Below are 227,080 nucleotides of genomic sequence, written 5' to 3'. Positions count from 1 at the left end.
ATTGTTTATGCCTATCTAAAGGCTCTTCTGCGCTACTGAATGTCTTTCGTTTTTCAGTGGGGCAAAGATAGAAACTTCATATACTCTACGCAAGTTTATTTAACATAAATTTCATATTCGGAGCGGATTTTACCCTAATCAACTGGAAGGCAGGGTGAAAAATTTTAAACATTTGTTTGGAGGATGGGGTGAGAGCGTGGGAGGGTTGGAGAGTTTGAGCGTTGGAGAGGGTGAAAAGGGATGATTCGGGGTGCGGGATGCGGGGTTTGGGGTGATGATTGCCCACAGATCTCGCAGATTGACACAGAGAAGATGTTTGCTTTTATATTATATATAGAATGGGAAGAATGGGAAATGCTAAAGAATATATTTATATATAATATAGAGTGATAAGATTTAACTCGTATACGATAATTAATTACAATGCTTCGACTCAGCTCAGCATGACACGGCTAATACTAACTGCTAAAAGGCCTTAGACATTATACTGTTATTTTAATTCCTTTAAGACTCTTGTAAAGAAGTTGGGATTCCTGCGGAATGACACAATAGGAATAGAGATTTGTACTCAATACCCTGTTTCCATAGAACTCCAATGTTCCTTTTATACCTCGAAACCCGAAACTCAATAACCCGAACCTCATCATTCATCATTCATCATTCATCATTCATAATTTATAATTTATAATTTATAACTCCTCCTCCCCTAGCCCTGATAGTAATGGTTACCCCGCAGCTTGGGTGGGAGGGTGGGTGGGCGCGAGGAGTATGAATGGATAGCAGGATAAAGCTCCTGATTATTGGGTTGGAGAGTTTGAGAATTGGAGGGTTGGAGAGTAATAAAGTTTGGGGGTGGGTGGATAAAAGGGTTTGAGAGTGCGGGAAGAAGAATAAAGAGGTAAACTCTATTTTATGCTGTATATATTATACTATATATAAGGTAAGCTTAATCAAATAACCGTAGCTGCTGATCGCGAGTTCCTGTAAAATTTGCTGCTGAAAGCTTTGGAAACTCTTTGCCTTCAAAAAACTTCTTTTTGCCGATCTTAAAGGTGGTGTGAATCATTTCTGCAATATTCCCCTCTCCCTGTTGTCTTTCAAAATATCTTTTATCACCCAGTTTTCCACCCCGCATGGAGCGGATAAGGTTTAAAACTTTTTGTGCCCTATCCGGAAAATGGGTTTCAATCCAGTTCACAAAAACAGGTTCAACGGTATCATTTAACCGCACCAAGGTATATCCGAATCCTAAGGCTCCTGCATTGGAAATGGCTTTTAATATATTCAATGGTTCATCACTGTTGAGCCCGGGAATAATGGGAGCTACCATTACATGCACAGGAATATTATTTTCTGAAAGAATTTCCACAGCTTTTAATTTATTTTTTGCGGAACTTGTTCTCGGCTCCATCCTGCGCCTCAATTCTTCATTGATTGTCGGAATACTTAGAGAGACTGACACCAGATTTTGTTCTGCCATGGGTTTTAAAATATCGAGATCTCTCAGCACCAATGCATTTTTTGTCAGAATATTGACAGGATGCCTGTAATCCAGACAGAGCTGCAGTAATTTTCTGGTAATTTCAAATTGTCTTTCGGCCGGCTGATAGCAGTCGGTATTTCCGGACAATAGAATCGGGGCAGCTTTATAGCCTCTTTTTTGAAAAAATTTCTCCAGTAATTCGGGAGCATTTTTCTTTACCATGATTTTTCTTTCAAAGTCAATCCCGGCGCTATAACCCCAGTACTCGTGGGTAGGTCTTGCAAAGCAGTAAGAGCAGCCATGTTCGCATCCCTGGTAGGGATTCATGGAATATTCCATTGGAAGATCTTCGCTTTTAACCTGATTGACAATGGTTTTGGGAAACACTTCTGTAAAAGAAGTCTTTACCGTTTCGAAATCTTCATCTTCAGGTTCATAGGTATACCTGTCGAAACGATTGACAACGTTCCGCTGAGCTCCCTGACCTTTTATGAAATTTTCGTTTTGCATTCCGGTGTAAAATTAGAATGGAATTTTTATAAAATAATGAGTTTTAACATTAAAGTTTTCCACAAAAAAATCCAACACTTTCAAAAGCGTTGGATTTAAACATAATTAAATATATTTTTTTACTACTTCAGCGCGAATAATTCTACTCCATGAGTTTCATCATCATTATTTTTTTCATCAAAGTGTCTGTGATAGTCCGAATAGGAATCACTATATTTTTTATCTTTTTTAGTCAAAATTTTTTTAATGCTTATTAAACTTAATACTGCCAAAAGACCAACTCCCCCTGCCAGTAAAACTCCAACTTCTTTTTTCATATTTCTCTGATTTATTATTGATACCATTGCAAAAAGCATACCTATTTTATTTTTTTTAATTATAAATTTTGTTAACATTAAACTTTATTTTTAGGAAAATTGCAATCCGCTATTTTTCTTATATTTAAAGTCTGCAATGGTTTAATTATTGTACTTAAAAATAAAAATATTATTATGGAAAATCCAGAAAACATAGACAGAATGACGACCTTGAGCCAAGTAATGAAAACTCTCTCTGAAAGAGGAATACACAGGGAGTTCAGAATGAATGAAAAATGTGAAATGAAGTTTGAAAATTCTGACAAGGTGTATCAACCCTCTGAACTGGTGATTTTAAAAACCTATCGTTTCGAAGGAGACAGCAATCCTGATGATAATGCAGTGCTTTACGTAATCAAGGATAATGCAGGAAATCGTGGAATGATTATAGATTCTTACGGAGCGGACAGCAATTATCCTGGAGAAGAGTTCGATAAATTTTTAAGGGATATTCCTATTTTGGAAAGTGATGAATTCAATTTCTAGAAAATTCATCTTTTGTATATTGATTTTTTAAACCATTAAGTTCGTTTTATTACAATATTGCTTCTTCTTTTAATGGGCAATGGATAAGCAGACGTAATGGTTTAAAGAATTATTCTTCAGCCTTTTCCTTTTTCTTGAAAATATTATTCAGGAAGCCTTTCTTTTCTTTTTTCTCTACTTCCGGTTGGGGAGTTTCTTTTTTATTTTTTATTTCCTGTTTTATTTCTTTTACCGACTGCTTCATATCTTTCACGGAAGAAACCGCCTCTTTCACCTTTTTCTCTGTCTTTTCTACATTTTTACCAATCAGGGTTTTCTTTAATCCCTGTTCTATTCCTCTCCAGAAGAGATTAAAGAAAGACTTTGTAGGATCACGTTCCACATTTTCCACCGTAACAGCTTCCGGAAAGCTTCCTGAGTCTGATTTCAGAAAAATATTGGCAACTGCAGTCAGAAACCCTTTTTTCTCATGGTTATTCTTATTTAATACGGCAATTTTTAAGTCTTTATGTTTAAGATTAAAGGTGCCGTGTAATCCGGCAGGGTTTCCTTTAAAGCTAAAAAGCATTTCCTGAATAGTTCCTGCAGTAGCTGTCACATGAAGATAAGGCCTGATAAAGGGATTAATTCCGCTTGCAGGAAGATTGGACGTTTTTCCGGAGATCGCAAATCTATCATTCTGATCGGCTACATCAAAGTTCCAGTTGACAGAAAGTGGTGAGAGGTTCATGAAAGAACAATTGATTTTAATGTCCACTTTTGTGGGTTTTCCTTTTATTTTGGCAGAGTTCAGATTTTTAACATTCATATTAAAATTACTGAAGGTCAGTTTTCCGGGGCCCATACTTTCCGGAGTATCTTCTTCGTATACCAGGACAGAATTTTTGAGATCAAGGTTATGAACTGTCATTGGAATTTTAATAGAACGCAGCATTTTAGAATATAATGCTTTTATTTTTGGGTCGTCTTTAGGAATTTTACTTCTGAAAATATTGGCATTTGCAGACTCAATGTCTACCTGCGAAGCGTTTACCATTTTGTTGTGAGAAAACAGATCCCACTCTCCTTCTGCGCTAATTTGTCCGGCTTTTAAATCGTAGAGATCTCTCTCAACAGGTATCATTTTGATAAATTGGGCTCTTGAAACGAGAGGTTTCATGGCGAAATTATTAATCTGCACTTTATTTTTATTCAGCTTCAGAAGTCCCAGACTCATGTTGTAAAATTCTGTTTTATACGCAAAGTTTCTGGTGGTAATATAATAATCTTTCACTTTGAAGGACAGGCCCGGCTGATTAGGCTTAGGTGATAATTCAATATTATTTACAGTGGCATTAAGATCATGGAATGTTAAAGGCTGCTTTCCTTTGTCATAAGTAATATTTGAATTTTTTAAGGATGTTTTTCTTATGATAACCGAATTAATAATATTCGGCTTTGCAGATTTATCGGTGCTTTTTTCACCCGCTTTAAAAGTTCCGTTTACATTTTCTACAAGAAGATCTTTAAGATCAAGATTTATTTTTTTATCAACGAATTCCAGTTTATTGATATTAAAAGCAATATGGTTTGTTTTTAGCACCGCTGCAGCTTTTCCAGTTGCAGGATGCCCCGGCGTCAATACAACGTCCCATATTTCACCATTTGCAGGTTTCAATGCCAAGCTTCTTATTGTAATATTCTGGCTGTTGGAGTATTCAATATTCCTTCCTGCAATAGTAAAGTCTTTATATCCTATTGGAATAACCTGTTCAGATGTTTCTTTATTAAACATCAGCTGATTGATATTTACCGTAAGGCCCGCTACAGACAGAAGATTATTTCCATCCTGTTTTGTAACGTTTACTATGGCATTATTCAGCTTTATATTTTTTAAATCTACCTCAAAATTTGATTTTTTTTCAGCCTTTTTAGCTTTTACACCCGTGTTATAAATTTTCAGAACAGGGTTTTGGAAGCCTGCATTGTTGAGTGAAACTTTATTTTGGTTTAAAATAACATCCGTAAAATCCATTTTGGGCACTGCAAATTCAAATAACTGAGTTTTTTCAGGATAAAACTTTTTAAACTGAGCAAAAGAGAGCAGCGGAGTCAGTCTGAAATTCTCAACAGCCATCTGTCCATTACTTGTATTGATACTACTAATGGTAATGGCATATATTTTATCCGGACGGAAAAAGAACTTTTCTCCTTTGATGCTGTATTTGTCAAAAACAACGGGCAGTTTATTTTCTACAGACTCTTCTGTCATCTGCAAATTTTCTACAAACAGATCCAATTGCTGCACAGATAGAAATTTCTGTTTGGTATGTCTGAAAACAGAAATTTTACCTTCGTTGATCCTGATATTTTCAAATAAAACCGGATTTCTTTTCTTTCCGGTTTTTCGATCAATAGGCTTTGCCAGAATGACATTTAAAACAGGTTTTGCCAGCAGCAGATCTGACGAGCTGATTCTTTTATTAAAAACAGCATCATAAATTCCGAAACGGCTTATTTTCAAGGTATCAATAGTTCCCTGCAGCCCAATAACATCTGTATTTTGCGGATCTTTACTGTTAACTGAGATTCCTGTTGCAAAGATATTTCCGGTTCCCAGATCTACATCAAGGGTTTTATAGGAAACTTTATAAGCAGTATTCTTTTTTATATAGTCCGGAAGCTGGGTCTTAAGCCAGATATTTAGCCCGAAATTCGCAGCAAGAAGAATTACTGCCAGAATTCCGCAAACCATAAGTAACTTTTTAATCCATCTTTTCATATCGTGATTTTGCTAAATATAAGTTTAAATATAAGATTAATAAGTGTAAATTTTACTCTACTATATGTAGTAATATTAAAATCAATATAATCCATTACTTTTTTAAGATGAGCAGAATACTCCTGAATCTCAAAATAGCAAAAGACCGCCCCGTTGGAGACAGTCTTTTCCTTATGAAAAAAAATTTTTATTTCAGATTATGATATCATTCTTTGATTATTTTTTTCGAAAAGAGTTCTCCCTTATTATTTTTCAGGAAAACAACATAATTTCCAGACGCAAGTGAGGACACCTCTATTGCACCTTTTCCCTTTGTGATGTATCCTTCAGAAGCAATCCTTCCCTCCATGGTGTACACAATATAAGATATATTCTCGCTGGAAATGATATGGATTACAGATCTGACACGAGTGACAGGGATTTCAGCAAAAGATGCTGTATTTTTTTTCACATCCATTGCTGCCAATGTGGCATTTGGATTATACCTGTAAGTTAGTGTTACCGGCGTCCCGTATTCATTATTAAAGCCATCCACCATATAATATTTTATCATATAGTCAATTGGGAATGTTCCGGAGCCGGTATCAGAATTCCACATCGTATACCCACTTGAAACTTCAGAATTTGCGGGAATACTGATTGCAGGTTTGGAATTTCCTGGATAAACTGCTCCTAAAATTATAAATGGCAGGCATGTATTCTGGTAACAGAATTGAAAACTACTTCCGTCGGCATTAATAATATTCATAACCTTTGCACGAACATTAATAGGAACAGCAGAGTTGTTTTTAATTTTATAGTGTAAGGTTGCCAGATTTTCATCCACGCTGTTATAAGTAATAACGCTTCCGTCATTTATTGGTGTCCCGTCTTCTTTTGCCAAAGCAAGCTGCGCTTTCCCATAAAAAGAGATAAAAACAGACAGAAATATAATGTAATTAATATTTTTCATAATTTTTAATTTATAAAACCGGGAAGCTATATCGCAAGCTTCCCGGATTGTGAGAAATTACTTAATAATTAACTTTTTAGTAACTGGTTCCGTATCTTTTTCTTTAATGGAAACCAGATAAGTTCCTTTTACTAAATCGTGTACAGAAATTGGAGTATTAGGCTCTACATCTTCTTTTTCAAGAATTATTCTTCCCGTAACATCAAGAATTTTAATGTTTACTTTTCCTTTTCCGTTAATTTTAAAATAGTCTTTTGCAGGATTAGGGTATAATGTATGTTCGTTATCTGTCTTTTCAGCAGCATGAACGCCTAATGTCCCGTTTATGGCAAATGGTCCTGCCGCATTCACTATTTCGCCGGTTATACCATCCAATAAAAGCAAAACAACTTTTATTTTATCCAGATTATAAGCGGTTGGAATATTTGCTGTAAATGTGTAGTTTACAACCTGTCCGTCAGTTATTGAAGCAGGTATAGATCCAGCTTGCCCGGCATATCCTCCCAACAGCATTCTGCCTACATGATCATACACCATATCGGCAGCTGGTATAGGATTAGGCTTACTTTCATATCCGTCCATAGGTCCGGCTCCTCCTCCGGCATAATAGTTTTTCTGATTGTATCCCGAAGTTGTTCCTTTTACTTCATTTTCTACAACTACTGCCGCTAATCTGAAGTTAGCATTTGTAAAATTGGTTCTGAAAACAGCAGATGCATTGAATGTTAAAGTTCTTCCTGCTAAAGAAGCTGTTGCATTTAATGCAGCCGGAACAATCATTGGTTTTCTGTCATTAATAAACTCAGAAAAATCAGGACCAACACTTTGTCTGAGAAGACTTCTGTCCACATTCATGCCAGGAAAGCTATTAAAGTTTGCTCCCGTATTATATTCAGCCAACATCATGGGATCGCTGTTGTGTACAGCAATTCCTATGAAATCATTAGGAAAACTGGTTTCTGCATTATGCATTCCTACTGCTCCTCGCGGACACCAGCCACACCATGTTCCCGTACCTTCTTCAATTACTACTTTTTTAGGCGAATTCTGGCTGACACTATTAAATGGGACTGAAAGTGTATTGTCTGCAGGAGTAGCATCCGCTGCTCCGTTGACTCCGGTGATAGATACTGCTATATTTTTATTGACGACTGTAGGATAATTTACAGCAACCGAATGCGTAATTACTTTTTCCTGCCCTGCATCTAAAGGTGTTGCTAATGCTATTACTGCGGAATGATCTGTCCCATCATTCCAGTTAAGGGTGACGTTATTAATACTTTGTAGTCCATTATTTTTTACAGTTGTTTTGATAAAATAATCCGTATTGATTACTCCATATCGATTTAAAGATAAATTTGTAAGGGCTACATCATAATCTGCAAGACTTTTGACTTTTATATTATCCAAAATGAGATAATATTGATCTGTACAGTCATAATGTCTGAAAGAAATATAAACTTGCTGCCCAATAAAGGGACTTACATTGATCACTCTGCTTTGAAAGCCACCTGCTGCCACAGTTTCTGTATACACAGGGGTGGAAGCAGTAATAGCTCCTGAAACGTTGGTTGTCGTAACATATACAGAATATTTTTCGTTTGGATAATTAGAATGAGTTGCCAAATTATAAACCAGATAAGCATTAGAAGCAGTAACAGAACTTAAGTCAATAATTGGTGAGGTAATCAAATTATTTGGAGTAAGAGCTATATTATTACTATCATCATAAGAATAAGAAACAAGAGATCCGTTTCCAAACCCTGCATTTATACTGGAAGCATTTGCATTAATCCATTGTTTCCCATCACCGTCAATATCAGTACTCACCCATCCGTTGAGCCCTGTAGTATTAAAATCCTGACTGTAATAAGTCTGTGAGTAGTGTATCCCGAATATCAGGATACACATCGTAAATAAAATCTTTTTCATTTGTTTTAAAATTTAAGTTTAGTATATAATAAGTTTTATAAAAATTCATAGGTGTTGGTTATCCCTATCTTTTCTTCTCTCACATTCAATACGGTTCCATTACCATCCATTACCATCACAATAATTTTAAGATGATCACGGTTGTAATCTGAAGGAATAGAGTATTGAAATGTTCTTGAGTATTCGTTGGAAATTTCTGTCTGGGAGCCTGGAATATTTTCCCCTGCCACTGATGAGGTCAATTTATTCCGTAAAACATTGTGGTGTACATAATCATAAATGATAGGAGCTCCTAAAGCAGGAACATAGTTTTTCTGTTTACCTACCAGTTCATCCTCTACAATAAATGCGGCCATTTTAAGTCCTGAAAAACTTTGGGCAAACGAAATCCGGGCATCGATATTCAACGTATTGCCCGAAACAGCAGAGCCTATTTTTATTCCTATTTTACTGAATGCTTTTAACTGAGACAATGGCAATGACATATCTGTATAATTCTCAGTATCATCCCACATCGTATTTCTGTTAATGAACATTGTGGGCCAGCCCAGATCTACCCCGGTTACATTTTTAAACTGCTCTACTTCAGTACTTACGGTATTCGACCACGGATCCTGACCGCTCGGGCCATGAATCCCGATAAAGACGAAACCATCATCAGTCTGTAATTTCAGATTTTTTGCTCTGGCCCCTGCACGGGTACAGTTTCCACACCAGGTACCGGTAAAGTCTTCGTATAGAATTCTGTGCTTAAAATTAACCCCGTCATTGATAACAGCATTTACTGAAATAGGGTTTACCGGAAGGTTTTTATAGGCAGCCCGAACGGTATAAACACCTTTCTCTGCAGGAGTATAGACATTTCCATTGATTGGGTGGTCATTAACAAAAATCTCACTTTCTGCAGTAATGTCATTATTGAGATTATCTTTTACTTTGAAAGTAAAGGTTTTGCCCAACAATTTCTCGTTACCTCCTTCTGAAGAAACCGTAAGATAGGTAACTACATTATCTCCTTCGTCACTCATAGATCCCTTACAGGAAGCCAGTAACAAAAAAAATAAAATCACACAATTTTGAAATAATAACTTTTTTTTCATTTTAATTTGAATTTTTTAATGTGTTTTTTAAAAAAATGAGGCTTTACATATGTGATGTTAATAAATCAATTTAAAATTTCAACTTTCATATTTTGATAAAATCAATATATTAGATAAAACAATAAATAATTCGCATTGAAATTACACAATTTATTATATATTAGCAAATAAAATAGATGTTTAATTATTAAAAATAATATCATGTTGAAAGTAATCTTATCTGGCTTTTTATTTCTTTATGTAAGTTTTTGTTACGCTCAGGATCTCCCCAATGTTTCAGTAAACACATTGTCCGGTGACAGAATTAATTTTTCCAAAATAGATTCTTCCCATCCTGTTGTTGTTAGTTTTTGGGCTACCTGGTGCCTTCCGTGTATGGAGGAGCTTACTGCCATTAATGACAAATACGAGGATTGGCACAAGGAAAGCCAATTTACCTTATTGGCAGCTGCTACAGATGATGCCCGCACAGTTTCAAAAGTAAAAACACTTGTTAAAAGCAAAGGATGGCCATACACCGTATTGTTGGACTCTAATCAAACCCTTAAGAGAGCTTTAAATATCAATAGTATCCCCCACGTCATCATTATTCATAAGGGCAAGGTGGTATATTCACACATAGGTTATTCTCCCGGGGATGAGGATGAACTGATAAAGAAGATTAAAGAATACAATACCGGCAATTAATTATGCAAAAGAAATTATTTTATGGTGCTGCTTTACTGGCAAGTGTTAATCTTTTCAGTCAACTCTCTGTAAATCTGGAATCCAATTCGCAATACTATGTAGATGACAGTAAGGTAAAACTCTCTGAAACTGAAAAAGATCAAAGATTCAGATCAAACAATTATCTGAATGTCAGCTACAAACTGAACAAATTCACAGTTGGAGCGCAGCTTGAATCTTATGAACCTAAGGCTTTGCTTAATTACTCTCCTGTGCTGAATAAAACCAATCTTGGAACTTACTTTATCAGCTACAATAATGAAAAAGCAGGAATTGATGCTTCGTTGGGGCATTTTTATGAGCAATTCGGAAGTGGTTTAGCTTTGCGGGTATGGGAAGATAAACAGCTAGGGATTGCTAATTCTTTGTTGGGAGGTAAAATAAAATATACGGACCCCAGCCAAACCATCACTTTAAAAGCCCTATTAGGAAAGCAGAGATTAGGGTTTGATCTATCTAAAGGATTGATTATGGGACTGGATGCAGAACTGAAACTGGATAATATGATAAAGGTAAAGGATCTTTCCACAAGTATAGGATTCAGCTATGTCAATAAATATGAAGACAATAAGGACAATACCATATTCCCTAAAGATGTCAGTATTTATTCATCCAGAATTAAAATGGAATATTCGAAACTAGCAATGGAACTCGAATATCTTTATAAAACCAAAGACAACATTAAGCAAATCAATGTACTGGATCCGAATAATATATTTTCCGGCAATGCTTTCCTGCTAAATCTTTCTTATGCCACAGACCGTTTTGGGATTATTGCGGGGCTAAGAAGGCTGGAAAATTTTAATTTTTATTCGCAACGGGATCAAATCGGAAATATTTACCATAATTCCGTCCTGAATTACATTCCTTCGCTCACCAAACAATATGATTATAGCCTGGCCAATATTTATGTATATCAGGCACAGCCAAGGCTATCATTCCTTCCTCAAAAGAAGTCCGGAGAAATAGGTTCTCAATTTGATATTTTCTATAAAATCAAAAAAGGAACATTACTGGGTGGAAAATACGGTACAGATCTCTCTCTGAATATTTCAAACTGGTATGGATTAAAAGGAACATACAGATCGTACATCAATGATATTCGGGACTATAAAACTGATTTTCTTGCATTAGGAGAAAAGTATTATGCAGATCAAAGCCTTGATATCAGAACCAGACTGAAAGACAAATGGAAAATAGGATTGGTACTTATCAATCAGTACTACAACACCCAAAGAGTTGAAGAAACAAGCGGCGAGGTAAAAGCACAAACCATCGTTCTGGATAATATTTACAGGTTTTCCAAAAGCTCCATGAAACTAGAACTGCAGCACCAGTGGGCAAACGGCTACCATGGAAATTGGGCAGCTGGTCTTTTTGAATATAATTTCAACAAAAACTGGTCGGTTTTTGCAAACGATCTTTATAATTACGGAAATTCCGACAAGGAAAAACAAATGCATTATTATACCGGTGGGCTGGTATTTCGAAAAAATGCTACAAGAATTCAGGCTTCTTATGGCAGACAGAGAGGCGGGCTGCTTTGTGTTGGTGGCGTTTGCAGATTTGTTCCGGAAAGTGCCGGTTTTTCATTAGGAGTAAGCACCAGTTATTAAAGTACAATGATGATATCCATTTAGTAATACAGGCCATGAAATTCAGAAATTGAGTTTTATTAATTCTGCTATTGAGGAGAGTAATCAACATGTCTGTTTCAGGATAAATATCTAAAGTGAACTACAAAAAATTCCGGGAAAAATACAGGGTTAATCATTATATCCGATAAAATCTTAGCTTAGAATATCAGATATTCTAAGCTAAGATTTATGTTTAACTTTTTATTCCCAGTTCTATTACGTACCCTTCATGCCCTCTCACATTGATGAAATTCCCCCCATCGAACCCGAGATACTGACCTTTAATACCTGTAAGCCTTCCGGTAAATTCCGGTTTTTTATCTAATGTAAATGACGAAACTTTTTCCGGTTTTTCAAAAGGATAATCAAACATCCACAGTTCTTCACCTTCACTATAAAATTTCTGGAAGTCGTTTGGAAAATATTCTTTTATCTTTTGTCGGAAATCAGCGAGATCTACTTCTCCTTCAAAATCATCCTGCAGCATCTTTCTCCAGTTGGTTTTATCCGCCAGATGTTCTTTCAATGCGACCTCTATCATTCCTGCTTCATAGCGGTTCTCTGTTCTTGCGATGGGCAATGCAAAAGTTGCCCCCTGATCAATCCATCGTGTAGGAATCTGTGTATTTCTGGTTACTCCAACTTTTACATCTCCGGTGTAAGCCAGATAAACAGTGTGTGGCTGTAGCTGAATTTGTTTTTCAACTTCAAGATCTCGCTCTGCAACTCCTAAATGTGCTGTAGAAAGTTCCGGGCGGATAATGGTATCGCTTGCATAAGGGCTTTCAAAAAAACAGTTTTTGCAGAATCCCATTCTATAAATCGGTTTATTTTCACCACAATTTACACACTGAAAGCCTGTATGTTTTATACTTAACTCCTTTCCAAACAGCTCATTCATGTGGATCAGATCTCCGGAAAGATTGAGATAGTATTGGATTGGCTTAGCATCATAGCTTGTCATCTTTAAAATTTGCCCTTGAAACTGCATATTATATTTATATTACTTTTTTAAGTAAATTTAATGATTATATTTTTCAAAAGTAAAATTTATATTTTTGTGCTAATAAAAAATACAAATGGTTTATCTTGTAACAGGCGGTAGTGGGTTCATCGGTTCCCATTTAGTTGAACGATTATTAAGAAATGGACATTCTGTCATAAACATTGACAATTTTGATGATTTCTATGACTATAAGGTAAAAATTAAAAATACTTTAGAGTCAATCGGTAAAAATTCGGATTTTGAATTCTCAGATAAAGAGACAGATATTCCGCGTTTGGTTTCCCTCACTCATTCTGACCAATATTCCCTCTATTGGCAGGATATCCGTGATAAAAAAGGTCTTGAAAACATCTTTAAGAATCATCATATTGATATGGTGATTCATCTGGCAGCACTTGCTGGTGTACGGCCCTCTATTGAACGTCCTCTGGAGTACGAAGAAGTAAATGTACGCGGTACTATGAATCTTTGGGAACTGTGTAAGGATTTTACTATTAAAAAATTCATTTGTGCATCCTCTTCAAGTGTTTATGGAAATAATGAAAAAATTCCTTTTGCTGAAACGGACAATGTAGACAATCCTATCTCACCTTATGCGGCAACCAAGAAAAGTGGAGAGGTTATAGGACACGTTTACCATAATCTCTATCATATAGATATGATCCAGCTCAGGTTCTTTACAGTATATGGACCGAGACAGAGACCTGACCTTGCTATACACAAGTTTACGAAGCTTATTTCGGAGAATCAGGAAATTCCTTTCTATGGCGATGGGAACACAGCCAGAGACTATACTTATATAGATGATATTATAGATGGAATTACCAAGTCTATCCTGTATCTGGAGCACCATTCCGGAGTTTATGAAATCGTGAATCTCGGTGAAAACCAGGTAATCACTTTATCTGAGATGGTGAAAACTATAGAAACAGCACTTGGACAAACTGCCATCAAAAAAATTCTGCCAATGCAGCCGGGAGATGTCACAAAAACAAATGCCGATATTACCAAAGCACAGGATTTAATAGGGTATAAACCGGCCACAAACTTCCAAAATGGCATAAAAAAATTTGTGGAATGGTTTTTGAGAAAACGACAATAAGTAAATTGCTGACACAGCTGCCAGTCGGTTTGTGACAGTCATTTATTAGAAAAAATTATAAAAAGAATTGAAAATCAAGTATAAAAAAGTTTATTATACAACCTATTTTTATACTTTTGCAAAAAATTAGAAAATTATGTACTGGACATTAGAATTAGCTTCATATTTAAGTGACGCACCTTGGCCAATGACAAAAGCAGAGCTTATCGACTACGCAATCAGAACTGGTGCACCTATGGAAGTAGTAGAAAACCTTCAGGCTATTGAAGATGAAGGAGAAATTTATGAATCTATCGAAGAGGTATGGAGTGACTATCCTACTGACGAGGATTTCCTTTGGAACGAGGACGAATATTAATAAAGCGATAAGCTTTAGGCTGCGTGCTTAGAGCTTTTTTGCCCTTTTTATATATTAATTTACACGATAAGTGTTATTTAAAACGCTTAAAGCATTTTGCATTAAGCATAAAGCAAAAAATTTATGAGTTTTTTAAACAAAGTTCTTAAAGGGTTTTTGGGAGACAAGAAAGCGCAGGACCTAAAAGAAGTAAAAAAAGTTGTAACAAAAATCAGAGCTGTAGAACCTAACATTCAACAATTGTCGGATGATGGGTTGAGACAAAAAACTGCTGAGTTTAAAGAGAATATAAAATCTGCAACCAGCAAGATCACAGCTCAAATAGAACAGATAAAAGAGCAGATAAAAAATTCAACCAATGTTGATGAAAAAGAAGCTCTTTTCTCAAAAATTGAGTCTTTAAAGAAAGAATCATACGAAATTGAAGAAAAAGTTCTGGTTCAGGTTCTTCCCGAAGCTTTTGCATTGATCAAAGAAACGGCAAGAAGATGGGCTCAGAATGGAGAAATCCGAGTAACGGCAAGTGACTGGGACAGAGAGCTGGCTGCTGCAGGAAAAGATTTTGTTAGTATTCAGGGAGACACAGCTGTTTGGAAAAACTCATGGGACGCTGCCGGAACTCCTGTAGTTTGGGATATGGTCCACTATGATGTTCAGTTTATCGGAGGGGTTATTCTTCACAGTGGTAAAATTGCCGAGATGGCAACCGGTGAAGGTAAAACTTTGGTAGGAACATTACCTATTTATTTAAATTCACTTCCGGAAAGAGGAGTACACGTTGTAACCGTGAACGACTATCTTGCCAAAAGAGACTCCGCCTGGATGGGGCCTCTTTATCAGTTCCACGGAATGTCTATCGATTGTATCGATAACCACCAGCCGAACTCAGACGGAAGAAGAAAAGCATACAACTCAGATATTACTTACGGAACGAATAACGAATTCGGTTTCGATTATTTGAGAGACAACATGGTGACATCACCTTCAGAACTGGTACAAAGAGAACTGAACTTTGCTATCGTGGATGAGGTGGACTCGGTATTGGTAGATGACGCAAGAACACCATTGATCATTTCCGGGCCGGTTCCTCAGGGAGACAGACAGGAGTTTGATGTTCTTAAGCCTTCTATCGACAGAATTGTTGAAGTACAAAAGAAAACCGTTTCTACCATTTTCAACGAAGCGAAAAAATTAATCGCTGCAGGAAATACAAAAGAAGGAGGTTTCAAATTACTTCAGGCCTACAGAGGTCTTCCCAAAAACAGACAATTAATCAAATTCTTATCGGAAAGCGGAAACAGAGCATTGCTTCAGAAAGTTGAAGCGCAATACATGCAGGACAACAACCGTGATATGCCGATTGTAGATAAAGATCTTTACTTCGTTATCGAAGAGAAAAACAATCAGGTAGACCTTACAGACAAAGGTGTTGAATACATGTCTCAGGGTAACTCTGATCCTAATTTCTTCGTACTTCCGGATATCGGAACTGAGATTGCTGAAGTAGAAGCTAAAAACCTTTCTAAAGAAGAAGAGTTTGAAGCAAAAGAAAGACTTTTCTCTGATTTTGCTGAAAAATCTGAGCGTGTTCACACGATGAGCCAGCTATTGAAAGCATACACATTATTTGAAAAAGATGATGAGTATGTGGTGATTGACGGTGAAGTAAAAATCGTTGATGAGCAGACAGGTCGTATCATGGAGGGACGTCGTTATTCTGATGGTCTTCACCAGGCGATCGAAGCGAAAGAGAATGTAAAAATTGAGGCAGCTACTCAAACTTTTGCAACCATCACGCTTCAGAACTATTTCCGTATGTACAACAAGCTTGCGGGGATGACGGGTACTGCTGAAACCGAAGCTGGAGAGCTTTGGGAAATCTACAAATTAGACGTTGTGGTAATTCCAACCAACCGTCCTATTTTAAGACATGACAAGCAGGACTTGGTTTTCAAAACCAACAGAGAAAAATATAATGCTGTAATTGAAGAAATTGAAAAATTAACAGCACAGAAAAGACCAGTATTGGTAGGTACTACTTCTGTTGAAATTTCTCAGTTGCTTTCTAAAGCACTTCAATTAAGAAAAATTCCACACCAGGTATTGAATGCAAAGCTTCACAAGAAGGAAGCAGAAATTGTAGCTGGCGCAGGACAGCCGGGAGTTGTAACGATTGCAACCAACATGGCAGGTCGTGGTACCGATATTAAGCTTTCTAAAGAAGTAAAAGATGCAGGAGGTTTAGCGATCATCGGTACAGAAAGACACGACTCCAGACGTGTTGACAGACAGTTAAGAGGTAGAGCGGGACGTCAGGGAGATCCGGGAAGTTCTCAGTTCTATGTATCTCTTGAAGATAACTTAATGCGTTTGTTCGGTTCTGAGAGAATTGCTAAAATGATGGACAGAATGGGTCATAAAGAAGGAGAAGTAATTCAGCACTCTATGATCAGTAAGTCTATTGAAAGAGCTCAGAAAAAAGTGGAAGAAAATAACTTCGGAACAAGAAAGAGACTTCTTGAGTATGATGACGTAATGAACAAACAACGTGACGTAATCTATAAGAGAAGAAAGAATGCTCTATTCGGAGACCACTTGAAATATGATATCACGAATATGATTTTCGATGTTGCCAATTCTATCGTTGCGAAAGGAAAAGCTTCAGGAAATTATAAAGATTTTGAATACGAAATCATTAAAACATTCACCATGGAATCTCCGGTTTCTCAAAGTGATTTTAATAATAAAAATGTTCAGGATCTGACGAATATCTTATTCAAAGCAGCTCAGGAAGACTACAAAATGAAGCTGAACCTATTGAAAGAAAAATCATTCCCAATCATTGAGAATGTATACCAAAATCAGGGTTCAATGTTCAAAATGATCCAGGTTCCTTTCACAGACGGACACAAAACAATGACTATTGTAGCTGATCTTAAAGAAGCTTACGATACTCAGTGTGAAAGTTTAGTGAACGATTTTGAAAAGAACATCACTTTATCAATTATCGATGAAAACTGGAAGCTTCACCTTCGTGAGATGGACGACCTAAGAAGATCTTCACAAGGAGCTGTTTACGAGCAGAAAGATCCATTGGTAATTTACAAGCAGGAATCTTTCCACTTATTCAGTGAAATGATCGATAAATTAAACAAAGAAATTATTTCTTTCTTATATAAAGGAGAAATTCCGGCTTAAGAAAAATTTAATAAAATCATACAAAAACCGCTCTGGCATTGGCCATAGCGGTTTTTTGTTATTCAGTATATAATAATTTTATGATAAATATCAATCTCATTATTTATTTAGAACAGTTAAAAATAATATATTTGCAGAAAATTTGACTTTCATGAAAAATGTACTGATCTGTGCTTCCGCACTGGCAACAATGTTGGTTTCTGCGCAAAAAAAAGACACCATCAAATCCAATGATATTGAAGAAGTAATTGTTAACGGAAGATATTATCAGAAGTACAAACTGAATGAGGTTTCAGGTTCATTGAGAATCCAGACTCCGATTCTTGAGCTTCCTCAGAATGTACAGTCTGTCAGTTCGCAGGTTCTTGCTGATCAGATAACCCTGAATATGTCCGAAGGAATTGTCCGCAACGTAAGCGGAGCAAGAAAAGTAGAACACTGGGATAATGTATATTCCAATGTATTCATGAGAGGTGCCAGTATTGCTACTTTTATGAACGGAATGAATGTTTCTTCTACCTGGGGACCCATCAATCCTGATGCGTCTATCATAGACAGAATAGAGTTCGTAAAAGGTCCTGCCGGATTTATGGGTTCTATGGGAGATCCTGCCGGGTTTTATAATGTAGTAACTAAAAAGCCTACAGGAAAGTTTGCCAACAGTGTGCGCTTCACAACGGGAAGCTATAATCTTTTCAGAGGTGAAGCTGATCTTGACGGAGTTCTTGTAAAAGACGGGGTTTTAGACTACCGTATCAATTTGATGGGAAGCTCCAACAATTCATGGGTGGAAAATGATAAGACAAGCAAAATCATTGTTGCTCCTTCCATTACTTTCAGACCTACAAAGACGACTACATTTACGGCTCAGTATAACTATCAATACTTAAAATTCAATCAGCCTGGAGCTTATCTGATGTCTAACGACGGATACGCTTCACTGAATGTACATACCAATTTTAATGACCCGAACTTCAAGAAAACTGAAGTAAAGGATCAGAGTTTATTCTTAAGTTTAGACCAGAAGCTTTTCAAAGACTGGGTTTGGAGTACTCAATATGCTTATATGGACCTGAATTATGACGGAGGTTCATGGTGGGGAACTTTTGATTCAGCCAATAAAAATGTTTTAAACAGAACATTAAGCAACTGGCAGGCAAAAGGAAAAAATCATATTTTCCAGACCTATGTGAGAGGAACACTTAATACAGGGAATATTGTTCATAAAATAATCGCGGGATTTGATTACGGAGACAGAAAATACACTGCTGACTTTTCTTCTTATTCAAAAATTGTAGATGGCAAAGAAACCTTACTATTCCCAATTGACATTTATAATGTAAATTATGGGGTAGATCCTTCAAAACTTCCATCTTCTGATTTTTATACATTAAACACTTCTGCTCCGTTTTATAACGATCAGGGCGTAAAATATACTTCTTATTACGCTCAGGATCAGATTGAAATGTTCAATAATAAATTGAGATTAACATTAGCAGGAAGATATACAAGCGGTAAAACTTATTCCGCATATCCTAATCTAAGTCCAGGGACTCCTATTGTACCTGATACAGCTGGTGAGTTTACACCAAGAGTTGGAGTGAGTTATTCTATTAATGAAAATTTCTCTGCTTACGGTATCTATGATAAAACCTTCGTACCACAATCCGGAATAGGAATTAACAAAACCAAAATTACAGATCCTTTCAGAGGACAGAATATTGAATTCGGATTGAAAAAAGACTGGTTCGGAGGAAAATGGAACTCTACTTTTGCAGTATACGAAATCCGAAGACAAAATATTCTTGTTGCGGGACCTAAAGAACAAAATGAAGGACAGCCTTTCCAGGTTGCTACAGGTGAGCAGAGAGCAAGAGGTTTTGAAACCGATATCAAAGGAGAAATCATCAAAGGGTTGAATATTATCATCAACTATGCTTATACAGATGCAAAAACCGTTAAAGACACAGATCCTACAAGAATTGGAATTCAGTCTCCGGGGAATGCAAAAAATGTTCAGAATACCTGGATCAACTATAGATTTGAAAATGGTCTTATGAAAGGGTTCGGTATTTCAGCCGGTTATCAGTATCAGGGAGGAAGACAATCCTGGTATGGAGTAAGTGCTACAAAAGATCAGAGCCTTCCGGACTATTTTGATACCAACTTCGGGGTTTCCTATGTTGCTAAGAAATTTGATGTCAATCTAATGCTGAATAATGTCCTTAACAGAAAATTGTACAGTGGTTACAGAGGAGATGCCGGCGAATATGCATGGATCTACAATGCTCCACGTAACTGGAGATTATCAATAGGATATAAATTTTAAAAAATCAAAGGTTAGCCCCTCACGGGGTTAACTTTTTGCTATGAGAAAAAAGCATCACCATAAAAAGAAAGCTCCTTCAAAAAAATGGTCTGCCAAGCTGCATTTGTGGTTTGGTTTGTCTGTTGGTTTCATTGTATTTATAGTCTCTCTTTCAGGGACTTTATATGTTTTTAAGGATGAAATACATAACAGTTTACGCAAAGAAGCCATTTATCTGAAAAAAGAGGATATCGGGACAAAGCCTTTACCTATTCATCTGCTTCGTGAAAAAGTATCACTGGTACTTAATGAAAAGTATCCTGTAAGTGCCGTAGAAATCCCTTTGGATAAAACCAAGTCTTATCAGTTTCAATATTATGAAAAAAGCAAAAAGGGATGGAACTATTTCCAGCAGGTACTCATCAATAAGCAGGTCTATATCAATCAATACAACGGGCAAATCCTTGCTGTTTATGATGAAAAATATGATGTATTCAATATTTTGAAATACACCCACTGGGGACTTTTGCTTAATTCAGAATGGGGACCGTATACTGTAGGAATTCCAACCGTTCTTTTTATCGTTATGCTGATCACAGGAATTATTTTATGGTGGCCTAAAAATAAAAATGCCAGAAAAGGACGTTTTTGGTTCAACTGGGAAAATGTAAAAAACTGGAAGCGTAAAAACTACGATCTTCATAATATCTTAGGATTCTACGCCTCATTTATTGCATTGCTGTTAAGTATTACAGGACTTTATTTTGCTTATCCCTATGTAAAAAACACCTTTACTTTTGCTTTATCCGGTTCATGGGAACTTCCCAAAGAAAAAGAAAGAAAATCTCCGGACTCTCTCATGGCAAAGAATGAAGCAATTTTTGATCTTGCCGCAGCCCAGACTGAAAAACTGTACGCAAAATCATCCAGCTTCAGAATTACCCTAAACGGAAAGAATAAAAAAGGAAAAGAGCTTAAAAATCTTCCCGTAACAGTTTACGGAATGGACGGAAGATACAGTGAAAGAAACATCCTTACCTTCGATAAATACTCTGGAAAACTACTGGCCAACAAACCTCATCACAAACTTACTACTGCCGAGAAATACTCCAACGCCAACTATGATATCCATACCGGATCCTACTTCGGAATCATTGGAAAGGTCATCTGGTTTATGGCCGGCCTTACGTGTACATCACTCCCTGTAACCGGATTCCTGGTTTGGTGGGGAAAAAGAAAGAAAAAAGGAAAGAAAATATAATGAAAAAAGTGCTTTTATCAGCTGCCTGCTTAGGAACTACTACCGTTTTTGCTCAGGTAAAAGATAGTTTACAAACTAAAAATGTAGACGAGGTTGTCATGACGGCCTCCAGAAAAAAGGAAAATATCAAAGAAGTTCCAAGCTCCATCACAATAGTAGGAGAAAAACAGATTCAGTCTCAGCTTACTGTGAACTCAGATATTACAAGCATTCTGCAATACACTGTTCCCAGTTTAGGAACCAATTCAGGGCAGACTTCCAATTCGGGACAAACGTTAAGAGGCCGTCAGGTTTTGGTCTTAATTGATGGAATTCCACAGTCTACTCCACTTCGTAACGGAGCAAGAGATTTAAGGACTATTGACCCTTCAGCCATCGAAAGAATTGAGGTAATCAAAGGAGCTTCTTCCATCTATGGTAACGGAGCAGACGGAGGGATCATCAATTACATTACAAAAAGAAATAAAACAGATAAAAAGATCTCCGGAATTTCACAGGTCGGTCTTACAGGACAGCCTTACGGTGGTACTTTAGGAGTAAGGGCCAGCCAGCTTTTAACCGGAAAGATCAAGAAGTTTGACTATACCCTTTCATTAGCTTACGAAAGAACAGGATATACAAAAGACGGAGACGGTGTTTTAATAAGCCCTACCTACAGCATTGCCAAGATGGACAACTACAACGGATTGCTGAAAGTAGGATATGACATCAACGAAAATCAAAGAATTGAAGCCTCTTATATTGGTTATTCTTCAAGATCAGACCTGAATGTAGGATTAAAAACCGGAAAATACGGCATCACGCCAACCATTGGTGAAGGAATTGGAAAAGGGTTGGAAACCACTCCTCAGGGAACTCCAAAAAACCACAATATCCGGGTGAGCTATGACAATAAGAACCTGTTTGCAGGAACTTCTTTGAATATCAACCTTTACTATCAGGATTTTAAAACCGTTTACGGATACAGCGATACTTTTTTCAATGGCGGACAGTCTAATGTAATTTCAAAAAAAGCAGGAGCAAGATTTAATTTTGATACTCAACTTTGGAATTCAGCTAACTCTCAGGGAGAAATCATCTACGGAGCTGATATTCTGAATGATGAAACGGTACAAAAGCTTGAAGACGGACGTTTCTGGACTCCGAATATGAACATGACCAATATTGCGCCTTTCGTACTGGCCAAAATTGATCTGCTTAAAAAATTAACCATCAAAGGAGGACTTCGTTACGAAAACATCAAAGTAAATGTAGACGATTTCAATACACTTTCTACCCTTAAAAGTGACGGAACTTTCACGAAAAGCATTCCAGTAGCGGGTGGAAAACTTAATTATAATGCACTGGTAGGAAATATTGGTATCCGTTATAATATTGAACCTTATATCAATCTATTCGGAAGCTTCTCTCAGGCCTACTCTATAAATGAATTAGGAAGAATTTTAAGAACCTCAACTTCTGAAACCATCAAAAGTCTGGAAACAAAACCAATCATCGTCAATAACTACGAATTGGGAGCAACAGGACAACTTTCCAGCTGGTTGAACTATGAATTAACTTCTTATGTGAGTACCTCTAAACTGGGAGCATCATTCGTACAAAGCCCGGACAGAGCATTAATGATTCAGAGATCTCCCGAAATTGTATACGGAGTAGAAGGATTCTTACACTTTAGCCCTGCAAAATGGATTCAGTTTGGTGGAAGCTACAGTTGGATGGAAGGAATTACTTCCGTAAAAGACGATGGTGATTATTCTACCAAGATTAACAACAGCAGAATTTCTGCACCTAAAGTATTGGCATATGTTCAGGCAAGACCTGTTCCAGCTCTATCCGTTGGTCTTGATATGCTTCACTCTTTCCAGCAAAACAGATTCGAGCCTAACGCTAAAACAGGATTGTATGCTTATGGTGAGGGATATGTACCGGAATATACTGTCTTTAACTTTAAATCAAGTTATGAAGTTAACAACAACTGGAGATTGTCATTAGGTGTTGAAAACATTTTTAACAAAGTATATCAACCCGCTATTTCATGGTGGACTGCAAGAGACAGTGACTTTACGAATGCTCTTGGATTAAGAGGGACATTCATGATCGAATACAAATTTTAATTAATCTAAATAAAAAGTAAAGCATATCTTTGCTTTACTTTTTACTGTTATATGAAGAAAAAGCATCATCATAAAAAGAAACCGGGCTTCATCAAAAAATGGTCGGCTAAGCTTCACCTTTGGTTTGGTTTGGGAATAGGTTTTCTGATCTTTATTATCTCCATTACCGGAGCATTGTACGTATTTAAGGATGAGGTGGAAAACATCACCCGAAAAGATGTCATCTACCACCATGAGCAAAATATTGAGCAGAAACAGGTTCTTCCTATCAGAGTGATGGAAAAGGCTGTTGCGCAACAGGTCAAAGAGAAATATCCTATCCACTGGGTAAATGTTCCTATTGACAAAAAAATGTCCTATATGTTCTTCTGGTATGAACATAATACGGATGCCTGGAATTATTTTGATGAATTTCCTATCTATAAACAGGCCTATGTAAATCCATACACAGGGAAAGTACTGAGAGTCTATGATGAAAAAAACGGATTCTTCAATATTGTAAAAATGATCCACTGGAGCTACCTTCTGAAACAGGACTGGGGAACGTATGTCGTGGGAATTCCTGTTATCATTTTTATTATTATGCTGATCTCCGGAATTATTCTCTGGTGGCCAAAAAACAAAGCAGCAAGAAAACAACGTTTTGCCTTCAAATGGAAAAACATCAAAAGCTGGAAGCGAAAGAACTACGACCTTCATAATGTCTTAGGATTTTATGCATCAATATTTGCTTTAATCTTCTCAGTTACAGGCCTTTTCTATGCGTTTTTTGTAGTGCAGGCAATGATCTATGTGATATTTTCCGGTGGAGAAACCAAGTATCCCGACTTCTCACACATTAAAACAAAAGCTCCTATTGAGCTGAGAACGGAAGGGACACTGGATAAAATCATCAATACTGTACAGGCAAAATATCCGGATTCCTATGGTTTCGCCATAGATTTAGGGCACCCACACATGGATGACCACGAACACCCCAACTTTGAAGTGTACGTGAAACATCTTTCTTATTCATACCATAAAAGCAGCAGCTTAATCTTTGATGAAAACTCCGGGGAATTGCTGCACACTCATGATCCTAAGGATAAAAACTTTGGAGAAAAGGTTGTGAACGCCAATTATGATATTCATGTAGGAGCTATTTTAGGACTTCCTACCAAGATTATTGCTTTTATTGTAAGTATTATCTGCGCTTCTCTTCCGGTTACCGGATTTATGATCTGGTGGGGAAGAAAAAAGAAAAAACCAATAAAAACTGCTTAAAGTATTAAATAAAACCTACTTAATAATCCATTAATACAATCTTTTTTATAATTTTAGCCTTTAGAATTTAATAATAGAAATGTCATTAATAGATTTATCAAAACAAGTTGCCCTTGGAGTTGACATCGGCGGAACCAATACTAAATTCGGAATCGTAAATCACCGTGGTGAAGTTCTGGATAAAGGAAATCTGAGAACTGATGCCTATGACAAAGTGGAAGATTTCATCGATGCTTTATATGAACATGTTCGTCCCATGATGGAAAAGTATGGTACTGAAGCACATTTTGACGGAATCGGAGTAGGCGCACCAAACGCCAACTATTACAAAGGAACCATAGAACTTGCCCCTAATCTTCCATGGAAAGGCGTTATTCCTTTCGCTGAGCTGATGACGGCAAAATTCAATCTCCCTTGTACCGTAACCAATGATGCCAATGCTGCAGCACTGGGAGAAATGCTTTTCGGAGCTGCAAGAGGAATGAAAGATTTCATCATGATTACCCTGGGAACAGGTGTAGGAAGCGGAATCATTGCTAACGGAGGCTTAATCTATGGACATGACAGGTTTGCCGGAGAATTGGGACATACGATTGTAAAACCAGGCGGTAGAAAACACTGGAGCACAGGATCTGAAGGAAGTCTGGAAGCGTATGCTTCTGCTACAGGAATTACCATCACAGCAAAGAAAATGAGAGCAGAGTTCCCGGAATCTATGCTGAACCAATATCCTGAAGACGAAATCAATTCTAAAACAGTATACGAATGTGCTATCAAGGAAGATCCTATCGCGATTGAGGTTTTCAGATATACAGGCCAGAAACTGGGGGAAGCATTAGCTAATTTTGTAATGTTCTCTTCCCCTCAAGCTATTCTTCTTTTCGGAGGAGTAATTAAAGCTGGAGATTTTATCTTAAAGCCTGCTAAACTGCATATGGAAAGAAACCTTCTTCCAATTTTCAGAAATAAAGTGAAACTGGTATTCAGTGAGCTTGACGAAGCTGATGCTGCCATTCTTGGAGCAAGTGCTTTGGTTTGGGAAAAATAACTGAAAGACTTTTACATAATATAGAGCATCCTTTTTAGGGTGCTTTCTTTTTTTCCACAGACTGCATAGATCTTCGCAGATGATTATGTCGTATTTTCTTTGTGTTATTTGTGAAAGCATTGGTGCTATTTGTGTTTAAAATAATTTGTCATATCTATCTATTATAAGATGATTTATTTTCCCGCAGATTTCACAGATCTTCGCAGATGATTATGTTGTATTTTCTTGTGTTATTTGTGAAAGCATTGGTGTTATTTGTGTTTAAAATTAAAATTAGCATAATTAAGATGCTTCGACAAGCTCAGCATGACATCGCTAATACCAGCTGCTTTAAAATGTTCCGGATATCTGCCATTCACATCTTGTAGTGAAAGTATTTCCCACAGATCGCACAGATTTTCACAGATGATTATCCTATATTTTCTTGTGTTATTTGTGAAAACATTGGTGTTATTCGTGTTTAAAATAATTTGTCACATCTATCATTGTAATTTAAGTTTACTACGTAAAAGCCTGTTCAAATGAAAAAGTTTTTCATATTTTTGATTGGTCTTTTCCGGATCGGGAAAGGATTATAAAACAATATAATTACCAATAATGGACAACAATAATTTAGAACAGATTACTTTCGGTGGCGGATGTTTCTGGTGTGTGGAAAGCTGTTTCAATATGCTTAAAGGAGTACAATCTGCTATTTCAGGATATTCAGGCGGACATAAAGATAACCCTACTTATCAGGAAGTTTGCACTGGAGAGACAGGACATGCAGAAGTAGTTCAAATCACTTATGATCCTGCTGTCATTTCGTATGAACAACTGATGGATGTATTTTTCTTTTTACATGATCCTACACAATTAAACAGACAGGGAAATGATATAGGGACTCAGTACCGTTCTGTTATCTATTTTAAAGATGATGCTGAGAAAGTAAAGGCTGAAGAAGCGATCAAAGTATCTCAGGAATCGGGAAGATGGGCTGGTACTTATGTAACGGAATTAACGAAATTCGACAAATTCTGGCCGGCAGAACAATATCATCAGGGATATTATAATGAAAATCCTACACAGCCTTATTGCAGTGCTGTAGTGGGGCCAAAAATCCAAAAGTTTAAAAAGCATTACGCAGAACTGGGAATGCTGAACGCGGAATAAAACCTTATATTCTAAGTTTTGGCTAAAGCCGGATTGATAATGTATTTGGGGTTAAACGGACTAAAGTCCGTTCCTATTGATATCAACTGAATAGCTACAAACCGATACAAAATAACGGAAGCGAAGGGAAAATCTCTTCGCTTCTTATTTGATGCAAAGTGAATATGTCTGGAAATATTCCAATTGAATTTTCACTCTTGTAAAGGAAGTCTATTCTGCCTGTATCATTTCACTTGTTCCTGAGTATTTTCTAATGATATATGCAGTGGCCGGCTTTAATTCTTTTTTATTTTCCGGATCAACCCCATCCATGGTAAAAAACTCAACTTCCCCATTGACTTTTGAATACCATATTTTCCCCAGGGCATTCTCTACGGTAAGAGTATCCTTCCTTGTGATACGTTTAAAATATTTAATCCGGATTATATCTTTAGGAATAACATTTAGTATGGGATTCTCTTCCTTACAGTCCGCCAACTTATATTCATTTTGATCCCAATACATACAATTCTTTTCAAGGGAAGGCAGGTTCAAAAAATGGAGAGATTCGTATGCATTTCTATTTCCAGATGAACAATAATAATTTCCAATCAAAAACCCGCCAAGCATTAATATTCCTACAAGGCCAAAACTATTGTGTCTGACAAACTCCGGCATTTTGAAGTGTTGCTCATTAATGATATTAATATTGATCTTCGACAGCCTTTCTGATATAATTTCTTCATCCTGATCTACACTTATCTTAACTGTAGTTAGATTTTTTTTTTCATCATTTCTGATAAAAGTCCTTGAAAACTCAGTGAAATCTTTATAGCCAATATACTGGCTCATTTTATTCAGTCTCTCAGTTTCAATATTCCTGCTGCTATTGCCTTCTACAAAGTCTTCATAATATCGTATGAATGTTTTCTCTGAAATTTCATAAAATTTCAGATTATCAATAAAACAAAGATGCAGATAGGAAGCTAATCCACTTTTTGTGGTTTTCTCTGACTCTCTTCTTGCCTGCTCAAATACCTCATTAATCAGTAGTTTTTTCTTGGACATAAACAGTGTTTTCGGGCATTACAAAGTAGATGATTTTCAATCATACGGCATTACGGATTTCCGTAATAACTCACACTTAACAAATGTCTGTTGATGTCTATATTTTGTCTAACATCCCTTTTATTTTTTACTGCAAATTTGCCTTAGAAATCAACAAAACATTACTAAAAACTGATTTCAAAAAAAACCAGAGAAAACAGAGATTAAACTCCGGATTGGGAAGCAGATGTTTCGCCTCCGTTTTTAAAGGTTCACTTCCCTGAAAAATTAAGAAGCGCTTCGAAATTTTAATAGTGTACAGCTTGCGAAAAATACTTCGTGAGAGGAAGAAATACAATTTCAACTTCGAAAATTTTAAAGGAAATGATCCAAATTATATTGATGCTATTAGGACTAGCATTTTCAGACAATAATGGTAATACCTCAACCAATGATGGTAATAATTATGAATCCGCAACAATGCATCTTTCGGCCGGAACAATGGGGATGGTACCAGAAGATACAAGCGGCGAAACAGGGCAGATTTTACCACCAAAAAAATAATTAAACAAAAGGGCAATGAAAATTGTCCTTTTTTTAATACCTTTAGTTGTTATCAATTGTTATCATGTATTCGGGCTTAAAATTTGTAGGAATTTTTCTTTTATTCATTAGCTGTAATTTTTCCGAAAACAGGAATTCTCCGGTAAAAGTCCCTCCAACTGAAGCGGACGAAATGTATAATGAAGCAACATCTCTGTATAATAACGATAATGTAAAGGCATTCACTTTCCTTTCAAAAGCTGAAAGTATCTATAAGCTAAAGAATGATTCCGCAAATATAGCATCCTGTTTAATCATGAAGGCTATTATACTGAATGATATCGGAGACTATCTGAGCAGTAATGAAAGAGCCATCGATGCATTGTCTTTTCTGAAACTTCCCAGAGATTCCGCTTATCTTACTTCCATTTATAATAATCTTGCGATATCTGAAAAAAATCTCAAACATTATTCTGAAGCGCTCAGCTGGTATCATAAAGCTTTACAGGTAAGTTCGGATAATTCACAGAAAATTACGATTAAAAATAATATCGCAGATACCTATGGAAAACTGAAAAGCTATTCACAGGCTATCCGGATCTACCAATCTCTTCTTAAAGATAAAAATCTGCCGCAAAGCGAGATTGATTATGCCAGAATTTTAGATAACTATAACTATACCAACTGGCTTGAAAACAACAGCTATAAGGCGGAACAGGGTTTATTAGCAGCTTTTGCTTTAAGACAAAAAATCAATGACAAATCTGGTCTTATATCCAGCCACTCCCATCTTGCGGAGTACTATTTACAGTCGGATAAGGGAAAAGCATTGTATCATAATGAGGAGAAATACCGTCTGGCAAAAACGATCAAAAACCCTAATGACAGATTGGAAGCCATAGAATTTCTGGTACAAAATGATACGAAAAATCATTTGCAGAATTATTTTGCAGAATATCAGCATCTCAATGACAGCATCCTATTATCCAGGGATAAAGCAAAAAACCGATTTGCCCTGATAGAATTTGATGTAGAAAAAAAGAATGCTGAAAACCAGAAGCTAAAGATTATTACCGTCCAAAAACAAAACAGAATCCTGAAGCAGAATGTTGTCTTAGGAATTCTGTCTTTAAGCCTGGTTGGCGGCTGGATTGTGTACAAAAGAAGAAAAAAACGGCTGCAGCAGGAAAACGAATTTAGAATAAAAGAGAATCAACTTCATCTTTCCAAAAAAGTACATGATGTGGTAGCCAATGGTATTTATCAGGTCATGACTAAAATTGAAAATCAGGAAGATTTCGATAAAGAAAGAGTACTTGACGAACTTGAATTTGTCTATGAAAAGTCCAGAGACATTTCTTATGAAAAAACAACTCCAGAAAACAGGCCGGAATTCAGTAAGAGGATTTCTACCCTTATTGCTTCCTTTAATAATGAAAATGTAAAAACTTATCTTGCCGGAAATGACGAAAATATATGGAAAACCTTGAAAGAATTTACCCGTGAAGAAATCTACCAGATTATGCGGGAACTTCTGATCAATATGAAAAAGCACAGCCAGGCCACTCTTGTTGCTTTTAAATTTGAAAGAAAAAATAACAGGATACAAATTCAGTATACAGACAACGGCATCGGCATTTCAGAAGGAATTAAGTACAAAAATGGTTTAACAAATACGGATTCCCGTATTGAAGCTATCCATGGAGAAATTATTTTTGACACTGAAACCGAAAAAGGGTTGAAAATTTATATTTCACTTCCTGCTTCTTAAAAAAGAAAAAGAATGTTCAAAAAAATATTAATTGCTGAAGATCACGAAAGCAGCAGCATCTCTGTACAGAAAACCTTAGAAGATCTTAGTATTTCCAATACAGATTATGTCTATTATTGTGATGACGCATTAGCTAAAATTCAAAAATCCATTCGTGAAGATGATCTTTATGATTTGTTAATTACAGATCTTTCTTTTGAAGAAGACCATAATATACAAAATATTAAAGATGGAAAAGAGCTGATAAAAACCATCAGAGAACTTCATCCTTCACTGAAAATTATTGTTTTTTCCGCTGAGCACAAATCTGGGATTATAGACAGCCTTTTTAACGAATATGGAATTAATGGTTTTGTTCGTAAGGCAAGAAATGATTCAAAAGAGTTGAAAAAAGCAATTGCTTCCACGTATGTGAATGAAAATTATCTTTCTCTTGATCTTAAACAGGAAGTAAAGAAACTCAACAATTATGAATTCTCTACGTATGATATTACTTTAGTCTCTCTTTTGTCTCAGGGCGTTTTACAGAAAAACATCCCTGTTTATCTCCAAAATAACGATATTAAACCCAATAGTTTAAGCAGTGTAGAGAAAAAGCTGAACAGTATGAAAGAAGATCTTCAGATAACAAGTAATGAACAGCTTGTTGCTTTTTGTAAAGATTTGGGAATTATTTAACCCATTACGGTTTTCCGTAAGGTTAGTTTTCATAATTGCCTTACTTTTGAAGTAAGAAATGATGAAAAAAACTAATAACACCCAATATAATTTTATACAGTTCGAAAAAAGGTATCTCGTTTGGGATACCTTTTTACTTTCTGATCATTTCCGTGTGCGGAATATCATCTTCCAGATATTTTTTCCCCGTATCTGCAAATCCGAATCCGTCGTAAAATCTTAAAAGATAATCCTGAGCCGATATTTTGATTTCAGAAGTATGAAAACGGTTTTCTATAGTTTCCACAGCATATTGTATCAGCTGTTTTCCCAGGCTTTTTCCTCTCGCCTGCTCTGTTGTCAGAACTCTCCCAAATGAAGTTTCATCATACTTGATGCCCTTGTCAAATACACGGCAATAAGCCAGCACCTGCCCATCTTCTTCCGCCCAGATATGAATTCCTTTCTGATCATAATTATCCAGATCAGGATAAGGACAGTCCTGTTCAATTACGAAAACATCAATACGGGCTTTCAGTACGGCGTATAACTCCGGAACAGTAAACTCATCAAATGTTTTGATTTTCCAGACAATATTACTCATCGAAACTTATATTATTATGGGTTAAAAAATCATTGGTCTTCTGTATAAAATTAAGAATATTATCTCCTCCTTCCTTCTTTTCCGCTGAGGTAATATATAATTCAGGAAGATCTTCCCATGTTTTATGAAGTTCCGCCTTATAGTCTTCAACGTTTTTGACTACTGCGTTTGGCTTTAATTTGTCTGCCTTGGTAAAGACAATGGAAAACGGAATTCCACTTTCCCCACACCATTGGATGAATTCCAGATCAATCTTTTGCGGAGTATGCCTTACATCTACCAATACAAAAAGGTTAACCAGATTCCTTCTGTTCAGAATATAATTGGTGATCAGCTTTTCAAAATCCTTTCGCTGAACTTTGGAAACTTTTGCATAACCATATCCGGGTAAATCGGTAAGATACCAGTTTTCATTCACCAAAAAATGATTGATCAGCTGGGTTTTTCCCGGGGTTTGTGATGTCTTGGCAAGATCTTTATGATTCATCATGGCATTGATCAGTGATGATTTACCTACGTTCGATCTTCCGATAAAAGCATATTCCGGAATATTGGGTTCAGGACATTCCTGCCATTTTCCGCTACTCTTTACAAACTCTGCTGTCTTGATAATCATTTTTGAATGTATTTTAGAAAAATAAACCATTAAGAAAAGCTCTTAATGGTCATTTATATGTTTTAAACTTTATCTTTTATCCAGTTATACAGGATTTCATTGAATTCATCTGGTTTTTCCATCATGGCTGCATGGCCGCATTTATCAATCCAGAATAAGTCCGAATTAGGAATAAACTTGTGCATATCTTCTGCCACTTCAGGAGGAGTAACATTATCCTGTTTACCCCAGATCAGGCAGGTAGGTGTCACAATCTTAGGAAGATCATTCAACATATTGTGTTTGATGGCACTTCTTGCCAGCATCACTGTTTTTATTCCTTTCATTCTGTCATTAACAACTGCAAAAACTTCATCTACAAGATCTTCTGTTGCCACCTTTGGATCATAGAAAACCTCTTCCGTTTTCTTTCTGATATAAGAACGGTCATTTTTTCTTGGGAAGCTGTCTCCGAAAGTTCTTTCATAAAGACCGGAACTTCCTGTAAGAACAAGATTCTTTACCAGATCAGGTCTTGCTAAGGTCAATATAAGTCCTACATGGCCTCCCATTGAGTTTCCTACAATGGTTACCGGACCGGAAATATGACTTTCTATAAACTTGATAATATATTTTGCAATCGTGGTAAGATTCGTATTGAGTACCGGCAGATCATAGATCGGCAACTGAGGAACATATACTTTGAAGCCTCTATCCGAAAAAAAATCTACCATTTTATCGAAATTACTCAAACCACCCATTAACCCGTGCAACAGCACTAATGGATGTCCTTCTCCCGCTTCTACATAGGAATATTTCTTTTCTTTTTTTGTACTAAATATCATAAAACGCCTTAATAAAGCCCTGCAAAAATACAAATTAAACCTCAAAAAAATTTTGATTATCCTAATTTAAGATAAAAATAATATAATATTCTGCTTTTTAACTTTTTTTTTCAAAACGGCTTTACTATGGCCTAAATAGCACTTTCAACAAGTCTCTTCATATCAGCATTTTACATTATTGAAATTCAATCTTTAATAAAACTTATTAACATTGAGTCAAAAAGTGGGAAAAAGTGGGAAATTTTGGAAATTATTATATAAATTTGTCCCAAATGAAAAATTTCATTGGGACATATGAGTGTAAAATTGACGACAAAGGCCGCTTAAAAGTTCCTTCATCTTTAATCAAACAGATGGAAAACTTCGACGATAAGGCGTTTGTAGTCAAAAGATCTGTGTTCCAACCTTGTCTGGAAGTTTATCCTATGAATGCATGGGACAAACTTATGGGTAAAATTAATAAACTGAACAGGTTCATAAAAAAGAATGCTGATTTCATACGAATGTTTACGGCAGGAGTAAAAACAGTAGAGCTGGATAATGCAGGAAGACTGCAGATCTCTAAAGACCTTACGGTTTTCGCAAATCTTCAGAAAGATATTGTGATCACCAGTGCAGGAGAACTCTTTGAGATTTGGGATAAAGATGCCTATGAAAAGGTAATTGCTACCAATGAAGCTGATTTTGCAAGCCTGGCCGAAGATGTGATGGGCTCTTTCGATGAAGAATAACTGTAGGTTATTAATTGATTATAGTATTAAATAAAAAACACAATTAAGCATGTATCATAACCCCGTTTTGTTGAAGCAGAGTGTTGATGATTTGGTGACGAATCCTGACGGAATATATGTGGACTGCACCTTTGGAGGCGGAGGCCATTCAAGAGAAATCTTGAGCAGACTTTCCGACAAAGGGAGATTGTTCAGTTTTGATCAGGACCTGGATGCACTTAAAAATACAATTGATGATCCCAGGTTTACATTAGTTAATCAGAATTTCAGATTCCTGGAAAACTCATTGCTGATGTATGGCATTTCACAGGTAGATGGTGTTTTGGCAGACTTAGGCGTGTCTTCTCACCAGTTTGATGAAGCAGACAGAGGTTTCTCCACAAGAAGCAATGCTCCTTTGGATATGAGAATGAATGTAATGCAGAATCTGGATGCCAAAAGAGTGATTAATGAATATGAAGAAAGTGAGCTTGCAGACCTTTTCTATCACTATGGAGAATTAAGAGAAGCAAGAAAACTGGCGAGAGAAATTGTGCACCACAGAAAAACTAAAAGTATAGATACTACGGAAGATCTGAAAAAATTGTTCAGCTATATTCCACCTCACAAAGTGAATAAATTCTATGCTCAGCTTTTTCAGGCGATAAGAATTGAAGTAAACCAGGAACTTGAAGTATTGAAAGAAATGCTGGTTCAGGCTTATAATGTTTTAAAACCGGAAGGAAGATTAGTCGTTATTTCTTACCACTCTCTGGAAGACCGTTTGGTAAAAAGATTCCTGAAAAACGGAATGTTCGAAGGAGAACCGGAAAGAGATATCTACGGAAATTATAAAAAGGCATTCGAATTGATCAAGAGTAAAGCCATCATTCCTGATGATCAGGAAATCGAAGAAAACTCAAGAGCAAGAAGTGCCAAGATGAGAACAGGAATAAAGGTATAAATGATAAATCATAATTGATAAACGATATCAATTATCTTTTATCATTAATCAATTATAAAAAAAGCTTTGGCTAAAAGAACAACAAATCGCCCCCAGAAAAGACTCACTTTTATAGACATTATAAAAGGAAACTTTCTGAATCGTGATGAGATCAAAATACATTACAAGTACTTTCTCCTCTTATTTGTTCTGATGATGGCCATGATTTATACCAACCATCTCGTCAATAAAAAAATAAAAATTGTAAACGCCTTAAAGGAAGAAACAGAAGAATATAAATCACGAAACGCTTACGCCCAGAGTAAGCTGATCAAAGTAAAAATGGAATCAGAGCTGGGGAAAGAGGTTGCCCGGGATTCATTGATGACCCTGGAAAACCACCCTCACAAATTGCTAATAAAACTGGACAGTACAGATGCAAAAGCAAAATGAATACGACAATAAACGTAAGAAAACGTTACGATGGGGCTACCTCTTTGCAGTGGTAGCTTTGTGCGTGTTTGTCATGTTCCTGGCAAGAATTGTCATCCTGCAGAATACCAATGTCCAGGAGATAAAAGACGATTACATTAATAAAAATTATCGTGAAGCCACTTTAAAAGCTGCACGAGGAAATCTTTTTGCTTCCGACGGATCTATCCTTGCCACAACGGTGATGCGATATGACATCTATCTTGATTTCAAAACAATGAAAGATACGGTGTACTCCAACAACATCGGAGCACTCACTGATTCTCTGAGCAAAATGTTTGGAAAATCCAGAGGAGAATTCAGACAGAAGTTTGATGAACAAAAGAAAAAGAAAAACCAGTACTATACTTTGGTAAAAGGACTGGATTTCGATCAATACGACAGAATCCGAAAATTCCCGATCTTCAAGAAAGGTAAAAATAAAGGAGGTTTTATCGTTGACCGAAACTATAAAAGAGAATTGGCCACTTCAGAAATCGGAGCCGGAACCATCGGAATGGATAACGGCGAGCTTAAATCCGGACTGGAAGGAGCTTTCTCAAAATATTTAACCGGAACAGACGGTAAAAGGCTGGAACAGAGAATCAACTCTTCCCAATGGAAACCGATCGACTTCTGGAAAGTTCAGGAACCGGTAGACGGAGAAGATGTTTATACGACTTTAGATCTTAGAATTCAGGACATTGCGCACTCCGCACTTGAGAAGCAACTGGTTAATTTCGAAGCTAAACACGGAACCGTAATTGTTATGGAAGTGGAAACCGGAAAAGTACGTGCTCTTGTTAATTTAAGAAGAACAGAAGAAGGAGAATACGAAGACTCTTACAACTACGCGCTGAAAGATAATATCGAGCCCGGATCTACTTTTAAAACCATTTCGCTTCTGGCAGCAATGGACGATGGATTTATCGATGAAAACACAACGGTAAACGTAGGAAACGGAGTCTGGGTCTATGCAAAACAGAGAATCTCTGACGGCCACGGAGGAGGAACATACGATATCAGTGATGTATTGGCAAAATCCAGTAACGTAGGAACTTCAAAGCTCATCACAAAGTATTATGCAGAAAAGCCTCAGATCTTCCTTGACCACCTGAAACGTTGGAAATTATTCGACAAAATGGATATCGAACTTCCGGGAATCACAAAACCGAAGATCGTAACCCCACAAAATAAAAGATGGAATGCCGCAACACTGGCTTCTATCTCTTACGGATACTCTTCCAACATCAACCTGTTGCAGCTGACAACCTTCTACAACGGAGTTGCCAATGGAGGAAAAATGCTTAAGCCTTTATTCATTGATAAAATCATGAAAGACGGGAAAGTGATGTACAACGCAAAACCTGAAGTAATGGTGAATAAAATGGCATCTGAAAAAGCCATTAAAATGATGACCAGCGCTTTAACCAAAGCGGTAGAAAAAGGAACAGGACGAAGCATCTTTACTCCCAACCTGAAAATGGCAGGAAAAACAGGTACCGCAAGATTTGAATACTGGCTGCCTGGCCCAATGAAATATCGTGCATCGTTTGCAGGATTCTATCCGGCTGATGCTCCAAAATATACATGCTATGTGATGATTAGTGAACCCAATACCGCAAAAGGATTTTATGGAGGTTCCGTTTCAGCACCGGTGTTTAAAGAAATTGCAGGAAAAACATTCCTGAAAACACCGCAGAATATTGAAAAAGAAATGCTTGTAGACAAAAAGGTAAACCTGAGCAAAATGGTTGAACCTAATGTTAAAGTAGCAGTCAATGATAAACAAATGCCTAATGTAGTAGGGCTAATCGGGAAAAATGTAATCCCGCAGCTGGAAAACTTAGGCTACCGTGTCGATTATAAAGGAGTAGGAAGAATTAAAGAACAATTCCCTCTGGAAGGCACAACGATTAGTAAAAACCAGAGAATTTATTTGTCTCTGCAAAATTAAAACAAGGTTTCGGAAGGAACATTTAAACCAAAATAAGGCAAAGCTTTATTGATAAAGATGATAATAACAGAATTAGTAAACAGAATCCCAGTATTGGAAATCCACGGTGATAATAACCGTGAGGTTACCGAATTGGTGATCGACAGCAGAAAAGTTACAGAAAACTCTCTTTACATTGCCATGAGAGGAACCGTGGTGGATGGTCATTCATTCATTGCATCTGCTATTGAAAAAGGAGCTGCCGCAATTGTTTGCGAAGAATTCCCTGAAACATTGGTGGAAAATGTAACCTATGTTCAGGTAAAAGATTCATCTAAAGCCTTAGGTCATCTTGCCTCTAACTTCTACGGAAATCCTTCTCAGAAATTAAAACTGATTGGAGTTACAGGAACTAACGGAAAAACATCTGTTTCTACCCTTCTTTTTGATGTATTCAAAAATCTTGGGTACTCTGCGGCTTTACTTTCTACTGTAGAAATCAGAATTGGTGAAGAAATTATTCCGGCTACCCACACCACTCCTGATGTGATTACCATCAACAGGATTTTAGCGGAAGCTGTAGAAAAAGGATGTGAATTTGCTTTCATGGAAGTAAGCTCACACGGAATTGCCCAAAACAGAATTGAAGGACTACACTTCAAGATAGCAGGCTTCACCAACCTTACTCATGATCATTTAGATTATCATAAAACCTTCGAAGAATATTTAAAAACAAAGAAAAGATTCTTCGACCAGTTAGAAGATACAGCCATTGCCATCACCAATGTAGATGACAAAAATGGAAACGTCATGCTTCAGAACACGAAGGCTAAAAAGAAGTCTTATGCTTTGAAATCCATGGCAGACTATCACGGGAAATTATTGGAAGTAGATTTCAACGGAATGCTGTTGAATTTCAATGGAAAAGAATTCTGGACGACATTAACCGGAAAATTCAATGTATACAACTTGCTGCTTGTATTCGGAATTGCTAAAGAGCTTGGCTTTGAGCAGGATGAAATTCTTCAGGCTATCAGCAAATTAAAAAGAGTTTCCGGAAGATTTGAAACCTTCAAATCCGATGGTGGAATTTTCTTTATCGTAGACTATGCACACACTCCGGATGCTTTGGAAAATATCCTGGACAGCATCAACGATATCAGAACCAAAAACGAAAGATTAATCACCGTATTCGGTTGTGGAGGAGACAGAGATCACTCCAAAAGACCTGAAATGGGAAATATTGCCACCAAAAAATCGACCTTGGCAATCATCACTTCAGATAATCCGAGAACAGAAGATCCTGCACAGATCATCAAAGAAATTGAAGCGGGCGTTGAACCTCAGAACTTCAGCAAATACACTTCAATTCCGGACAGAAAAGAAGCCATAAAAATGGCGATAAAGTTTTCAGAACCCAAAGATATCGTTTTAGTTGCCGGAAAAGGGCACGAAACCTATCAGGAGATCAATGGTGTGAAACATCATTTTGACGACAAAGAAGTAATTAATGAGCTCTGGAAATTAATGAGCAAATAAATTACAAGTGATAATTGAAAGAATAATTGTTCAATCATTCATCAATTATCAATGATCATTTATTAACAATTGAAACTATGCTATACTATCTATACGAATATCTAACCAACCATGGAATTCACGTTCCGGGATTAGGAATGTTGAAATACATTTCCTTCCGTGCCGGAATGGCTGTATTATTCTCGCTTATCATTGCTCTTGTCTACGGAAAAAGAGTAATCAATTACCTGAGAACAAAACAGATGGGCGAATTGGTACGTGATCTGGGATTGGATGGCCAAAAACAAAAAGAAGGAACTCCTACCATGGGAGGGCTTATCATTATTCTGGCAACCATTATTCCGGTATTGCTGTTTACAAGAATCACCAATGTGTACATTGTGTTGCTGCTGGTTTCTATGTTTTGGATGGGTGCTATTGGTTTCCTTGATGATTATTTAAAGAAAATCAAAAAAAATAAAGACGGTTTAAGTGGTAAATTTAAAATTGTAGGACAGGTTGGTTTAGGGCTAATTGTCGGAATTACAATGTATTTCCACCCGGATATTACCGTTAAAAGAAAATATGCGGATGCTAAAGTGGTAAACAGAAACAATGTAGAGCAAAACTTTATGCCTACAGAAAAAATTACCGTTTCCACTGTTCCTTTTGCCAAAAATAATGAATTCGATTACAGTGGAATTTTATTCTGGATGAATGATAAAGATGCCCATGAGTGGGCATGGATTGTCTTTATTCCGATCGTGATCTTCATTGTAACAGCCGTTTCAAACGGAGCCAATATCACAGATGGAATTGATGGTCTGGCAGCAGGAACAAGTGCCATTATACTGCTCACGCTGGCTCTTTTCGCCTATCTTTCAGGGAACATCATCTTTGCAGATTATCTGAATATCATGTTCCTTCCGAATATGGGAGAAACCACCATTTTTGCCGTGGCAATGGTAGGTGCCGTGATTGGATTCTTCTGGTACAATACCTATCCTGCACAGGTTTTCATGGGAGATACCGGAAGTTTGATGCTAGGAGGAGTCATTGCCGTTTTGGCCATCATTTTAAGAAAAGAATTGCTGATTCCTGTATTATGCGGAATCTTCTTAATTGAAAACCTGTCTGTAATGCTTCAGGTAGTTGTTTTCAAATACAGAAAAAGAAAATACGGGTTGGAATATGCCCAAAACAACAGACTATTCAAAATGTCACCATTACACCATCATTATCAGAAAGAAGGATTCCACGAAAGTAAAATCGTGAACAGAATGATCATCATCGGGGTAATATTGGCTATTGTATGTCTGATCACACTAAAAATGAGATAAAAATTAAAAGCTGTAAGCAATAAGCATAAAGCTTAAAGCCTATAGCATAAAGCTTTTATAATATGAAAATAGTTGTTTTAGGAGGTGGAGAAAGCGGATGCGGAGCTGCTTATTTGGCCAAAAAGAAAGGTCTGGAAGTATTTCTTTCAGATAAAGGAGCCATTAAGGATAACTATAAGCAGTTTCTTACCGATAATGAAATTGAATTTGAAGAAGGAAACCACGATGAAGAAAGGATTTTAAATGCTGACTGGATCGTAAAAAGCCCGGGAATTCCGAAAAAGGCTGATATCATCAGTAAAATTCATGAAAAAGGAATCAGACTTTCCTCTGAAATTGAATTTGCTTCTGAATTTACAGACGCAAAGATCATCGCCATTACCGGAAGCAACGGAAAAACAACCACAACTTCCCTGATCTATTATATCCTGAAAAATGACGGATTGAATGTAGGTTTAGGAGGAAATATCGGATACAGCTTTGCCAAGCAGGTTGCAGATGAAAACCATGAATATTATGTACTGGAAGTAAGCTCTTTCCAGCTGGATGATATTCAGAATTTCAGACCTTATATCTCTTTATTGTTGAATCTGTCTCAGGATCACCTGGATCAGTACAACTACAATTATGAAGAATATGCATTGGCCAAATTCCGAATCACAGAAAATCAGGAGAATGATAACTTCTTCATCTACAACAAGGATGATGAAATGAGTAAAAACCTTCTTGAAAAGCTTGAAATAAAGGCGAAAATGATTCCTTTCTCAACCAAAGAGAAATTAACGGAAGGAGGTTTTGTGAATGATGATGAAATTGTGGTAAAAATGAAAGACGAATTCGCAATGAAAGTTGAAGAATTGTCTCTATTGGGAAATCACAATGTGGCCAACAGCTTAGCAGCTTCTATTGCCGGTAAGATCTTAAAAATCAACAATGAAAGCATCAGACATTCATTGATGACATTCCAGGCCGTAGAACACAGATTGGAATTTGTAACTGAAATTGACAGTGTAAAATATATCAACGACAGTAAGGCAACCAATGTAAATGCTACGTACTACGCCTTAGAAAGCATGAAAACACCAACCGTATGGATTGTTGGTGGATTAGATAAAGGAAATGACTATACCGAAATTGAAGATTTAGTCAAAAGAAAAGTAAAGGCAATCGTTTGCCTTGGAATAGATAACAAGAAGATCATCGATTTCTTTAAAGACAAAAAAGAAATTATTTATGATACTTCAAGCATGGAAGAAGCAGTGAGAATTTCAAAATCACTGGCTAAAAAAGGCGATACCGTCTTATTATCTCCATGCTGCGCAAGCTTTGACTTGTTCAAAAGCTATGAAGACAGAGGACGCCAGTTTAAAGAACAGGTATTAAATGCCAATGGCCACTAGCCATTAGCCAATAGCATTGAATATGGACGAACAGAACACAGAAAGCAGATTTGAATTTCTAAAGGGCGATAAAGTACTTTGGATGGTCATCCTTGTGATCTCCATTTTCTCTATTTTCCCGGTATACTCTGCAAGTTCAAATCTCGAATACATTGTTAATAACGGGACCACAACAGGTCACGTTATCAAACATATGTTCTTTGTAGTTCTGGGATTAGCCATTATGAGACTGGTAGGAACCATAAAATATGAATACATCGGAAAGCTCAGCAGTATCCTGCTCGGCCTTATGATTGTTCTGTTGATTGTTACCATGTTTACCGGACAAACCATTGATGGAGCCAGTGCTTCCAGATGGCTGAAAATTCCGGGAACACCGATCTCGTTCCAGCCTTCATCATTTGCCTTTTTAATGCTCATCATTTATCTGTGCAGATATCTGACCAAGAAGATCACCAGAGAAAGGCTTCCGATAGAGAATATCATGTATATTTTCGGACCTATCCTGCTTGTTTTTGTACTGGTAGCGAAAGATAACGGTTCAACGGCATTGATGATTTTAATGGTTTCCGTGGTGGTTCTTATCATAGGACAGCTTCACTGGAAATACATTGCAGGATTTATCTCCGCATCATTTGTAGCCATTGTATTCTTTTTATTGATTGCTTTAAATACCAATATGATAGGTGGAAACCGTGTTCATACATGGATGAGCCGTATCGAAACCTTTACATCAAGCAAAGCCAAAACAGCCGACGTAGATGATGAAAGCGTAAAAGCAAAAAATTATCAGGTAATGCAGGCCAAAGCTGCTATTGTACACGGCGGAATTACCGGAATGGGACCAGGAAAAAGTGCCTTGAAACAAATGCTTCCACAATCCGCCTCCGACTTTATTTTTGCGGTTATCGTAGAAGAATACGGGGTGATAGGAGCCGCTTTTCTGATCAGTTTATATCTGATCATGATGATAAGGATTGTAATGATCGCCAGTAAAATGCCAGCCTTTTTCGGATCGTTGCTCGTGCTCAGTCTCGGGGTAATGATTTTTATTCAGCTTTCGGTAAACATAGCCGTTGCTGTGAATCTGATCCCGGTGACAGGACAGCCGCTGCCTTTGATCAGTTACGGAGGAACTTCAATGCTGGTCACGTATTTACAGTTAGGTATAATTTTAAATATAAGCTCGAGGATTCAGATTTATGATGAAGAAGGAATGGGCAAAAAACAAAGTATAGCAGAAATAAACGATATCGCTTAAAATGGACAAAAAATTAAAAATATTATTATCAGGCGGAGGAACCGGAGGACATATCTTCCCGGCCATTGCCATTGCTGATGAGATCAGAAAAAGGTTTCCTGATGCAGAATTTTTGTTCATTGGTGCCAACGGGAAAATGGAAATGGAAAAAGTTCCTCAGGCAGGCTATAAAATTGAAGGAATTGATATCGCAGGAATCGACAGAGGAAACTTGTTATCCAACCTGGGACTTCCTTTCAAGATTCTGAAAAGTTTATCAAAATCTAAAAGTCTTATCAAAAACTTCGCTCCTGATTTTGCAGTAGGAACCGGAGGATTTGCCAGCGGGCCCGCTCTTTATGAAGCAAGCAAAATGGGAATTCCGATTTTCATCCAGGAACAGAATGCTCATGCGGGAGTCACCAATAAGATTTTAAGCAAGAAAGCTAAAGCCGTTTTCACAGCGTACCCAAAAGTAGAAGGCTTCCCGGCAGAGAAAATAAAATTCCTCGGAAATCCGATCCGTGAAAACATTGTTTCAGGAATGCAGGATACCGAGCAAGCAAAAGAAAAAATGGGATTGAATAAAGACAAACTTACAATCCTTTCTGTAGGAGGTTCATTAGGTTCCAGAACATTGAATAATGCCTGGAAATCTCATTTGAAACAAATTGTAGATAAAGATTATCAGCTGATCTGGCAGACAGGAAAGCTTGATTATAAAGATATTTTAGAAGAGACAAAAGATACAGACACCCGAAATATTCAGATCCTTGAATTTATCAAAGACATGGAACTGGCGTATTCTGCAGCTAATATCATTGTTTCCAGAGCCGGAGCTATTGCCATTTCAGAGTTGGCTGTAGCACAGAAACCGGTGCTTTTGGTGCCTTTCCCTTTTGCAGCGGAAGACCATCAAACCAAAAATGCCATGAACCTGGTTGAAAAAAATGCAGCCAGAATGGTGAAAGACTCAGAAATGCAGGAAAAATTCTGGAATACATTCTCAGAAATCTGCGAGAATGAAAGCGTAAGAAAAGAAATGTCCGACAATCTGAAATATTTTGCCAAACCTAATGCCGCAAAAGAGATTGTAGACGAGATTTTCAAAGTAATAAAATAATTATGTAAGGCTTCGACACGCTCAGCCTGACATAAATAAATCAGTTAGTATTAGAGCTGTCACCCTGAGCTTGTCGAAGGGGCACCGCTAAAATATAATTTATGAAAGGGGCTTGAATGTTAGTTGATTAAAGCCTTATAGTACAAAATATAGTAATACAACTCTGAGCTTATTCAAGAGTGGTTAAAGATTAAAATATAAATGAACATTTTACAAACATATCAGACTTTTTACTTCGTCGGAATCGGAGGTATCGGAATGAGCGCATTGGCACGCTATTTCAATGCGTCCGGAAAAAAAGTATTGGGTTACGACAAAACCAATACAAAACTTACTCAGAATCTGATGAATGAAGGCATTGATATTGTTTTTGAAGACCTTATTGATGAAAGGATTACTTCCCTTCAGAAAGAAGATACATTGGTAATCTATACTCCAGCCATCAAAACACTTGGAATATTGGATTATTTCAATGAAAATCAGTTTGAAGTATTGAAACGAGCTAAGGTTTTAGGGCTAATTACTGAAAATACAGACTGTATCGCTATTGCAGGAACCCATGGAAAGACCACCACGTCTACCCTTGTGGCTCATTTGTGTAAAGAGGCGGATCTTCCTTTCTCATGCTTTCTGGGAGGAATTTCTGAAAACTTTAAATCCAACTTCCTGTATAACGGTTCTACCTATTCTGTTGTAGAAGCAGATGAATATGACAGAAGCTTCCTGAACCTGTCTCCGGACTGGGCAGTAGTAACTTCTACCGATGCAGATCACCTGGACATTTATGGAGACGTCAACCATATTGAAGAAGGATTCAGACAGTTTGCAGCTTTGGTTCCTCAAGACAAACAACTTTTTGTAAGAAAAGGACTGGAAATTGGCAGAGGACATCAAACCTATGCAGTGAATGAGCCGGCAGATTATTATTCAGACAACCTGCGTATGGAGCATGATAAAATTTATTTTGACTTTCATACTCCATCTGAATCAATAAAAGACTTTGTCTGGGAAATTCCAGGAATTCATAATGTGGAAAATGCCACTGCAGCACTGGCTATTCTGCATAATTTAGGCGCAGATTTTGATACGCTGAAAAAGGCAATTGCTAATTTTAAGGGAATTAAAAGAAGATATACGAAACATATTTATCAAAATGGTAAAATTTACATTGATGATTATGCTCACCACCCTACAGAAATCAATGCTGTAATGAGCTCAATCAGAACATTTTACCCTGATAAAAAGCTATTGGTAGCTTTCCAGCCTCACCTTTTCAGCAGAACAAGAGATTTCGCAGATGGGTTTGCTGAAAGTTTGAGCAAAGCGGATGAGCTTATTCTTCTCGATATTTACCCTGCGAGAGAGCTTCAGGAAAACTTTGAAGGAATTACTTCAAGCTGGCTGTTGGACAAAGTAACATTAGATAAAAAAGAAGTATCGGCTTTATCCGATGCTTTTGAAAAAATAAAAGAGAAAGATTTTGATATCCTTCTTACCGTAGGGGCAGGAAATATAGATACCCTGTATGACCCTATCTGTGAGTGGATTGAGAAAATTTGAGTATAAACGCAATGCTCGCGAAGAAAATATAAAATAGTTCGCAAAGGCGTTTCACTCAGCAAATGAGAAAAATAACTGATTTATGTTAAAAAAATAATTTACTTATTAAAAATAAATTATTCAAATGATAGCCGTAGCTGAGTGAAACGCCCTCGCGAACGGAAAGAAATAAAAAGGTTGCTTTGCGATCATAGCGTTAAAACAAAAAACACAAAATGTATGATAGAAAATGAAATTTCAGAGATTGTTTTCGATGCTGGAATGAAAATACATCGTACCCTTGGAATTGGACTTTATGAGAATGTATATGAAGAATGCTTAGTTTATGAACTGAAAAATAGAGGATTGAATGTAGAATGTCAAAAAAACATTGACATAAACTATGAGGAATTAAAAATTTTTAAGGCGTTCAGAGTAGATTTATTAATTGAAAACAAAGTAATAATTGAAATAAAAGCGGTTCAGGAAATTAATGATTATCATTTTTTTCAGCTTTTAAATTATTTAAGAATAACAAATATAAAACTAGGAATGATTTTGAACTTTCATTCAGTGTTATTCAAAAATGGAGTAAAACGAGTTGTAAATAAATTATAAGATTTAAACACTTGCTAAGTAAAACGCCCTTGCGAACTAAATAATAAAAAAGTAAACTCTTTGCGAGCGTTGCGTTAAAATAAAAATATGAAAAATAAATACAGAATATTAAAAATTGTTGTCACTGTAATTATCCTGGGATTGTTACTGAGCTTCTCATTGAGGAGATTCAGCCGTGAGCAGATTACAGACAATAAGATTTCTGTAAAAATGAGCGAGAAAACTCCGGTATACTTTGTTGATGAAAAAGACATCAGGGAAATTGTAAAAAAAGAAAATCCTTCAGGAAAAGTGGGAGATCTCAATATTCCTTCTTTGGAAAAAAAGATCAATTCACTACCGGCCGTAGACAGCGCCAATGTTTATCTGAACCTGAACGGAAAACTCAACCTGGATATCAAACAGAGAGTTCCTGTGTTCAGATTAAATAAAGACGGAAAAGACTTTTATGTGGATGAAAAAGGAGTTGAATTTCCGATTTCAAGAACCTATTCACACCCATGTATGCTGGTAACCGGAAACGTGCATCCGGAAGAATATGAAAAGCTGGCAGAACTGGTAGAAAAGATAGATAAAGATGATTTCAGTAAAAAATACTTTATCGGAATCTCAAAAAGTAAAGACAGCTATAATCTTCTGACAAGCGAAGGAAATTATAAAGTGGAAATTGGGGACCTCGATAATATTGATTTTAAAGTAAAAGGATTTAAAACGTTTGTGGAAAAATATCTGGTGTATCAGGATCCTCAGAAATACAGCATGGTTTCTGTGAAATATCAGAATCAGATTGTCACTACTTTAAACCCGTATTTTAAAGAGAATGACAGTATTTTAAAGGCAGGAAAGATGGAATTGGCAAAAGTTCCTTCCCCAACAGCCGCTAAAAAGACGGAAGCTAAACCCAACATAGCAGAGGTAAAAAAAAGCAGCTCTACTTCGCTAAAACCGAAAGAGAGTACCAAACCGAAAGGAGCAACAAAAGAAGCCAAAAAAGCGGAGAAAAAGCCACCCGTCAAGGCGCAGTCCAAGCCTAAGGCAAAAGTAAAAATAGAATAAGTCCCTCAGGGCATGTAATACACAAATAGGAGCCTATCCATATAGATAAAAAAGTAGAAAAAAATCAAATCGATATAAAATGGAAAATCAAGAGTATTCAGTAGGTCTGGACATCGGGACAACGAAGATAGTCGCGATTGTCGGAAGAAGGAATGCACACGGGAAAATAGAAGTTCTCGGTGTAGGAAAAGCTAAAAGTCTTGGTGTTCATAAAGGTATTGTGAATAATATTTCACAAACTATTAATTCAATCAAGGCTGCAGTATCCGAAGCACAATCCAGTGCCGGTGTTCCTATCCGCAAAGTTACGGTAGGTATTGCAGGAAAACACATCCGTTCTCTGCAGCACTCCGATTATATTATGCGTGAACATCCTGATAAATTTATTACAGACGATGACATCGAAGCATTAAAAGATCAGGTAAAAAAGCTGGTTATGCTTCCTGGAGAAGAAATTATCCACGTACTTCCTCAAGAATATAAAGTGGATTCCGAGGGGGAAATTCAGGAACCTGTCGGAATGCACGGAAAACGTTTAGAAGCCAACTTCCACGTTGTAGTAGGGCAAATGGGCAGCATCAGAAATATTGCAAGATGTGTTCGTGAAGCCGGATTAGAAATGGAAGCCCTTACTTTAGAACCATTGGCATCTTCAGAAGCTGTCCTTACAAAAGAAGAAAAAGAAGCCGGTGTAGCCATTGTTGACATTGGTGGTGGTACAACAGATATTGCGATCTTTAAAGACAATATCATCCGTCATACCTGTGTGATTCCATACGGAGGCGGAATTATTACCGAAGATATCAAAGAAGGTTGTTCCATCATAGAGAAACATGCAGAACAACTGAAAGTAAAGTTTGGTTCGGCTGTTCCCGAATTAGAAAAAGACAGTACTTTTGTAACCATTCCCGGGCTTCACGGAAGACCGGACAAAGAGATTTCTTTAAAAACTTTAGCGCAGATCATCAATGCAAGAGTAGAAGAAGTTTTGGAAATGGTGAATACAGAACTGAAGGCTTATGGTGCTTTTGAACAAAAGAAAAAACTGATTGCAGGAATCGTTCTTACGGGTGGTGGTTCAAACCTGAAACACCTTCGTCAGCTGGCGAATTATACGACAGGTTTTGACAGCAGAATCGGTTTTGCGAATGAATATATCGCCAACGATAAAAATCAATATCTGAAAGGCCCTGAATTTGCTACTTCTATCGGGTTACTGATGGAAAGTTTGAAAATCAGGGATAAAAAGCAGACTATTGACGAAGTTGGAGAAGTTGTTGCAGAGCAGCCAAAACCGGAAGTCACTGCAGCACAGACAGAAACTGTTCAACCCGTTCAGCAGGCAGCACCTGTTCAGGAACAGCAGTCTTTTGAGAATGAAAGACAGGAGAACAGAAAGGCGAAGTTGACCTTCGGGCAGTCGCTTATGGAAAAAGTAAAAAAATTCTTTGAAGAAGTAGAGTAAATAAATATAAATGATAAAAGATTAATGATCAATGATACCTGAAATAGATTAATATTTATTAAATTAAAGACGAATATCATTCATCAATTATCATCTATCACTTATCAATTATTAAAAGTATAGTTATGGAAAATATAGGTACACAAGGATTTTCATTTGATTTGCCAAAAGGAAATTCATCCATCATAAAAGTAATCGGTGTAGGGGGCGGTGGAAACAACGCTCTGAAGCACATGTACGAGAAAGGAATCCACGGAGTTGATTTCGTGATTTGTAATACAGATGCTCAGACTTTAGATAATAACCCGGTAGCCAATAAAGTTCAGTTGGGAACTTCTATCACAGAAGGTCTTGGAGCTGGTGCCGACCCTGAAGTTGGTGAGAAATCAGCCATCGAAAGTATTGAAGATATCAAGGCTGCCATGGGCCAAAATACCAAGATGGTATTCATCACTGCCGGAATGGGCGGTGGTACAGGTACCGGAGCCGCTCCTGTCATTGCTAAAGTAGCAAAAGACATGGGAATTCTTACTGTAGGTATTGTTACCGTTCCTTTCAGCTTTGAAGGGAAAAGAAGGTTGGAACAGGCAGAAAACGGTCTGGATAAATTAAGAAATAATGTTGACTCGCTTATTGTGATCAACAATGATAAACTAAGACAGCAATTCGGAAACCTTGGATTCAAGCAGGGATTCTCAAAAGCCGATGAAGTGTTAACCAATGCTGCAAAAGGGATGGCAGAAGTTATTACAGGTTACTTTGATGTAAACATTGACTTTAGAGATGCTAAATCTGTACTTCAGAATTCCGGTACAGCATTGATGTCTACAGGAACGGCTTCAGGTGAAAATAAAGCTGAAGAAGCCGTAAGAAAAGCCCTTGATTCCCCGTTATTGAATGATAACAAGATTACTGGTGCTAAAAACGTATTATTATTGATCAGAAGTGGTGCTGAAGAAGTTACCATGGATGAGATTGGTATCATCATGGACCACATCCAGAAAGAAGCAGGAAATACTGCGGATATCATTTTCGGGGTGGGTGCAGATGAAGAATTGGGAGATGCAGTAAGCGTTCTTGTGATTGCAACAGGATTCTCTAATGATAATAAGAAGTTTGCAGGGCCTACTGAGAAAATCAGAATCAGTCTTAACGACAGTTTTGAAGCTCCTAAAAACTCTCCTTTCAAAACAAGAGAAGAAAGAGAATCGGCGCCGGAAGTAACCCATGATTTTGGAGGAAAAAACCTTTTCAGACTAGATGACGAAGACCACGAAACTTCGTTCAATGTGACGTCTGTTGAAAAAAAAATGATTATTGAAGAAGAACAGCCAAGAACTGAAATAAAATTCTTTGATAAAGAGGAAGATACGGTAAATACTCCGGAACAAAGCTGGAGAAATGAAGAAGAAGGAGAAGAAGAATATAGCTTATTAGCTATTGATGAAGAACATGATGATCCTAACGATCTTGAAATCCAGTCTTTCTCATTTGATTTTGAAAATAAAAAAGAGGAGCCGCAATCCGGAACTCCATTCAACAATTCGTTTTCTAATGAAAAACCTGTTGAATTCAGTTTCTTTGTAAACGAGCCGATCAGAAACGAGCCTAATACGGATTTCGGACAGCCAAAAGCAGAATTTAACACGCCTACCAATGCTGCGGTAGCCGAACCTGCTCAAAAGATTGAAACGTTCTACCAGAAGCAGGAAGAGCCAAAGGCTGAAACAAGATCAACTTTTGAAAACAGAACAGAAATTGAAACTCCGAAAACCGAAGAATCAGAATTCACTTTCGTGAATAAAACGATTGATCAGGACAGAGTAATTGAAAGAAGAAATAAATTAAAAGAATTCAACTCCCGCTACCAGAATTTTGACAGCACAAGTGAATTCGAGTCTATTCCTGCTTTTAAAAGAAAAAATATTTCGATCGACGGAAACAATGCATCAGACCAGAATATCAACACTTACCTGTCTGATAACAATGGATCCATGCAGATCAGAGAAAACAGATTTTTAAATAAAGACGTAGATTAAATGCTATTGGCAATTGGCTATTAGCAAATGGCTCTCGGGCCCTATTAAAGCTATTAGCCAACTGCCAGAAGCCAAAAGCATATAAACATGAGTTTAGAAAATACCATAAACGAAGCTATAAAAACAGCAATGAGAGCCAAAGACAAAGTGGCTTTGGATTCTCTGCGTGCTGTAAAATCTCAGATATTACTGCTTAAAACGGAAGCCATCGGAGCTGAAGTAACGGCAGAACAGGAAATTGCTATTCTGCAGAGAATGGTAAAACAACGTAAGGATTCTTACGACCAGTTTACTGCACAGGGAAGAAATGATCTTGCAGAAGTAGAAGACGCTCAAATGAAAGTTATTGAGCAGTTTTTACCTAAACAGCTTTCTGCTGAAGAATTAGAAACAGAAATTAAAAATATTATTTCTGAAACCGGAGCTGAATCTGTTAAAGATTTAGGGAAGGTAATGGGAGTGGCATCAAAAGCATTAGCCGGAAAATCAGACGGAAAAAGTATTTCCGAGATGGCTAAAAAGCTCCTTTCTTAACGGTGATATGCGTTTAAACTTATATTTATTTCAAAGTTTAAAAACGCTTCTCACTCCATAACTATAGGATATACAACCTTTGCATATCGATTTGATTAGAAGCCCGGAACTGTTCAGTTCCGGGCTTCACTTTCTTTGGATATTAAAGTTTGTTAATCAGTTTGATTCTAAACTGAAAAAGAATTAAGCTACTACCATATTTCAGAGAGTATTTAAGTGATTGATTGCTTGAGGGAAAGCTTCAAATGTTTTTTTCACGGTCGTTTGTTTTTCAGAATCATTTCAAATTTAATAATAATATTTCATTATTCCTAGTGTTAATTCACTTTTTTTAGAATATTATTACAATATTAATACTTGGTTAATTTTATATGACTAATCAATTGATAGTTTTTATATATTGAACAAACGCAAAGAATTGCTTAACTTTGTAGGGATAAAAAACAAAATATATGTATCCAACAGATTTAGTAATGCCAATGAAGGCAGAGCTTACAGATAAAGGTTTCCAGGATTTAACAACTCCTACTCAGGTAGAAGATGCTTTGAAGCAGTCCGGAACTACATTATTGGTCATCAACTCTGTATGTGGTTGTGCTGCAGGTGCTGCAAGACCAGGAGTAGTATACTCTTTGACAGGAGATAAAAAACCAGATCATTTAACAACTGTATTTGCAGGATTTGATACTGAGGCAGTGGTAGAAGCAAGAAAACACCTTGCTCCATTCCCTCCAAGTTCTCCATGTGTAGCACTTTTCAAAGATGGTGAATTGGTTCACATGCTGGAAAGACACCACATCGAAGGAAACCCTGCAGGAGCTATCGCAGCCAACCTTCAGGCCGCATACGACGAATATTGCTAAGAAGCAATCAGATAAATATAAAACCGTTACAAATTTTGTAACGGTTTTTTTATTTATTCACGTAAAAAATTTTCTGAAAATTCAAATATCATTATATTTGTTGAAATGGCAACCAAAGCACTTTTCAATACCGTAGTCAACTGGTTTATCCGTCAAAGGATTGACCAGATACAGAATTTTATGGACCATCCTATTGAAACCCAGAAAGGTATACTCTTTTCTCAGCTGTTTCATGCGGAGGACACAGAATATGGCAAACTATACGGATTCAATTCTATTTCGAGTTATCAGGATTTTAAAAACAAAGTTCCTATTGTTACCTATGAAGAAATGGAACCTTTTATTGAAAAAGCAAGACAGGGATACAAAGATGTAAGCTGGCCGGGCCTTATTAAACATTTTGCCAAATCATCGGGTACCACGAATGCTAAAAGCAAATTCATTCCGATCTCTGCCGAAAGCCTTGAATACTGCCATATGAAAGCCGGAAAAGATATGGTTTCCATTTATGCCAACAACCATCCCGAAAACCAGCTTTTTAATTATAAAAATCTACGCCTAGGCGGCAGTTCTGAGCTTTATGCTGATTTTAATACAAAATTTGGCGATTTATCTGCTATTTTAATAGATAACCTTCCTTTTTGGGTAGAAATTACCACCACTCCGAGTAAGAAAGTTTCTTTGATGGGAGAATGGGAAAGTAAGCTGAAAGCAATCACCTCCGAAGTAAAAAACGAAGATGTAGGAAGTATCCTTGGAGTACCAAGCTGGATGATGGTTCTTCTTCAAAGGGTGTTAAAGGAAACTCATGTAGAAAGTATTTCTGAGCTGTGGCCTAATTTAGAGGTGTTTTTTCATGGTGGAATCAGCTTTAAGCCCTACAGGGAGCAATTCAGACAGATCATCGGAAAAAACATCAATTACTACGAAATTTACAATGCTTCTGAAGGCTTCTTCGGTATTCAGGACAGATCAGACAGTGATGAGATGCTGCTGATGCTGGATTATGGAATATTTTATGAGTTTATCCCTATGGATCAGTTCCATTTTTCAAATCCTAAAGTCGTCAGTCTGGAAGATGTGGAAGTAGGGAAAAACTACGCAATGGTGATCACCACCAATGGAGGCCTTTGGAGATACCTGATTGGCGATACCGTTGTCTTTACTTCGATCAATCCTTTCAGAATAAAAATAACCGGAAGAACAAAGCATTATATCAATGCTTTTGGGGAAGAACTCATGATCACCAATGTTGAATCTGCGCTCTCAAAAGCTTGTGAAGCCACTGGTGCACACATCACGGATTTTACAGGAGCTCCTGTATTTATGAAGGGAAATGAAGGCGGCGCCCACGAATGGATCTTTGAATTCAGTCAGTATCCCGATAATCTTGATCACTTTATTGATGCTTTTGATACCCATTTAAAGACCATCAATTCGGACTATGAGGCGAAAAGATACAATAATATGACTCTTAAAAGACCAATTGTACATATTGCCAAAGAAAATCTGTTCTATCACTGGCTGGAAGCTAAAGGAAAGCTAGGCGGACAAAATAAAGTACCAAGGTTAAGCAATGACAGAGAATATATTGATCCATTGCTGGAAATGAATAAATAAAGCTTTTTTAAACGCAAAGAATTAGTAATTCGAAGTTTTATTTAAGGAGGCTAAGAATATGGCAGCTTCGCCGCTTATGAAGCGTAATGGCTATGCGTACGCTTCCTTAGAACCAATCTATTGATTCAAGCTTTGCTCCCTCGAATGATTACGGTATCAAAATAGAAACTTTGCGTTAAAAAATCTATTCACAGATAATAAATAAAAAAGCCGCAATTCTATAGAACTACGGCTTTTCTTATTTATTTGCTTAAATCTTCTTTTACTTTTTTCGCAGCTTCTTCTACTTTAGAAGCTCCTTTTTTCGCGGCTTCTTTTGCATCCTGCCCTACTTTGTTGGCTTCAGTTTTAATATCCTGTCCTGCTTTGTTAAGATCTTGTTTTGTCTTATCTGCAGTGGCATCAATTTTATCTTTTGCCTTCTGAGCAGCGGCATCAATCTTATTGCCGGCTTCATCTACTTTAGCCTTAACGTCTTCTTTTGCATTGTTGATTTTTGCAGTATCCACAACGTTCGGTGTTTCGGTAGTGGTAGTTGTGGTAGTGGTAGTAGACCCGTCAGGATTTTCTACCTGTTCTGTTTTGGTGGTTGATTTTGTACATGCTACAGTGAATACTGAGATCACCAGTGCAGCTAAAATTTGTTTTTTCATATTGTTTATTTTTTAATGGAATTTGGATTTATTCTGTTTTGGTTTCCGGTGTTGCCGGCTTTTCTGTTGCCTTCAGTTTCTTTTCAGCTTCTGCTTTTCTCTTTTCCTCTTCCTGTTTTGCTTTACTTTCCTTTTCAAGCTCTGCTTTAATCTTGCTTTCTTCCTCCTGCAGCTTTTTAGCCTGTTTTACAGAATCAAGATACTGAGGAGAAGACATTCTAATTTTACGAGCGATATCCACTGAAACAGCACCTGTAGAAAAGGAGTCGACAGCCGTTGTATCATAACGTACTCTCACTTCCTGTTCAGCCCCAAAACCAGGAGATTCTTTCTTGGAACAAGCCATAAAAAGAATGGTAAAAATAAAAGTTGCAGCCAGTAAATTTTTCATGGAACTAATTTAGCAGAAATTCTGCAATTACAGGATAATGATCCGATAATTTCACAGACTGGTCTACTTTATAGCTTAAAGGGATGATTGATTTTGAAGTGAAGATATAATCAATCCTTAAAGGCACTTTATAATCATGAAAACTGCTTGCACTGCCCTTTCCTGCTACCAGAAAGGCATCCTGAAGATCTTTTCCAAGATTATAATACTCATATGAATTGGGAACAGAATTAAAATCTCCTGCCAGAATTACAGGGTAAGGAGATAAATCGATCATTTTTCTGATTCTTTTTACCTGATCTTCATGAGCCTGAAAGGTCGGTGTCATATGAGAAAGCAATGTCGAAACATTTCCCAAACCTAATTTATCAAGTTTCGTAAACATCGATTTATGAAGCCTGAAGGGTTCCAGATACACATTAATAATTCTGATTACTTTTCCATTAATGTCTATATCTGCGTAGAATGAATTCCCACGGGCTTTCTCATCAATAAGTTCCGCTTGTCTTACAATTTTATGCTTCGTTTTAAGAATAACTGACGGATATTTTATAAGATCACGTTGTATAACGCGGTTCGTATCTTTTTCCTGTACCAGAATAATATCAGCATCTTGTGCTTTAATGTAGTCCTTTACTTTATCCCAGCCATATTCTCCGTATTTTACATTAAAAGTCAATACTTTAATATCCCGTATTGTTTTTAAGTTTTCTGTTTTGGGAGAAAAGTTGATCCATCGTCTGATTGGATTATAGAAAATAAATGTACCTAAGACAAAAGCAATTGCAATTTTTTCTTTTTTGAAAATCCAGATCAGCGTTAAAATTACGTGTGACAGGATCAGATAAGGAAAACCAAGAGACAGAAGATTCAGGTTGCCTAAAATGTTCGGTGGAATCCATGCATTCCCCAATGTGCATAACAGCAATACAGCAACAACGATATGTATAAATAGTAATATCTGGTTCGACTTCATGAAAAAACGGTCTTGGTACGGTTTTCTTTCAACAAAAATCCTACCAAGCAGATAATTTTAACTATTTTTATGATTATTTGCCTTCCGTAGAAAACTTAACTGTGACAGGATAATGATCTGAAATACTTACAGAACGGTCAACTTTATAAGATATTGCCTTTAAAGCTTTAGAAGAGAAAATATAATCTATTCTAATGGGAAATTTATAATCGTGAAAACTGGTTGCACTCCCTCTTCCTGCCTCCACAAATGCATCTTCAAGACCATCTGATAAATGATAATATTCGTAAGAATTGGGTACAGAATTAAAATCTCCAGCCAGAATTACAGGATAAGGAGAATTGTCAATGGCTTCACGAATAAGCGCTACCTGGTCCTGGTGTTTTTTAAAGGTAGGAATCAGTCTTTTAACAACATCTTTTATTTTTTGCTCATCGTTATCTGTATTTCCATTAAGTCTCACCATATCTTTTTGAAAGCGAAAAGGATTGAGATAGACATCAATGAACCTGTAGGTTTTTCCTTTAATTTCTATATCAGCCAGCAAACCAGGAATTCTTAATTCTCCATCTTGGGGCTCTATAATCTGCTGTTTCAGGATTTTGTGCCTGGTCAGAATTGTTAAGCCTCCTCCGGGATTTGCTATTTGATAGCCTTCCAATTGATATTTAATACCCGCATCCTCCTGTAAAAGAAGAACATCTGCATTCTGAGACTTCAGGTAGGGTTCGAGCTCTTCGTTTCCTACTCTTCCAGCTCTTGTATTGAAAGAAACCACTTTTATTTCGGAACCTCCTTTCTTATCAGAATAGTTAACCCAACGTTTTACAGGATTTATAAATGCTAACCCTGCAAACATAAACACAAATGCCCTTTTTTTCCAGCTGAATACCCAGAAAATTGTTAGAATCACATAGACTATAATAAGCACAGGAAAGCCTAAGGAAAGCAGATTAAACCAAGGAAAAATCTTTGGCGGAACATAAGCATTCAATAAAGTACCCAACAGCAGAAATAAAATTCCCAGGTGGACAATCAATACTATAAGTCGGAAAATCTTCACAAAATTATTTTAGTTGAATCTGTACAAATGTTTCTTCCAAATTCTTGCCAAAAGCCATCCAACCAAAGCTCCGCCAACGTGGGCAAGGTGAGCAATGCCTCCTCCGTTTCCTGAAACACCAAGATATACAGAAACCACCACAATGATGGGTAAAAGATATTTTACTTTAATCGGAACAGGAATAAACATAATTCCGATTTTAGCATCGGGATATAATGTGGCAAAAGCGGCTACTACACCGAAAATAGCTCCGGAAGCTCCCACCATTGGAGTAGCAACAATCGCTTTTAAACTTTCCAGTAATTCTTTCTGTTTAAGAACAGCACCCGTATTTCCTGCAAATTCAACACTTGCCCCTGACAAATAAGCATTTACATTAAATCCAAGCTGTTCTAATTCACGTGAAAGTTGTTGAACTTCCACAAAATTCCAGGCATTAAAAAGGAAAAATGCTCCCAAACCACTTGCAAAATATAAAATCAAATACTTTTTGTCTCCTAATGTCTGCTCCAGAATAGGACCAAAACTAAAGAGCGTCATCATATTAAATAAAATATGCATAATACTTCCATGCATAAACATATGGGTAATAACCTGCCATGAATGGAAAAAGGGAGAAAACGGATAAAAGCCCGCAAGATAACCTATCATCTGGTTTCCCATGAAGTAAGTAACAATAAATACTATAACATTGATGATAATGATATTCCTTGTAATGGGCGGTATATTGTTAAACATAATTTTTTAAAATTTGTTTTTAAAGTCGTTAAACGGAACTTCATAAAAACATCGTTTGCCGTCCGGTAAAAATTCCGGGAAGCCTAATGCTGTAAAGTCTTTAATCAGTTGTTCCGCATCTTTTTTATAAATAAAGTCAAATCTTGACTTCGACTGCATTTTATTCCATTGGTTATGGTAATACTGCAAAAACTCTTCTTCCGTCTTGTAGTCCAGGATCTCAAAAAGGTTTTCCAGGAACTTCATGGCCTGGGTTTCTTTCAGCCCTTCCGGAAGAGAATCTATTCGAAGTACACTTTCATGAGCAATTTTCATGTCAAACCCTAATTCCGGCAGATATTTTTTGATCGAATTGTATTTTGCCTTTTCGATTTCATTCATATGATACTCCAGAGAGAAAAGAAGAGCATGACTATTTGTATTTGATTTTCTGGTGGATTTATTCCCTTCAGAAACCAACAGTCTGTGCATTCTTCCCAAATCCAGCATCAAAGTGACATCTCCTTTGTTGAAAAGCCAGTATCCATTGGGAAGTCTCATCAGATCTTCATCAAAATCTTCATCTTCAAATAAATTGATTTTTGAAGGTTCTGCTGTAATATTCTGATGATACATTTCCGTTAGGTTCTGAATTTCCTCCGGATGTACTACATTTTTTTCTTCCAGAAACGGATTATAATCTTTGTCTACAATAATTTCCGGCATTTTGAAAACACCTCCGCCGGATCCTCCTCCATTTCCTTTGCTCGGAATCGGTTTATTCATCATTTCATCCAGTTCCGGATCTCTGTCGAAATCAAGACTTGGAGAAACATTATAAATTCCTAAAGATCTTTTAATCGTTGAACGAAGCAGAGCAAAAATAAGATGCTCGTCTTCAAATTTCACTTCTGTTTTCTGTGGATGGATGTTGACATCTATTTTCTCCGGATCAAGCTCCAGGAACAGGAAAAACGAAGGAACATATCCAGGTTGAAGAAGTCCTTCAAAGGCTTCCTGTACTGCTTTATTGAAGTATGGACTTCTGAAATACCTTCCGTTAACAAAAAGGAACTGCTCCCCTCTTGCTTTCTTAGCGCCTTCAGGCTTGGCAACAAAACCATGAAGTTTACACCAGATAATATCTTCTTTAATGGGAATTAAAAGCGGCTGTAATTTTCTTCCGAAAACATCCACAATACGCTGCATCTGACTTCCTTTTCTCAGTCTGAAAACAGCTTCATCATCATGGAACAGTGAAAACTCAAGGTTCTCATGAGCGAGTGCAACGCGCTGAAATTCATCAATTACGTGTCTGAATTCAATATTATTATTTTTCAAAAACTTCCTTCTTGCAGGAACGTTATAGAAAAGGTTTTTTACCAAAAAGTTTGATCCGTCTGCTGTCTGAACCGGGTCCTGAAACTGGAAAACACCTCCTTCAATATAGATATTAGTCCCGATGGAAGTATCTTTCTGTTTCGTTCTCAGTTCAACCTGGGAAACCGCTGCGATAGAAGCCAGTGCTTCACCGCGGAAGCCTTTTGTGGCAATCTTAAAGATATCTTCTGTTCCTTTGATTTTGGAGGTAGCATGTCTTTCAAAAGCCATGCGGGCATCTGTTTCAGACATTCCTTTTCCGTCGTCCACCACCTGAATAAGGTTTTTTCCGGCATCTCTGATGATCAATTCAATTTTCGTTGCATCGGCATCAATAGCATTTTCCAAAAGTTCTTTCACGATGGATGCAGGCCGCTGCACCACCTCTCCTGCTGCAATTTGGTTGGCTACATGATCCGGTAAAAGCTGAATAATATCTGACATAAAAACGTAAATCAACTTACAAAAATAGTTAATGGAAACGGGAATTAAAATACTAAAATCGTGATTTAATATTTAATTATCAACATTTTTACCTATTTATCCCCAACCGATTTTTTTAATGTTTGTAATGAAGGACGTTAGCAAGTTGATCCGTCTCATCCTGAAACTTTCATTTTAACAGTCATCAAAATATGATTAAAAATAACAGAAATACTGGCCCAGAAGTTGATTTTTCAGAAAAACACCCTTATTTCATAATAAAATAAGGGCATTTACAGCTAGTTTATACAAAAAATTAATAGTGTGTTTTCTATTTTAATCCTCAAAGACAAGCTTTCTTTTCTTCTCTCTTTTTGGAATACCATGGATTTTCTCATACAGGTAAGCAAAAATATTAGGCTTTCTGTAAATCCTGTTGTATCTGTACTTCGTGTTGAAGTGACGGATATGAATTTTATAAGCATCGTAACCGATAACAATCAGAAGACATATACTGATGACATAGAAGACTCTGAATTCCAGATAATAGTAAGTCAACCCTGAGAATACAGCTCCCATCACATAGGCAAGCATGATACTCATCAATAGTTTTGCTCTGCCAATCAACTCTCCGTTTCTCCTGTATTTTTTCTGGGTAAACATCGATACCAGAATTCCCAGGTCGGTCGTTGTTCCCGTAAGGTGGGTCGTTTTTACAGAGAAATTGGAGATACTTGCCGTTAACCCGTTTTGAAGTCCGGTCGCGAAAAGCATTAATGCTACTAAGTATTCTGTTTCTTCTAACGTTTTCTGATAATAAAACTGCCCGTATACTCCTACAAAAAGCAAACATATAATTTCCAGCACAATGGGCATAGAATGGGCAAAATATTTACTTTTCTTATTAAAATTGATGACAATAAAGTTGGACAAAAAGCTTCCGAAGAAGAACAAAAAGATCCATCCTCCCACAACTCCTACCTGCGTCCAGTTTCCTTTACTGATCTCTGCAGCCAAAATAGCGTAGTGTCCCGTTACATTCGATGTAAAAGAGAGGAATATCAATAGGGATGCGATATTTATAGTACCTGCCGTAAAGGCAGTCAGCGTCCCCAACCTGATATTGTCTCCCAGTGTCCTGCTGTTACTATAATTTCTTAACATTTTTAATCGTTTTTTAAATTGTGTTTAATTGTTAGACCTCTACAAAGATCTCTGCCAATCTTCCTCTTTCCGGAAGTTTTTCTCTTACTTCAACAGTAATCTCATAAGACTTCAGCTCTTTGCATTTTTTGATATAAGGAATCAGATCGAATTTGCCTTTTCCTTTGCTTTTGATAGATGGAGAATAGTAAGCTTCCTCAATATTTTCCGCCTTTACATATTGATTGAATGTTCTTTGGAAGCTTCCTGTAAAGACATCACAGATGATTTTATTAACCAGATGAGGATATTTATTACTGATAATTCCAAAGGCATCGCAGAATTCTGTAGGTCTGATTTTATTGAAAACAGATGTTTTGGTGCTGAACAAAAGGTCTCTGATAGAATCTCCGGAATCATACCCGGAAGTCAGGAGGATATTATATTGGTTCTGATCTTCAGCGGCATCTTTCTCTTTAAGTACTTTTTTCAATATATTCAATGACTCAAGAGAGTAATCTGTTGCAATTAAAATTGTTTTAGTCATGTTCTTATTATTTTGTATTGTGTTTATCTTTTTTGATGATACAAAACTAGAACGACCAAATTAGAAGATCTTTGGAACGGAATTAAAATGTGATTAAAGAGATTAAAATGAGATTAGAAAATTGTTAAGGGGATTTAATATTGGAAAAAATAAAAATCAAAAAACGGAAATAACAGCCTGTTTTTCAGAACCAAACAGACTAAAACAGGTAGAAAAAATGCTGAAATAGCAGTTCTTACTTATCTGTCACTTCGCCTTTCTGCATCATGCTATAGAAGTTCGGGAACTTCATCTGTACCGTTGTTCCCTGGTTTTCGTGCGAACTTACGATCAGTTCACCGTGGTGCATTCTTACGATGTTTCTCGCCAATGGAAGCCCGATTCCGTAGCCTTCGTAATTATTGGTATTAGAAGCTCTGAAGAAAGGATCATAGATTTTGTTCATTTCCACTTCCGGAATTCCGATACCATTATCTTTTACAATGATGTACACATCCGAATTGGTAGCTCCCAGAGAGACTTTAACCTGCTGGAAATTAGAATATTTACAGCCATTACTGATGATATTGGCCACCGCAAGATGCAATAGCTGCTCATTCCCCTGTACCTTTAATTTCTTCGGATTATCGGGAAGCATACTGATATCCAGATAGATATTATTTCGGGAATCAATTCTTCTGAGGGTTTCAATAACGTCCCAAAGCAGCTGATCAATTCTTACTTTATCCATTTTCTGGATTTTCCCATCAAATCCGGTTTGGGCAATCATTAATAAAGCTTTGATCTTTTTATCCAGTTTTTCGGCTTCATCCAGAATGATTCCGAGGGTTTCTTTGTATTCATCTGCCGTTCTGCTGATAGAAAGGGCAACATCAGCTTCGCCCATAATAGAGGTAAGCGGAGTTCTTAACTCGTGAGAAACATTTCCGATCAGGTGATTCTGGGTTTCGAAAGAAGTTTCAATGCGGTTGAGCATATCGTTGAAAGTATCCACAAGTTCGTTAAGTTCCTTATTATCAGGCTGAGACTCCAGTCTTAAGTGAAGGTTTTCAGAACTGATCTCTTTTACCTTTCCAGTGATTTTTAAGATCGGCCTGAATAAAGTTTTAGACAGATAAAAAGAGAAAATCATACTAAAGAACAGAGACAGCACAATACAGGTAAGCAGCGTTCGTTTTAAAAAGCCCAGATAATAAACGACATAGTGATTTTTTGCGGAAGCAATGGCGATATAATCTTTATCGTCATATTTAAAACTTTGTCCAATATAATAGAATTCTTCATCATTATAATTGGACTCTCCTTCTCTGATGATATTTTTAAAGAAATAGTCCGGTATATGAACTTCCTGAGATATCTTTTTGAAATTGGAATCTGTAGGAACGGCAAAAACATAGTCTTTTTCCATGGGAAGTTCCTCGTCATTCAGGCTGTTGAGAATATAGTTTTCCGGAAGGTCAAGATGATCTTTGCTTTTTTCGATCTGAACAATCGTTGCTGTTCTGATCTTCAGCAGTTCATAAAATCTCTGGTGTGAAAAATTAACGATTGAAAAGTACACCAAACCACTGAACAGCAAAATGATGGCGGTAAAAACCAACATCAAAAGTACCATCGTTTTGGTTTGATTTGTAATGACTCTATTAAACATTCATTATGTCTTTTTCAACACATACCCCATTCCTATAACGGTATGAATCAATTTATTATCATCCTGGCTATCCAGTTTCTTTCTTAAATAATTGACATAAACATCTACCACATTGGTTCCCAGCTCGTAATTTACGCCCCAGACGGCATCAAGAATTTCCGCTCTTGAAATTACTTTTTCCGGGTTATTCAGGAAATACAGCAGCAATTTATATTCTGTGGAAGTAAGGGAAATATCTTCTCCTGCTCGCGTTACTTTCTTGGTATAGTCGTTCACCATCAGATCCGAAAACTGAAAGACATGTTCATTATCCGGCTCCGGTTCAGCAATTTCCAGTGGACCGTTGTTGTTGCTTCTCCTTAGTAAAGACTTCACACGGGCTACCAGTTCAATAAATTTAAAAGGCTTCACCAGATAATCATCTCCGCCACTTTCCAATCCGAGAACAATGTTTTCAGAAGTTCCCAAAGCCGTCAGAAATAAAATCGGAACGCTCTGATTGGTTTTTCTTATTTCTTTACACGCGTCCAGACCATTCATTTCCGGAAGCATAATGTCTAAAATTACCAGATCGAACTCATTAGCCTGCACCAGCTGCACTCCTGTACGACCGTCAAAGGCAACAGAAATTTCATATCCATTTTCCTGAAGTCCCTTTTTAATAAAGGACACCACACTGGTTTCGTCTTCGATAAGAATAATTTTTTTCATAGATGAAATAAGGAGTTTTACAAAAATAGGGAAATTTTCCGGGGATGGGCAAACCTGGAACAGAGAAAGAAAAGGGACGCTAGAAGATGGGAACCTATTACAAACGTTTTATGATTCAGTTCAGATGGATTAGATTTAACGCAAAATCCACAAGGAATTTTTCAATATAAAATTATAAAATGATCGCAAGGAGGTTTCACTATGCAATGATTGTATTCTTAGCTGAACGAAGTGCCCTCGCGATCGAAAATAAAACAGCATTATTAATAGACTTGCCAACTTTGCGTTTTTTATTTTTCCACTTTTGTATCACTTTACCTTTTTGTGAATTCCTTTTTTTACCATACAACCTATATAGAATAATATTACCTTTGTTTTTAATATAACGGTGAAAAAATAATCAGGTTAAATTGCACACAGTATGAATGACTTTTTAATAGGTATCGGTAAGAGATTAAAGGATATTAGAAAAAAGAATAATTTAACCATTAATGAACTGGCTTTCAAAGCCAATGTGAGCAACGGTCTTGTTTCCAGGATTGAAAACGGAAGAACCATTCCTTCCCTTCCTGTTCTCTTAGATCTGATCCAGTCGCTTGAGATTGATGCCAGTTATTTTTTTGAAGGGGTTGAGAAAAAATCAAACGCCAAATTCATCTATGTTCCCAAGGAAAGCCAGCAAGTCATTGAAAAAGAAGTAGAAGCTGAAGGATTTAAGTATATGCATATCTTCAGCAAGAGTCTTCATTCTTTAGGTTTTGAAGCCGTGCTGCTAACTCTCGAACCGAATTCTAAAAGAGAAAAGGTCATTACGGATGCCTGGGAATTCAAATATATTCTGAAAGGAGAAGTGAAATACGTAATTGATAATGAAGAAATTATCCTTAAAGAAGGGGACTCGCTTTATTTCAACGGTAAGTTTCCTCATGTTCCGGTAAGCATCAGTGATGAAAGCTGTGTGATGCTTGTTCTTTATTTTTATACTGCTTAGCTGCATTCTTTTTTAACGCAAAGCTTTTTATTATTTTGCTTTTGTCCTTCTGACGAAGGAAGAATCTCTTATTTGCATTCAATAACGCAAGATTCTTCATTACATTTCATTTCATTCAGAATGACAATTGTAGTGTAGATTCCTTACAAATACACCTATAATAATAAAACTTCATCAACGACAACGTCGTAACCTTTGCACACTTATGATGTGGTATTATAATTATTAAACTTTGCGTTTAAATCATATTCCAATTTTTTACATCATCGTTCAATTTTGGATTTCCGAAACATACAAAAGTTTACAAATATGCAACTTTTGATTTTCTACTTTCTCTCAAAATGAACGAAATATTAACTAAAAAAAGCCTGTTTTCAGCAGATTTCTATTCCTGATATTTTTGAGAAATATCTACTAAAAACGTTGTTACAGCTATTTCAAATCGTATTTTATCGAATTTCCAAAGATAAACTACAATTGGTTTTAAAGTAAAAATCACGTAACAAACATGGTTTATTTGTTAAACAATACTTAATACAAAATATTTATATATATTAAAATTATTAGCGTGATTTGCATAAAAAATTTAATATATGTAAAAATGAAAACAAAATTAGAGAAATTACTTACCCTTGTTTTTGTCTGTTTCATAGTCTTTGTTTCAGCGCAAAAACAGTTAATTATAGGAACTGTTCTTGACGACAGCCAGCCTCTCCCCGGGGCCATAGTCAAAATAAAAGGCTTATCTAAAAATATAACGACTGATATTGAAGGAAAATTTACCATCAACGATATTAAAGAAGGTCAATACACATTGCAAATCAGCTATATAGGATATGAATCTTCAGATATTACTATTGATCTGAAACCAGAAGAAACGATTGACTTAGGAATTATCAAACTATCCCAACCCAGAAAAAATATTGATGAAATTGTCGTTACCGGAACGTTAAAAAATACGGAAGCGAGAGCTTTAAACCTTCAGAAAAATGCCATTAATATTACCAATGTGATCGCTTCAGACGGAATTGGAAAGCTCCCGGACAGAAATGCAGCAGAAACCGTGCAGCGTGTGCAGGGAGTTTCTATTGAAAGGGATCAGGGAGAAGGAAGATTTGTTTCCCTGAGAGGACTTCCCCCATTCTGGGCATCCACAACCATCAATGGAAACAGACTTCCCACTGCAGAGGAAGAAACGACTTCCAGAGCAACGGCATTCGACTTCTTTCCTACGGAACTGATCTCCTATGTACATGTAAACAAGTCTTTTACCCCAGATATGGAAGCTGACGGAATAGGCGGTGGTGTCAATTTTATCACGAAAACTCCACCCATGAAAACAGAGTTCAAAGCAACGGTGGGAAGCGGTTATAACGCAAAGTCTGACAAAGGAGTTTACAACCTTGGATTTTTATACGGAGGAAGAACGAAGGATAAAAAATTCGGGTATTTATTCAACTTTGCGCATTTTATCAGAAACTGGTCTACGGATAATTTTGAGGCGAGAAGAAGTGGTGATGAAGGGGTTTTCAGGCTGGAACTCCGTGATTATAACGGCGTTAGAAAAACAACGGGAATCAATACCGCTTTTGAATATGTATTGTCTCCAAAAACAACCTTCTATTTAAAAGGAATGTATGGTACTTTATCGGATGATGAAACCCACTATAAACACAGAATCCGTTTTGATAAATTCAGCAGTGCTAATAATACAGCAAGAGTGGAGCTTCAGAATATCCACAATTTACTGATAACGGAACTTACTTCTGTTTCTTTGGGTGCCGTTCATAATTTAAATAAAGGAAAAATCGACTGGGATTTATCTTACTACGACAACCAATTCAAGTACGGAAATATTCCTGATAAACAGAACAATTCTTATTATGTGATCAAGTACACTCAATCTGGTGTAGGTATCAATCCTGATTATATTTCCAATCATGGAAATGGCCCCAGAGCCTATTGGAAAGCTGACGGTGGGAAATTAGATTATAAAAATCCTGATGCGTTATTTGGTTTCTACAGTGATCCGAACTTTAAAATGGATGCTTCACAGATGAGATTTACAGATCTTGAATTTTATAAAGTCTTTGTAGAGGAAAAGGATAAAATCGTAGCGGCATTCAACCATGAAATCAATGCTTCTGATAAACTGACTTTAAAATATGGTTTTAAATACAGAGATAAAGAGCGTAATGCAAAATTCTCAGATATTTTCTATAACTGGAGCAGCGGAACAGCCCCTCTTTTGTCTGATTATTCTCAATATATCACAACACAGCCCAACGGACCGAAATATTTAAGTGAAATGAATGCCCACATCGGCAATACTTTTGGGGCGGTACTTTCTACCACAGGAATGAACCAATTCTGGTATGATCAGCAGGGTAATCTGAAGATCAATACTGCTGATTCTGAAGCATTGGAATACAATAAAGCATTGGGAAGAAACTTTGATGTGTTTGAAAAACATGCAGATGCTTACGGAATGGCAACCTATAAACTGAATGATAAAATCATCATTTTAGGAGGAATCAGATTATCCAATACCAATACCAAAGTAAGAGGATACAGCGTGAATGATAACGTCCTGACACCGGTAGAAAATACCAAAAACTACCTGGCTGTTCTTCCGATGATTCATTTAAAATATACGTTGAACGATAAAACCAATCTTCGTTTTGCCGCGACAAGAACTTTTTCAAGACCTAATTTTGGTGACCTGACTCCGGGTGGAACATATATTGAAGCAGACAACGAGTTCAAAGGGGGAAACCCGAATCTTAATCCGACCTATTCTTTAAATTTTGATCTGATGGGAGAATATTACTTTTCCAATGTCGGAATTCTGAGTGGCGGAGTCTTCTATAAATCGATTACTGATCCTATTTTTCAGGACTCTTTTATCGGAAATTATAACGGAATCAACGGCGTACAATTTACAGCTCCAAATAACGGGAAAGCAGCGTGGCTTGGAGGAGTTGAGTTGGGAATTAATAAAAGATTTGACTTCCTTCAAGGGTTTTTACAATACTTTGGAGTACAATTGAATGCCACCTTCATGACTTCCGAAATGGAAAAGCCAAGCGGAAGAACGGTAGCACTTCCCTACCAGGCCAAAGAGTTGTACAATGCGCAACTTTTCTTTGAGAAAAAAGGATTCAATGCAAGGCTGGCTTACAACTACAAAGGAAAGTATGCTGTAGAATATGCAGAAGAGGATATCAATGATTCTTATTACGGTAAATACAGCAATCTGGACTTCGGAGGTTCTTATCAATTTACCAAATACCTGACTTTGTATGCTGATGTGAATAATATTCTGAACAAACCTCTGATTTATCACTTCGGTAAAAGCGAAGACCGTCCGGAGCAGGTGGAATATTATGGAGTACGTTTCAATCTTGGAATAAAACTGAATTTCTAAACCATTATCATGGCCAGAACCATCAATAAAAAAACATTAGTAACACTGAAGGCCGCATTTGCTGCTTTCGGTGTTTACTTCTGCATGTACGGTTTCAGGAAACCTTTTACCGTAGCTTCTTTCGAAGGACTTTCTTATTTCGGGGTAGATTATAAGATTTTGATTATCATTGCACAGGCAGTAGGGTATTTTATCTCAAAATTCATCGGGATCAAATTTATTTCGGAACTGAAACCTCAGAGAAGAATTATGTATCTCTTTACTTTCATTGCTGTTGCTGAGCTCGCACTATTAGGATTTGCAGCCGTTCCTGCTCCTTACAATATTCTGTTTATGTTGATCAACGGTATTCCACTGGGAATGATCTGGGGAATTGTTTTCTCTTATATTGAAGGACGAAAAACTACGGAAATCATCGGGCTTTTTTTATGCTCAAGCTTTGTAGTTTCTTCTGGGTTTACAAAATCTGTAGGGAAATTTCTGATGGATAATTTTTACGTTTCAGAATTCTGGATGCCTTTTTCAGCCGGACTTATTTTCATAATTCCACTGATTCTTTTCGGGTTGCTTCTTGAGAGAATTCCCAAACCTTCGGAAGAAGATATTTTACTTAAAAACAAGAGACAACCATTGAATGGTAAGGAAAGAAAAGCTTTGATCCAACAGTTTTTTGTTCCCATCGTATGTATCATCTTTTTATATATAAGTTTAACGGTTTTAAGGGATTTCAGAGACAATTTCAACCGTGAGATCTGGGACGGACTAAATTTTACTTTCGACAGTTCTATTTTCACTTTAACGGAAATTCCTATCGCTGTAATGGTTCTGGTGATTTTAAGTTTTATGGTAAAAGTAAAGAACAATAAAAAGGCATTTGCCTATTATCATTACATTCTTTTTGCAGGAATTCTTACGGTAGGACTTTCTACGTATCTGTTTCAGCAAGGTTCACTGTCGCCTTTTTTATGGATGACGGTTTCAGGTTTTGGGATGTACATCTGCTATATTCCTTTCAACGGAATTTATTTTGACCGGATGATTGCTGCTTTTGAAATTAAGGGAAATGTAGGCTTTCTGATCTATATTGTGGATTCCTTCGGTTATCTGGGAAGTGTTTTGATTCTGCTGTACAAAAATTTCGGATCGGCCCAGACTTCCTGGTTACATTTTTATATCAACTTAAATTATATCATCACCATAGCGGTTTTCGTTCTTTCCGTGATTGCTTTTCTGGCTTTCAGAAAAAAGTCAAAACCCAACTCTAAATCTAATCAATTCATCAATTTCGATACGTCGAAAATTTTATAAACTATACGACAATGACAACAAAATTTGATTTACTCGTTGTAGGAGGTGGAATTTTAGGAACATTCCACGCTTATCATGCGCTGAAGAAAAATCTTAAGGTAGCTTTACTGGAAAGAAATTCTGTTCCTCAGGGTGCCACTGTAAGAAATTTCGGTCAGGTCGTGCCTTCCGGAATGGATCTTAAATGGCAGAACTTCGGGAGAGAAAGCCTTGCCATCTACAATGAACTTCATAATCAGGCAGACCTTACCATCAGGCAAAATGGCTCCATCTATATTGCTTCCAATGACGAAGAACTTCAGCTGATTGAAGAACTTTATGAAATCAACAGAAATAATGATTATGAATCTGTTTTATTATCAAAAAATGACTGCATCAAGAAATTTGACGGTCTTCGTTCCGACTATTGCAAAGGAGGTTTGTTTTTCCCACAGGAACTTTCTGTAGATTCTGCAGATATGATTGTAAAGCTTCACAAGCTGCTTCAGGAAAAAATGGGATTACAGATTTTCTACAACACAACTGTACTGGAAACCCATGAAGATGATCAGAAATGTACAGCTATAGCTGCAGACGGAACAGAGTTTAACGCTTCCAAAATCATCATTTGCGGGGGACATGAGTTCAAAACTTTATATCCTAAAGTATTCAATGACAGCGATCTGGAAGTGAGTAAACTGCAGATGCTTCAAACAAAGCCGCAGGGAATTTATTCGCTTCAGGGAAATATCCTTACAGGTCTTTCTGTGAGAAGGTATGAATCTTTTAGTGAATGTCCTTCTTTCCAGAAAATCAAAGCTTTAGAAGATCCTAATTCGTTTGAGAAGAAATATGGAGTTCATATTTTATTCAAACAGGCTCTTGACGGTTCTGTAATCATAGGAGATTCTCACGAATATGCAGACGCGAAAAATGCCGATGATTTGGGGTATGATCTTAATATGGAGATTGATGAATTCATGATTCATGAGGCCAAAAAAATTATTGATCTTCCTACGTATGAAATTCAGAGAAGATGGTTCGGAATCTATTCTCAGTGCAAAACAAAAGATATTTTTGAACACAGCCCATCTGCCAATATTCATATTGTAACAGGGATCGGAGGAAAAGGAATGACGGGAAGCGGTGGCTTTTCCAAATTTAATATTGAAAAAATTTACGCATAACATTTACATGAAAAATATAGAATTATTAGTTCTGGATATGGCCGGAACAACAATTGATGAGGATAATGTAGTTTACAAAACGCTTACTAATGCTGTGAATGATTACGGCTATGTGGTAAGCCTGGAAAAAGTATTATCCAGCTGTGCCGGAATGGAAAAACTGGAAGCCATCACAAGCCTTTTAAAAGAAATTAATGGGAACGAAGAAGATGCTCCTGCTATTTTTGAGAATTTTTCTGACCAGCTGAAAGAATCTTATCAAAACCTGGATGTAAAACCCATCAACGGAACGGAAGATTTCTTATTGAATATGAAAGCTCGAAACAAGAAAATCGTTCTAAATACAGGCTATACATCGGAAATCGCCCATCAGCTTTTGGATAAACTCAACTGGAAAGAAAGTATTCATTTTGATGCTTTGATTACTGCGGATGATGTTTCAGAAAGCCGCCCAAGCCCTGAAATGATTCATCTTGCCATGAAGAAATTCAATATCACTGAAGCTCATAAAGTATTAAAAGCAGGCGATTCTGTGATCGATATTGAAGAGGGCAAAAATGCAGGCTGTGGATTAACAGTAGCCGTACTTTCCGGAGCTCAAAGTAAATCAGAGCTTGAAAAGGCAGCTCCCGATTATATACTGAATACGATTTCTGAAGCTGAGGGGATTCTTTAAACACTTTTCAGATTATTTTTAAATACTTCTTGACACAAATGTTTTCATGGTTTTTCTATTGGAAATGTTTGTGTTTTTACCACCCCGTCAAATTTCCAATTTGACAAAAGTTGCCGTAAAAGTCAAATGATTTGGCTTTTGTCATTCTGAGCGAAATGAAATGTAGTGAAGAATCTAGTGTTTTGAAAATCAATAAGATTCTTCCTTCGTCAGAATGACACTTTTGAAACAGCCTCGATATAGTACATCCAATTGAAGATTTTTAAAAAGCTTTTTTCGGGAACTTTTTAATTATCAATTAATTAACTTTCAGTTCATAAATATTTACAAATAGTAAACTAATTTTACAATAATTAAACATAAATTACTATTTGTAAACTTTCTATATTCAAAAAACTCTTTTCCTTATGAAAACAAAACTATTATCAATGGCTGTTGTCATGAGCTGTTTCCTTGGAGCTCAGACTAAAAAAGTTCTTTTTATTGGTATTGACGGATGCCGTGCAGATGTCATGATGTCTACGCCTACACCAAACATTCAAAACCTCATCAGTCAGTCTATTTATTCTATCGACGGACTTTGTGCCGCCACTACCTGGAGCGGAAACGGATGGAGCACCATGCTGACGGGTGTATGGCACACCAAACACAATGTTCAGGACAATAATTTTACCAGCCCGAACTATGTTAATTATCCGGATTTTTTAACAAGAGCAGAGACTTATAATCCCGCTCTAAGAACTATTTCTCTGGCTCATTGGTCACCGATCAACGATAAAATCATTCAAACCGCTGATGTAAAAACCAATCTGGCAACGGACCTTGCCGTGAAAAATGCAGCTGTTACAGCTTTACAGAATGATAATCCGGATATTCTCTTTGTAGATTTTGATGATGTAGACCATGCCGGGCATTCTTATGGATTCTCATCTACTGTTTCTCAATATGTCAATTCTATTAAGACTACGGACTCTTATATTGGAGAAATTGTTACTGCAATGAAAAACAGGCCTTCTTATAATAATGAAGACTGGCTGGTTGTATTGACTACAGATCATGGAGCAATCGAAAGTTCTCATGGAGGTGGAAATCTTACCGAAAGAAATATTTTCACGGTATATTCCAATCCTGGATTTACACCGCAACAGATCAGCAAGACTGTTCTGGAATCCAATAAAACATTTAATCAGTTGAATTTCCCGGCGGGAACTTATGCAAAACCAGCAAGCCAAACTCCTTTTAATTTTGGAGCTAATCAGGATTTTACAATTGAATTTTGGGTGAAACCCAATGCAGCTTACTCCAGTGACCCGGTGATGATCAGTAATAAAAACTGGGCAAACGGAAAAAATAAAGGATTTGTTTTCTCAGGTTATTCAGGGCAGACTTTCAAAATGAATATTGGAGATGGAACCAACAGGATTGATCTTGTTGGCGGAAAAGTAGAAACCAATAAATGGAAACATATTGCGGCAAGCTTTGACAGAGATGGTCTTGTAACATTATATGAAGATGGTGTTCCGGTAACTTTTGCAAAAATGAACACCATCGGCAATATTGATTCCGGACTTCCTCTAACATTAAATCAGGATGGAACGAATGCTTACGGAATCAATCTGGCGGCTTCTTATAAAGATGTAAGAATCTGGAAATCGGCTCTTCCCAATGATGTTATCGTGAATTGGGCGAACCAGGATATTACAACTTCGCATCCTTATTATTCTCAATTATTAGCTAACTGGAAGTGTAATGGAACTTCAGGAAATACATTGACAGATTCCAGCCCGAATGCCAATAACATGACTGTGACAGGTTCTCCTACTTATAATGCGGGTACAGTGAATAATTTTAAGGTGTATGATTATACCTCAACAACGAGAGAAACAGATCACTTCCCTACGGTATTGAACTGGCTTTGTATTCCGGTGCAGTCTTCATGGGGAATAGATGGAGTAAATAGAATCCCGGCATGTTCCAAAGAAATATTGGCAGCAAAAGAAACAAAAGCAATCGCTGATGATTTTAAAATTTATCCGAATCCTGTTTCTACCTTCATTGGAGTCCAGTATCAATCTCAGGATAAGGAAATTAAAGCAGAAATCATCGACAGTAAAGGATCAAATGTTTTAACAACACATTTAAAGTCTTCAAGAGGTTTTTACGATGAAAAAATCAATATCGGAAATCTTCCGGCTGGTGTATATTTCATTAAAATCAACGGAAGCAAAAAAGCACTGACCAAGACATTCATCAAGAAATAAAACAGTAAAGCAATTAGATTTAAATTTGATATTAGAACAAGGATATTCCTATCCGAGTTCTAATATTTTTTTTGTTTTATGTATTGAAAATCAATTCCATTCTGACATCTGCACGGTCGTACTCAGCATGACCGATAGGGGTATGGATAAAGCCAAGCTTTTCATACAATTTAATAGCCGGAACCAAAATAGAATTGGTTACTAGAAAAACTTTTTCTGCCTTCAATTCTTTTGCTTTTTCCACTAAAGCATTTCCCAGCAGATAGCCTAATTTTTTTCCTTGTGCTTTAGGGCTTACTGCCATCTTTGACAGCTCAAACGTAAGAGGATGATCCTCCGTTTTTACCAATGCGCAGGTTCCCACAACTTCTCCATCCAATAAAGCAAAGGCAATATGTCCTCCTTTATTTAAAATCTCTTCTTCCGGATGATCCAGCAGTTTATAATCTCCTGCTTCCATCACAAAAAATTTTTTAATCCATTCCTCATTCAAAGCTTTGAAGGCTTCTTTATACTGAGGTTCATAGGCTATAATTTTTACTTCATTCTTGATATCATTCATCACTATAAGGTTTATTAAATTCTGTTTTTTATCATTTTTCCCAGCTTTTCCAGGTCACTTTCCACTCTGTCTGTCCATTCTAATGCATAGTTTAAACGCATACAGTTCTGATACTGATTATATTGTGAAAAGATTCTTCCCGGGGCAAAGTTTACTTTCTGACTGACCGCCAAATCATACAGATCTTCCGTACAGATTCTCTTATCCAGTTCCAGCCAGAGCATAAAACCGCCTTTGGGTTCTGAGATTTTTGTATTATCCGGAAAATATTCAATCACCGATTTCTGGATCTGAAGGTAGTTGGCGTACAATTTCTTTCTGAACATTCTCAGGTGATGATCATACCTTCCATGAGCAAGGAAATCAGCAATCACATCCGAGAATAAAGAAGGTCCGCTCACCGTCTGAACCAATTTTTGGCGGATAATTTTCTCTTTAAATTTTCCAGGCGCTACCCATCCTACTCTAAATCCTGGAGCCAATGTCTTGGACACCGAGCCTACCCACATCACAATGCCTGCTTCATCATAAAATTTACAAGGTTTCGGTCTTCCTGCTCCGAAATAGATGTTTCCGTAGACATCATCTTCTACTAAAGGAACATTGTGCTCGGTAAGCATTTTAACCAGTTCTTTTTTGTTCTCATCCGGCATCTGAAATCCTAGTGGATTATTATAATTTACCACAAAACAACATGCAGACAGCTTGGGAAGCACTTTCTTTAGAGCATCCAGATCTACTCCTGTGATGGGATGTGTAGGAATTTCTACGGCTTTCAATCCCAATAATTGAATGGCCTGAAGAATTCCAAAATACACAGGACTTTCCACTGCCACTGAATCTCCCGGCTGTGTAACGGCCATTAAGCAATTATAAACGGCATTCATTGCTCCGGAAGTGATCACCAGATCATCTTCTGTGATTTTCCCCTCCATAACCATTGACCATTTGGCGATTTCACGGCGCAGCACTTCGCTTCCCTGCACGGGTTCGTAATTGGTCCCGCTGTCACTTTTCCTTTTCATTACATCAATCATGCACTTTTTCATCTTGGCTACCGGAAGAAGACTTTTCCCGGGAATTCCAAGTGCGAATTGTGTGACATCTGTCCCTCCGATACTCCCGAACACCTTGTCAATCAAATCCTGAGGAGTATTTTTACCTTCTGAAACCTTCATCTGTGTCACAGAAGGCAGCGCCAGTTTTCGCTGGGAAGTCTGGCTTACATAATATCCATATTTTGGACGTGATTCTACCAGAGAGCGGCTCTCCAGTTCCATATAGGCTTGTTTTATGGTATTCAGACTTACATTGTATAATTTCTGGGCACTTCTCAATGAAGGCAGCCGGTCTCCAAACTGCAGGGTTTCACTTTTAATCTGCTCTGTGACAGAATTGGCTATTTTAAGGTACAGAACATCTTTAGACATAGGATCGGGGTTTTACGTAAATGTACAATTTTCTCCCGTTTTTATTCAGGATTCAACCAACTGATCATACTGTTGATACTGCTTTTTAATTGTTCAGTATCCTTGAAATTGGGTGTATTATTATTTTTGCAATATCTTTCAGCACGGGAATAAAAATTCCTTTTTTCGGCATCCGTCATTCTGTTTTTATCATAGATTTTAAAAGATATTTCATCTTTTTTATTGATGATAAGACTGGCAAAAGCAATGACATCTCTGCCATTTTTAGCCAAAAGAAAAGGAAGTCCGAAATTCTGATCTGCTTTCTTCAAATTCTGTGTTTCCAGAAAAATGTTTTTCAGCACCAACATGTCTGATACATAAGCCTCAGCATATTGAAACTGTTTCTGATGTTGAGTGATTGTTTCCATATTTTCTTCTTTAGCTAAACAAAATTATGGAGTATTTAATTTTGGATACAGATACAGAACTATAGAATATTATGGGTACAGATTTTTTTATTTGATCTTCTTACGCTCGCAGATAAGCAGATTTCGCAGATTTTATCCTGAATAACACCTAATTCACACGATGAATAATAACATGGGAATAAAAAAAACAGACTGCTTCTTCCGAGACAGCCTGTTTGCAACTATTTAAAGTTTCATGGTTATTGTTCTGTTTTTTTAAGGGCTTCTTTGATTCCTTCCAGTCCGTCTCCAAATTGGGCAAGCAGTGCTACAATCTGTGACATTCTATCATTCTCACCCAATCCTTTTAAGGTTTTATTTTTAATAAAGGTTTTCTTTATTTCATTCCAGCGTTCGGTTTCTTCTTCTGAAAGAATTCCTATCAGTTCTTTCATTTTCAACATATTGGCTTCTGCTCCGGTGGTCAGCGTCTGAGATTCATTCTGATAGTGATTCAGCACAATCTGAATGACTTCATTATCTTTCAGGATTGGTTGTATCTGTGCAATCAGCTTATTCATATTACGGTAAGATCCCTGCAATTTGAATGGCGGTTCATTTCGGTAATCGTCTGACATGGCTGCGGATGCGATATATTCTCTGTTCACCTTCAGCACCATATTTCTTACTCTGATGGTATTTTTCAGGACTGCTCTGAAATCTGATATTTCATTAGAACTGAAATTTCCTTTCAGGTTATCGGCGGGATTATCTGTAAGTACACAATCATAGAGTTCATACAGGTTTTCCATTCCCGGATGGGTCAGCCTGGTCAGATATTCATTAGACATTAAAGCATTTTCAATAAGGCTCAGGTCAAAAAGATCTGTTTTCGATCCGGATATTTCTCCCAGATTGTAGGTATCTGAACGGTTGGCCAGCATATCCGGAATTTTAAACTTTTCTCCACTCTCCGTGTATGGATTTCCGGCCATGACAAGGCAGAATCTTTTGGATCGAAGGTCATAAGTTTTACTTTCTCCATTGTAGATTCCTTCAATCTTTCTTTGTCCGTCTGCAAGAGAGATGAATTTCTGTAAAAACTCAGGATTACAATGCTGAATATCATCAAGATAAAGCATTACATTATCTCCCATTTCCAACGCGAGATTCAGTTTTTCAAGTTCCTGTCTGGCACCTGCATTTCTGGCTTCGGAAGGGTCCGTTGATACAATATCATACCCTAAAGACGGTCCGTTGATCTTCATAAATACCAGTCCCATACGCTCTGCCATATATTCCATCAGGGTTGTCTTTCCGTATCCTGGTGGAGATACCAGAAGAAGCATTCCCATTCTGTCTGTTCTTTTGTCTGATCCTGCAGTTCCCAATTGCTTGGCAAGATTGGCTCCGATGAGAGGGAAATAGATATCATTAATCAGTTTATTTCTCACAAATGAACTCAATACCTGTGGCTTGAAAGTATCTAATTTGAGTGCTTTTTTCTTCTTATCTACCCAGCTGTACTTCAACTCCTGAAGGCGTTTGTATTTCGGAACGGTAACCGTATTAAAGTGATTCAGTCGGGATACAAATTCAAAGTAGTTAAGATGATATTCCGTGTCTTTTTCAAGAGACCTCAGCTCTTTTATGGCGACTTCATAAGCAATGTGTTTGATATTTTTCGGATCAAACTTTTGAGTAATGATAAATGCTGCGGCTTCCTGGATAATATTGTGGTCAGCTTCCGGATCAAAGGCCTGTAATGCACTCTCAGCTATGTAATAACACGCTGCAGGATACTGATACATAGCCTGTATCTGGGCAATAAACTCCAGATCTTTGCCTTTTTCTTTGAGTTCTTTGAGGAACAATTCATACAAAGTAGCAGCCTTTTCTGAGATCAGGAATCTTTCTTTATCTTCTTTTTTCAGGTATATGGCAGCATTGATACAATCTGTTTCTTTAAAGATCCCATGCATTGATGCAAAAGATTTCATTTCTTCCGAAATTTCTCTGCTTAAGTACTCAAATCCCTGTTTTACAGTAAATGATTGAGCAATAATAGCTGCTGCCTCAAACTGTTTGGTATAGTATTCTTTTCTTTCACTTTCAAGGAAAAACCAGAAAATCTGGGCCAAGGCTCTCTCCTGTGCTGTAAACCTCATCAGTCCAAGTTCATTATGGATCTGCTGAAGTTTCAACACAATAGTTTCAGCATCTTTATCATGAATTCCTTTTACCAGTCCTTCTCCGAAATGCTCTGCTGTAAACTGCTGTACTGCCTTTCCGTTTTCAATCTCTGAGGCTATTTCCTTGTGAGCTGAAAATACATTCCAGGCAAGGTATTCAAATCTTTTTACCTTGTTGTTTTCTGAAACAAATTCCTGATTCCAGACTTCTTTGAATTCATCTGCCGTGAAGTTCAATGGTTCATATAAACTTGTTCCCGTAAGATGATAGTAATATTGAGCATTTCTCAGTACCAGCGTAAGATCCAGTTTCTGCTGATTGACTGCAAATTTATAGTCTCCCAATGCAATGACGCTTTCTCCGTCTGCATAGATCTCTTTTTTATCTTTTAGTTTTCTTACGGCTTCCTGCTGCTGAGATTTTAACAAGGTCTGAATCTCTTCCGATTTTGCTGAATCTTCCCATTCTGCAAGCTGTCTGGAGAGATCTCTCACTTTCTCTACCATCAGATCGGCAGCAAAATAACCATTGATCTCATTTTCTGAGTCAAAAGATTCTGCTTTGGTCTGTACCGATTTCAGGATTCTATGCGCAGCATCAAAAAGATTCTGAGTCCTTTTATTTCTTGCTTCGGTAAGCTGTACCCTTTTATTCTGGAAATGTCCGTAAACTTCTTCTCTTTTGGTTCCTATCTGTTGAATGAATTCTTCGAAATCAATAAATTTCGTTTCCATTTCTTCCAACTGGATAGAAAGTTTGGTCAGATATTCATCACATTTCTCAGGAGTTTGCGAAAGCTCCAGAAAATTGATCACAGACTGGTCAAATAAGGTAATCTGAGCATGGAAATCTGAAGCCAGTTCTTTCCCTGAAATTTCTCTTTTTCTTTTGCTGAGTTCAAGCCTTTCCTGATTCAGTCTTGCAAAGATTAAAGAGATGTTTTCAATAATCTGGGTAGACTGGGAGGTGTCTTCAATTTTAAGGTTATTAACGATATCTACCAATAATTCCAGCTGCCCGGAAAGGGTATTGATATTTTCTTCAATTGTTCTGGCATCAATGGCTTTCTGTAATCCAATGATATCTTCAGAAATCTGCTGTGCTCTTTCTTCGTATGGCAATAATGCACCTTCCTGAAGCAGAAATTCCACACAGGCATTTGACAGTTCTGTATAACGGTCTGCAAGGGATTTTTCCAATCTATCCAGCAACGCTGTGTCTGCATATTTAAGTTCTTTTGCTCCTGTCACTTCTCCTCTTAATGCTCTGATCTGAGAAAGGGCATCAATATATTCTGTAAGCTGGGAATAGTGAAGCCTTTTGGTATCATCAAGAATTTTCTCACAGGCCTGTTTTATCTTTTCTAAAGTTTCCTCTGTATTCTTCCTTTGCTCTACTACTTTTTCGTATTCATTGATGGCAGAATGCGCAATCGCTCTGATCTCTTTCAATGGTACATCAAGCTTCTGAACCTCATCTTCACCAAGAAAATAGTAAGTATCCAGAATAAAAGTAGAGAGCTTTACGATATCATCATACAAGCCACTGTAAGAATCTTTTTTGTTCAGAAGGGTGATCAGCTCCTGACTCTCCGCCATTACTCTTACAATATCTTTATTTCCTATTTTGTAAAGTAAACTGTCTGCCTTTTCTATATTGGGCAACAGTTCTTTTGAAAAAGGAGTCTGCCAGATCTGAGACAGATGATGTTTGGTTGTTTCGATGCTTTCTCTGAGGTAGATCAGTTTCCCATCCTGTAAAAACGTAAACCCACTACAACGGATCGGGGTTTCTATGGTCTGGGTGATGATATTGTAAGAAATAAGCTGATAGTTATTCGTTTTATCATCATAAAAAACATACAGAAAGTTCTCTCCATTCGGTTCTGTAATGGTTTTCAGATAATAAAGTCTGTTCTGATCCTGAGAAATCACTTTTAATCCTCCGGTCTGAAGGGCATATCCGTTGGAAAATAATACCCCTTGATTTTCCGGAAGCAAAAGCCCTGAATATTTAAGAGCATCTGCTCTGGAAACGGTTTTTTCTTTATGGTTATAAATGAAATAGCGTTCTGTTTCCTGATAAGGCTTTATTTTAAACAAAACAAGATTATCCAGATCACAGAAATGAATCTCTGCATCATCCAGATTCTGATCTTTGTGAATTACATCTTCGGAATAAATTCCTTTTCCGGTATCCGTATTGTCTTCTACTTTGATGGTAATATCTCCACCGATGCTTTCTACAAAAACTTTATCTGCTAAAGAAATATGAGGATGTTTTCCGGATCTCTGCATATCTCTGGTTGCCTTTGTCCATACAAAGCCATGCTGCTGAGGATATGAGGTTTCGGAGGCACTTCTCGAATCTACATAGATCAGTTGATTCTCTTTGATCAGCCATTTAAAGGCTTTGATATCTGTGGTACTTTCCGACAGCTGAAAAACCATATAAAGATAGTTTTCCGTGAAGGTAAATCTGGCAAAGAAAGTATTTCTGTAATATTTGTAAAGGTTTTTAAACTCGTCAATGAAAACCTCATCATTGATCAGGGTGTGATCCTGAGGTTCAAACCGGTCATTATTGATGGTATATATTGAAAAAACGTCCGAAATATTGATTTCCGTCTGAAGTCCAAGGTGCGCATTAGACCCGAAAATCAGGTGGTCACCCAGTGAATAGATATCTTTGGCAATACAGCTGTGATCCGTAGAAATTCTTTCATTGGCTACAAGCGAAAAATCTACTCCGCCAAATATATTTTTACGGTTTTCATTAAGCTGCTGAAGTCTCTGAATCAGGTCATTCTTCTGCTCATTTAAACGGTTCTGAATAATTTCGTAAGTTCCGGAATTAAGTTGTTCTGACATCGTTTTTATTTAGGTTGTCATGGCTGCTGCACGACAGCAGGTCTTTGTATAACTTTTGGTACTTTGAAAATTTTTTTTTGATATAAACCTAATAGGTTTGAGGCTTTAGAGCATCATTAATTATCTAAAGCATTACTTAATAAACATGGTTGTTGTTCACCGGTTTGTGCTCCACTCCCAGGTGTTTAGCCATGTCCATCGCTCTTTCCAGAATTCCCTTTTCCTGTTGATTGGCTACGCCGTTCAGTTTAAAAATCAGGGAAGCAATGCTCATATTTTTGATGTCATCGGAGGAGATTTTATATTTATCCACCATTCCCATCACTTTTCCGATGATGTTTTCTCCGTCACCCAGAAGGTTTTCTTTTACAATCTGTGCATTTTCGCTGTGGCTGATGAATTTATCCAATCCTTTTCCTGCAGAAACTTGTCTGATAACGTTGTCGAAGAAAGTATTATCACCTCCTACGATATCAATTTTTGCAGATTTGAAAGCTTCCGCCAGTACCATAGACTGTGCTTCTGCAATATCTTTCTGAATAGCGATCTGAGCCAGTTCCACATCTTTTTCTTTTGCCAATTGAAGACGGAATTCTTCGTGGTCTTTTCCGGCATCGTTCAGTTTCTTCATGGCTTCTGCTTTCTCTGTGATTCCTGCTGCTTCTGCCAATGCTTTTTCTTTGATGACTTCTGCCTGGGCAATTCCTTCTTTTTTATTGGCATCAGCTTTTTTCTCAATAACAGTAGCTTCTGCCACACCTTGTCTTTCTGCAGCATCTGCTTTCGCATGCATTACCTGAGCTTCTGATAGTCCTACGGTTGCTTCTTCTTTTGCTTTCGCATCTGCAATAATCTTGCGTGCTTCAGCTTCTTTTTCTGCAGCATCTCTTTTCGCCTGTGCTTCAATTACATATTTCTGCGCATCTTTTTCTGCTGCCAATCTGCGGGATTCTGCAGCTCTTGTTTCCTCAATCAGCTTTTTCTCTGCTTCCTGAGTGGCAACGGTAATTTCTACCTGCTTGTTTCTTTCTGCTGTTTTGAAGGCTTCCAGATCTTTGATTCCCTGCTGTTCTTCCACTACAGTTTTCTCCATGGTTAAACGCTCGCGGATGGCATCCTGAATACTTTTCTTCTCCAGTTCTATTGCTTTTTCCTTTTCAATCTGAGCCAGAGAGACAATTCTTTCTCTTTCTGTTGCTTCAAGGGCTTTATCTTTTAATACTCTTTCTGTTTCTACCAGATCTGCACGTTCTTTATTTTTGGCAGCAATAACCACCTGACGAAGTTTATTTTCTTCTGCAATCTGTAGTTTTTCTTCTGTAGCAATACGAACAGTTTCGTATCTCAAGCGTTCTTCTTCTTCTACTTTCAGAATTTCTGCATTTTCGCGGGCTTTGATATTGGCAACCTCTCTTTTTTGAGATTCTTCTTTTTCTGCCAGCTGTTTTTCAAGTTCCAGAATGGCTTCTCTGGCCTCTACATTTTGTTTTGTAATGGTTTTTTCTTCATCACGACGAACCTGGTTGGCTTTAATATTTTGAGTAGCTGTCAGTTCGGTAATTTTCTTAATCCCTTCAGAATCAAGGATATTATCTTTATCTAATTTATCAATTGAGGTCTGCTCAAGGTAGTCTATCGCACAGTCATCCAGCACATATCCGTTAAGATCTGTTCCAATGATATCAAGGATTTCCTGACGGAATTCACTTCTTGCTTCGTATAATTCTGTAAAATCGAATTTCTTTCCTACCGTTTTAAGAGCTTCTGAAAATTTAGCTTCAAACAATTCTCTTAATGTCTGGGCATCCGAAGCACGCTGACAACCAATCGTCTGACCTACATTTACAATATCATCTACTGATTTGTTGACGCGGATAAAAAATGCCACCTGAATATCTGCTCTCATATTGTCTTTACAGATCAAGCCTGCTCTTCCCTCTCTTGAAATCTCCAGTTTTTTTACGGAGATATCCATAGATTCCATACGATGGATAATGGGAATGACAATACCGGCATTAAAGAAGACTTTTGTACCTCCATAACCAGTTCTTAAAATAACGATTCCCTGAACGGTTTTTTTATACATCGATAAAATCCAGAAAATCAATCCGATTGTTGCTACGACGGCAACAATAATTCCAGCAATTAAAGGTAAGTTCATAGTTTTATAAGTTTATAGTTTATATAGATGTGTTTTTTTGTTTTATAAGAATTGGAAGATGATTCCGAGGATACAATTCAGCAAGATCAAAAAAATAGTCAGCATGGTTATTAGTTTTTTATTTTAATATCTTATTGATTTCTGTACGTAGTAAATCCTTTTTTCAGGTTCTTCATCTACAATCATAACCCGGGTTCCGTGCTCCAGCCTGCTACCGTCCTGGCTTCTCACCATCAGCGTCATAGGATCGCTTCCGATGAAGACTTCCATCATTCCTATTTTATCATCCTGAATGCTGGATTTTAGACGTCCTTCTCTTCCTAAAAAGGCATAGGACAATTCCCCTTTATGATTGATCTCTTTAAAAAAGGGATTCAGGGGCTTTAGGATTATTTTGGTTAATAGCATTCCCCCAATCATCATTGGAAAAAGAATCAGTATTCCTGCCCATGTGGGAAGTGGAATAAAATAATTCAGATAAAATGAGCCCAGCCAGGTAATCAGCAATGAAAGTGTTAGAAAATATGTTACCGGAACAATATCCAGATTCAAAAATTTCAGGAAATGCATCCAGGCTGAAGGATCATGATCAGGAGCGTGGAGATGACCATCCGGAACTTCTATATCTGCATCAGCATCCAGATCGGAATGAATGCCTACATCGATATCCAATCCTGTAAGAATGGTAAAGATCCAGTAGACCACTGATAATCCAAGAAGGACGGTCAGCACCGTATTCACCGGAGAAAATGCTATAGTTAAAAATTCCTGAAAGGTCATATATTAGCCTTTTTTAAGGGTTTCTTTTAATCTGTTTAAAGCTTCTTCAGCTTTTGTATCATTACTGTTTACCATGGCATCGATCTCTTCATCAATGCTTTTTCCTGATTTTGAAAAATCAGAATAGGCTTCTGCAAGGACTTCCTGCTGTACGACACGATCCTTCAGTTTTTCCAGCATACTCACTGTACTTCCGGTGTCCATCTGGGTCATCTTCTGGTTGATATCTTTCGTGGCTTCACTTACCTGAACTCTTGCTTTCAGGGTTTTCAATTCGTTTTCCCATTTGGCAATGCTTGATTTCAGATGGTTGATACTGCCCTGTAACTTTTCGCAGTCATCAAACAGTTTTTCATGTTCTTTATGAAGAGCTGTTGCATTTTCCAAAGAAGAGGTCTGTTTTTTCAATGCTTCTTTAGCAAGGCGGTCTGCCTCAGCAGTTTCCACTTCTCCTTTTTCTGCTTTCTGAACAATGACTATGGCTTTATTATAATAGTCTTTTGCGGTTTCCTCTGCTGTCTCTGCTTCATTCTTTTTGCGTATGGCAAGAGCTTTCAACTGGGCAAGAGCTTCTATACTTTTTCCCAGCTGTTCTTTCATTTCACGGATACCCTGTTCCGTTAAATTGATCGAGTCTTCAAAGCTGTCGATCACAGAATGGATTTCTGCTTTTCCTATCGTTAACAATCTTTTAAAAATGTTCATTTTAAATATCTTTTGTGAATTACTTACTCATTTCAAGCATTTCTGTTGTAAATTCCCCCACAAGGATCCCTAAAGAGTTGATGGAAGCCATCACTTCGTTTTGTGCCATATTATCGGTTGGTAGTGTATCTCTGAAAATCACTCTTCTTCCGGTTGCGTCCAGTACAAATGCTCCGTGAACGATGTCTCTGTTTTTCTGAAGGAGTCTCAGAAATATTTTTTCGGATGGATTTTTGATTTCAAAAAGGAACTGTTCCATGATCAGAATAGAGTCTGATATTATAAGGATCATGTTTTTTATCCCGTTGGATTCTTTTTCGATGATTAAGATTCTCTGAGCCTCATCTTCCAACGTGATGTTAAACTCATAATCTAACAACCACTCTTTGACCGTTCTGAATATTTGATTTCTCATGATGGCTGGTTTAGTGTTTTATTTTTCGTCTACACAAATATAAAATAAAATTTTCAAATTGCAAATATTATTAGCAAATAATTGTTTCAGATTCTCTATCTTTGCAAAAAAGATTAGACAAAATGAGCTTCTTTGGAACTAATATTAAAAAAATAAGACAGGTAAAAGGACTAAGCCAAAAGGCTTTTGCTGATTTATTTGATTTAAACAGAGGAGTGATAAGCTCTTATGAGGAAGGACGTGCCGAACCCAAGATAGAAACTATACTAAAGGTAGCGAATCATTTTAATCTTAATCTTGATAAATTACTGACAGAAACCCTTCAGGTAAACCAGTTAGTAAGCGTTTCTGATATAGACCAACTGATGCTTTTCCCGGAACTGGCTATTCAAAACAGCAAAGAAGCAAAGACAAATACAGAAGAAAATAATCCAAGCACGGCAGTATTGCAAAAAATATTAGCATTCGTTGATATGGTCTATGAATTTACTTCTGAAAAAACTTTGCTGCCACAATATGAATACGGCGATATTCTATTTCTGAACAAAGCAGATCCGAAAACAGAACCTATCAGCAACCTTCTTATTTATCAGAACGAAAACCTCATGTATCATCCTGATAATCAGAAAACAAATAATAAAGAACAGGAATATTATAAGATTGCAGGATATGTTTCTTTAGGGGAGAAAAATATCTTCACCAGTATTTTTGAGAGGCTGGAAAGACTGGAACGTAAAAACAGAATCTAGCAAACTCTTATTAAAATAATAAAAACAAAAAAAGCCCTCCGTAATCTCTTACAGAGGGCTTTGTACCCCAGACGGGACTTGAACCCGTACGTCCTTGCGGACACAGGATTTTAAGTCCTGCGTGTCTACCAGTTCCACCACCAGGGCATGGTGTGGGCAAAAAAAAAAGATTCGAACCAAGGGTTCCAACCTTCTTAAAAACTCCAGAGAGTTTTTCGAATAGTGCGGATGAAGGGACTCGAACCCCCACGCCTCACGGCACCAGATCCTAAGTCTGGCGTGGCTACCAATTACACCACATCCGCTGGTTTTGCTGATCTGAATACTCAGATTCAACCTGATTTCTTACAAATATAAGATTTTTATTTAAAGAACTCTCTCTATTAAAACAAAAAACCCTCCGTAAGATATTACAGAGGGTCTTGTACCCCAGACGGGACTTGAACCCGTACGTCCTTGCGGACACAGGATTTTAAGTCCTGCGTGTCTACCAGTTCCACCACCAGGGCATGGTGTGGAGCGAAAAACGGGATTCGAACCCGCGACCCCAACCTTGGCAAGGTTGTGCTCTACCAGCTGAGCTATTTTCGCATAGTGCGGATGAAGGGACTCGAACCCCCACGCCTCACGGCACCAGATCCTAAGTCTGGCGTGGCTACCAATTACACCACATCCGCTGGTTTTTTATATTGTAAGTTTTAAAGAGCTTGCTTCGTTTTTGTGAGTGCAAATATAGGACAATTTCCTTTACTACCAAACTTTTCAGGAAAAAAAAATAAAATTTCCATATTTTTTTTTCATGCCTTCTTTTATTACATTTCATTTTCATACTTTTACATCGTTAATATTTACGATATGGAATTACAAGGAACGGTAAAGAAACTTTTTGATGCTCAAACATTTGCGAGCGGGTTTCAAAAAAGAGAAATGGTTATTTTGACCCAGGAACAGTATCCACAGCCGATAAACATAGAATTTTTATCTGATAAAATCAGTTTATTAGATAACCTTAAGGAAGGAGAAAACGTAAAGGTAGGAATCAACATCAGAGGTAGAGAATGGGTTTCTCCGCAGGGTGAAACTAAATACTTCAACTCTATTACAGGGTGGAGAGTAGAGAAAGTTTTTGACAATGGTTCTGAACCTACTCAGGCAACGCCTCAGCAATCTGCTTCTCCTGTTTCTAACGAGAATCCGTTTGCCGGAGATGACGATGATGATTTACCTTTCTAATTAAAGAATAAAAGATCAAATATAAATCCTGCTTTTTGAAGTGGGATTTTTTTTCTAAAAATGGTCCGATTAGACGAAAACGAGATTTCATTTCCCGACCCTGAGCTGTATGATGGCCATGAGGGAGTGGTTGCTTTTGGCGGCGACCTGTCCGTGGAACGTATATGGTTTGCCTACCAGCTGGGTATTTTTCCCTGGTACAATCCCGGAGAAGAAATTCTTTGGTGGTGTCCGGATCCAAGGTTTGTTCTTGTTCCTGAAGAATTAAAGGTTTCGAAATCCATGAGAAAGATACTCAACAGGGATGTTTTTACTTTCTCTGAGAATAAGAACTTCAGAGAAGTGATCAAAAACTGTCAGCAGGCTATCCGAAAGGGACAGTCAGGAACGTGGCTTTCTGATGAACTGATGGAGTCTTTTATCCAGCTGCATCAATACGGTTTGGCCAAAAGCATTGAGGTGTGGCAGAATGAAGAACTTGTAGGAGGTTTTTATGGGCTGCAGATTGGAAACGTTTTCTGTGGGGAAAGCATGTTTGCAAAAGTAAGCAATGCTTCTAAAGCTGGGTTTATCCACTTTGTAGAAAGCCATAAAGATAATCTTGAATTAATTGATTGTCAATCTCATACCGAACATCTGGAGAGTCTGGGAGCAAAAATGATTCCCAAAAAAGAATTTCTAAAAATCTTACACGAAAATAATGAACGCAGATAAAGAAAAATGGGTTCTTCTGGTTATCCTGAGTATTATCTGGGGATCATCCTTTATTTTGATCAAAAAATCGCTGGAGCACTTCAATCCGTTTCAGGTTGGGTCTTTAAGAGTTCTTATTGCCGGCATTATTCTGCTTCCGGTGGCTATCTCCAATTACAAACTTTTCCCTAAAAAGCATTTAAAATGGTTAATTCTGGCTGCTTTTACCGGGAATTTCATTCCGATGTTTCTGTTTCCGATCGCTGAAACGGAAATAAGCAGTAGTATTGCAGGGATTATCAACTCCATGATGCCCATTTTCGTGATTATTGTTGGAGCTTTGGTCTGGAAGTTTGAAACAACAAAAAAACAGATTGTGGGCACGTTAATAAGCTTCACTGGAGTCTGTATTCTGGCGTTTGGTGGTGGAGACAGCGGAGATTTGAAAATGATTCCGATTCTGTTGCTTTTATTGGCTACTCTGTGCTATGCATTGAGTACAACGACTGTAAAATCAAAGCTGATGGAGGTATCTTCCACCGTTTTATCTGCTTTTGTATTCTCTTTTGTTTTGTTGCTGCCTTCCATTATTGCTCTTACAGGTACAGGATTCTTTTCGGAATTCAGTTTTTCGAAGGATAATCTGATGGGGCTCATGTTTGTCAGTCTGTTATCTGTTTTCGGAACCGGGCTGGCCATGATGATGAATTATCGTTTGCTGAAAGTTTCATCTCCCCTTTTTGCTTCCACGGTGACTTTAGTGATGCCTATTGTGGCTATTATCTGGGGCATAATAGATGGTGAGCAACTCACTTATTTACAATTTATTGGAGCTGGAATTATAATTGCCGGGCTCATCTTTTTAAGAACCAATCCAAAAAAGTAAAATCATATTATAAATTAAATTATATTTGGATGATTTAACTTATAACTATGAAAAAACTTCTACTTTTTGGTTCTTTGGCCTTATCTGCAATTTCATGCTATAGCTCTGATGATACCCCTTTTGATAACAGTGATCCGTCTAATCAAAACGTAATTCTTCCCACGAAGATGACTATGGATGGTATTGTAATGAAAATCAATTACAACGGCACTAAAATCATCAGTATGATTAACAACATTAATTACGGACAAAGAGTGGAGTTCTCTTATACCGATGATTATGTTTCCGGGATTAAACATTACGAAAATAATGTCCTTGAAAGTACTGTAGAATATGGATATTCTAATGGACGCATGGCTTCAGCTGTCATAAAGGAATACTCCACTACCGGAACTGTACAGAATACGGTTACATTTACTTATAATTATACCAGTAATACCGAAATCAATGTAAAAAGACAGACCAATTCAGGCGTTGGAGGATCCTCTACCATTAACAGTGTTTTTACTTACAGCAATGGAAATATGGTAAGCAGCGTAGGCTCAGGAACCGGAACCGTCAATGGAAATACAGTTAATTATACGGAAAAAGAGACGTATACCTATACTGATAAAAATTATCCTTTCAAAAATGTAAAAGGTTTTGACAAAATCATATTCAACGGAAATGAGAGCAGTGATGGGATAAGTATGCTATTTTCGAATATTAAGAACAGCTTAAGCACTTACAAAGGAGAGTTTTCCAATACTACAGCTGGAGGAGGAATAGCAACCGGAACGACGTCTCACAAGTATACAACTACTTTTAATACTGCCGGTTATCCATCAGAAGAGAGCAGACAATCTCTTGATATGAACGGAAATGCAAACACCAGTGCTCCGGACAAATTTTTCTACGAATACAATTATCAATAAAAAAAACCTGCATTTCTGCAGGTTTTTCTCTTATTTTAGATTACTCTAGTTCTTTTTCTTCACTTTACTGGCTTTTACCTTCTTCACTTCGTCTTTAATGAAAGGATATTTTTTCTGCATATCCTTAGCTAAAGAAGGATCAAGTTCCAATGCTTTTTGAAGAGATTCCATTCCTTTATCCTGGTCTTTCAGATTGTAAAAACAATTGCTCAGCTGATAAAACAACTCTGCTCTGTAATGCTTTTTAATCGCTCTGTTCAGCACAGTTACCGCGTCTTCATACTCTCCTACCAACATCAAAACTTCCGAATAGGCATACCAGTTGTAGAACCTTGAAGGCTCTGCATCCACCAGTTTTTTAAGACAGGAAAGACTTTCTTCAAACTTCCCTGAATCGATGAATAAAAACGCCAGTCTTTTCTGGTAATCCAGATTGTTTTCATTCAACTGGGTCGCTTCTTTGGCAAAATGCAATGCTTCAGACATTCCGCCCATTTCTTCGTAAAGATAAGACTGTTCCATCATCGCAAGATAAAACTGAGGGTCTTCTCTTAAAGATTTCTGGAATGCATTTAAAGCTAAAATAGGCTGTTTCAAGGCCTTATTGCATAATCCGATCTTATAAAAAGTAAATGCCTTTGTGTATTCCAGCTCCAGCATCTCTTCATACGTTTCGATGGCTTTCTGGTATTGTCCCAAAGCTTCATAACAGGCTGCTTTATTGGCATATACTCCTACAGAGTTTGAGTTGATTGCCAGTAAATAGTCGTAGCCTCTTATCGCTTCATCATAATTTTTTCTGTTGAAATAGAATTGTCCGTATTCAAACCAGGCGGTTTCAGAATAAGAAAATTCGTCTAAATATTCATTAAGAAAGGCAATAGCCTCCTCACTCTTATTCAGGTCACTGAAGCACACCATACAGTTTTCCAGTGAATATTCATCCATAGGATCCTCCTTCAGTGCTTTTCTGTAATGTTTAAGAGCGTTAAAAGGATCTCCGAGATTCACATATTCATCCGCAATAAAGTTGTGGAGAAAGTTTTCTTCTTCCTCTAATGTTAAAGCTTTTTTGCAGATTTCAATGGATTTTCTGGGATTTCCTAAGTTCGAATAATACTTGGCATAACAAACCAAAAAGTCTGTATTCTCCATAGAAGCGCCTTTCAGTTCGTCAATAAGTTCTTTCGCCGTATTATACTCTTCCCACTCCAGAAGGATCTCAAGTTTTTTGATCTTGATATCCAACGAATTAGGGTGAAGCTTTAGTCCATAATTAACAGCCATGTCAGCGTAATTAAAATCACCAAGCTCCAAATAATAAACAATAATGTCTTCTAACTCTTCTGTATCAAAGTAGAATTCTTCATTGTTTTCCATCATTTCTTCGAACTTTTTTACAAGTTCATTTCCAAAATACTCTTCCAATAGTGTCCTCTTTGTCGGCCCAACGCTTGAATTTGCTTACAAACCTCGGCAAACGTTTAGTTAATAATACATCTGAAACTGATATTCAAATATTTATGCAAAGTTGCAACTTTTTTTTGAATTTTCCATTTCATTAATTTCTATTATAAAAATAGTAAAAAAAGAAAACCGATAAAAGGATTGTGGATAAAAAAACGGAGATTGTGGTTAAATTCTTACAACAAGGCGTTTTCCGCTTTGTAACTCAGCATTCCATACAGCTTCGATATTTTTTATATCAACGTCCTGAGTTTCCATTTTAATTTTTCCTTCTACGGCTGCCTGAAACATTTCCGGGATAATTTCTGAAAAAAGAAGGGCCGATTCTTCTTTTGTCCAGCTTCCCAATCCTGATCCTGAAATCTGAATATCTGTACCTCTGAGGATCTGGGAAGACAGCTGAATGGTATCTCCGCTCATTCCTCCTATCGTTACAAGCTTTGTCTTATGGGAAAAGGTTCCGTCTCCTTTAAAAGCAGACAAGATCATTTCTACAGAGTGTCCCCAGATATAATCTATGATAATATCCACCGGAGTTTCCTTATGAATGTCTTTTATTTTTTGTTTAAAAGCATTGTCCTCCAGTTTTAGAGAAACGACCTCATCAGCCCCCAGCTCAAGTAAAGACTGCAGAGACTCTTCATTTCTTCCGGTAACAATAATCTTCTGTGCTCCATATAATCTGGCGATCTGAACAGCAATTCTGCCTGTAATTCCTGTTGCCCCGTTGATCAGAACGGTGTTGCCCTGCTGTATTCCTGCCTTGAATTTTAGTGCCATTGCTGATCCCATCACTGCATTTGGTAATGCAGCAGCCAGAGAAAAATCCAGTTCATCAGGAATTGGAATGATCATCTTTTTATCGGCTGCAGCTTTTTCAGCGACTGTTCCTTTTTTGCTGAAAAAATAAACCTTACTTCCGTTTTCAAGGTATCCTGCTCCATCTGTCCCGATAACCGTCGGCTGGTGTTCCTGATTTTCAGTTGAGTAATGATTTCCTCCTGCCCTCGCTCTGTCGAGATTTTTAATCGATGCGGCTTTTACTGAAATCAAAATTTCATTTTCCTGTACTTCAGGTTCCGGGAAATCTGCATATTGAGGAGTGCTTCCTTTTTCAAATACTACGGCTGCTTTCATTCTTTTAATTTTTATACAAAATTAGGAGGGGAGAAGGCTGTAAAGCGATAACATTTGTTATGAGTTTTTGGAAAGGAAGCAGGAAGTGGGAGGCTGGGAGTTTATAAATCCAGTAATAGAGTTGAAACGCTGCGGTCGCTAGGAAACATAATATTGTTATTATTATTTGTTCGCAAGGGCACTTCGTTCAGCAAAGAATAGCGACCATTGCTTAGTGGAACGCCTTTGCCAGCATTTTCAATAATAAAGATTATTCTTTGCGGACGTTGCGTTAAAAAATTAAGTGAATTTTGCGGAGGACGCTAGGGAACAGGATATTGTATATTATTTTTGTTCGCAAGGGCACTTCGTTCAGCAAAGAATAGCGATCCTTGCTTAGTGGAACGCCTTTGCGAGCATTTTCAATAATAAAGATTATTCTTTGCGGACGTTGCGTTAAAAAATTAAGTGAATTTTGCGGAGGACGCTAGGGAACAGGATATTGTATATTATTTTTGTTCGCAAGGGCACTTCGTTCAGCAAAGAATAGCGACCCTTGCTTAGTGGAACGCCTTTGCGAGCATTTTCAACAATGCATATTATTCTTTGCGAGTTTAGCGTTTAAGATGAGTCTGAATTTATGCAGTTCTTTTTAAGCTTCTGATTTCCATTTTCCAACCTCTTAAAGTCCATCTTTCAATATTTTGCTTTTGATCCTGCTGAGATGTACGGTAGTAATTCCGAGATAGGATGCAATATAATGTTGTGGAACTCTTTTGATAATCTCGGGTTTTTGTTTAACCAGGTTCAAATATCGTTGTTGCGGAGTATCTTTAATAAATGAAAAGAAGTGTTTCATATAATCGAATACCCTTTCAAAAAGAGCATCCATAAAAAGATTTCTGAGTTCAGGGTTTTCGTAGACTTCTTCCAGAAAAGCGTCCACATCAGGTTTATTAATTTTGTATAAAATACAGGGTTCTATGGTCTCAAATGAAACCATACTTGGCAAACCTTTTTTAAAGCTTTCAAGAGAGGAAAACATTGTGTTCTCAGGGAAAAACTGAAAGGTAACATCTTTTCCGTCATTATTATACCAGGCTCTTACCATGCCTTTTTCAAGATAATAGGCATTGCAGGAAACTTCACCTTCTTTTAAAAGCAAAGTCTTGGCAGGAACATCCATACGCTGGAAGCTGCCCAGAAATTTTCTCCACTTTTCTTTAGGGAAAGGAAATCTGTTTTTAATATGTTCAAACATTTCTGGTATAAAAAAAGAACGGACTGTTTGTCCGCTCTTCCTGTATTTATTAGACTAAACTCTTGATTTTAGCAATAATATCATCTCCTAACTGATCTGCTTCTTCCTGAGATTTAGCTTCAGTATAAATTCTGATGATAGGCTCTGTATTGGATTTTCTAAGGTGAACCCAGTTGTTTTCAAAGTCTATTTTTACACCATCTACTGTGGAAACTTCTTCATTCTTGTATTCCTGCTCCATTTTGCTTAAGATCGCATCTACGTCAATCTCCGGCGTAAGCTCTATTTTCTTTTTACCCATAAAATAGGCTGGATATCCAGCTCTTAATTCAGAAACGGTCTTGTTTTCTTTGGCTAAATGCGTTAAGAATAATGCTACACCTACTAAAGAATCTCTTCCGTAATGCAATTCCGGGTAGATAATTCCTCCGTTTCCTTCTCCTCCGATGACAGCATTTTTCTCTTTCATCAAAGTAACAACATTTACTTCTCCTACAGCACTAGCAAAGTATTCTGAATTGTGGGTTTGTGCTACATCTCTCAATGCACGGCTTGAAGAAAGGTTGGAGATTGCTACTCCATTTTCATTTTTCAACAGGTAATCTGCAACGGCTACCAGGGTGTATTCTTCCCCGAACATTTCTCCTTTTTCATCAATAAGAGCTAATCTGTCTACATCAGGATCTACAACGATTCCTAAATCTGCATTTTCTTTTTTCACAAGATTACAGATATCTCCCAAATGTTCTTTCAAGGGTTCAGGATTGTGTGGGAAATGTCCTGTAGGTTCACAATATAATTTGATGGTTTCACAACCTAATTTATCTAAAAGCATTGGAATAGCAATCCCTCCTGTAGAGTTTACGGCATCAAGAACTACTTTAAAATTCTTTGCTTTGATTGCTTCCACGTCTACCATCGGTAAATCCAGAATCTGCTGAATATGGATATCAAAAGCATCGTCTCTTGTTTCATATTTTCCAAGATCGTCCACTTCTGCATAATTGAAATCTTCACTTTCCGCCAAAGCCAGTACTTCAGCTCCGTTTTCACCACTGATGAATTCTCCTTTTTCGTTTAAGAGTTTAAGAGCGTTCCATTGTTTAGGGTTATGAGAAGCTGTAAGAATGATTCCTCCGTCTGCATTCAGTTCAGGAACCATTACTTCTACTGTGGGTGTTGTAGAAAGACCCAGGTCTACCACATTAATCCCTAATCCCTGCAATGTAGCTGTAACTAAAGAAGAAACCATCTGGCCGGAAATTCTGGCATCTCTTCCGATGATAAGGGTAAGATCTTTTTTGTTTTTATTATTCTGAAGCCAGGTTCCGAATGCGGATGCGAATTTTACCACATCCAGTGGTGTTAAGTTATCATTTACTTTACCACCAATGGTTCCGCGAATTCCGGAAATAGATTTTATTAATGACATGATGTTTTTTTAATTTATTTTGTTCTTACTGAATTTTCCAACGCAAAGATACTTAAAAGACCCTTCAACTTATAGAACCGGAATCTTTTTTTGGACTTTATTATAGGTATTTTTCACAACTTTCGGTGGTGCAAAACGATACCCTATGTATAACAGCCCATAAAGGTTATTATTCTCTACGGTTTGATTATTTTTCTGATCGTAGGCATAATTTTTAAAATTCATTTTCCCCCCGAACAGAAACCGGTCGGTATTATAACCTATATGAAGACCTCCCTGCATTCTTATAGTGGCATATTGGGCATCTTGTTTTATTGATCCGTTATCAAGCTCTCTGTAACTGGAAAATTTTCCTCCGACCCCGACAGCCAGATAAGGAGAGATATTGACATTTTTTCCAATGACCCAATTGTAGAAATATCCTATATTCCCGCCAATATTATATTGTGTTTCTTTGCTTTTTACCTCGTTAATTGTGTTTCTGAAAACGGTAAGATCATAATCCAGAAAGGGTATCCAGCTTCCACTGCTTTTCCTTTGCCATTCTCCTTGTGTATAGATACTTCTTGCTGAAAAATTCTTATTGAGAATATAAGATGTAGATCCACCAAAAGTCTGTACTCTTAAATCGGGAAACTGAATGTAGGGATCTATTCTTTCCTGCCATTCGGGGGACAGATCTTTCATGTTTTCCACATAGAAGCCTTTTACATTTTTATAATAGACATTCTGAATGAATCTTCCCGGAAAAAACCTGAAACTTAAATCGGTATAAGAGCTTTTCCCTTTCATTTCATCATCATTATTTCCATCTAAAAACCGGGGCGCAAAAGATATTGTTGCACTTATTATTCTATAATCGATGGAAAAGGAAGTTTTCGTTTTATTGTTGATGGACAGAATTGTCTCGTTGGTATTCTTCCCTTCTCCTTCTGAAAAAACATAGCTTTCGATGTTGGTATCAAGGTTCACACGAATCATCACCTGGTCTGCATAAGACTTGGTATTTGCGGTATCTGACTGTGCTTTTACCTGAAGAGCTGATAAAGAAAATAATACGAATAATACTGCCTTTAAAAAATTCAAATCGAATAATTTACATTAGAAAATGAAATTACTACATTTTTTTCAATTATCCGGTAAACCCAATATTAAGAACAGCCGCAATCCTTATCGCAGTTGGTTCTTTTGGAACTGAATTTCTTTGGCGCGAAATTCTTTTTAAGTACTTTAAATAAAGAGTAACAGGCGAATGCTACAATTAATACAATAAGTACGTACTGAATGATTAATGATGAGTCCATTACTTTAAAATCTGATATACTATCATCGACACAAAATATGCCAAACCTGTCATCATAACTACCTGAAAGCTGGTCCATTTCCAGCTTTTGGTTTCTCTGTAGACTACTGCAAGTGTGGAAACACACTGCATTGCAAATGCGTAGAAAAGAAGAACCGAGATTCCCGTAGCAAAACTGAAGACTTTTTCTCCGTTGGGTTTTACATCTCTTCTCATTTTATCTATTACTTTCACTTCGGGAGCATCATCTTCCAAACTATAAAGGGTAGACATTGTTCCTACAAAAACTTCTCTTGCTACGAAACTGGTAAGGATTCCGACCCCCATTTTCCAGTCGTAACCAAGCGGAGCAATTACAGGTTCTATTCCTTTACCCATCTTAGCAAGGTAAGAATGATCAAGATGAACATCAGTCGCTACAAATTCGTTTGTTTTCTGGCTTGGCCCGAAATAGCTTAAAAACCAGATGATGATACTTACGATGAAAATTATTTTTCCGGCTCCGGTAATGAAGTCCCATACTTTTCCTAAAACCATTTTAAAGTCATATCCGAAAAGTGGCTTTTTGTAAGCTGGAAGATCCATTACAAGATACGTTTTTCCTTTACTTTTAATAAATCGTTTTAAGATTGCTGCAGAGAATAAAGCGACTAAAAATCCAAGGAGATACATTCCCATAAGGACCAGTGCTTTGTATTTAATTCCTAAAAATGTTCCTTCTGAGATAATCAGTCCGATAATGATGCTGTACACAGGAAGCCTCGCAGAACAAGTCATAAACGGTGTTACCAATATCGTAAGCAATCTTTCTTTTACGTTTTCAATATTTCTTGTAGAAATTACGGCCGGAATAGCACAGGCAGTTCCTGATACAAGGGGAACGATACTTTTTCCGTTAAGCCCGAAAGGACGAAGCAATCTGTCCATCAGGAATACGACTCTTGCCATATATCCTGAATCCTCTAATAAATAAAGGAAATACAAGAGAATTCCGATCTGTGGTGCAAAAACCACAATTCCTCCAATTCCGGGAACAATTCCGTTTGAAATCAATGAATTAATTGGTCCTTCCGGAAGATGTTCGCTTGTAAACGCTGCCAGCCATGAGAAGGTCTCTTCGATCCAGTTCATCGGGTATTCCGCGAGAAAGAAAACACTTTGGAAAATAACCAGCAGAATTGCTAAAAAGACTACATAGCCCCAGAATTTATGAACTAAAACTTTATCCAGCTTTTCGGTTAATAATTCTTTGAACTGAGTTTTTTTAGAAATGACATCAGCCAGTATTTTGTCTACGTTCTGATATCTTCTAACGGTTTCCTGAACCTGTAATCTTTTAGGGACCAAACTTTTAGAATCAGGTTCATTGAGCTGTTCCATTACTCCGCCGATTCTTCCAAGATCAGTTCCCAATGAAAGGCTCATCCACGCTTTATATTCGTTATCGAAACCTTTATGTGCTGCCAGTTTCTGAATAAAGTCTCTATGCTCGCCCGGTGTTTCAAAAGAAAGTTGATCTGTTTTTACAAATTCGTTGTTATAAACAGCTTCTCTTACTGCGTCAATCCCGATCTGTTCTTTGGCATTGGTCTGAATAATTTTTATCCCCAATGCTTCGGAAAATTTTTGAATATCTATGGTGATTCCCCTTCTTTCTGCCTGATCAATCTGATTGACTATCAGAATCGTTGGAATTCCGAGATCCTGAATCTGCTGAAACAGCAGCAGCCCTCTTTTTAAACTTAATGCTTCAAGAATATAAACAACTCCTGCATAGTTTTTCTGCTCATCAATAAGATATTTGGAAAAAATAGCCTCATCTTCTGAACTCGGGTATACACTGTAAGAACCAGGAAGGTCGATAACCTCTACTTCTTCGTTTTTGTAAATATATTTCCCCGAATGACTTGCAACGGTAACGCCGGCGTAGTTTCCGGTTTTCTGCTTTTTGTTGCAAAGCGTATTGAAAACCGTTGACTTTCCTACATTAGGATTTCCGACTAAAAGTATCTGTTTTTTCTTGTTTTCCTGCATTAATTCAATTCTTCAACAATGATGTAATCTCCTTCTTCCTCACGAAGAGCAATCCGGCTTTTTTCTGCCCCAAATTCTACATACATTGGCCCGCTGAACGGTGCCTGATACAAAATTCTGAAAAGAGTCTCCGGAAGAAGTCCCATTTCAATAATTTTATTGGGCATTTTAAGATGGTCGTTATCATATCCCAATATCTTCCCCATTTTGTTTTTAGGGAATCCACTTAATTTATGTAATCCTTTCTCTTTCAAAGCCTAATTTTTAGTCCTGCAAATATACGCTATTTAAATTTAATCTAAATAACGTTTTGACATAAAAGAAATCACCCCAAACACATTGCTGTATCTGGGGTGATTCAAAATATAATTTAGTTGATATGAAGTCTTATTTTTTCTTCTTGTCAAAAGGCTGATCTTTTTCTATGGGATTATCATTGGATCCGAAGAAATCTTTCACCTGCTTTTCCAGCCTTTTCATGAAGTCTCCTACTGTTCCGTCTGTTCCCGGCATGGGTCTGCTCATATTTTCTGCAGTCATGTACGGTCTTGATTCTGCGAACGGATCTGCTTTGTATCCTTCGTAGGATTTAAGAAATTTTTCTTTGGATGTAGGTGTTATTGTATTGCTCATCATGCCCATCTTAGCATTGATCTTATCGGCATATGATAATTCTTCATAGTTTTCGATCTTTTTGTTTCCGCTCAATTGCCATGAATAGTTCTTATCAGTGTCTTCGATTTTTACAATTAGCCCCGGAAGTCCTTTAAACTTATAAGGTCCATCCTGAAAAGGAATGTCAGAACTAAACCAGGCTGTCCACTTTCTTCCTCCAAATTCTGTAGTTGCTTTCTGAGCATTGTATGCTCCTATTTTTTCTTTATCAGGTAAAATGCTCCATTGTAATTTCGGTTCGTCTTCGTATGAGAATAGGTTTCTGCTGATTCTATCTACATACTGAACCTTCATATCCGGATAACTTTTGATAATTTTATAAGAGAATTTTGGCCACTTTATAAATTTAGTCATGTCCTTGAAAGACTTGGTTTTCTCCATTTCTTCTATCTGAACTTTAATGATAGAATCCTGAGCCGGCATTGTATAATCCTGATAGATTGATTTCTTTGGGGCAATATCAAGAATAGTAATAATCTTATCCATTCTTGCCGAATCTTTCTTCGGTTTAAAAGTCAGTTCATAAAAGAAACGGTTCGCTGTTTCTTTAGATTCCTGAGCTCCTGCAAATGCAAACAGAGTTATCAAAAATATGGAGAATAACTTTTTCATTGTAGCAAGTTTATATAATTAGTAATCATATGTCTTCTTTTGTTACAGTTTATTTCAAATTTTATTTTCTGGCAAAAAATATTCTTCCGTTTCAATCTTTACTACTTAAAAAATTATGATTCTGTTAAAACAGTTTCATTTTTAAAACACTTACCTTTAAGTTTCTAAAAAACAAAATATTATGGACACCTTATCTCAATTAAAATCCGAACTGGAAGGAGAATTTCAAACCACCAAAAAATTTATTGAACTATTTCCTGAAGGAAAAAACGATTATGCTCCGCATGAAAAAAGTATGAAACTGATGCCGCTTGCCACCCATCTTGTAGAAGTTTTTGAATGGCCCAACACTATTTTGAAAACTTCCGAGCTGGATTTTGCCAAAGGAGACTACAAACCTACCGTTCTTTCTACAAAAGATGATCTGATGAAAAAACTGGAAGATGATTATCAGTCCGCAAAAACAGCATTGGAAAACAGTACGGAAGACGATCTGAACCCCAGTTGGACGATTAAAAATGAAGGCCATGAACTGGCAAGCTGGAGCAAGTACGGCGCGATCCGGCATGCTTTAAACCAAATCACTCATCACAGGGCTCAACTGGGAGTGTATTACAGACTAAACAATATTCCTTTGCCGGGAAGCTATGGGCCTTCAGCAGACCAGCAAAGCTTTTAATTTCAGTATATCTCAATAAAAAAACCAATCTATCAAGATTGGTTTTTTGCTTTATTTAAAATTGAATTTTACAGTAAACATCACCTGGCTAGGGCGTAGCTGAATCTTGGTGTAAGAAGAACTATTCGTTGTTTGATTGATATTATAGGTTTCAAAGAACCTTCTGTTAGCAATATTTAACCATTTAATTTCAAAATCAATTTTCTTTTTAGACCATGAAAATTGGTAAGAAATATCATAGAACGCATTCTTATATTTATTACTTCCATCACTTGTATTCACCTGATCCCAATTGAATCCAATCGTATGGTCTTCTATAGGATAGAAATAAACTGCCAGATTGTGATTAAATCCTGTATTCACACCGAGCCTGCTCTGATTAGAACTCAAGCCTATATTATCTTGTTTGTTTCTTGATAAATTAAGTGTGTAATCTACACTTGCCCAGCTAAAATAGGTGTTATTAAACTTAAGTCCATAAGTCTGAGTATTGTTTTTGCTCAAATATTGAGTGTCATCCAAGAACGCATCACTTTTTGTCAATGTATTTCCATAACTCACAGAAGCATTGGTCTTGAATTTTGGGAAGTATTTACCAACCTCAACATTAAATCTATTACTCTTTGAATGATTTTCTCTTTCAATGTATCGGATTAAAGTAGACCCCGTTGCCGCATCCAAAATTGGAGAAGAAAGCAAATTTCTTTTACTATCACTCAATGAATAATTAATATTAAAGAATAGATTGTTTAATGGGTTTCTGTATTCAATTCTTGATCCTGCCATTTTTGACGTTATTTGAGGTATCGGGTTATTAGGATCCATTACATTAAATCCTCTAGGGCTTAGTAACATGTATCCCGCATAAGCCGTTTGAATATCTCCAAAATTATTGCTGATGTTTCCATTCAAACTTGCTTTCCAGAATGAAGCAAATGAATATTGAATAAAAGCATTTGGAGTAAATGTTGTCTTATTTAGTGATTTTGAAACTCCCCTTAAATCATCTTCAGCTTTAATGCTGTTGAAATTCGCAGGAAAATTTGCAAAAATACTCCAAGATTCAGATTTATAATTAACACCTAGCGAAGCAGAAGGAACAATTTCTGTAAATTTCAGGTTGTTTTCATAAATACCATCATTGAAATTTGGCGGTACATCATTCGGTACAGAAGGATTCGGAATTGCCTGCCCATCAAAGTTTGTATTTAGCTTATCTGTAGAGAAATCAAATCCCACCTGAGGAGTGAATGTCCATCCTTTTTTAGAAAAACTAATATTTGCTGAATGTGAAGTATCTAAAGTTTTTAGTCTGAACTGTTGTAACGCTAAAGTACCTGGTGCAAAATTTACAATACCATATCTATCTTTTTCGTTAGGATCGTTCGGGTTTACCTTTGGAAGTTTGTATGGCAGCTGTAAATAACTTGCCGGATCTACTTTCAATGTCTGCTGATCATCCTGATAATTGATATATGATTTGAAATTCACCATCTTTTCTCCCCATGGAATAATAGTACTCAATGAGTTTTGGAAAGATGATGTTGGAGATTCCACTCCTTGATTTCCTGATCTTCCTGCTCTTTCAGCAAATGCCCTGTCTGCATTCCAGAATTGGCTGAAACTTGTGGTATTTTTAAAGAACCCTTTCTTAGCATTTTTGGTAAAGATCAATTCTCCTTTCAGTTTATCTGTATAAAAATTATTTCTGGTACTCATTACCACAGTGGACTGCTGGGGTCTGTCATTAGTTGGAAAATAAGTTGTTTCATTATAATCCTCTCTTTGCACTGCATTATTTGTATAATTTGCATTAACCTTTAATTCCCATTCTTTCTTTTTATCAATATTAGTTAAATAATTTGCAGACAAATAGTGAACATTATTCATCAAATACCTTTTCACTGGTAAATTTGGTGTACTTGCATTTTCTACACTTAACCAATTATTTTGCGAGATGTTACTTCTTCTTCCTTCCCATGAACTACCGAATGCCAGAATATTCCCTTCATTTTCTACCTGCTCACCCATGTTATTGGTTTTATAATTGACAACCCATTGGCTTTTCTGCCCGAAAAACATGGGGGTTAATTTTACATTCCAGAGGAAAGGTTCTAAACCAACTCCTACTTCACCTCTCCCGGTCATGGTGACAGAGTTTTTCAGTTTGATATTGATGGCTGCCTGGTCTGAAGGTACTTTATCCTGAAGGATTTTTACCGGCTGGTGGTTCTCCAGAACTTCTACTTTCTGTACGGCATCTTTAGGAAATGAATTGTTGATGGTACCGTAACCTCCTTCCATAAGGTCTTTTCCATTTACATAGAATTTGTTGATCGCATTTCCCTGGTATAGAATTGTTCCGTCTTTATTTACTTCAATTCCCGGAATCTTTTTCATTACATCTGCAAGAGTTCTGTCGTTTTTACTATTGAAAGCCTTAAGATCATAGGAAATAGTGTCACCTCTTGCAGTAATCATTTTGGTTTTCAGCTGTACTTCTTTAATTTCTGTGGCTTCAGACTGCATTTTAAAGTTCAGAGTCTGGTCACTATTATTAATCTGCTTTGTAAGAGGTTTTTGATTGAAAGCTTTCACTTTCAGATCCACGTTGGATTCAGCGGAGGTAAAAGTTACTTTATATTCTCCTTTGGAGTTTGTAATGGCGTAAGCAAGAATCGCGTCTTTACCAGGCTCTTCTATGGTTACACTGGCGCTTGGTATTGCTACCCCGTCATCATCAGTAATTTTTCCTGAAACCGTTTTCTGCGCGAAAATAAGCACAGTAAAGAATAGCATCAGAAACAAAGAAATATTTTTTTTCATACCCATTATTTGCTCAATTAGTTAATCATTGTAGTTTTTTGTTACACTTTTTATAAAGATGAATTTTGTTGTTAAAGGTTAAATCGCTATCACTACAAACATAGTGATAATTTTCAAACTTTTATATCTTTTGAAAAAAATAAATATTTTAAAACAAAATCCGGAAGGATTTGCCTTTTTTATTATGAATATATATTTCATCACAAGATTCTGTTTGGCATAACAATTCTGCAAAAGAATAGAGAAAACTATTTTTTTAATTTATGGAACATAATCTGAATAAATTTTGTCATAATTAACTATATAAAGAACAATTTTAAATAGAACTAAGGATATTAATAATCACACTCATTCTAAATAGGAAAATCTGATTTGAATCATAGATTAAAAAAAAATTAAACACTGGTACATCAATATATATTTAATAATTTTGTAACATAAAATTTATAAAATGGGAATTATTTTAAAGCCTATAGATGTTGTAGAAGACATTTCTAAAGAAGATTTCTACGAAAAATATCTGAAGCCAAGAAGGCCCGTTGTCATCAGGAATATGGCAAAAAAATGGCCTGCTTATCAAAAATGGACGATGGAATATATGAAGGAGGTTGTAGGAGATGTGGAGGTCCCTCTATATGACAGCTCAAAGGCCGATCCTTCTGCTCCCATCAACGCATCAGCAGCAAAAATGAAGTTTGGAGATTATATAGATCTTATCCAGCGAGAGCCTACTGATCTAAGAATTTTCCTGTTCGACCCCATAAAATATGCTCCAAAATTATTGGAAGATTATATTTCTCCTAAAGAATTAATGGGGGGCTTCCTTGATAAATACCCTAATATGTTCTTTGGAGGAAAAGGTTCTGTAACCTTCCTTCACTTTGATATTGATATGGCTCATATTTTCCATACTCATTTCAACGGAAGAAAACATATTCTTCTTTTTGATTATAAATGGAGAGAAAGACTATATCAGATTCCCTATGCTACGTATGCACTGGAGGATTATGATATAGAAAATCCGGATTTCACAAAATTCCCGGCACTGGATGGTGTAGAAGGCATTGAATGCTATCTGGAACATGGCGATACTTTATTTATGCCTACAGGCTGGTGGCATTGGATGAAATATCTGGACGGAAGTTTCTCGATTTCCCTAAGAGCCTGGGACAAATCATGGGCTGTAAAAGCACATTCTCTATGGAATCTTACTGTACAACGTAAATTTGATGACATCATGAAGTCTAATTTCAAAAAGAAATATATGGACTGGAAAGAGAAAATGGCGATTAAAAGAGCAGAAATAGCTTTGAAAAGAGGCTTACCAAGATAATAAAAAGACGTTTCACTTGAAACGTCTTTTTTATTTTACTTACTCAATATCAATAATTTACAAAACTCTATAGACAGGATACTGCCTGAAGGTTTTTTCTTCAAAATAAGGTGAGTGCTTGTATACCCAATCGAGCTGGGCATCTCCGTCTTCAGACAGTTTTTTATCAGATACTTTGGCTGCCTCAAAAGCTTCTTTGAGTTTTTTATCCTTTTTCAGGAGTTCAGCAGCTGTATCTTCAAAAATATAAGCGGAATAATATTCTTTCTGTGCCAGAATTCCATCAAAGAAATTCCAGTTGAAAAATGAGTCTAATGCTTCAGGTTCAAGGGTTTCTATAATATATTTTACACCAGACTGATCGGTTGAAACCAGATAATCTCCGGCACTAAATTCCCTATTTTTCTGTGTAGCATCAACCGTTGTTTCAAAATGCAGGTAGTGCCCTTCATAAGGGTTTTTAACGGTTTTAAAATCTTTAATTTTATAAGACTCAACCATTAAAGTACTATCCTTCTGTATCGGTTTCATCTGAATATTATTCCTTTTAAACTCTTCAATCACCCGGTACTGCGACTGCGGAATTACATAATATTTCGGAATGGTAATATATCCCGTAGGGATAGCTGTTGTAAAGAGTTTTATATTCTTTGTAAAGGGCTTATTTCGGTCATAATACAGTCTTGGCTTTCCTGAAACTTCACTAGGTTTGTACTTTCCTTCGTAGCCCTTAAAATCCATCGTTGAAAATTTTGTGGAGTCTATTTTCCAACGGATACCGTACGGTTTGCCTGCCTGATACTGTTTTAAATTTTCTTTGCGAAGCTGCTTTATTTTTTGATAATCTTTATCTAAATTCTGCAAATTCACCAGCATATATTTGTACGTAGCATCTACCCTTTTGTCATAAGGTTTCAGCATGTGGGTTTCGGGAACGGTTCCTAAGGAATTGAAAAGCGAAGTATATCCTGTAGAGTATCTGGGAGAGTCTTCAAATGAGGCAAATCCTACTTCCGGAACATCTCCATGAATGTTGACGTAGGGCGTACTTTCATACCCCAGTTTTTTCATATCCTCAAGATTTTTAGCCTGATAATCATTATAGAAATAATTTCCAAGAGTATTTCCCAGACGTTCTTTAAATGTAGAAATATAGGTGAAAGTATATTGATAATCTGCTCCGTTGCTGACATGGTTATCAATGAAAACATCCGGTTTTAACCACTGATAGATTTCCTGAAAGCTTCTGGCATTTTTAGAATCTGCCTTGATAAAATCTCTGTTCAGATCATAATTTCTGGCATTTCCTCTGAATCCGTACTGTTCCGGACCGTTTTGATTAGCTCTGGAATATGAACCTCTGTTGAGCATACCACTTACATTATAGGCAGAAATAGCTGCAATGACAAAATTCTGTGGAGTTTTAATCTTTTTAATGGCAAGATCTCTCATCATCATCATGGTTGCATCAATTCCGTCCGGTTCTCCGGGGTGAATACCATTGTTAACAAATATAATGGCTTTGTCTTTTCTTAATTTCTCAAAATCTTTTTCAGGAAAAGGGTTATAAACTACCACATAAATAGGTTTTCCGTTGTCATCTTCTCCTTTTTTAAGGTATTGGATGGTATTGAAATTTTTCTCCAGATCCTGATAATAGCTGTTCATTTCATCGTAGGTAACCGTCTGATTTCCATTCCCTTTTTCAAAAGGAGTCTGAAATGATTTTTGAGCTAAAAACAAGGTAGAACTCAGGGTGAATAAAAGATATTTCAGTTTCATTGAAGTCATATTTTCAGACTTTAAAAGTAGTTATCTTTTGGGAGAAATGAGAATATGTTGATGGGTAAAATGTTTTTAAAACTAAAACCTAACAGGTTTTGAAAACCTGTTAGGTTTGTTTTCAACAGTATTAATTTCTGCCTTTTTCTTTGGGATATAGAGAGGGAAGCGGATCGCTTTGCCAGAATTGCTTGGAGTCAATATCCATGATGGATAAAGATCCTGTATAGGCTGCTCCGGTATCCATATTCCAGATATTGGCTTTATTGGCTGGTATTTTGATCCCAATATCGAGAGTAGGCGTATGTCCGATGAATATTTCTTTATACAACAGCAGTCTTTTGGGATATAATTCAGAATTCTTTTCCAGTTTTTTATCCATTGCCACGGCAGTTTCCCAAAGGGTTCTGTCCCAGCGGTAATTACTGGAATAGACTTCTTTTTCAGGACCGTGCATGGAAGAATATCCGGCATGAATAAACAGCCGGTTCTGATCATCAATATGATAATTTTTCATTCTTTGAAAGAATTCGAGATGAATATCCAGATCTTCAAGAGCATAATCAGCATAACTTTCTACCGTACTTTTTCCTCCGTTAAAAAGCCATACATCGGGTTTTTGCCCAAATGCCAACCAATCTTCACCCCATGCATCATGGTTTCCTTTGATGAAAATACATTCCTGTCTTTCGGAAAGTTCCAGTAAGAACTGTATGATTTGTGAAGACTCGCTCCATCCGTCCACATAATCGCCGAGGAAGATCAGCTGATCATTTGTGGTCACTCCTGCTCTTTCAAGAACCTGCAACAAGGCTTTAAATCCTCCGTGGATGTCTCCTATGACTAATGTTCTGCTCATTTTACTTTGAAATATATTTTGCATCTACAAAATCTGTAAGCCAAACTCCGTTTGCAGACTGGTAGAAAGACAATCCTTCCTGATGCATTGTTCCGGTTCTGATGGTCAGAATCACAGGTTTGCCGTGTCTCATCCCGACCTTTGCAGCGGTCTCTTTATCAGCACTTAAGTGTACATGCTGACGTGTTCTTTTTTCAATTCCTTTTTCTAAAATGGAAGAAATATTGGCTTCTGCTGTTCCATGGTACAGAAATTCCGGAGGCTGCTTGGCTTCCAATGCCAGGTCAATATCAATAGAGTGTCCCTGACTTGCTCTGATCATGGTTTTATCTTCGTTTAAAGCAAAACGCTTTTTGTTGTTCGTTTCTACCACCTCGTCCAATTCTTCGGAGGTAAAATATATTCTTTTCTTTGCTGACTTTTCCCTCAGTTCTTCTATATCTGCCCAACCGTTTTCATCGAGCGTAAGCCCAATGCTTTCAGGCTGATGCCGCAGGATCAGGCTTAAAAATTTACTTATTTTTTTCTTTTCTATTTCGTTCATGGGTTGTGTTTTAATTCATTAATTTTTGGTGTAATTTCTCACACAATACCTCAATATCATGTTTCCTCACGAGCTCTGCAACCCATTCTTCAGGAATATTTTCATATCCGTAATAAATTCCGGCAATACCTCCTGTGATAGCTCCCGTTGTATCGGTATCTTCCCCGAGGTTGACCGCCTTTAAAACAGCTTCAGAATAGTTTTCTGAGTTTAAAAAACACCATAGAGAGGCTTCCAGGCTGTGAAGAACATAGCCGCCACTCTTAATTTCATCTTCAGGATATTTTGAAATATCATTTTTTAAGATCCTTTTGAATAGTTCAATTTCATCAGGATTAAATCCTTGTTCTTCAGCATATTTCAATGCAGTATTTTGTGTATGCATATATGCTTCTCTTTTGCTCTTTCCTTTCAACAATTGAATGGCAAAAATGACATAAATGAAACAGGCAAAAACAGAGCGGAAATGACCGTGAGTTATTGCGGAAACCTCTTTTACCATCAGATAGAGTTTCTGAATATCATTTTCCTTTTTAAGATAGAAAGCGAGGGGAAGAATTCTCATTAAAGAACCATTTCCATTGTCTTCTTCAAAAATATTTCCTGAAAATCTGGCACTTTCACCTTTGATTAATCTTGCCAGAGAATGTCTTGTCGTTCCTCCAATGTCAAAAAGCCTTCCATGGGCAGTCCAGTGACCGTATTTATTCCACTTAACAAAACTTTGTCCGATTTTTTCCAGATCATAGCCTTTGGTAAGCTCTTCTGCAAGGCAAAGTGTAAGAGAACTGTCATCACTCCACGTTCCTTTGGGTTGATTCCAGGACATGTATTCCAACATTTTTGTTACAGGATTTCTTTTCAGATCTTCCCTCTTTTTAAACTCTACAGGAACACCCAGTGCGTCTCCAATGCAGACACCCATAATTCCCGCTTTTACTTTGTTTTCCATCAGGCTAAATTGACCAGTTTATCAAATAATAATTTCATTCCCTGCGTAGCTGTTTCCTTCATTACTACGGCTCTCTGTCCATATCCAAATCCTGTTTCATTAGGATTAATGACGATTAAAAGACAGTCGTCTTTGATATCATGAATCAGTCCGGCTGCAGGATACACCTGTAACGAAGTTCCTACTACCAACAGAATATCTGATTCCTTTACAATTTCTCTTGCCGTTTGATACAAAGGAACATCCTCTCCAAACCAAACGATAAAAGGTCTTAATTGAGCTCCGTCTTCTGCCTGATCTCCTATTTTAATATCATCTTTTTGTTCATAAATCAGGCTTTTATTATTACTCGAACATGATTTGAACAATTCTCCGTGAATGTGAAGGATGTTGGTAGATCCTGCTCTTTCGTGAAGATCATCAATATTTTGGGTAATAATCTGGACATCAAAATATTTTTCCAGCTCAGCCAGCAATTGATGCGCTTCGTTGGGCTGTACTTCATGCAGCTGTCGTCTTCTCTGATTGTAAAATTCAAGGACTAGTGCTCTGTCTTTTTTCCATCCTTCCGGACTTGCCACATCCGTTACATTATGATTTTCCCAAAGACCGTCTCCGTCTCTGAAGGTTTTTATTCCGCTTTCGGCACTGATTCCCGCGCCGCTTAATATGGTTAGTTTTTTCATGATTTTAATCTAAAAGTTTTTGGTAAATTATCTCATTTTCATCATCAAAGCAAACAAAAATAACTTTCTCAATACTATCAGAATGAAATTTTCTGACTTCATCTACCGCGATTTTTCCTGCCAGTTCTTTTGGAAATCTATAGACTCCTGTACTAATATTAGGAAAAGCAATCGTCTTCACACCAAGGCTTTCTGCTAAATTCAAAGAATTACGATAACAGTTTGCCAGAAGAATGGATTCCTTTTCTTCGTGACCGTTCCAAACTGGTCCTACTGTATGGATAACATATTTTGCAGGCAGATTTCCTGCATTTGTTACTACCGCTTCTCCCGTTTTGCATTTTCCTTGTCTATTTCTGATCGCAACACATTCTTCCAATATCTGAGATCCTCCCACTCTGTGAATGGCTCCATCTACACCGCCTCCACCAAGTAAGGATGAATTGGCAGCGTTAACAATTGCATCAGCTTGGATTTTTGTAATGTCTCCTTTTATTAATTCTATTTTCATTGTATTTCTTCAAATGGTTTCAGCATTTCTTCTTTCTTGGTAAGTACAGCGAAAACCACTCTTTTAAATTTATTTTTATATTTTCCCTGAAGATGTTTCCTGAATAATCCTGCAATTTCTTTTGGATCATTTTTAAAAACACCGCATCCCCAGGCTCCTAAGATTAAGACCTCATTTCCCTGATGTAAGGCCAGTGAGAACATTTTATCCATTCTAAGCTCCATTGCATCGAGAATTTCATGTGCCCTTTCCGGTTCCTGACGTTTTACCACACCTGCATTGACTGCCGGAGACGTGATGAAATTACACAGAACAGGTTTAGGAAGTAACTCTCCCTTATCTTTCCTGAAAACAGGAACTTTAGGACTGTAAATCATTGTATCGGTATAAAAACAGGATTCCATCGCACGGTGAATTGTGTAATAATCCCATGCCTGAAGTAAGCTTTCATACAGTCCGGAAGTTCTTGCCAGGCTTTCTTCCTGTGCTTCCGCTCCATTAATAAATCCTCCACCCGGATTTTTTGCTGATGCAAAATTCAGACACATGATTTTCTCCTGATTTTCTTCTTCAGCTAATTGTAAAATTGCTTTTAAAGAACTGCATTTCCATGTTTCAATTTTTGTTTCAAAACTGATTTCCGGCAACGGAGATTCTTTCATTTCAGAAAGTTGTTCCGGAGTGAAAAGAGCGGTTTCTTTTTTACTGATTTCCAGTTCGTTTTCTATATTTATTTTTTCGTTTTTTTCGTTTATATAATATTTTTTGGCAAGGATATCTAAGGTATCTTTTGCCATTCCTTTATTTGTCATCGTTAGTTTTTTAATGTTTGACATCAGCTCTCCCAACTCCGTATTTCCTGCTTTTTCAAAATCATCTCCTATAAATACCTGGGTTACTTTGATGTTTCCTACAATAGCTTTATTAAAACTATCCAGTTCTTCTGATGGAACCCATAGTTCGTTATGGTTTCTTGCTCCTACATTCTGGGCAGGATATTGAGCTGCCACTTCTTCCAGTACATCAAACTGGGTTACAAAACCAAGATAGTTTCCGGCTTCGTCTCTTGTGTTCCATTTTTCTGCAATTTCTGAAGCATACTCTTCATTGAGAACAGGATAAAAAATGGGCTGCCATTCCAGTCTTGGAGGAAATTCTTTAAATCCGCTTTCTATAATCAGGATCATTTCTTTTTCTCCTACTGGTCTATATAATGTTGTTGTTTTCATGGTTATTATTTTTATTCAAAATCATAGACATATACTTGCACCTCTTTTACAAGCAATGTTCTTTCAATAATAGGTTCAATTTCTTCCCATTTTCCTCCTGCCAGTCCACATCCTATTCTCGGCATATGAACGCTTGCATTCAGCAGCAACGCTTCATTGGAAAGTTTTTCGAGAGCTTTTTCAATAGCATCATATCGAACAGGAACTCCATGACTTCCTATTTTTATTCCTTTTTGGCCGATTATATTGGCTACATATATGTATTTTTCAACCTGGACCAACTGAATTTTTCCTAATGCAAAATCATTTTTACTTCTGAATCGATGCCAGTCTCTGTATTTCTTTTCAGGTTCTTCCCATCTTTTAGAAACTGCCAGTACAAATCCTTTTCCCCAGCCTCCGATATCATTACAGATATGGGCGATGATTTTTGTCCCTTTGGCTTGTGGCGCTGTTGCATCTCCTTTCAAATATTGTATCGTTTTCATGGTTCTTAATTTTCAATCATTTATCATTCTTCTATTCTATCATTAAATATAAAATTAATGCTTTTATCTTATCCTTTCTTCTTCTTTTTGAAATTAAAAAATTGACTTAAAATCTTTTGAATAAGGAGAATAGGATCCATAAACGGTATTCAATTCAACGTCCAGATTTTCTAATTTAAATTGCTCATCAATCTGATCTAAGCAGGTAATAACAAGATTCTTTTTAACGGGAAATACATACGCTCCATCCAGCTTTAAGGCATAATTCAGCAGTCTGTAATCTATTTCTCCAACCCTTAGTTCTTGCTGATATTCATTAAATGTACAGGTTTCTTCTTCATTATTTTTCAGATTCATTTCTTTTTCATTGCTCATCCAGCCGTTTCCATGACGGGTTGAATAGCTTCTGGTCACATAATAAATTTCAATATCTTCAATCTTTAAAAGCTTACAGATTTCGCAGGCATTTTTTGAAGTCGTATGCGCATAGGTCACGTTAGGAAAAACACCATGATCCATATCGAGTAAAATACCCTGACTTCCTTCGAAAATAAGGTGATCAAACGAAGCCAGGTAGTTATAATCATTTATCTTCCAATCAATAGCTTCAATAGCATTTAAGAAAGGCTGCAAAAGTTCTGTAATCTCATTTTCATGTACAAAACCATAGTAATAGGCAATTCCTTTCAGTTTTTTCATCAACATTCCTTTGGGTGCTATTAGGTCTATGGCAAATAGCTTATAGGGACTTTCGTTTCTTTTCATCGTGGCTCCCACTCCTTTTCCACAGGTTCCGTGTTCCAGATTACGGTTATTTGTTCTGTTCTGCCATACATCAAAAGGAGTGGTAACTTTTGCCAATGGATGAATATGCAGCTCAATATTTCCGTTTTTTGCTTTTAACTCTTCTCTTTCATTGAGTAGAAAAACCGGATGAATGGTACAATGCTCGGTAAAGTAAGAAGGCAGGCCGCGAAGTGCACCACTTGCAAAACTGGAATGTACATGCTTTCTTTCATCCATCATTACGGTATGTGCCGCCTGCTGTCCTCCTGAAAATCTGATCACAACAGCCTCCGGATTCTGAGAAGCCAGAAAATCCGTGGTAATCCCTTTTCCTTCATCACCAAAACCAAGTCCTATTACTATTTGCGCCTTTTTCATGTCTTTTTATTTTTTAATCTTTTTTCTTTGTCATTCTTATTTACTGATGACCTTGACAGATTTTTATAGCATCTGAAACTTATCTAACCCTCCCGTTCCTGTTGTTCCGTAGCTTTTGTTTTTAAATTTATCACAGATAATATTTTTAATAACATTCGGAATTTCCCTGTGATCTGCTATGGAAATACAGTTTTGTCCTAATAATTCTTTCCAGCCTCTGTCTGCTCTCAATGCCTGATCAGAGTGCAAAACACTGATGTGGTATACTTCATATTTTTTCTTTGCTTCTTCCAGCAGTTCAAAATGAGTGTAGGTTTGCTGTCCTTTTCCCATAATTTCTCTGATGGCAGATGCAGAAAGTGTTTTCAAACAAGGTTCATCACCTACGGTAAACAGTAATCCTTTTTGTCCTCTTTTTTCAAACGCATCGGTTCTGGTGTGAAATGCTGCAAAATACCACGCTAAAAGATAGCTTTCACCTGCATTTCCGCCACCTCCGGACTCAATATAAGTTCGTGTAAGCCACATATCCAGTTCTTCATCTCCTGATTCGAACTGTCCCACCTGAAGCGGATAACCATCACATTCATGATCTCCTATTCCAAGGAATAATAAGGCCGGATCGGGAACTCCTCCCTGGATAATTCCTCCCATGAGTTTCGGCAATCCTTCTCTGATCAACTCATGAGGTATATGTCCCATGCTTCCGGTAACGTCCAATCCTAAAATAATCGGAACTGAATGAGGGTGAACTTCTGAATCTCTGGATTCTCTGAAAGAAATTCCATGAGGATTCATCGATTCATGAGCCATTCTTTTGGCATTCTGGGTAAAAATTTCCCCTGCGGATTTTGTTCCGTAACCTGCTTTGCTTGCTCTGTCATAACGAGCGTCTAAATCGTATCTTGTACTTCCCATGACTACAGTGTTTTTCCAAATAAATATTCAAATCTCTTTTGGGTTACTTCGAGCTGAATATTCAGATTTCTGATTGTTAATGATAATTCCATGTCTTTCTGAACGAATGCTTCGGGATTGAAATCCGCAAAAGTCAGACTGTTTCTGTCTAAAGGACAGATATCAATAAGCCCTTCCTGTTCGCGCTCGAGTCTTTTAATTTTTAATTCGATATCTTCCACTCTGCGTCTGTAAATCAATTCGGAATCTGCTCCGATGATTCTAGCACGGTCTTCTCTGATCTGATCATTATTTCTTTGTAATGATTCGATAAATCTGGGTTTTAATTCATCTTCCATGATCAAATATTTTTATTTGCGTTAATATTACACTAATTAAACAAAACATAGTAATACCTTCCCTTTTATGGATGATTTATACTTTTGAATACATTATATCTGTTCTCAAAACATATTTCAATCCATTAATCAGCGTTTTTCCTTCATGTCTTAAAGGATGATGAAAAATAAGAGCTGTGCCTTTCTTCGGAGCTACTGTAAACAGGTTTTCGAATTCTGTTTCTCCTCCTTCAAAATCATCATTCAGATAGACCATAAAAGTGTAGAAACTTTTCTCCATTTCATTTCGGATATAACTTCCATCTCTGTGCATTTTGAACTGCTGTCCGGGAGCATATTTATAAACCCTTAGCATTTCATTAAAGTTAAGAACCTGATATCCACCACGTTCCTGAGGCAGAAACTCTACAGCCTTGTTAAAAAGCTCTTCAGCAATTGCAGTATTAAAAATCATCAGTCGGTCATTATTTCTGATCCCTTTATTCATCTGCTGGCGCCCAAATACATTGATTTTTGCTTCTTCAAAAACTTTTTCCTGCGAAAGACTGATGTACTGATCACATTCAGCCTCAGTCAGAAAATCTTCAATCAGAAATATCTGTGGGTGTAATTCTATTTTTTCCATAATTAATATTTTGTGCATGGTTTGTGTTTTTACCTTCTTAATTCATCTCTTACCTCCATCAAAGCAAATCCTAAAAGGTTTTCTCCGTTCCATAATAAAGGGTTTTCAGCTCTGTTATCTGTTTCCAGCATCCCGATTCCCCAGATTCTATCGTAAGGACTTGCCTCCACTAAAATTTTGTCTCCGGTTGATAAAAGAAAGTCTTTAAATTTCTGATTTTGAGAGAATTTCAAAAGATTTCCCTGAGTTACAATCTGATATTTATGTTCATCCCAAAGTTTAGGGTCAAAGTTTTTCACTTTCCGTCCCAGAGCTTTTGCCTGATTCGGAGTAGCGGCTTTTAAAATTTCCTTTTCCATTTCAGCATCATTAAATAATCTTGCTTTTCCAGCCATCATATAATGTTCTGCTGTTCTATAGGTAATTCCGTTTTCTTCAAAACTTCCCGGAAACCATTGGCTGAAACATGATTTGGTAACGATATCTTTTGCCGTGTGTCCCCAGAAAAAGAGAAATTTTATTCTTTCCTTTTTTTGAAAGCGTTCTGTAATATTTTGTATGGTGTATTTCATGATTGCGTTATTTTGACACAAATTTAAAATAATATGAGTCTTTTCACCAAATTTATTTGTGTTAATTTTACGCTAATAAATTTAATTAATTGATTTACAGTGATAAAAATTTAATTTTAACAAACACAAATAACACAATTTTGATCACTAATGACACAAATTTGATGCGTTTAGGCTAAAGCTAATGGAATTTGAGATTCTTCCTTCGTCAGAAATCGAAGATTCGACTTAGTCATTGACGAAGGTCAATAATATGACATTTGATGCAAGCATTCTCTATTGAATAAATTTTTATGGATATATATTAGCGCACAATTCTTGTGCGCTTATTATTTGTGAAAATTAGTGCCAAATTATTAGTGAAATTTGTGTTTAGATATAACTATTTAATTTCAAAATAAAAGCCCTGCTCTTCCAACTCTTTATATTTTTCTTTATTGAATGTAAAAAGTTTTCCAGGTCTGCCGCTACCTTCTTTTTTTACGTTGTTGGTTTCGTTAAGCAATCCGTAGCTCATGATTTTTTTTCGGAAATTTCTTCTGTCAATTTCCTGTCCGACAATTGTTTTATAAAGGTTTTCAAGATCTGAAAAAGGGAATTCTTCGTTGAGAAGATTGAAGCCAATCGGCTGGTATTGAATTTTTGTGCGAAGTCTTTTTAAGGCAGTCTCGATGATTATTTTATGATCAAAAGCTACTGAAGGAAGTTTATTGATACTGAACCATTGTGCATCTTCCGCATCTGAATCGGCAAACAGTTCATGATAGGAAGGGTTTACAAGCCCTAAATAAGCCACAGAAACCACTCTGTTTCTCGGATCACGACCCAAATTACCAAAAGTATACAGTTGTTCTAAAAAATCGGGTTTTATGCCAGCTTCTTCATAGAGTTCTCTTTTTACCGCATCATCTACACTTTCATCATCCAGAACAAGACCACCTGGAAGTGCCCAACCTCCTTTAAAGGGTTCAATATTTCTTTTAATCAGAAGGATCTGAAGATCTTTTTTATCAAAATATCCGAAAATAACGGCATCTACAGCCACTTTTATATCCTGTAATTTTTTTGGAGACTCCATAAATTGATTTGCGTTACGAATACACAAAGTTACAATTTATGCCTGTATTAAAAAATAAATTCTGTTATAATAAAAGTTCTTATCTTTAAATTATCATTATAACCATCTTAAAACTAAATTATTATGAAAAATTTATTAACAATTCTTTCTGCAGCTTTTTTATTAATAGCTTGTGAGAAAGGAAAAACGACAGCAGCCACTGGCTCTGATAAAACAGATTCAGTATCTACATCTGAATGGAAACCTGTAGATTCTGCAACCGCCATGAAAGACTGGATGGCGTACTCAACACCGGGAGAAATGCAAAAAATGCTTGCAAAGTCTGATGGAACCTGGAACGGAGAAACTACCATGTGGATGGAAAACGGGGCAAAACCTATGATGAGTAAATCTGAGGCTACCAATAAAATGATGTTTGGCGGACGTTATCAGATCACTAATCACAAAGGTGACTTTATGGGAATGCCTTTTGAGGGGATGAGCATCGTAGGATATGACAATTCAAAGAAGAAGTTCGTCAGTACGTGGATCGACAATATGGGAACCGGAATCATGCATAGCGAAGGCGACTGGAACCCTTCCACAAAATCAGTTGAGTTTAAAGGAAAAATGACAGATCCTTCAAGACCTGGAAAAGATTGTGATTTCAGAGAAGTATTCACCTTTGTGGATGATAATACTCAAAAACTGGAAATGTATGGCCCGGATTCAAAAACCGGAAAGGAATACAAAACAATGGAAATAAAATATACGCGTAAAAAATAAATGAATAAAAAAGCGCTTCTGATGGAGCGCTTTTTATTTGATAAATTATTTCTTAAAAGGTTTTTTAGTTTGTTTTAAAACTTTCTTTTCATCACTATCTAATTTTCTTTGCAACTTTTTCACATCCTCTGCCGGAGGTAAATCTTCAGGGACTATTCCTCTGTTGGTCAGCATATTTCTAACAGCAACATTATTATCTATATGTTCTTCTTCAATATTTAGTTGCCCTTTTAAGTTTTTATTTTGAACATTCAAACCTGTCATTTCAGCTGCCAGATCTTTAGCTTTAATACTAATTGTAGGTAAAAAATCTGCGACTGGTCTGCTTTCAGGAACTCTCATTTTTTTCTTTAACATTTGCGTATTTAAACGAAAAAGCGCTTGATCTCCTTTACTTCTTATCACAGCAAATCCCTGGCTATCAACGCCTCTTTCATATAAAATCCCTGAAAGTTGTTTTTCAGTCTGACTTAATTTTTCGCGAGCTTTTATCCTTTCATATTCTAATAATCTCTGTTCTACCAATTCAGCTCTCCTAGTTTGAACCGCAAAATAGTTCTGTGCAAAAGATATTTCTTGTTTTCTACTATCACCATTTTGTGCGATTAAGTAACAACCATATCTTGTCAGTAAAATATCATCTATTTCTTTCTCTGCTCCTTTAGGCATTTGTATCGTTTTCCTGACATCAGGAAAATGATACTCAATTAACTCTCCAACGTTTTTACAAGCATCTTTTGCTTTTATAATTACTTTTTCAAAGTTTTCCCATTTACTATATCCCAATAATATTTGTAAATCTCTTGCACTCCAGCATTCTATACCCTCTAGTTCAGAGGCTGCTTCTTCAAATTTATAGAATAAATCTTTTATTTCTTCTGATTTCATTTAATAATGTGTTTTTATAAATGTACAAAAAAAACCGCTTCTGATGAAGCGGTTTTTACTTTATAATAGATTAATAATTAATCATTTAACTTTAGTACAGCCATGAACGCTGATTGCGGTACTTCTACTCTCCCAATCTGCTTCATTTTCTTTTTACCTTCTTTCTGTTTCTCCAATAATTTACGTTTTCTGGAAATATCTCCTCCGTAACATTTTGCAGTAACGTCTTTTCTCAAGGCTTTAATAGTTTCTCTTGCGATTACTTTCGTTCCTAAGGCAGCCTGAACAGCAATATCAAACTGTTGTCTAGGGATCAGTTCACGAAGCTTTTCACACATTCTTTTACCGATGTAATAAGCATTAGAATCGTGAATCAATGAAGATAAGGCATCTACCATATCACCATTGATCAGGATATCCATTTTTACAAGCTTGGAAGCTCTGAATCCGATGGGGTGATAATCGAATGAAGCATATCCTTTAGAGATAGATTTTAACCTGTCATAGAAGTCGAATACAACCTCAGCAAGAGGCATATTGAAAATTAACTCTACTCTTTCTGATGTCAGATAACTCTGGTTAACGATTTCTCCTCTCTTTTCGATACATAAAGTCATTACTGCTCCAACGAAGTCAGATTTTGTAATGATAGAAGCCTTGATGAAAGGTTCCTCTACTCTGTCCATCGTTGAAGGATCCATCATTTCAGATGGGTTGTTGATCAGAATCGGAACTTCAGGTTCTTTTTTAGTATATCCAAAATAAGAAACGTTCGGTACCGTGGTAATTACGTTCATATTAAACTCTCTGTCAAGACGTTCCTGAACAATTTCCATGTGCAGCATTCCTAAGAATCCGCAACGGAAACCAAATCCAAGAGCTGCAGAACTTTCCGGCTCGAAAACCAAAGAAGCATCATTCAGTCTTAATTTTTCAAGAGAGAATCTTAATTCTTCAAAATCTTCAGAATCAATTGGATAGATTCCGGCAAATACCATTGGCTTTACTTCCTCAAATCCATCAATCGGAGCATCCGCGGGTTTTTCAAATGAAGTGATGGTATCTCCTACTTTTACCTCACGGGCATCTTTAATACCCGATACAAGATATCCTACATCTCCGCAATGAATTGTTTTCTTTGGAACCTGCTTCAGTTTTAAGGTACCCACCTCGTCAGCTCCATATTCTTTTCCTGTAGCGAAGAATTTGATCTTTTCGTTTTTAGTGATGCTTCCGTTCACTACTTTAAAATAAGCTTCAATACCTCTGAATGGGTTGTAAACAGAGTCAAAGATCAAAGCTTGCAGTGGACCGTCAGGATCTCCTACCGGTGCAGGAATTCTTTCAACAATCTGCTCTAAAAGGTTATGAACACCTTCTCCTGTCTTTCCGGAAACTCTCAATACATCTTCATATTCGCATCCGATAAGGTTCATGATCTCATCGGTTACTTCTTCTGGGTTCGCAGACGGAAGGTCAATTTTATTCAGAATCGGAATGATCGTTAAATCATTTTCCAATGCAAGATACAGGTTGCTAATAGTCTGAGCCTGAATACTCTGTGCAGCATCTACAATAAGAAGTGCACCTTCACAGGCAGCAATAGAACGGGAAACTTCATAAGAGAAGTCAACGTGTCCCGGGGTATCAATAAGGTTTAAAATATATTTTTCTCCTTTATACTCATAATCCATCTGGATGGCGTGCGATTTAATGGTAATCCCACGTTCTTTCTCCAAATCCATATCATCAAGCGTCTGAGACTGTAATTCTCTTTGGGTAACGGTATTCGTGTACTCCAATAGACGGTCTGCCAGGGTACTTTTACCATGGTCGATATGAGCGATTATGCAAAAATTTCGTATGTTTTTCATTTAAGAATCTTGTAGTTTGCAAAGATAAGAAAATGCAGGAGAATTTTTCATTCTTAATTCTTTCTTTTAACTGAAACACAGATAACAATAAGAAGAGAGGTAAAATTTTCCTTCTTTTTAAATATTATTTTGTTTTGCCAAAGTCTTCCGGTAACACATAATTTCCAGTAAAAGGATCAAGATAAACTTTAGGTCCTACCGTATTCTTTCTTTTGCCTGATAAACTGACATCTATCACCGCACCAATAACACCACCAATGAGACCACCTGCAGCTGCACCAATTGTCACCCCGGTTGTTGCCGTTTCAGGAAATAATTCTGCTCTTGTTACCTCTATAAAAACGCCATTATCATCTTTGAAAATCTCAGTGTATCCCACAGGAATATTTTTGTAAGCAATTCCCTTATAAACAAAAGCATAAAAATCTCTTATTGCCGTTTTTTCCTCTCCTTTTACAGCCTTTGTAACAATTCCCTTATCATTAGCCTGCAAAGTAAATCCGGGTTCAGGATTGTGAGTAAAAAAGCTGTAATAGTCTTTGTAAACCCCTTCTTTCAGTTCATTTGCTTTTAGAATACTCAGTTTTTCTTTTAATACAGAAGTATAGTCAGGAAAATCATTTTCTGAAATACTGAGTTCCCAAGGGGTTGCTTTATAGGAATCTTTAAAAAGATCCGTAAGAATTAAAGTCACTTTCCTTGCCAGACTTTGGGCCAGATAAGGTGTGGTACGTGATGAAACGGTTGCCACAGTGTCTATTCTATCCATAAAATGATATCCGTCTTCTTTCTTAATAAATGTACTTGCCTTTAATTCAAGCTTTCCGATAGAATACTTTTCCTTCTTATCTTCTGAAATACTTAAATTTTCAAGCAAAAAAACCATATCATTATTTCCTCGGGTTGGATTATACTTATAAAACCAATCCTGTATGTCTTTGCCGGCATTATTTTCGAAAACAACTTTCACCTCATCCTTATGGTACATGACCATTCCGATTTCCTGATGGGCTCTTTGATCTAACACCGTAAAACTTTTGATTGAATTTTTGCTGTCTTTAATAGATTTTGAAAGATCAATTGTTTCTATTTTCTGACCCCATATTACGATCGAAAACAATAAAAAGAAAAGTACTTTTTTCATAGATAAACTTTGTGGTAAAAATAATTTTTTTTGTGGTTAAATTAAACGGCTCTCACAGAAAAGATCTGTAAGAGCCGTCCAACATTAAAAAAATAAACTATTATGGGTTCTGTTTAGTTCCGGAAGCATTGTTATTATTTCCGTGAGGCTTTCTTTCATCCATTTTATCCTTCATCATCTTTTCGGATTGAAACAGTTTCAGAACTTTTTGGCAGGGAATTACCTGCTGCATTTTATCTGCATATTTTTTTCTGTTATCCAATAGCTTCTGCCCTACTTCAAAACTTTGCTGCAATTTAGCTTTCGCTTCGTCATCTGATAAAGTTTCGGGATCAAAGTTGGAATTAAACTGACTTTTTATCTGCTTCTGGCTATCCAGATATTCGTTATACAATTGTGTAAATTCGGCTTTATCATCTGGATCGACATTCAGATTATCCATGATCATATTGTTCCTGAATTTCTTCAGGAGTTCTTTTCTCTCTTCCGGAGAAAGATTATTGATGACTTCTTTCCTTTGTTTAGGATCCATCTTTTTCCAATCATAATCTGTTCTTTGGGCATTTAATCCAAAGCCATAAATAATCAAAAACGTCAATAATATCTTTTTCATTTTCTTTTAATTATAAATATCCAAATAAACGTCCTGAGTCGAATTACTTGCTAACTCTGCAATTTCAGAATTAGAAAACGAGTCCAGATATTCATTCATTCGTGTTTCTTCTTTTTTCTTTACAGTTTTCACCGGTTTAGGGCTCTCTGTTGTTTTTTTAGTTTCGCTTACACTTTTGGAAGCGTAAACATTGTTATTTTTTTGATTTTCAACTGTTTGATTATTATTTTCAACAGAAGTTAAATCAGATTTTAAAGTTTCATAAGCCAGCTCGCTTTCTGTTTTGGGCTCTCCGTTATTGGCAACATAGGTTGTTTTAGAGTTCAGGATTTGTTCCGTGGAATCGTTGTCTGAATTAAAAACATAAGTTGCTCCAAAAATCAAAGCCAGTGATGCCGCAGCTGCATACATCCAGTTCAGCTTAAAGACAGGTGCTTTTTTACTTGTCTTTATATCATTCATAACGCTCTCCTGAATATTTTCAAACATATTATCAGGAACTGTGTAAATGTTTTTACGCTCTAATTTTTCTATGTCGAACTCTTTCATCTTTGTTGGTCAAAAATTATTTTTCGTAATTTTCTTTAATATAATCTTCTATTTTCTGTTTGGCATAATGATAATTCGTTTTCAACGTCCCTACCGACATATCTACAATTTTTGATATTTCTTCGTAAGGTAAATCATCATAATACCGCATCATAAATACCAGTTTCTGCTTTTCGGGCAGGCTCTGTATAGCGTTCTGCAGTAAAATCTGTATTTCTTCAGCATCACCTTCTGTATTATCTGCAACAAGATTCTGCATATGATACTCGGGATCCTCATCCGTTTTCTGCATTTTTTTCATTTTGTTAACCTGCTGTAACGCTTCGTTGGTAGCGATTCTGTACAACCAGGTATACAACTGGCTATCATTTTTAAACTGATGAAAATTCTGATATGCTTTAATAAAAGTTTCCTGCAAAGTATCCTGTGCAAGATCTCCGTCCACAATAATTCTTCTTATGTGCCAGTACAATCTGCTTTGATAGGCGTCCATCAAGGCACGAACCCCTTTATCCTGGGTCCGTGGATTCTGCATCAACGAAATAATTTCCGCGTCCTTAATCTTCATAAGATGCCTTCATTGTTTTGGATTACAAAAATAGCTGAAAGTTAAATTAAAAATTCAATTTTCAATGTAAATATTAAAAATAATATGAGACACTTACGCAATAAACGTGCCTCTATTGAAGTATGGGATTTCTGAAACCATCTTCCTTTCCCGGCTCAGCTTAAAATCTTATATTTGTTATATGCAAATTGTAATCATCGGTTCCGGGAATGTAGCCTATCATATGGCAAAAGCTTTCACTTTGAAAAGTATTCCTCTGGCCCAGATTTTTGGGAGGAACGAAAAAGAATTAGGTAAAATTTCTGAAGAATTAAATATTCCTTACTCTACAGATCATCTGGAAGAAGCAGATCTTTATATTCTTTGTGTAAGTGATCATTCTGTAGAAGAAGTCTCAAAAATTATTACAAAAAAAGATTGTCTGGTGGCCCATACCTCAGGATCTCTTCCAAAAGAAGTGCTGGCTGGCAGCTACCGAAAGTCCAGCTTCTACCCTTTACAGACTTTTTCAAAATCCAAAGAACTAGAATATGAAAAAATTCCGTTTTTTATAGAAGCGGAAAATGAAAAAGATCAAAAAGTATTGTTTGATCTTGCTTCAAAGATTTCGGAAAGAGTGATGGAAAGTAATCATGAAAAAAGAAAATATATTCACCTGACGGCTGTTTTTGCCTGCAATTTTGTGAATCATCTTTTTTCAAGAGCTAAAGAAATTTCAGATTCCCAGGATATTCCGTTTGATTATTTCTTACCCCTTATTGATGAAACGGTTCAGAAAATTCATGAAATTGAGCCCAAAATGGCACAAACCGGTCCGGCAGTAAGAAATGATGTAAGGATTTTACAGCTGCATGAACAGTTATTAAAAGACGAAAGTCTTGAAATTTATAAAACAATGAATCATTCTATTCAGAAAATGTATGAGTTATAAAGAGAAATTAAAAGATATTAAAGCATTTGTTTTTGATGTTGACGGAGTTTTCACAGACGGAAGTGTTTATCTTCTTCCCGGAGGAAATATGTGCAGGGTAATGAATGTTCTGGACGGATATGCGGTAGTAAAAGCTTTAAAAAACAATTATTTAATCGGTGTTATTACCGGAGGAAATGATGAAATGGTAAAGCACAGAATCAATTATCTGGGTATTCAGGATTACTATCCGAAGTCTCACAATAAAATAGATGATTTCGAAGACTTTAAGAAGAAATACAATCTTAAGAACGAAGAAATTCTGACCATGGGTGATGATCTTCCGGATATTCACATCATGGAAAGTTCAGCCATTGCGGCATGTCCTGAAAATGCGGTTCCCGAAGTAAAAGGAATTTCCGATTATATTTCCCCTAAAAAAGGAGGAACGGGTGCAGTTCGTGATGTGATTGAACAGGTAATGAAAGTTCAGGGGAACTGGCATGACGATAATACTCAATCTGTATAAATATCTGTATGAAATTACTTTTAGCATCACAATCCCCAAGAAGAAAAGAACTTCTTTCCAGCCTTGGTTTTGAATTTGAGGTCGTGAAAATAGACTGCGAAGAAATTATTCCGGAAAATATTAAAATAGAAGATGCTGCGGCTTATCTTTCTGATTTAAAAGCTTCAGCCTTTAGAAACCTTGAACCTGGTGAAGTACTTCTGACTGCTGATACGGTAGTCGCTATCGATAATCAGATCCTGGGAAAACCTAAAGATGAACAAGACGCCTTTACCATGCTTCAAAGTCTTTCGGGAAGAACGCATCAGGTCTACACGGGAATTACCATCAAAACAGCCAATAAGTCTGTCACAGAAACAGATGTAGCGGATGTTACTCTCGACAAACTTTCAGATGAAGAAATAAACTATTATATTCAGAATTATAAGCCTTTTGACAAAGCAGGAAGTTATGGTGTCCAGGAATGGCTGGGAATGGCAAAAATCACAAGCCTTACAGGAAGCTATTATACCATTATGGGACTTCCTACCCATCTTGTTTATAAAATCCTGAAAGAATCTTCTCTTATTTAAAAGATTATCAGGTTCAAAACGCTCCTTAAAGAAGAAATAAAATATTTCCGTAAGAAATATAAATATTATTCATTATAAAATTTTATTATTTTTACAAAATCATCAAACTGCTGATAATAAAAAGCAGATTAGCGAGTTATATTGAATAATGAAAAAGAATATATTATTCCTTTTAGTCATATGCCTTGTTGCTTCCTGTTCTACCAGAACGAAAAAGCCGGAGCAGCGTTCAAGAGTATTGAAAGGATTTTCCACATATTATAACACATTATTTAATGCAAAAGATGCATTAAACAGTGAGTTTACCACCAGAGATAAAGGGCATAAGGACAACTTCTATGCTCCATACATTCCTATTCTGACTTACGAAGAACAACCTTTGGGAAGTGATCTTGGACAGACTGAGGCTTTTGCTGAAAATTCCATGAAGATGGCTGAAGTAGCCAACAGACCTTCAGGAAGAGGTAATTCAGGAGTTCCGAATATCCCTGGAGGACCTCCGGGAAATGGGCCTTCAAGACCTGACGGAGAACAGACTAAAGGAGCTACTACACTGGAAATTGCAGAAGCAAAAGCTTTAAAAGCAATCAATAAATATTCTGTAACCAGAAATGGTGAAGAGAAAAATAAGCAGATTTTTGATGCCTACATGATTCTTGCCCAGGCAAGAATTTATAGGGGTAAATCTCTGGAAGCACTTGATGCTCTGAATTATGTTTTCACCCGTATGAAAGATGATAAAAGGATTCCACTCGCAAGAATCTATCAGGGACTTGCTTATGATCAAATCAAAGATTATCACAGGGCACATGAAACATTTGCCAAACTGAAAAGTGAAGATATCAGTAAAAGCTATGCAAAACTTCTGAGTATCTACTATTCTGAATCTTTGCTTGATGCCGGTAAGAAAGAAGAAGCTGCCAAAGAACTTGATAATGCTTTTGAACTGAACAGCAACAGAAAACTGAAAAGCAGAATAGCTTATCTGAGAGGTCAGGTGCTGGAAAATCTGAACCAGAATGATAAAGCAAGAGAAAGCTATGCTGCAGCGTATAAATATGCCAGTGATTTTGAATTTGAAGTAAAATCTCAGGTGGCCATCGCCAAAACTTTTAACGGTAAAGGTGACTATGCGGGAGCCAAAAATTATCTGGAAGGAATCAGTAAAAAAGGAATGTATGGCTCCAGAAAAAATGAATTTTACTATGCTTTGGGATTAATGGCCAATAAAGCAGGTAAAAAGGATGAAGCTCAGCAATTCTTCAGAAAATCTCTTTTTGAAAAGGTGTCGGATCCTCAGATCCGTGGATTGGCTTATTATGAAATAGGAAAAAGCTACCTTGATAAGAATGATTATATCGGAGCCGGAAGTTATTATGATTCAGCCCTTGCTGTAATGACTTATGAACCATCAAAAATCCTGTTAAAAGATCAATCTGAGTATATTAAAAAGATCTCCAAAAACTACTATCTGATCAAAAAGAATGACAGTATTCTTTCTCTGGCAAAAATGAATGATGCTCAGAAAACAGATTATTTCACAAAATATATTGCCAAACTAAAGATTAAAGAAGAGAAAGAGGAACAGGAAAGAAGACGTGCAGAAAGAAGTAAAGGTTTTGATACCGGAGATTACAGTGCCAATTCTATTTTTGCCAATAGCGGCAATTCTTTTGAGGATTTTGGCGTAACCACAAAAGGATTTTATTTCAGCAATTCGGGAACGGTAAGCAAAGGGACCTCTTCATTTAAGCAGATCTGGGGAGACCGTGCTCTTGCTGATAACTGGCGTTCTTCCAAGAAAATGGCCTCTATTGAAGATATGAAAAATGAAGCGTTGGGAGTAACTTCAGCACCTAATCCAAGACGTTTTGAGCCTGCGTACTATATTGAACAGATTCCTACAGATCAGGGAAAATTATCGCAGTTAAAAAAGGATAGAGATACCGCTTCATTAGGTCTGGGAATTATGTATCAGAATTATTTTACCAATACTCCACTGGCTACAAAAACGCTTTATGATCTTGTAGATGTAAAACCGGAAGAAAAAGTAATGCTGCAGGCACTGTATGAGATTTTTGCCATGAATTATGAGAAAAATCCACAGGCTTCTGAAAGAGCAAAACAAATTCTATTAGCTGAATATCCTTATACTTCTTACGCTGAATTTGCCAGAAATCCTAAGAATAAATCATTTGTAAAATCAACCGAAGAAGTTGAAAACGAATACAAAAAGGCATATGCACTATTTGAATCCGAAAAATTTGCAGAAAGTAAAGATATTATAGATCAGACGATTCAGAAGTTTCCGAAAGATGCACTGGTTCCTAAGCTGTATTTATTAAATGCTTTCAATGCAGGAAAATCAAGTGGAAAAGAAGTTATGATTCTGCAGCTGGAGCAGATTGCCCTGAATTATTCCAAAACACCTGAAGGGGTAAGAGCCAAAGAAATGCTGAATTATCTGAAAAGTGACCTCAGCTTCCAGGCAACGGATAATAAAGGAAATACTATTCCTCAGCAGCCGTCAGGAGCACCAGTACAGCCTAACTCCCAAAATACGGGACTTCCACAAATGAACAGCGGAAAAGTACAGAAGCTGGATACGACGCAGAACATTAATACGAATACTGCTCCACAAAATCCTAAAAAACCTAATGAGACAAAATCAGGATCGAAGATCCCGCCGAGACCTCAATAAAATAAAAAAGCGAAGATTTATTCTTCGCTTTTCTTTTTCTTTACTCCATGGAAATCTTTGAGATAAAAAGGCTCAAAATAAGCCATATCTTCAAATTCTTTGTTTTGAATTTTCTCCAGAGTCTTTCTGATGAGATATTGTGCAGAAGGGTAAACATCTTCTTTAAAAACAGCATCAGGGAGATTCAGAATCTCTTTTGCTTTTTTAGCACCATCCCCCACAAACAGAACTTTTTTATCTTTAAATTCTTCAAAAGAAGTCTCATCTAAAATCTTCGCTTCTGTCTTGGATAACTCCTCCCCTGTTTTACCGTCATAAACGGCCGTATAAACCTCCATTCTCCTTGCATCGATCAAAGGTATTATAAAATCGTAGTTATCGCCTAAAAAAGGCTCTATCATACTTTCAAGAGAATTCACTGCTATCAAAGGAACTCTGAGTCCATAACAAAACCCTTTTGCTGAAGCTGCTCCGATTCTTAAGCCGGTATAAGAACCAGGACCTTTACCTAAAGAAACGGCCTCGATATCTTTAAGTGAAATCCCCGCTCCTTCCAATGCCCATTCTACATAGGTGTGAAGACTTTCGGATTGTTTATAGTTTTCAGAAACTTCCTCGCAAAGGCATAATAGCTTCTCATTGTCTGATATGGCTACTGAACAGTTCTTGGATGATGTTTCCAGATATAGAATTTTCATTTTTTTGTTTTAAGCTAAACAGCAATATTGCAAAAGCAAAACCGCATTTAATTTTCTGCAAATTTACTCCATTATTTTGGACTATTTTCTATAAATCGTTCTTGGTTCAGCCTGAGCACTCGGATAGATGGTCATATCTGAAATGGTAACGTGTTTCGGTGCGTTCACACAGTAAGCTATAGCATCTGCAATATCTTCCGGTTTCAGGGCATCATAGCCTGCATAAACCGTCGAAGCTTTTTCACTGTCGCCTTTGAATCTTACCAGGGAGAAATCTGTTTCTACAGCGCCCGGCTGGATATTGGTTACTTTGATTCCAAATTCCGTAAGTTCCAGTCTCATTCCTTCCGAAATAACGTCTACTGCTTTCTTCGTTGCACAGTACACTACTCCATTCGCATAGGTTTGTCTTGCCGCTACAGAACTGATGTTTATTATATGACCTAAATTTTTAGTTTTCATAGTTGGAATGATCATTTTGGAAACATAGAGTAATCCCTTTACATTTCCGTCAATCATAGAATCCCAGTCATCGGTCTTGCCAGCAGAAAGCGGATCTAACCCATGGGCATTACCAGCATTATTAATCAGAACATCAATCTCTTTCCAGTTTTCGGGAAGGGAATTAATAGCTGTTTCCACTTCTTCAAGATTCCTTACGTCAAACATTAAACTAAATATTTCGGTATAATGAGAGAGTTCTGTTTTTACAGCTTCAAGTACCTCACTTCTCCTTCCACAAATAATAATTCTGTTTCCTTGTTTTGCAAGAAGCTCTGCTGTGGCTTTACCTATACCGGAAGTGGCTCCGGTGATCAATATTGTCTTCATAAAATTGGTTGTTACATGTCTGAATGTACTACTCTATCAATGTCATGATTCTGGAGCATTCAAACATTGTTGTATTGATTTATTAATTTGCATCAAAGGCCTGAAAAGCATCTTTGATATGGTCTATGATTAAGTTTTTGTTATCATCGGGAAGAACGGAAATAATATCAAATCTGACTTCCTGATCTTTATTAAATTCCTCCATATAATGATCGGCTGCAGAGACAATAGATTTTATCTTTGTTTTGGTGACAGCCTCCTGAGGAAGCATAAAAGCATCGGTAGATCTTGCTTTCACTTCCACAATAATAATCAGGTTATCTTTTTCAGCAATGATATCAATTTCATTTTGTTTAAAACGAAAGTTTTTGGCCTTGATTTTATAACCGTTTTTCTGAAGATAATCAGCAGCGAGATTCTCTGCTATTTTTCCAAAATCATTATGATGAGCCATAGTATGTATTTAAGAGTTTGGAGATAGGAGAGTAGTGTGGCTTTAAAAATCTACTTTTACTTTAGCATCCACTTTCATTTTCACGTTGGCACCAATTAAAAGTGGCCTGTTGTCCTTAATGTGTCCATTCGGGAAGGAAAATACTACCGGGAAGTTATACTTTGAAATTCTGTCAGAAATAAGCTTATATACGAACTCATCAAAGCTTTCTTCATAGCTTTTATTTTCCTTTTCATCTCCCATATTGGTCATTCCACCCACAATCAATCCTTTGATTTTATTGAAGACACCAGCCAGCTCCAGACTCATAATCATACGGTCCAGTGCATAGAAGTTTTCTCCGATATCTTCGATAAACAGAATCTTGTCTTTAAAGTCGAATGAATATTTGGTTCCCAGAAGGGCATAAATAAGGGCTAAATTCCCTCCAACCAATTCTCCCTGAATATTCCCTTTTTTGTTTAAAGGGTGAGATTTAAGGCTGTATTTGGGCTTTTTGCCTTTAAGGATATCAAAGATCAGATCATAGCTTTCATCTGTAACTCCAAAACTGGATGTTTTAATGGTCTGTCCATGGATGGAAACAAAACCTTTTTTCAACAGATAACTTTGGATCACAGTATTATCGGAATATCCGATATACCATTTCGGGTTTTCTGTAAAGTTTTTCAACTTCAGGTGCTGAATAAGATGCTGGCATCCATAACCACCTCTGGAAGCCCATACAGCTTTTATTTCCGGATCATTTAATGCCCAGTTGATATCTTTTGTTCTTTCCTTCTCTGTTCCGGCGTAATTATATCCGTTTGAAAATTTAGTGTAGAGATGTTCTCCGGGAACGGGTTCAAAACCTCTGCTTTTAATCATTTCGATTCCCTTTTCCAGTTGAGTGGCATCTACTGCTCCTGCAGGGGAAATAACAGCTATTTTGTCTCCTTTTTTAAGAGACTTTGGAAAGATCATTTTTTTCATTTTGCTTTTTGATATTTTACTTCTTTCTTTTCTGCTTCCTCCAGCTGTTTTTCAAATTGATTGAACTTTTTAAAACTCTGCAGGAAAATAAAGAAACTGAAGATAATAAGAATACAGCCAACAACTCTTCTGATCTGGTTGGCCAGTTTTTGTGTTAATTTATCGTGAAATTGCTTGGCAAGAAATATCTTGGCAAGATCTATAGACAGGTAAGTGGCCAGTACTATGCTGATGTATAAAATAAAACTGCTGGTGTCCGGATATTGATTCCTTACGGAAATTACCGTTACCAGCCAGAAAAGGATGACTCCAACATTCAGAAGATTAAAGAAAAAACCATTAAAAAAGGTCTTAATATAATTTTGACCAATGATCTTTTCTTCTCCGGGCATGTGCATTTTGGTTTTGGTCACCAGCATCACAATTCCGTAGATGAAAATAAGAATAGAGGTGATCCTGTAAAAACCGGGATGTTTATCAATTAAAGAAACAATATCTGTACTGGCATAGTACGCCGCTACAATGCATAATAAATCTGCAGTAATCACACCAAGATCTAGTGACAAGGCATGTCTGGGGCCTCTGGAAAAGCTGGTTTCAATTAACAGGAAAAAAATAGGTCCTATGAAAACCAGGCTCAGCATAAATCCTAATATGATGGCAGATAGTACAAGTTCTAGCATTAAGTGGTGTTTTAAAATGAATAAAAATTCATTTCGTTTAATACAAAGTTAGACTTTATGATTTAATTATTCAATAAAGTTGTGATATATCAAGTAGATTTTAATCAGACTTTAATGTAAAAAATTGGAGAAATAGGAGAGGAGCGTTTGTTATACGTTTTTTGCTAAAAAAATAAAGAGGTCATTTCGTTTAGAAACAACCTCCTTTATATAATAATTTTACTGAATACGTTCAGCTATCTTTTTTTATTTTTCCAAACACTTTTCATTAAAAACAAATTCGAAATCTTTTCTGATTTTAAGACCAAAAATACCCCTTTCGAAGGTGTAAATAACCTGATTTTTAAACAGCATTCTTTTATAATCAATCCAAAAACTTCTGGTCATGTAAGAATACTCGTAGGCGTTTCCACTCAAATAAATGTAAGTTGTTTTACCTTTCTGATGGCTGCGTACACTCCCAACCTCTGAAATCATGTTTTTATAACAGTATGTTTCTTTGGTAGGATTCATTCCTGTAAGATAGTTTATCAAAAAAAAAACATTAATTATCTGTGGAAATGTAACTCCAAAAAAGTAACTTCTCCCTTGTTTATCAATATTAATAATCTTCCTTTTGATTAAAATATTACATATGACTATAAGAATGATGATAGCCAGTACAAACAGATAAAAATTGATAACAGTATTAAAAATTACTGTTACCAATAATATTACGTTTAAAATACTAAATACAATGTATTTATCTATTCTCGTCATTACTTCACAATCTGGAAGTCAAGCTGCTTCTGAATCAGATTGGCTTTTACCACTTTGATCTGAACTTCATCTCCCAACTGGTACTTATTTCCATGTCTTATTCCGTATACGGCATGGGTTTTCGCATCATACATATAGGAATCATCCACAAGATCTCTCAGCTTGATCAAACCTTCAGCACCGTTCTCAGGAATTTCAACCCAGAAACCAAATTCTGCTACTCCGGAAATCACTCCTTTGAAAGTTTCTCCCAGATGTTTTTCCATGAATTTCACCTGCATGAATTTGATAGAGTCTCTTTCCGCATCTGCTGCCAGTCTTTCCATCGCACTGCAATGTTTTGCCTTTTCTTCAAGCTCACCTCTGTTCGGAGATTTTCCTCCATCCAGATAATGCTGAAGAAGACGGTGGGCAAGCAAATCCGGGTAACGACGGATAGGAGAGGTGAAGTGGCTGTAATACTCAAACCCCAGACCATAGTGGCCAATAGGTTCTGTAGAGTATACCGCTTTACTCATACTTCTCATCGCAAGCGTTTCAATCATATTTTCTTCCCCTTTTCCTTTTACATCATGAAGAAGTTTATTCAAAGATGCAGCCACTTTTTTGGTATTGGCCAAATCCATTTTATATCCGAAAGTAGCAACGAAGTCTCTCAACGATTCCAATTTTGCCGGATCCGGATCATCGTGAACCCTGTAAATAAATGTATTATTGGTGATCTCACCTTTTCTTGAAAGCGATACAAATTCTGATACTTTTTTATTGGCTAAAAGCATGAATTCCTCGATCAGGTGATTGGAATCTTTACTGATTTTAAAGTATACCCCAATCGGCTCATTATTTTCATCAAGATTGAATCTTACTTCACTTCTGTCAAAAGTAATGGCTCCTTTTCTGATACGTTCATGACGCATTATTTTCGCCAGTTTATCAAGCGTATTGATTTCTTCAGCCAGATCACCCTGTCCGGTTTCAATACGTTCCTGTGCTTCCTCATAAGTAAACCTTCTGTCTGAATGGATTACTGTTCTTCCAAACCATTGTTTCTGAATTTCAGCATTGTCATTCAGTTCAAAAACAGCTGAGAAAGTATATTTATCTTCGTGTGGACGAAGGGAGCAAACATCATTACTCAACACTTCCGGAAGCATCGGCACAACCCTGTCAACAAGATATACCGAAGTTGCTCTTTGATAGGCTTCATCATCCAGAATTGTTCCCGGCACTACATAATGAGATACATCTGCAATATGAACTCCGATTTCCCAGTTTCCGTTTTCCAGTTTTCTTATGGATAAAGCATCATCAAAGTCCTTCGCATCTTTAGGGTCAATGGTAAACGTACAGATATTACGCATATCCCATCGCTTTGTAACCTCTTCATCTGTGATGCTTCTGTCGATTTTATCTGCATCAGCTTCTACTTCTGATGGAAATTCGTAAGGAAGACCATATTCTGCAAGAATAGAGTGGATTTCCGTTTCATGTTCTCCCGGAGCACCCAGCACCTGAATGATTTCACCTTCCGGATTTTTATCACCTGGTCTCCATTCCGTCATTTTTACAATAACCTTATCGCCATCTTCTGCATTGTTGAATTTTCCTTTCGGAATAAAGATATCCGTGTTGATTGATTTTTTATCGCAAACCACAAACCCAAATTCCTTGTGGGCAACCTTCTGAAACGTCCCTACAAATTCGGTTCTGGTACGTTCCAAAACTTCCAAAACAGAGCCTTCCAGTTTCTTTCCTTTATAATGATAAGTTATAATAAGAACCTTATCTCCCTGCAATGCATCCTTCACATTTTTGGCGTGAACGAAGACATCATCTTCCAAACCTTCCACACTTACGTAAGCATTTCCACTTTGGTTAAAGTCAATAGTTCCGGTAAGTGTTCCTGCGATTTTCAGGTTCACGATATATTTTCCTTTTTCTACTTCTTTGATTTTTTCAGATCCCTGAAGTTTGTGCAGCGCCTGGATCACAAGTTCCCTTTGTCTTGGATTTTTGTAATCTATTCCATCGGCGATCTGCTTATAATTATAAATTTTGGATGAATTTGCATTCATAAAACGGAGGATCATTCTTCCGATCTCCATCATTTTTAAATCATTTTTATGACTTATATATTTTCTTTTTTTTGGCATTTTAATTTTCTTTTAATTGTTTTGGTCTTATCTCCACTAAGACCTTTTTCTAAATCTTCCTTATTAATTCCTTTGTATAAGGTTATTCAATTTCATCATTAGAATCTTTCCGTAAATCATCAGAAATTATCTTTCAGTTTGCTTACAACGGGAGCTTTAGTTTTGTATAAATTTAATACAATTCTGGAGAAGAAAAGAGAAAAACCTTTTATTAAATATATTTCAAATATAAGAAAGGCTTTGGAGAATAATAGAGTGTAATTTCTATTGGACACTGCAAATGTACGAATAAAAAATAAATAAGGCTTGTAAAGTGATTTACAAGCCTTATTATAATTAGCAAACTGCAATTTTGTCAACTCTGTTCTGGTGTCTTCCACCTTCGAAGTCTGTTGAAAGAAATTTATCTACAATTTCAAGTGCCAGTTCTTTAGATATAAATCTTGCCGGCATTGAAATCATGTTGGCATCATTATGTTGTCTTGCCAGTGTTGCAATCTCCGGCATCCAGCATAATGCGCATCTTATCTTCTGGTGTTTGTTCGCAGTGATCTGAACTCCGTTTCCGCTTCCACAGATCAGAATTCCCAGCTCATTTTCTCCGTTTTCCACAGAGGTTGCCGCAGGGTGTACAAAGTCCGGATAATCCACACTGTTTGTGGAAAACGTTCCAAAATCCTGAACTTCAAAACGTTCTGAAAGGTAGTTCTTAACAATCTCCTTATATTCATAGCCTGCATGGTCCGCTGCGATAGCAATTTTTCTTTTCATAATACTCTTATTAAGCTTTATTAGATTCTATTTCCTTACAAAGGTAAGAATAATAACAATTCGTGTTAGTAAACCCTGAGTTAATTGTGAAAAGGTATGTGAATAACTGTGGAAAACTTTTCTCAACTTTCTATTTTTAAAGATCAATTTATTTCGTAATAGAAAATCTTTTCTCAAACTTTTACCACAACTTTCCAGATGTTTTCTCCAGCTATCCCCAGATTTTTCCATAATAAAATAACTAATAATGGCTTCATCCCAAAGTTATCAACATTTGTTAATAAGTATGTGAAATAGCGGGTTTACAGAGATTTATATTGTGAGTTAAATATGAGTTGAATAAAAGTTGAATGTTATCAATTTTTAGCCTAAAACTTATCCCCGAAACTAACAACACTCAACAACAACTACATTATTCTTTTTTTTAAAAGAGAAAAAATTGTTGATTAGTGGGTGATTGGGTTCGGGGAAAGTTTTTGAAAACTTTTATTTTAATCAAACTGTTGAAAAAGTTTAAAACCTTACATTTGTGAAACAAAAATTCAATGAGATTTATGAAATTGTTCTTGCGAGATTTTACCGGAAGCTAAAACGGATTTTGAGCACGGCGGTTTCATAGGGCTTAGCAAAAAATAAATCTACTTATGAAAACAATCAATGATCTTAATTTTAAAGATAAGAAGGCTCTGGTAAGAGTGGACTTCAATGTTCCACAGGATGATCAACTGAAGGTGACAGACAACACAAGAATTGTTGCTGTGAAACCAACAGTGGAAAAGATCCTTAATGATGGTGGTTCTGTCATCTTAATCACACACCTTGGAAGACCTAAGGGAGAGGTTAAAGATGAATTTTCCCTTAAACATATTGTTGGCGAAGTTTCTGCTGTTTTAGGACAGGAAGTGAAATTTGTTGATGAGTGTATTGGAGAGAAGGCAGAGCAGGCAGCTGCAGATTTAAAACCAGGAGAGATCTTATTATTGGAAAATGTACGTTTTCATAACGAAGAGGAAAAAGGAGACGCTGCATTCGCAGAGAAGCTTTCAAAGTTAGGAGATGCTTATGTAAATGATGCATTTGGTACTGCGCACAGAGCTCACGCATCCACAGCAGTAATCGCTCAATACTTTCCATCAACTAAATATTTCGGTTTGTTGATGGCTAAAGAGCTTCAGGCAATCGATAAAGTATTAAAAAGTGGTGAGAAACCAGTTACAGCTATTTTAGGTGGTTCTAAAGTTTCAACTAAAATTACCATTATAGAAAATATTCTTCCTGCAATAGATAATCTGATCATTGGTGGAGGTATGGCATTTACTTTTATTAAGGCTCTTGGAGGGAAAATCGGTAATTCTCTTGTAGAAGAAGATAAACTTCCTTTGGCCCTTGAGATTTTAGGAAAAGCTAAAGAGCACAAAGTAAAAGTATATCTTCCGTCTGATGCCATTATCGCTGAAAGCTTTAGTAATGATGTGGAGAGAAAAGAAGTTGATATTTATACAATTCCTGAAGGATGGATGGGACTTGACGCAGGTAACAAATCAAGAGACCAGTTCAATGATGTATTATTAAACTCAAGAACAATTCTTTGGAATGGGCCAATTGGTGTTTTTGAAATGTCAAATTTTGCTGGAGGGACAGTTGCATTAGGGGAGAGTATCGCTGAAGCAACAAGATTAGGAGCTTTCTCTTTAGTAGGAGGAGGAGACAGTGTTGCTTTCGTGAAGCAATTCGGATATGCTGATCAGGTAAGCTACGTTTCTACCGGAGGTGGAGCAATGCTTGAAAGTCTTGAAGGACTGGAGTTACCAGGGGTAGCTGCTATCAATAATTAATAGAAAAGATAAGATATTGTAAGGTCTGCTAATATAATTAGCAGGCTTTTTTTATTGCTGGAACATTATGAAAATCCTTTATTGATCGGTATTTCCATTGTATTTTAGATATAACTTATAGTTATATAGAGTTGGGTTGAATTCTCTTTCAGAGACTTATGTTTTACAGGAAATTTGTGATCAGAATATTCTTGTAAAATTTATGAATTCAAGTGATTTTATTTCTGGTTATATTCTCTTTTTGCTTTGGTAAATGACCATTATTTTTGCAATACTATTGATGTAAAAAGTGGTATTTTTTCTATGAATTATGCTTTGTATTTTGAAAAATACAGAAGAAGCAGTTGATATGATTTTATGAAAATTATTAGAGGATTTGAAGGAAGATTTATGATTTTCTTCTTCCGGTTGAAAAGTGATTTTAATTATTTTTTTAAAATTATTTTGGAGAGATAGGTTTCAGTTTATCTTTTTTAGGAAATAGTATTTTAGATTGTTTTAGTATTTAAATTTCTACTAGAAAATGGTCGATATAATTTATTAAAAACTTTAAATCTCTAAATTATTTATTTCACATAATAGTGATAGTGTTGTATCTTGTTGATTATTAGTTATTAAACTTACTTTTCATCTATTTTATCCTTGTTGTTTTTATGTGATAATCTTATTTAAATAATAGAAATCCATAGGTAACTATAATAAAATGAATAAGTTAATTACTTTTTGAATTTTTAAGATCTGTTTCCAAGATAAATTTAAGTGAGTTTTATTTTTTTATTTCTTAGACTTAAAAATTTGCCATGAAGTTTAACATTGTTTAGGTGCTTTCAACTTTTAAATTTTTTATTGAGTATTGATTTTTGAAATTCTCTACAACTATTAATTTTTATTTTTTCAGTTTTCTTAAAAAAATAGAACGTGTCAATTTTTTTGAAATAGAGAAAAATTATTTTTATTAAAAATGATAGAGTGGAGTAGGGGAGCTTTTTTTATCCTGGAAGAATTACTTTAGTAAGAAATTGGATTTTCTATTTTTTTGTCGTCAGAAATATATTTACCAGATCAGCTTTAATTTTTTCTTTTTCAATAAAAATGTCGAAAAACGACCTTCTTAAATAGCTTAAAAATCAATTTTCTCTATTTTTTAGAGTATTTGTATCTTATTTTATTTTGAAGTTAAATTGAAGCTGTTTTTGGGATAACTTATCTTGTTAAAACTAAATTTCTTCTTTTTTTTCGCTGGTTTTTATGGTTTTATTGAAAACTGAATGAGAAAGTTCAATAAAAGCTTTAAGCACATAAATTGCTGTGCAGGTGATTGGCATTTTTCTCTACTTTAAAAATAGAGTAGGGGAGATATTTTTTTGTGATAGGTAAGAAAGGTAAATTCAATCTTATTTTTTGATTTGATAAAATTGAGGAAGAATTATTATTCGGATATGATATAGAAAAAGAAAACTCAGGAGAAAAAATCCTGAGTTTTTTATTTTTTTGGCTAAAAATGCTGAAAATCGACCTTTATAAATGGGTCAAAAATCGATTTTCTATCTTTTTTCGATAATATATATCAAACTTGAAAATTCGTTGGAAAATAATGCTTTTACGTTCGAAATTGTTCCGTAGACTACTGCTTTTACCCAAAATAGAGGTGATTTTTTATACTTTTCGCTCAACATGGAGATGTAATAGGAATCAAGGACCAAAGGTTTGATCTTTCTCATTTTCCAGTCAGGATTTTTGGAAATTAAATTTTCCATACCATTTTTTGAAAAATGATAGATATGTCTTGGAACATCATACGCGGCCCAATATTCTTTATAATGTTTCGCATCATAGGAAGTTGGGTTGGGAACTGCAATGACAAGAATTCCTTTTTCTTTTAATTTTTCATGAAATGTGCTAAGCATTTCATCCTGGTTTTCGATGTGTTCAAATACATGCCAGAGTGTAATAGCATCTAAGGTATTGTCTTCAATTTTATTAATATTATCTAAAATGGAAGCTTTTGCTATTTTTCCCTGTGCTGCTTTTCTGGCATCAGCATCAGGTTCAAAGCCGAAAGTTTCAAAATCATTTTCTATATATTTTACAAACTCTCCGGCACCGCATCCGTAGTCGAGTACTCTTGATCCTTTTTTTATTCTGTCTACCAGTATATTTTTTTTATACTGCAGATTAAAAGACTGGAGGAATTTATAAAGCTTTTCTTTTAAACTTCCGGAATCCTGGTGATGAGAAATATAATCTTCACTTTCATAATATCTGGAAATATTGGATGGAATAGGAGTGGTTTTGAATACTCCTTTTGTTTCAGTCTCTTTAATTTCAAATATTTCCTGTGAAAGAAAATGATCTTTTATTTTCATTGAAGTAAATATCTTTTATATGATAAAAAAATTAAGATATTCAGAAGTGTTTTACGCTCATAAATACCTTAATTTTTATTTTTATTTTCTAATGTTTCACGTGAAACATTTTTTTTAACGCCCTAGGTAAACTAATAAAACATTAATATCAGCTGGGGAAACCCCACTTATTCTTCCTGCCTGGGCAATAGTCTTCGGACGAACGTTAGACATCTTCTGTTTTGCTTCTGCAGAAAGGCTGGAAAGATTGGTATAATCGAAATCTTCAGGAATTTTAATGTTTTCCAGACGATTTAACTTAGCAACGTTTTCTTTTTCTTTCTCAATATATCCTTTATACTTAATATTGATCTCTGCCTGTTCTCTTACTTCATCATTATATTGACTAGAAACTTCTTTGATAAAATCAATTTCATCCAGTTTTTCTAATGTCATATTAGGTCTGGTAAGGATTTGAGCTGCTCTGTAAGCCTGATCTACAGGGCTGCTTTCAATAGATTCCAGAACTGGATTGATAATACCTGGTTTTAAAGAAGTTTCGCGAAGAAACTCTTCAAGTGACTGGCTTTCAGATACTTTGGTTTCAACGCGTCTTAATCTGTCTTCTTTTGCCAATCCTAGCTGGTATGCTTTCTCCGTTAATCTGATATCAGCATTATCCTGTCTTAAAAGAAGTCTGTATTCTGCACGTGAAGTAAACATTCTGTAAGGTTCTTCCGTTCCTTTTGTGATTAAGTCATCAATCAATACTCCAATATAAGCTTCATCTCTGTTTAGGATAAAATCTCCCTTTTCATGAACTTTATTGTGTGCATTGATTCCGGCAATTAATCCTTGTCCTGCTGCTTCTTCATATCCAGTTGTTCCATTGATCTGTCCTGCGAAATATAAATTATCAATTAATTTCGTTTCGAGGGTATGCTTCAACTGAGTAGGAGGGAAGTAATCATATTCAATGGCGTAACCCGGACGGAAAACTTTTACATTTTCAAATCCTGGAATATGTTTCATTGCTTTGATCTGTACATCCTCAGGAAGAGAAGAACTGAATCCGTTGACATAGATCTCTACAGTTTTCCATCCTTCCGGTTCCACGAAAAGCTGGTGTCTGTTTCTTTCTGCAAAACGATTAATTTTATCTTCAATACTTGGACAGTATCTCGGGCCTAAACTTTGGATCGTACCATTGAACATTGGACTTCTGTCAAAACCTTCTCTTAAAATATCGTGTACCGTTTCGTTAGTATATACGATATGACAGCTTAATTGTTTTGTCAGTTTCGGAGTGTCAAGATAACTGAACTTTTGTGGATTTTCATCTCCTTTCTGTTCTTCCATTTTCGAATAATCCAAACTTCTTCCATCTACTCTTGGAGGAGTACCCGTTTTCATTCTTCCTGCTTCAAAACCTAAAGTGACCAATTGTTCTGTAATTCCAAAAGCTCTTGGTTCACCCATTCTTCCTCCGCCTAATTGTTTATCCCCAACGTGAATTAATCCGTTAAGAAAAGTTCCGTTCGTAAGAACTACAGATTTTGCTTTAATCTCAATTCCTAAAGAAGTAACAACTCCTGCTACTTTATTATTTTCAACAATTAGTTGTTTTACCATATCTTGAAAGAAATCAAGATTGGGAGTATTCTCTAATGCTAAACGCCATTCTTCGGCAAAAAGCATTCTGTCATTTTGGGTTCTCGGAGACCACATCGCAGGACCTTTTGAAAGATTCAGCATCTTGAATTGGATGGCAGATTTGTCTGCCACAATTCCGGAATATCCTCCCATTGCATCAATCTCTCTTACGATCTGTCCTTTTGCGATTCCGCCCATTGCCGGGTTGCAACTCATCTGTCCGATGGTCTGCATATTCATTGTAATAAGCAGGGTTTTTGAACCGAGGTTAGCTGCTGCCGCTGCGGCTTCGCAACCTGCGTGTCCGGCACCTACTACTATTACATCATATATTTCTGAAATCATTTTTATCTCGCTTGTTTTAAGCTTTAAACCTTATCTTTATAACCAATGTTTCACGTGAAACATTTTTGGAGAATGCACTCTAGGTAAACTTATATTGTTGCTAGAATAGAGTACTTTAGATATGGGACCTTAAGTGATTGTTCAATTCTAAAACTTTAAATCCCTGTATTTATCCAGGTACAGATCTTCCATTCTCCGCATCTCTTTTTCTTCCTCTTCCGTCTTGTCTTTATACCCTGCAAGGTGTAAAATACCGTGGGCTAAAACCCTTCTTAATTCTTCTTCATAATCTCGGGAAAGGGTAGAGGCGTTATCAGAAATGCGCTGCAAAGATACGAAAATCTCAGCGCTTATTGTCTTGCCTTTTACATAATCGAAAGTGATAATATCTGTATAATAATCATGCTGCAAATAATCCTGATTGATCTTAAGAAGATATTCATCATCACAGAAAATATAATTGATTTCTCCTAGTTTTTTTCCTTCTGAAAGAATAAGATCTTCCAGCCATTTTTTGTAATCTGTACTTACCGATTCCGGTAAGTTTTCATAAAAGAACTGTATCATTTTTTTTAAAACCAGTGTCCTAATATAACACTGAATATACCTTTTTGGTTATTTTTTAGGGAGTGGCTGAAGTTTACTTTTATCTGCCCGAAAGGAGATTTGTAACCTGCCGTAATTCCCAGTGAACTATAATTTACTTTAACTGCATCCTCAAACTTGATATCGTTTGATAAGTTGGCAAAGGTAAAGTTTCCGCTGATAAAATAGTTTTTATTAAACTTAAACTGGAGATCATTGGATGCCAGTATGACATTGTTTGTATAAAGCTGGGCGAAATAGAATCCTCCAAAACTTTTAAAATTCATGAGATTCTGCTCAAAAATTCCACCTAATCTATATTGGTAATAGGCGGGCAGATTTTCACCAATGGTAACTCCTCCAAATAGATTCAGACGATAACTGAATTGTTTGCCAAGGGGAATGTTAAGCTTAAGATCTGCTTTGATCTGAATGATTCTTTTATCGACTTCAGATTTTAACAGGTCTACAACCTTGCCTTCTGCAGCGAAATAAACCCCTTTTGTCGCGAATTCCTTATCATCCTGAGTATCGGTTTTTATAAACACATAAGGGTTCAGAAAACGGCTGTATCGCCTGTTATCTCCATTGCTGTTTTCTGCTTTAAAATAATCGTGACTAATACCGCCGCCAATAGCAAATTTGTCCTTCCATGTGGATTGTATATAGGCTTCATTTCTGATCCATTCCCAACGGTCTACTACGTAATTATCTATATTCTTTATATCAAAGCTCATCCCGGATGAGTAAAGACCGACACCTGGTATATATCCGTTATCTACGAAATAGTTCAGGTAATATCTCAGACGATCTCCTACAACGACATCCAACGAAAGGTTAGAATTTTTGAATAAAAGTCTTTTGGCAGAATAATTTAAAAGAAGTCCCGTTTTAAAAACTTCGTCATAATGCAATCCGAATTTTAAAAAATGACGGGCATCATCTTCAGTGACGTAAAGCTTCAGGTAGTTGGCGTCATTCTCCTGAACGATATCATAATTGATAAATTTGTAGTTGTTGGTGGCAACCAGCTTATCAATCATTTTATTGATACTTCCATACGTCTGCAAAGAGGGGAGACGCAATCCCATCTTACCCAGTGTGTAGTTTTTACCATAAATTTTACTTCCTTCAATAGAAATACTATCAATTTTATAGACGTTGGAATAGATTGGATTCACCTGTTGTCTGAGACGGTCAAAAGGTCTTTTGGGAAGCTGGTCCAGGATCTGGGAATATTTTAAACCTTCCACATATCCGCTATCCAGAATTTTCTTTTTATCATCATAGCTTGTTGCAGACATTCCTTTCAGGTTGGGTTTTATATTGATGTCTGTATATTTATATTGCTTTCTGGTATCTTTCTTTATTCCGAAATCGATAACCTGGTTCAGAATGGCTATAATATTGTTTAAATCCTCTCTTTTGGAAAGATCCTGGTTAAGGTCCACCCCGATAACGATATCAATTCCTTTGTCCTTTAACGGTTTTGACGGATAGTTTACCGTCATGGCTCCGTCAATATAAATGCTATCCCCGATTTTTACCGGATCCATTAAAGAAGGGAATGCGGAACTCGCCATAATAGACTGTACCAGATCTCCCTTTTCAAAGATCTGCATATTGCCGCTTTCAAGATTGGTGGCGACGCAAAGGAAGGGAATAGGCATTTTGGAAAAGTCCTCAATATTGGAAACATTTTTGAAAAGTTCTTTCAGAAGATAAACGTTTCGTTGTCCGGTACTGATAGAGGAGGGAAGTGTGATTTTTCCGTTTTTAAGCGGAATGGATAAAAGATATTTGTCTACAGATTTATTGAAAAAACTGGCTTCCTGCCGGGACTTTGGATCCATAATCAGAGAATAGAAATCCGTGTCCATGACTATTTTTTCTATTTCTTTCCCAGAGTAGCCGGCGGCATACAATCCGCCTACGATGGCTCCCATACTTGTCCCGGAGATATAATCCACTTTCACTCCTAATGAATCCAATACTTTAAGAACTCCTACATGTGAAAAACCTTTGGCACCACCACCGGCAAGCGATAGTCCGATTTTCGGGTTTTTCGGAATTACCAAATCTTTTTTTACCTGAGAATGGATCAATAACAATTGGAATATGGAAAGCAGAATCAGGAGTTTTCTCATAATTAATCTTTTATATAAATCCGTTTCACCCGGGGTGAAATGGAGGTTAATACTTCATAGGTTATCGTTTTGCAGTATCCTGCGAATTCTTTTAAGCTTGGTTTGGCGTTGAAAACAGTTACCGTATCGCCTTCTTTTACATTGGGAACATGGTCTACATTAATCATCATCATATCCATACAGATATTTCCGACGATAGGTGCAAGAGTCTTATTTACCCCTACATTTCCTACCTGATTTCCGATCAGTCTTGGAATTCCGTCTGCATATCCCACAGGAATCGTTGCAATTCTTGTAGGATGATCTGCTTTATATCTTCTGCTGTAGCCTACTGATTCACCATTTTCAACGGTTGATATCTGTGAAATTACGGTTTTAAAGCTTACCACAGATCGTAATTGTTTCTGAATTTCAGGATCTGCAGATTCTCCCAGCATACCGATACCGATTCTCACCATGTCGTGCTGATGATCTTTATAGCTGGTAATTCCTGCCGAATTCAGAATATGACGGATAGGAGTGTAGCCTAGCTTTTCAATAAGGTAACTTGAATTTTTTTCGAAAACATCAAGTTGCTTCAAAGTGAATTCTTTTTCTTCAGGCATATCAGAAGAAGATAAATGACTGAAAAGGCTTTGAACCTTTACGTTTTTCTGGCTTAAAGTTTCGCTTAACTGATCCAGCTCAAAATCTTTGAAACCAAGTCGGTGCATTCCTGTTTCCAGCTTAATATGGATGGGATATTTCTTATCATATCCGGATTTCTGAACCGCTTCATAGAATAGTTCCAATACTCTGAAACTGTAAATTTCAGGTTCCAGGTTGTATTCTATTATAGTCTGATAGCTGTGCTGTTCAGGATTCATCACAATAATAGGAGTCGTGATGCCTTTTTTTCTGAGTTCAACTCCTTCATCTGCATAAGCTACCCCAAGGTAATCGATATGATGGTGCTGTAGAAATTCTGACACTTCAAAGCTTCCCAGTCCGTAGGCATTGGCTTTTACCATAGCCATCATTTTAGTTCCCGGCTTCAGCAGTGATTTGTGATAGTTGATATTATGAAGAATCGCGTTTAGATTCACTTCCAATACCGTATCATGTTTTCTGAGTTCTAGAATATCTTTCAGTTTTTCGATTTCAAATTTTCTGGCTCCTTTGAGTAGAATAATCTGATTTTCTATTTCAGTAAGATGTTTACTTTCAATGAGCTCTTTAGTGTCAATGAAAGTATATGTTTTAGATTTAAATAATTCACTAAAGTTTGATATTTCATCACCAATTAAGAAGACAGAATCAAAATGCTGCTCATTCACCAGTTCAGAAACTTCTTCGTACAATTCTTTGGCGTTGGAGTTCACTCCTACAATATCTGTTAAGACCAGTGATTTTTTAGATTTGTTGTATTCATTCAAAAACTGCAGGGCAGTCTTCAAAGAATCGAGGTCAAGATTGAAAGAATCGTTGATGACAATATTACCCTTAATTCCTTCAATGGCTTCAAGCCTCATTTCAACGGCTTTTAAAAGGTTGATTTTTTCAACGATCTTTTTATTTTCGATATTCAGTTCCTTTAGCACGGAGATAAGCGCCATAGCGTTGGTTAATGTCGCTTCGTCTCTTTGGTGCGCCGGAAAACTGATTTCTTCACCCAAATATTCAACAATGATGTTTTCATCTTTGGAAATATTGTTTTTGATGAAAACCTGATTCTGTTTTTTAAAACCGTAAGAAATTAATTTTTTATCGGAATGCGAATTTTTAATTTTTTGATCAACCAAAGAATTATCTCCATTATAAATGATGACTTCGGAATTTTTGAAAAGAATTATTTTTTCATCTATCAGTTCTTCTTCGGAAGAAAAGTTGGCAGCATGGGCTGTTCCGATGTGGGTAAGCAGTCCGATCTGAGGATGGAAAATATTTTCAAGTTTTTCCATTTCATGCGGTTTTGAAATCCCTACCTCAAAAATTCCCAGCTGATGGGAACTGTTGATCTGAAGAAGAGACAAAGGAAGACCAATCTGAGAATTAAAACTTTTCGGGCTTTTAACTGTAGGAAATTCATTCCAAAGACATTGATAGAGCCATTCTTTTAAAATAGTTTTACCATTACTTCCTGTAATTCCGATGGATTGTAAATGAGAATGTTCGAAATGATACTTTGCTAATTTTTGAAGAAACTCTATAGAATTTTCAACAATGATCCAGGTAATATTTTCAAACTCCGGATAATGATGTTCAGAAATAATGACATTGATACCTCTGTCCATCGCAGATTCAATAAATTTTTCTCCGGAATTTTTCTGAGTATTGATGGCAATAAAGGCTGTATTCTTGATAGAATAAATAATTCTGCTGTCGTAAGCTATATTTTTGATCAATAAATTTCCGTCTCCAATGATCTGTGCATTGGTGATCTCTGCAATGTGTTGTACTGTATAATTCATTGGTACCCTTTCTGCTTTATTTTGAGCGAAACTGCAAAAAGGTAAAACTGCAAAAGAAATGAAGATATTCTATCCTCTTCTTTCCTTTTTTAATATTTTACAATAAAGCTTTTCCGCTTTTCATTTTTATATTAAGTGAATATATTATCGGCTTAATGCAAACAGCTTTTCTCTGTTTTGCCCTTATCCTTTATTATTTTCTTTTTGAAAGTACTTCGTCAATAAAAACACGGCGGCTTACTGCTTCATAGCTTTCTGTTTCTCCCAATTCTACCAGATTATCTCCCTGAGAAGTTCTCATGGAATAGTTGGCCAGATTACCTGTTCTCTTACAAATAGCATGCACTTTTGTAACATATTCGGCAGTCGCCATCAAATTAGGCATTGGTCCGAACGGACGGCCCAAAAAATCCATATCCAATCCTGCAATAACGACTCTGATACCGCTATTGGCAAGCTGATTGGCAACATCCACAATGCTTTCATCAAAAAACTGAGCTTCATCAATGGCTACTACATCACAATTGGAAGCCAACAGAAGAATTTCATTTGGGTTTTCTACTGCTGTACTACGGATTTTATTCTGATTATGAGAAACTACATCCTCTTCAGAATACCGTATATCCATTTTAGGTTTAAAAATTTCCACATTCTGTCCTGCCATTTCCGCTCTTCGCAATCTGCGGATCAGTTCCTCGGTTTTACCGGAAAACATAGAGCCGCAAATCACTTCCATCCAACCACTTTGTTTGGAATGATTAATTGTATTTTCTAAAAACATTTGTTAAATTAGCCGTATATTTTTAACATCAAAAGTAAGCAATTTTAATAAGAATCTTATTATGCAGAATATCCAAGATTTAAAGGAAAAGATTTTTTTTGAATCCATGAATATCATTGATAATCTGGACAAAATAAGCCATATAGACGAATTACTTTCCAAGCAAGATCTTGTAGATGAGCTTGCTAACAGGATTTCTTTTTTGAAACTGCTGGAAAAAAATATTGAATACTTCGTAGCAGACAATACGGCGCAGAATCAAGACCATGAGTATGTATCTTTTGTTTCAGGAGAAACAGAACATCACGATACCGGAAATGAAGGGATGGAAGAGGAAGCTATTTTCAATAATGAACTGAACGAAATTGATGAAAATGAAGTTTTTTCAGACGAATCTGAAGAAGAAGAGGCTGTTTTCAACAATCAGTTAAATGAAATTGTTGAAAATGAATTCCATGAAAATATCGTAAGCTTTGTAGAAGAAAACAAGGAAGAAAATTTACCGGAAATTATTCAGGAAAAGACTCCTGAATATAAAAATCTGGAAGAAGAGGCCGTTTTCAATAATCAGCTGAACGAAATTGATGAAAATGAAATTTCAGAGGAACAGAGAGCAGTTTTGAGTTTTGTGGATGAAGATAAAATTCTTGCAGATTCTACACCGGATTCAGATGAAGATCTTAATGAAGATCTGTTTCATAATGAAGTCACAGAAGAAGAAACCAGTTTCAATACTCAGCTTAATGAGATAGAAGAGCAGGAAGAAGAAACTTCTGAACCGGAATCTGAAAAAGAAACTGATTTTGCAGTTGTAAATGATGCAAAACCTCCTGTAACGGAAACAATTCCGAGTATTTTTGATACGGAAACGCTGGATGATGAAATCCTGATTGAAGAAAATGAAGAACAGTTTGTAGCTTCAAATGTATCCATAGAGCAGGGAGAAATGGCTACAGAAACTTCCAATGTGGAAAATATTCTGAGTGAGATTAAAAATGACCATTCAGAAGAACCTGTAAAAGAAGAAAGCATCCTTGCTGAAGTCTATGACAGAAGAAAAATTGTGGAAATAGATAAACCTGTTCCCGAAGAAACAGATAAACATCGTTCTGATGAAAGCTTCGAAAATTTAGAAGAATACCATCGGGAGAAAAAAATAAAATTAGCCAATATCAAAGGAATGAAAGCTGTTCAGTCACTTTTTGATGACGACCATCTGGAACTTCCCAAAGAAGATAAAACTTCTCCGGTTATAAAAGAAGATCAAGGAAGTATTCTGAAATCAAATATTCCGACCAATTTCATGGAAGCAGACAAGCTGAAACCTGAATTTAAACTGGATCTGAATGACAGACTTGCCTTTACGAAGATGCTTTTTGAAGGAAGCCAGGCAGATCTGAATGATACTGTTTATCAGCTGAATCAATTCAGAACACTGGAAGAAGCCAAAGAATATCTCAGCGATCTGTATTACGACAGGAAATGGAATAAGGTGGATGAATATGCACAGAGACTTTGGATATTGGTGGAAAATAAATTCTTATAATTTTGAGCGGAATCCTATATTTTGTTCCCACACCCGTTGGGAACCTGGAAGATATGACATTCAGGGCGGTAAATGTCCTGAAAGAAGTAGACTATATTTTATGTGAAGACACCAGAACTTCTGGAATACTTTTAAAACATTTTGAGATCTCAAAACCTTTAAAGTCCTATCATTTACACAATGAGCACCAGGCAACGGAAAAAGTGATTACAGACCTTAAAAACGGCCAGAATATCGCTATTATTACAGATGCGGGAACCCCTGGTATTTCAGATCCCGGATATTTGCTGGCCAAAGCAGGAGCAGATAATAATATTGACATGATCTGCCTTCCAGGAGCAACCGCTCTGATTCCGGCACTTGTGGTTTCGGGACTTCCTAATAATGAATTTCTGTTCGCAGGATTTCTGCCGCAGAAAAAAGGAAGACAAACCAAGCTGAAACAGCTTGCTGAAGAAAAAAAGACCATCGTTTTGTACGAAAGTCCTCATAAGATCAATACCACGCTGGAGCAAATCAAAGAATTCTTCGGAGAAGAAACCAAAGTAAGCTTAAGCCGTGAGATTTCCAAGAAATTTGAAGAAACGAAACGCGGAACTATCAATGAATTAATTGAGTTTTCCAAGAGTAAAACTTTAAAAGGGGAGATCGTTCTTATTGTCAATAATTCTATTTAATTTTCTTTGAAAAAATTAGTTTTTGTATTGTGTTCTGTAATCTGTACAGCACAGACTAACCAATATATGAAGGTAATCCTGTCGAAAAAAACAGGGAAGGAAATCAGTTCTTATTCAGAAGGTTATGGAACATTTTATGATACTGGTGATAAGAAACAGGGCATTGTAGATTCTTTAGGAACGATTACATTTCAGTCTTCAGACAAAGGAGGTATTCTGCATGTTTTCAAAAACCGGTTTATTCTTTATTCTGATGAAGGAAATGGTAAAAAATCAGCAGTTATTGACGAAAAAGGAAATGAAATTATCCCTTTAAATGATCAGGAATTTAATACACCATGGTGGAGTGAAGATTGTATCATCTCATCAAAACAGAATGCTGAGGCTGTATATGATTTTAACGGAAAGGAAATTATTCCCTATTCAGAAAAGATCCGTTTTTCAGGGAAGAACAGACTTTTTGTTTTAAAAGATAAAAAATGGTTTCTGTATGACCTTAAAGGAAAGCAGCTCAGTAATCGTGAATTTAAGGAAGATTATAGCTTTGAACAGGGTAGAGCACTGATTATCAATGAAGATAGTGAAAAAGAAATCATTGGAAATAATGGCCAGACTTTGCACAAGTTTTCAAAGCAAGTGGTAGATATTAATGCCTATCCTTATCTGATCACTCAGAATAAAGCTACAGGAAAATATGGCTTGATTGATACAGATGAAAATACGATTGCTGAAGAAATCTATAACGATATTACCCCGGAATATTTTGGTAAAAAGGAGTATATCTATCTTACAAAAAACGGAAAAACTACAGTTTTCAGTAAGAAAAGCAGAAGGCTGTATGCCCAGGCTTTTAAATATGTAAATCCTTTATTGGATAAATATTTCAGTGTCTATAATGATAAGATAAAGAAATCCGGGATTATAGACCTGGAAGGGAATATTATTTATCCTCAGGAATATGATTTTATCCGAAGTTTTACTATTTCCGGAAATGATTTCATTTATCTTAAAAAAGGAAATGAAGAGAAGTTTCTCGATAAAGATCTTAAAAATATCGTGGGTGGCGGGGTTCAGATTCTTGGTTTTTATCCGGATAATCTTATTGTTGGAAAACAGGATCGGTACTTTAGGTTTACAGTGAAAGATCAGTCATTATCTGAGTTGAAAAATATCAGCCAGATAAAAAGTGAAGATGTTGACTATTTTAATCCCCTTAATCAATATTCAAAACCTTTGGTCTGCAGAAATACAGATAATTTATATGGGATTCTGGATGGGAAAGGAACAGAAATTGTACCCTTTGTTTACGAAGATATTATAACATTCGGGAATGCTGAAAACGAAATTGTTGTTAAAAAAGAAGGAAAATTCGGAGTTTCCAATTTTCAGAATGAGCCTTTGAAAGACATTATTTATGAAAAATATTTCTGGCAGAAAGAAGTGTTGAGACTAGACAAGAGTAAAAAGACAGACTTTATTTACTTCACCAGATTTAGAAATAATTTCGGTCAACTTTAAAAAAAATCCTGATAATCATCAAAAAAATAGTAGTATTTTGACAATTTCAATGGGTTGAATAACATTTTATAATATCTTTGCAAACCGTTTAATTCCGGAAAGGAATTATAGAAACATGAAGAGGCAGCTGTCACAAGCTGAACGAGTTATAAAAAGAAAATAATTGTCAATAGATATGAAAATATTAGAAGGAAAGGTAGCACTAATTACCGGAGCTACAAGAGGAATCGGTAAAGGTATCGCTGAAATGTTTGCTCAGCAAGGGGCAAAAGTAGCATTTACCTACGCTGGCTCTGTAGACAAAGCAAAAGAATTAGAAGCGGCTTTAAGTTCTGTAACCCAAATCAAGGGATATCAGTCTGATGCATCAGATTATGATGCAGCGCAGAAATTGGTGGAAGAGGTAATGGCGGAGTTCGGACAGATTGATATTTTGGTAAACAATGCAGGGATCACAAAAGATAACCTGTTATTGAGAATGTCCAAAGAAGATTGGGATAAAGTAATCAAAGTAAACTTAGATTCAGTTTTCAACCTTACAAAAGCGGTAATCAAGCCGATGATGAAGGCAAGATCCGGATCTATCATCAATATGACTTCTGTAGTAGGGGTGAAGGGTAATGCCGGACAAGCCAACTATGCAGCTTCTAAAGCCGGGGTGATCGGATTTACAAAATCTGTGGCACTGGAGTTAGGATCACGAAATATCAGATGTAATGCGATTGCACCTGGATTTATCGAAACGGAAATGACTGCTGTTCTGGATGAAAAAACAGTTCAGGGATGGAGAGAGGAAATTCCGATGAAGAGAGGAGGACAGCCTGCAGATATCGCCAATGCATGTGTATTCTTAGGCAGCGAAATGTCTGCATACATTACCGGACAGACATTAAACGTTGACGGTGGAATGTTAACTTAGAAAATGAAAAAAGTACAGAATATCGTATTATTCTTGTCGATTATAATAGGCGTCGGTCTGGCATACATAAGTTTCTTTAATGTATATCAGACCGATGATTATTTTTGGTCCTTTACTACCAGAAAAATGGGACTGCTGCAAAGTTGTATCAATACCTATACAACATGGGGCGGAAGATATTTCGGATATTCTATTAATATGTTTAATCCTGTCTTTTATGACAGTAAAAATATTGTTCCGAAAATCTATCCTGTTTTTTTAATGCTTTCCTTTATTGGAGTTTCCGCATTAAACTTTAAAGAATATTTCAACTATTCTTACAAAGAGTCTATTAAAAAAGGCTTTCTTTTATTTTTCTTTTATACCATACTTCTGGTAAGCCTGCCTGAACATTACTTCTGGATCACAGGTTCCAATATCTACTTCGTTCCTGCAATTTTAGCGGGTATTTTACTCTATTTTACTAAAAAAAATAAAGATACGGGAAAGAATATCTGGTTTTATCTTTCCATACTGCTTGTCGTAATGCTGATGGGTTCTAATGAAATTCTGGCATTGATTGTATGGGGAATTCTGTTGGTGTCTTATTATCAGAAACGTAATAAGAAAAACCTGACTTTGGTATTGACTGCAAGCGTCTTTTTATCGGTAAGTTTTCTTGCGCCTGGTAACTTCAACAGAATGGGTGAAACCGAGCAAGGAATTATAAAATGGGTGAAAAGAACAGGCCTTTTTGGAGCCAATACACTCTATGTTGCAGTTAAAGTACTTTTAATACTACCTCTTTTTATTAAAGTTTTTGAAGAAGAACTCAAGAAAATCACTGCTCAGATACTGTTGAAAAAAGCTGTTTTATTCTGGTTGGTTTCATTGATACCTTTGTTATTTACAGGGTATATCCTAACCTCTATTGCAAGACAGTTTGAAAGTATCATCTTTTATTTTTTAATCAGTTTTTCACTAATCGTCTATTTCAAATTTGAGAAAATTAAAAATTTTTGGTGGATTTCCCTTTTCATTATTTTCCTTCCTGAGCTCAAAGTTTTCCCTGAGAGATATTCTTATTTTAATATTGATCTTAATGGTGAAAATATAATTATGGAGCTTCTGACTACAGATCTTAAGGAATATGAAAGAGAGATGAATGAAAGGGTTGATATAATTAAAAACTCTTCTCAGGATTCTGTGGTGGTAGACAAAATAAAAGAAGTTCCAAGAATTTTACATATGGATGAAATGGCTTCTGTAAAAGAGGACGAAACCTATGTAAATGATCAGCTTCAAAAATATTTTAATAAAAAATACATCAGAACAAAAGAATAAATAAAGGCTTTAGATACGCAATCTAAAGCCTTTTGTTGTATTTCTAGTCCTTAAAAACCTGGTTTTCCTGTTCCTGAACCCTGATAAAAGTAGTTCTTTTAGAAAGTTCCTTGAGTTTTGAAGCTCCTACATATGTACATGTGGATCTCACACCTCCCAATATATCTTTCACAGTATCTGCTACCGGCCCTTTATACGCTACTTTCACTGTTTTCCCTTCAGAAGCACGATATTCTGCCACACCCCCGGAATGCTTGTCCATGGCTGTTTTGGAACTCATTCCATAGAAAGAACGATATTTTTTACCGTTTTCTTCAATCATTTCTCCGCCACTTTCATCATGTCCGGCAAACATTCCTCCCAACATGACGAAATCTGCACCTCCGCCAAAGGCTTTCGCTACATCACCGGGAACTTTACAGCCGCCATCAGCGATGATATGCCCGCCTAAACCGTGAGCAGCATCAGCACATTCTATAATCGCTGAAAGTTGAGGATATCCCACTCCGGTTTTTACTCTGGTGGTACATACTGATCCGGGGCCAATACCTACTTTTATGATATCTGCACCTACCAGAAGAAGCTCTTCCACCATTTCTCCGGTAACCACATTTCCGGCCATAATAATTTTGTCCGGAAAATTGGCCCTAGCTTTCTTCACAAATTCAACGAAATGTTCAGAATAACCATTGGCTACATCGATACAGAGAAACTCAATTTTTGGGTGCTTTTCGAGAATCTGCTTTATTTTCTCCTCATCTGCTTTTCCCGTTCCGGTACTCAAAGCAATATACTGATGAATACTTTCGGGCTGACTGTCCAGAAACTGGCTCCATTCCTCCGGGGTATAATGTTTATGAACCGCTGTAATAATTTTTTCTTTAGCCAGTTCAACGGCCATTTCAAATGTCCCTACTGTATCCATATTAGCGGCAATGATGGGAACTCCTGTCCATTTTTTCCTGGTATGTTTAAAGGTAAATTCTCTTTGTAAATCAACTTCCGAACGGGATTTTAAAGTAGAACGCTTAGGGCGGAACATTACATCCTTAAACCCCAGTTTTATGTCATATTCTATGCGCATTTTGTAATTATTTGTCAGAATAAAGGTAGTGAATAATATGAAATAGTGTATTTTTGAAACAATGGATTTTCCTGTAACATTTCATATTTTCGGCAAAACGATACTTGCGCATCCGCTTTTTGAGGCTGCCGGAATGTTTCTGGGCATGAGATATTATTTTTATCTGAAACGTAAGTCTAAAGAAAAACTTTCCTTCAATACTTCTGCGGCAGTTTTAATTGGTGCTACTGCCGGAGCTTTGATAGGTTCCAAGCTGATCGGTAATCTCGAAAATCCTTATGCATTATTTGAAAATTTTTCTATCAGAAAGTTCTGGTCAAACAATACTATTGTAGGAGGGCTGGCCTTTGGTTTATTGGGAGTAGAGCTGGCAAAAAAGATTGTGAACCATAAAGAGAGTACGGGAGATCTTATTGTTTTTCCCCTGATATTGGCCATGATGATAGGCAGAATAGGGTGTTTTCTTACAGGGGTTTATGAAGAAACGTATGGTATTGCTACTGATTCTGTTTTTGGAATGCATTTGGGAGACCAATATCTCAGACACCCTGTTGCTTTGTATGAAATAGCCTTTTTAATGGTTCTTTGGGTAGGATTAAGGTATATTCAGAAACTTAAAAAATACCCTTCCGGTTTTATATTTCAGCTGTTTATGCTCAGTTATTTTACATTCAGATTTCTTTTGGACTTTATAAAACCAAGGGTAGAAATCATTGCCAATATAGGTACAATTCAAGTGGTGTGTATCTGTGTAATTATTTACTACATTTATAAAATTAAAAATACCGGATCTTTATATTTAAAATATTCAAGATGAAAACATTAACTATTTTAGAAGGGAATCTCAATCTGGCTGGGGTAGTGATAATGATTATTGGTGCTATTATTTTGGTAGCAGTGGTTTTTTCCCTCATCGTCGCTTTTATTACAAAACTTATTTATGAAAGGAAAGGAGACCGGAAATTCACCAGAAAACAATTTATCCAGACCATGCTTATATCCCTTCTGATCTGTGGATTAATCAGCGGTTATATTTGCGGAGGACTTTAAAAATTTTGCTATGCCAGTAAGAAATTATAGCTATTACGATTATACCATCAGTCTTTGCCCCGAATGTCTTAAAAGGGTAGGTGCTAAAATCATTATTGAGGATGAAACTGTCTTTATGACCAAGAGATGTCCGGATCATGGATTTTTTAAAACAAAAATAGCTTCTGATGTGCAGTATTATAAAAATATAAGAAACTATAATAAAGCCTCTGAAATGCCTCTTCATTTCGGAACAGATGTGGAATATGGCTGTCCTTATGATTGTGGACTATGTGTAGATCATGAACAGCATAGCTGTCTTTCTATCGTAGAAGTGACAGATCGCTGTAATCTGACGTGTCCCACCTGTTATGCGATGTCCTCACCCCATTATGGAAGTCACAGAAGCTTGGAAGAAATTGAGGCTATGTTTGATATTATCGTAAAAAATGAAGGGGAGCCGGATGTAGTGCAGATCAGTGGGGGAGAACCTACAATCCATCCGGAATTTTTCAAAATTATGGATATTGCCAAATCAAAACCGATCAAACATCTGATGCTGAATACCAACGGAATCAGAATAGCCAATGATCCGGGATTTGCTGAACAGTTGGCGACGTATGCTCCTGAGTTTGAAATTTACCTTCAGTTTGACTCATTTAAACCCGAAGTCCTGGAAGATTTCAGAGGGAAGGATCTTACTTCAGTCAGAATTAAAGCACTTGAAAAACTCAATGAACTTAACCTTTCTACGACACTGGTTATCGTTCTTCAAAAAGATAAAAATATCGATGAAATAGGAAAAATTATAGAGTTTGCCCTGAAACAGAAATGCGTAAGAGGAATTACCTTCCAGCCAGTTGAAATTGCAGGAAGAAACCGGGAAGACTCTGCTTATGAAAAAATTACTTTGACTGAGGTAAGACAGGAAATTATCAATCAGTTTCCCCTGTTGCATTCTGATGATATTATTCCTGTTCCATGTAACCCGGATGCGCTGGCTATGGGATATATCTTGAAACTTCAGGGCGAAACAATTCCTTTAACCCGATATATCAATCCTGCAGATCTTCTGAATAATGAATCACGGAATACCATTGTTTACGAACAGGATAAGGGGTTGCATATGCAGCTGCTGGATATTTTCAGTACCGGAATTTCCGTAGATAAAGTTCAGCCTAAAGTCAATCAGTTACTGTGCTGTCTGCCGGAAGTGTGTGCTCCGGATCTCGACTATGATAACCTTTTCAGAATAATTATTATGAACTTTATGGATGCTCATGATTTTGATGTAAGAGCGGTGAAGAAGTCATGCGTACATATTGTCAATAAAGATCTGAAGTTAATCCCTTTTGAAACGATGAACCTTTTCTACAGAGATGAAAAAAAGGCCTATCTGGAAGAGCTCAGAAAAGAAGATAAAGTATTATTTTAGCCATATAAAAAGCAAAGCGTGAAATCTGATTTCACGCTTTTATTTTTTCCTTGTTATTTTACTTCTTTTACATCTTCAAAAGTCATCACTTCTTCCAATGTTTTCATGTATTCATAAGCTGTCAGGTCAAACTTTACCGGAACAATAGAAATATATCCGTTAGCCAATGCCGTTTCATCAGCATCCTCAGAATCGTCCATATTGTTGAAATAACCTGTTAGCCAGTAATATTTTTTACCGTGTGGATTGATTCTTTCATCAAAGCTTTCTTCCCATTTGGCATGAGCCTGCTTACAGACTTTTACGCCTTTTATTTCTTCCGCCGGGAGTTTTGGAATATTGACATTCAGTACAATTCCTTTTGGCATTGGATTTTCCAATGTTCTTCTTACAATATTCTGGATAAATTCTTTAGCCTGAGTAAAATCTGCTTCCCAGCTAAAATCCAGTAATGAGAATCCAATAGCAGGAATTCCTTCCACGCCAGCTTCTACCGCAGCAGACATAGTCCCCGAATAAATTACATTGATAGAAGAATTTGCCCCATGATTGATTCCTGAAACCACAATATCCGGTCTTCTTTTCAGGATCTTATCAAGAGCCATTTTTACACAGTCTACAGGAGTTCCGCTGCACGAAAAATCAGTTTGCGGGCCATCAAGGGTAACTTCTTCGTAACTTAGGGTAGAGTTGATGGTAATAGCGTGGCCTTTTCCACTTTGGGGAGAGTTGGGTGCTACAACCACTACTTCTCCGATTTCATTCATAAAACTGACAAGATTTCTGATACCGGGAGCTGTAATTCCGTCATCATTAGTCACCAGAATAAGTGGTCTTTCCATAAATTATCTTTAATTTTTTTATTTAAATAGAGTGAGTTTGTTCATTTTCAGAATTGAACAAATAGATTTTCAACACATCAAATGTAGGTAAAAATCAGACGCCATAAAATACCAGATTGGGATTGGCTGCTGTGAAATGAGAATAAGATTCTCATACTATGGCCTGTAGAATGAAGAGGTGAACATAGATAAGGAAAACCACAAAGCGCAGAGAATAAAACTGAAATGAAGGAAATTTAAGATGAATTTTATTTCATCAAACTCAGAACTTTACAGGTATTTCCCCTATAAAATTTCTTGGTATCCGGGGAATAACACCTGTAAAGCCTGATAGTTTTAATGTTAAGTGGTTGTACAAAATAATAAACTAGTCGAGAGGTTTTCTGCCGGAAATGATATTATAAAGAATAACAATAATGGCGATCACCAGTAAAACGTGAATTAAATAACCTGTACTCATTCCGGGAACAACTCCTAGCATTCCCAATAGCCAAACAACGATGCAGATGACTGCTACTAACCATAATAAACTTTTCATGACTTAATATTTTGAATTTGTATGGTTAATTCTCTGCATATTTTATGCCTTTATGATATGAAATTGATTTTTGTGGTATGTGTTATTTGTTTTTTAATTAAAAAAGTAAAACTTAAATATGCCTGTGAAAAGAGCGATCTGTATCATTTTGTCATCAAATAGCCTGATAATAGGAAATGGCTGACACTGTCTCGGTTATTTGCAAATCTCTTTAAATAAAAATCGTCAAAACTGTCGATATTTGTAAATAAGGTATTAAATTTGATCATTTGTAACAGTACCAGACTTACTGCTACTAATTATTATACTTATTTTAAAAAAATTAATAAATAAAGACAGTTTATGTGGAAAAATTTCAAACTGAATAAATTTTTACTCCTGATTCCATTAACCAGTCTAATGTTTTGTTTCAACTCGCCACAGAATGACGATGAAAAGATGCAGACGATAATGGTGAGCGTAAAAAACACACTTTCTTATCTGCATTATAGCCCGAAATCTATCAATGATGCCTATTCGAAGGACGTTTATAAGCATTATTTCGAATTGGTAGATCCAGCCAAAAGATATTTTCTTCAATCTGATATGGATGAATTCAGCAAGCATGAAACAAAGCTTGATGACTATATCGGACAAGGTGATCTTACATTCTATAAGCTTACGATTGACAGGCTATACCAAAGAGTGGATGAGATTGATAAAATCACACAGGATATTTTCAGTAAGCCGATTAATCTTCAGGAAGATGAAACGCTTACTCTTGAGCCCAAACTGAAAAAAGTACCTGCCAACAAACAGGAACAGTATAATGAATGGAAAAAATTCATCAAATACAATATCCTTCAGGAAGTTGAGTCGATGAACAGCAAAGAAGAAGCTCAGAAAGAAAAGAAAGACTCTGTTCAGAAATACAAACTGAAAGATACGATCAAGTTTAAGCCACTTACTCAGGACGAGAAGATCAAAAAAGCGACTGATGAAGTAAAAGACCTTGTAAAAGATACTTTCACGAGATTCAAAAAGAGAAAGAAAATGGATTGGTTTACTGTGTATATGAATGCTTATACAGAAGTATTCGATCCACATACCAACTACTATTCTCCAAAAGATAAAGAAGATTTTGATACTCAGTTTACCGGAAAAGTAATCGGTATCGGGGCTCTGATCCAGGAGAAAAAAGGAAACCTTTACTTAGGAGCGCTTACTATTGGAGCACCGGCATGGAAGTCGAAACAGCTTTCTGAAGGTGATAAAATCCTGAAAGTAAGATCTAAACCGAAAGAAGATGCCGTAAATGTGGTAGGAATGCTTTCTGATGAAGCAGTACGTTTGATCAGAGGTGAAAAAGGAACTCCGGTAACCTTAACGGTTCAGAAAAAAGACGGTACCATTAAAGATGTAACGATGATCCGTGAAGAAGTTGCTATTGAAGATACATTTGCAAGAAGTATTGTAGTGAATGCTCCAAATGGTAAAAAATACGGTTTCATCAACCTGCCAAGCTTTAATGCTGATTTTGAAAACGCCAAAGGAAGAAACGCTTCTGATGACATCAAAAATGAAATTATTAAGCTTAAAGAACAGAATATTCAGGGAATCATTCTTGACCTTAGAAATAATGGAGGAGGTTCTTTAACTGAAGTAGGAGATATCATGGGACTTTTCATGGAAGCAGGTCCTTACGTTCAGGTGAAAGACGGAAACGGGAAAATACAGACGCTTAAGAATAAAAACGAAACTCCGATCTGGACAGGCCCGCTGGTTATTATGCAAAATGAGCTTTCCGCTTCAGCTTCAGAAATCCTTGCAGGAGTAATGCAGGACTATGGCAGAGCGATGATCATCGGATCTCCACAATCTTTCGGAAAAGGTACCGTTCAGACTTTTGTGGATCTGAACAGATTCCTGAACACAGAAGATGATTTCGGATCTCTAAAACTGACAATTCAGAAATTCTACAGAATTACAGGAGAGTCTACACAGAGAAAAGGAATCGTGTCTGATATCCAGATGAAAGATTTCTTTACGTATGCTGAAGTAGGAGAGCGATATGATGATTATGCATTGGCCTGGGATAAAATTCCTCCTACAAAATTCCAGAAACTTAACTATTTCAATATCCAGGCACTGGAAAAGGCAAGTGCAGACAGAATGGCTAAAAACAGCAATTACCAGTTGTTATTAGAATCTGCTCAGTGGAGAGAAAAACTGGATAAAGAAGAAAATATCACATTGAATATTACTAAGTTCAATGAGCTGATGAAGAACAGAAAATCTCAGATTGAAAAGTTCAAAGCATTGACAAAATTTGAAAATGGTCTTCAGTTCATGATGTATCCAAGTGAAATTGAAAGAGAGAAAAAAGACGAAGCTTTCAAGAAAAAATCTGAAATGTGGATCAAGAATCTGAAAAAAGATCTTTACCTGCAGGAAGCAATGAATATTGTATCAGATATGGGGGCTAAATCCTAAACATAAAAAACCGCTAATCCTTTTGGTTAGCGGTTTTTTATTGAATACAGTAGATTACTTAATTTCTACACATCCCACTCTTCCTCCGGCATTTCCGGTAGGCTGGGTATGGAAATCATCTGCTGCGGCGTGTACAATAAGACCTTTTCCAATAATGTTTTTAGACTCATCTGTACAACCCAGACACCATTTGTCTGTCTTGAAAGTCAACGTCGCCGTTCCGTTCTGATCAGCAACCAGGTTTCCTATATCTCCCATGTGGAAATGTTCAGCACCCCATTTACCATGATCATTCTTCGAAGGATTCCAGTGACCGCCTGTAGAAGTTCCGTCTGCTGCAGAGCAATCTCCTTTTTCATGAATGTGTACTGCATGGATTCCGGGAGTAAGGTTGGTAATATCCAGCTTCATGGTTACTTCATTTCCATTTTGAGTAAACTTCGCCGTTCCTCCTGTCTGTGTTCCGCTTTTGGCATTTACAGAGTACGTTTTTGTGGTTCCGCATGAAACGGCAAAAACAGCAAATCCCGCCAATAATGCTAATGTTTGTACTTTCATTTGTTCAATGATTTATAGTGATTTTACGATAAATTTAAAAAAGATTTTCCAAAGGGCTTTATGATCTCACTCTTTTTTGAAAAACTTAATTGGAATGATTGCTTTAATACAGCCTGTTTTATCCTTAAATTCTGAGACTTAGCTCTGGAGGCTAACTGTATTTAAAACGAGGTAAAAAAAGCTTATTTTAGTGGATAGAAAGCCACTTATAAATCAAATCCAGAAGGCGCAAAGAAATAGAAAATGATTATTCTGTATACATTCATCAATGAAACAAAACATCAGCCTCTTCTGGACAGGTATCTGCCTGCTTTTGCTATGGAAATCAGACAGGATATCCTGAGGTACAGGAGGTGGCAGGATTCACAGCTTTCTTTGCTGGGAAAAGTCCTTCTGCAATATGGTTTGAAGACTTACTATAACATTTCTGAAACAGAAATAGGAACTCTTCCGAACAAAAAGCCTTATTTAAAAGGACTTGATCTTCATTTTAATATCTCGCATTCCAAGGATCTTGTGGTCTGTGCTATTGCAGAATATCCTTTGGGAATAGATGTGGAATTTAATGATCCTGAAATGAATTATGTGGATTTCAAGTTTCAGATGACAGAAAATGAGTTCAAGGAAATTCATGATTCTGAGGATAAAATAAAGAGTTTCTTTATGTATTGGACGAGAAAAGAAGCGGTAATAAAAGCCCATGGAGCGGGAATGATGTTACCTCTGGATTCTTTTGAAATCTTGCATAATGAATGTATTATTGAAGATGAAAAATTCTTTACCAGAGAGATTTTTATCCATGAAGATTATCACAGTTATATGGCTTCTTCTGATCAGAAAATTAAAGATATAACTCCTCTTATTAAGTACTTTGAAATAGAAATTTAATGTAAAAGAGAAAACGATTTCTGATAATAGCAATAAAAGACAACATCATTCCGGTCCGAAGAAATATCTTTGTGAATTAACACCTTTGAAGTGGAAGAATATAAAAAACGGATTGTAAAAACCATTCAATATATTGATCGCCATATTGATTCGGATCTTTCTCTGGAAAAAGTTTCAGAGGTAAGCGCCTATTCTCCTTTTCATTTCCACAGAATCTTTAAGCTGGTTACAGGAGAAACCCTTCAGAATTATATCATCAGAAAGAAAATAGAGAAAAGTGCCCTTCATCTGGCGGTTCATAAAAATATGGACATCAAGGAGATCTATTGGGATCTTGGTTTCTCCAATCATTCTGTTTTCTGCAAAACATTCAAAAAATATTACGGTCTCGCTCCAACAGAATTCCGCAGATCGGCTCCTGAAAAATTTCACAAGATTTTACAAATACAAAGCAAGAACGGACAAATTGATACGGTTTTCAGCCAATACATTTGCAACATTGAAAACCTGTTAAACTGGACTAAAATGAATTTAAAAATCGAAGTAAAAGAAATGCCGGAAATGAATCTGACCTCCGTTATGAGCCTTGGAATGGCCAACGTAGAAACTTCTTTCAACATCTTAATAGACTGGGCAAAGAAGAAAAAACTGTTTCCCCGGGAAAATCTTAAAATGATTTCTGTTTATCACGACAGCTGCAAAATAACGCCTCCCGATAAGGTCAGAATTCATGCCTGCATGCTTTTGGATGAGAAACTGACTCAGCAGGACGGAGAAGTCTTTGCAGAAACTTTAGAGGGCGGAAAATACATTGTAGGAAGCGGTGAAGTTACTCTCGCCGACTTTGAGCAGTGCTGGGTTTCTTTGTTTTTATGGATGAATGAAAACAATTATTCTACAAGAAGAACCTTTCCCTATGAAATCTATCACACCAATTTTAAGGAACATCCGGAAGGGAAGATGATCGTGGATTTTTGCATTCCGATTCATTAATTACCATTCGGTAGCAAAAGAATGCCTTTCAGTAATAAATTTTTTACAGAAAGGCATTTCCCGTACTATTTTTGACCCAGAAAACAATAAAAATGAAAACACAAGGACAAAACATCCTGTTTCTGATTCTCCTTCTCACCTCCATTATGGGATATTCCCAGGTGAAAATCTCAGGAAAAGTATCCTTCAAAAACAAAGGAGTAGCTGAAGTAAATGTTACGTTGAAAGATACCTATGATGGTTCAACAACAGATGCGCAGGGTAATTTTACGTTCGAAACTTCAGAAAAAGGAGCTCACACAATTACCTTTACCCATCCGAAATATGAAAACGTAGAAAGAACCGTTTCTATTGAAAATCAGGATGTTTATTTGAATATTGATCTAAAAGAACAGATTAGTGAAATAGATGCAGTAGTCGTTTCTGCAGGATCTATTGAAGCCAGCGATAAGAAAAGAGCAACAGCATTGCTTACTCCCATTGATATTTATACCACAGCAGGAGCAGACGGACAGATATCTTCGGCTTTGACCTATCTTCCTGGAGTTCAAAAAGTAGGAGGAACGGAAGGGTTATTCATTCGTGGGGGTACAGGAACAGAATCTAAAATCTTTATGGATGGAAGTCTTATCAATAATTATTTTTCCAATTCTGTTCCGGGGATTGCAGGAAGAGATCAGTTCAATACATCTCTTTTTAAAGGAAATATCTTCTCAAGTGGCGGTTATTCTGCCTTGTACGGGCAGGCTCTTTCGGGAGCATTGATGCTGGAAAGTGTAGATCTTCCGGATGAAACTTCCTATAACTTTGGGGTTTCTCCTATTTTTCTGAGTGCAGGATTTCAGAAGTTAGGAGATAATAAAAACTATTCCTACGGAGCTACAGCAGGATATTCGCTTTTAAGTCTGATGCAGAAAGTCTTTAATTTTAATACAGATTTTATACAAGCACCACAAGGTTTAAACGGAGATCTGAATTTCAGATTTAAAACAAAGTCAGGAGGCTTTTTCAAATATTATGGAATGTTCAATTCCAATAAAATGGGCGTGAGATCAGAAAGTCTTGAACCCGGATATGATTTCAGCCTGGTAAAACTTAACGGAAAAAATACATTTCATAACCTTTCTTTTAAACAGAAATTCGGAAAATATCTTTTGAATGTAGGCGGTTCTTATTCCTACAACAGATCGGATCTTCATTTTTCGACGGAAACTAATGATGTTGAATCCAACAGAAGCCAGCTTCTGACTGATGGAAATTATCTGAACTTCAAAGCTGTTCTTGAAAGAAAAATCAACAGAATCAGTGCAGTACGAGGAGGAATTGAACTGAATAATACTGATGAAAATCTGAATTTTGAAGCTGTACAGAAACATTATAAAGATTTGATCTCCTCTGCTTTTGTGGAAACTGATCTCGGATTCAGCAATGCATTGTCAGCGAAAATAGGGGTAAGAGCAGAACATTCTTCATTTTTAGGGAAGGATAATATTGCACCTCGTTTCGCAATTGCATACCGTCTGGCAAAAGACTGGACAACTTCGTTAGCTTACGGGATTTTTTATCAGAATCCGGAAAGTAAATACATCAATGGACCTGCTAATCTTGGCTTCCAGAAATCCCAGCATTATATTTTCCAGGTTCAGAGAGCTTCAGAAGGCAGAACTTTACGTTTTGAGGCATTTTACAAGAAATATGACCAGTTGATCAAGACGTTCAATATTACCCAGAACAAAGAGCAAAATCAGCAGATTCAGAACGCTTTAAATAATGATGGCTACGGATATGCAAAAGGACTGGAATTTTTCTGGAGAGATAATAAAAAGACATTTGAAAATATCGATTACTGGATCAGCTACTCATACCTGGATTCAAAAAGAGATTTCCTGAATTATCCGGTAAGTCTTCAGCCGAGTTTTGCAGCAGAACATACGCTTTCAGCAGTAGCAAAAAGATTTATTCCGGAATGGAAACTTGGGGTCAATCTATCATATACTTACGCCAAAGGACGGCCTTATTATGACATTGCCTCCACATTTAAAGATGGAAAAGCTGTAAATTTTATCCGGGATGAAGGAAGACTTAAGGATTACAACGCACTGAATTTCAGCGTCAATTATCTTCCGAATATCGGTAAAAAAGATGCAAAAGCTTTTCCGGTATTTGTATTGAGCATCAGCAATATTTTAGGATCAAAGAATATCTATGGCTATAATTTTTCAGCCAATGGTTCCAGAAGCTCTGCTATTGTTCCGCCAGTCAACACTTTTGTTTTCATAGGAGCATTTATAAGCTTCGGAGTAGATAAAACAGATGATGCCATCAATAATAATTTATAAAAAACATATCTTAGAACAAACAAACATAACTCACTTTTAAAATTTGATATCATGAAAAAATACCTTTTAAGTTTTGCTTTAGCTTTTGTGAGCTTAACTGCTTTTGCACAGGCAGATTATGATAAAATAATGTCTGAAAAAATAGCCAGAATAGAAACCTGCAAAACCTCAGAAGATTTCCAGACCCTGGCGAATGATTTCCAGAGAATAGGAAGTAAAGAGAGCACAAAATGGCTTCCGGCTTACTATGCAGCATTTTCTTATATCCAAAAAGGAAGAACCCTGATGAGAGACGGAAAAATGCAGGAACTGGATGGTATTGCGGATCAGGCTGAAAAACATCTTTCAATGGCTCAGAATCTTGCAGGAACTGATAATGCAGAAATTCACCTGTTGAGAAAAATGTCTTATTCTCTGAGAATGATGGTGAATCCTGCTCAACGTTATATGACAGACGGGGCAAGAGCTGCTGAGGAGATGAATATTGCAGAAAAATTAGATCCTTCAAATCCTAGAATTGCATTGATCAAAGCGGAAGATGTCTATTTTACTCCTGAACAGTACGGAGGCAGCAAAACCAAAGGATTGGAGATGTTTAAAGAGGCTCAGGCAAAGTTTAAAACCTACAAGCCCAAAACAGCTTTAGATCCTAACTGGGGAAGGGGAGAAGCCGATTATTTCTTAAGCTTACCGGCAGAAAAAGCAAAATAGTTTTCTCCGTATTTCATACCTATCAACCTTCATTCGTGAAGGTTTTTTTATACCATTCAGAAAAGAAAATCTGCCCTTCGGTAACAATTAATTTTTGATACCTTTAATAAAAACTAATTTTGAGTCAAGAAAACAGATCATGAAGCGTAAATATTTTACAACCTTACTTTGGACATCATTGGGAACTACATTGTTTTTCTTTTTGTTTTTTAATGATGAAAAAACTTTGCAGACTTTTTTGATTACGCTGCTCCTTTCCACCATGTACTCGTTTGTTCTGGGATTTGGAAACGGATTTATCAATGAATTTCTCAACAGAAAATTCCCATGGTCCGAAGCTACCCGCACGAGAGCGGTCTTAAGTATCATTTCCATTATTATCGGGAACTTTATTCTGGTGTATTTCTGTAATTATATGAACTATGTAGTGATTCAGAAAACAGCAACCACAGAAGTATTCTTTTCCTCCAAATATGGCGTTACCAATTGGTTTATGATCAATATTGCCCTTTTGATTTCTGCCTTCCTTCATGCGAAAGGTTTTATGGAAGAACTCAAGAAAACTTCCAAAAAAGAAGTGGTGGAACAGAAGCTTATCGCCAAGTCCGCCAATGCCCAGTTTGAAAGTTTAAAAAACCAGCTGGATCCACATTTCCTTTTTAATTCATTGAATGTTTTAAGCTCACTGATTGATGAAAATCCAAGACAGGCACAAAAGTTTACCGCTTCAATGTCAAAGATTTACCGATATGTACTTGAACAAAAAGATAAAGAACTGGTAACCGTTGAAGATGAGATAGAATTTGCAAAAACCTATTGTGAACTTTTGAAAACAAGGTTTGAAGACAGTGTAGATTTTACCTTCGATGTTGCTCAAGAGGATTATCAGAAATATGTAGTTCCATTGGCTTTGCAGCTATTGCTGGAGAATTGTATCAAGCATAATTTTGCTACATCATCAAAACCTCTGGTTATCAGAATTTTTTCGGACGGAAATACCCTCTGCATTGAAAATAATCTTCAGGTAAGAGAACAGATCAAAGAAAGCTCGGGAATTGGGCTGGCAAATATTGTACAGCGTTATTCCCTTCTTACAGAACGAAATGTATTCATCGAAAAATCCGAAGATCATTTTAAAGTTAAACTTCCGGTGCTGATGGCTAAACCACAAGTTTCCACCTCAAAACCTGAGGATGATTCTGCCGCCTATAAACGGGCACAAAAGAGAGTAAAAGAGATTAAGAGTTTTTATATGAACCTGATTTCTTACTGTACGGTAAGTGCCTTTTTAATCTTTATTAATCTTTTTACCAGCAGCAGAAATCATTGGTTCTGGTTTCCAGTACTGGGATGGGGAATTGGCGTTGCTTCTCACGCATTTCAGGTGTTTGGCGTTGGAGAATCCTGGCAGGAAAAGAAGATCCGTGAAATTATGAACAAACAAAAAAAATAGAACCATGGGAACATTTGACGAAAACAATATTGAATATCAACGGGCAAGAAGACAGGTAGAAAGGCTGCGCGGGTTTTACGGACATGTATTCGCTTATATCGCAGTGAATGCTCTGATTGTTGTCTATAATTGTATGCACCTGAAACCTGGTGAAAGTTATTTTCATTTCAAAAACTTTTTCACGGCAACTTTCTGGGGAATAGGGCTTGCAGCACATGCGGTTACCGTTTTTCTCCCTGGTGTTAATTTTATCAGAAAATGGGAAGATAAGAAGATCAAGGAACTTATGGATAAACAGAAAGATCACTAAAAGGAATAGCGTTTAATCTTAAAAACCTTCTGAAAAATGAATACTTTATCAATTCTATTCTACATTTCAATGGCCGCCTGGTTTCTCACGGAATTCCTTTACAAGAACATGCTGAAGTCCGGCAAAGAAGATCAAAAGAATAAGGATAAATCTACACTGAATATTTTATGGCTGGCCATTCCCTTTTCTATTGCAAGTTCAGTATTTATGTTTTACAATACTCATTTTCCGATAGTTAATGGAGTTTGGATTCTCTATCTGGGTGAATTTTTTATTCTTATCGGGATTATTGTCAGATATGTGATCATCAGATCTCTGGGAAAATATTTTACCGTAGATGTAACCATCAGACAGGATCACAAAATCAAAAAAGAAGGATTTTATAAATATCTGAGACATCCTTCCTATGCTTTTTCTTTGCTAACTTCTCTTGGTCTTGGTTTGTATTTAAATAACTGGTTGTCATTGATTTTTGCTTTTGTTCCTCCGTTTTTAGCCTTTGCCTACAGAATAAAAATTGAAGAGCAGACGCTGATAGAACAGTTCGGGGATGAATATATTGAATACAGAAAAAGCACCAAAAAATTGATCCCTTTTATCTATTAATTACAGGATTTTACGATTCGGATAGCATAATCTACCATTCGGTAATATAAAATTGATTGATGAACCTTTCCTGAACTACCTTTGACTCAAGAAAAAACAAATCAACCTTCAAAAACAAAACATTATGGAAATTTTACCAGACAAAGAAACAATTGCTTATAGAAAGGCTTCAAAAAGAGTGAAAGACCTGAAAGAATTTTATGGAAACCTTACTTCTTATGGTATCGTAATTCCTTTCCTTGCAATACTGAATCTGATGACTGCTCCCGGATATTTATGGTTTCTATGGCCTGCATTGGGTTGGGGAATAGGGATTGCATTTCATGCCATCAACGTATTTGGAATTGGTAAAAGCTGGGAGGAAAGAAAAATCAGAGAATTGATGGAGAAGGATGAAAAACAAAAAATTAAAACATTTTAAACGTTAATAATTTAAAACTTATAAATCATGGATTACGAAACTGCCCACACAAGAACCCACAACATCAGAAAATTCTATAAAAGCATTTTTATATTTGCCCTATTCGCCGTTCTGATCATTCCTGATGATATTTTTGGCGAAAAGATGATCAGCTTTCATTGGTTTGACAGATATACAATCCTTGGAATCTGGGCGTTTATTATCCTCGTAAAAGCGATAAAACTTTTTCTTTTTGATTCCGAATGGGAAAAAGATATGATTGAAAAAGAACTCAGAAAAGAGAAAAAAACGATACACTATTAAAATCTGTCCACTTTTATATAACTTTATTTCCTAAAATCTGAAAACCAAAACTTAAACTCAATGATCAAAACTGTCATTATCGAAGATGAAAAACCTGCTTCAAGGAAATTAGAGAGAATGTTGAATAACTTTCCTGAAATAGAGATCGTTGCCAAAATAGAATCAGTGGAAGAAGGTGTTGCCTGGTTTTCTGAAAACGAACATCCGCAGCTGATCTTTTCAGATATTGTTTTGGGTGACGGACTGTCTTTTGATATTTTTGAAAAAGCACCTACCAAAGGTTTCATTATCTATACGACAGCCTTTGACCAATATACCCTGAAAGCTTTTAAACTGAACAGCATTGATTATCTTTTAAAACCCATCCTTGATGAAGACCTGGAAGGAGCAGTGGAGAAATTTAAATCTTTCATTCCTGCCAATGACACCAATGGTTCTCAGGATATCAAACAGTTAATCCGAAAAGAAAAATCTACCCTTTCCAGAGTGCTGGTAAAAATAGGGTATAACCTTAAGATTATTCAGACTCACGAAATAAGCTGTTTTTTCAGTGAGAATAAAATCGTTTATCTTCAGACTGAAGACCGTACCTATCCGTCAGATTTTACGCTTGATGAGCTGGAAGATGTTCTGGATACAAAAAAGTTTTTCCGGGTGAACAGACAGTTTATTATCAGTTCAGATTATATTAAAAACATTCATACTTCGCCCTACTACAAAGTGGACCTTGAGTTTCAGCCTGAAGAGGAAATAACGGTCAGCAGAGATCGTGTAAAAGATTTTAAAGACTGGCTGGTCAGTTGATAACGACAAACTTAAAAAACAAACACCATGGATCTTATATTATTATTCTTTAAACTATTCCTGGCCCTATTTTATCCCTGAAAATCCATCATCAGGAATTATAGAAATCACTGGCAGATTGTACAAACTGGTGAAAAGCTTCTGTAATTTCTTTTGAATGCTTATGGGTAAGCGGAAATGGAACCATATGAGAGTATTCAAACGGGAAATCTTTGATTTCAATGTCTATATTAATATTCCTGTAGCCGCCCTGCAGTGTATTTAATGCTTCTATCGGAGGCGCAACACTGTCTTTTTCCAACACATAGGCTTTAATCTGAGATTGGATTTCCTGAATTCTTTCCTCTCTTTCCCTCTGAAAATAATTGTAGCGGAGCATTTTTTTGAACCAACTTTCCTGTGGATGTAAATCTTCATTCTGATAATGTTTCAGACGTGGATCCGATTTAAAATCAGAACTCAGCAATTCCGTAAAAACAGACTGCATTTTCACAGTGGCCTGAATATCCATGATGTATTTGGAGATTGGAAACATCCTGTCGATCGTCATTCCTCCACAAAAACAGAATACTTTTGATTGGGTAAAATAATCATGGGGATCAGCCATTTTGATAATTAACGCAAGAAATGATCCTATAGAATAGCCAAATAAATCCAGATTTGCTTCTGGAGAAATACTTTTGATTTTACCCTTTTTAATATCCTTTACCACTTCTGTGATATCAGAATAGGTTTGGAGGCCGGACCAGAAAATTCTTTGAGGATGAGCTTCGAGTCTGGAACTTATGGCAGCATTCACATAAGAGTAATTCATGTTTTCCGGATATTTTCTCTTCCTGAAATTAACGACTTCCATCATATGGTGACGGTCACTCCAGATAGGATCTGCACGATCCATATGAAATGCAATAGGAAATAAAATGATAGCCTTTTGTGTTCTTTGAGCCAGTTCATAGGCCCAAGGAAGATATTTATCCCATTTCTTTTCATTCAGTCCATGAAAGAAAAACAAAGCTCCTTCGGTTGTTTCTATATCTGCCCGCTTCAGGATATGATATTCAAATCTTTTATTGCATTCAATATCAAAATCTTTGATATCTACAGCGGGTTGGTTGTACAAGAGATAACCATTTTTGTTGATTTCGAGTGTTTGCTGATGTTTGTTGCAATGTTGATTTTCTGAGCCATAAAGAAGGTCACAAACCTTTGATTCAAAAGGGATTGATTCAATGCTTAGATTCAGTTCTTTAATTTCAACCTTTTCTTTTCCGGAATCAAAATGATTTTTCAAAACTTCATACAATTCATAATATTCCATAGCAAGACGATTGAAGGGTTCATATTTAAAATCATCAAGTTAGAGAATTATTGCGGTAATGGATTGATTTTTAAGGTTTAAATATATTCCAGGCATAAGAGAAATACAATAAACCCCGAAACAGTCTTATTCCGGGGCCGTGATATGGAGATTGATGATGATGTTTATTATTGAGTTTTTTGTATCCGATAATTTTTATTTCTTTTAACTATCTGTAATCTATTCTGTTAGATTCGGTGTCTTCAAGTTGTTTAACAATTGATTCAGGTATTTCATCACTGTCAATGGGAAAGCTGATGGAATCGGAAATAAAGGTTTTTCTGTCCGCTTTTCTGAAGATTTCAAACAAAGCAATCGGCTCCTGATTAAAACTAATGCACGTGCTTATGAAGTGGATTTCGTGGAGTTTATAGTCCGGGTTCTTAAGTTTTTCTTTAATATCCTTTATCCTTGAAATGAAATGCCTCTGACGAATAAAAGTATTGCTGTTCATGATAATAAAAACATAGTCAGAATAGGCGGTTACTTTTCCAAAGTATTTGTGATGATCACCACCGCTTCTTTCAATAAAATATTCTCCTGTGGTTTCCGACTTGTAAATTTCCATGGCAGAACGCCATATGCGGTCTTCTTTTGCCATCAAAGGATTGTCGGGCAGATTTCTGTTATAAGAATACCAGCAGCCTACTAAACGGTCTAAAAGTGCGGTATTCATATTGGCATTATTTATATCAATCCTCAGATCATTAAAATTGAATGCTTCCGTATTTGAATTTATAAAATCTATGTAATTGGAATACCCCAAGACCTTGACAATTAAACTCAGTTTGGCAAGGTTAGGTCTGCTTAAAACAGCATTGTCATTCTGTCTGAATTTTTTCAGTTTATTGATGATCAGATGTTCGTACAGATAATTCGCTCCCAGAAGATCTGGTTCTTTTTTGATCTCTTTTTCTGAATGATCATTGATAATCAGCTCATTCAGTTCAGTGCTTATATAAGACCATTCAGTTTTGGTAACATCTTCCCAATGGTTTTTCTTTAAAAATTGCCGGCTTAAGAAATTCATGAGTTTCTCAAGATGCAGGATATCTTCCTTTTTCATGGTGTGTATTTGTAAGACCAATTTAAGACTTTTTTCAAACCAAAAAAGATTTTTGAAAGACTTTTATATTGTGTAATCTATTGATATTTGAATAGAAAACAAAAATCAAAACAATGGAAACAAAAATGCTATTGCAAGATGAGTCCCTTTGGAACAGGATACAGGAATTTTCTCTGGATGCTCCCGGTGTCGAGTTCCCTTTCTCAAAAAAACTCGCAAAAGAAGAACGCTGGAGTCTTGATTTCGCCAAAAAAGCGATTGAAGAGTACAAAAAGTTTGTGTATCTCTGTTGTATTCTTCCCCATGGAGCTTCTCCAAGTAACATCGTTGACAAGGTTTGGCATATGCACCTGATCTACACCCAAAATTATTGGGAAGAATTCTGTCCGCATATTTTAAAAAAGCCACTTCATCATCATCCTTCGAAAGGTGGATTTGCAGAGAAAGAAAAACATCAGAACTGGTTTGAAGATACTTTAACAAGTTATCGGCAGATTTTCCGGCAAGAAGCACCCGAAGAAATCTGGAGAGAGAGTAGTAAAAAGTCAAAAGTACAATCCTGGCTGAGAAAAATGACCTTCTTTGCTCCCATATTTTTGTTACTGCTTTTATTTTCATGCACAGAAGGAGATAACTTTTCGGGGTTAATGGTTACTGCAGTTGTATTTGGGATTATTTTCATTCTGGGAACTATCGTTTCAATCATAGGAGATCAGGAAGTTTCTGACCCTAACAGAAAAGATAAGCAAAATAATGACGGAGGAAGTTGTGGCGGATCAAGCTGCAGCGGAGGCGGCGGTTGTGGAAGCGGCTGCGGTGGTTGTGGGGGATGCGGAGGCTGTGGAGGATAATAAAATTAATCATTATGAAAAAACTCATCATTCATTCACTGCCGGTAGTGATAAGTCTTATAGGGCTTATGGCAGTCCATCAGACATTTAATCCTGTTACTCTTAAAGGTCCAGACTTTCTGAGGTTTTATCTCATCCTGCTTCTCGGATTTTATGCTTCGCTTTTTATGCTGAATTTTTTGAAAGAAACCATTTCGGGAGCGACATTTTATTTCGCAGGATTTATTTTCTTGTTGGGAATTATCAAGCTTATCAGAGGTATCATGTTGGGAAAACCTGTTGGGTTTCTTGCTATGATCTTAATAGCAGAAGGTATTGTTACATTGATTTTTATCTCAGGTCATGTCAATGAAAAGATAAAGTAAAATTTATTTTTAAAAACAAACCCGAAACAAAAATGTTCCGGGCTTTATTATGTGTTGTTGATATTAAATATCTTTCTTTTCTTCTTTTGCGGGCTGATAGCCATATTTTCGAACCATAACGGAAGTCAGAACGACTAAAATAAGACTGATCGCGATATTGGAGTTTTCCGGATGTACAATGGCCTGATAAAGATTATAACCGAAAATAGAGGATACAATAGCAATCAGAATATTGTTTACATAAGCGTACTGGTTTTTTGAAGATGTTTTCATAGTAGTATTTTTTTTGTTATTTACTGAGTAAGTATGCCAACTTAAAAAACGTTACAGAAAATTTCAAAAAAATATTTTCTTTAAAAAAAAACATCTCAACTACCCGAATCCCGCACCCCGTAACCCGAATCTCAAAAACTCTTACGAAATCACGCCGCTGCCGATCAGTTCCTCATCGATATACCATGAAGCAAACTGTCCTTCAGCAATAGCAGACTGAAGTTCATCAAATTCAATATAAAAAGCATTCTCAAACTGATATAGAGTTGCTTTCTGCAAAGGCTGTCTGTATCTGAATCTGGCCATTACTTCCTTAGATCCTCCGTTTTGAAGTCTCAAATCTTCACGAACCCAGTGCAGTTCAGAATTATCTATTTTCAAAGCTTTTTTGTGAAGACCGGGGAAATGGCTTCCTTCTCCTACGAAAAGGATGTTGTTTTCCATATCTCTGGAGATGATAAAACAGCTTTCTTTGTGGCCGCCTATACCAAGCCCTTTACTTTGTCCGATCGTGAAAAACTGGGCTCCCTGATGTTTCCCGATTACTTTTCCGTCAGATTTTTTATAATTGATTTTTCTTGATAAAAATTCAAGTTCTTCTTCTTTGGATGAGAATTCAGGTTTTTCTTCCGAAAATAAAGGAGAATCCTTGAAAATTTCTACAATCTCACCTTCATTAGGTTTCAATTGCTGTTGTAAAAACTGGGGAAGACTTACTTTTCCGATAAAACATAATCCCTGAGAATCTTTTTTATCTGCTGTTACCAGTCCGATTTCTTTTGCAATTTCTCTTACCTGAGGCTTTGTAAGTTCTCCAATTGGGAATAACGCTTTTGAAAGCTGATCCTGACTTAGCTGGCAAAGGAAGTAAGACTGATCCTTATTATTGTCTTTTCCGGCCAGAAGATGGAAGATTTCTTTACCGTTTTCATCAAAAGTAGAATTTACCCTTGCATAATGTCCTGTAGCAACTTTATCTGCGCCCAAAGACATGGCAGTCTTCATAAACACATCGAATTTTACTTCTCTGTTACACAATACATCAGGGTTGGGAGTTCTGCCTTTTTCGTATTCGGCAAACATATAGTCAACGATACGCTCTTTGTAAAGTTCACTCATGTCTATCACCTGGAAAGGAATTCCAAGCTTTTGTGCTACCATAAGGGCATCGTTACTGTCCTCAATCCAGGGACATTCATCTTCAAGTGTTACGGAAGCATCGTTCCAGTTTCTCATAAATAAAGCCACTACCTCATGGCCTTGCTGCTGCAGCAAATACGCTGTAACACTAGAATCTACACCTCCGGAGAGGCCTACTACTACTTTCATTGTATTCAATTTTACGAAACTCTTAACGGGAGTTCTTAGTTTGATGCGGCAAAAATACAATTAAAAAATTCGTAAAAAAACCATAATTTTAAACATTGATAAAAACGATAGAGCTTTATGCTGTCTTTTTATCAACCCATCTGCAGATGGAAACAGATGTGAATATAATTGTAAGATCAAAAATATAACATATGAAAAAGTTTATTATTTCTATGATGCTGATAGCTTCAGGATCAGTTTTTTCCCAAATTTCTGTAGGAGCGCCCGTACAGGAAAACAGCAAATGGACTTTTGGAGGAGGCATTGGATTGGGATTTGGAAGTAACAGCGCCTTTAATCTGTCCGCTTCACCAAGAGTAGGTTACAGGTTTACCAATGATTTTGAAGGCGGAGTAATTGGAAGTGTTTCGTGGCAGACTTCTGATTATTATAAATCTACCATGTTTGGAGTCGGTCCTTTTGTCAATTATTATTTTGCCAGATCATTTTATGTGGGAGCCAACTATCAGCATTATTTTGTTGATTACAAGGATAAATACTACGATTATAAATACAATACGGAAGAAAATGCATTATACCTTGGAGGAGGATATATGCAGCGGATCGGAAACAATTCCTTCATGCAGCTGGGTTTAATGTACAACGTGCTTTGGAAACAGAATTCGAGTGTATTTTCCAGCGGTCTGATCCCGAATATTGGTTTTGTGGTAGGACTTTAATATTTAATTTATCAGTATCAATGGGCCTTAGCCCGTTTAATCAGAAACCAGAATTCATTCGGCTTCAGCTAAAGCTTATAAAACAAAAATCCCCGGGAAACTTCCCGGGGAATTTTTATTTGAAATTAAATTATTTATTTAATTAAGATTGAGAAGACTTTTCAGCCGATTTTTTCGCTTTCTGCGTTTTCCCGATCAATCCGTCTTTTGCTTCATTAAGATCAAGAACTACAGTTTCTCCTTCGCTCAATTGCTTGTTTACCAGCATTTCTGCCAATAAGTCCTCAATATATTTCTGGATGGCACGTTTCAATGGTCTTGCTCCGAAATCTTTATCCCATCCTTTTTCAGAAATAAAGTCTTTTGCTTCTTCAGTAAGATCTACTTTATATCCTAATTTTTCAAGTCTGCCATAAAGCTTGTTCAGTTCAATATCAATGATTTTCTTGATATCATCCTGTACAAGAGAGTTGAAGATCACAATATCATCAATTCTGTTTAAGAATTCCGGTGCAAATGCTTTTTTAAGGGCATTTTCAATCGTGCTTCTTGCTCTTGAATCTGAAGTTGTTTTCTTCGCAGAAGTTCCGAATCCTACACCGTCTCCAAAGTCTTTAAGATCTCTTGTTCCGATATTTGAAGTCAGAATAATGATGGTATTTCTAAAATCAATTTTTCTTCCTAAACTGTCTGTAACGTGTCCTTCATCCAAAATCTGCAACAGAATATTGAATACATCCGGGTGAGCTTTTTCAATCTCATCCAAAAGAACTACTGCATAAGGTTTTCTTCTTACCGCTTCTGTCAGCTGACCACCTTCTTCGTATCCAACGTATCCCGGAGGCGCACCAACCAATCTCGATACCGCGAATTTCTCCATGTATTCACTCATGTCAATTCTGATCAGTGATTCATCGGATTCGAATAGTTCTCTTGCCATTACTTTTGCCAATTCGGTTTTACCAACCCCGGTTGTTCCAAGGAAAATAAAGGTACCAATAGGGCGGTTAGGATCTTTAAGACCTGCTCTGTTTCTTTGAATAGCTTTCACTACTTTCTTCACAGCATCTTCCTGACCGATCACTTTTCCGTTCAGCTTCTCATCCATTTGGGCAAGTTTGTCAAGCTCGTTCTTACCGACTTTCGTTACAGGAACTCCGCTCATCATAGAAACCACTTCCGCTACATTTTCTTCCGTTACGGTTTCTTTTTTCTCTTTTACATCCTTATCCCATTTTTCCTGAGCAGCATTCAGTTCCATCTGAAGACGTTCTTCTTCATCTTTCAGCTTTCTTGCTTCAAGATAGTCCTGAGCTTTTACAGCTTTCTGTTTCAGTTCTTTGATCTCTTCGATTTTCTTTTCAAAATCAATGATTTCTGTAGGAACTTTCATGTTTTTAATATAAACACGGGATCCCGCTTCGTCCATAGCATCAATCGCTTTGTCCGGAAGGAAACGGTCTGTAATATATCTTGATGTCAGATTGACACAAGCCAGAATTGCCTCCGGAGTATAGATGACATTATGATGCTCTTCATATTTATCTTTGATCTGATTCAAGATCTGAACAGTTTCATCAATAGAAGTAGGTTCCACCATTACTTTCTGGAATCTTCTTTCTAAAGCTCCGTCTTTTTCAATATACTGACGGTACTCATCAAGGGTAGTAGCCCCGATGCATTGAATCTCACCTCTTGCTAAAGCCGGTTTGAACATATTGGAAGCATCTAAACTTCCCGTCGAACTTCCTGCTCCCACAATCGTATGTAGCTCATCAATAAATAAGATGACATCTCTGTTTTTCTCCAGTTCCGTCATAATGGCCTTCATTCTCTCCTCAAACTGACCACGGTACTTAGTTCCGGCAACTAAACTTGCCAGGTCTAATGTGATGACACGTTTTCCGTAAAGAACTCTCGACACTTTTTTCTGTTGAATTCTTAATGCTAAACCTTCAGCAATGGCAGATTTACCAACTCCAGGCTCCCCGATAAGAAGTGGGTTGTTTTTCTTTCTACGCGATAAGATCTGAGAAACTCTCTCAATTTCTTTTTCACGCCCGATTACCGGGTCCAGTTTTCCATCCCTTGCCAAAGAAGTAAGATCTCTACCAAAGTTATCCAATGTAGGGGTTTTACTTTTTGCAGAACCTAGATTTCCTGTAGGTTTTCTCATTTGCTCAAATTCCTCTCTCTCATCATCATCATCGTAAGCGCTCATCTGAGGAGACTGTCCTGAATTTTTAAGCATTGTCTGGTACTCTCTTGAAACTCCTTCGTAGTCGATGTCATAAGCTCCCAGAATATTTGAAGTAGGATCTTCATATTTATAAAGAATACCTAAAAGCAGGTGAACGGTATTAATTTCATTGCTTTTATATTGACGGCATTCTAACTCTGCACGTTTAATGGCATGGTCTGCCATCTTGGTGAAAGAAATATTGGTAACCTCTTCAGAAATAGGATTAAGACTTGCTGTATTTAAAGTTTCAATTTTTCTTCTGATTTGTGTTAAATCCGCATTAAGGTTTTGAAGGATTTCTTTTGCAGAGTTTTCCGTTTTTATAATACCTAAAAGTAGATGTTCTGTATTAAGAAATTCACTTTTCAGCCTTTTAGCTTCGCTTTTGCTTTGTTTGAACACCTGGCTCAAACCTTGTGAAAACTTATAATCCATAATATATCTCATTAGAACAAAGGCAACATTACCTTTTATTCATTATCTAAATTACAAATATTTTACCAAAAATCAATTAATGACTTTATGGCAGAAAAAAATTTATTATCTTATTGAAAATGATTAAGTTTGTAACCTTAAATTTTCCCCATGAATACTGAAATTACTAATTACATCGGCTATTCTGCTTCTCTTTTTATCGTATTGAGTTTCATACTGAAAGATGTAAGAAAAATCAGAGTGGTCAACATGATTGGCTGTTTTTGTTTTGTCATTTATGGTATCTTTAATGGAATGCTTTGGCCGGTTATTATACCCAACGGACTTATTTGTTTCATTCAGATTTATTATTTAATACTAGACAAGAAAGATTGATGAGGAAAAAAATTATTACTTCTGCTTTTAGTAATCTGTATACTGACCAACGGATAGAGAAGGTGTGCAAAACCCTTTTTGATAACGGATATTCCATTGAATTGATCGGTAACGACTGGGAAGGAAATGAAAAAATGGAGCGTCCTTATCCCTTTTCCAGAATAGGATTGAAGTCTAAAAGTTTAAAGACCGCTTATTTTGAGTTCAACTGGAAATTATACAAAGAACTGAAGAAAAAAGCGGACAAAGATACGATCCTTCATGCCAATGACATCGATGCACTTCTGCCAAATTATCTCATTGCCAGAAAACTGAACATTCCGTTAGTCTTTGACAGCCATGAAATTTTTACGGAAATGCCATCGGTTCAGAACAGATTTTCTCAGAAATTCTGGAGAGTTCTTGAAAGAAAACTGGTTCCTCATATGGAACTGATGATGACCGAAAGTGAAAGCTATGCTGAATGGTTTCATGAACAATATAATGTTAATCCGGTAGTGGTTAGAAATATTCCGAGAAAAATTCTTTCTGCACCGGAAATTCCTGAAAATCATCCTAAAATTATTTTGTATCAGGGAGCAATCAATCAATCCAGAGGAATAGAAAAGATGATTGTTGCCATGCATCATATTAAAGATGCTGTTCTGAAAATTGCAGGGGATGGTCCGAAGAAAAAAGAATATGAGGAACTTGTTATTCAGGAAAAGCTTCAGGATAAAGTATTTTTCCTGGGTAAACTGAAACCGGAAAACCTCAGGGAAATAACCAAAACGGTTGATGCAGGATTCAGTCTTGAAGAAAATAATGGGGTAAGCTACTATTATTCGCTTCCTAATAAAGTTTGTGACTATATCCAATCGAGAGTACCACTTGTCATGATTAATTTCCCGGAGATGCAAAGGATAAAAAATCAGTTTGATGTGGGAGAAATTATTCAGGATCATCAGCCTGAAACCATTGAGAAAGCAGTCAATCTTATTCTTCAGCGAGGAAGACAGCATTACCAAAGCGAATTAAATAAGGCAGCAGAGGTATTTTGCTGGGAGAATGAAGAGACGAAAATCCTCCAACTTTTTGAAAAAGCATCCTGTAAATAATTTTTACAAAATTGGTTATCTTTGCAAAAGAAATTTGATTTAAAATGACCATTAAAGAAAAACAGCAGGAAATAATAGATGAATTCGCTTTTCTTGAAGATTGGGAGCAAAAGTATGAGTACATCATTGATCTTGGAAAAGAGCTGAAAGGCTTGGCTGAAGATAAGAAAACAGAAGAAAATCTGATTAAAGGCTGCCAGAGCAAAGTTTGGATTGATGCTGAATTTAAAGATGGGAAGCTTTTCTTTAATGCAGATTCTGACGGTATTCTACCCAAAGGGATCGTTTCTCTTTTAGTAAGTATTTACAGTGGACATTCCACTCAGGAAATCCTGGATTCTGATTTTGATTTTATCGGAGAAATAGGACTACAGGAATTTCTTTCACCTTCCAGAGCTAACGGGCTTATGGCGATGACCAAGCAGATCAAGTTTTATGCAGTTGCTTACCAACTGAAATCATAACCGTGACCAGAATTTTAGCATATCGTTTTTCCGCATTCGGAGATGTTGCGATGACCGTACCTGTTTTCAGAGAATTTCTGGAGCAGAACCCCGGTGTGGAAATTATTATGGTCTCCAGAAAAAATTTTGAGGCTTTGTTTGCTGGAATTTCCAATGTAACTTTTAAGGGAATTGATCTGGATGACTACAAAGGTCTTTTCGGATTGAGAAAACTGAGTAACGAACTGATCCGGGAATTTAATCCGGATTGTATTGCCAACCTCCATGATGTAATCCGAACCAAGGTTTTAGACAGAATATATAGAAGAAAAGGGCTTAAAGTTTTTAAAATTAATAAAGGCAAAGAAGAAAAAGAACATCTTACGGATATCTGGAATCTGGAAAAGGTACAGCTGAAAAAAACAGTGGAACGTTATGCTGATGTCTTTCGTGAAATGGGATTCAAAGTTGAACTTTCTCATCAATTAAGACCGGTTTCAGAACAAAAATCAGGAATTGGGTTTGCTCCTTTTGCCCAGCATAAAGGAAAAATGCTTCCTTTGGAGAAATCCTATGAACTGGTAAGGATTCTGGCTCAGAAACATACAGTATATTTCTTTGGAGGAGGAAAAAAAGAAACGGAAACCCTTGAAAAGTGGGCAGAAGAGATTCCTAATACAAAAAACCTTGCCGGAACATTAAACCTTACAGAAGAACTCAGTCATATTGCCGGGCTGGAACTGATGATATCCATGGATTCTGCCAATATGCACCTTGCAAGTCTTGTAGGAACACGATGTGTTTCTATTTGGGGAGCTACTCATCCATATGCAGGATTTTTAGGATTCGGGCAGAGTGAAGAAGATGTTGTTCAGGTAAAAGACCTGAGCTGCAGGCCGTGTTCGGTTTTTGGAGATAAAGAATGTTACAGAGGCGACTGGGCATGTCTTGAAGAATTTAATATTCAAGGCGTGATAGACAGGGTTAATTTTTAAAAATAATCTTGACCATCTCATTAGCTTTAGCTTTATCAGAGTGGGTTTTTTCTAAAATTTCCTTTCTCTTTTCAGTATCATGATACTCTTTTTCAGCTGAGGTTACAATGTGTTGGCGAATTTCATTCATATCGGACCCAAACAGGCATACACTCTTCAAAACACGATCATCTGTGATATTTTCGTTGATAATGACAAAACGGCTGTTGTAAAGCGTATTAAACAGCTTCACCTTGGTTCCGGAATTCTGGTAAGAAATCAAAATATTGCCATGGGCATCTTCCAGAAGGCTATAAAGATTTTCTGTGGTTTGAATAGGAGTGAGGCTGATATTTTCAACTTCTGAAATTTTCCTTTTCATGTCTTCACTGGCACGATCGGAGGCTACAACCAGTTGATATTGCGGAAGCGTTTTAAATAAACCGATAGTCTCATTTAATGCTCTTTTATTGTCTGCAGTGCTGAGGTCTCCATGAAAAAGAAAATACTTTCCATTGGTGTCCAATTCCTTTACCGATTCATTACCGTGAAAGATATGTATCAGGTGTGCATTTTCCGAATAGGTTTCTACTTCACTATATTCCTTTTCAGACAGACAGAATACAGCTTCAAATTTCTTTAAAAGTTTTTTCTGATATCCGGAATACTTTAAAGATTCAATTTTATAGATGATCTTTTTAAATAGGTTCTTCTCAGACACAGAAAGACCTTTATAGTACTCCTTTTCGTTATTGTGATAACGGAGGTAGAGTTTGTGGTCATTCTCTCTCAAAAACCGTATAATTTGGGTGGTTTGTAAGCCTTCGAACAATATGGGAGCTTTGTCCTTCTCCAGATTTTTAAGCAGGCCTTCAGAATCTCTGATAGCAGCAGCAAAAGGTGTTGCTGAGAAATAGAGGAGTGGATTCTTTTTCTTTTGATAAAAAAATACATTTTCCGTCATCTCTTTGACTTCCGGATCTATCTTATGAGGGATTTGATCTACAAAACAGTGCAGGTGAATCTTTATTCCCAGATCAGATAAGGCCTTGATTTTATAGTACACATCAATAATCCCACCGTAAGAAGGAGGGTAGGGATAATTGAATGATATGAGATGGAGCTGCTTCACGCCTGGCGAATTCAATTGCAGGCAAAGGTATATAAATATAAGGAAAGTGGAGGAGAAGGTTTGTGATTTGCTTAGGACAGATTTTTAGATGTTGATGATTGCAAAATATATTTATAAAATACAAAACCATTCTTTACTATAATTCAAGAATGGTTTTATTTAGAAATATTAAGATATCTATTTGTCCAAAGGGAAAAGGTGTCTTACAAACTTCATGAGTTCTTCTATGGTTTTAAATTCTTTTTTAACATCAACCAACTTAACAAAATAGGTTAAGGTAATTATGCCATTTTCAAATATGATATTTGAAACTGTATTCATTAAGGGGTTTCTGTTTTCATCTTCAAGTGAAAAGAAAAGAATTTCTTTGTCTTGTATTTTGTGAATTATAGGTGAGTAACCTTCACTTTCTAATTCTTCTTTTATTAATTTTAACATAGTTAATCCTATATTGGAAACACTTGTCTTACAAACTTTAAGAGTTCTTCAATAGTCTTGAATTCTTTCTCAACAGGAATTTGTCCTAAGGGGTATTGTATGATAATTTTTTCTTTTTCAATTCTAATTTGTGATACAGAATTCACTTTAGGATTTCCCTTGTTATCATCAATACTATTAAAAATGATTCCCAATTTTTCTTGTAAATAAGGATTATAACCTTCGTCAGAAAGTTTATTTATAATTTCTTTTATGTTCATTATATATAATTTTAATTATTTCACATGATAACTAGAAGCTCCACCTCGTAACCAAGAGTCTGCAAACTCATCCAAGCCAATCACTGCTTCAATTCCTTTTCCTTTTCCTATCCCTTCAGGAGGCCATGGGTCTCGAACAAAGACTTTTCCATCAACAATTTTATCAACAATGATAACATGATAGTTACCATTTTCTGGTAAGACTATACCTATCCATGAACCTTCTTTTGAAATATCTTCTAAAATTAATGGCATCAAATTATCTGGATTTCTGATAAAAGTTCTATCAAGAATCTCTTTATCCTTAAATACTTTTTTCAGAGCGTCTAAAATTCCATCAGGAAAAGTTCCCATTTCTTCAGTAGTTCTTGCAAACTCCCTAATAACTTTTTCAGTTAGTTCGATTCCATGGTCTTTAGCTAATTGTCTGATACATGCAGCAGCACAAGACATATTATGCTCTTGTGCAACCATATTTCTGGAAAGTACTTCAAGGTATTTTAAAATTCCTCCTGTTCCAGTGCCTATTCTAGGTTTGAGTATCTTACTCCAGAAAGCGTTGACCTCTTTAAAGTCTCCTTTGAAAATAGGTTTTTCTCTCCATTTCAGAAGATAACCATCAGCTTTAGCCAGAATTTCAATACCAAGCTTTTTAAAGCCTATTCTTGCACTGGCAAGAATGTTAAAAATGCTTTGAACTTTCTTTCCTTGTAACACAATTTCTTCAATCTCCTCTGTTGTCATGGCTAAATCTTCTGCTTTAGCACCGTTTTTAGCCCCTTGTAATAATTCTTCAACAAACCTGATAAATCCTTTAAATCCCTTAGCACAAGCCTTTCCAAATCTAATAATAAATCTTGAAAGAAAAGTCAGTAAATCTGTAATTCCAAGTGTTGCCACAGAAACAGTTTCTCTTGCCAGAACCTTTAATAGACTTGCTGCTTTCTGGGCATAAGTAGCTCCTTTTACCACATTCCCTGCACCCTCTGTAAAAATAAGTAGCAGAATATTAATTAGTAGTTCAAAAGCAAAAATGCCTACATAAAAAGCTACTGTATATCTTGAAACATCACCAAAATATTCTTTCATCTTGTCCAGTATTCCTTCCGTATCAGATTGAGAAATGCTTCCACTGGCTTTGAATAGGTCTTTAATTCCCTGTAAGAACTTAGGAACATTCTCTGTTACCCAATCCAGTATATCCTCAGCTTTTTCCATCAAGTCTCTTCTTTCAAGATACTGCTGATAGGAGAAAGCAGTTGTAGGCTGTAAAAGAAACTCTAAAATATACAGCAAGCATTGTATAAGGCTGATCAGTCCACTATTAAAACCACAATAAAAAGCATTGGCTATTTTAAGAACCTCTACCCCTTGCTTTATCATGTCACTAAGATCATCTGTTATATTGGTCAGAAAGGATTTAATATCATTAATGACTCCTGTAATCTTATTAACCAGCTTTTTAAAAGCATCAGGAAGGTGGCCTATAGACGCTTCTTTAACTTTGTTTGCGGCCTGTTTTACCATTGACCAGACCTTTGAAAAAGCAACTTCAGCTCCTTGAACAAAAGGATTGTCACCCAGATTCTCAAAGAACTGTGCAGCTTTATTCATAGTAACAGGAACTCCAACACCTCCTATAATAGGAATTAATGGAGAATAATCTTTAGCCTTAGGATTGTAATTTTTCTCTGTAGGCTTAAAGGCTTCTAACTTTTCAGCACACCAGCCAATGGCATCTGCAGGAATAGATGAAATATTTCCTATAATCTCTTCAAACCTCCTATCTCCTGTGTAAAACTGATATTCTCTCATTAATGCCTGATGAACAATATTAGCATCTATTTTATCTTTCTCAAAAGTATAAGCCAACTGTGTCAGATAGGCAGCTTCATCTTCTATGGAGGTGATATTCCTGAAGAACTGACCATTTATATTGGAGGGCAATGGTTCTGGAAATCTCTTGAAGAGTTGTACAAAGTAATCTCCCATTTTGGCAATATAAAAGTCACCAGAAAAGTTTGATTTGTTAGGATTAGGTTTCTCATAGAACAGAAATAAAGCCTGTTTCTTTCTGGCATTAGCCTGATAGCTTCCATATACCTGTGAACCTGTTTCACAGGGCAGAACTTCTGCGTAATACTCATATCCTGTTTCTCCTTTATCATTGACTCCTGTTGAAGCAAATATTGATACAGGGTTATCTGTAAGATAAGAATAGCCTAAAGGTGTGTTTCTATAATCATGGAATGGACTTCTGTAATAGGGAGAGTTATCTTTGTTAACTATATAATCACCTAAAGCGCTCTTGTCACCCACAAATCCCTTGTTTAAATCTTCTATAGAGATAACCTTATATCCTGAAAGGTCATCTTCCCAATCATCGTCAAATTCTTTTTTCATAAGCTGTGTTTTAGCAATTAGTATTGTGTTTAATATTACTAAACAAAGCTAATCCTTGCCAACGCCAGAACTTGACGTGTAATATTTATTATTTATCTGATACTGATGAAAAAGCGTAAATTGATTTTTAGATACCCGGGAAAGTGGTAAGAATAAAATAAAAAAAATCTCCCAGAAATCTGAGAGATTTTTTGTGGGTCCTGAGGGATTCGAACCCCCGACCCTCTGGGTGTAAACCAGATGCTCTGAACCAACTGAGCTAAGAACCCGAATTTTTTTGAAAGGTTTCGTTTCCTTTTCTGTGGGTCCTGAGGGATTCGAACCCCCGACCCTCTGGGTGTAAACCAGATGCTCTGAACCAACTGAGCTAAGAACCCTCTAGACTTGTTCTCTTGTTTAGAGTGGTGCAAATATACGACTTATTCTTTAATCTCCAAATTTTTTTCCAAAAAATCTCCCACTACAAAGTTGCTTCCGCCGATAAAAATCATTTCTTCATTTGTACATCGTTCTTTTGCAGAGAGATACGCTTCCTGCACGGAATCAAAAATTTTATAAAAAATTTTCGCCTCCTGGAGCAGATTTTCGTAATCTTCGGGATGTCTTCCCCTGTTGATGGATGGTTTTGCAAAATAGAACTCAGAATTTTCAGGAAGTAATTTCATCACATCATCTATTTTTTTGTCATTCACAAACCCCAGAATAATATGCTTGTGTCTGTTAATTGAATTTAATTGTGAAAAAACATACTCCAAACCTGCCTGATTGTGACCCGTATCACAAATGGTAAGCGGATGTTGTGAAAACTCGAACCAGCGGCCAATAAATCCTGTATTCTGATGAACATGGAGCAGCCCGTTTTCAAGATCTTCATTAGAAATAGGTACTCCAAGTTTTTTTAATTCTTCTACCGCAGCTAAGACAACTCTGATATTCTTTTTCTGGTAATTTCCTTTCAGATCAGATTCAAGGGTGGTATTTATAAGAGTTGCATCTATAAACGGAGCATTTTCTTTCGTTGCTTTCTCCTGAATGATATTTCTAACGGCTTCGTTCTCGTCACCGGAAATAATTGGGATATTGCTTTTAATTATTCCGGCTTTCTCAGTGGCAATTTCTTCAATGGTATCTCCAAGAATATTCTGATGATCCAGCTGAACATTGGTAATTGCCGAAATCAATGGTTTGATAATATTCGTGGAATCCAGTCTGCCTCCCAATCCCACTTCAATAATGGCAAAATCTACCTGCTGCTGATAAAAATATTCAAAAGCCATAATGGTGGTAAACTCAAAAAATGAAGGACGGATATCTTCCGGAATCGTTTTCAGTTTTTGAATAAAATCAAAGACAAATTCTTTATTACAGTTTTTTCCATTCACCTTTATTCGCTCTGTGAAGTCGATAAGGTGTGGAGAATTGTATAATCCGGTTTTATAACCAGCCTCCTGAAGAACTGATGCCAGCATATTGCTTGAAGAACCTTTTCCATTGGTGCCGCCAATATGAATACACTTTATTTTATCCTGAGGATTTCCAAAGAAAGCACAAAGCTTTGTTATATTATCAAGTCCAGGTTTATAAGCCTTCTGTCCATCTATCTGATAGTTGGGCATCTGTACGAAAAGCCAGTCGATAGCTTCCTGATATTGTTCATTTGTCATGGTGCAAAATTCCCAAAAGTTTTTTTAAAATAAAATATAATTTTTCAATCTGTAACTTTTTTATATTTAATTCGTCTAATATTGAAAAATCTTAATATGAAATCGCTGTGATTTACATGGTATAGTACTGATGAAGATAACACGATTTCATATGGCCATTAAAAACAAATAAACATATACATATGAAAAAAGTTTGGATCATCGTTTTTGGATTAGGTTATCTGGGTTTAAGCGCTCAGAAAAAATGGTCCTTAAAAGAATGTGTAAGCTATGCAGTGGAGCATAATCTTCAGGTTATCCAAAATCAGTATAACAAACAAAACCAGGAATATAATCTTAAAGCAGCCCAAAAAGAATATTTACCATCTGTATCGGGGAGTATGACGAATGGAGTGAGTTTCGGGCAGGGGTCATTAGGAGCCGGAAGTTTTAGAAACGACAGATTCAATAACAGTGTTGGTCTGGGGGCCGATATTTTGCTATATAATAACGGGAGATTAGAGAAGAATGTCAGAAAGGCCCAGTTTGATGTAGAAGCAAGCCAATATGACATTGAAACTATTAAAAATGATATCTCTCTTCAGATTGCTCAACAATATCTGACTGCCTTGTTGAATAAGGAGATCGTTAAAATCTCCCAGAGTGCTGTGGAAAATGCTCAGAAACAGTTTGACAGAGCTAAAATCACAACTCAGGTTGGGACGACTGCCCAAACGGTTCTGGCAGAGGCTGAAGCTGCGCTGGCAAGAGAAAAACAAAACCTTAAAACAGCAGAAGTCAACGTTGGGCGTGCCTTGTTTGCTATTGCTCAGCTACTACAGCTTTCCGATTATAAAGGTTTCGACGTGGAGGATGTAAATGTACCGGAAAAACTTGATTTACAGCTTAATTCAGTGGATGAAGTGCTTACCACTGCATATGAGATACAACCGCAGATTAAAGCCGCCGAAAGCAGGATAAGATCTGCCGAAGCACAAACTGAGGTAACCAAAACAGCATTCTGGCCTACATTAACAGCTAGTGCTGGTCTTAACACTTTCTATAACAGACAGTTTGATCCTATGCCAGGTACTGTGCAGGGAAATTTTTTTGAACAATATAAAGACCAGTTCGGACAAAACGTAGGGCTATCACTGAATATTCCTATCTTTAATAAAGGGAAAACAAAACTTCAGGTAGAACAGTCTAAGGTAAATGAGAGTATAGCCAAAATTACGTTAGAACAACAAAAACAGACCGTAAGACAAAACGTACAGAAAGCTCAGTTTGATGCTGATGCCAATTATGAAACCTATCTGTCTGCCGTAGAAGCAGAAAAAAGTTCGAAACTGGCTCTTGATTTTGCAGATAAAAGTTATGCTGCCGGAAGAACAACTATATATGACGTCAATGTGGCGAGAAATAATTATGCAAATGCACAGGGATCAGTAGCGCAGGCAAAATATAATTATCTTTTTAGTCTTAAACTATTGAATTTCTATGCAGGAATTCCATTAAGTTTGTAAAATGCCAATTCAATCATTAGAAAAATACTTACCTCAAAATACACTTAAATATTTAAGGATCTGGTTTTCAGATTACTATATACATATAAAGGTTACAAGAAACAGAAATTCAAAACTGGGAGATTATCGAAAACTTCCGGACAATTCTCATGAAATTACGGTAAATTCTACCCTTACCCCGCAGCTTTTTTTCTTTGTACTGACTCATGAGCTTGCCCACCTGATTGCTTTCGAAAAATATGGACGAAGAATCTCACCCCACGGCAACGAATGGAAAGAAACTTTCAGAAATATGCTCCTGGAAAGTCTTGAAATTTATGATGAAGAACTCAAACCTATCATCATCAAATTTTCAAAATCACCCAAAGCCAATTTCATGGCAAGCCCCGATCTGGTAAGATATTTCCATACTGAGAAACAGGATGATACTCTTCAATTTATCGAGGAACTTAAAAAGGGAGAATTCTTTATGTACCGCAACGAAAAGTATTTATTAGAAGGTCTGGTTAAAAAAAACTATCTTTGTAAGAACCTGGCTACTGGAAGGAAGTATTCTTTCAAGCCTTTAGCGAGGGTAGAAAAATGTAGTTAAGAATGTCAAAATCAGATAGATATTGCGTTATTATGGCGGGAGGAATCGGAAGCCGGTTCTGGCCTATGAGCACGCAGAAATTTCCAAAACAGTTTCAGGATATTTTAGGAACCGGGCGTACAATGATTCAGCAAACCTATGACCGCATCAGCAAGGTAATTCCTAAAGAACAGATATTCGTGATTACGAATAAAGAGTATGTTCCTGTTTCCCATCAGCAGCTTCCGGAAATTCCTGAAGAGAATATTGTGGGCGAGCCGTTGATGAAGAATACAGCCGCTTGTAATCTGTATATGGCTAACAAAATTGCTGAGATTAATCCGGATGCAACCATGATTGTATTGCCGGCAGACCATCTGATCCTTAAAGAGGACGTATTTCTGGAAAAAGTGGAGCTGGCATTTGAGGTAGCTTCACAGCATGATTATCTGGTAACATTAGGAATAACTCCTACAAGACCTGATACAGGGTATGGCTATATTCAGTTTGTAGAAAAAAAAGGATCTGAATATTTTAAAGTAAAAACATTCACAGAAAAACCTATCCTTGAAATTGCCCAAAGCTTTTTGGAAAGTGGCGATTTCCTTTGGAATGCAGGAATTTTTGTATGGAATGTGAAAAGTATTCACCATGCTTTTGATCTCTATCTTCCTGAGATGATGCAGCATTTTATGGCTTGTGAGTACAATTCAGAAAAAGAAAACAACTGTATTGAAACCATTTATCCGAAGGTTCAGAAAATCTCTATTGATAACGGGATTTTAGAAAAAGCAAAGAATGTTTATGTGATTCCTTCAGATTTAGGATGGAGCGATCTTGGTACATGGACTTCCGTCTATGAGAATACAGAAAAAGATAAAGACGGAAACGCTGTAAAACTGAAACATTTACTTTCTTATAATTCAAAAGGAAATATCATCCGTTTAAAGAATAATAATAAAGCAGTGATCATTGATGGCCTTGAAAACTACATTGTTGTAGATACAGATAAAGCGCTTCTTATCTGCCCGAGGGATAACGATCAGCTCATTAAAGATTATGTTCTTGACTTAAAAAACTTTAAGAAGGGCGAGAAGTTTATGTAATATTTGGTATATTTTCTGCTGATTTTTAAATTATGATTAAAACTGCAACCCGATTTACAATTCTTACATTTTTACTTTTGGGAGTCTTAGGATTTGCTCAGGAGAAGAAAAAGTTTTCAAGTATTCCTGCTGTTTTGCAGCAGATCAACCCCGGTAATAAGGTAGATTCATGGGTGTTGGTATACAACAGCTATGGGAAAGGTCAGGAAATAAAGATTTCGGGTAAGGTAAATTATACTCCTCAATTCTCAGGATTCAATCTTTTCCCTAGTGAAGACAGCTTTTATTATATCGCTTATTCGGAAGGAGGTAAAGTAAATTACGTTACGGATGTTGAAGGACTGAAGAAGTTTGTAGACAGAATTGATAATGCTCAGGAAGCCGCTATTGTATTAGCCGCTGACGGATATATGGTCGATGAGGAGTTTAAGGACCTTGCAGGTAATTATCATGAAGATAAGTTGAATTACTATCTGGACCTTGGAAAACTCACCTCAAAGGAATGTCCATACCAGAAAACACATTATACAGTCACCGTAAATAAATCTACAGGTGCTGTAAGTAATGTAAAAGACAATGGAACTTATATTGAGCTTTACAATAAAAAATGTGCTAATAACCCGAGATTGTTGAAAATCGAAAAAAAAGAAGAACCAAAGAAAGATGAGCCCAAAAAAACACCCAAGCGCAGATAATACCTATGAGACTGAGCGATTGATCCTTCGCCCTATGTCCCGTGAAGACAAAGATTTTGTCTTTGAACTTTATAACAGACCCAAATTCATTCAACATATCGGCAACCGCAATGTGAATTCCATTGAAGATGCTGAAAATTATATCCTCAACAGATTTGCCCCACAGATTGAAAGGCTGGGATTTGGAAACTATCTTTTAGTAACCAAAGACGGAAATGAAAAAGTAGGCGCAGTAGGAATCTTCGAAAGGGAAGGGCTTGATATTGTGGATATCGGATATTCTTTACTGGAAGAGTTCGAAGGTAAAGGATATGCCTACGAAGCAGCTCAGAAGGTGAAATCTATCGGGATGGATGATTTTGGATTAACGAAAATATCTGCCATCATTTCAAAAGATAATATTTCTTCCCAAAAACTGATTGAAAAACTAGGGCTGAGGTTTAAAAAACACGTCATACTTCCTGGTGAAACAGAAGAGTTAAATTATTACGAAACAGAATAATAAATCTATAAAAAAAATATTTTCACAAATAACACAATAATGTATCTGTGTTATTTGTGAAAATATTTGTGATATCTGTGTTTTAAAAAAGTTATCCCTCCAGAATCTGCTCAGCAGCAGTCTTTGACGTTACTTTTTCAATCACTCTTGTACAAACTCCATTTTCATCAAAGATAAAAGTGGTTCTTACAATTCCCATATACGTTTTTCCAAACGTTTTTTTCTCCTGCCATACCCCAAATTTTTCAATGATATCACGGTTTTCATCTGCGATAAGATCATAAGGAAATGCGAATTTGCTATGGAAGTTTTTCTGTTTTTTTACTGTGTCACCACTTACTCCCAGTAATTGAAATCCTGCTTTTTCAAGCTTAGCATAATTATCGCTCAGGTTGCAGGCTTCCACTGTACAGGTTGGTGTATTCGCTTGCGGATAGAAGAAAACGACCAGTTTTTTTCCAATTAATTTTGATGAGGTTACTGTTTCTCCGTCTTGATTGAATCCTTCAAATTCAGGTAATTTATCTCCAACTTTCAGCATAATGATTTAATTTTGTTCAAATTTAAGGCATACATGACAAAAAAACAAAGAGCTGAGCTCGTTCAGATAGAACTGGATAAATTATATCCTACCACACCTATTCCATTAGACCATACCGATCCCTATACATTGATGGTTGCCGTAGCACTTTCGGCACAAACTACAGATAAAAAAGTAAATCAGGTTACTCCCGAACTTTTTGCGGTAGCAGGAACACCGCAAAGAATGGCTAAGCTGGAAGAATTTGAAATCAAAGAATTAATCAAAGAAATAGGATTATCCAATACAAAAGCTAAAAACCTGAAGAAAATGGCTGAACTTCTGTTGGAAAGGCATAATGGCATTGTTCCACAGACTTATGAGGAATTAGAAGCACTTCCGGGCGTAGGGCATAAGACGGCTTCTGTTGTTATGAGCCAGGGATTTGGATTTCCTGCCTTTCCGGTAGATACCCACATTCACCGTCTGATGACACAATGGAAACTTACTTCCGGAAAAAATGTAGTGGAAACAGAACGTGACGCCAAAAAATTATTTCCTGAAGAAGTATGGAATAAACTGCATCTCCAGATTATTTTCTATGGAAGAGAATATTCTCCGGCAAGAGGAAAAGGAGAAAAGGATTTTATTACGAAAATGATGTTTGAGAAATAATATTCTAGATATCTTCGTAATTTCAACCATGTCAAGGTTCAAAACCTTGACATGGTTTTGCATAAAAACGATGTTGAAATCGCTCGCAAAGGCACTTCGTTCAGCAAGGACAATTATTTTGTAGCGCCCTTGCGAACTAATAGAAAACGCAACAATTACTTTGTGATCGTTGCGTTATTTTAATTTTTACTGATGGATTAAATGTCCAATAACCTTCTATGATAATTAATCTGCCCCAAATGGTAATCCAGATGAGCAACCAGATGAATCAGGAAGTAATCGGTGGTCATTTTGCTTTCAAAAACAACCAAAGGGTATTCTTTTTTAAGATCTTCTTCAGACAATTGTGGAAGAACAGAATCTATCATCGCTATGGTGGCTTCTACTTTTTCAACAAGCTCAGCTCTTGGAATATCTTTTAATGAAAACTCCAGCTCACGATGCCTTACGTAACCCGTATTTCCAAGTTGTGCTCCTATAAAATGATTGATATTTCCAACCAGATGAAGGGTCAGATTACCCGCAGAATTGGCAATGTTTTTATCAATCTTCCAAAGGTTTTCTTCTTTCTGATAGGCTTCTATCTCTGTTTTTAATTTATTTAAATCCCTGTTGAAAAGAGATCTTAGGCTTTCTGTGATCATATCAATTTTGTTTATTTAGAAGAATGAAATAAAAAAGGGTACTTCGTTCAATCGGTACCCTTTTTTATTAATATAATTTTATTTTTGTTTTTTAGCCCAAAGCTCCATCTTTCTGTTCAGAACATCCAAAGGAAGACATCCCTGGCTCAATACTTCATCATGGAAGCTTGCCAGATTGAATTTGCTTCCAAGTTCTTTCTGATATTTTTCTCTCAGCTCACGGATTCTTAAGGATCCTATTTTGTAGCCTAAAGCCTGTCCCGGCATTGCCATATATCGTTCTACTTCTGCAGTGGCAGATCCCTCGTCGTAAGAAATATTGCTTAGGAAATACTTGATCGCGTCTTCACGTGACATTTTTCCGGTATGAAGTCCCGTATCTACTACCAATCTTACTGCTCTCAGCATCTGATCGCTCAGGTAACCCATCTTCTGATAAGGATCTGTGTATAACCCAAACTCAGGGCCTAAAGTCTCACAATAATGAGCCCATCCTTCTCCATAAGCCCCAAACCATCCGAATCTCATGAACTTAGGAAGTTTCGTGTTCTCCTGTTGTAAAGAAACCTGATAGTGATGCCCTGGAATGGCTTCATGAAGGAAAAGAGATTCCATTCCTGAAGTAACATTGAATTGAGTAGGGTCAGGAAGCGGAACATAAAAGATACCCGGTCTTTTCCCATCCGGAGTCCCCGGCATATATTCTGCACTGGCACTTGCCTCTCTGAATTTCTCCGTCTGTCTGATCTCAAACTTTGTTTTTGGAGTCACATTGAACATAGTCTTCAGCTTCGGAGTGATTTTCGTTAAAATACCATTAAATGCATTCAAAACCTCTTTAGAAGTCTTATAAGGCATCGCTTTTGGATCTGTTTTTACAAAAGTGATAAACTCCTCTAGAGTTCCTGTAAAGCCTACCTGTTGTTTTACTTTTTCCATTTCTGCACGAAGCATGGCTACCTGCTGAAGTCCTATTTTATTAATTTCTTCAGGAGATTTCTTAGTGGTTGTCCAGCTTTTTACATAATAGTTGTAGATCTCGTTTCCGTTAGGAAGACTGTTGTATCCATCTGTATCTCTTGCTTTCGGAAGGTACTCTTTTTCTAAGAATGTTCCCATTTTAGTATAAGCCGGAATGATTTTTTTGATGATAATATCCTTGTAAAGAGCTGAAAATTTATCTTTCTGAGCTTGAGGTAAGCTTTTTGGGAATTTTCTTATAGGGCCATAGAAAATATTCTTTTCCATATCGGAAGTAGTAATTTCCTCTGCTCTCATCTGAGGAATCATCTTGACAACCAGTTTTTTAGGAAGTACTACTTTATTGTTGATTCCCTCACGGAAATTATCCGTAGCTGCATTCATCCATTCGGGAAATTTTTCCATTCTTTTCAGCCAGTCGCTGTAGTCCTTTTCTGTTTTAAAAGGCTGGTTTCCTTCTCCGCTTCCATACAATGGGAACGTAAGCGGAAGTCCTCCAAATTGAGTAAAAGGAATATATTCAGGATGATAGGCATAGGCCTCAGTTTTATCTTTTAAAGTATAATCCAATACATCATACACCACTTTATCCTCATCAGAAAGACTCTTGTAATCTACATGTTCCAGCTGTTTCTGTACAGAATTGTAGAACGCTACCTCTCCTGAGATAAAATCTTTATCAATATTGATGGGAAGCTGATCATTATATCTCGTATCTCCTTGTGCTGTAGCATCTAAAGGATATAGTTTAAGATACTGCTCATAATAGTTGGAAGCGATAGAATCCAGATTGCTGGGTGTCACTTTTGTGAGGGGAGAATCCGACTTTTTGCAGGAAGCAAGACCTATCATCAATCCCAACCCAAGAATACTTTTTGATAAAATGTTTTTCATTTTCAGAATCTTTATGAAAACAAAAGTAAGTATTATTAGGATATTCAGACTTATCGTATACATTGATTTTAAAAAAAATATTTTCAAAATCCTTTTAACTTTGAATCAATTTTTTATCTTTGTCTAAAACGTTTAACAATCATATTATTACAGTTCTTTTTTAAGAAAAAATGAAAGGGATTTTAAAAATTTACCATCCGGACGAGACGCTAAAATACAATATCAGAAATACTTATTGTAAGGCAGTTTACAGCAACCAGCAACACTTTTTAGAGGTTGAAGTGATTACGGATGACAGTTTGGATCACGTAGATGATGATTCATTACAGTACAACTTTCCGCAGCTTTCACTTGAAGTGTTCGATTTTCCTATTGAATCGGCGGAAATAGAAGGAAAAACCATCATCATCAATGACTCTGATGAAGAAACCTATACAGAAGTAGACCTTTTCGATGACGAAGATGCCTACATCTATGACAATGAGCTTCTTTTTGATAGAAATGAAGAAGGAGAGCTTCAGGTGATCTGGAAAGGAACTATTGATGATTTCTATACCGGATCCGATACACCGATCCCTTTTAGATTAAAATGCGAATTTAAGCAAGATGATATTGAGGTAGGCGAAGACTAAAAGTCGCTTCTATCTTTTTCATACCGGATTTCTTTTCAAAATTATTTTTGGAAAGAAATTTGCTGTTTGTAAAATTGTAACAAAATTTAAGTTGTTTTTAAGCAATTTTTAAGAGTTCAATTCATAATATTCTCCTACATTTGTCGTTGAAATTTAATAAAATTTACATTTAATGCTGTTAACGGAACTTTCTCAGATTTTATTTGCACAAATCGCTACCCCTGCAGTTGCTGCAGACAACTTAGAGTTCTCATTCTGGAAGATTATGTTCCATGGAGGAGCTTTCGCTAAAATAGTGATGGTCACTGTATTACTATTGGGAGTGTTTTCACTATATCTGTTTTTTGAAAGATTTTTCTTTATCAAAAGGCTGACATCAAAAACAGATTCCAACTTCATGAACAATATCGAAGACTTCATCAAGGCAGGAAAAATAGAGGCAGCAGCAGATTACTGCAAAACCCAGAACTCTCCTGAAGGAAGAATTTTAGAAAAAGGAATTTCAAGATTAGGACGTCCTGTTTCTGATATTGTAAGTGCTATGGAATCCCAGGCACAGGTAGAGGTTGCCAATATGGAAAAAAACCTGAACCTTTTGGCTGTAGTACCAAGTATCGCACCCATGTTGGGACTTTTAGGTACAGTAATCGGGATGATTATTGCTTTCTTTAATCTTTCCCACGCAACAGGATCTTTCTCTCCGAAAACACTTTCAGAAGGGATCTATACCGCTTTAGGACAGACTGCTGTTGGTTTGGCTGTAGCGATTCCTGCTAACTTCTGTTATAATATTCTATTGACAAGGATTGATAAATTTGTCCTGAAAGCTCAGAATATGTCAGGAGAATTTTTAGACCTTATCAACAAACCTTTATAAATCTTTCTTACGATGAAAATTCAAAGAAGAAATAAAGCCAATCCGGAATTCAGTTTAGCAGCGATGACAGACGTTATCCTGTTGATGCTGATTTTCTTTATGATCACTTCTTCAGCTGCCAATCAAAGCGCTATTGATGTGAATCTGCCGAAAGCCGGAGCCGTTGACGATAATATTCCGAATCCTGTGACAGTAAGCATCAAGCCGGATGGCTCATTCTTTGTGGATGATAATCCTGTAAATAGAGGAGAACTGGAGAAAACTATTGTAGATAAATTAGCCAGCCAGCCCAATAAATCATTTACGATCAGAGCTGATGAAAACACATTGCATAAAGATGTTGTTTTTGTGATGGAAATTGCTGAAAAATATAAATTTAACATTGCCATTGCAACCGTTAAAGATAAATAACAGACCCGGATTTCCGGAAAGAATTACGTTTTAAGATGAAAAGCTATACAGCAAACAGAAACGAAGAAAACAAAGACAGAGTAAAGAGCGCACTGCTTTCTATTCTCATCTGGGCTGCTATTCTGCTTTTTGTTTTTTTGTATAAATTAAAACCTGAACTGGATAAAGATCCTGAAGTGGTTACTACCATGCTGGTCAACTTTGGAGACAACAGAAACGGAAAAGGGATTGAAGAACCAGCTGAACAGCCGGGAAGTCTTGCCGCTGCAACGGAAGAAGTAACTCCAGAGCCTGCAGAAACTCCTGTTCCGGAAACAAAAACAGTTATAAAACCAGAACCAGCACCAACTCCGGAACCAAAGAAAACTGAGGTTAAGGAGAAAGTAATTACAGGAAATAATTCAAAAGCAACTGTTCCTAAAAAAGAGGAATCCAAAAAAGCTGAGAAAAAAGAAGCCACCAGTACAAGTGCTTCAAAAAATACTAAAAAACCAGGAGCAACTACGGCTAACTCAAAAACAGGAAATGGAGACGGAAAAGGAACTGCAGCTATCGGAAACCTGATCAAAGGAAGAGGAACCAAAGCAGGAAGCCAGGGAACCGGTGAAGGCATTGGAAATGCAGGAGATCCTTTAGGTGGTGACGGAAACGGAGACAGCAAAGTAGGGATCGACAGAAAACTGGTAGGCTATATTCCCGGAACAATGGGAAGAGGTGGAGCACAGCCTTCTCACAGCTGTACGGCAAGTGGATCAATTACCATCGCGTATACGGTAGATAAAGCAGGAAATGTGGTGTCTGCAAGAAGATCCGGAGGTGTTTCAGATCCTTGTGTAGCATCTACCTCTGTGAGCTGGGTTAAGAAATATGTGAAGGCCGAAAAAGCCAATACTTCTTCCACCGGAACTTATAAAATTACATTCTAAAAATACAAAAGCACTTTATTCAAGTGCTTTTTTTAATTCATTGATTCTGTTGATAATTGGGAGTGCAAAGATACCACTGGTCTGAAGATACAGCTCGTAGAATGTCTTTGCCTTATCCTGAAAATCTTTATTCTGATCATGTCTGCTGTTGAAATAGAAAAGATTTCCCAGCATTTCATAATAATCTTTGTGATCTCTTTCCTGTCTTTCATTCACAATCGCGATCATTTCTTCTTTGGTTTTAGAAGCAACCTCTGTGAAGTTCATTTTGAAAATATCTCTCATCAACGTATCAAAATCCAGCTCTTTCTGCATTAGACTTTCTTCAGGTTTGTCCAGAATCAATTTTTCTAATGCCTGGGTCAATTGGCGGATGAGTCTTAGGGTAAATTCTTTATCTGTGATCATAATGGAGGTAAAGTTTTAAGTTTAATGTTTAAAGTCAATAGCATCTGCTCAACCTGCAGATTTTCATTAAGCAAAGAATAAGTAAGCCAATGCAATGGCAGTGATAACACCTACCAAATCGGCCAGAAGCATAGCAATTACCGTGTATCTTGTATTCTTAACGGCTACGGCGCCAAAATATACTGCAATCACGTAGAACGTCGTATCTGAGCTTCCCTGAAGTACAGCTGCCAATTTCCCCTGGAAACTATCAGCTCCGAATGTGGTCATCGTATCCACCATCATTCCTCTGGCTCCGGAACCGGATAAAGGTTTGATTAATGCAGTCGGAAGTCCGTCTACAAATCTCGGGTCCATATTGGCAACGTTGGCAACCCATTTCATCCCGTCAATGATTACATCAAATACACCGGAAGTTCTTAATAACGAAATCGCAATCAGCATTCCAACCAGATAAGGAATAATCTTGACGCAGGTGGTGAACCCTTCTTTTGCGCCTTCAATAAAGGCATCAAAAACGTTGATCTTTTTATAAACGGCTCCTAATACAATTGCAAGGAAGATAAACAGAATTAAACCATTGCTTAATACTTTACTGAAGTCATCCAGTTCATCCTTACTCAATTGTACAAGATATACTACCAATAAAGCAATAATCGCTGAAATTCCTCCTACATAAGCAATTACTACCGGGCGAAGAAGATTGATTTTCTGATACAAAGAAACAATAATCATCGCAGCCAATGTTGCTGCAAAAGTGGCGATCATACACGGCAGAAAGATGTCTGTGGGAGTTTTAGATCCCATAGATGCTCGGATGGCAATAATTGAGACGGGAATTAAAGTCATACCTCCGGCATGAAGACACAGAAACATGATCTGTGAATTACTGGCAGTATCTTTATTGGGATTTAAAGTCTGGAGACTTTCCATTGCTTTTAAACCAAAAGGAGTCGCAGCATTGTCCAATCCCAAAAGATTCGCGCTGAAGTTCATCAGCATATGCCCGAATGCAGGATGGTTTTTAGGAATTTCCGGAAATAATTTGGAGAAAAATGGCTGAATCAGACGGCTTAGAAGGTTAATTCCTCCTGCTTTTTCAGCAATACTCATGAATCCCATAAACAAGGTCATGATTCCGATAAGACCAAGACAGATCTTCACCGCTGTTTCTGAAGTTCCGATCACTCCATCGGCTTCCTGAACGCGATAAACATTTACATTCTGTTTTAAAGAATCTGTTTTATAGTTAATTCTGCTGTCTGCAAAATCATTTTTTTTCATCAGGCTGTCTCTGACAACATGAGAGAGGCTGTTCATAGGTTGAGAAGCAATCTTTACGGTATCACCTCCTTTTCCCACCACCATATCATTGAAAATGGTTTTGTAGTTACCTGACGAAACATATTTTATACTGGCAATGGCAATGGCAATGATAATAAAAGCCGACCAAATTCTGCTGAGAACCATCTGATTGATTTAATTGTTTAAACTTATCAAAAATACTTCAAACCACAAAAATAACTAAAGTCTTTTGTTATTCTGATGTGAAAGAAAACTAATGATGGTTTGTTGGCTTTATACTATTTTAACGCAGTGTTCGCAAAGTTTTTAAATAATATGAAAAATGATTTTTTTCGTTCGCGAAGGCGTTAGCACTCAGCAAAGAGAATTTAAGTTAGAGAACATTGCTGAATGAAATGCCCTTGCGGACGAAAATATGCATAAGGTTTTTAAATTTTCCTTGCGATCTTTAGCGTTTAAATAAAATGCTTACTCTTCCAGATAAACAAGATGCCCTTCAAAATCATCATCAAGGTTTTTCAGAACTTTTGCATCATCCATTTTTTTGACCAGTGCGTCTACAAAGAAGCTTTTTTCAAAAAACTGACGGTGAATTCCTGGTAAAATTTCCATGAAATAATCCATTCCGATTTTGTTGTTATGGAGATCCATTTTGGTTTCCAAAGGCTCATTAGGGAAGAGTTCTTCATGCATATCTGTGATTCTTTTGCAGAAATCCAGTGCTTTTTTAGGGGAAGAAATCTTGCAGCAGTACATCATGATGAAGCAGCACCACAGAGCATGTCTGAAAGCATTTCCAATTCCGTTATTGGAGGCGGTTGCAGGGAATTTTTTCTGTGCAATGGTAAATGCCTTTACCGTGGCATGAAAACTGAGTAAAGCGAAAAGAGGATGGGGAAGGACAAGTGATAAAAGACGGATAATCTTTTTAAAACTCATGCTTCGGATGGTATTGAAAAATATCTTAAAAGTCCTCATAAATAAAAATCTCTCCCTAATTAGAGAGAGATTGTATTGTTTTTGTTACAGATACTATGCTTTTACAGCTAATAAATTTACTGTTTTGGCAACAGTGTCCTGAATTTCAGTTCTTTTTACGATGAAATCTACAAATCCTTTTTCCTGTAAGAATTCTGATGTCTGGAATCCTTCCGGTAAATCTCTACCGATTGTTTCACGGATTACTCTTGGTCCTGCGAAACCGATCAGTGCTCCCGGTTCTGCCATAATGATATCGGCAGTCATTGCAAAAGAAGCAGTAATTCCTCCGAATGTAGGGTCACAAAGATAAGCGATGTATAAAAGTCCGGCTTCAGAAAGCTGAGCTAATTTAGCCTGAACTTTTGCCAGCTGCATCAGAGAGTAAGTCGCTTCCTGCATTCTTGCTCCTCCGGACTGACAGATAATCATATACGGAAGTTTGTGAGCGATACAGTAGTCTACTGCTCTTCTGATTTTTTCTCCCATTACAGAACCCAAAGATCCACCGATGAAAGCAAAATCCATACAAGAAACTACCATTTCAGTTCCTTTTACAGTTCCTACAGCGTTTCTGATAGAATCTGTAAGCTTTGTTTTAGCTTTTACTTCTTTCAAACGGTCTTTGTAAGGCTTTGTATCTTTGAAGTTTAAGATATCAATACTTTCAACATTGGCATCCAGTTCGGTAAATTTACCACCGTCAAAAAGGATGTCAAAAAATTCCGCACTTCCTATTCTCACATGAAATCCATCTTCAGGAGAAACATAGTTATTTCTCTTTAGTTCATCATGTTCCACTACTTTTCCGGATGGAGTCTGATGCCATAGGCCTTTGGGAACGTCCTTTTTCTCATCAGTAGAAGTGGTAATGTTTTTTGCTTTTCTTTTAAACCAGTCGAATGCCATTTTTGCTTGTATTAATGTATAAATGTAAAATGTACCAATGTAAATGCATTCCTGGGAATACTTTTACACCGGTACAAATGTACAGTTCTTATTTTAAAGTATCTACGTTATTTAAATCTTCAAATGCTTTCACCAATCTTGCAGAGAATGTGTCCTCACCTTTTCTTACCCAAACTCTTGGGTCGTAGAATTTTTTGTTAGGTTTTTCTTCTCCTTCAGGGTTTCCGATTTGAGCTCTTAAATAGTCAATATTGTTGATCATATAATCTCTGATGCCTTCTGTGTATGCAAACTGAAGGTCAGTATCGATGTTCATTTTGATTACTCCATAGTCGATTGCCTCTCTGATCTCTTCTAAAGTAGATCCTGAACCTCCGTGGAATACGAAGTTGATAGGTTTAGCAGCCGTTCCGAATTTTTCCTGAACATATTTCTGAGAATTTTCAAGGATTTTCGGCGTAAGAACTACGTTTCCTGGTTTGTAAACTCCGTGTACGTTACCGAAAGCAGCAGCGATTGTGAAGTTATCAGAAATAGCTTTTAATTTTTCATAAGTATAAGCTACATCTTCAGGCTGAGTATATAATTTTGAGTTATCAACATCTGAGTTGTCAACACCATCTTCTTCACCTCCTGTTACCCCGATTTCTACTTCAAGAGTCATCTGAAGCTTAGCCATTCTTTCGAAATATTTAGCAGAAATTTCAAGATTTTCTTCTAAAGATTCTTCAGAAAGGTCTAACATGTGAGAAGAGTAAAGAGATTTTCCTGTCTGCTTGAAGAATTCTTCGTTAGCATCCATTAATCCGTCGATCCAAGGAAGTAATTTCTTTGCACAGTGGTCTGTGTGTAGAATTACTGTTGCTCCGTAAGCTTCTGCAAGAGTATGAATATGTTTTGCTCCAGCAATTGCTCCTAAGATTGCAGACTTTTGTCCGTCATTGCTTAATCCTTTCCCTGCATTGAAAGCGGCTCCTCCATTTGAAAACTGAATAATTACAGGAGCGTTTAATTTTGCTGCAGTTTCCATCGTAGCATTTACGTTGCTTGATCCAATTACGTTTACTGCAGGTAATGCAAATTTGTTTTCTTTAGCATACTGAAAGATATCAGTAACTAACTGACCTGTGGCAACTCCTGCCGGAAAAATTCTGCTCATGTTTTACTTTTTATTATAAATTTATTAGGTGTTTTAATTTCGTGTAAAGGTAATCATTTTTAAGAAATTACTAGTTTCTTTTATCTCTGCCCCAAAGGAGCTTCTGACGGATGGTTTCATAAAAACTCAAACTATTGGGCTGTACCAGAAGAAGCTGGAATTTTGCCTTTTTGATAATGATTTCCTTATCGGTTTCTATGTGTATCAGTCGGGAGTCTAAGGAAAGAGAGTATTGAGGTACACGGCTTTCCACCCGCAGTTTTATTTCTACTTTATCATTCACAACCAACGGCCTCACATTCAGATTGTGAGGAGCGATAGGAGTAATGACAAAATTTTCGTTATTGGGAGAAATGATAGGGCCTCCGCAGCTCAGAGAGTAGGCGGTAGAACCGGTGGGTGTTGAGATGATTACACCGTCACCCCAGAATACATTCAGAAACTCATCATTGATATAAGAATCTACGGTAATCATCGATGTTGTTTCTTTTCGGGAAACGGTAACATCGTTTAATGCATAAGGGAAAGCGCCTTCCAGCTTGGGCGAAACGACCTCAATTACGGAACGGCGGCTTGTTTTTACATCTCCCTTTAAAATGGAATCCAGTTCTTTAAAGGCTTCTTCTTTTGTGAAAAAAGCTAAAAACCCAAGTCTTCCTGTATTCACTCCTACCACCGGAATTTCAAGATCTTCAATAAATGTCAGAGAGTTTACAATAGTTCCGTCTCCACCGAAAGTGAAGAAAAGATCCACTTCTTTATCCAGAAGATCCTGTTTGGAGTTGAAAGTTTCGAATATTTTTGAAAACTGAAGTGCTTCAGCCATTTCATCATACAGAACAGATTTTACACCTCTTGCTTCAAGTTCAGAGATAAACTTGCTTAAATATAAAAAAGTATCAAGATCTTTTTTCTGAGAATATATGGCTGCCTTCATGTTATATTTCTATGAATTTTTGTAAAAAACCATAACGGTCTTTAAACAGATCGGATTTCTCATCAGAATAGTATTTCTCAACAATTCTGTAGTCGTACCGGTCAAATGTAGCATCTATCGAGGCCAGGTTTTCGTTACTGATCTTTATGGTGACCTGCACTACCTCTTCAGACATAAAGCTGATAAACCCTCCGTAAAACTTCGAATTGTTGCTTTCTACAATATTGGTAATTTCCGTCATTGAATATTTTCTGGCCGGAGTTTCTACGGTAAGAATAGCTCCTGTTTCTGAAAATAAAGGATAGCGGGAAAGGTCCTGAAAAACATCTTCACAGGTAATATACCCCAGATATTTTTCATTTTTATTAATCACCGGAATCACATTGGAGCTGAAAGTATAAAAAAGACGGATGCTGTCCATAACGTTGTTGTCCTCCAGAATGGCAAACCGCTCAATCTGGTGTTCCAGGTCCTTCAGTGTTCCTCCATCTTCCTCATACAGAAAGTCCATGGCAATAGCTCCATAGAAGTGATGGGATTTTTTGATGAAAACATGGGAATATCCGAAATCCTCCAATATGTTTCTGGCCGACTCTATGGAGTCAGACAGGCTAAAACATGGAAAGTCTTTTGAGATATAGTCCTTGATAAACATTGTGCTAATTTATAAAAAATTAAACGAAACTTTTTCTGAAAACCCTACTTTTTTTAAGATGAAACAAAAAAAATGCCGTCAAAATTTGTTTGTAAAAAAAAATAAAGTACCTTTGTCGCCTTTCATTTTTACTTTTTATTAGATTTATTTCAAACTGCACTGTCTACTAAGGACATATGCAGTTTTTTTATTTTAATGCTTTTGCAAATTCCCACATCACAATTCCGGCGCACACACTTACATTAAGAGAATGCTTTGTTCCAAGTTGTGGAATTTCTAAAAATACATCAATATTCGGGAGAACCTCATCGCTGATTCCTTCCACTTCGTTTCCTAAAATTAAGGCATATTTTTTTGATCTGTCGATGGTGAAATCCGTAATGAGCTGACTGTCGGTAGTCTGTTCAATCCCGATGATTTCGTATCCTTTGCTTTTCAAATCAGCAATGGCATTATTGGTTTCTGCTTCATGAGACCAGTCTACACTTTCCGTGGCTCCCAATGCCGCTTTATGAATCTCACGGTGGGGTGGCTGCGGGGTGATTCCGCAAAGGATTATTTTTTCAATTAAAAAGGCATCTGCCGTTCTGAAAGCTGCACCTACATTGTGCATACTTCTGATATTATCTAAAATGATGACCAACGGAATTTTTTCAACCTTCTTAAATGTTTCTACATCTATTCTGTTGAGTTCTTCCAGTTTTAGTTTCTGTACCAATTGTATATTATTTGTGAGATTATTTTTTTCTTTTTACTGCCCTTTGCCTTTGCTAAGTATAAGACATTTTCCATTATCTTAATTCAAAAGTAGCAAATAGTTTTTTGGGGTCAAAATATAGACAAAAACATTTAGACAAGGTTTTATTTTCTGTTCATAATCTGGTGCACGTTCTTCTCAATATTCTGAGCTAAAGTCTCCATGGGAATATCATTTTCATCATTATTGAACGGATCCTCAATTTCTTCTGCAATAAGCTCAAGACTCATCAAAACATAATACACAAAAACAGTAAGAGGAATCATGAAAAGACCTATCGTAATCACGTAGGCAATAGGAAGCGCAAAAACATACAGAATAATAAATTTCTTGATGAAAGAAGAGTAGGAGTAAGGAATCGGAGTGTTTTTGATCCTTTCACAGCCTCCGCATACATCCAGAAATCCTGAAAGCTGGGTGTCTAAGTATAACATTTCAACTTCTGAAATTTTTCCTTCTTTTTTTAACTGGTTCAATTTATGGCTTAGCAGAATCACTATTTCGCTAGGCCCATGGTTTTTCAACGAGCTTTCAATTTCAGAATAATCTTCATCCAAAGCCAGCCTTGTAGATTCCTTGGAAAGATGTTTGGCTAAAAAGTGAGGAAAGTATTTTAAATATCTTGCTATCTGTTCAGCATCCTGGCGGTTATCCCCAAGAATCGTATTGATTTTTATGGCAAAGTTTCTGGTATCATTCACCAGTTTCCCCCAAAGTTTTCGCCCTTCCCACCATCTGTCATAGGCCGTATTCGTTCTGAAAACAAGCAAAAGAGAAAGCACAAAACCCAGCAGAGAGTGAATCATACCTACATTACTCACACCTGATTTTGTGGTAAGGTGCAGATACTCAACTTCCAGATACTGAATTCCCCAGGAATATAATCCTACAAGAATCATACTCGGAAAAAGAATTTTTAAAGTATCACTTTTGTGTAAGCTGAAAAGGATTCTAATGAAATGTTTGGTATTGTATACTCTCATAAATTCACTTATTACCACAAATATAAATTTTTCATACGAGCTCTGCTAATTAAGGAAGGAAGTCTGAAGCTGAAGAAGAGCCCTAAGTTTTCCATAAAAATCTTCTTATAGAATGATGTAGAGACGTTTGCAGACAAATATTAACTTCCGGCATCCATCTTCCAGCTTCCATCCCTTTTCACCTTAATTTTCTCAGGTTTCAAAAAAACACTATTTTTAGTTCGCATTAAATACAAAATACATGATCCTCGAAAACGTAGATATTGTAAATGATATCAGTAAAGAAGATTTTCAGAAAAATTATTTTAAAAAGCAGAAACCTCTTTTGATAAAGAATTTTGCCAGCCGATGGGACGCTTTTGATAAATGGAATCTTGCCTATATCAAAGAAAAAGCAGGAGATCAGGAAGTTCCGTTGTATGATAACAAACCGGCCGATGCTGCAAAAAGTTCTGATGCTCCGGTCACCCGGATGAAAATGAAGGACTATATTGACACCATCAAAAGCAAACCTTCAGATCTGCGAATCTTTTTTTATATCATTACAGACAGGCTTCCCGAGCTGCTGAAAAATTTTACCTATCCTGATCTCGGAATAAAGTTCTTTAAAAGACTGCCGACTTTATTTTTCGGAGGAAGTGAGGCACATGTTTTAATGCATTACGATGTGGATCTGGGTGATTTTATGCATATCCATTTTGAAGGAAAGAAAAGGATTTTATTGTTTGATCAGAAGCAGTCTCCGTTTTTATATAAAGTGCCTTTGTCTGTTCACACGGTTTATGAAGTCGATTATGAAAATCCGGATTATGAAAAATTTCCGGCACTGAAATACGCCAGGGGATATGAAATTTTCATGGAACATGGTGATGCTCTGTTTATTCCGGGAGCTTTCTGGCACTTCAACAGATATCTGGAACCCGGTTTTTCTCTTTCACTAAGAGCCCTTCCCAATAAACCCAATGTCTTTGCCAGTATGCTATATCATGTCTTTATTATGAGGTACACGGACAAACTGATGCGAAAACTTTTCAAAGCCAAATGGGTGAATTATAAGCAGAAATGGGCTTACAGGAAAAGTACCGAGGCTTTGGAAAAACACCTTTCTGAATGATAAGAATTAGAGTTTAGATCATTTTAACGCATTGAACGCAAGTTTAAAGCTTATCTGTATTATAAAGTTTCGCAAAGACGTTTCACTCAGCGAGGAAAATACTTCAATTGCTAAATGAAATGCCTTTGCGAACGAAAATAAAAAGAATCAATATCAATTTTCTTTGCTTCTTAGCGTTAGATTTAGATCAATTTATTTATTAATAAGTCCGAAAATCGTTGCATCAACGAATTTTCCTTTTTCAAAAAAATAATCTTTCAACGTTCCTTCTTTGCTGAAATTTAAAGAAGTCAAGAGTCTTTCGGAAGAAATATTGGATGGATCAATGAACGCATCTACACGGTGAAGCCTCATCGTTTCAAATCCATAGGTCAGAATCGGAAGAATAGCTTCTTTCATATAGGATTGCTGCCAGAATTTGGGATTGAGTTCATAGCCAACTTCTGCCCTGAAGTGCTCCCTGTACCAGTTGTGATAGCCGCAGGTGCCAATAACTTTTCCGGTGGATTTCAGTTCCAGAGCCCATCTGAAACCTTTGCCTTTTTCAAATTCACTATTGAAGTGCTGGATAATACGACGGGAATCTTCTTCGGTTTTGAAGGTATCCAGGTCATAATATTCCATCACTTCATCCAGAGAAAAGTATTCAAAAAGGTCCTGGGTATCATTAAAAGTAAGCTGGCGCAAAATAAGCCTTTCAGTCTCTAAGACAGGAAATTCCATAAATAATGTGATTTGATGGTTGAAAAGTACGATTAATTAGTGACAAAGAAAAGCCGGGAAGATTAACCCCTAAACAATTCTCTTACCCTGAATTTATTTTTTTAAATTTGGGGCTCATTTTTTACTATGGCAAAAGCAGCGAAGAAAGAAACCCCGTTAATGACGCAGTACAATACCATCAAGGCGAAATACCCTGATGCGCTATTATTATTCAGGGTTGGGGATTTTTATGAAACTTTTGGGCAGGATGCTGTCAGAACTTCTCAGATTCTGGGTATTGTGCTTACCAAAAGAGCCAATGGTGAGGGGCATATAGAACTTGCAGGATTTCCACATCATTCTGTAGATTCTTATCTTCCAAAACTGGTAAGAGCCGGAATGAGGGTTGCGATCTGTGATCAGCTGGAAGATCCGAAAATGGTGAAGGGAATTGTTAAACGTGGTGTCACTGAATTGGTTACGCCTGGGGTTACCTTCAATGATCAGGTTCTGAATTCCAAAAAGAATAACTTCCTTCTTTCATTGCATAAAGAAAAAGAGAAGTATGGAATTGCCTTAGTGGACATCTCCACGGGAGAGTTTCTGGTAAGTGAAGGAAACCTGGAAAAGCTTTTGCATATCATCAATACCTTTGATCCGAGTGAGATTATTTTCCAGAGAAGCACGCAGATTCCGGAGCAGATCAAAAATAAGAATGCCTTTAAGCTTGAAGACTGGGCTTTCCAATATAATTTTGCCTACGAAAAATTAACAAATCATTTCAAAACCAATTCATTAAAAGGATTTGGAATAGAAAATTTACCGTTGGCGATTACAGCGGCAGGAGCTATTTTTGCTTATCTGGTAGAAGATACGCATCATAATCTGCTTGCCCATATTACGAAACTGCAGATTATTCCGCAGGAAGACTATCTGATGATGGATAATTTTACCCTGAGAAACCTGGAAATTGTTTATCCAAGCAATCCACAGGGGAAATCACTGTTGGATATCATTGATAAAACGTCTACTCCGATGGGAGGAAGGCTTTTGAGAAGGAGAATTATTCTTCCTTTAAAATCGGTGGATGAGATCATGAGAAGACTTTCTCTGATTGATTTCTTAAACGAAAATGATGCGCTGAAATATGAAATCTGCCAGCTTCTGAAATCCATTTCTGATCTTGACCGACTGATGGGAAAACTGGCTGCAGAGAAAATTTCACCTAAAGAACTGGGATATTTGCGTCAGAGTTTAATTAATATTCATAAAATCAAGGCTTTATTGCATCCACATGCAGATGTGCTGGCATGGTTAGAGCCTTTATTTGATCTGGAAGAATTGATTAAATTTTTGCAAAATCATCTTAATGAAGAACTTCCGGTAAGTCTTGCGAAAGGGAATATCATTAAAGAAGGAGTTTCTGAAGAACTGGACAGACTGAGAAATCTTCAAAGCAAAGGACGTGGATTCTTAGATGAAATGTGCCAGAGGGAGATTGAAAGAACAGGAATTACCAGCCTTAAAATTGACTTTAACAACGTTTTCGGATATTATATTGAAGTCCGAAATACGCATAAAGATAAAGTTCCGGATGACTGGGTAAGAAAGCAAACCTTAGTAAACGCAGAAAGATACATTACCGAAGAGCTGAAGGAATACGAAAACCAAATTCTTGGTGCCGAAGAAAAAATAGGCGTTCTGGAAACGTCACTGTACAGAAATGTATGTGCAGAAACAATGGTTTATATTGATCAGATTCAAGGGAATTCCAATATCATTGCCCAACTTGATGTGGCTGCGGGATTGTCCGAACTGGCTGTTTCTGAGAGTTATACAAAGCCTGTTTTGAATGACGGCTATGCGATTGATTTAAAAGAAGCCAGACATCCGATCATTGAAAATGCTCTTCCACTGGGAGAAAAATATATCCCGAATGATATCTTCCTGGATAAAGATTCTCAGCAGATTATCATGGTAACAGGACCCAACATGGCCGGTAAATCGGCAATTCTGCGTCAGACAGCTATTGTATGTCTTTTGGCTCAGATCGGAAGTTTTGTACCTGCGAAACATGCTGAAATCGGATTGCTGGATAAGATTTTTACAAGGGTAGGAGCTACCGATAATATTTCTGCAGGCGAATCTACTTTCATGGTAGAAATGAATGAAGCTGCTAATATTCTGAATAATATTTCAGAACGAAGTCTGATTCTGTTAGATGAAATCGGCCGTGGAACTTCCACTTATGACGGGGTTTCTATTGCATGGGCTATTGCAGAATATCTTCATCAGCATCCTACGCAGGCAAAGACCTTATTTGCAACGCATTATCATGAGCTGAATGAGATGACTGTCAATTTCGAAAGGGTGAAGAATTTCCACGTTTCCATCCAGGAAAACAAAGGGAATATTATTTTCCTGAGAAAACTGGTTCCGGGAGGAAGTGAGCACAGTTTCGGTATTCATGTGGCAAAACTGGCCGGGATGCCTGCCAAAGTGGTCAATAGAGCGAATGAGATTCTTAAAACCCTTGAAGCAAGCAGAACGCAGGGAAGCGGAAGTACTTCTGACAGTATTAAAAGAGTGACAGAAGAAAATATGCAGCTTTCTTTCTTCCAGCTTGACGATCCTGTTCTGGAGAATATCCGTGAAGAACTGACGAAAATAGATATCAATACCTTGACCCCTATTGAAGCTTTAATGAAGCTGAATGCGATAAAAAAAATGATTGGAGGTTAATCCAATCATTTTTTTGTTATTATAAAGGAAGACTAGCAGCAATAGCCGTCCTTACCTCGTGGGCCTATGATGAGGAAATGGCTTACTCCTCTCAGTTTGCATAAACCCTCTGCGCAAGCTGCTCCACCATTAATTTCTTTTAATTCAATTTTGGTGAGTTTTCTTTTCAGGATGACTGAATTTTTCATATTCCGTTATTTGGAAATTACAACTCAGTTAGCAGCAGAATCCATCCTGCATTCCCGGAACACCGTATCGTTCTTCTCCTGTTTGAGGATCTGTACAGCTTATTACTCTTGGGCAGACAGGTCTGTTGGCACCACCGCTGATCTCTTTCAGCTCAGTTTTGTTCAATTTTCTTTTTTGATTTTTTAAATTTTTCATAATAATTTTAATTTGGTAAAAGCTAATTTACAAGTTATTTTAATAGCTACAAAATATTGTGATTCAAATTGTTAACTTTTTGTAAAAGATTTCTCCTTCACAAAAAAAGATTGAGGCTAGGCCTCAATCTTTAGTATCTAACAAAGCTTTTGCTATTAACAGCAGTATCCGTTTCTTCCTACAGGTCCGATTACATATTCACCGTCCCCTCTGTCGCAAAGTCCTTCGGGGCATACAACAGGTCCGTTGCCTCCGTTAATTTCTTTCAGTTCGCTTTTTGTTAATTTTCTTTTCTGAGCGTTTGATTTTTTCATGGTATTTTAGTTTTGATTCCTTCAAATATATAAAAACAATTCATATAATTCTATTGCTTGTGAAAAATTAACACATTGGCTTATGAAAAGAAAAGGAGCGCTTTAAGCGCTCCCTATATTATAAATGATTGTATTCGTAAGTATTTAACTCACTATTCGTTATCCCTGTTCCGGTCTTGTTATAATACGTTTTAACATTCTTCGTAGGATATCCGCTGTTGTTATATTCGTAAGTGGATTTAAAAATCCCCCATTCACCACTTCCGGCTCCATTGTTATAATTCAGAACATTGTTATAACTTACGATATTGTGTGTTGAGCCATTTTCATCTTCACTATCAATAATTTTTAAAAACCCTGTGATATTTTTAAACGGAAGATTTTTAGTATCATATACAATAGGCTGTAAAGCACCTGTTGCACTGTGAAACCCTCCTGTATTATTGGGTACTGATGCGGTTTCTGTCCAGCTGCTAAGCGACCCGTCGGCATTTAATGTAGCATTTTTAGTACCTGTTCTTACAGGAGATCCTGTAAAGCTTGCTGTATAGGTGATTTTTACAGCATTGCTTGCGGTATATGCATAATTGGTTTCTACGGTAGAAACAGTTCCGCTCAAAAGGTAAGTCTCGCTATATATTTTTTTACTCAATCTGCTGTTTCCGTCATAAGAATATGTTGTTTTGTAACTTGTGCTTGAACCCGTCGTTACCTGTTGGGAAATCAGATCTCCTGAATAGCTGAAAAGGGTAACTTCACCAGTGCTGGTGTTTTTGATCTGGGAGATTTTTGAGCCATTGTAAGTATAGGTTGAGGTTTCTCCGTCAGCAACCATTTTTGTTACTAAAACCGGGCTGTCTTCATTATTATTTCCGTTGTTGTTGGATGAGGTGGTGTCATCATTACTGCTTGAGCAGGATGCCAAAAAGAAAACTGGCAGTAGTAAATAAGCTTTTTTCATGGTTTTGATTTAAGCCATAAAAATATTAAAAAAATGAATCAGCGGCCAAAAAAATGTTTATTTATAAAATATTTACAGAATTTGTGAATTTTATTTTTGTATATTGTTAAATTATAGTTATTTATGTTTTAATAATGAAAAATATAATAAAAATATTAACTCTGTTTTTCTTTTGCACAGTTCTCAAAGCCCAGCAGACGGAAGTTTCTGTCCTTAAGTATGAAGATCTGGAGAAGAGAATTCAGCGGGAAGAAGACAAACTGCTTGTTGTGAACTTCTGGTCTACAACCTGTGGTCCATGTGTGAAAGAGCTTCCTCATTTTATGGATGTTAATGCAGAATATGCAGATAATAAGAAATTTAAAATGATCCTGATTTCATTAGACAGGTTGGCTGATAAAGAAAGAGTTTTGAAATTCATTAAAAATAAAAATCTTACCGCTGAAGTACTTATGCTGGATGATATCAAAAGAATGAATACCTGGATTCCAAGATTTGAAAAAGACTGGGATGGAAATATTCCAGTAACGTTGTTCTATAAAAACGGATCAAAAATCCACTTTAATGATGGTGAAATGAGCAAAGAAGACCTGGAAAAAACAATTAAAGAAAACCTGCAATAAATAATTAATTATGAAAAACCTGAAAATTGTAATGACCGCATTCATCGTTGGGCTGGGATTACTAAGCTTTACAGCGAAAGATCATGATAAAAATATAAGTAAGAAAGAGAGCGTTTCATCTGTAAAAGGCTATGAAGTAGGGGACGAAGCTACCGATTTTAAGCTTAAAAATATTGACGGGAAAATGGTTTCGTTAAGTGATTTTAAAAGCGCAAAGGGATTCATTGTCGTATTCACCTGCAATCATTGCCCGTACGCAAAGAAATATGAAGACAGGATTATTGAGCTGGACAAAAAGTATAAAGCTCAGGGATATCCGGTCATTGCCATCAATCCTAATGATCCCAATGTACAGCCGGAAGACGGTTATCAGCAGATGATTGAGAGAGCAAAGCAGAAAGGATTCACTTTCCCTTATCTGGTAGACGAAGGGCAGAAAATTTATCCGCAGTACGGAGCAACAAAAACACCGCATATTTTTGTTCTGAAAAAAGAAGACGGAAAGAACATTGTAAAATACATAGGTGCAATCGACAATAATTATGATAACCCGAATGATGTATCGGAATATTATGTTCAGGATGCGGTAAATGCTCTGATCAAAGGAGAACCGGTAAAAATGACCAAAACGGTAGCCATCGGATGTACAATCAAAGTAAAGAAATAATATATTTGTCTTTATAAAATGATAAGATCGGTATTCTTAGAATGCCGATTTTTTATGCCTAAACTCAAATTTGAAATGAAATTCCAATTCAGCCTGAAGTATTTGCTTCTCACCGTAATTATTTTTCTTACAGAAGTATTGATTGCTACCAAATTCAGTGATATTTTCTTTGTGAGAGCTTATTTAGGAGATGTTATTGTGGTCATGCTTCTTTATACTTTCGTCAAAAGTTTTGTAAAAGTAAATGATCAGAAGCTGATTCTGGGAATTCTTATTTTTTCATTGATGGTAGAATTTGCCCAGTATTTCAATATCGCAGAAAAACTAGGCTTCCGCCCTGGAAGCCTGATGTATATTGTTATTGGAAATTCTTTCTCCTGGATTGATAACCTTTGTTATGCGGTAGGCTGTCTGCTGCTTTATATTTTCGTAAAGATGACAAACAATGATGGGCTAACCTCAACTCCTAATGCCTAATCCCTGCAACCTGACACCTATCTTCCAAAACTGTCATATTTATCTTCAGCATATTTGGTAAAACGGTTCAGTAAGGCCACATTTTCTTTTTCCATAGGTGATAATTCATTGTCTACATTGCTGGATACAGGAATATACCAGTCTGTTTGCTCAAAGAAATTTCTGTAGGTTTCTTTTTTAAAGGAATAACCATGTCTTGCAAATACAGAGTTTTTGATGATCTCAAGATCCAGTTTTCTTAAGTTTTTGAGATCTTTTTCTGTCAGTTTTTGCTTCGATGCATTCAGTTTGAAAATCGCTTCTGAAGCGATGCGATTTTTAGAGGTTTTATAGCTTTCTGTTTTTCCGGTTTCTTCATCGGTATATTTTTCAGTAAACTCTTTAGGGTTTGACCAGTCTACCAGATCAGAATCCTTATCCAGCATAAAATTCGGGTTATAAACAAACTCTTTTTTGGTCAGTTTAAGTGTTTTTGAAGGAGCTTTAACGCTTGTTTTATCAAAAGCATTCCATTTTCCGGTTAAGCTGTCACCTTTTAATTTTACTTCAAATCTTCCGTCTGTTTTGTCATTGCCCGGTTCATCAAGCACAAAAGACGTTGTAGCCTCATTGAAAATACCTCTGAACGGGCGCTGATTACCATTCACGATACTTTGTCCGTACACGCTGTCTTTGGTAATTCTGTTGATCTTTAAAGAAATTCTTTTGTAGTTATCAACATCATATTCTGAGCCGTCTGTTGGGTCAACTACCTTTTCCATTCCTGCAAATTCACCGGTATAAATTCCGTAATATTCTTTGTGAACTTCAGGGATTACCACAGAGTCCTTTTTTGCGGTCAGAGAATCTTTTCCCGATTCAGTAGTCTTTCCCTCTTTTTTGCAGCTTAACAGAGAAACTGTAAGAAGGGAAATAAGTGTGTAATTTAGAATTTTCATATAAGTTTTTTTGTGATTAAATATTCAATAATAAGGAGGTTGGGAATCCAGCCCAGCCATGCAATGATCTGATAGATATCCATAGGATTGGGATGAAATAAATATACAATAATTACCTTCCACATTCTCAGGGTAATAGCAGATAAAGTAAATGCAAAACTCCGCCACATCCACTGCTTATGTTCTTTAAACCTTTTCTGTCTGGCCAGCTGATAGGCTTTCAACGTTGAAAACCACCATAAAAAGCCTAAAATAACAAAAGAAATCTTTGAAAAAAGACCTCCATTGGCAAAAATACCCATATAAATACCCGAAGGCGCGGCAAAAATTAGAATGAGAAAAATATACACTTTTCCCATATTCCTGTGGAAATTATTGACGCCAAAATTCTTTCTGAGTAGCGCCAGAAAACCTGAAAAAAGCACAAAAATGCTCGTATAAACATGGGTATAGAAAAACGGAAGATATTCCTGTCTTTCTGTTACTTCCGTCTGTTTGATCATCAGAAAACTGACCTCAGGATTAAAAGGAATGTATTCTAAAGTGATTTTCAGCATGAGCCAAAAGAAATAAATAAATCCTATAATAAGAAGGATTTTAAAAAAAGAAGAAATATTTCTTTTGGCTGACAGCATTCTGATTATTCAAAATTAATAATGAAAGGAAGATTAAACCAAATCATTACGGTATTCCCCTTATATTCTCCGGGTTTCCATTGAATTTTCATAGATTTCATCACTCTTTCTACTTCATGATTAAGGGATTCATTGTCTCCGGTTACGATAATCGTGTCAATATAACCTTTAGCATTGACAGAAAATTTTGCTTGTGAACGTGTTCTTCCTTTGGCACCTTTTATTCGGTTTGTATTTATTTTTTGAGATACCTCCCGCATAAATGCTGAAAGCCCACCGGGATATTCCGCCTGCTTACTTTGTTCAGGAATAAACTTATCTCTGGAATGATCTTCTGTGGGAGATGTTTTGGTTTCCTGCGTTTGCGAGAAGGCAAGCCCAAATCCCAGGCATAAAATGAATGCTACTATTTTTTTCATGATTTATGTTGTATTCTGGTTATTTATTTTCAAAGAAATCAATCACTAGCTCATTAAATAATTCCGGTTTTTCTTCAGGAACATAATGATTGGCATTAGGGATAATAGCTAATTGTCCTTTTGGAATAGATTCTGCGATTTTTACCGTATGTTCTGTTTTTATAAGATCATTATCACCAGCAATGATCAATGATGGGCACTGAATTTTATTCAGGTCTTCGTACTTCCATTGAGGATACTTCAGATCCAGATTCAAAAGATCAATAAAGATATCATTTTTGTGGTCTTTATTCTCTTTAGTAAGGCTTACAAGCATTTCTTTCATAGATTTTAAATCAAGATCTTTCACTCCTTCCGGAAAAATATTGGCTCCTGAACAGGCAATTTTGTCTACCATTTCGGGGTATTTCATGGCCATAGACAGTGCGAGAATTCCTCCGTCACTCCAGCCAATAATTTTTGTTTTTTTGATGTTAAGCTTCTCTAAAAACTGCTTAATATCCTCTGTCTGAATATCAAAAGTAAGCTCTTTCGTTTTGTCATAAGTAGATCTCCCACGTTCACGGCAATCGACAATAATCACTTTATATTTTTCAGCAAAGGTGTCTTTTTGATTCATAAAGGCACTGATGGACTGGCCATTGCCATGAAGCATAAGAACCGGCTCGCCTTCTCCATAGGTTTCATAATATAATTTGATGCCGTTAACATCCATAAATTTTCCTTCGGGCATTGTTCCTATAATGCCACGACCTTTGATCAACAAAGACTTGCTGCCACTGAATGGCTGGTAATCCGAAGTTTCAATGGTAAAATGTTTTACGTGCTTTATGCTCTGAGAATGGATTCCTTCAAACCAACCCTTTGAAGAGGCAATCTCTTTTTCAAACCCTGAGTTTTCCAGTGGAACTTCACTCCACTTTTTTGACTTCCCATCATTGACTTCCAACTTAAAATCGTCAAAATAAAAATCCCCGTTGTTTTGTGCAAAAGCTCCGATATTCATGGTCTTTGCAGATGGATTGATGGTTCCTTTTATTTCGTAGGTTTTCCACTCATGGGTTACCTGGATTCCATAATATTGATTTTCAAAGAAACTGGTAGACTCATCTTTATTATTTATTCTGCACCATAGCCCACAATTGGAACCGTTATCCTCATTATCTTTTCTGATTTTTGCCGTTATACGGAAGTTCCAATTCTGTTTATGCTCTATATTGACAGCTTGCGTGAATGATGTCCAGTCAGAGACAATTGTTTTTTCCTGGCTGTATCCTAAAAAGAACCAGAGTAAAAGAAAGAAACCGAAATTTTTTTTCATGGATTTAGTTTTTATTAAAAGTAATCATTTTTTATAAGCTGTTGAGATCCTGTGCAATCAGCCATCCTTCACTCCAGCATGCCTGGAAATTGAATCCTCCGGTCACGGCGTCAATATTCAGGACTTCTCCGGCAATATAGAAATTAGGGAGTAACTTGGAAGACATGTTTTTAAAGTTAATTTCCTTTAAATCAACACCTCCGGCCGTTACAAACTCATCTTTGAATGTCGATTTTCCGGTTACCTGAAACTTTTTCCGGCAAAGATTTTCCAATATTTTCTGGATCTCTTTTCCGGAAATATTGGCCACCTGTTTATGAAGATCAACCTTTGAATTCTCCAAAATTTTCTGCCAGAATCTGTTGGTAATATCGAAGATCTTTGATTGTCCGATGGTCTTTTTAGGGTTGCTTTGCTTGAAATTCTGGAACATTTCTTCCGCTTCATCTATTTCTATAGAAACGAAATTCACTTCAATTTCAAAGTTATATTTAAGCTTTGCCAGGCTTATTGCTTCCCATGCAGAAATTTTCAGAACAGCAGGCCCGGAAAGTCCCCAGTGCGTAATAAGCAATGGCCCTCTTTCTTCTGTTTTCAGTTTTGGAATTGAAATTCCGGCATTTTCAAAGCTTGTTCCCGGAAGGTCTTTCAGCAATTCATCTTTAATATTGAAGGTGAAAAGGGAAGGAACAAGATCCACAATCTTATGACCCAGATTTTCTACAATTTTCAATGATTTTGGAGAACTTCCGGTCGTATAAACGATATAATCGGCTTCAAAATCTCCGGAATTGGTCTTTACAATATATTTTTCGTCCTGTTTTTCAATCTCTTTAACCGTACATTTTGTCTGAACTTTGACGTTTTTCTTTTGAGTTTCATTCAGAAAAGTATTGATGATGGTCTGGGAAGAATTGCTTTCAGGAAAAGTTCTGTTATCATTTTCAATTTTTAAAGGAACGTTTCGTTGATCGAACCATTCCATCGTATCACCAGGCTGAAATTTAGTAAAAACACTTAGTAATTCCTTGTTTCCACGGGGATAAAACTGAACCAGTTCTCTGGGGTCAAAGCATGCGTGAGTGACATTGCAGCGTCCGCCTCCGGAAATTTTAACCTTCTGAAGGACATCTGAGTTCTGTTCTAAAATCGTAATTGTATATTTCTTTTCGTCAAGATTAGATGCGCAGAAAAAGCCTGCAGCACCACCTCCGATAATAATGATCTGTTTCATGTATGGGTAATCCTATGCGGAAGATTATTTTTTCAAAAGTACAATTTTTATAAACCATCTTATTTGAGTATTTTTGAAGATTATAATTTTAATTATATCAAAAACGATTTTCATATGATTTTCTACCATAAATTTGAAGTAAGATGGAGCGATCTTGATGCCAATAAGCACCTGGCCAATTCATCGTATGTACAGTATTGTGCACAGGCCAGAATGGCTTTTATGACTAAAGAGAAAATGGGGGTTACCCAGCTGAGCAGATGGGGAATCGGCCCGGTGATCCTGCATGAAAGATATTCTTTCTTCAAAGAAATCTATGCAGATCAGATTGTCATCGTAAGTGTAGAAATAGACGGATGTGCAGAAGATTCTTCCATCTACCGTTTCGTACACAAGTTCTATACTCCGGACGGGATGCACTGTGCTACGGCAGAAGCTACAGGCGTATGGATTGATATGATGCTTAGAAAAATGACCACACCACCGGATGACGTAGTGGAAGCAATGAATAAGTATAAAACCGCGGACACTGTTGTATTATCGAAAGAAGACTTCAAAAAGTTTCCTTTCCACCCACACAATATTGACCCGGCAGAGATTAATATATAAATGATGAATGATAATTGAGCAATGATACATGATGAAAATCTGTATTCTTGATCATCAACTATCATTTATCAATGATCATTGATAAAAAGAAATTTATGTTTGAAGATAAATCACAGGAGCTGACGCCCATTTCGAAATTAGGAGAATTCGGTCTTATTAAACATTTGACAGAGCATTTTCCACTATCCAATGAATCTTCTGAGCTTGGAGTAGGAGATGATGCGGCAGTGATTAATCCTGACAACAAAAAAGTAGTTCTTACAACAGATGTATTGGCGGAAGGTGTACACTTTAATTTAGGGTATGTTCCTTTAAAACATTTAGGCTATAAAGCGGTGGTGGTAAACCTGAGCGATATTGCGGCCATGAATGCTACGCCTACACAGATATTGGTTTCCCTTGCGGTGTCTAACCGTTTTCCTGTGGAAGCTTTGGAAGAAATCTATTCCGGAATTCAGGCAGCATGTGGAAGATACAAGGTTGACCTTATCGGAGGAGATACAACAAGTTCCAATTCCGGATTGGTGATGAGCATTACCGCTGTAGGAATTGAAAATGAAGAAAACATCGTAAAAAGAAGCGGAGCAAAACCAAATGATCTTCTTGTTGTAACAGGAGATTTAGGTGGAGCCTATATGGGATTACAGATTCTGGAAAGAGAACATGCCGTTTATCTTGCTAACCCAAATATGCAGCCGGAAATGGAAGGCTATGACTATATCCTTGAAAGGCAGCTGAAGCCTGAAGCAAGAACAGACGTTAAAAAGATCCTGGAAGAACTGGATATTAAGCCAACTTCTATGATTGATATTTCAGACGGTCTGGCTTCCGAAATCCTTCACCTTTCAGATCAATCCAACGTAGGATTCAGATTGTATGAGGAAAAAGTGCCTTTGGATAATCTTACCATCTCTACAGCAGATGAAATGAACTTAAATCCGGTGATGACAGCATTAAGCGGTGGTGAAGATTATGAATTGTTATTCACGATCTCATCGGGAGACTTTGATAAAATTAAAAATCACCCTGACTTTACCATTATCGGGCATGCCGTGGAGAAAGAAGAAGGAAACTTTATGGTAGCAAGAGGATCTAACCAGCTGGTAGCCCTTACCGCTCAGGGATGGGATGCTTTTTTAAGCCAATAAAATGTATACTTTTACAGTACTACCATGTTTAGTAATTATAACGTTTGTAATAGTTACTTTATATAAACACTACATAAAAAAACGAAATCAGAACTTGAAAGAGTCTTTCGTTTTTGTCTTATTTTTTGTGAGCATCTGGAGCTTAATTTATTATTTTGTTTTCAGCTGAACGAAAGGTAGGCTGGAAAAGCATATCAATAAAATTGAAAAATTATATTTAATTTTAAATATTGTAAGAAAACCGTAGTATTTTTTGCTGCGGTTTTCGCTTTCTCTGATCAAATACGTTAGCAATGAATTCATCTGAAAAAGAAATTCCCGTTCACCATCTGACCTCTGAAGAATTTCAGATGAGTACGCTGAGCGCGGCAGGTCCTGAGAATTTTCATGATGTTCACCGGCATAATTTTTTTGAAATTATCTGGTTCAGGGAGGTGTACGAAAACAGCCGTTTAGAACTGGACTTTGAAAGCTATCAGCTTCAGAACAATCAGATCTGCATTATTGCACCCGGGCAGGCATTCAATATGAAACTGGAAGGAGAGGAAGGATATGCCATGGCGATAAGCAGAGAAATTTTCAACGAAGTATGTGATATAGAATCAGTACTTAACGGAGGTGAACTTCCCTTTTTTTTAAATCCAAACAATGAAAAAACCTGCAGTACACTTATATCCCTTATGGAGCAGGAGTATACAACAACATCAAGAACAGCGCTTTTAAAGGCTTATCTGAAAGCATTCTGTATCATCATCGGAGAACAGATCATTCCTCAGGAGCCCTTATTGAATGACCGTCAGCGTATTCAGGAACTGGTGGGACTTATTGAGCAGCATTATATTGTGCATAAAGAGACCGATTTCTATGCAGACCAACTCAAAATAAGCAGCCACCATCTTAATGATATCGTACGTTTTTTGAGAGGGACCACTGTAAAAAAGATGATTTCCCAGCGTCTGATTCTTGAAGCTAAAAGAGAGCTTAGTTTCGGAGCGCTTACGGTGAAGGAAATTGCTTTTAAACTCGGTTTTAACGATGCTTCATATTTTTCAAGGTTTTTCAAGAAACATACGGGGCTAAATCCCGACAATTTTAAGAATAATGAAAAAGGGTAATCTTCAATATATACTCTAATATTAGGCTTAAATTGATGTTTTTTATTTGTTTTTATATTTTGATCTTCATTTTGTCCTATATTTCCTTCAGTTCTTTTATTGAAAAACAATACTTTTTACAGCAATTTTGCGGCTGAAAAAATCGCCTGCGAAGGCTTATCGTTATTTATGAAGAAGAATTTAAGTATTGTAGTGTTTATTCTGGCGCTGCTCAACACGCTGGAGTCGTTAAGTATAGATCTTTATCTTCCTGCTTTCCCAAGTATGGCGAAGATTTTTAATACTGATATCGGGCATATTCAGGTATCCATTTCTGTGTTTTTTGCCGGATTTGCTTTCGGACAGCTCCTATGGGGCCCTTTATCAGACAAAAAAGGAAGGAAACCCATGTTGTACTGCGGACTTTTGCTTTTTATTATCGGAGCTACAGCCATCTATTTTACCTCGGATATTTATGTATTATGGGCGATGCGTTTTCTGCAGGCATTCGGGGGAAGTGCCGGAATTGTTATCGGAAGGGCAATTATTATTGATCTCTATGATAAACATAAAGCCGTTACCATATTTTCACAGCAGTCGCAGATCAGTGGGATTGCACCCATTGTAGCCCCGTTACTGGGCAGTGTATTCCTTAAATTCTGGGGATGGAACAGTTCTTTTGCCTTTTTATGCATCATGGGCCTTATTACATTCTTCATGGTCTACAAATATGTGCCGGAAACCAATACCAGAATTACCCTTTCCGATGATGAAAAACTCGATGAAAAAGGATTAAAAGAACAGCTGAAAATGATCATTACCAACAGAGATTTTATCAACAGCACCATGGTGGGAAGTATCGCATTTGCTTCTTTGATTATTTACATCTCCAATGCACCGTTTTTATTCATGGAGATTCATGGGTTTTCGAGCAGTACCTTTAGTTTTATTTTTGCTTTCAACTCATTGGCATTAATAACTGCTGCTTATATTACGCCTAGGCTGATCAAAAGAATAAGCAATTCCACTCTTTTATTTGCTGCTACTATTGTGTTGTTGGTGGTATGTACACTTCATATTCTGATTGCAGCAGAAAACCTTTCTGTAGCCCTGGAAATTGCAATGTTGTACCTGTCATTGCTGGCTATTGGTATTTTGTTTCCCATCACGTCTGCTCATGCCTTATCGCCATTTAAAGAAGGAAGAGGAACGGCAGCAGCGCTACTAGGTTTTATGCAGCTGATGGTTACCTTTTTAATGTCAGCATTGCTGGGCTTTTTAGAAGCAGATTCCATCATTCCAATGGTGGTAACGCGTTCTGCCATGGCATTGATTGCGGTGTGGTTCGGGTATCGTATTTTTAAGACTCAAAAAGTGACTGCGGCATTGGTTGCCCAACCTGGAAATTAATCCTCGCATTTGATCCTGTTGTCATACAATCCGGACACTTAATCAAGTAATTTTTGTGAAAAATAGTCAAAGGGTTCTCTTTGCATAAAATTTAAAATATGAAAAGAACCCTTTCGACAGCTTTATGCTGTATATTGCCATTAGGATACTGGGTAAATGCACAGTCCGGGCTCTCTGCAGAGCTTAAAACCGAATACATTCCTGCATCCAATTACATCCGTCCGGAAGATAGTACAAAGACCAATTCTAAAAGTGATTTTAAAAGAGTCGATCTGAATCTAAGTATTCCGTTATCCGTAAAAAAAGATACTGATGGGAAAGTAAGAGCGTGGTCTATGCTGCTGAGCGGATCGTATGCAAAGATGAATCACAAAAATTATGAAACAGCATTATTTCCGGATCATATGCTGAACGCACAGGTCGGAATACAGCATATGAGGCCTTTAGGTAAAAAGTGGAGTATGATGATGACGGCATCCGTAGGAGTGTATACCGATCTTGAGAAAATAGATTTCGATGACGTACTGGGGCAGGGTGGAATTTTATTTATCAGACATTTTAATCCTAATCTTTCGTTAGGAGCCGGGCCGGTGCTTACTACAGCTTTTGGTGTCCCAATGATTTTACCATGGATTTATTTCGACTGGAAAACAAACGGAAAGATTAAATTCAAGCTTAATTTCCCGGAAGGAATGGAAGCCGGATATCTTTTCTCGGATAAATTTGCTTTAAAAGCTGTTGTAGAACTGAACGGTATGACTGCCGAAAGAAATATAAACGGAAAGTCGATGTTGCTAGGATATCAGCAGATCACTGCAGGGCTCAGGCCGGAACTAAAAATCAATGACCGGCTTACTTTACGTCTTACAGGAGGAACTGCCATCCTGAGGAGCTTCAGCGAAAATGACCGCAAAATCAGCAGTATTTTCAGAGACAAAAAGATAGCAGACCCCAGATTTTCAAGCACATTTTACGCAGCAGTATCATTACGCTGGAATCTCCCATAAAAAAATGCCGGAAGCATGGAGTTATTAAATTCCCTGCTTCCGGCTCATTTCTTCCAGCTATTTGCTGATTAGTTTCTTATACACCACCTGATTAAGCAATTCTTCCTTTCTAGTACGGGATATCGGGAGCTCAATTTTATTAATGAAAAGCCGTCCTCCGGAAATCATATCAATATGGGTAATATTGATGAGGTAGGACTTATGAATCCTGAAAAAATGATCTGAAGGAAGTGACTCCTCAATGGCCTTCATGGTCTGATGAATAATCAGTGATTTATCTTTAAAATGAAGCTTGGTGTAATTCTGCATACTTTCAATGTAGAGGATGTCTACCCACGAAATTTTAATAAACGTGTCAGACTGTCTTACATAGAGAAAAGGATCATCCAGAGTGGTATTATTTTTTAATTTCTCACTGATGATAAACTGCTGCTGTGCCTTGTTGACAGCCTGATAAAAACGATTGAATGCAATGGGTTTTAATAGGTAATCTACCACCTGCAGACGAAATCCTTCCAGAGCATATTCGGAATACGCCGTGGTAAGAATACACAGAGGAGGGTTTTCCAGCTGTTCCAAAAACTCCAGACCTGTAAGATAAGGCATGTTGATATCCAAAAACAGAAGGTCTATTTCTTTCTCCTTCACTATCGTATCTGCTTCCAAAGCTGTTGCGCAGGTACTTTCAACTGATAAGAAATCAATCTGATCTGCCAGCTCTTTAAGATGGAATCTTGCCAGAGGTTCGTCATCGATAATAAGGCATTTCATTTTAGGAATTATATTGCTCATGGTGTTCGGATAGCATAAGTGTTAAAGTTATTTTAAAAATATTGTGATCCGTTTCAATTTTCAGATCGTGGGAATCCGGATATTGTAATTTTAAACGTTTTTTTACATTTTGAAGACCAATTCCACCCGTTTCGTCCTTCTTTTTATAGGTAACCCTATCGGAATAGGAATTTTCAACATAAAAATAGAGCCTGTTGTCTTTTTCCAGACATGATATTTTTACATATCCATTATGACCGGGAAGTCTGCATACATATTTAAAAGCATTTTCTATAAAAGGAACGAGAAGTAATGGGGCAATAAAAGCTTTTTTATTATCAATTTCCCAACTGGCTTTTACGTCCAGTTCATTTCCCCATCTCAGTTTCTCTACTTCAACCAGGTTTTGAAGGTATTCTACATCTTTATCCAAAGAAACCATGGTTTGATTACAGTGATATAGCTGGTACCGGAGAATATCCGAAAATTTCATCAGTAAAAAATCCGCCAGCTGTGTATCTGTTTTCATCAGGATATGAATATGATTCAGAATATTAAATACCACATGGGGATTGATCTGATCCTGTAAAAGTTTGAGCTGGTTTTCCAGATGAGCCTGCTGCAGCAGAATATGATCGCGCTCTATTCTTCCGTGTTCATTGTAAAATTTGATACCACACGCTGCGCCGTTAATCAGAAATGAGGCTGGGAGAGACATATAAAAACCCTTCCATAAAAAAGGCAAATGATCTCTGAAGTTGTCCGGAAGCTGATCTTTGGGCTCCACTTCAAGATACGTGAATATAACGGAAAAAACCATACTGAGCATGAAAATAACCATGACCAGCTGTACCAGAAACAGTTTCATTTTCTTTTCCCGGAGAGCTTTCGGCAAAAGCTTATTGGTTAAAAAATGAGTAAATGTAAACGAAAATGCTGCAATGATAGCAGCCTGGGTCATCGCAAGATAGGTTTCTGTTGTACTCTGGAAATTAAACCACAATACAATCGCCAGTACAAGCCAGAAAATAAAAGTAAATATGTATTCTTTTAAAATAAAAGATTTTGTCATGGAATTGGAAATAGGTTGATAAAAAAATTAGAAACTGCAGGGAAAACAGTTTCTAATCGTAAAGATAATTTAAGTTTTTTAGAACAGGAAATAACCTATTCCGAGGGAAAAACTGTGGGGTTTGGATTTAAATTCTTTACTAATGCTGGTAAGACCGGTCTCATACCTCAAATCTACCGTGAAGTTTTTATAATCTAATCCTACACCACCCGTAAGGCCAATATTGGATTTGTCAAACTTCTTAAATCCCTCCTGTAGAGCCTGAGAGGCAGATACTTTATTGTTGAAAGCATAGCTGTAAATCCCTCCGGCAAATATTCTTACATTAAAATCATCTGCTTTAATCAGTTTATACCCAACCACTACAGGAATATCAATAGCGTTCCATGAAAGTTTTGAAGAGTTTCCGTCTTGGGACTCGAAGGACGCTTTCTTTTTGTTGAAAAGAGCTTCTCCCTGCACATACAGTTTTCCGATATCCATTCTTGTCATTACCCCTGCCTGGTAGCCAAATCCATATTTCCCTTCGAGAGAAGATTCCGTGGAGGTTTTTGTAAAGTTTGCCCCTCCCTTTACCCCAATGTGAAAAGCCGGAGTCTGTTGTGCTTTAGTTTCCACGCCGCAAAAAATGCATAATAACAATGCACTTAGAGCGAAAAATTGCTGCTTCATAATTTTATTATTGTTAAAAATCTGTTGCAAAACAACAACTGTGACGGATGGTATGAAATTTTATTTGATGAATGGCAGAGATGCTTTGACAAGGATCTGTTTTTAGGTGAAAAATAAAACCGGAAGTTGCCATACTCCCGGTTTTTATTATGTAATAACGCTGCCTTTCTTAAAAGGTGTTCACCTTGTTAAATACGCGATATCTGTATTTGTTTTTGATTGGAAAGACTGAGCCTGCTTTCCATTTAATTTTTAATAAACTTTAAACTTTTGCTGGTGGTAGTACCGTCAAATATGTTGATTATATAGATACCATCCAGCAATGTTGAGATTGATATTTCCTCTCCGTTTGTGTGTCCTGTCTTGACTACTTTACCCTGTACGTTCAAAATGCTGTATGAAGCCTGTTTTCCTTCCAGCCCCTTTACCTGAATGATGCTATGGGCAGGATTAGGGAACAATTTGATGTGATCATTATGTTCAGAAACCTCTGCATAACGCTGTTGTACCGTACCTGTATTATTGCAGTATGGTAAAGCCGATAGATTAATATTCGGAGCCTGAGCGGGTGCAGTAACGGTCAGCAATGTGTTTACCGGAGTGTACTCATTGGTAAATCCACCGTTTCTTAAGAAAAATTTGTTATTAGCAGTTCCTCCGGATGCATCTACTCTCTGATTGGCGGAATACGTAGCATCCACGGTAAAATTCGCTTTTGAAACCGGCATCCATTGCCCCTGTGCCGTTCTTATCCATTGGTTTCCGAATTCTGCCCTTCTGCCCAGATAACCATTTTCAGGTTCAAAGTTTTCTACAAAACTGTAAAATCCTTTTAAGTAAGTATTGGTATAAGGTCTTTTCCAGCTTGCAATCAGCATCCAGCTACCAGCTTCCGGTTCAAAAAACCAGGCTGTGTAATCGGTACTTCCTGTTCCATCCGGATTTGCCTTCAGCAGAAATTTATAGGTAAGGCCGGCTTTCCATGGAAATTTCAGATAGCTCTGTCCTCCTGAGCCTTCGTTACCGAATTCTCCAATGGTAACATTTTCTCCCTTACAGTTTAATTTGATCTTTTTATCTTCAGGAATCGTATCAGGGTTATCTGTTTCGAAGGGACTCCATACCGAAAATAAGATATGTCTTTCCTGTGCAGTATTTACCTGCATTCCAAAATAACCTTCTCCAAAACCGTCTGCCATAAAATAAGAGCCCACCTTGTCCTGACCAACAGGTACAGTTACTTCATTGTAGTAGTAGGAAACGTTTTCAGAAGTAGGAATAACGTAGCCTAAGTGACAGGAAGGACCTCTTCTTGCCCAATAATAGTAATCCGGATTGTTACAGAAAATAGTGCTTCCTGATGTTGCTGGTCCGTCAATCAGCAGATCGGATACGCGACCGAAATAGAGGCCGTTTTTCCTTACCCCCTGAAGATCTACTTTTACATATCCTGCAGGAACATAGAAGCTTCCGGCGGAATAGGTAGTAAAAGACGTTCCCTTCATAAAGATTTTGTGTGAAACTCCATTAACGGTAACCTTAATGGTACTGCTTTTATCAAAGAATACCTTTGCGATTACTTTAATGTTTAACAATCCACTGTTGCTTACCTTAAAATAGGTACTCACTACCGCTTGAGAACTTGTCCAGTTTGTTAATCCGTAATCTGCAATCTCCTCGGTTCCGTTACTTGCCGGGCGGGTTATAAAGGCATTTCCTGCAAGAGGGATTTTGTAAGTTTCTCCGTTATAGGGAATACCTGATCCTGAAGCCGATACAAGATTGGCCGCGAAAAAGAATGTAATTAATGCG

General features: G+C 36.7%; 209 protein-coding genes and 7 tRNA genes (1 of these 216 only partly in view). 97 read left to right on the top strand and 119 right to left on the bottom strand.

Annotation, left to right across the window (positions count from 1 at the left end; all coding sequences use genetic code 11):
- Nucleotides 1-946: 946 nt before the first annotated feature.
- Both RAH34_RS10305 and RAH34_RS10300 read right to left on the bottom strand, forming a co-directional pair.
- Nucleotides 947-1,993 carry a PA0069 family radical SAM protein gene (locus tag RAH34_RS10305; protein ID WP_306596061.1) on the bottom strand — a complete coding sequence of 349 codons (1,047 nt, stop codon included), beginning with the start codon at nt 1,991-1,993 and terminating at the stop codon, nt 947-949.
- A 122-nt stretch (nt 1,994-2,115) separates the two neighbouring features.
- Nucleotides 2,116-2,388 (bottom strand): hypothetical protein, encoded by a 273-nt coding sequence (locus RAH34_RS10300; RefSeq protein WP_228411915.1) that lies wholly within the window; start codon nt 2,386-2,388, stop codon nt 2,116-2,118.
- 96 nt (nt 2,389-2,484) lie between these two features.
- Here RAH34_RS10300 and RAH34_RS10295 point away from each other — a divergent pair, with 96 nt between their 5' ends.
- Nucleotides 2,485-2,835: a hypothetical protein gene (locus RAH34_RS10295; protein WP_114819523.1), complete on the top strand. Its 351-nt coding sequence runs from the start codon at nt 2,485-2,487 to the stop codon at nt 2,833-2,835.
- 109 nt (nt 2,836-2,944) lie between these two features.
- On the opposite strand, the gene RAH34_RS10290 is transcribed toward RAH34_RS10295, so the two are convergent.
- The 4 genes from RAH34_RS10290 to RAH34_RS10275 all read right to left on the bottom strand — a co-directional run bounded on the left by RAH34_RS10290 (nt 2,945) and on the right by RAH34_RS10275 (nt 9,580).
- Nucleotides 2,945-5,596 (bottom strand): hypothetical protein, encoded by a 2,652-nt coding sequence (locus tag RAH34_RS10290; protein WP_306596060.1) that lies wholly within the window; start codon nt 5,594-5,596, stop codon nt 2,945-2,947.
- A 205-nt stretch (nt 5,597-5,801) separates the two neighbouring features.
- Nucleotides 5,802-6,548 carry a T9SS type A sorting domain-containing protein gene (locus RAH34_RS10285; protein WP_306596059.1) on the bottom strand — a complete coding sequence of 249 codons (747 nt, stop codon included), beginning with the start codon at nt 6,546-6,548 and terminating at the stop codon, nt 5,802-5,804.
- Between the two features lie 57 nt (nt 6,549-6,605).
- Nucleotides 6,606-8,480, bottom strand: coding sequence for a T9SS-dependent choice-of-anchor J family protein (locus RAH34_RS10280; RefSeq protein WP_114819526.1), 1,875 nt, complete (start codon nt 8,478-8,480; stop codon nt 6,606-6,608).
- Nucleotides 8,481-8,515: 35 nt separating this feature from the next.
- Complete coding sequence (locus RAH34_RS10275) at nt 8,516-9,580, bottom strand: Omp28-related outer membrane protein (RefSeq protein ID WP_306596058.1); 1,065 nt, start codon at nt 9,578-9,580, stop codon at nt 8,516-8,518.
- 201 nt (nt 9,581-9,781) lie between these two features.
- Here RAH34_RS10275 and RAH34_RS10270 point away from each other — a divergent pair, with 201 nt between their 5' ends.
- Together RAH34_RS10270 and RAH34_RS10265 are read left to right on the top strand one after the other, a co-directional pair.
- Nucleotides 9,782-10,267, top strand: coding sequence for a TlpA disulfide reductase family protein (locus RAH34_RS10270; RefSeq protein WP_306596057.1), 486 nt, complete (start codon nt 9,782-9,784; stop codon nt 10,265-10,267).
- 2 nt (nt 10,268-10,269) lie between these two features.
- A complete protein-coding gene (locus RAH34_RS10265) occupies nt 10,270-11,922 on the top strand; it encodes a DUF6029 family protein (RefSeq protein WP_306596056.1) in 1,653 nt (550 codons plus the stop codon).
- Between the two features lie 214 nt (nt 11,923-12,136).
- Here the strand turns inward: RAH34_RS10265 and RAH34_RS10260 are convergent, their stop codons facing one another.
- Nucleotides 12,137-12,934, bottom strand: a complete 798-nt coding sequence (locus RAH34_RS10260) for a DUF2797 domain-containing protein (RefSeq protein ID WP_114819530.1) — start codon at nt 12,932-12,934, stop codon at nt 12,137-12,139.
- A gap of 88 nt (nt 12,935-13,022) precedes the next feature.
- Between RAH34_RS10260 and RAH34_RS10255 the strand changes: the two genes are divergently transcribed.
- From RAH34_RS10255 to msrA, 9 genes are all read left to right on the top strand, one after another.
- The gene (locus tag RAH34_RS10255; RefSeq protein ID WP_306596055.1) at nt 13,023-14,051 is read left to right on the top strand and encodes a GDP-mannose 4,6-dehydratase; all 1,029 of its coding nucleotides are present in this window, start codon (nt 13,023-13,025) and stop codon (nt 14,049-14,051) included.
- A 136-nt stretch (nt 14,052-14,187) separates the two neighbouring features.
- On the top strand, nt 14,188-14,409 hold the full coding sequence (locus tag RAH34_RS10250) for a DUF2795 domain-containing protein (protein ID WP_002662059.1): 222 nt from the start codon (nt 14,188-14,190) through the stop codon (nt 14,407-14,409).
- Nucleotides 14,410-14,532: 123 nt separating this feature from the next.
- Nucleotides 14,533-17,607: a preprotein translocase subunit SecA gene (gene secA / locus RAH34_RS10245; protein WP_114819532.1), complete on the top strand. Its 3,075-nt coding sequence runs from the start codon at nt 14,533-14,535 to the stop codon at nt 17,605-17,607.
- Nucleotides 17,608-17,758: 151 nt separating this feature from the next.
- Nucleotides 17,759-19,936: a TonB-dependent siderophore receptor gene (locus RAH34_RS10240; RefSeq protein ID WP_306596054.1), complete on the top strand. Its 2,178-nt coding sequence runs from the start codon at nt 17,759-17,761 to the stop codon at nt 19,934-19,936.
- Nucleotides 19,937-19,976: 40 nt separating this feature from the next.
- Nucleotides 19,977-21,176, top strand: coding sequence for a PepSY domain-containing protein (locus RAH34_RS10235; RefSeq protein WP_306596053.1), 1,200 nt, complete (start codon nt 19,977-19,979; stop codon nt 21,174-21,176).
- Nucleotides 21,176-23,290 carry a TonB-dependent receptor gene (locus RAH34_RS10230; RefSeq protein ID WP_306596052.1) on the top strand — a complete coding sequence of 705 codons (2,115 nt, stop codon included), beginning with the start codon at nt 21,176-21,178 and terminating at the stop codon, nt 23,288-23,290. Before RAH34_RS10235 ends, RAH34_RS10230 begins: the two co-directional genes overlap by 1 nt.
- Nucleotides 23,291-23,341: 51 nt before the next feature.
- Complete coding sequence (locus tag RAH34_RS10225; RefSeq protein ID WP_306596051.1) at nt 23,342-24,553, top strand: PepSY domain-containing protein; 1,212 nt, start codon at nt 23,342-23,344, stop codon at nt 24,551-24,553.
- 79 nt (nt 24,554-24,632) lie between these two features.
- Nucleotides 24,633-25,601, top strand: a complete 969-nt coding sequence (locus tag RAH34_RS10220) for an ROK family protein (RefSeq protein ID WP_306596050.1) — start codon at nt 24,633-24,635, stop codon at nt 25,599-25,601.
- Nucleotides 25,602-26,198: 597 nt separating this feature from the next.
- Entirely contained in the window at nt 26,199-26,753 is a 555-nt protein-coding gene (gene msrA / locus RAH34_RS10215; protein ID WP_306596049.1) for a peptide-methionine (S)-S-oxide reductase MsrA, read from the top strand.
- Between the two features lie 210 nt (nt 26,754-26,963).
- Here the strand turns inward: msrA and RAH34_RS10210 are convergent, their stop codons facing one another.
- Nucleotides 26,964-27,800 (bottom strand): hypothetical protein, encoded by an 837-nt coding sequence (locus RAH34_RS10210; protein ID WP_306596048.1) that lies wholly within the window; start codon nt 27,798-27,800, stop codon nt 26,964-26,966.
- A gap of 381 nt (nt 27,801-28,181) precedes the next feature.
- On the opposite strand from RAH34_RS10210, the gene RAH34_RS10205 reads away from it, so the two are divergent.
- The 3 genes from RAH34_RS10205 to RAH34_RS10195 all read left to right on the top strand — a co-directional run bounded on the left by RAH34_RS10205 (nt 28,182) and on the right by RAH34_RS10195 (nt 30,771).
- On the top strand, nt 28,182-28,343 hold the full coding sequence (locus tag RAH34_RS10205) for a hypothetical protein (protein ID WP_306596047.1): 162 nt from the start codon (nt 28,182-28,184) through the stop codon (nt 28,341-28,343).
- Between the two features lie 64 nt (nt 28,344-28,407).
- The gene (locus RAH34_RS10200) at nt 28,408-30,093 is read left to right on the top strand and encodes a tetratricopeptide repeat-containing sensor histidine kinase (protein ID WP_306596046.1); all 1,686 of its coding nucleotides are present in this window, start codon (nt 28,408-28,410) and stop codon (nt 30,091-30,093) included.
- Nucleotides 30,094-30,105: 12 nt separating this feature from the next.
- The gene (locus RAH34_RS10195; protein ID WP_306596045.1) at nt 30,106-30,771 is read left to right on the top strand and encodes a response regulator; all 666 of its coding nucleotides are present in this window, start codon (nt 30,106-30,108) and stop codon (nt 30,769-30,771) included.
- A 133-nt stretch (nt 30,772-30,904) separates the two neighbouring features.
- On the opposite strand, the gene RAH34_RS10190 is transcribed toward RAH34_RS10195, so the two are convergent.
- The 3 genes from RAH34_RS10190 to RAH34_RS10180 form a co-directional block, all read right to left on the bottom strand.
- A complete protein-coding gene (locus RAH34_RS10190) occupies nt 30,905-31,354 on the bottom strand; it encodes a GNAT family N-acetyltransferase (protein WP_306596044.1) in 450 nt (149 codons plus the stop codon).
- On the bottom strand, nt 31,347-31,970 hold the full coding sequence (yihA, locus tag RAH34_RS10185; RefSeq protein ID WP_034694211.1) for a ribosome biogenesis GTP-binding protein YihA/YsxC: 624 nt from the start codon (nt 31,968-31,970) through the stop codon (nt 31,347-31,349). Before yihA ends, RAH34_RS10190 begins: the two co-directional genes overlap by 8 nt.
- 62 nt (nt 31,971-32,032) lie before the next feature.
- Nucleotides 32,033-32,794: an alpha/beta fold hydrolase gene (locus RAH34_RS10180; protein ID WP_047426276.1), complete on the bottom strand. Its 762-nt coding sequence runs from the start codon at nt 32,792-32,794 to the stop codon at nt 32,033-32,035.
- 272 nt (nt 32,795-33,066) lie between these two features.
- Between RAH34_RS10180 and mraZ the strand changes: the two genes are divergently transcribed.
- From mraZ to RAH34_RS10095, 17 genes are all read left to right on the top strand, one after another.
- On the top strand, nt 33,067-33,525 hold the full coding sequence (gene mraZ, locus RAH34_RS10175; protein WP_041461948.1) for a division/cell wall cluster transcriptional repressor MraZ: 459 nt from the start codon (nt 33,067-33,069) through the stop codon (nt 33,523-33,525).
- A 49-nt stretch (nt 33,526-33,574) separates the two neighbouring features.
- Nucleotides 33,575-34,468: a 16S rRNA (cytosine(1402)-N(4))-methyltransferase RsmH gene (gene rsmH / locus RAH34_RS10170; RefSeq protein ID WP_034693889.1), complete on the top strand. Its 894-nt coding sequence runs from the start codon at nt 33,575-33,577 to the stop codon at nt 34,466-34,468.
- A gap of 66 nt (nt 34,469-34,534) precedes the next feature.
- Complete coding sequence (locus RAH34_RS10165) at nt 34,535-34,900, top strand: FtsL-like putative cell division protein (protein WP_002981890.1); 366 nt, start codon at nt 34,535-34,537, stop codon at nt 34,898-34,900.
- The gene (locus RAH34_RS10160; RefSeq protein ID WP_306596043.1) at nt 34,884-36,875 is read left to right on the top strand and encodes a penicillin-binding transpeptidase domain-containing protein; all 1,992 of its coding nucleotides are present in this window, start codon (nt 34,884-34,886) and stop codon (nt 36,873-36,875) included. Before RAH34_RS10165 ends, RAH34_RS10160 begins: the two co-directional genes overlap by 17 nt.
- A 57-nt stretch (nt 36,876-36,932) precedes the next feature.
- Entirely contained in the window at nt 36,933-38,393 is a 1,461-nt protein-coding gene (locus RAH34_RS10155; protein WP_306596042.1) for a UDP-N-acetylmuramoyl-L-alanyl-D-glutamate--2,6-diaminopimelate ligase, read from the top strand.
- Nucleotides 38,394-38,470: 77 nt separating this feature from the next.
- Nucleotides 38,471-39,712: a phospho-N-acetylmuramoyl-pentapeptide-transferase gene (mraY, locus tag RAH34_RS10150; protein WP_114819545.1), complete on the top strand. Its 1,242-nt coding sequence runs from the start codon at nt 38,471-38,473 to the stop codon at nt 39,710-39,712.
- A 62-nt stretch (nt 39,713-39,774) separates the two neighbouring features.
- Entirely contained in the window at nt 39,775-41,112 is a 1,338-nt protein-coding gene (gene murD, locus RAH34_RS10145) for a UDP-N-acetylmuramoyl-L-alanine--D-glutamate ligase (RefSeq protein WP_306596041.1), read from the top strand.
- A 22-nt stretch (nt 41,113-41,134) separates the two neighbouring features.
- Nucleotides 41,135-42,373 carry an FtsW/RodA/SpoVE family cell cycle protein gene (locus tag RAH34_RS10140; RefSeq protein WP_114819547.1) on the top strand — a complete coding sequence of 413 codons (1,239 nt, stop codon included), beginning with the start codon at nt 41,135-41,137 and terminating at the stop codon, nt 42,371-42,373.
- Between the two features lies 1 nt (nt 42,374).
- Complete coding sequence (gene murG / locus RAH34_RS10135) at nt 42,375-43,475, top strand: undecaprenyldiphospho-muramoylpentapeptide beta-N-acetylglucosaminyltransferase (protein ID WP_306596040.1); 1,101 nt, start codon at nt 42,375-42,377, stop codon at nt 43,473-43,475.
- Nucleotides 43,476-43,676: 201 nt separating this feature from the next.
- Nucleotides 43,677-45,035: a UDP-N-acetylmuramate--L-alanine ligase gene (murC, locus tag RAH34_RS10130; protein ID WP_306596039.1), complete on the top strand. Its 1,359-nt coding sequence runs from the start codon at nt 43,677-43,679 to the stop codon at nt 45,033-45,035.
- Nucleotides 45,036-45,254: 219 nt separating this feature from the next.
- Entirely contained in the window at nt 45,255-45,632 is a 378-nt protein-coding gene (locus RAH34_RS10125) for a GxxExxY protein (protein WP_306596038.1), read from the top strand.
- An 87-nt stretch (nt 45,633-45,719) separates the two neighbouring features.
- Nucleotides 45,720-46,688 (top strand): cell division protein FtsQ/DivIB, encoded by a 969-nt coding sequence (locus RAH34_RS10120; protein WP_306596037.1) that lies wholly within the window; start codon nt 45,720-45,722, stop codon nt 46,686-46,688.
- Nucleotides 46,689-46,767: 79 nt separating this feature from the next.
- Entirely contained in the window at nt 46,768-48,153 is a 1,386-nt protein-coding gene (gene ftsA / locus RAH34_RS10115; protein WP_306596036.1) for a cell division protein FtsA, read from the top strand.
- A 125-nt stretch (nt 48,154-48,278) separates the two neighbouring features.
- Complete coding sequence (gene ftsZ / locus RAH34_RS10110) at nt 48,279-50,192, top strand: cell division protein FtsZ (protein WP_114819552.1); 1,914 nt, start codon at nt 48,279-48,281, stop codon at nt 50,190-50,192.
- An 87-nt stretch (nt 50,193-50,279) separates the two neighbouring features.
- A complete protein-coding gene (locus tag RAH34_RS10105; protein ID WP_062672649.1) occupies nt 50,280-50,726 on the top strand; it encodes a GatB/YqeY domain-containing protein in 447 nt (148 codons plus the stop codon).
- Nucleotides 50,727-51,178: 452 nt separating this feature from the next.
- Nucleotides 51,179-51,589 carry a BrxA/BrxB family bacilliredoxin gene (locus RAH34_RS10100; protein WP_079243608.1) on the top strand — a complete coding sequence of 137 codons (411 nt, stop codon included), beginning with the start codon at nt 51,179-51,181 and terminating at the stop codon, nt 51,587-51,589.
- A 105-nt stretch (nt 51,590-51,694) separates the two neighbouring features.
- Complete coding sequence (locus tag RAH34_RS10095) at nt 51,695-53,209, top strand: GH3 auxin-responsive promoter family protein (protein WP_306596035.1); 1,515 nt, start codon at nt 51,695-51,697, stop codon at nt 53,207-53,209.
- Nucleotides 53,210-53,451: 242 nt separating this feature from the next.
- Here the strand turns inward: RAH34_RS10095 and RAH34_RS10090 are convergent, their stop codons facing one another.
- The 10 genes from RAH34_RS10090 to RAH34_RS10045 all read right to left on the bottom strand — a co-directional run bounded on the left by RAH34_RS10090 (nt 53,452) and on the right by RAH34_RS10045 (nt 62,864).
- On the bottom strand, nt 53,452-53,862 hold the full coding sequence (locus RAH34_RS10090) for a hypothetical protein (RefSeq protein ID WP_114819554.1): 411 nt from the start codon (nt 53,860-53,862) through the stop codon (nt 53,452-53,454).
- A 28-nt stretch (nt 53,863-53,890) separates the two neighbouring features.
- Nucleotides 53,891-54,253: a hypothetical protein gene (locus RAH34_RS10085; protein ID WP_114819555.1), complete on the bottom strand. Its 363-nt coding sequence runs from the start codon at nt 54,251-54,253 to the stop codon at nt 53,891-53,893.
- A 4-nt stretch (nt 54,254-54,257) separates the two neighbouring features.
- On the bottom strand, nt 54,258-55,229 hold the full coding sequence (locus tag RAH34_RS10080; RefSeq protein ID WP_185144310.1) for an endonuclease/exonuclease/phosphatase family protein: 972 nt from the start codon (nt 55,227-55,229) through the stop codon (nt 54,258-54,260).
- Between the two features lie 73 nt (nt 55,230-55,302).
- Entirely contained in the window at nt 55,303-56,292 is a 990-nt protein-coding gene (locus RAH34_RS10075; RefSeq protein WP_306596034.1) for an endonuclease/exonuclease/phosphatase family protein, read from the bottom strand.
- 9 nt (nt 56,293-56,301) lie between these two features.
- Nucleotides 56,302-57,030, bottom strand: a complete 729-nt coding sequence (locus tag RAH34_RS10070; RefSeq protein ID WP_114819557.1) for a rhomboid family intramembrane serine protease — start codon at nt 57,028-57,030, stop codon at nt 56,302-56,304.
- Between the two features lie 6 nt (nt 57,031-57,036).
- Nucleotides 57,037-58,833, bottom strand: coding sequence for a DNA mismatch repair endonuclease MutL (mutL, locus tag RAH34_RS10065; protein ID WP_306596033.1), 1,797 nt, complete (start codon nt 58,831-58,833; stop codon nt 57,037-57,039).
- Between the two features lie 315 nt (nt 58,834-59,148).
- Complete coding sequence (locus tag RAH34_RS10060; protein WP_062672662.1) at nt 59,149-59,976, bottom strand: YoaK family protein; 828 nt, start codon at nt 59,974-59,976, stop codon at nt 59,149-59,151.
- A gap of 31 nt (nt 59,977-60,007) precedes the next feature.
- A complete protein-coding gene (locus tag RAH34_RS10055) occupies nt 60,008-60,502 on the bottom strand; it encodes a hypothetical protein (RefSeq protein WP_034693930.1) in 495 nt (164 codons plus the stop codon).
- A gap of 235 nt (nt 60,503-60,737) precedes the next feature.
- Nucleotides 60,738-62,153: a HAMP domain-containing sensor histidine kinase gene (locus tag RAH34_RS10050; RefSeq protein ID WP_306596032.1), complete on the bottom strand. Its 1,416-nt coding sequence runs from the start codon at nt 62,151-62,153 to the stop codon at nt 60,738-60,740.
- Nucleotides 62,154-62,156: 3 nt separating this feature from the next.
- A complete protein-coding gene (locus tag RAH34_RS10045) occupies nt 62,157-62,864 on the bottom strand; it encodes a response regulator transcription factor (RefSeq protein WP_306596031.1) in 708 nt (235 codons plus the stop codon).
- Nucleotides 62,865-63,285: 421 nt separating this feature from the next.
- Here RAH34_RS10045 and RAH34_RS10040 point away from each other — a divergent pair, with 421 nt between their 5' ends.
- The 6 genes from RAH34_RS10040 (at nt 63,286) to RAH34_RS10015 (ending at nt 72,693) form a co-directional block, all read left to right on the top strand.
- The gene (locus RAH34_RS10040; protein ID WP_079243618.1) at nt 63,286-63,855 is read left to right on the top strand and encodes a helix-turn-helix domain-containing protein; all 570 of its coding nucleotides are present in this window, start codon (nt 63,286-63,288) and stop codon (nt 63,853-63,855) included.
- Nucleotides 63,856-64,456: 601 nt separating this feature from the next.
- Nucleotides 64,457-67,282 carry a TonB-dependent receptor gene (locus tag RAH34_RS10035; protein ID WP_306596030.1) on the top strand — a complete coding sequence of 942 codons (2,826 nt, stop codon included), beginning with the start codon at nt 64,457-64,459 and terminating at the stop codon, nt 67,280-67,282.
- A 9-nt stretch (nt 67,283-67,291) separates the two neighbouring features.
- Nucleotides 67,292-68,590, top strand: a complete 1,299-nt coding sequence (locus RAH34_RS10030; protein WP_306596029.1) for a DUF5690 family protein — start codon at nt 67,292-67,294, stop codon at nt 68,588-68,590.
- 11 nt (nt 68,591-68,601) lie between these two features.
- Nucleotides 68,602-69,756: a TIGR03364 family FAD-dependent oxidoreductase gene (locus tag RAH34_RS10025; protein ID WP_306596028.1), complete on the top strand. Its 1,155-nt coding sequence runs from the start codon at nt 68,602-68,604 to the stop codon at nt 69,754-69,756.
- A gap of 7 nt (nt 69,757-69,763) precedes the next feature.
- Nucleotides 69,764-70,432, top strand: coding sequence for an HAD-IA family hydrolase (locus RAH34_RS10020; RefSeq protein ID WP_306596027.1), 669 nt, complete (start codon nt 69,764-69,766; stop codon nt 70,430-70,432).
- 407 nt (nt 70,433-70,839) lie between these two features.
- Nucleotides 70,840-72,693, top strand: a complete 1,854-nt coding sequence (locus tag RAH34_RS10015; protein ID WP_306596026.1) for a LamG-like jellyroll fold domain-containing protein — start codon at nt 70,840-70,842, stop codon at nt 72,691-72,693.
- A gap of 76 nt (nt 72,694-72,769) precedes the next feature.
- Here the strand turns inward: RAH34_RS10015 and RAH34_RS10010 are convergent, their stop codons facing one another.
- From RAH34_RS10010 to RAH34_RS09975, 8 genes are all read right to left on the bottom strand, one after another.
- Nucleotides 72,770-73,255, bottom strand: a complete 486-nt coding sequence (locus RAH34_RS10010) for a GNAT family N-acetyltransferase (RefSeq protein WP_306596024.1) — start codon at nt 73,253-73,255, stop codon at nt 72,770-72,772.
- 14 nt (nt 73,256-73,269) lie between these two features.
- On the bottom strand, nt 73,270-74,685 hold the full coding sequence (locus tag RAH34_RS10005) for a PLP-dependent aminotransferase family protein (protein ID WP_233333272.1): 1,416 nt from the start codon (nt 74,683-74,685) through the stop codon (nt 73,270-73,272).
- Nucleotides 74,686-74,726: 41 nt separating this feature from the next.
- On the bottom strand, nt 74,727-75,095 hold the full coding sequence (locus tag RAH34_RS10000) for a hypothetical protein (protein ID WP_306596023.1): 369 nt from the start codon (nt 75,093-75,095) through the stop codon (nt 74,727-74,729).
- Between the two features lie 239 nt (nt 75,096-75,334).
- On the bottom strand, nt 75,335-80,137 hold the full coding sequence (locus tag RAH34_RS09995) for a DNA repair ATPase (RefSeq protein WP_306596022.1): 4,803 nt from the start codon (nt 80,135-80,137) through the stop codon (nt 75,335-75,337).
- A 136-nt stretch (nt 80,138-80,273) separates the two neighbouring features.
- Entirely contained in the window at nt 80,274-82,298 is a 2,025-nt protein-coding gene (locus RAH34_RS09990; protein ID WP_306596021.1) for a flotillin family protein, read from the bottom strand.
- A gap of 123 nt (nt 82,299-82,421) precedes the next feature.
- A complete protein-coding gene (locus RAH34_RS09985; RefSeq protein ID WP_114819573.1) occupies nt 82,422-83,078 on the bottom strand; it encodes a hypothetical protein in 657 nt (218 codons plus the stop codon).
- Between the two features lie 3 nt (nt 83,079-83,081).
- A complete protein-coding gene (locus RAH34_RS09980; protein WP_306596020.1) occupies nt 83,082-83,783 on the bottom strand; it encodes a PspA/IM30 family protein in 702 nt (233 codons plus the stop codon).
- Between the two features lie 19 nt (nt 83,784-83,802).
- Entirely contained in the window at nt 83,803-84,198 is a 396-nt protein-coding gene (locus tag RAH34_RS09975) for a YbjN domain-containing protein (RefSeq protein WP_114819575.1), read from the bottom strand.
- A gap of 122 nt (nt 84,199-84,320) precedes the next feature.
- Between RAH34_RS09975 and RAH34_RS09970 the strand changes: the two genes are divergently transcribed.
- A complete protein-coding gene (locus RAH34_RS09970; protein ID WP_306596018.1) occupies nt 84,321-84,947 on the top strand; it encodes a helix-turn-helix domain-containing protein in 627 nt (208 codons plus the stop codon).
- 63 nt (nt 84,948-85,010) lie between these two features.
- On the opposite strand, the gene RAH34_RS09965 is transcribed toward RAH34_RS09970, so the two are convergent.
- From RAH34_RS09965 to RAH34_RS09945, 5 genes are all read right to left on the bottom strand, one after another.
- A tRNA-Leu gene (locus RAH34_RS09965) sits at nt 85,011-85,094 on the bottom strand.
- Between the two features lie 76 nt (nt 85,095-85,170).
- Nucleotides 85,171-85,252 (bottom strand) — tRNA-Leu (locus RAH34_RS09960).
- A gap of 120 nt (nt 85,253-85,372) precedes the next feature.
- A tRNA-Leu gene (locus RAH34_RS09955) sits at nt 85,373-85,456 on the bottom strand.
- A gap of 6 nt (nt 85,457-85,462) precedes the next feature.
- Nucleotides 85,463-85,538: transfer RNA gene (locus tag RAH34_RS09950), tRNA-Gly, on the bottom strand.
- A gap of 4 nt (nt 85,539-85,542) precedes the next feature.
- Nucleotides 85,543-85,624, bottom strand: a tRNA-Leu gene (locus tag RAH34_RS09945).
- A 178-nt stretch (nt 85,625-85,802) separates the two neighbouring features.
- Between RAH34_RS09945 and RAH34_RS09940 the strand changes: the two genes are divergently transcribed.
- From RAH34_RS09940 to RAH34_RS09925, 4 genes are read left to right on the top strand one after another with little or no spacing between them, the layout of a single operon-like run.
- Nucleotides 85,803-86,180, top strand: a complete 378-nt coding sequence (locus RAH34_RS09940) for a DUF3127 domain-containing protein (protein WP_114819779.1) — start codon at nt 85,803-85,805, stop codon at nt 86,178-86,180.
- A 60-nt stretch (nt 86,181-86,240) separates the two neighbouring features.
- Complete coding sequence (gene aat / locus RAH34_RS09935; RefSeq protein ID WP_114819577.1) at nt 86,241-86,894, top strand: leucyl/phenylalanyl-tRNA--protein transferase; 654 nt, start codon at nt 86,241-86,243, stop codon at nt 86,892-86,894.
- Nucleotides 86,881-87,759 carry a DMT family transporter gene (locus RAH34_RS09930; RefSeq protein ID WP_114819578.1) on the top strand — a complete coding sequence of 293 codons (879 nt, stop codon included), beginning with the start codon at nt 86,881-86,883 and terminating at the stop codon, nt 87,757-87,759. Before aat ends, RAH34_RS09930 begins: the two co-directional genes overlap by 14 nt.
- Nucleotides 87,760-87,806: 47 nt before the next feature.
- On the top strand, nt 87,807-88,673 hold the full coding sequence (locus RAH34_RS09925) for a hypothetical protein (RefSeq protein WP_306596017.1): 867 nt from the start codon (nt 87,807-87,809) through the stop codon (nt 88,671-88,673).
- 45 nt (nt 88,674-88,718) lie between these two features.
- Here the strand turns inward: RAH34_RS09925 and RAH34_RS09920 are convergent, their stop codons facing one another.
- The 8 genes from RAH34_RS09920 to RAH34_RS09885 all read right to left on the bottom strand — a co-directional run bounded on the left by RAH34_RS09920 (nt 88,719) and on the right by RAH34_RS09885 (nt 98,573).
- Nucleotides 88,719-90,101: a tetratricopeptide repeat protein gene (locus tag RAH34_RS09920; RefSeq protein WP_114819580.1), complete on the bottom strand. Its 1,383-nt coding sequence runs from the start codon at nt 90,099-90,101 to the stop codon at nt 88,719-88,721.
- Nucleotides 90,102-90,308: 207 nt separating this feature from the next.
- The gene (locus RAH34_RS09915) at nt 90,309-91,277 is read right to left on the bottom strand and encodes a zinc-binding alcohol dehydrogenase family protein (RefSeq protein ID WP_306596016.1); all 969 of its coding nucleotides are present in this window, start codon (nt 91,275-91,277) and stop codon (nt 90,309-90,311) included.
- A 661-nt stretch (nt 91,278-91,938) separates the two neighbouring features.
- Nucleotides 91,939-92,517 (bottom strand): Crp/Fnr family transcriptional regulator, encoded by a 579-nt coding sequence (locus RAH34_RS09910; RefSeq protein WP_306596015.1) that lies wholly within the window; start codon nt 92,515-92,517, stop codon nt 91,939-91,941.
- 49 nt (nt 92,518-92,566) lie between these two features.
- Nucleotides 92,567-93,949, bottom strand: a complete 1,383-nt coding sequence (glmM, locus tag RAH34_RS09905; RefSeq protein WP_306596014.1) for a phosphoglucosamine mutase — start codon at nt 93,947-93,949, stop codon at nt 92,567-92,569.
- 69 nt (nt 93,950-94,018) lie between these two features.
- Nucleotides 94,019-95,035, bottom strand: a complete 1,017-nt coding sequence (locus tag RAH34_RS09900; RefSeq protein ID WP_306596013.1) for a DUF4421 family protein — start codon at nt 95,033-95,035, stop codon at nt 94,019-94,021.
- Nucleotides 95,036-95,252: 217 nt separating this feature from the next.
- Nucleotides 95,253-97,286 (bottom strand): ferrous iron transport protein B, encoded by a 2,034-nt coding sequence (gene feoB / locus RAH34_RS09895; protein WP_114819585.1) that lies wholly within the window; start codon nt 97,284-97,286, stop codon nt 95,253-95,255.
- Entirely contained in the window at nt 97,286-97,540 is a 255-nt protein-coding gene (locus RAH34_RS09890) for a FeoA family protein (RefSeq protein ID WP_114819586.1), read from the bottom strand. The genes feoB and RAH34_RS09890 overlap by 1 nt, the downstream gene beginning before the upstream one ends.
- Before the next feature lie 133 nt (nt 97,541-97,673).
- Nucleotides 97,674-98,573 (bottom strand): GLPGLI family protein, encoded by a 900-nt coding sequence (locus RAH34_RS09885; protein ID WP_306596012.1) that lies wholly within the window; start codon nt 98,571-98,573, stop codon nt 97,674-97,676.
- A 181-nt stretch (nt 98,574-98,754) separates the two neighbouring features.
- On the opposite strand from RAH34_RS09885, the gene RAH34_RS09880 reads away from it, so the two are divergent.
- Entirely contained in the window at nt 98,755-99,252 is a 498-nt protein-coding gene (locus tag RAH34_RS09880) for a DinB family protein (RefSeq protein ID WP_306596011.1), read from the top strand.
- 51 nt (nt 99,253-99,303) lie between these two features.
- On the opposite strand, the gene RAH34_RS09875 is transcribed toward RAH34_RS09880, so the two are convergent.
- A complete protein-coding gene (locus RAH34_RS09875) occupies nt 99,304-102,078 on the bottom strand; it encodes a carboxypeptidase-like regulatory domain-containing protein (protein ID WP_306596010.1) in 2,775 nt (924 codons plus the stop codon).
- A gap of 451 nt (nt 102,079-102,529) precedes the next feature.
- Between RAH34_RS09875 and RAH34_RS09870 the strand changes: the two genes are divergently transcribed.
- The gene (locus RAH34_RS09870) at nt 102,530-103,411 is read left to right on the top strand and encodes a cupin-like domain-containing protein (protein ID WP_114819589.1); all 882 of its coding nucleotides are present in this window, start codon (nt 102,530-102,532) and stop codon (nt 103,409-103,411) included.
- A 57-nt stretch (nt 103,412-103,468) separates the two neighbouring features.
- On the opposite strand, the gene RAH34_RS09865 is transcribed toward RAH34_RS09870, so the two are convergent.
- The 14 genes from RAH34_RS09865 to RAH34_RS09800 all read right to left on the bottom strand — a co-directional run bounded on the left by RAH34_RS09865 (nt 103,469) and on the right by RAH34_RS09800 (nt 115,157).
- Nucleotides 103,469-105,193, bottom strand: coding sequence for a hypothetical protein (locus tag RAH34_RS09865; RefSeq protein ID WP_306596009.1), 1,725 nt, complete (start codon nt 105,191-105,193; stop codon nt 103,469-103,471).
- 130 nt (nt 105,194-105,323) lie between these two features.
- Complete coding sequence (locus RAH34_RS09860) at nt 105,324-106,052, bottom strand: metallophosphoesterase family protein (RefSeq protein ID WP_306596008.1); 729 nt, start codon at nt 106,050-106,052, stop codon at nt 105,324-105,326.
- A gap of 1 nt (nt 106,053) precedes the next feature.
- A complete protein-coding gene (locus RAH34_RS09855; protein ID WP_306596007.1) occupies nt 106,054-106,596 on the bottom strand; it encodes an RNA 2'-phosphotransferase in 543 nt (180 codons plus the stop codon).
- A 10-nt stretch (nt 106,597-106,606) separates the two neighbouring features.
- Entirely contained in the window at nt 106,607-107,548 is a 942-nt protein-coding gene (locus RAH34_RS09850; protein ID WP_114819593.1) for an ADP-ribosylglycohydrolase family protein, read from the bottom strand.
- A complete protein-coding gene (locus RAH34_RS09845) occupies nt 107,548-108,234 on the bottom strand; it encodes a Sir2 family NAD-dependent protein deacetylase (protein WP_114819594.1) in 687 nt (228 codons plus the stop codon). The genes RAH34_RS09850 and RAH34_RS09845 overlap by 1 nt, the downstream gene beginning before the upstream one ends.
- 4 nt (nt 108,235-108,238) lie before the next feature.
- The gene (locus tag RAH34_RS09840; protein WP_306596006.1) at nt 108,239-108,745 is read right to left on the bottom strand and encodes an O-acetyl-ADP-ribose deacetylase; all 507 of its coding nucleotides are present in this window, start codon (nt 108,743-108,745) and stop codon (nt 108,239-108,241) included.
- Complete coding sequence (locus RAH34_RS09835) at nt 108,742-109,974, bottom strand: TIGR02452 family protein (protein ID WP_306596005.1); 1,233 nt, start codon at nt 109,972-109,974, stop codon at nt 108,742-108,744. The genes RAH34_RS09840 and RAH34_RS09835 overlap by 4 nt, the downstream gene beginning before the upstream one ends.
- 11 nt (nt 109,975-109,985) lie before the next feature.
- Nucleotides 109,986-110,462 carry a macro domain-containing protein gene (locus RAH34_RS09830; protein WP_114819597.1) on the bottom strand — a complete coding sequence of 159 codons (477 nt, stop codon included), beginning with the start codon at nt 110,460-110,462 and terminating at the stop codon, nt 109,986-109,988.
- Nucleotides 110,463-110,555: 93 nt separating this feature from the next.
- On the bottom strand, nt 110,556-111,626 hold the full coding sequence (locus tag RAH34_RS09825) for an adenylosuccinate synthetase (protein WP_306596004.1): 1,071 nt from the start codon (nt 111,624-111,626) through the stop codon (nt 110,556-110,558).
- Nucleotides 111,627-111,689: 63 nt separating this feature from the next.
- Nucleotides 111,690-112,544: a hypothetical protein gene (locus RAH34_RS09820; protein ID WP_306596003.1), complete on the bottom strand. Its 855-nt coding sequence runs from the start codon at nt 112,542-112,544 to the stop codon at nt 111,690-111,692.
- 2 nt (nt 112,545-112,546) lie between these two features.
- Complete coding sequence (locus RAH34_RS09815; protein WP_306596002.1) at nt 112,547-112,882, bottom strand: hypothetical protein; 336 nt, start codon at nt 112,880-112,882, stop codon at nt 112,547-112,549.
- A gap of 76 nt (nt 112,883-112,958) precedes the next feature.
- A complete protein-coding gene (locus tag RAH34_RS09810) occupies nt 112,959-113,507 on the bottom strand; it encodes a 2OG-Fe(II) oxygenase (protein ID WP_306596001.1) in 549 nt (182 codons plus the stop codon).
- 29 nt (nt 113,508-113,536) lie between these two features.
- Nucleotides 113,537-114,079 (bottom strand): NADAR family protein, encoded by a 543-nt coding sequence (locus RAH34_RS09805; RefSeq protein ID WP_114819601.1) that lies wholly within the window; start codon nt 114,077-114,079, stop codon nt 113,537-113,539.
- Between the two features lie 382 nt (nt 114,080-114,461).
- Complete coding sequence (locus tag RAH34_RS09800; protein ID WP_114819602.1) at nt 114,462-115,157, bottom strand: NUDIX domain-containing protein; 696 nt, start codon at nt 115,155-115,157, stop codon at nt 114,462-114,464.
- A 123-nt stretch (nt 115,158-115,280) separates the two neighbouring features.
- Between RAH34_RS09800 and RAH34_RS09795 the strand changes: the two genes are divergently transcribed.
- Nucleotides 115,281-115,922 (top strand): DUF1579 domain-containing protein, encoded by a 642-nt coding sequence (locus tag RAH34_RS09795; RefSeq protein ID WP_306596000.1) that lies wholly within the window; start codon nt 115,281-115,283, stop codon nt 115,920-115,922.
- 45 nt (nt 115,923-115,967) lie between these two features.
- Here RAH34_RS09795 and dinD read toward each other — a convergent pair whose 3' ends face one another.
- From dinD to RAH34_RS09765, 6 genes are all read right to left on the bottom strand, one after another.
- A complete protein-coding gene (gene dinD / locus RAH34_RS09790; RefSeq protein ID WP_306595999.1) occupies nt 115,968-116,810 on the bottom strand; it encodes a DNA damage-inducible protein D in 843 nt (280 codons plus the stop codon).
- Between the two features lie 77 nt (nt 116,811-116,887).
- Nucleotides 116,888-118,684: a translation elongation factor 4 gene (lepA, locus tag RAH34_RS09785; RefSeq protein ID WP_062672783.1), complete on the bottom strand. Its 1,797-nt coding sequence runs from the start codon at nt 118,682-118,684 to the stop codon at nt 116,888-116,890.
- Between the two features lie 124 nt (nt 118,685-118,808).
- Nucleotides 118,809-119,828: a hypothetical protein gene (locus tag RAH34_RS09780; protein WP_306595998.1), complete on the bottom strand. Its 1,020-nt coding sequence runs from the start codon at nt 119,826-119,828 to the stop codon at nt 118,809-118,811.
- Nucleotides 119,829-119,928: 100 nt separating this feature from the next.
- Nucleotides 119,929-120,441: a hypothetical protein gene (locus tag RAH34_RS09775; RefSeq protein WP_114819606.1), complete on the bottom strand. Its 513-nt coding sequence runs from the start codon at nt 120,439-120,441 to the stop codon at nt 119,929-119,931.
- A 6-nt stretch (nt 120,442-120,447) separates the two neighbouring features.
- The gene (locus RAH34_RS09770) at nt 120,448-120,990 is read right to left on the bottom strand and encodes a hypothetical protein (protein WP_306595997.1); all 543 of its coding nucleotides are present in this window, start codon (nt 120,988-120,990) and stop codon (nt 120,448-120,450) included.
- 16 nt (nt 120,991-121,006) lie between these two features.
- Entirely contained in the window at nt 121,007-121,558 is a 552-nt protein-coding gene (locus RAH34_RS09765) for an RNA polymerase sigma factor (protein ID WP_034694015.1), read from the bottom strand.
- Between the two features lie 181 nt (nt 121,559-121,739).
- Between RAH34_RS09765 and RAH34_RS09760 the strand changes: the two genes are divergently transcribed.
- From RAH34_RS09760 to RAH34_RS09745, 4 genes are all read left to right on the top strand, one after another.
- The gene (locus RAH34_RS09760) at nt 121,740-122,489 is read left to right on the top strand and encodes a Rossmann-like and DUF2520 domain-containing protein (RefSeq protein ID WP_306595996.1); all 750 of its coding nucleotides are present in this window, start codon (nt 121,740-121,742) and stop codon (nt 122,487-122,489) included.
- Nucleotides 122,479-122,997 (top strand): HAD family hydrolase, encoded by a 519-nt coding sequence (locus RAH34_RS09755; protein WP_034694018.1) that lies wholly within the window; start codon nt 122,479-122,481, stop codon nt 122,995-122,997. Before RAH34_RS09760 ends, RAH34_RS09755 begins: the two co-directional genes overlap by 11 nt.
- 8 nt (nt 122,998-123,005) lie before the next feature.
- Nucleotides 123,006-123,569 carry a nucleoside triphosphate pyrophosphatase gene (locus RAH34_RS09750; protein ID WP_306595995.1) on the top strand — a complete coding sequence of 188 codons (564 nt, stop codon included), beginning with the start codon at nt 123,006-123,008 and terminating at the stop codon, nt 123,567-123,569.
- A gap of 148 nt (nt 123,570-123,717) precedes the next feature.
- Nucleotides 123,718-126,270: a lipopolysaccharide assembly protein LapB gene (locus RAH34_RS09745; RefSeq protein WP_306595994.1), complete on the top strand. Its 2,553-nt coding sequence runs from the start codon at nt 123,718-123,720 to the stop codon at nt 126,268-126,270.
- 17 nt (nt 126,271-126,287) lie between these two features.
- Here RAH34_RS09745 and tsaB read toward each other — a convergent pair whose 3' ends face one another.
- The 8 genes from tsaB to rpiB all read right to left on the bottom strand — a co-directional run bounded on the left by tsaB (nt 126,288) and on the right by rpiB (nt 133,591).
- Nucleotides 126,288-126,968 (bottom strand): tRNA (adenosine(37)-N6)-threonylcarbamoyltransferase complex dimerization subunit type 1 TsaB, encoded by a 681-nt coding sequence (gene tsaB, locus RAH34_RS09740; protein WP_306595993.1) that lies wholly within the window; start codon nt 126,966-126,968, stop codon nt 126,288-126,290.
- An 81-nt stretch (nt 126,969-127,049) separates the two neighbouring features.
- Nucleotides 127,050-127,799 carry an SDR family NAD(P)-dependent oxidoreductase gene (locus tag RAH34_RS09735; protein WP_306595992.1) on the bottom strand — a complete coding sequence of 250 codons (750 nt, stop codon included), beginning with the start codon at nt 127,797-127,799 and terminating at the stop codon, nt 127,050-127,052.
- 82 nt (nt 127,800-127,881) lie between these two features.
- The gene (locus RAH34_RS09730; RefSeq protein WP_114819613.1) at nt 127,882-128,253 is read right to left on the bottom strand and encodes a YraN family protein; all 372 of its coding nucleotides are present in this window, start codon (nt 128,251-128,253) and stop codon (nt 127,882-127,884) included.
- Between the two features lie 42 nt (nt 128,254-128,295).
- Nucleotides 128,296-129,225 (bottom strand): LD-carboxypeptidase, encoded by a 930-nt coding sequence (locus tag RAH34_RS09725; RefSeq protein ID WP_306595991.1) that lies wholly within the window; start codon nt 129,223-129,225, stop codon nt 128,296-128,298.
- The gene (locus RAH34_RS09720) at nt 129,222-129,908 is read right to left on the bottom strand and encodes a LysE family translocator (protein ID WP_114819615.1); all 687 of its coding nucleotides are present in this window, start codon (nt 129,906-129,908) and stop codon (nt 129,222-129,224) included. The genes RAH34_RS09725 and RAH34_RS09720 overlap by 4 nt, the downstream gene beginning before the upstream one ends.
- A 246-nt stretch (nt 129,909-130,154) precedes the next feature.
- Nucleotides 130,155-130,421 carry a hypothetical protein gene (locus RAH34_RS09715; RefSeq protein WP_306595990.1) on the bottom strand — a complete coding sequence of 89 codons (267 nt, stop codon included), beginning with the start codon at nt 130,419-130,421 and terminating at the stop codon, nt 130,155-130,157.
- A gap of 245 nt (nt 130,422-130,666) precedes the next feature.
- Entirely contained in the window at nt 130,667-132,820 is a 2,154-nt protein-coding gene (gene rnr, locus RAH34_RS09710; protein ID WP_306595989.1) for a ribonuclease R, read from the bottom strand.
- A gap of 336 nt (nt 132,821-133,156) precedes the next feature.
- Nucleotides 133,157-133,591 (bottom strand): ribose 5-phosphate isomerase B, encoded by a 435-nt coding sequence (rpiB, locus tag RAH34_RS09705; protein WP_034694035.1) that lies wholly within the window; start codon nt 133,589-133,591, stop codon nt 133,157-133,159.
- Between the two features lie 644 nt (nt 133,592-134,235).
- On the opposite strand from rpiB, the gene pgk reads away from it, so the two are divergent.
- Nucleotides 134,236-135,426: a phosphoglycerate kinase gene (gene pgk, locus RAH34_RS09700; protein ID WP_306595988.1), complete on the top strand. Its 1,191-nt coding sequence runs from the start codon at nt 134,236-134,238 to the stop codon at nt 135,424-135,426.
- 1,544 nt (nt 135,427-136,970) lie between these two features.
- Here the strand turns inward: pgk and RAH34_RS09695 are convergent.
- The 6 genes from RAH34_RS09695 to RAH34_RS09670 all read right to left on the bottom strand — a co-directional run bounded on the left by RAH34_RS09695 (nt 136,971) and on the right by RAH34_RS09670 (nt 145,732).
- Entirely contained in the window at nt 136,971-137,792 is an 822-nt protein-coding gene (locus tag RAH34_RS09695) for a bifunctional 2-polyprenyl-6-hydroxyphenol methylase/3-demethylubiquinol 3-O-methyltransferase UbiG (protein ID WP_114819619.1), read from the bottom strand.
- Nucleotides 137,793-137,906: 114 nt separating this feature from the next.
- On the bottom strand, nt 137,907-139,769 hold the full coding sequence (mnmG, locus tag RAH34_RS09690; RefSeq protein ID WP_306595987.1) for a tRNA uridine-5-carboxymethylaminomethyl(34) synthesis enzyme MnmG: 1,863 nt from the start codon (nt 139,767-139,769) through the stop codon (nt 137,907-137,909).
- 147 nt (nt 139,770-139,916) lie between these two features.
- The gene (gene ybeY / locus RAH34_RS09685; protein ID WP_034694045.1) at nt 139,917-140,336 is read right to left on the bottom strand and encodes an rRNA maturation RNase YbeY; all 420 of its coding nucleotides are present in this window, start codon (nt 140,334-140,336) and stop codon (nt 139,917-139,919) included.
- 5 nt (nt 140,337-140,341) lie between these two features.
- Nucleotides 140,342-142,501 carry a patatin-like phospholipase family protein gene (locus RAH34_RS09680; protein ID WP_306595986.1) on the bottom strand — a complete coding sequence of 720 codons (2,160 nt, stop codon included), beginning with the start codon at nt 142,499-142,501 and terminating at the stop codon, nt 140,342-140,344.
- 2 nt (nt 142,502-142,503) lie between these two features.
- On the bottom strand, nt 142,504-144,951 hold the full coding sequence (locus RAH34_RS09675) for a bifunctional UDP-N-acetylmuramoyl-tripeptide:D-alanyl-D-alanine ligase/alanine racemase (RefSeq protein WP_306595985.1): 2,448 nt from the start codon (nt 144,949-144,951) through the stop codon (nt 142,504-142,506).
- Nucleotides 144,952-145,144: 193 nt separating this feature from the next.
- Nucleotides 145,145-145,732 carry a thymidine kinase gene (locus RAH34_RS09670; RefSeq protein WP_034694049.1) on the bottom strand — a complete coding sequence of 196 codons (588 nt, stop codon included), beginning with the start codon at nt 145,730-145,732 and terminating at the stop codon, nt 145,145-145,147.
- 61 nt (nt 145,733-145,793) lie between these two features.
- Between RAH34_RS09670 and RAH34_RS09665 the strand changes: the two genes are divergently transcribed.
- The 5 genes from RAH34_RS09665 to RAH34_RS09645 all read left to right on the top strand — a co-directional run bounded on the left by RAH34_RS09665 (nt 145,794) and on the right by RAH34_RS09645 (nt 151,715).
- Nucleotides 145,794-147,278, top strand: a complete 1,485-nt coding sequence (locus tag RAH34_RS09665; protein WP_306595984.1) for a hypothetical protein — start codon at nt 145,794-145,796, stop codon at nt 147,276-147,278.
- Between the two features lie 2 nt (nt 147,279-147,280).
- A complete protein-coding gene (gene rsmI / locus RAH34_RS09660; protein WP_047377914.1) occupies nt 147,281-147,955 on the top strand; it encodes a 16S rRNA (cytidine(1402)-2'-O)-methyltransferase in 675 nt (224 codons plus the stop codon).
- 6 nt (nt 147,956-147,961) lie between these two features.
- Nucleotides 147,962-149,473 carry a WG repeat-containing protein gene (locus tag RAH34_RS09655; RefSeq protein ID WP_306595983.1) on the top strand — a complete coding sequence of 504 codons (1,512 nt, stop codon included), beginning with the start codon at nt 147,962-147,964 and terminating at the stop codon, nt 149,471-149,473.
- Between the two features lie 175 nt (nt 149,474-149,648).
- Entirely contained in the window at nt 149,649-150,392 is a 744-nt protein-coding gene (gene fabG, locus RAH34_RS09650; protein WP_041461954.1) for a 3-oxoacyl-[acyl-carrier-protein] reductase, read from the top strand.
- Nucleotides 150,393-150,395: 3 nt separating this feature from the next.
- Nucleotides 150,396-151,715 carry a DUF6056 family protein gene (locus RAH34_RS09645; RefSeq protein WP_306595982.1) on the top strand — a complete coding sequence of 440 codons (1,320 nt, stop codon included), beginning with the start codon at nt 150,396-150,398 and terminating at the stop codon, nt 151,713-151,715.
- A gap of 43 nt (nt 151,716-151,758) precedes the next feature.
- On the opposite strand, the gene RAH34_RS09640 is transcribed toward RAH34_RS09645, so the two are convergent.
- Nucleotides 151,759-152,799 (bottom strand): GMP reductase, encoded by a 1,041-nt coding sequence (locus RAH34_RS09640; protein ID WP_114819626.1) that lies wholly within the window; start codon nt 152,797-152,799, stop codon nt 151,759-151,761.
- A 61-nt stretch (nt 152,800-152,860) separates the two neighbouring features.
- On the opposite strand from RAH34_RS09640, the gene RAH34_RS09635 reads away from it, so the two are divergent.
- The 3 genes from RAH34_RS09635 to RAH34_RS09625 are packed head-to-tail and all read left to right on the top strand — an operon-like array spanning nt 152,861 to nt 155,263.
- The gene (locus RAH34_RS09635) at nt 152,861-153,616 is read left to right on the top strand and encodes a prolipoprotein diacylglyceryl transferase (RefSeq protein WP_306595981.1); all 756 of its coding nucleotides are present in this window, start codon (nt 152,861-152,863) and stop codon (nt 153,614-153,616) included.
- Nucleotides 153,613-153,849, top strand: a complete 237-nt coding sequence (locus RAH34_RS09630) for a hypothetical protein (RefSeq protein ID WP_306595980.1) — start codon at nt 153,613-153,615, stop codon at nt 153,847-153,849. Before RAH34_RS09635 ends, RAH34_RS09630 begins: the two co-directional genes overlap by 4 nt.
- 10 nt (nt 153,850-153,859) lie before the next feature.
- Complete coding sequence (locus RAH34_RS09625) at nt 153,860-155,263, top strand: radical SAM protein (protein ID WP_306595979.1); 1,404 nt, start codon at nt 153,860-153,862, stop codon at nt 155,261-155,263.
- Between the two features lie 53 nt (nt 155,264-155,316).
- Here the strand turns inward: RAH34_RS09625 and surE are convergent, their stop codons facing one another.
- Nucleotides 155,317-156,105, bottom strand: a complete 789-nt coding sequence (gene surE, locus RAH34_RS09620) for a 5'/3'-nucleotidase SurE (RefSeq protein ID WP_110008969.1) — start codon at nt 156,103-156,105, stop codon at nt 155,317-155,319.
- 367 nt (nt 156,106-156,472) lie between these two features.
- Nucleotides 156,473-156,643 (bottom strand): lmo0937 family membrane protein, encoded by a 171-nt coding sequence (locus RAH34_RS09615; RefSeq protein ID WP_110008970.1) that lies wholly within the window; start codon nt 156,641-156,643, stop codon nt 156,473-156,475.
- Between the two features lie 342 nt (nt 156,644-156,985).
- On the opposite strand from RAH34_RS09615, the gene RAH34_RS09610 reads away from it, so the two are divergent.
- Nucleotides 156,986-159,115 (top strand): carboxy terminal-processing peptidase, encoded by a 2,130-nt coding sequence (locus RAH34_RS09610; RefSeq protein ID WP_114819630.1) that lies wholly within the window; start codon nt 156,986-156,988, stop codon nt 159,113-159,115.
- 54 nt (nt 159,116-159,169) lie between these two features.
- Here the strand turns inward: RAH34_RS09610 and RAH34_RS09605 are convergent, their stop codons facing one another.
- Nucleotides 159,170-159,673, bottom strand: a complete 504-nt coding sequence (locus RAH34_RS09605; protein WP_062672846.1) for a superoxide dismutase family protein — start codon at nt 159,671-159,673, stop codon at nt 159,170-159,172.
- A gap of 243 nt (nt 159,674-159,916) precedes the next feature.
- Here RAH34_RS09605 and RAH34_RS09600 point away from each other — a divergent pair, with 243 nt between their 5' ends.
- The 10 genes from RAH34_RS09600 (at nt 159,917) to RAH34_RS09555 (ending at nt 168,501) form a co-directional block, all read left to right on the top strand.
- A complete protein-coding gene (locus RAH34_RS09600) occupies nt 159,917-160,561 on the top strand; it encodes a 4'-phosphopantetheinyl transferase superfamily protein (RefSeq protein ID WP_306595978.1) in 645 nt (214 codons plus the stop codon).
- Between the two features lie 90 nt (nt 160,562-160,651).
- Nucleotides 160,652-161,554 (top strand): GyrI-like domain-containing protein, encoded by a 903-nt coding sequence (locus tag RAH34_RS09595; protein WP_306595977.1) that lies wholly within the window; start codon nt 160,652-160,654, stop codon nt 161,552-161,554.
- A gap of 92 nt (nt 161,555-161,646) precedes the next feature.
- Nucleotides 161,647-163,893 carry a TonB-dependent receptor gene (locus RAH34_RS09590; protein ID WP_306595976.1) on the top strand — a complete coding sequence of 749 codons (2,247 nt, stop codon included), beginning with the start codon at nt 161,647-161,649 and terminating at the stop codon, nt 163,891-163,893.
- A gap of 51 nt (nt 163,894-163,944) precedes the next feature.
- On the top strand, nt 163,945-164,604 hold the full coding sequence (locus RAH34_RS09585; protein WP_306595975.1) for a hypothetical protein: 660 nt from the start codon (nt 163,945-163,947) through the stop codon (nt 164,602-164,604).
- 139 nt (nt 164,605-164,743) lie between these two features.
- Nucleotides 164,744-166,057: a 2TM domain-containing protein gene (locus RAH34_RS09580; RefSeq protein WP_114819636.1), complete on the top strand. Its 1,314-nt coding sequence runs from the start codon at nt 164,744-164,746 to the stop codon at nt 166,055-166,057.
- A gap of 4 nt (nt 166,058-166,061) precedes the next feature.
- Complete coding sequence (locus RAH34_RS09575; protein ID WP_306595974.1) at nt 166,062-166,367, top strand: 2TM domain-containing protein; 306 nt, start codon at nt 166,062-166,064, stop codon at nt 166,365-166,367.
- A gap of 36 nt (nt 166,368-166,403) precedes the next feature.
- Complete coding sequence (locus tag RAH34_RS09570; protein WP_306595973.1) at nt 166,404-166,973, top strand: isoprenylcysteine carboxylmethyltransferase family protein; 570 nt, start codon at nt 166,404-166,406, stop codon at nt 166,971-166,973.
- A 124-nt stretch (nt 166,974-167,097) separates the two neighbouring features.
- Nucleotides 167,098-167,394 (top strand): 2TM domain-containing protein, encoded by a 297-nt coding sequence (locus RAH34_RS09565; protein ID WP_306595972.1) that lies wholly within the window; start codon nt 167,098-167,100, stop codon nt 167,392-167,394.
- 27 nt (nt 167,395-167,421) lie between these two features.
- Nucleotides 167,422-167,697 carry a 2TM domain-containing protein gene (locus RAH34_RS09560; protein ID WP_306595971.1) on the top strand — a complete coding sequence of 92 codons (276 nt, stop codon included), beginning with the start codon at nt 167,422-167,424 and terminating at the stop codon, nt 167,695-167,697.
- A 60-nt stretch (nt 167,698-167,757) separates the two neighbouring features.
- On the top strand, nt 167,758-168,501 hold the full coding sequence (locus tag RAH34_RS09555; RefSeq protein ID WP_081906405.1) for a LytTR family DNA-binding domain-containing protein: 744 nt from the start codon (nt 167,758-167,760) through the stop codon (nt 168,499-168,501).
- 91 nt (nt 168,502-168,592) lie between these two features.
- Here RAH34_RS09555 and RAH34_RS09550 read toward each other — a convergent pair whose 3' ends face one another.
- Nucleotides 168,593-169,819, bottom strand: a complete 1,227-nt coding sequence (locus RAH34_RS09550) for a DUF6051 family protein (protein WP_306595970.1) — start codon at nt 169,817-169,819, stop codon at nt 168,593-168,595.
- A 208-nt stretch (nt 169,820-170,027) separates the two neighbouring features.
- Complete coding sequence (locus RAH34_RS09545) at nt 170,028-170,924, bottom strand: hypothetical protein (RefSeq protein ID WP_306595969.1); 897 nt, start codon at nt 170,922-170,924, stop codon at nt 170,028-170,030.
- A 113-nt stretch (nt 170,925-171,037) separates the two neighbouring features.
- Here RAH34_RS09545 and RAH34_RS09540 point away from each other — a divergent pair, with 113 nt between their 5' ends.
- Both RAH34_RS09540 and RAH34_RS09535 read left to right on the top strand, forming a co-directional pair.
- Nucleotides 171,038-171,775: a hypothetical protein gene (locus RAH34_RS09540; RefSeq protein WP_306595968.1), complete on the top strand. Its 738-nt coding sequence runs from the start codon at nt 171,038-171,040 to the stop codon at nt 171,773-171,775.
- A 14-nt stretch (nt 171,776-171,789) separates the two neighbouring features.
- A complete protein-coding gene (locus RAH34_RS09535) occupies nt 171,790-172,140 on the top strand; it encodes a hypothetical protein (RefSeq protein ID WP_306595967.1) in 351 nt (116 codons plus the stop codon).
- A 63-nt stretch (nt 172,141-172,203) separates the two neighbouring features.
- On the opposite strand, the gene RAH34_RS09530 is transcribed toward RAH34_RS09535, so the two are convergent.
- Together RAH34_RS09530 and mnmA are read right to left on the bottom strand one after the other, a co-directional pair.
- Entirely contained in the window at nt 172,204-172,413 is a 210-nt protein-coding gene (locus RAH34_RS09530; RefSeq protein WP_306595966.1) for a hypothetical protein, read from the bottom strand.
- Nucleotides 172,414-172,554: 141 nt separating this feature from the next.
- The gene (gene mnmA / locus RAH34_RS09525; protein WP_306595965.1) at nt 172,555-173,742 is read right to left on the bottom strand and encodes a tRNA 2-thiouridine(34) synthase MnmA; all 1,188 of its coding nucleotides are present in this window, start codon (nt 173,740-173,742) and stop codon (nt 172,555-172,557) included.
- A 191-nt stretch (nt 173,743-173,933) separates the two neighbouring features.
- On the opposite strand from mnmA, the gene RAH34_RS09520 reads away from it, so the two are divergent.
- A complete protein-coding gene (locus RAH34_RS09520; protein ID WP_306595964.1) occupies nt 173,934-174,461 on the top strand; it encodes a hypothetical protein in 528 nt (175 codons plus the stop codon).
- A gap of 142 nt (nt 174,462-174,603) precedes the next feature.
- On the opposite strand, the gene RAH34_RS09515 is transcribed toward RAH34_RS09520, so the two are convergent.
- Nucleotides 174,604-177,138, bottom strand: a complete 2,535-nt coding sequence (locus RAH34_RS09515) for an ATP-dependent Clp protease ATP-binding subunit (RefSeq protein ID WP_114819784.1) — start codon at nt 177,136-177,138, stop codon at nt 174,604-174,606.
- 150 nt (nt 177,139-177,288) lie between these two features.
- Here RAH34_RS09515 and RAH34_RS09510 point away from each other — a divergent pair, with 150 nt between their 5' ends.
- Genes RAH34_RS09510 through RAH34_RS09495 form a run of 4 tightly spaced genes read left to right on the top strand, consistent with a single transcriptional unit; the run spans nt 177,289 to nt 180,048 of the window.
- Complete coding sequence (locus tag RAH34_RS09510; protein WP_047426537.1) at nt 177,289-177,513, top strand: hypothetical protein; 225 nt, start codon at nt 177,289-177,291, stop codon at nt 177,511-177,513.
- Nucleotides 177,513-178,610 (top strand): glycosyltransferase, encoded by a 1,098-nt coding sequence (locus RAH34_RS09505; RefSeq protein WP_306595963.1) that lies wholly within the window; start codon nt 177,513-177,515, stop codon nt 178,608-178,610. The genes RAH34_RS09510 and RAH34_RS09505 overlap by 1 nt, the downstream gene beginning before the upstream one ends.
- A gap of 44 nt (nt 178,611-178,654) precedes the next feature.
- Nucleotides 178,655-179,074: a SufE family protein gene (locus RAH34_RS09500; protein WP_062672886.1), complete on the top strand. Its 420-nt coding sequence runs from the start codon at nt 178,655-178,657 to the stop codon at nt 179,072-179,074.
- 50 nt (nt 179,075-179,124) lie between these two features.
- Complete coding sequence (locus tag RAH34_RS09495; protein WP_114819785.1) at nt 179,125-180,048, top strand: glycosyltransferase family 9 protein; 924 nt, start codon at nt 179,125-179,127, stop codon at nt 180,046-180,048.
- Here RAH34_RS09495 and RAH34_RS09490 read toward each other — a convergent pair.
- The 7 genes from RAH34_RS09490 to RAH34_RS09460 form a co-directional block, all read right to left on the bottom strand.
- Nucleotides 180,038-181,159 (bottom strand): hypothetical protein, encoded by a 1,122-nt coding sequence (locus RAH34_RS09490; protein WP_306595962.1) that lies wholly within the window; start codon nt 181,157-181,159, stop codon nt 180,038-180,040. The genes RAH34_RS09495 and RAH34_RS09490 overlap by 11 nt on opposite strands.
- A 177-nt stretch (nt 181,160-181,336) precedes the next feature.
- Entirely contained in the window at nt 181,337-181,597 is a 261-nt protein-coding gene (locus tag RAH34_RS09485) for a hypothetical protein (RefSeq protein ID WP_306595961.1), read from the bottom strand.
- Nucleotides 181,598-181,605: 8 nt separating this feature from the next.
- Nucleotides 181,606-181,857 (bottom strand): hypothetical protein, encoded by a 252-nt coding sequence (locus tag RAH34_RS09480; RefSeq protein WP_306595960.1) that lies wholly within the window; start codon nt 181,855-181,857, stop codon nt 181,606-181,608.
- 15 nt (nt 181,858-181,872) lie between these two features.
- Nucleotides 181,873-184,260 carry a cysteine peptidase family C39 domain-containing protein gene (locus RAH34_RS09475; RefSeq protein WP_306595959.1) on the bottom strand — a complete coding sequence of 796 codons (2,388 nt, stop codon included), beginning with the start codon at nt 184,258-184,260 and terminating at the stop codon, nt 181,873-181,875.
- Nucleotides 184,261-184,454: 194 nt separating this feature from the next.
- A tRNA-Val gene (locus RAH34_RS09470) sits at nt 184,455-184,529 on the bottom strand.
- Nucleotides 184,530-184,562: 33 nt separating this feature from the next.
- A tRNA-Val gene (locus RAH34_RS09465) sits at nt 184,563-184,637 on the bottom strand.
- A 42-nt stretch (nt 184,638-184,679) separates the two neighbouring features.
- Nucleotides 184,680-185,924: a folylpolyglutamate synthase/dihydrofolate synthase family protein gene (locus RAH34_RS09460; RefSeq protein WP_306595958.1), complete on the bottom strand. Its 1,245-nt coding sequence runs from the start codon at nt 185,922-185,924 to the stop codon at nt 184,680-184,682.
- A 182-nt stretch (nt 185,925-186,106) separates the two neighbouring features.
- On the opposite strand from RAH34_RS09460, the gene RAH34_RS09455 reads away from it, so the two are divergent.
- From RAH34_RS09455 to RAH34_RS09435, 5 genes are read left to right on the top strand one after another with little or no spacing between them, the layout of a single operon-like run.
- A complete protein-coding gene (locus RAH34_RS09455; protein WP_306595957.1) occupies nt 186,107-187,429 on the top strand; it encodes a TolC family protein in 1,323 nt (440 codons plus the stop codon).
- Nucleotide 187,430: 1 nt separating this feature from the next.
- Complete coding sequence (locus RAH34_RS09450; RefSeq protein ID WP_306595956.1) at nt 187,431-188,021, top strand: SprT-like domain-containing protein; 591 nt, start codon at nt 187,431-187,433, stop codon at nt 188,019-188,021.
- A gap of 2 nt (nt 188,022-188,023) precedes the next feature.
- Nucleotides 188,024-189,106: a mannose-1-phosphate guanylyltransferase gene (locus RAH34_RS09445; RefSeq protein WP_306595955.1), complete on the top strand. Its 1,083-nt coding sequence runs from the start codon at nt 188,024-188,026 to the stop codon at nt 189,104-189,106.
- Between the two features lie 32 nt (nt 189,107-189,138).
- Nucleotides 189,139-189,801 (top strand): hypothetical protein, encoded by a 663-nt coding sequence (locus RAH34_RS09440; protein ID WP_306595954.1) that lies wholly within the window; start codon nt 189,139-189,141, stop codon nt 189,799-189,801.
- Entirely contained in the window at nt 189,770-190,303 is a 534-nt protein-coding gene (locus RAH34_RS09435) for a GNAT family N-acetyltransferase (protein WP_114819654.1), read from the top strand. Before RAH34_RS09440 ends, RAH34_RS09435 begins: the two co-directional genes overlap by 32 nt.
- 91 nt (nt 190,304-190,394) lie before the next feature.
- Here RAH34_RS09435 and bcp read toward each other — a convergent pair whose 3' ends face one another.
- Nucleotides 190,395-190,844, bottom strand: coding sequence for a thioredoxin-dependent thiol peroxidase (gene bcp, locus RAH34_RS09430; RefSeq protein ID WP_114819655.1), 450 nt, complete (start codon nt 190,842-190,844; stop codon nt 190,395-190,397).
- A 33-nt stretch (nt 190,845-190,877) separates the two neighbouring features.
- On the opposite strand from bcp, the gene nth reads away from it, so the two are divergent.
- Nucleotides 190,878-191,498 (top strand): endonuclease III, encoded by a 621-nt coding sequence (gene nth / locus RAH34_RS09425; protein ID WP_306595953.1) that lies wholly within the window; start codon nt 190,878-190,880, stop codon nt 191,496-191,498.
- A 197-nt stretch (nt 191,499-191,695) separates the two neighbouring features.
- On the opposite strand, the gene RAH34_RS09420 is transcribed toward nth, so the two are convergent.
- Both RAH34_RS09420 and RAH34_RS09415 read right to left on the bottom strand, forming a co-directional pair.
- Nucleotides 191,696-192,142 carry a DinB family protein gene (locus RAH34_RS09420; RefSeq protein ID WP_306595952.1) on the bottom strand — a complete coding sequence of 149 codons (447 nt, stop codon included), beginning with the start codon at nt 192,140-192,142 and terminating at the stop codon, nt 191,696-191,698.
- Nucleotides 192,143-192,220: 78 nt separating this feature from the next.
- On the bottom strand, nt 192,221-194,017 hold the full coding sequence (locus RAH34_RS09415) for a DUF885 family protein (protein ID WP_306595951.1): 1,797 nt from the start codon (nt 194,015-194,017) through the stop codon (nt 192,221-192,223).
- A gap of 170 nt (nt 194,018-194,187) precedes the next feature.
- On the opposite strand from RAH34_RS09415, the gene RAH34_RS09410 reads away from it, so the two are divergent.
- The 4 genes from RAH34_RS09410 to RAH34_RS09395 all read left to right on the top strand — a co-directional run bounded on the left by RAH34_RS09410 (nt 194,188) and on the right by RAH34_RS09395 (nt 196,863).
- The gene (locus tag RAH34_RS09410) at nt 194,188-194,649 is read left to right on the top strand and encodes a hypothetical protein (RefSeq protein WP_306595950.1); all 462 of its coding nucleotides are present in this window, start codon (nt 194,188-194,190) and stop codon (nt 194,647-194,649) included.
- 172 nt (nt 194,650-194,821) lie between these two features.
- The gene (locus RAH34_RS09405) at nt 194,822-195,526 is read left to right on the top strand and encodes a MotA/TolQ/ExbB proton channel family protein (RefSeq protein ID WP_047426580.1); all 705 of its coding nucleotides are present in this window, start codon (nt 194,822-194,824) and stop codon (nt 195,524-195,526) included.
- Nucleotides 195,527-195,538: 12 nt separating this feature from the next.
- Nucleotides 195,539-195,937 (top strand): biopolymer transporter ExbD, encoded by a 399-nt coding sequence (locus RAH34_RS09400; protein ID WP_306595949.1) that lies wholly within the window; start codon nt 195,539-195,541, stop codon nt 195,935-195,937.
- A 35-nt stretch (nt 195,938-195,972) separates the two neighbouring features.
- The gene (locus RAH34_RS09395; protein WP_114819661.1) at nt 195,973-196,863 is read left to right on the top strand and encodes a ferric siderophore ABC transporter substrate-binding protein; all 891 of its coding nucleotides are present in this window, start codon (nt 195,973-195,975) and stop codon (nt 196,861-196,863) included.
- A 15-nt stretch (nt 196,864-196,878) separates the two neighbouring features.
- Here the strand turns inward: RAH34_RS09395 and RAH34_RS09390 are convergent, their stop codons facing one another.
- The 9 genes from RAH34_RS09390 to RAH34_RS09350 form a co-directional block, all read right to left on the bottom strand.
- Nucleotides 196,879-197,271 carry a hypothetical protein gene (locus RAH34_RS09390; protein WP_306595948.1) on the bottom strand — a complete coding sequence of 131 codons (393 nt, stop codon included), beginning with the start codon at nt 197,269-197,271 and terminating at the stop codon, nt 196,879-196,881.
- A 66-nt stretch (nt 197,272-197,337) separates the two neighbouring features.
- Complete coding sequence (locus RAH34_RS09385) at nt 197,338-198,741, bottom strand: nucleoside recognition domain-containing protein (protein WP_306595947.1); 1,404 nt, start codon at nt 198,739-198,741, stop codon at nt 197,338-197,340.
- A 303-nt stretch (nt 198,742-199,044) separates the two neighbouring features.
- Nucleotides 199,045-199,554, bottom strand: coding sequence for a hypothetical protein (locus tag RAH34_RS09380; protein WP_034694182.1), 510 nt, complete (start codon nt 199,552-199,554; stop codon nt 199,045-199,047).
- Between the two features lie 54 nt (nt 199,555-199,608).
- A complete protein-coding gene (accD, locus tag RAH34_RS09375; RefSeq protein WP_002982142.1) occupies nt 199,609-200,463 on the bottom strand; it encodes an acetyl-CoA carboxylase, carboxyltransferase subunit beta in 855 nt (284 codons plus the stop codon).
- Nucleotides 200,464-200,551: 88 nt separating this feature from the next.
- Entirely contained in the window at nt 200,552-201,622 is a 1,071-nt protein-coding gene (gene fbaA, locus RAH34_RS09370) for a class II fructose-bisphosphate aldolase (protein WP_306595946.1), read from the bottom strand.
- A gap of 70 nt (nt 201,623-201,692) precedes the next feature.
- Nucleotides 201,693-202,559: an NAD kinase gene (locus tag RAH34_RS09365; protein ID WP_114819665.1), complete on the bottom strand. Its 867-nt coding sequence runs from the start codon at nt 202,557-202,559 to the stop codon at nt 201,693-201,695.
- 1 nt (nt 202,560) lies between these two features.
- Nucleotides 202,561-203,214 (bottom strand): CBS domain-containing protein, encoded by a 654-nt coding sequence (locus RAH34_RS09360; protein WP_047426603.1) that lies wholly within the window; start codon nt 203,212-203,214, stop codon nt 202,561-202,563.
- Between the two features lie 187 nt (nt 203,215-203,401).
- Entirely contained in the window at nt 203,402-203,932 is a 531-nt protein-coding gene (locus RAH34_RS09355) for an RNA methyltransferase (protein ID WP_114819666.1), read from the bottom strand.
- Nucleotides 203,933-204,075: 143 nt separating this feature from the next.
- Complete coding sequence (locus RAH34_RS09350) at nt 204,076-204,954, bottom strand: bestrophin family protein (protein WP_114819667.1); 879 nt, start codon at nt 204,952-204,954, stop codon at nt 204,076-204,078.
- Nucleotides 204,955-205,195: 241 nt separating this feature from the next.
- On the opposite strand from RAH34_RS09350, the gene RAH34_RS09345 reads away from it, so the two are divergent.
- A complete protein-coding gene (locus RAH34_RS09345) occupies nt 205,196-206,068 on the top strand; it encodes a cupin-like domain-containing protein (protein ID WP_306595945.1) in 873 nt (290 codons plus the stop codon).
- 192 nt (nt 206,069-206,260) lie between these two features.
- On the opposite strand, the gene RAH34_RS09340 is transcribed toward RAH34_RS09345, so the two are convergent.
- Nucleotides 206,261-206,791 (bottom strand): GNAT family N-acetyltransferase, encoded by a 531-nt coding sequence (locus RAH34_RS09340; RefSeq protein WP_306595944.1) that lies wholly within the window; start codon nt 206,789-206,791, stop codon nt 206,261-206,263.
- Nucleotides 206,792-206,917: 126 nt separating this feature from the next.
- On the opposite strand from RAH34_RS09340, the gene mutS reads away from it, so the two are divergent.
- Complete coding sequence (gene mutS / locus RAH34_RS09335; RefSeq protein ID WP_306595943.1) at nt 206,918-209,512, top strand: DNA mismatch repair protein MutS; 2,595 nt, start codon at nt 206,918-206,920, stop codon at nt 209,510-209,512.
- Nucleotides 209,513-209,544: 32 nt separating this feature from the next.
- Here the strand turns inward: mutS and RAH34_RS09330 are convergent, their stop codons facing one another.
- From RAH34_RS09330 to RAH34_RS09315, 4 genes are all read right to left on the bottom strand, one after another.
- Nucleotides 209,545-209,700: a hypothetical protein gene (locus tag RAH34_RS09330; protein WP_306595942.1), complete on the bottom strand. Its 156-nt coding sequence runs from the start codon at nt 209,698-209,700 to the stop codon at nt 209,545-209,547.
- Nucleotides 209,701-209,728: 28 nt separating this feature from the next.
- Nucleotides 209,729-209,896 (bottom strand): hypothetical protein, encoded by a 168-nt coding sequence (locus RAH34_RS09325; RefSeq protein WP_162800870.1) that lies wholly within the window; start codon nt 209,894-209,896, stop codon nt 209,729-209,731.
- A gap of 155 nt (nt 209,897-210,051) precedes the next feature.
- Complete coding sequence (locus tag RAH34_RS09320) at nt 210,052-210,210, bottom strand: hypothetical protein (protein ID WP_162800871.1); 159 nt, start codon at nt 210,208-210,210, stop codon at nt 210,052-210,054.
- Between the two features lie 118 nt (nt 210,211-210,328).
- A complete protein-coding gene (locus RAH34_RS09315) occupies nt 210,329-211,171 on the bottom strand; it encodes a hypothetical protein (protein WP_306595941.1) in 843 nt (280 codons plus the stop codon).
- A 134-nt stretch (nt 211,172-211,305) separates the two neighbouring features.
- Here RAH34_RS09315 and RAH34_RS09310 point away from each other — a divergent pair, with 134 nt between their 5' ends.
- The 3 genes from RAH34_RS09310 to RAH34_RS09300 all read left to right on the top strand — a co-directional run bounded on the left by RAH34_RS09310 (nt 211,306) and on the right by RAH34_RS09300 (nt 212,938).
- Entirely contained in the window at nt 211,306-211,794 is a 489-nt protein-coding gene (locus RAH34_RS09310) for a TlpA disulfide reductase family protein (protein WP_306595940.1), read from the top strand.
- Nucleotides 211,795-211,804: 10 nt separating this feature from the next.
- Nucleotides 211,805-212,461, top strand: coding sequence for a thioredoxin family protein (locus tag RAH34_RS09305; RefSeq protein WP_306595939.1), 657 nt, complete (start codon nt 211,805-211,807; stop codon nt 212,459-212,461).
- Nucleotides 212,462-212,536: 75 nt separating this feature from the next.
- The gene (locus tag RAH34_RS09300) at nt 212,537-212,938 is read left to right on the top strand and encodes a DUF2809 domain-containing protein (RefSeq protein ID WP_306595938.1); all 402 of its coding nucleotides are present in this window, start codon (nt 212,537-212,539) and stop codon (nt 212,936-212,938) included.
- A 17-nt stretch (nt 212,939-212,955) separates the two neighbouring features.
- Here the strand turns inward: RAH34_RS09300 and RAH34_RS09295 are convergent, their stop codons facing one another.
- The 5 genes from RAH34_RS09295 to RAH34_RS09275 are packed head-to-tail and all read right to left on the bottom strand — an operon-like array spanning nt 212,956 to nt 217,485.
- Nucleotides 212,956-213,876: a YARHG domain-containing protein gene (locus RAH34_RS09295; protein WP_114819676.1), complete on the bottom strand. Its 921-nt coding sequence runs from the start codon at nt 213,874-213,876 to the stop codon at nt 212,956-212,958.
- Nucleotides 213,873-214,511 (bottom strand): DUF2306 domain-containing protein, encoded by a 639-nt coding sequence (locus RAH34_RS09290; RefSeq protein ID WP_306595937.1) that lies wholly within the window; start codon nt 214,509-214,511, stop codon nt 213,873-213,875. Before RAH34_RS09290 ends, RAH34_RS09295 begins: the two co-directional genes overlap by 4 nt.
- 5 nt (nt 214,512-214,516) lie before the next feature.
- A complete protein-coding gene (locus RAH34_RS09285; RefSeq protein ID WP_306595936.1) occupies nt 214,517-214,930 on the bottom strand; it encodes a hypothetical protein in 414 nt (137 codons plus the stop codon).
- A 19-nt stretch (nt 214,931-214,949) separates the two neighbouring features.
- Nucleotides 214,950-216,251: an alpha/beta fold hydrolase gene (locus tag RAH34_RS09280; RefSeq protein WP_306595935.1), complete on the bottom strand. Its 1,302-nt coding sequence runs from the start codon at nt 216,249-216,251 to the stop codon at nt 214,950-214,952.
- 31 nt (nt 216,252-216,282) lie between these two features.
- The gene (locus tag RAH34_RS09275) at nt 216,283-217,485 is read right to left on the bottom strand and encodes an NAD(P)/FAD-dependent oxidoreductase (protein WP_306595934.1); all 1,203 of its coding nucleotides are present in this window, start codon (nt 217,483-217,485) and stop codon (nt 216,283-216,285) included.
- A gap of 114 nt (nt 217,486-217,599) precedes the next feature.
- On the opposite strand from RAH34_RS09275, the gene RAH34_RS09270 reads away from it, so the two are divergent.
- From RAH34_RS09270 to RAH34_RS09250, 5 genes are all read left to right on the top strand, one after another.
- Nucleotides 217,600-218,094: a thioesterase family protein gene (locus RAH34_RS09270; RefSeq protein ID WP_114819788.1), complete on the top strand. Its 495-nt coding sequence runs from the start codon at nt 217,600-217,602 to the stop codon at nt 218,092-218,094.
- 95 nt (nt 218,095-218,189) lie between these two features.
- On the top strand, nt 218,190-219,242 hold the full coding sequence (thiL, locus tag RAH34_RS09265) for a thiamine-phosphate kinase (RefSeq protein WP_114819789.1): 1,053 nt from the start codon (nt 218,190-218,192) through the stop codon (nt 219,240-219,242).
- Nucleotides 219,243-219,535: 293 nt separating this feature from the next.
- The gene (locus tag RAH34_RS09260; protein ID WP_114819681.1) at nt 219,536-220,357 is read left to right on the top strand and encodes a helix-turn-helix domain-containing protein; all 822 of its coding nucleotides are present in this window, start codon (nt 219,536-219,538) and stop codon (nt 220,355-220,357) included.
- Between the two features lie 168 nt (nt 220,358-220,525).
- Nucleotides 220,526-221,746 (top strand): multidrug effflux MFS transporter, encoded by a 1,221-nt coding sequence (locus tag RAH34_RS09255; RefSeq protein ID WP_162800872.1) that lies wholly within the window; start codon nt 220,526-220,528, stop codon nt 221,744-221,746.
- A 98-nt stretch (nt 221,747-221,844) separates the two neighbouring features.
- Complete coding sequence (locus RAH34_RS09250; RefSeq protein WP_306595933.1) at nt 221,845-222,753, top strand: DUF6268 family outer membrane beta-barrel protein; 909 nt, start codon at nt 221,845-221,847, stop codon at nt 222,751-222,753.
- A gap of 57 nt (nt 222,754-222,810) precedes the next feature.
- Here RAH34_RS09250 and RAH34_RS09245 read toward each other — a convergent pair whose 3' ends face one another.
- From RAH34_RS09245 to RAH34_RS09230, 4 genes are all read right to left on the bottom strand, one after another.
- Nucleotides 222,811-223,545, bottom strand: coding sequence for a LytTR family DNA-binding domain-containing protein (locus tag RAH34_RS09245; protein ID WP_114819684.1), 735 nt, complete (start codon nt 223,543-223,545; stop codon nt 222,811-222,813).
- Entirely contained in the window at nt 223,526-224,596 is a 1,071-nt protein-coding gene (locus tag RAH34_RS09240; RefSeq protein WP_306595932.1) for a sensor histidine kinase, read from the bottom strand. The genes RAH34_RS09245 and RAH34_RS09240 overlap by 20 nt, the downstream gene beginning before the upstream one ends.
- 78 nt (nt 224,597-224,674) lie before the next feature.
- Entirely contained in the window at nt 224,675-225,268 is a 594-nt protein-coding gene (locus RAH34_RS09235) for a porin family protein (protein WP_306595931.1), read from the bottom strand.
- A gap of 245 nt (nt 225,269-225,513) precedes the next feature.
- Nucleotides 225,514-227,080 carry the 3' portion of a DUF3472 domain-containing protein gene (locus tag RAH34_RS09230; protein WP_306595930.1) on the bottom strand. The gene runs 23 nt beyond the window's last position, so the window shows 1,567 of its 1,590 coding nt (coding positions 24-1,590); its start codon lies off the right edge, out of view — the gene reads right to left on this strand; its stop codon occupies nt 225,514-225,516.

It is taken from the genome of Chryseobacterium sp. WLY505 (assembly GCF_030846215.1).
Classification (GTDB): Bacteria; Bacteroidota; Bacteroidia; order Flavobacteriales; family Weeksellaceae; genus Chryseobacterium.
This window is presented reverse-complemented; position numbering and strand designations above follow the sequence as displayed.

What these genes read in the sequence shown, in the direction of transcription:
- RAH34_RS10070 (WP_114819557.1), bottom strand. Translation starts at nt 57,030, where the DNA reads ATGTTTAACAATATACCGCCCATTACAAGGAATATCATTATCATCAAT.
- RAH34_RS10300 (WP_228411915.1), bottom strand. Translation starts at nt 2,388, where the DNA reads ATGTTAACAAAATTTATAATTAAAAAAAATAAAATAGGTATGCTTTTT.
- RAH34_RS09850 (WP_114819593.1), bottom strand. Translation starts at nt 107,548, where the DNA reads ATGGAAAACAAAGTAAAAGCGGGAATTATGGGTGTCTGCATTGGAGAC.
- RAH34_RS09480 (WP_306595960.1), bottom strand. Translation starts at nt 181,857, where the DNA reads ATGAACATAAAAGAAATTATAAATAAACTTTCTGACGAAGGTTATAAT.
- RAH34_RS09510 (WP_047426537.1), top strand. Translation starts at nt 177,289, where the DNA reads ATGAATACTGAAATTACTAATTACATCGGCTATTCTGCTTCTCTTTTT.
- RAH34_RS09910 (WP_306596015.1), bottom strand. Translation starts at nt 92,517, where the DNA reads ATGTTTGAACATATTAAAAACAGATTTCCTTTCCCTAAAGAAAAGTGG.
- mutL (WP_306596033.1), bottom strand. Translation starts at nt 58,833, where the DNA reads ATGTCAGATATTATTCAGCTTTTACCGGATCATGTAGCCAACCAAATT.
- pgk (WP_306595988.1), top strand. Translation starts at nt 134,236, where the DNA reads ATGAAAACAATCAATGATCTTAATTTTAAAGATAAGAAGGCTCTGGTA.
- RAH34_RS10220 (WP_306596050.1), top strand. Translation starts at nt 24,633, where the DNA reads ATGTCATTAATAGATTTATCAAAACAAGTTGCCCTTGGAGTTGACATC.
- RAH34_RS09570 (WP_306595973.1), top strand. Translation starts at nt 166,404, where the DNA reads ATGAATACTTTATCAATTCTATTCTACATTTCAATGGCCGCCTGGTTT.
- RAH34_RS09760 (WP_306595996.1), top strand. Translation starts at nt 121,740, where the DNA reads ATGCAAATTGTAATCATCGGTTCCGGGAATGTAGCCTATCATATGGCA.
- RAH34_RS10200 (WP_306596046.1), top strand. Translation starts at nt 28,408, where the DNA reads ATGTATTCGGGCTTAAAATTTGTAGGAATTTTTCTTTTATTCATTAGC.
- RAH34_RS10235 (WP_306596053.1), top strand. Translation starts at nt 19,977, where the DNA reads ATGAGAAAAAAGCATCACCATAAAAAGAAAGCTCCTTCAAAAAAATGG.
- thiL (WP_114819789.1), top strand. Translation starts at nt 218,190, where the DNA reads ATGTTTGAAGATAAATCACAGGAGCTGACGCCCATTTCGAAATTAGGA.
- RAH34_RS09345 (WP_306595945.1), top strand. Translation starts at nt 205,196, where the DNA reads ATGATCCTCGAAAACGTAGATATTGTAAATGATATCAGTAAAGAAGAT.
- RAH34_RS09385 (WP_306595947.1), bottom strand. Translation starts at nt 198,741, where the DNA reads ATGGTTCTCAGCAGAATTTGGTCGGCTTTTATTATCATTGCCATTGCC.
- RAH34_RS09645 (WP_306595982.1), top strand. Translation starts at nt 150,396, where the DNA reads ATGAAAAAAGTACAGAATATCGTATTATTCTTGTCGATTATAATAGGC.
- RAH34_RS09565 (WP_306595972.1), top strand. Translation starts at nt 167,098, where the DNA reads ATGGAAATTTTACCAGACAAAGAAACAATTGCTTATAGAAAGGCTTCA.
- RAH34_RS10015 (WP_306596026.1), top strand. Translation starts at nt 70,840, where the DNA reads ATGAAAACAAAACTATTATCAATGGCTGTTGTCATGAGCTGTTTCCTT.
- yihA (WP_034694211.1), bottom strand. Translation starts at nt 31,970, where the DNA reads ATGATTATCAAGACAGCAGAGTTTGTAAAGAGTAGCGGAAAATGGCAG.
- RAH34_RS10225 (WP_306596051.1), top strand. Translation starts at nt 23,342, where the DNA reads ATGAAGAAAAAGCATCATCATAAAAAGAAACCGGGCTTCATCAAAAAA.
- RAH34_RS09970 (WP_306596018.1), top strand. Translation starts at nt 84,321, where the DNA reads ATGAGCTTCTTTGGAACTAATATTAAAAAAATAAGACAGGTAAAAGGA.
- RAH34_RS09535 (WP_306595967.1), top strand. Translation starts at nt 171,790, where the DNA reads ATGAAAAAACTCATCATTCATTCACTGCCGGTAGTGATAAGTCTTATA.
- RAH34_RS09735 (WP_306595992.1), bottom strand. Translation starts at nt 127,799, where the DNA reads ATGAAGACAATATTGATCACCGGAGCCACTTCCGGTATAGGTAAAGCC.
- RAH34_RS10140 (WP_114819547.1), top strand. Translation starts at nt 41,135, where the DNA reads ATGGACGAACAGAACACAGAAAGCAGATTTGAATTTCTAAAGGGCGAT.
- RAH34_RS10195 (WP_306596045.1), top strand. Translation starts at nt 30,106, where the DNA reads ATGTTCAAAAAAATATTAATTGCTGAAGATCACGAAAGCAGCAGCATC.
- RAH34_RS09930 (WP_114819578.1), top strand. Translation starts at nt 86,881, where the DNA reads ATGAACGCAGATAAAGAAAAATGGGTTCTTCTGGTTATCCTGAGTATT.
- RAH34_RS09640 (WP_114819626.1), bottom strand. Translation starts at nt 152,799, where the DNA reads ATGCGCATAGAATATGACATAAAACTGGGGTTTAAGGATGTAATGTTC.
- RAH34_RS09860 (WP_306596008.1), bottom strand. Translation starts at nt 106,052, where the DNA reads ATGAGCAGAACATTAGTCATAGGAGACATCCACGGAGGATTTAAAGCC.
- RAH34_RS10240 (WP_306596054.1), top strand. Translation starts at nt 17,759, where the DNA reads ATGAAAAATGTACTGATCTGTGCTTCCGCACTGGCAACAATGTTGGTT.
- murD (WP_306596041.1), top strand. Translation starts at nt 39,775, where the DNA reads ATGAAAATAGTTGTTTTAGGAGGTGGAGAAAGCGGATGCGGAGCTGCT.
- dinD (WP_306595999.1), bottom strand. Translation starts at nt 116,810, where the DNA reads ATGAAATCAGAAGAAATAAAAGATTTATTCTATAAATTTGAAGAAGCA.
- RAH34_RS09610 (WP_114819630.1), top strand. Translation starts at nt 156,986, where the DNA reads ATGTGGAAAAATTTCAAACTGAATAAATTTTTACTCCTGATTCCATTA.
- RAH34_RS10260 (WP_114819530.1), bottom strand. Translation starts at nt 12,934, where the DNA reads ATGCAGTTTCAAGGGCAAATTTTAAAGATGACAAGCTATGATGCTAAG.
- RAH34_RS10045 (WP_306596031.1), bottom strand. Translation starts at nt 62,864, where the DNA reads ATGAAAAAAATTATTCTTATCGAAGACGAAACCAGTGTGGTGTCCTTT.
- RAH34_RS10205 (WP_306596047.1), top strand. Translation starts at nt 28,182, where the DNA reads ATGCTATTAGGACTAGCATTTTCAGACAATAATGGTAATACCTCAACC.
- RAH34_RS10230 (WP_306596052.1), top strand. Translation starts at nt 21,176, where the DNA reads ATGAAAAAAGTGCTTTTATCAGCTGCCTGCTTAGGAACTACTACCGTT.
- lepA (WP_062672783.1), bottom strand. Translation starts at nt 118,684, where the DNA reads ATGAAAAACATACGAAATTTTTGCATAATCGCTCATATCGACCATGGT.
- RAH34_RS09445 (WP_306595955.1), top strand. Translation starts at nt 188,024, where the DNA reads ATGTCAAAATCAGATAGATATTGCGTTATTATGGCGGGAGGAATCGGA.
- RAH34_RS09495 (WP_114819785.1), top strand. Translation starts at nt 179,125, where the DNA reads ATGACCGTACCTGTTTTCAGAGAATTTCTGGAGCAGAACCCCGGTGTG.
- RAH34_RS09625 (WP_306595979.1), top strand. Translation starts at nt 153,860, where the DNA reads ATGCCAGTAAGAAATTATAGCTATTACGATTATACCATCAGTCTTTGC.
- RAH34_RS09810 (WP_306596001.1), bottom strand. Translation starts at nt 113,507, where the DNA reads ATGGAAAAAATAGAATTACACCCACAGATATTTCTGATTGAAGATTTT.
- RAH34_RS09350 (WP_114819667.1), bottom strand. Translation starts at nt 204,954, where the DNA reads ATGAGAGTATACAATACCAAACATTTCATTAGAATCCTTTTCAGCTTA.
- RAH34_RS09450 (WP_306595956.1), top strand. Translation starts at nt 187,431, where the DNA reads ATGCCAATTCAATCATTAGAAAAATACTTACCTCAAAATACACTTAAA.
- surE (WP_110008969.1), bottom strand. Translation starts at nt 156,105, where the DNA reads ATGGAAAGACCACTTATTCTGGTGACTAATGATGACGGAATTACAGCT.
- fbaA (WP_306595946.1), bottom strand. Translation starts at nt 201,622, where the DNA reads ATGAGCAGAATTTTTCCGGCAGGAGTTGCCACAGGTCAGTTAGTTACT.
- RAH34_RS09770 (WP_306595997.1), bottom strand. Translation starts at nt 120,990, where the DNA reads ATGAAAGAGTTCGACATAGAAAAATTAGAGCGTAAAAACATTTACACA.
- RAH34_RS10090 (WP_114819554.1), bottom strand. Translation starts at nt 53,862, where the DNA reads ATGAAAAAACAAATTTTAGCTGCACTGGTGATCTCAGTATTCACTGTA.
- RAH34_RS09360 (WP_047426603.1), bottom strand. Translation starts at nt 203,214, where the DNA reads ATGTTTATCAAGGACTATATCTCAAAAGACTTTCCATGTTTTAGCCTG.
- RAH34_RS09555 (WP_081906405.1), top strand. Translation starts at nt 167,758, where the DNA reads ATGATCAAAACTGTCATTATCGAAGATGAAAAACCTGCTTCAAGGAAA.
- RAH34_RS09515 (WP_114819784.1), bottom strand. Translation starts at nt 177,138, where the DNA reads ATGGATTATAAGTTTTCACAAGGTTTGAGCCAGGTGTTCAAACAAAGC.
- tsaB (WP_306595993.1), bottom strand. Translation starts at nt 126,968, where the DNA reads ATGAAAATTCTATATCTGGAAACATCATCCAAGAACTGTTCAGTAGCC.
- RAH34_RS09615 (WP_110008970.1), bottom strand. Translation starts at nt 156,643, where the DNA reads ATGAAAAGTTTATTATGGTTAGTAGCAGTCATCTGCATCGTTGTTTGG.
- RAH34_RS09780 (WP_306595998.1), bottom strand. Translation starts at nt 119,828, where the DNA reads ATGAAAAAAGTACTTTTCTTTTTATTGTTTTCGATCGTAATATGGGGT.
- RAH34_RS09520 (WP_306595964.1), top strand. Translation starts at nt 173,934, where the DNA reads ATGAAAAAGTTTATTATTTCTATGATGCTGATAGCTTCAGGATCAGTT.
- RAH34_RS10290 (WP_306596060.1), bottom strand. Translation starts at nt 5,596, where the DNA reads ATGAAAAGATGGATTAAAAAGTTACTTATGGTTTGCGGAATTCTGGCA.
- RAH34_RS09585 (WP_306595975.1), top strand. Translation starts at nt 163,945, where the DNA reads ATGAAAAAATACCTTTTAAGTTTTGCTTTAGCTTTTGTGAGCTTAACT.
- RAH34_RS09475 (WP_306595959.1), bottom strand. Translation starts at nt 184,260, where the DNA reads ATGAAAAAAGAATTTGACGATGATTGGGAAGATGACCTTTCAGGATAT.
- RAH34_RS09460 (WP_306595958.1), bottom strand. Translation starts at nt 185,924, where the DNA reads ATGACAAATGAACAATATCAGGAAGCTATCGACTGGCTTTTCGTACAG.
- RAH34_RS09405 (WP_047426580.1), top strand. Translation starts at nt 194,822, where the DNA reads ATGCTGTTAACGGAACTTTCTCAGATTTTATTTGCACAAATCGCTACC.
- RAH34_RS09245 (WP_114819684.1), bottom strand. Translation starts at nt 223,545, where the DNA reads ATGAGCAATATAATTCCTAAAATGAAATGCCTTATTATCGATGACGAA.
- RAH34_RS09775 (WP_114819606.1), bottom strand. Translation starts at nt 120,441, where the DNA reads ATGAAAAAGATATTATTGACGTTTTTGATTATTTATGGCTTTGGATTA.
- RAH34_RS09825 (WP_306596004.1), bottom strand. Translation starts at nt 111,626, where the DNA reads ATGAAAAAGGCGCAAATAGTAATAGGACTTGGTTTTGGTGATGAAGGA.
- RAH34_RS09985 (WP_114819573.1), bottom strand. Translation starts at nt 83,078, where the DNA reads ATGACCTTTCAGGAATTTTTAACTATAGCATTTTCTCCGGTGAATACG.
- RAH34_RS09240 (WP_306595932.1), bottom strand. Translation starts at nt 224,596, where the DNA reads ATGACAAAATCTTTTATTTTAAAAGAATACATATTTACTTTTATTTTC.
- RAH34_RS09695 (WP_114819619.1), bottom strand. Translation starts at nt 137,792, where the DNA reads ATGAAAATAAAAGATCATTTTCTTTCACAGGAAATATTTGAAATTAAA.
- glmM (WP_306596014.1), bottom strand. Translation starts at nt 93,949, where the DNA reads ATGTCATTAATAAAATCTATTTCCGGAATTCGCGGAACCATTGGTGGT.
- RAH34_RS10305 (WP_306596061.1), bottom strand. Translation starts at nt 1,993, where the DNA reads ATGCAAAACGAAAATTTCATAAAAGGTCAGGGAGCTCAGCGGAACGTT.
- RAH34_RS09305 (WP_306595939.1), top strand. Translation starts at nt 211,805, where the DNA reads ATGAAAAACCTGAAAATTGTAATGACCGCATTCATCGTTGGGCTGGGA.
- RAH34_RS09845 (WP_114819594.1), bottom strand. Translation starts at nt 108,234, where the DNA reads ATGAAAAAACTAACCATATTAAGCGGCGCGGGAATCAGTGCCGAAAGC.
- RAH34_RS10010 (WP_306596024.1), bottom strand. Translation starts at nt 73,255, where the DNA reads ATGAATGATATCAAGAATGAAGTAAAAATTATAGCCTATGAACCTCAG.
- RAH34_RS09875 (WP_306596010.1), bottom strand. Translation starts at nt 102,078, where the DNA reads ATGAAAAAAAATATTTCTTTGTTTCTGATGCTATTCTTTACTGTGCTT.
- bcp (WP_114819655.1), bottom strand. Translation starts at nt 190,844, where the DNA reads ATGCTGAAAGTTGGAGATAAATTACCTGAATTTGAAGGATTCAATCAA.
- RAH34_RS10085 (WP_114819555.1), bottom strand. Translation starts at nt 54,253, where the DNA reads ATGAAAAATTTACTGGCTGCAACTTTTATTTTTACCATTCTTTTTATG.
- mutS (WP_306595943.1), top strand. Translation starts at nt 206,918, where the DNA reads ATGGCAAAAGCAGCGAAGAAAGAAACCCCGTTAATGACGCAGTACAAT.
- RAH34_RS10295 (WP_114819523.1), top strand. Translation starts at nt 2,485, where the DNA reads ATGGAAAATCCAGAAAACATAGACAGAATGACGACCTTGAGCCAAGTA.
- RAH34_RS09750 (WP_306595995.1), top strand. Translation starts at nt 123,006, where the DNA reads ATGAAATTACTTTTAGCATCACAATCCCCAAGAAGAAAAGAACTTCTT.
- rpiB (WP_034694035.1), bottom strand. Translation starts at nt 133,591, where the DNA reads ATGAAAAGAAAAATTGCTATCGCAGCGGACCATGCAGGCTATGAATAT.
- RAH34_RS09980 (WP_306596020.1), bottom strand. Translation starts at nt 83,783, where the DNA reads ATGAACATTTTTAAAAGATTGTTAACGATAGGAAAAGCAGAAATCCAT.
- RAH34_RS10030 (WP_306596029.1), top strand. Translation starts at nt 67,292, where the DNA reads ATGGCCAGAACCATCAATAAAAAAACATTAGTAACACTGAAGGCCGCA.
- RAH34_RS10105 (WP_062672649.1), top strand. Translation starts at nt 50,280, where the DNA reads ATGAGTTTAGAAAATACCATAAACGAAGCTATAAAAACAGCAATGAGA.
- RAH34_RS09505 (WP_306595963.1), top strand. Translation starts at nt 177,513, where the DNA reads ATGAGGAAAAAAATTATTACTTCTGCTTTTAGTAATCTGTATACTGAC.
- mnmA (WP_306595965.1), bottom strand. Translation starts at nt 173,742, where the DNA reads ATGAAAGTAGTAGTAGGCCTCTCCGGAGGTGTAGATTCTAGTGTTACA.
- RAH34_RS10040 (WP_079243618.1), top strand. Translation starts at nt 63,286, where the DNA reads ATGAATGACTTTTTAATAGGTATCGGTAAGAGATTAAAGGATATTAGA.
- RAH34_RS10025 (WP_306596028.1), top strand. Translation starts at nt 68,602, where the DNA reads ATGACAACAAAATTTGATTTACTCGTTGTAGGAGGTGGAATTTTAGGA.
- RAH34_RS10285 (WP_306596059.1), bottom strand. Translation starts at nt 6,548, where the DNA reads ATGAAAAATATTAATTACATTATATTTCTGTCTGTTTTTATCTCTTTT.
- RAH34_RS09830 (WP_114819597.1), bottom strand. Translation starts at nt 110,462, where the DNA reads ATGAAAACGATACAATATTTGAAAGGAGATGCAACAGCGCCACAAGCC.
- RAH34_RS09380 (WP_034694182.1), bottom strand. Translation starts at nt 199,554, where the DNA reads ATGAGGACTTTTAAGATATTTTTCAATACCATCCGAAGCATGAGTTTT.
- RAH34_RS10050 (WP_306596032.1), bottom strand. Translation starts at nt 62,153, where the DNA reads ATGTTTAATAGAGTCATTACAAATCAAACCAAAACGATGGTACTTTTG.
- RAH34_RS09415 (WP_306595951.1), bottom strand. Translation starts at nt 194,017, where the DNA reads ATGAAAAACATTTTATCAAAAAGTATTCTTGGGTTGGGATTGATGATA.
- RAH34_RS10265 (WP_306596056.1), top strand. Translation starts at nt 10,270, where the DNA reads ATGCAAAAGAAATTATTTTATGGTGCTGCTTTACTGGCAAGTGTTAAT.
- RAH34_RS10100 (WP_079243608.1), top strand. Translation starts at nt 51,179, where the DNA reads ATGTATCCAACAGATTTAGTAATGCCAATGAAGGCAGAGCTTACAGAT.
- RAH34_RS09365 (WP_114819665.1), bottom strand. Translation starts at nt 202,559, where the DNA reads ATGAAGGCAGCCATATATTCTCAGAAAAAAGATCTTGATACTTTTTTA.
- RAH34_RS09390 (WP_306595948.1), bottom strand. Translation starts at nt 197,271, where the DNA reads ATGATCACAGATAAAGAATTTACCCTAAGACTCATCCGCCAATTGACC.
- mraZ (WP_041461948.1), top strand. Translation starts at nt 33,067, where the DNA reads ATGAAAAATTTCATTGGGACATATGAGTGTAAAATTGACGACAAAGGC.
- msrA (WP_306596049.1), top strand. Translation starts at nt 26,199, where the DNA reads ATGGACAACAATAATTTAGAACAGATTACTTTCGGTGGCGGATGTTTC.
- RAH34_RS10275 (WP_306596058.1), bottom strand. Translation starts at nt 9,580, where the DNA reads ATGAAAAAAAAGTTATTATTTCAAAATTGTGTGATTTTATTTTTTTTG.
- RAH34_RS09580 (WP_114819636.1), top strand. Translation starts at nt 164,744, where the DNA reads ATGAAGCGTAAATATTTTACAACCTTACTTTGGACATCATTGGGAACT.
- RAH34_RS09410 (WP_306595950.1), top strand. Translation starts at nt 194,188, where the DNA reads ATGAAAGGGATTTTAAAAATTTACCATCCGGACGAGACGCTAAAATAC.
- RAH34_RS09805 (WP_114819601.1), bottom strand. Translation starts at nt 114,079, where the DNA reads ATGAAATACACCATACAAAATATTACAGAACGCTTTCAAAAAAAGGAA.
- accD (WP_002982142.1), bottom strand. Translation starts at nt 200,463, where the DNA reads ATGGCATTCGACTGGTTTAAAAGAAAAGCAAAAAACATTACCACTTCT.
- RAH34_RS09755 (WP_034694018.1), top strand. Translation starts at nt 122,479, where the DNA reads ATGAGTTATAAAGAGAAATTAAAAGATATTAAAGCATTTGTTTTTGAT.
- RAH34_RS09290 (WP_306595937.1), bottom strand. Translation starts at nt 214,511, where the DNA reads ATGCTGTCAGCCAAAAGAAATATTTCTTCTTTTTTTAAAATCCTTCTT.
- RAH34_RS10000 (WP_306596023.1), bottom strand. Translation starts at nt 75,095, where the DNA reads ATGGAAACAATCACTCAACATCAGAAACAGTTTCAATATGCTGAGGCT.
- RAH34_RS09800 (WP_114819602.1), bottom strand. Translation starts at nt 115,157, where the DNA reads ATGGAGTCTCCAAAAAAATTACAGGATATAAAAGTGGCTGTAGATGCC.
- RAH34_RS09630 (WP_306595980.1), top strand. Translation starts at nt 153,613, where the DNA reads ATGAAAACATTAACTATTTTAGAAGGGAATCTCAATCTGGCTGGGGTA.
- RAH34_RS09560 (WP_306595971.1), top strand. Translation starts at nt 167,422, where the DNA reads ATGGATTACGAAACTGCCCACACAAGAACCCACAACATCAGAAAATTC.
- RAH34_RS09835 (WP_306596005.1), bottom strand. Translation starts at nt 109,974, where the DNA reads ATGAAAACAACAACATTATATAGACCAGTAGGAGAAAAAGAAATGATC.
- RAH34_RS09730 (WP_114819613.1), bottom strand. Translation starts at nt 128,253, where the DNA reads ATGGCTCATCATAATGATTTTGGAAAAATAGCAGAGAATCTCGCTGCT.
- RAH34_RS09855 (WP_306596007.1), bottom strand. Translation starts at nt 106,596, where the DNA reads ATGAACGAAATAGAAAAGAAAAAAATAAGTAAATTTTTAAGCCTGATC.
- RAH34_RS09500 (WP_062672886.1), top strand. Translation starts at nt 178,655, where the DNA reads ATGACCATTAAAGAAAAACAGCAGGAAATAATAGATGAATTCGCTTTT.
- ftsA (WP_306596036.1), top strand. Translation starts at nt 46,768, where the DNA reads ATGGAAAATCAAGAGTATTCAGTAGGTCTGGACATCGGGACAACGAAG.
- mraY (WP_114819545.1), top strand. Translation starts at nt 38,471, where the DNA reads ATGCTATACTATCTATACGAATATCTAACCAACCATGGAATTCACGTT.
- RAH34_RS10160 (WP_306596043.1), top strand. Translation starts at nt 34,884, where the DNA reads ATGCAAAAGCAAAATGAATACGACAATAAACGTAAGAAAACGTTACGA.
- RAH34_RS09885 (WP_306596012.1), bottom strand. Translation starts at nt 98,573, where the DNA reads ATGAAAAAGTTATTCTCCATATTTTTGATAACTCTGTTTGCATTTGCA.
- RAH34_RS09725 (WP_306595991.1), bottom strand. Translation starts at nt 129,225, where the DNA reads ATGAAAAAAATGATCTTTCCAAAGTCTCTTAAAAAAGGAGACAAAATA.
- nth (WP_306595953.1), top strand. Translation starts at nt 190,878, where the DNA reads ATGACAAAAAAACAAAGAGCTGAGCTCGTTCAGATAGAACTGGATAAA.
- RAH34_RS09975 (WP_114819575.1), bottom strand. Translation starts at nt 84,198, where the DNA reads ATGAGAAATCAAATATTCAGAACGGTCAAAGAGTGGTTGTTAGATTAT.
- RAH34_RS09670 (WP_034694049.1), bottom strand. Translation starts at nt 145,732, where the DNA reads ATGTTTTTAGAAAATACAATTAATCATTCCAAACAAAGTGGTTGGATG.
- RAH34_RS09395 (WP_114819661.1), top strand. Translation starts at nt 195,973, where the DNA reads ATGAAAAGCTATACAGCAAACAGAAACGAAGAAAACAAAGACAGAGTA.
- RAH34_RS09325 (WP_162800870.1), bottom strand. Translation starts at nt 209,896, where the DNA reads ATGAAAAATTTAAAAAATCAAAAAAGAAAATTGAACAAAACTGAGCTG.
- murC (WP_306596039.1), top strand. Translation starts at nt 43,677, where the DNA reads ATGAACATTTTACAAACATATCAGACTTTTTACTTCGTCGGAATCGGA.
- RAH34_RS09925 (WP_306596017.1), top strand. Translation starts at nt 87,807, where the DNA reads ATGAAAAAACTTCTACTTTTTGGTTCTTTGGCCTTATCTGCAATTTCA.
- RAH34_RS10080 (WP_185144310.1), bottom strand. Translation starts at nt 55,229, where the DNA reads ATGAAGTCGAACCAGATATTACTATTTATACATATCGTTGTTGCTGTA.
- mnmG (WP_306595987.1), bottom strand. Translation starts at nt 139,769, where the DNA reads ATGATTTCAGAAATATATGATGTAATAGTAGTAGGTGCCGGACACGCA.
- feoB (WP_114819585.1), bottom strand. Translation starts at nt 97,286, where the DNA reads ATGCAGGAAAACAAGAAAAAACAGATACTTTTAGTCGGAAATCCTAAT.
- RAH34_RS09600 (WP_306595978.1), top strand. Translation starts at nt 159,917, where the DNA reads ATGATTATTCTGTATACATTCATCAATGAAACAAAACATCAGCCTCTT.
- RAH34_RS09285 (WP_306595936.1), bottom strand. Translation starts at nt 214,930, where the DNA reads ATGAAAAAAATAGTAGCATTCATTTTATGCCTGGGATTTGGGCTTGCC.
- RAH34_RS09715 (WP_306595990.1), bottom strand. Translation starts at nt 130,421, where the DNA reads ATGAATCCTACCAAAGAAACATACTGTTATAAAAACATGATTTCAGAG.
- RAH34_RS09865 (WP_306596009.1), bottom strand. Translation starts at nt 105,193, where the DNA reads ATGAAACTGAAATATCTTTTATTCACCCTGAGTTCTACCTTGTTTTTA.
- RAH34_RS09915 (WP_306596016.1), bottom strand. Translation starts at nt 91,277, where the DNA reads ATGAAAGCAGCCGTAGTATTTGAAAAAGGAAGCACTCCTCAATATGCA.
- rsmH (WP_034693889.1), top strand. Translation starts at nt 33,575, where the DNA reads ATGTATCATAACCCCGTTTTGTTGAAGCAGAGTGTTGATGATTTGGTG.
- RAH34_RS10210 (WP_306596048.1), bottom strand. Translation starts at nt 27,800, where the DNA reads ATGTCCAAGAAAAAACTACTGATTAATGAGGTATTTGAGCAGGCAAGA.
- RAH34_RS09575 (WP_306595974.1), top strand. Translation starts at nt 166,062, where the DNA reads ATGGGAACATTTGACGAAAACAATATTGAATATCAACGGGCAAGAAGA.
- RAH34_RS10125 (WP_306596038.1), top strand. Translation starts at nt 45,255, where the DNA reads ATGATAGAAAATGAAATTTCAGAGATTGTTTTCGATGCTGGAATGAAA.
- RAH34_RS09315 (WP_306595941.1), bottom strand. Translation starts at nt 211,171, where the DNA reads ATGAAAAAAGCTTATTTACTACTGCCAGTTTTCTTTTTGGCATCCTGC.
- RAH34_RS09680 (WP_306595986.1), bottom strand. Translation starts at nt 142,501, where the DNA reads ATGAGAAAACTCCTGATTCTGCTTTCCATATTCCAATTGTTATTGATC.
- RAH34_RS09720 (WP_114819615.1), bottom strand. Translation starts at nt 129,908, where the DNA reads ATGCTAGAACTTGTACTATCTGCCATCATATTAGGATTTATGCTGAGC.
- RAH34_RS09765 (WP_034694015.1), bottom strand. Translation starts at nt 121,558, where the DNA reads ATGAAGATTAAGGACGCGGAAATTATTTCGTTGATGCAGAATCCACGG.
- RAH34_RS09300 (WP_306595938.1), top strand. Translation starts at nt 212,537, where the DNA reads ATGAAATTCCAATTCAGCCTGAAGTATTTGCTTCTCACCGTAATTATT.
- RAH34_RS10120 (WP_306596037.1), top strand. Translation starts at nt 45,720, where the DNA reads ATGAAAAATAAATACAGAATATTAAAAATTGTTGTCACTGTAATTATC.
- RAH34_RS09870 (WP_114819589.1), top strand. Translation starts at nt 102,530, where the DNA reads ATGGGAATTATTTTAAAGCCTATAGATGTTGTAGAAGACATTTCTAAA.
- RAH34_RS10020 (WP_306596027.1), top strand. Translation starts at nt 69,764, where the DNA reads ATGAAAAATATAGAATTATTAGTTCTGGATATGGCCGGAACAACAATT.
- RAH34_RS10060 (WP_062672662.1), bottom strand. Translation starts at nt 59,976, where the DNA reads ATGTTAAGAAATTATAGTAACAGCAGGACACTGGGAGACAATATCAGG.
- RAH34_RS10270 (WP_306596057.1), top strand. Translation starts at nt 9,782, where the DNA reads ATGTTGAAAGTAATCTTATCTGGCTTTTTATTTCTTTATGTAAGTTTT.
- RAH34_RS09435 (WP_114819654.1), top strand. Translation starts at nt 189,770, where the DNA reads ATGAGCCCAAAAAAACACCCAAGCGCAGATAATACCTATGAGACTGAG.
- RAH34_RS09990 (WP_306596021.1), bottom strand. Translation starts at nt 82,298, where the DNA reads ATGAACTTACCTTTAATTGCTGGAATTATTGTTGCCGTCGTAGCAACA.
- RAH34_RS09280 (WP_306595935.1), bottom strand. Translation starts at nt 216,251, where the DNA reads ATGAAAAAAAATTTCGGTTTCTTTCTTTTACTCTGGTTCTTTTTAGGA.
- RAH34_RS09485 (WP_306595961.1), bottom strand. Translation starts at nt 181,597, where the DNA reads ATGTTAAAATTAATAAAAGAAGAATTAGAAAGTGAAGGTTACTCACCT.
- RAH34_RS09270 (WP_114819788.1), top strand. Translation starts at nt 217,600, where the DNA reads ATGATTTTCTACCATAAATTTGAAGTAAGATGGAGCGATCTTGATGCC.
- RAH34_RS10055 (WP_034693930.1), bottom strand. Translation starts at nt 60,502, where the DNA reads ATGACTAAAACAATTTTAATTGCAACAGATTACTCTCTTGAGTCATTG.
- RAH34_RS09455 (WP_306595957.1), top strand. Translation starts at nt 186,107, where the DNA reads ATGAAAAAAGTTTGGATCATCGTTTTTGGATTAGGTTATCTGGGTTTA.
- RAH34_RS09675 (WP_306595985.1), bottom strand. Translation starts at nt 144,951, where the DNA reads ATGAATTATACAGTACAACACATTGCAGAGATCACCAATGCACAGATC.
- RAH34_RS09795 (WP_306596000.1), top strand. Translation starts at nt 115,281, where the DNA reads ATGAAAAATTTATTAACAATTCTTTCTGCAGCTTTTTTATTAATAGCT.
- secA (WP_114819532.1), top strand. Translation starts at nt 14,533, where the DNA reads ATGAGTTTTTTAAACAAAGTTCTTAAAGGGTTTTTGGGAGACAAGAAA.
- RAH34_RS10180 (WP_047426276.1), bottom strand. Translation starts at nt 32,794, where the DNA reads ATGATATTTAGTACAAAAAAAGAAAAGAAATATTCCTATGTAGAAGCG.
- ftsZ (WP_114819552.1), top strand. Translation starts at nt 48,279, where the DNA reads ATGGAAAATATAGGTACACAAGGATTTTCATTTGATTTGCCAAAAGGA.
- fabG (WP_041461954.1), top strand. Translation starts at nt 149,649, where the DNA reads ATGAAAATATTAGAAGGAAAGGTAGCACTAATTACCGGAGCTACAAGA.
- RAH34_RS09530 (WP_306595966.1), bottom strand. Translation starts at nt 172,413, where the DNA reads ATGAAAACATCTTCAAAAAACCAGTACGCTTATGTAAACAATATTCTG.
- RAH34_RS10250 (WP_002662059.1), top strand. Translation starts at nt 14,188, where the DNA reads ATGTACTGGACATTAGAATTAGCTTCATATTTAAGTGACGCACCTTGG.
- RAH34_RS09745 (WP_306595994.1), top strand. Translation starts at nt 123,718, where the DNA reads ATGAAAAAGAATATATTATTCCTTTTAGTCATATGCCTTGTTGCTTCC.
- RAH34_RS09995 (WP_306596022.1), bottom strand. Translation starts at nt 80,137, where the DNA reads ATGTCAGAACAACTTAATTCCGGAACTTACGAAATTATTCAGAACCGT.
- RAH34_RS09820 (WP_306596003.1), bottom strand. Translation starts at nt 112,544, where the DNA reads ATGGGAAGTACAAGATACGATTTAGACGCTCGTTATGACAGAGCAAGC.
- RAH34_RS10280 (WP_114819526.1), bottom strand. Translation starts at nt 8,480, where the DNA reads ATGAAAAAGATTTTATTTACGATGTGTATCCTGATATTCGGGATACAC.
- RAH34_RS10005 (WP_233333272.1), bottom strand. Translation starts at nt 74,685, where the DNA reads ATGTCTAAAGATGTTCTGTACCTTAAAATAGCCAATTCTGTCACAGAG.
- RAH34_RS09260 (WP_114819681.1), top strand. Translation starts at nt 219,536, where the DNA reads ATGAATTCATCTGAAAAAGAAATTCCCGTTCACCATCTGACCTCTGAA.
- RAH34_RS09295 (WP_114819676.1), bottom strand. Translation starts at nt 213,876, where the DNA reads ATGAAAATTCTAAATTACACACTTATTTCCCTTCTTACAGTTTCTCTG.
- RAH34_RS09940 (WP_114819779.1), top strand. Translation starts at nt 85,803, where the DNA reads ATGGAATTACAAGGAACGGTAAAGAAACTTTTTGATGCTCAAACATTT.
- RAH34_RS09880 (WP_306596011.1), top strand. Translation starts at nt 98,755, where the DNA reads ATGGACACCTTATCTCAATTAAAATCCGAACTGGAAGGAGAATTTCAA.
- RAH34_RS09235 (WP_306595931.1), bottom strand. Translation starts at nt 225,268, where the DNA reads ATGAAGCAGCAATTTTTCGCTCTAAGTGCATTGTTATTATGCATTTTT.
- RAH34_RS09330 (WP_306595942.1), bottom strand. Translation starts at nt 209,700, where the DNA reads ATGAAAAATTCAGTCATCCTGAAAAGAAAACTCACCAAAATTGAATTA.
- RAH34_RS10155 (WP_306596042.1), top strand. Translation starts at nt 36,933, where the DNA reads ATGATAATAACAGAATTAGTAAACAGAATCCCAGTATTGGAAATCCAC.
- RAH34_RS09255 (WP_162800872.1), top strand. Translation starts at nt 220,526, where the DNA reads ATGAAGAAGAATTTAAGTATTGTAGTGTTTATTCTGGCGCTGCTCAAC.
- aat (WP_114819577.1), top strand. Translation starts at nt 86,241, where the DNA reads ATGGTCCGATTAGACGAAAACGAGATTTCATTTCCCGACCCTGAGCTG.
- RAH34_RS09840 (WP_306596006.1), bottom strand. Translation starts at nt 108,745, where the DNA reads ATGAAAATAGAATTAATAAAAGGAGACATTACAAAAATCCAAGCTGAT.
- RAH34_RS09320 (WP_162800871.1), bottom strand. Translation starts at nt 210,210, where the DNA reads ATGAAAAAATCAAACGCTCAGAAAAGAAAATTAACAAAAAGCGAACTG.
- RAH34_RS09590 (WP_306595976.1), top strand. Translation starts at nt 161,647, where the DNA reads ATGAAAACACAAGGACAAAACATCCTGTTTCTGATTCTCCTTCTCACC.
- ybeY (WP_034694045.1), bottom strand. Translation starts at nt 140,336, where the DNA reads ATGATACAGTTCTTTTATGAAAACTTACCGGAATCGGTAAGTACAGAT.
- RAH34_RS09275 (WP_306595934.1), bottom strand. Translation starts at nt 217,485, where the DNA reads ATGAAACAGATCATTATTATCGGAGGTGGTGCTGCAGGCTTTTTCTGC.
- RAH34_RS10255 (WP_306596055.1), top strand. Translation starts at nt 13,023, where the DNA reads ATGGTTTATCTTGTAACAGGCGGTAGTGGGTTCATCGGTTCCCATTTA.
- RAH34_RS09665 (WP_306595984.1), top strand. Translation starts at nt 145,794, where the DNA reads ATGCAGAATATCCAAGATTTAAAGGAAAAGATTTTTTTTGAATCCATG.
- RAH34_RS09340 (WP_306595944.1), bottom strand. Translation starts at nt 206,791, where the DNA reads ATGGAATTTCCTGTCTTAGAGACTGAAAGGCTTATTTTGCGCCAGCTT.
- rnr (WP_306595989.1), bottom strand. Translation starts at nt 132,820, where the DNA reads ATGCCAAAAAAAAGAAAATATATAAGTCATAAAAATGATTTAAAAATG.
- RAH34_RS09550 (WP_306595970.1), bottom strand. Translation starts at nt 169,819, where the DNA reads ATGGAATATTATGAATTGTATGAAGTTTTGAAAAATCATTTTGATTCC.
- RAH34_RS10035 (WP_306596030.1), top strand. Translation starts at nt 64,457, where the DNA reads ATGAAAACAAAATTAGAGAAATTACTTACCCTTGTTTTTGTCTGTTTC.
- RAH34_RS09440 (WP_306595954.1), top strand. Translation starts at nt 189,139, where the DNA reads ATGATTAAAACTGCAACCCGATTTACAATTCTTACATTTTTACTTTTG.
- RAH34_RS09400 (WP_306595949.1), top strand. Translation starts at nt 195,539, where the DNA reads ATGAAAATTCAAAGAAGAAATAAAGCCAATCCGGAATTCAGTTTAGCA.
- RAH34_RS09420 (WP_306595952.1), bottom strand. Translation starts at nt 192,142, where the DNA reads ATGATCACAGAAAGCCTAAGATCTCTTTTCAACAGGGATTTAAATAAA.
- RAH34_RS09605 (WP_062672846.1), bottom strand. Translation starts at nt 159,673, where the DNA reads ATGAAAGTACAAACATTAGCATTATTGGCGGGATTTGCTGTTTTTGCC.
- murG (WP_306596040.1), top strand. Translation starts at nt 42,375, where the DNA reads ATGGACAAAAAATTAAAAATATTATTATCAGGCGGAGGAACCGGAGGA.
- RAH34_RS09545 (WP_306595969.1), bottom strand. Translation starts at nt 170,924, where the DNA reads ATGAAAAAGGAAGATATCCTGCATCTTGAGAAACTCATGAATTTCTTA.
- RAH34_RS09250 (WP_306595933.1), top strand. Translation starts at nt 221,845, where the DNA reads ATGAAAAGAACCCTTTCGACAGCTTTATGCTGTATATTGCCATTAGGA.
- RAH34_RS09540 (WP_306595968.1), top strand. Translation starts at nt 171,038, where the DNA reads ATGGAAACAAAAATGCTATTGCAAGATGAGTCCCTTTGGAACAGGATA.
- RAH34_RS10190 (WP_306596044.1), bottom strand. Translation starts at nt 31,354, where the DNA reads ATGAGTAATATTGTCTGGAAAATCAAAACATTTGATGAGTTTACTGTT.
- RAH34_RS09635 (WP_306595981.1), top strand. Translation starts at nt 152,861, where the DNA reads ATGGATTTTCCTGTAACATTTCATATTTTCGGCAAAACGATACTTGCG.
- RAH34_RS10095 (WP_306596035.1), top strand. Translation starts at nt 51,695, where the DNA reads ATGGCAACCAAAGCACTTTTCAATACCGTAGTCAACTGGTTTATCCGT.
- RAH34_RS09310 (WP_306595940.1), top strand. Translation starts at nt 211,306, where the DNA reads ATGAAAAATATAATAAAAATATTAACTCTGTTTTTCTTTTGCACAGTT.
- RAH34_RS09815 (WP_306596002.1), bottom strand. Translation starts at nt 112,882, where the DNA reads ATGGAAGATGAATTAAAACCCAGATTTATCGAATCATTACAAAGAAAT.